194 protein-coding genes, 12 tRNA genes, 12 rRNA genes, 2 other RNA genes and 3 riboswitches (1 of these 223 cut by a window edge) are annotated in these 230,686 nt (G+C 45.6%); of the genes, 31 read left to right on the top strand and 189 right to left on the bottom strand.

Going from position 1 to position 230,686, the window contains the following annotated elements:
• Positions 1-1,052 carry the 3' portion of a glycosyltransferase gene (locus tag NSQ55_RS01100; protein WP_339174362.1) on the top strand. The gene continues 100 nt to the left of window position 1, outside the view, so 1,052 of the gene's 1,152 nt are visible here — the last part of the coding sequence; its start codon lies off the left edge, out of view; it ends in the stop codon at positions 1,050-1,052.
• A 48-nt stretch (positions 1,053-1,100) separates the two neighbouring features.
• Here the strand turns inward: NSQ55_RS01100 and NSQ55_RS01095 are convergent, their stop codons facing one another.
• Positions 1,101-1,442 (bottom strand): nitrous oxide-stimulated promoter family protein, encoded by a 342-nt coding sequence (locus tag NSQ55_RS01095; protein WP_036687189.1) that lies wholly within the window; start codon positions 1,440-1,442, stop codon positions 1,101-1,103.
• Between the two features lie 206 nt (positions 1,443-1,648).
• Between NSQ55_RS01095 and NSQ55_RS01090 the strand changes: the two genes are divergently transcribed.
• The 3 genes from NSQ55_RS01090 to NSQ55_RS01080 all read left to right on the top strand — a co-directional run bounded on the left by NSQ55_RS01090 (position 1,649) and on the right by NSQ55_RS01080 (position 5,333).
• On the top strand, positions 1,649-2,131 hold the full coding sequence (locus tag NSQ55_RS01090; RefSeq protein ID WP_076187044.1) for a sigma-70 family RNA polymerase sigma factor: 483 nt from the start codon (positions 1,649-1,651) through the stop codon (positions 2,129-2,131).
• A complete protein-coding gene (locus tag NSQ55_RS01085) occupies positions 2,128-2,736 on the top strand; it encodes a zf-HC2 domain-containing protein (protein ID WP_076126916.1) in 609 nt (202 codons plus the stop codon). The genes NSQ55_RS01090 and NSQ55_RS01085 overlap by 4 nt, the downstream gene beginning before the upstream one ends.
• 215 nt (positions 2,737-2,951) lie before the next feature.
• Complete coding sequence (locus NSQ55_RS01080; protein ID WP_339170756.1) at positions 2,952-5,333, top strand: N,N'-diacetylchitobiose phosphorylase; 2,382 nt, start codon at positions 2,952-2,954, stop codon at positions 5,331-5,333.
• A 213-nt stretch (positions 5,334-5,546) separates the two neighbouring features.
• On the opposite strand, the gene NSQ55_RS01075 is transcribed toward NSQ55_RS01080, so the two are convergent.
• From NSQ55_RS01075 to NSQ55_RS01065, 3 genes are read right to left on the bottom strand one after another with little or no spacing between them, the layout of a single operon-like run.
• Complete coding sequence (locus tag NSQ55_RS01075; protein ID WP_339170754.1) at positions 5,547-8,132, bottom strand: metallophosphoesterase; 2,586 nt, start codon at positions 8,130-8,132, stop codon at positions 5,547-5,549.
• Between the two features lie 3 nt (positions 8,133-8,135).
• Positions 8,136-9,401 (bottom strand): class I SAM-dependent methyltransferase, encoded by a 1,266-nt coding sequence (locus tag NSQ55_RS01070; protein WP_339170753.1) that lies wholly within the window; start codon positions 9,399-9,401, stop codon positions 8,136-8,138.
• 25 nt (positions 9,402-9,426) lie between these two features.
• Complete coding sequence (locus tag NSQ55_RS01065) at positions 9,427-10,218, bottom strand: nucleotidyltransferase domain-containing protein (RefSeq protein WP_076305136.1); 792 nt, start codon at positions 10,216-10,218, stop codon at positions 9,427-9,429.
• 229 nt (positions 10,219-10,447) lie between these two features.
• Here NSQ55_RS01065 and NSQ55_RS01060 point away from each other — a divergent pair, with 229 nt between their 5' ends.
• From NSQ55_RS01060 to NSQ55_RS01050, 3 genes are all read left to right on the top strand, one after another.
• A complete protein-coding gene (locus NSQ55_RS01060; protein WP_339170751.1) occupies positions 10,448-11,761 on the top strand; it encodes a WYL domain-containing protein in 1,314 nt (437 codons plus the stop codon).
• The gene (locus tag NSQ55_RS01055) at positions 11,748-12,545 is read left to right on the top strand and encodes a WYL domain-containing protein (protein ID WP_339170749.1); all 798 of its coding nucleotides are present in this window, start codon (positions 11,748-11,750) and stop codon (positions 12,543-12,545) included. The genes NSQ55_RS01060 and NSQ55_RS01055 overlap by 14 nt, the downstream gene beginning before the upstream one ends.
• 161 nt (positions 12,546-12,706) lie before the next feature.
• On the top strand, positions 12,707-12,928 hold the full coding sequence (locus NSQ55_RS01050) for a helix-turn-helix transcriptional regulator (protein WP_076126905.1): 222 nt from the start codon (positions 12,707-12,709) through the stop codon (positions 12,926-12,928).
• 141 nt (positions 12,929-13,069) lie between these two features.
• On the opposite strand, the gene NSQ55_RS01045 is transcribed toward NSQ55_RS01050, so the two are convergent.
• Positions 13,070-15,205: a pectate lyase gene (locus tag NSQ55_RS01045; protein WP_339170748.1), complete on the bottom strand. Its 2,136-nt coding sequence runs from the start codon at positions 15,203-15,205 to the stop codon at positions 13,070-13,072.
• A 343-nt stretch (positions 15,206-15,548) separates the two neighbouring features.
• Between NSQ55_RS01045 and NSQ55_RS01040 the strand changes: the two genes are divergently transcribed.
• Positions 15,549-15,725 carry a hypothetical protein gene (locus tag NSQ55_RS01040; RefSeq protein ID WP_175617392.1) on the top strand — a complete coding sequence of 59 codons (177 nt, stop codon included), beginning with the start codon at positions 15,549-15,551 and terminating at the stop codon, positions 15,723-15,725.
• Positions 15,726-15,807: 82 nt separating this feature from the next.
• On the opposite strand, the gene NSQ55_RS01035 is transcribed toward NSQ55_RS01040, so the two are convergent.
• Entirely contained in the window at positions 15,808-16,005 is a 198-nt protein-coding gene (locus NSQ55_RS01035) for a helix-turn-helix domain-containing protein (protein WP_076126901.1), read from the bottom strand.
• A gap of 283 nt (positions 16,006-16,288) precedes the next feature.
• Here NSQ55_RS01035 and NSQ55_RS01030 point away from each other — a divergent pair, with 283 nt between their 5' ends.
• Together NSQ55_RS01030 and NSQ55_RS01025 are read left to right on the top strand one after the other, a co-directional pair.
• Positions 16,289-16,759 (top strand): DinB family protein, encoded by a 471-nt coding sequence (locus NSQ55_RS01030; RefSeq protein ID WP_179086836.1) that lies wholly within the window; start codon positions 16,289-16,291, stop codon positions 16,757-16,759.
• 50 nt (positions 16,760-16,809) lie between these two features.
• Positions 16,810-17,256 carry a YdeI/OmpD-associated family protein gene (locus NSQ55_RS01025; RefSeq protein ID WP_076187024.1) on the top strand — a complete coding sequence of 149 codons (447 nt, stop codon included), beginning with the start codon at positions 16,810-16,812 and terminating at the stop codon, positions 17,254-17,256.
• A 204-nt stretch (positions 17,257-17,460) separates the two neighbouring features.
• On the opposite strand, the gene NSQ55_RS01020 is transcribed toward NSQ55_RS01025, so the two are convergent.
• The 6 genes from NSQ55_RS01020 to NSQ55_RS00995 all read right to left on the bottom strand — a co-directional run bounded on the left by NSQ55_RS01020 (position 17,461) and on the right by NSQ55_RS00995 (position 28,239).
• Positions 17,461-18,777 carry an NAD(P)/FAD-dependent oxidoreductase gene (locus NSQ55_RS01020; protein WP_076126895.1) on the bottom strand — a complete coding sequence of 439 codons (1,317 nt, stop codon included), beginning with the start codon at positions 18,775-18,777 and terminating at the stop codon, positions 17,461-17,463.
• Between the two features lie 31 nt (positions 18,778-18,808).
• Positions 18,809-20,116: an aminoacetone oxidase family FAD-binding enzyme gene (locus NSQ55_RS01015; protein ID WP_081382950.1), complete on the bottom strand. Its 1,308-nt coding sequence runs from the start codon at positions 20,114-20,116 to the stop codon at positions 18,809-18,811.
• A gap of 284 nt (positions 20,117-20,400) precedes the next feature.
• On the bottom strand, positions 20,401-20,583 hold the full coding sequence (locus NSQ55_RS01010) for a hypothetical protein (protein ID WP_139329976.1): 183 nt from the start codon (positions 20,581-20,583) through the stop codon (positions 20,401-20,403).
• A 373-nt stretch (positions 20,584-20,956) separates the two neighbouring features.
• The gene (locus NSQ55_RS01005; protein WP_339170746.1) at positions 20,957-26,308 is read right to left on the bottom strand and encodes an S-layer homology domain-containing protein; all 5,352 of its coding nucleotides are present in this window, start codon (positions 26,306-26,308) and stop codon (positions 20,957-20,959) included.
• Between the two features lie 792 nt (positions 26,309-27,100).
• Positions 27,101-27,466, bottom strand: a complete 366-nt coding sequence (locus NSQ55_RS01000) for a hypothetical protein (RefSeq protein WP_076126891.1) — start codon at positions 27,464-27,466, stop codon at positions 27,101-27,103.
• Between the two features lie 407 nt (positions 27,467-27,873).
• Entirely contained in the window at positions 27,874-28,239 is a 366-nt protein-coding gene (locus NSQ55_RS00995) for a hypothetical protein (protein ID WP_076186841.1), read from the bottom strand.
• 431 nt (positions 28,240-28,670) lie between these two features.
• Between NSQ55_RS00995 and NSQ55_RS00990 the strand changes: the two genes are divergently transcribed.
• Positions 28,671-28,874 carry a hypothetical protein gene (locus NSQ55_RS00990; protein ID WP_076186845.1) on the top strand — a complete coding sequence of 68 codons (204 nt, stop codon included), beginning with the start codon at positions 28,671-28,673 and terminating at the stop codon, positions 28,872-28,874.
• 294 nt (positions 28,875-29,168) lie between these two features.
• On the opposite strand, the gene NSQ55_RS00985 is transcribed toward NSQ55_RS00990, so the two are convergent.
• The 15 genes from NSQ55_RS00985 to NSQ55_RS00915 form a co-directional block, all read right to left on the bottom strand.
• Complete coding sequence (locus NSQ55_RS00985) at positions 29,169-29,591, bottom strand: hypothetical protein (RefSeq protein ID WP_139329967.1); 423 nt, start codon at positions 29,589-29,591, stop codon at positions 29,169-29,171.
• Positions 29,592-29,724: 133 nt separating this feature from the next.
• Entirely contained in the window at positions 29,725-30,603 is an 879-nt protein-coding gene (locus NSQ55_RS00980) for a hypothetical protein (RefSeq protein WP_076186849.1), read from the bottom strand.
• Positions 30,604-31,106: 503 nt separating this feature from the next.
• The gene (locus tag NSQ55_RS00975; protein ID WP_076186851.1) at positions 31,107-31,382 is read right to left on the bottom strand and encodes a recombinase family protein; all 276 of its coding nucleotides are present in this window, start codon (positions 31,380-31,382) and stop codon (positions 31,107-31,109) included.
• Positions 31,383-31,595: a hypothetical protein gene (locus NSQ55_RS00970; RefSeq protein WP_339170742.1), complete on the bottom strand. Its 213-nt coding sequence runs from the start codon at positions 31,593-31,595 to the stop codon at positions 31,383-31,385.
• Between the two features lie 14 nt (positions 31,596-31,609).
• The gene (locus NSQ55_RS00965; RefSeq protein ID WP_254847761.1) at positions 31,610-31,834 is read right to left on the bottom strand and encodes a recombinase family protein; all 225 of its coding nucleotides are present in this window, start codon (positions 31,832-31,834) and stop codon (positions 31,610-31,612) included.
• Between the two features lie 253 nt (positions 31,835-32,087).
• Positions 32,088-32,452: a transfer-messenger RNA gene (gene ssrA, locus NSQ55_RS00960) on the bottom strand.
• Between the two features lie 200 nt (positions 32,453-32,652).
• Entirely contained in the window at positions 32,653-33,132 is a 480-nt protein-coding gene (gene smpB, locus NSQ55_RS00955; RefSeq protein WP_036687155.1) for an SsrA-binding protein SmpB, read from the bottom strand.
• Between the two features lie 757 nt (positions 33,133-33,889).
• Entirely contained in the window at positions 33,890-36,757 is a 2,868-nt protein-coding gene (gene rnr / locus NSQ55_RS00950; RefSeq protein ID WP_339174356.1) for a ribonuclease R, read from the bottom strand.
• Between the two features lie 354 nt (positions 36,758-37,111).
• Positions 37,112-37,345, bottom strand: coding sequence for a preprotein translocase subunit SecG (gene secG, locus NSQ55_RS00945; RefSeq protein ID WP_076126868.1), 234 nt, complete (start codon positions 37,343-37,345; stop codon positions 37,112-37,114).
• A gap of 231 nt (positions 37,346-37,576) precedes the next feature.
• Positions 37,577-38,863, bottom strand: coding sequence for a phosphopyruvate hydratase (eno, locus tag NSQ55_RS00940; RefSeq protein WP_036687130.1), 1,287 nt, complete (start codon positions 38,861-38,863; stop codon positions 37,577-37,579).
• Positions 38,864-38,936: 73 nt separating this feature from the next.
• Entirely contained in the window at positions 38,937-40,481 is a 1,545-nt protein-coding gene (gene gpmI, locus NSQ55_RS00935) for a 2,3-bisphosphoglycerate-independent phosphoglycerate mutase (protein ID WP_076186855.1), read from the bottom strand.
• A gap of 1 nt (position 40,482) precedes the next feature.
• The gene (tpiA, locus tag NSQ55_RS00930; protein WP_036687124.1) at positions 40,483-41,235 is read right to left on the bottom strand and encodes a triose-phosphate isomerase; all 753 of its coding nucleotides are present in this window, start codon (positions 41,233-41,235) and stop codon (positions 40,483-40,485) included.
• Between the two features lie 26 nt (positions 41,236-41,261).
• Positions 41,262-42,443 carry a phosphoglycerate kinase gene (locus NSQ55_RS00925; RefSeq protein ID WP_036687122.1) on the bottom strand — a complete coding sequence of 394 codons (1,182 nt, stop codon included), beginning with the start codon at positions 42,441-42,443 and terminating at the stop codon, positions 41,262-41,264.
• Between the two features lie 116 nt (positions 42,444-42,559).
• The gene (gene gap, locus NSQ55_RS00920) at positions 42,560-43,570 is read right to left on the bottom strand and encodes a type I glyceraldehyde-3-phosphate dehydrogenase (protein ID WP_076186857.1); all 1,011 of its coding nucleotides are present in this window, start codon (positions 43,568-43,570) and stop codon (positions 42,560-42,562) included.
• 113 nt (positions 43,571-43,683) lie between these two features.
• The gene (locus NSQ55_RS00915; protein ID WP_036687118.1) at positions 43,684-44,736 is read right to left on the bottom strand and encodes a sugar-binding domain-containing protein; all 1,053 of its coding nucleotides are present in this window, start codon (positions 44,734-44,736) and stop codon (positions 43,684-43,686) included.
• Between the two features lie 268 nt (positions 44,737-45,004).
• Here NSQ55_RS00915 and NSQ55_RS00910 point away from each other — a divergent pair.
• Positions 45,005-45,079: transfer RNA gene (locus NSQ55_RS00910), tRNA-Arg, on the top strand.
• Positions 45,080-45,272: 193 nt separating this feature from the next.
• The gene (gene clpP / locus NSQ55_RS00905) at positions 45,273-45,869 is read left to right on the top strand and encodes an ATP-dependent Clp endopeptidase proteolytic subunit ClpP (RefSeq protein WP_036687113.1); all 597 of its coding nucleotides are present in this window, start codon (positions 45,273-45,275) and stop codon (positions 45,867-45,869) included.
• An 89-nt stretch (positions 45,870-45,958) separates the two neighbouring features.
• Here clpP and NSQ55_RS00900 read toward each other — a convergent pair whose 3' ends face one another.
• The 26 genes from NSQ55_RS00900 to NSQ55_RS00775 form a co-directional block, all read right to left on the bottom strand.
• Complete coding sequence (locus tag NSQ55_RS00900; RefSeq protein ID WP_076186860.1) at positions 45,959-46,597, bottom strand: GDSL-type esterase/lipase family protein; 639 nt, start codon at positions 46,595-46,597, stop codon at positions 45,959-45,961.
• 111 nt (positions 46,598-46,708) lie between these two features.
• Entirely contained in the window at positions 46,709-47,812 is a 1,104-nt protein-coding gene (locus NSQ55_RS00895; RefSeq protein WP_076186862.1) for a DUF4163 domain-containing protein, read from the bottom strand.
• A 126-nt stretch (positions 47,813-47,938) separates the two neighbouring features.
• Positions 47,939-48,694: an SIMPL domain-containing protein gene (locus NSQ55_RS00890; RefSeq protein ID WP_076126857.1), complete on the bottom strand. Its 756-nt coding sequence runs from the start codon at positions 48,692-48,694 to the stop codon at positions 47,939-47,941.
• Positions 48,695-48,863: 169 nt separating this feature from the next.
• Positions 48,864-49,133, bottom strand: a complete 270-nt coding sequence (locus NSQ55_RS00885) for an HPr family phosphocarrier protein (RefSeq protein ID WP_036687106.1) — start codon at positions 49,131-49,133, stop codon at positions 48,864-48,866.
• 97 nt (positions 49,134-49,230) lie between these two features.
• Positions 49,231-50,160, bottom strand: a complete 930-nt coding sequence (whiA, locus tag NSQ55_RS00880) for a DNA-binding protein WhiA (protein ID WP_036687104.1) — start codon at positions 50,158-50,160, stop codon at positions 49,231-49,233.
• Positions 50,161-50,205: 45 nt separating this feature from the next.
• Entirely contained in the window at positions 50,206-51,153 is a 948-nt protein-coding gene (locus NSQ55_RS00875) for a YvcK family protein (protein ID WP_169744815.1), read from the bottom strand.
• Between the two features lie 54 nt (positions 51,154-51,207).
• Positions 51,208-52,107 (bottom strand): RNase adapter RapZ, encoded by a 900-nt coding sequence (gene rapZ, locus NSQ55_RS00870; protein ID WP_076126855.1) that lies wholly within the window; start codon positions 52,105-52,107, stop codon positions 51,208-51,210.
• Positions 52,108-52,153: 46 nt separating this feature from the next.
• On the bottom strand, positions 52,154-53,104 hold the full coding sequence (locus NSQ55_RS00865; RefSeq protein WP_036687097.1) for an ROK family glucokinase: 951 nt from the start codon (positions 53,102-53,104) through the stop codon (positions 52,154-52,156).
• Between the two features lie 209 nt (positions 53,105-53,313).
• Positions 53,314-54,573, bottom strand: a complete 1,260-nt coding sequence (locus NSQ55_RS00860) for a DUF438 domain-containing protein (RefSeq protein WP_076308723.1) — start codon at positions 54,571-54,573, stop codon at positions 53,314-53,316.
• 15 nt (positions 54,574-54,588) lie between these two features.
• Complete coding sequence (locus tag NSQ55_RS00855; protein ID WP_076280344.1) at positions 54,589-54,813, bottom strand: DUF1858 domain-containing protein; 225 nt, start codon at positions 54,811-54,813, stop codon at positions 54,589-54,591.
• Between the two features lie 207 nt (positions 54,814-55,020).
• Positions 55,021-56,511: an altronate dehydratase family protein gene (locus tag NSQ55_RS00850; RefSeq protein ID WP_076219204.1), complete on the bottom strand. Its 1,491-nt coding sequence runs from the start codon at positions 56,509-56,511 to the stop codon at positions 55,021-55,023.
• Between the two features lie 33 nt (positions 56,512-56,544).
• Complete coding sequence (locus NSQ55_RS00845; protein WP_339170736.1) at positions 56,545-58,014, bottom strand: tagaturonate reductase; 1,470 nt, start codon at positions 58,012-58,014, stop codon at positions 56,545-56,547.
• Between the two features lie 157 nt (positions 58,015-58,171).
• Entirely contained in the window at positions 58,172-59,176 is a 1,005-nt protein-coding gene (locus NSQ55_RS00840) for a LacI family DNA-binding transcriptional regulator (protein ID WP_076126848.1), read from the bottom strand.
• Positions 59,177-59,233: 57 nt separating this feature from the next.
• Positions 59,234-60,661 (bottom strand): glucuronate isomerase, encoded by a 1,428-nt coding sequence (uxaC, locus tag NSQ55_RS00835; protein ID WP_339170734.1) that lies wholly within the window; start codon positions 60,659-60,661, stop codon positions 59,234-59,236.
• Between the two features lie 349 nt (positions 60,662-61,010).
• Positions 61,011-61,964 (bottom strand): thioredoxin-disulfide reductase, encoded by a 954-nt coding sequence (gene trxB / locus NSQ55_RS00830; protein ID WP_076186872.1) that lies wholly within the window; start codon positions 61,962-61,964, stop codon positions 61,011-61,013.
• A 150-nt stretch (positions 61,965-62,114) separates the two neighbouring features.
• The gene (locus NSQ55_RS00825; protein WP_076186874.1) at positions 62,115-63,854 is read right to left on the bottom strand and encodes a tetratricopeptide repeat protein; all 1,740 of its coding nucleotides are present in this window, start codon (positions 63,852-63,854) and stop codon (positions 62,115-62,117) included.
• Between the two features lie 232 nt (positions 63,855-64,086).
• Positions 64,087-65,037, bottom strand: coding sequence for a ribose-phosphate pyrophosphokinase (locus tag NSQ55_RS00820; RefSeq protein WP_036687083.1), 951 nt, complete (start codon positions 65,035-65,037; stop codon positions 64,087-64,089).
• 26 nt (positions 65,038-65,063) lie between these two features.
• Positions 65,064-65,891: a histidinol-phosphatase HisJ gene (hisJ, locus tag NSQ55_RS00815; protein ID WP_339170731.1), complete on the bottom strand. Its 828-nt coding sequence runs from the start codon at positions 65,889-65,891 to the stop codon at positions 65,064-65,066.
• 14 nt (positions 65,892-65,905) lie between these two features.
• Entirely contained in the window at positions 65,906-66,619 is a 714-nt protein-coding gene (gene hisIE, locus NSQ55_RS00810) for a bifunctional phosphoribosyl-AMP cyclohydrolase/phosphoribosyl-ATP diphosphatase HisIE (protein ID WP_076135264.1), read from the bottom strand.
• Positions 66,616-67,374, bottom strand: a complete 759-nt coding sequence (hisF, locus tag NSQ55_RS00805) for an imidazole glycerol phosphate synthase subunit HisF (RefSeq protein WP_339170728.1) — start codon at positions 67,372-67,374, stop codon at positions 66,616-66,618. Before hisF ends, hisIE begins: the two co-directional genes overlap by 4 nt.
• A gap of 1,094 nt (positions 67,375-68,468) precedes the next feature.
• Positions 68,469-69,206 (bottom strand): 1-(5-phosphoribosyl)-5-[(5-phosphoribosylamino)methylideneamino]imidazole-4-carboxamide isomerase, encoded by a 738-nt coding sequence (gene hisA, locus NSQ55_RS00800; RefSeq protein ID WP_076126839.1) that lies wholly within the window; start codon positions 69,204-69,206, stop codon positions 68,469-68,471.
• Between the two features lie 42 nt (positions 69,207-69,248).
• Positions 69,249-69,872 (bottom strand): imidazole glycerol phosphate synthase subunit HisH, encoded by a 624-nt coding sequence (gene hisH / locus NSQ55_RS00795; RefSeq protein WP_076126837.1) that lies wholly within the window; start codon positions 69,870-69,872, stop codon positions 69,249-69,251.
• Between the two features lies 1 nt (position 69,873).
• On the bottom strand, positions 69,874-70,482 hold the full coding sequence (gene hisB / locus NSQ55_RS00790; RefSeq protein WP_036687073.1) for an imidazoleglycerol-phosphate dehydratase HisB: 609 nt from the start codon (positions 70,480-70,482) through the stop codon (positions 69,874-69,876).
• Positions 70,469-71,779 carry a histidinol dehydrogenase gene (gene hisD, locus NSQ55_RS00785; protein ID WP_076126836.1) on the bottom strand — a complete coding sequence of 437 codons (1,311 nt, stop codon included), beginning with the start codon at positions 71,777-71,779 and terminating at the stop codon, positions 70,469-70,471. The genes hisB and hisD overlap by 14 nt, the downstream gene beginning before the upstream one ends.
• A gap of 38 nt (positions 71,780-71,817) precedes the next feature.
• The gene (gene hisG, locus NSQ55_RS00780) at positions 71,818-72,456 is read right to left on the bottom strand and encodes an ATP phosphoribosyltransferase (protein WP_036687062.1); all 639 of its coding nucleotides are present in this window, start codon (positions 72,454-72,456) and stop codon (positions 71,818-71,820) included.
• 69 nt (positions 72,457-72,525) lie between these two features.
• A complete protein-coding gene (locus tag NSQ55_RS00775) occupies positions 72,526-73,743 on the bottom strand; it encodes an ATP phosphoribosyltransferase regulatory subunit (protein ID WP_339170723.1) in 1,218 nt (405 codons plus the stop codon).
• A gap of 280 nt (positions 73,744-74,023) precedes the next feature.
• Here NSQ55_RS00775 and gntK point away from each other — a divergent pair, with 280 nt between their 5' ends.
• Positions 74,024-75,553, top strand: coding sequence for a gluconokinase (gene gntK, locus NSQ55_RS00770; protein ID WP_076186889.1), 1,530 nt, complete (start codon positions 74,024-74,026; stop codon positions 75,551-75,553).
• 70 nt (positions 75,554-75,623) lie between these two features.
• Here gntK and NSQ55_RS00765 read toward each other — a convergent pair whose 3' ends face one another.
• From NSQ55_RS00765 to rpoE, 35 genes are all read right to left on the bottom strand, one after another.
• On the bottom strand, positions 75,624-76,781 hold the full coding sequence (locus NSQ55_RS00765) for an acyltransferase (RefSeq protein WP_076126832.1): 1,158 nt from the start codon (positions 76,779-76,781) through the stop codon (positions 75,624-75,626).
• Positions 76,782-76,892: 111 nt separating this feature from the next.
• Entirely contained in the window at positions 76,893-78,101 is a 1,209-nt protein-coding gene (locus tag NSQ55_RS00760) for an acyltransferase (protein ID WP_076186883.1), read from the bottom strand.
• Between the two features lie 293 nt (positions 78,102-78,394).
• A complete protein-coding gene (locus NSQ55_RS00755; protein ID WP_172628771.1) occupies positions 78,395-78,904 on the bottom strand; it encodes an acyltransferase in 510 nt (169 codons plus the stop codon).
• The gene (gene ppaX, locus NSQ55_RS00750; protein WP_076126829.1) at positions 78,901-79,557 is read right to left on the bottom strand and encodes a pyrophosphatase PpaX; all 657 of its coding nucleotides are present in this window, start codon (positions 79,555-79,557) and stop codon (positions 78,901-78,903) included. The genes NSQ55_RS00755 and ppaX overlap by 4 nt, the downstream gene beginning before the upstream one ends.
• A 5-nt stretch (positions 79,558-79,562) precedes the next feature.
• Positions 79,563-80,594 carry a prolipoprotein diacylglyceryl transferase gene (gene lgt / locus NSQ55_RS00745; protein ID WP_076126827.1) on the bottom strand — a complete coding sequence of 344 codons (1,032 nt, stop codon included), beginning with the start codon at positions 80,592-80,594 and terminating at the stop codon, positions 79,563-79,565.
• A 12-nt stretch (positions 80,595-80,606) separates the two neighbouring features.
• The gene (hprK, locus tag NSQ55_RS00740; protein WP_036687047.1) at positions 80,607-81,545 is read right to left on the bottom strand and encodes an HPr(Ser) kinase/phosphatase; all 939 of its coding nucleotides are present in this window, start codon (positions 81,543-81,545) and stop codon (positions 80,607-80,609) included.
• Between the two features lie 210 nt (positions 81,546-81,755).
• Positions 81,756-82,877 carry a sn-glycerol-3-phosphate ABC transporter ATP-binding protein UgpC gene (ugpC, locus tag NSQ55_RS00735; protein ID WP_076126826.1) on the bottom strand — a complete coding sequence of 374 codons (1,122 nt, stop codon included), beginning with the start codon at positions 82,875-82,877 and terminating at the stop codon, positions 81,756-81,758.
• A 111-nt stretch (positions 82,878-82,988) separates the two neighbouring features.
• Positions 82,989-84,083 (bottom strand): helix-turn-helix domain-containing protein, encoded by a 1,095-nt coding sequence (locus NSQ55_RS00730; RefSeq protein ID WP_036687042.1) that lies wholly within the window; start codon positions 84,081-84,083, stop codon positions 82,989-82,991.
• Positions 84,084-84,232: 149 nt separating this feature from the next.
• Positions 84,233-84,305 (bottom strand) — tRNA-Lys (locus NSQ55_RS00725).
• A gap of 5 nt (positions 84,306-84,310) precedes the next feature.
• A tRNA-Tyr gene (locus NSQ55_RS00720) sits at positions 84,311-84,396 on the bottom strand.
• An 8-nt stretch (positions 84,397-84,404) separates the two neighbouring features.
• Positions 84,405-84,477, bottom strand: a tRNA-Phe gene (locus tag NSQ55_RS00715).
• 62 nt (positions 84,478-84,539) lie between these two features.
• A tRNA-Asp gene (locus NSQ55_RS00710) sits at positions 84,540-84,617 on the bottom strand.
• Between the two features lie 14 nt (positions 84,618-84,631).
• Positions 84,632-84,707: transfer RNA gene (locus NSQ55_RS00705), tRNA-Thr, on the bottom strand.
• A gap of 31 nt (positions 84,708-84,738) precedes the next feature.
• A tRNA-Val gene (locus tag NSQ55_RS00700) sits at positions 84,739-84,814 on the bottom strand.
• An 8-nt stretch (positions 84,815-84,822) separates the two neighbouring features.
• Positions 84,823-84,899 (bottom strand) — tRNA-Met (locus NSQ55_RS00695).
• Between the two features lie 30 nt (positions 84,900-84,929).
• Positions 84,930-85,021 (bottom strand) — tRNA-Ser (locus tag NSQ55_RS00690).
• An 82-nt stretch (positions 85,022-85,103) separates the two neighbouring features.
• Positions 85,104-88,029 (bottom strand): 23S ribosomal RNA (locus tag NSQ55_RS00685).
• A gap of 139 nt (positions 88,030-88,168) precedes the next feature.
• Positions 88,169-88,244 (bottom strand) — tRNA-Ala (locus tag NSQ55_RS00680).
• 24 nt (positions 88,245-88,268) lie between these two features.
• Positions 88,269-88,345: transfer RNA gene (locus tag NSQ55_RS00675), tRNA-Ile, on the bottom strand.
• A gap of 46 nt (positions 88,346-88,391) precedes the next feature.
• Positions 88,392-88,508, bottom strand: a 5S ribosomal RNA gene (rrf, locus tag NSQ55_RS00670).
• Positions 88,509-88,632: 124 nt separating this feature from the next.
• Positions 88,633-90,190, bottom strand: a 16S ribosomal RNA gene (locus NSQ55_RS00665).
• Together the 16S, 23S and 5S rRNA genes with 10 tRNA genes alongside form the textbook arrangement of a ribosomal RNA operon.
• A gap of 301 nt (positions 90,191-90,491) precedes the next feature.
• Positions 90,492-90,758, bottom strand: coding sequence for a pro-sigmaK processing inhibitor BofA family protein (locus tag NSQ55_RS00660; protein WP_038568084.1), 267 nt, complete (start codon positions 90,756-90,758; stop codon positions 90,492-90,494).
• Between the two features lie 33 nt (positions 90,759-90,791).
• On the bottom strand, positions 90,792-91,043 hold the full coding sequence (locus NSQ55_RS00655) for a DUF2508 family protein (RefSeq protein WP_076187197.1): 252 nt from the start codon (positions 91,041-91,043) through the stop codon (positions 90,792-90,794).
• A gap of 137 nt (positions 91,044-91,180) precedes the next feature.
• Positions 91,181-91,780 (bottom strand): recombination mediator RecR, encoded by a 600-nt coding sequence (recR, locus tag NSQ55_RS00650; protein ID WP_036679922.1) that lies wholly within the window; start codon positions 91,778-91,780, stop codon positions 91,181-91,183.
• Positions 91,781-91,818: 38 nt separating this feature from the next.
• The gene (locus tag NSQ55_RS00645) at positions 91,819-92,130 is read right to left on the bottom strand and encodes a YbaB/EbfC family nucleoid-associated protein (RefSeq protein ID WP_036679924.1); all 312 of its coding nucleotides are present in this window, start codon (positions 92,128-92,130) and stop codon (positions 91,819-91,821) included.
• A gap of 47 nt (positions 92,131-92,177) precedes the next feature.
• On the bottom strand, positions 92,178-93,947 hold the full coding sequence (gene dnaX / locus NSQ55_RS00640; protein ID WP_076305520.1) for a DNA polymerase III subunit gamma/tau: 1,770 nt from the start codon (positions 93,945-93,947) through the stop codon (positions 92,178-92,180).
• Positions 93,948-94,084: 137 nt separating this feature from the next.
• Positions 94,085-94,353, bottom strand: an RNA gene (ffs, locus tag NSQ55_RS00635) — signal recognition particle sRNA large type.
• A gap of 117 nt (positions 94,354-94,470) precedes the next feature.
• The gene (rpmE, locus tag NSQ55_RS00630) at positions 94,471-94,668 is read right to left on the bottom strand and encodes a 50S ribosomal protein L31 (RefSeq protein WP_036679927.1); all 198 of its coding nucleotides are present in this window, start codon (positions 94,666-94,668) and stop codon (positions 94,471-94,473) included.
• A gap of 121 nt (positions 94,669-94,789) precedes the next feature.
• Positions 94,790-96,067, bottom strand: a complete 1,278-nt coding sequence (locus NSQ55_RS00625; RefSeq protein WP_038568079.1) for a radical SAM protein — start codon at positions 96,065-96,067, stop codon at positions 94,790-94,792.
• Positions 96,068-96,092: 25 nt separating this feature from the next.
• Positions 96,093-97,445, bottom strand: coding sequence for a transcription termination factor Rho (rho, locus tag NSQ55_RS00620; protein WP_036679930.1), 1,353 nt, complete (start codon positions 97,443-97,445; stop codon positions 96,093-96,095).
• Positions 97,446-97,609: 164 nt separating this feature from the next.
• Entirely contained in the window at positions 97,610-98,863 is a 1,254-nt protein-coding gene (locus NSQ55_RS00615) for a UDP-N-acetylglucosamine 1-carboxyvinyltransferase (RefSeq protein ID WP_036679932.1), read from the bottom strand.
• Positions 98,864-99,051: 188 nt separating this feature from the next.
• A complete protein-coding gene (gene fba, locus NSQ55_RS00610; RefSeq protein WP_036679934.1) occupies positions 99,052-99,906 on the bottom strand; it encodes a class II fructose-1,6-bisphosphate aldolase in 855 nt (284 codons plus the stop codon).
• A 207-nt stretch (positions 99,907-100,113) separates the two neighbouring features.
• Positions 100,114-100,500, bottom strand: a complete 387-nt coding sequence (locus NSQ55_RS00605) for a response regulator (RefSeq protein WP_036679935.1) — start codon at positions 100,498-100,500, stop codon at positions 100,114-100,116.
• Between the two features lie 270 nt (positions 100,501-100,770).
• Entirely contained in the window at positions 100,771-102,378 is a 1,608-nt protein-coding gene (locus NSQ55_RS00600) for a CTP synthase (protein ID WP_076130377.1), read from the bottom strand.
• Between the two features lie 325 nt (positions 102,379-102,703).
• Positions 102,704-103,252 (bottom strand): DNA-directed RNA polymerase subunit delta, encoded by a 549-nt coding sequence (gene rpoE / locus NSQ55_RS00595; RefSeq protein WP_036679939.1) that lies wholly within the window; start codon positions 103,250-103,252, stop codon positions 102,704-102,706.
• 676 nt (positions 103,253-103,928) lie between these two features.
• Between rpoE and NSQ55_RS00590 the strand changes: the two genes are divergently transcribed.
• Positions 103,929-104,879 (top strand): S8 family peptidase, encoded by a 951-nt coding sequence (locus NSQ55_RS00590; protein ID WP_254857124.1) that lies wholly within the window; start codon positions 103,929-103,931, stop codon positions 104,877-104,879.
• A 128-nt stretch (positions 104,880-105,007) separates the two neighbouring features.
• Here the strand turns inward: NSQ55_RS00590 and argS are convergent, their stop codons facing one another.
• The 3 genes from argS to NSQ55_RS00575 form a co-directional block, all read right to left on the bottom strand.
• On the bottom strand, positions 105,008-106,693 hold the full coding sequence (gene argS / locus NSQ55_RS00585; RefSeq protein ID WP_036679944.1) for an arginine--tRNA ligase: 1,686 nt from the start codon (positions 106,691-106,693) through the stop codon (positions 105,008-105,010).
• On the bottom strand, positions 106,690-107,133 hold the full coding sequence (locus NSQ55_RS00580; protein ID WP_036679946.1) for a DUF1934 domain-containing protein: 444 nt from the start codon (positions 107,131-107,133) through the stop codon (positions 106,690-106,692). Before NSQ55_RS00580 ends, argS begins: the two co-directional genes overlap by 4 nt.
• A gap of 624 nt (positions 107,134-107,757) precedes the next feature.
• Complete coding sequence (locus tag NSQ55_RS00575; RefSeq protein ID WP_339170715.1) at positions 107,758-108,942, bottom strand: hypothetical protein; 1,185 nt, start codon at positions 108,940-108,942, stop codon at positions 107,758-107,760.
• Between the two features lie 181 nt (positions 108,943-109,123).
• Between NSQ55_RS00575 and NSQ55_RS00570 the strand changes: the two genes are divergently transcribed.
• Positions 109,124-111,190 carry a PBP1A family penicillin-binding protein gene (locus NSQ55_RS00570; RefSeq protein ID WP_076187206.1) on the top strand — a complete coding sequence of 689 codons (2,067 nt, stop codon included), beginning with the start codon at positions 109,124-109,126 and terminating at the stop codon, positions 111,188-111,190.
• Between the two features lie 205 nt (positions 111,191-111,395).
• A complete protein-coding gene (locus NSQ55_RS00565; RefSeq protein WP_038568063.1) occupies positions 111,396-111,869 on the top strand; it encodes an AbrB/MazE/SpoVT family DNA-binding domain-containing protein in 474 nt (157 codons plus the stop codon).
• 79 nt (positions 111,870-111,948) lie between these two features.
• On the opposite strand, the gene NSQ55_RS00560 is transcribed toward NSQ55_RS00565, so the two are convergent.
• Positions 111,949-112,455, bottom strand: coding sequence for a YwhD family protein (locus tag NSQ55_RS00560; protein ID WP_076187208.1), 507 nt, complete (start codon positions 112,453-112,455; stop codon positions 111,949-111,951).
• A 103-nt stretch (positions 112,456-112,558) separates the two neighbouring features.
• Here NSQ55_RS00560 and NSQ55_RS00555 point away from each other — a divergent pair, with 103 nt between their 5' ends.
• The 6 genes from NSQ55_RS00555 (at position 112,559) to NSQ55_RS00530 (ending at position 118,410) form a co-directional block, all read left to right on the top strand.
• Positions 112,559-114,565, top strand: coding sequence for a M1 family metallopeptidase (locus tag NSQ55_RS00555; protein ID WP_076187210.1), 2,007 nt, complete (start codon positions 112,559-112,561; stop codon positions 114,563-114,565).
• An 11-nt stretch (positions 114,566-114,576) separates the two neighbouring features.
• Positions 114,577-115,407, top strand: coding sequence for a hypothetical protein (locus NSQ55_RS00550; protein ID WP_076187222.1), 831 nt, complete (start codon positions 114,577-114,579; stop codon positions 115,405-115,407).
• Between the two features lie 218 nt (positions 115,408-115,625).
• Positions 115,626-115,764, top strand: a riboswitch (cyclic di-AMP (ydaO/yuaA leader).
• A 57-nt stretch (positions 115,765-115,821) separates the two neighbouring features.
• Positions 115,822-116,250 (top strand): C40 family peptidase, encoded by a 429-nt coding sequence (locus tag NSQ55_RS00545; RefSeq protein ID WP_076130394.1) that lies wholly within the window; start codon positions 115,822-115,824, stop codon positions 116,248-116,250.
• A 361-nt stretch (positions 116,251-116,611) separates the two neighbouring features.
• A riboswitch (cyclic di-AMP (ydaO/yuaA leader) is annotated at positions 116,612-116,754 on the top strand.
• 44 nt (positions 116,755-116,798) lie between these two features.
• Positions 116,799-117,251, top strand: a complete 453-nt coding sequence (locus NSQ55_RS00540; RefSeq protein ID WP_232061490.1) for a C40 family peptidase — start codon at positions 116,799-116,801, stop codon at positions 117,249-117,251.
• A 189-nt stretch (positions 117,252-117,440) separates the two neighbouring features.
• Positions 117,441-117,926, top strand: coding sequence for a GNAT family N-acetyltransferase (locus tag NSQ55_RS00535; RefSeq protein ID WP_076187212.1), 486 nt, complete (start codon positions 117,441-117,443; stop codon positions 117,924-117,926).
• Between the two features lie 127 nt (positions 117,927-118,053).
• Positions 118,054-118,410, top strand: coding sequence for a cytochrome c (locus NSQ55_RS00530; RefSeq protein ID WP_036679962.1), 357 nt, complete (start codon positions 118,054-118,056; stop codon positions 118,408-118,410).
• Positions 118,411-118,492: 82 nt separating this feature from the next.
• On the opposite strand, the gene NSQ55_RS00525 is transcribed toward NSQ55_RS00530, so the two are convergent.
• A complete protein-coding gene (locus NSQ55_RS00525) occupies positions 118,493-118,780 on the bottom strand; it encodes a 4a-hydroxytetrahydrobiopterin dehydratase (protein ID WP_076187214.1) in 288 nt (95 codons plus the stop codon).
• A gap of 228 nt (positions 118,781-119,008) precedes the next feature.
• Positions 119,009-119,302 (bottom strand): hypothetical protein, encoded by a 294-nt coding sequence (locus NSQ55_RS00520; protein ID WP_036679966.1) that lies wholly within the window; start codon positions 119,300-119,302, stop codon positions 119,009-119,011.
• Positions 119,303-119,508: 206 nt separating this feature from the next.
• Here NSQ55_RS00520 and motA point away from each other — a divergent pair, with 206 nt between their 5' ends.
• The gene (gene motA / locus NSQ55_RS00515; protein ID WP_036679967.1) at positions 119,509-120,309 is read left to right on the top strand and encodes a flagellar motor stator protein MotA; all 801 of its coding nucleotides are present in this window, start codon (positions 119,509-119,511) and stop codon (positions 120,307-120,309) included.
• Entirely contained in the window at positions 120,293-121,108 is an 816-nt protein-coding gene (gene motB / locus NSQ55_RS00510) for a flagellar motor protein MotB (protein WP_076130384.1), read from the top strand. Before motA ends, motB begins: the two co-directional genes overlap by 17 nt.
• Positions 121,109-121,221: 113 nt before the next feature.
• On the opposite strand, the gene rluF is transcribed toward motB, so the two are convergent.
• Both rluF and NSQ55_RS00500 read right to left on the bottom strand, forming a co-directional pair.
• A complete protein-coding gene (gene rluF / locus NSQ55_RS00505) occupies positions 121,222-121,923 on the bottom strand; it encodes a 23S rRNA pseudouridine(2604) synthase RluF (protein ID WP_036679985.1) in 702 nt (233 codons plus the stop codon).
• Entirely contained in the window at positions 121,913-124,240 is a 2,328-nt protein-coding gene (locus NSQ55_RS00500) for an ATP-binding protein (RefSeq protein ID WP_339170712.1), read from the bottom strand. The genes rluF and NSQ55_RS00500 overlap by 11 nt, the downstream gene beginning before the upstream one ends.
• 304 nt (positions 124,241-124,544) lie before the next feature.
• On the opposite strand from NSQ55_RS00500, the gene tadA reads away from it, so the two are divergent.
• Both tadA and NSQ55_RS00490 read left to right on the top strand, forming a co-directional pair.
• Positions 124,545-125,066 carry a tRNA adenosine(34) deaminase TadA gene (gene tadA / locus NSQ55_RS00495; protein WP_076130386.1) on the top strand — a complete coding sequence of 174 codons (522 nt, stop codon included), beginning with the start codon at positions 124,545-124,547 and terminating at the stop codon, positions 125,064-125,066.
• A complete protein-coding gene (locus NSQ55_RS00490) occupies positions 125,067-125,636 on the top strand; it encodes a GNAT family protein (protein WP_076187218.1) in 570 nt (189 codons plus the stop codon).
• A 105-nt stretch (positions 125,637-125,741) separates the two neighbouring features.
• Here NSQ55_RS00490 and NSQ55_RS00485 read toward each other — a convergent pair whose 3' ends face one another.
• The 48 genes from NSQ55_RS00485 to pth all read right to left on the bottom strand — a co-directional run bounded on the left by NSQ55_RS00485 (position 125,742) and on the right by pth (position 177,911).
• Positions 125,742-126,833, bottom strand: coding sequence for a hypothetical protein (locus NSQ55_RS00485; protein ID WP_076130388.1), 1,092 nt, complete (start codon positions 126,831-126,833; stop codon positions 125,742-125,744).
• A gap of 105 nt (positions 126,834-126,938) precedes the next feature.
• Positions 126,939-127,091: a small acid-soluble spore protein P gene (locus NSQ55_RS00480; RefSeq protein WP_036679976.1), complete on the bottom strand. Its 153-nt coding sequence runs from the start codon at positions 127,089-127,091 to the stop codon at positions 126,939-126,941.
• A gap of 11 nt (positions 127,092-127,102) precedes the next feature.
• A complete protein-coding gene (locus tag NSQ55_RS00475) occupies positions 127,103-127,444 on the bottom strand; it encodes a hypothetical protein (RefSeq protein WP_339170708.1) in 342 nt (113 codons plus the stop codon).
• A gap of 146 nt (positions 127,445-127,590) precedes the next feature.
• Positions 127,591-127,679: transfer RNA gene (locus tag NSQ55_RS00470), tRNA-Ser, on the bottom strand.
• Positions 127,680-127,746: 67 nt separating this feature from the next.
• Positions 127,747-129,033, bottom strand: coding sequence for a serine--tRNA ligase (gene serS / locus NSQ55_RS00465; protein ID WP_038568043.1), 1,287 nt, complete (start codon positions 129,031-129,033; stop codon positions 127,747-127,749).
• A gap of 74 nt (positions 129,034-129,107) precedes the next feature.
• Positions 129,108-129,704: a pyridoxal 5'-phosphate synthase glutaminase subunit PdxT gene (gene pdxT / locus NSQ55_RS00460; protein WP_076130391.1), complete on the bottom strand. Its 597-nt coding sequence runs from the start codon at positions 129,702-129,704 to the stop codon at positions 129,108-129,110.
• An 18-nt stretch (positions 129,705-129,722) separates the two neighbouring features.
• Positions 129,723-130,604, bottom strand: a complete 882-nt coding sequence (gene pdxS, locus NSQ55_RS00455) for a pyridoxal 5'-phosphate synthase lyase subunit PdxS (protein WP_036679980.1) — start codon at positions 130,602-130,604, stop codon at positions 129,723-129,725.
• Between the two features lie 112 nt (positions 130,605-130,716).
• On the bottom strand, positions 130,717-132,111 hold the full coding sequence (locus NSQ55_RS00450) for a D-alanyl-D-alanine carboxypeptidase family protein (RefSeq protein WP_076187220.1): 1,395 nt from the start codon (positions 132,109-132,111) through the stop codon (positions 130,717-130,719).
• Between the two features lie 125 nt (positions 132,112-132,236).
• Positions 132,237-133,694 carry an IMP dehydrogenase gene (guaB, locus tag NSQ55_RS00445; protein WP_036679982.1) on the bottom strand — a complete coding sequence of 486 codons (1,458 nt, stop codon included), beginning with the start codon at positions 133,692-133,694 and terminating at the stop codon, positions 132,237-132,239.
• 432 nt (positions 133,695-134,126) lie between these two features.
• Positions 134,127-134,243: ribosomal RNA gene (rrf, locus tag NSQ55_RS00440) — 5S ribosomal RNA — on the bottom strand.
• A gap of 128 nt (positions 134,244-134,371) precedes the next feature.
• A 23S ribosomal RNA gene (locus NSQ55_RS00435) occupies positions 134,372-137,297 on the bottom strand.
• Between the two features lie 262 nt (positions 137,298-137,559).
• A 16S ribosomal RNA gene (locus NSQ55_RS00430) occupies positions 137,560-139,117 on the bottom strand.
• A 406-nt stretch (positions 139,118-139,523) separates the two neighbouring features.
• Positions 139,524-141,041 (bottom strand): lysine--tRNA ligase, encoded by a 1,518-nt coding sequence (gene lysS, locus NSQ55_RS00425; protein ID WP_248549700.1) that lies wholly within the window; start codon positions 141,039-141,041, stop codon positions 139,524-139,526.
• 253 nt (positions 141,042-141,294) lie between these two features.
• Positions 141,295-141,774 carry a transcription elongation factor GreA gene (gene greA / locus NSQ55_RS00420; RefSeq protein WP_036678719.1) on the bottom strand — a complete coding sequence of 160 codons (480 nt, stop codon included), beginning with the start codon at positions 141,772-141,774 and terminating at the stop codon, positions 141,295-141,297.
• Between the two features lie 201 nt (positions 141,775-141,975).
• Entirely contained in the window at positions 141,976-142,992 is a 1,017-nt protein-coding gene (gene dusB / locus NSQ55_RS00415) for a tRNA dihydrouridine synthase DusB (protein WP_339170701.1), read from the bottom strand.
• 33 nt (positions 142,993-143,025) lie between these two features.
• Positions 143,026-143,235 (bottom strand): helix-turn-helix transcriptional regulator, encoded by a 210-nt coding sequence (locus NSQ55_RS00410; RefSeq protein ID WP_076099929.1) that lies wholly within the window; start codon positions 143,233-143,235, stop codon positions 143,026-143,028.
• Entirely contained in the window at positions 143,187-143,738 is a 552-nt protein-coding gene (folK, locus tag NSQ55_RS00405) for a 2-amino-4-hydroxy-6-hydroxymethyldihydropteridine diphosphokinase (protein WP_036678725.1), read from the bottom strand. Before folK ends, NSQ55_RS00410 begins: the two co-directional genes overlap by 49 nt.
• Positions 143,739-143,749: 11 nt before the next feature.
• Entirely contained in the window at positions 143,750-144,112 is a 363-nt protein-coding gene (gene folB / locus NSQ55_RS00400) for a dihydroneopterin aldolase (protein ID WP_076138480.1), read from the bottom strand.
• 30 nt (positions 144,113-144,142) lie between these two features.
• The gene (gene folP / locus NSQ55_RS00395) at positions 144,143-145,000 is read right to left on the bottom strand and encodes a dihydropteroate synthase (RefSeq protein WP_339170698.1); all 858 of its coding nucleotides are present in this window, start codon (positions 144,998-145,000) and stop codon (positions 144,143-144,145) included.
• On the bottom strand, positions 144,997-145,878 hold the full coding sequence (locus NSQ55_RS00390) for an aminotransferase class IV (RefSeq protein WP_339170696.1): 882 nt from the start codon (positions 145,876-145,878) through the stop codon (positions 144,997-144,999). The genes folP and NSQ55_RS00390 overlap by 4 nt, the downstream gene beginning before the upstream one ends.
• Entirely contained in the window at positions 145,875-146,456 is a 582-nt protein-coding gene (pabA, locus tag NSQ55_RS00385; protein WP_339170694.1) for an aminodeoxychorismate/anthranilate synthase component II, read from the bottom strand. Before pabA ends, NSQ55_RS00390 begins: the two co-directional genes overlap by 4 nt.
• Complete coding sequence (locus NSQ55_RS00380; RefSeq protein ID WP_339170692.1) at positions 146,453-148,066, bottom strand: anthranilate synthase component I family protein; 1,614 nt, start codon at positions 148,064-148,066, stop codon at positions 146,453-146,455. Before NSQ55_RS00380 ends, pabA begins: the two co-directional genes overlap by 4 nt.
• 424 nt (positions 148,067-148,490) lie before the next feature.
• Entirely contained in the window at positions 148,491-149,429 is a 939-nt protein-coding gene (gene cysK / locus NSQ55_RS00375) for a cysteine synthase A (RefSeq protein WP_036678737.1), read from the bottom strand.
• A gap of 141 nt (positions 149,430-149,570) precedes the next feature.
• Positions 149,571-150,515 carry a peptidylprolyl isomerase gene (locus NSQ55_RS00370; RefSeq protein WP_339170690.1) on the bottom strand — a complete coding sequence of 315 codons (945 nt, stop codon included), beginning with the start codon at positions 150,513-150,515 and terminating at the stop codon, positions 149,571-149,573.
• A gap of 9 nt (positions 150,516-150,524) precedes the next feature.
• The gene (gene hslO / locus NSQ55_RS00365; RefSeq protein ID WP_036678742.1) at positions 150,525-151,409 is read right to left on the bottom strand and encodes an Hsp33 family molecular chaperone HslO; all 885 of its coding nucleotides are present in this window, start codon (positions 151,407-151,409) and stop codon (positions 150,525-150,527) included.
• 47 nt (positions 151,410-151,456) lie between these two features.
• Positions 151,457-152,224, bottom strand: a complete 768-nt coding sequence (locus tag NSQ55_RS00360) for a type III pantothenate kinase (RefSeq protein WP_339170689.1) — start codon at positions 152,222-152,224, stop codon at positions 151,457-151,459.
• Entirely contained in the window at positions 152,221-153,096 is an 876-nt protein-coding gene (nadC, locus tag NSQ55_RS00355) for a carboxylating nicotinate-nucleotide diphosphorylase (RefSeq protein WP_076220479.1), read from the bottom strand. Before nadC ends, NSQ55_RS00360 begins: the two co-directional genes overlap by 4 nt.
• Complete coding sequence (gene nadB / locus NSQ55_RS00350) at positions 153,086-154,702, bottom strand: L-aspartate oxidase (protein ID WP_339170686.1); 1,617 nt, start codon at positions 154,700-154,702, stop codon at positions 153,086-153,088. The genes nadC and nadB overlap by 11 nt, the downstream gene beginning before the upstream one ends.
• Positions 154,703-154,741: 39 nt before the next feature.
• The gene (gene nadA / locus NSQ55_RS00345) at positions 154,742-155,680 is read right to left on the bottom strand and encodes a quinolinate synthase NadA (RefSeq protein WP_036678753.1); all 939 of its coding nucleotides are present in this window, start codon (positions 155,678-155,680) and stop codon (positions 154,742-154,744) included.
• A gap of 259 nt (positions 155,681-155,939) precedes the next feature.
• On the bottom strand, positions 155,940-157,994 hold the full coding sequence (ftsH, locus tag NSQ55_RS00340) for an ATP-dependent zinc metalloprotease FtsH (protein WP_036678755.1): 2,055 nt from the start codon (positions 157,992-157,994) through the stop codon (positions 155,940-155,942).
• Positions 157,995-158,103: 109 nt separating this feature from the next.
• Positions 158,104-158,643, bottom strand: a complete 540-nt coding sequence (gene hpt / locus NSQ55_RS00335) for a hypoxanthine phosphoribosyltransferase (RefSeq protein WP_036678757.1) — start codon at positions 158,641-158,643, stop codon at positions 158,104-158,106.
• 46 nt (positions 158,644-158,689) lie between these two features.
• Complete coding sequence (tilS, locus tag NSQ55_RS00330) at positions 158,690-160,132, bottom strand: tRNA lysidine(34) synthetase TilS (protein WP_339170683.1); 1,443 nt, start codon at positions 160,130-160,132, stop codon at positions 158,690-158,692.
• 36 nt (positions 160,133-160,168) lie between these two features.
• Positions 160,169-161,113 carry a serine/threonine protein kinase gene (locus NSQ55_RS00325; protein WP_339170681.1) on the bottom strand — a complete coding sequence of 315 codons (945 nt, stop codon included), beginning with the start codon at positions 161,111-161,113 and terminating at the stop codon, positions 160,169-160,171.
• On the bottom strand, positions 161,097-161,843 hold the full coding sequence (locus tag NSQ55_RS00320) for a VWA domain-containing protein (protein WP_038568031.1): 747 nt from the start codon (positions 161,841-161,843) through the stop codon (positions 161,097-161,099). The genes NSQ55_RS00325 and NSQ55_RS00320 overlap by 17 nt, the downstream gene beginning before the upstream one ends.
• A gap of 661 nt (positions 161,844-162,504) precedes the next feature.
• Positions 162,505-165,012: a stage II sporulation protein E gene (spoIIE, locus tag NSQ55_RS00315; RefSeq protein ID WP_076130076.1), complete on the bottom strand. Its 2,508-nt coding sequence runs from the start codon at positions 165,010-165,012 to the stop codon at positions 162,505-162,507.
• A gap of 343 nt (positions 165,013-165,355) precedes the next feature.
• The gene (locus tag NSQ55_RS00310) at positions 165,356-165,856 is read right to left on the bottom strand and encodes a S1 domain-containing RNA-binding protein (protein WP_036678766.1); all 501 of its coding nucleotides are present in this window, start codon (positions 165,854-165,856) and stop codon (positions 165,356-165,358) included.
• 124 nt (positions 165,857-165,980) lie between these two features.
• The gene (locus NSQ55_RS00305; protein ID WP_076130075.1) at positions 165,981-166,316 is read right to left on the bottom strand and encodes a septum formation initiator family protein; all 336 of its coding nucleotides are present in this window, start codon (positions 166,314-166,316) and stop codon (positions 165,981-165,983) included.
• Between the two features lie 24 nt (positions 166,317-166,340).
• Positions 166,341-166,904 (bottom strand): spore cortex biosynthesis protein YabQ, encoded by a 564-nt coding sequence (gene yabQ / locus NSQ55_RS00300; RefSeq protein WP_076130074.1) that lies wholly within the window; start codon positions 166,902-166,904, stop codon positions 166,341-166,343.
• Positions 166,901-167,185: a sporulation protein YabP gene (gene yabP, locus NSQ55_RS00295; RefSeq protein WP_036678773.1), complete on the bottom strand. Its 285-nt coding sequence runs from the start codon at positions 167,183-167,185 to the stop codon at positions 166,901-166,903. Before yabP ends, yabQ begins: the two co-directional genes overlap by 4 nt.
• A 159-nt stretch (positions 167,186-167,344) precedes the next feature.
• On the bottom strand, positions 167,345-167,623 hold the full coding sequence (locus NSQ55_RS00290; RefSeq protein WP_076130073.1) for an RNA-binding S4 domain-containing protein: 279 nt from the start codon (positions 167,621-167,623) through the stop codon (positions 167,345-167,347).
• Positions 167,623-167,895, bottom strand: coding sequence for an HU family DNA-binding protein (locus NSQ55_RS00285; protein WP_036678778.1), 273 nt, complete (start codon positions 167,893-167,895; stop codon positions 167,623-167,625). The genes NSQ55_RS00290 and NSQ55_RS00285 overlap by 1 nt, the downstream gene beginning before the upstream one ends.
• A 289-nt stretch (positions 167,896-168,184) precedes the next feature.
• Positions 168,185-169,684: a nucleoside triphosphate pyrophosphohydrolase gene (mazG, locus tag NSQ55_RS00280; protein ID WP_339170678.1), complete on the bottom strand. Its 1,500-nt coding sequence runs from the start codon at positions 169,682-169,684 to the stop codon at positions 168,185-168,187.
• Between the two features lie 27 nt (positions 169,685-169,711).
• Positions 169,712-171,394, bottom strand: a complete 1,683-nt coding sequence (locus NSQ55_RS00275; protein ID WP_076130071.1) for a polysaccharide biosynthesis protein — start codon at positions 171,392-171,394, stop codon at positions 169,712-169,714.
• A gap of 148 nt (positions 171,395-171,542) precedes the next feature.
• Positions 171,543-172,085 (bottom strand): stage V sporulation protein T, encoded by a 543-nt coding sequence (gene spoVT, locus NSQ55_RS00270; protein WP_036678783.1) that lies wholly within the window; start codon positions 172,083-172,085, stop codon positions 171,543-171,545.
• Positions 172,086-172,340: 255 nt separating this feature from the next.
• Positions 172,341-173,393 carry a peptidylprolyl isomerase gene (locus NSQ55_RS00265; RefSeq protein ID WP_076282728.1) on the bottom strand — a complete coding sequence of 351 codons (1,053 nt, stop codon included), beginning with the start codon at positions 173,391-173,393 and terminating at the stop codon, positions 172,341-172,343.
• Complete coding sequence (mfd, locus tag NSQ55_RS00260) at positions 173,380-176,904, bottom strand: transcription-repair coupling factor (protein WP_076186834.1); 3,525 nt, start codon at positions 176,902-176,904, stop codon at positions 173,380-173,382. Before mfd ends, NSQ55_RS00265 begins: the two co-directional genes overlap by 14 nt.
• 131 nt (positions 176,905-177,035) lie before the next feature.
• The gene (locus NSQ55_RS00255; protein WP_036678789.1) at positions 177,036-177,266 is read right to left on the bottom strand and encodes an anti-sigma-F factor Fin family protein; all 231 of its coding nucleotides are present in this window, start codon (positions 177,264-177,266) and stop codon (positions 177,036-177,038) included.
• An 84-nt stretch (positions 177,267-177,350) separates the two neighbouring features.
• On the bottom strand, positions 177,351-177,911 hold the full coding sequence (gene pth / locus NSQ55_RS00250; RefSeq protein ID WP_076130069.1) for an aminoacyl-tRNA hydrolase: 561 nt from the start codon (positions 177,909-177,911) through the stop codon (positions 177,351-177,353).
• A 125-nt stretch (positions 177,912-178,036) separates the two neighbouring features.
• Here pth and NSQ55_RS00245 point away from each other — a divergent pair, with 125 nt between their 5' ends.
• The gene (locus NSQ55_RS00245) at positions 178,037-178,237 is read left to right on the top strand and encodes a hypothetical protein (protein ID WP_036678792.1); all 201 of its coding nucleotides are present in this window, start codon (positions 178,037-178,039) and stop codon (positions 178,235-178,237) included.
• Between the two features lie 88 nt (positions 178,238-178,325).
• Here NSQ55_RS00245 and NSQ55_RS00240 read toward each other — a convergent pair whose 3' ends face one another.
• From NSQ55_RS00240 to NSQ55_RS00180, 13 genes are all read right to left on the bottom strand, one after another.
• Positions 178,326-179,279 (bottom strand): ribose-phosphate diphosphokinase, encoded by a 954-nt coding sequence (locus NSQ55_RS00240; RefSeq protein WP_036678796.1) that lies wholly within the window; start codon positions 179,277-179,279, stop codon positions 178,326-178,328.
• 87 nt (positions 179,280-179,366) lie between these two features.
• Entirely contained in the window at positions 179,367-180,767 is a 1,401-nt protein-coding gene (glmU, locus tag NSQ55_RS00235) for a bifunctional UDP-N-acetylglucosamine diphosphorylase/glucosamine-1-phosphate N-acetyltransferase GlmU (protein ID WP_076138495.1), read from the bottom strand.
• Positions 180,768-181,039: 272 nt separating this feature from the next.
• Positions 181,040-181,327, bottom strand: coding sequence for a septation regulator SpoVG (spoVG, locus tag NSQ55_RS00230; RefSeq protein WP_020425826.1), 288 nt, complete (start codon positions 181,325-181,327; stop codon positions 181,040-181,042).
• A 209-nt stretch (positions 181,328-181,536) separates the two neighbouring features.
• On the bottom strand, positions 181,537-182,364 hold the full coding sequence (gene purR / locus NSQ55_RS00225) for a pur operon repressor (RefSeq protein WP_036678807.1): 828 nt from the start codon (positions 182,362-182,364) through the stop codon (positions 181,537-181,539).
• Positions 182,365-182,439: 75 nt separating this feature from the next.
• Positions 182,440-183,294 (bottom strand): 4-(cytidine 5'-diphospho)-2-C-methyl-D-erythritol kinase, encoded by an 855-nt coding sequence (gene ispE / locus NSQ55_RS00220; protein WP_076138497.1) that lies wholly within the window; start codon positions 183,292-183,294, stop codon positions 182,440-182,442.
• Positions 183,295-183,434: 140 nt separating this feature from the next.
• Entirely contained in the window at positions 183,435-183,611 is a 177-nt protein-coding gene (locus tag NSQ55_RS00215; RefSeq protein WP_036678812.1) for a small, acid-soluble spore protein, alpha/beta type, read from the bottom strand.
• Positions 183,612-183,754: 143 nt separating this feature from the next.
• Complete coding sequence (locus NSQ55_RS00210; RefSeq protein ID WP_019914493.1) at positions 183,755-184,030, bottom strand: Veg family protein; 276 nt, start codon at positions 184,028-184,030, stop codon at positions 183,755-183,757.
• A gap of 276 nt (positions 184,031-184,306) precedes the next feature.
• Positions 184,307-185,209 carry a sporulation peptidase YabG gene (gene yabG / locus NSQ55_RS00205; protein ID WP_036678813.1) on the bottom strand — a complete coding sequence of 301 codons (903 nt, stop codon included), beginning with the start codon at positions 185,207-185,209 and terminating at the stop codon, positions 184,307-184,309.
• 164 nt (positions 185,210-185,373) lie between these two features.
• Positions 185,374-186,258, bottom strand: coding sequence for a 16S rRNA (adenine(1518)-N(6)/adenine(1519)-N(6))-dimethyltransferase RsmA (gene rsmA, locus NSQ55_RS00200; RefSeq protein ID WP_036678815.1), 885 nt, complete (start codon positions 186,256-186,258; stop codon positions 185,374-185,376).
• Positions 186,255-186,806 carry a ribonuclease M5 gene (rnmV, locus tag NSQ55_RS00195; protein WP_076194955.1) on the bottom strand — a complete coding sequence of 184 codons (552 nt, stop codon included), beginning with the start codon at positions 186,804-186,806 and terminating at the stop codon, positions 186,255-186,257. Before rnmV ends, rsmA begins: the two co-directional genes overlap by 4 nt.
• Positions 186,807-186,982: 176 nt before the next feature.
• On the bottom strand, positions 186,983-188,149 hold the full coding sequence (locus NSQ55_RS00190) for a 3D domain-containing protein (RefSeq protein ID WP_076105834.1): 1,167 nt from the start codon (positions 188,147-188,149) through the stop codon (positions 186,983-186,985).
• Positions 188,150-188,434: 285 nt separating this feature from the next.
• Positions 188,435-188,664: riboswitch (cyclic di-AMP (ydaO/yuaA leader) on the bottom strand.
• Positions 188,665-188,862: 198 nt separating this feature from the next.
• Positions 188,863-189,633: a TatD family hydrolase gene (locus NSQ55_RS00185; RefSeq protein WP_036678823.1), complete on the bottom strand. Its 771-nt coding sequence runs from the start codon at positions 189,631-189,633 to the stop codon at positions 188,863-188,865.
• Positions 189,634-189,684: 51 nt separating this feature from the next.
• Positions 189,685-190,968, bottom strand: coding sequence for an HD domain-containing protein (locus NSQ55_RS00180; protein WP_076218451.1), 1,284 nt, complete (start codon positions 190,966-190,968; stop codon positions 189,685-189,687).
• 295 nt (positions 190,969-191,263) lie between these two features.
• Between NSQ55_RS00180 and NSQ55_RS00175 the strand changes: the two genes are divergently transcribed.
• Positions 191,264-191,518 carry an AbrB/MazE/SpoVT family DNA-binding domain-containing protein gene (locus tag NSQ55_RS00175; protein WP_036678829.1) on the top strand — a complete coding sequence of 85 codons (255 nt, stop codon included), beginning with the start codon at positions 191,264-191,266 and terminating at the stop codon, positions 191,516-191,518.
• Between the two features lie 419 nt (positions 191,519-191,937).
• Here NSQ55_RS00175 and rsmI read toward each other — a convergent pair whose 3' ends face one another.
• The 10 genes from rsmI to NSQ55_RS00125 all read right to left on the bottom strand — a co-directional run bounded on the left by rsmI (position 191,938) and on the right by NSQ55_RS00125 (position 199,582).
• The gene (rsmI, locus tag NSQ55_RS00170; protein ID WP_036678832.1) at positions 191,938-192,849 is read right to left on the bottom strand and encodes a 16S rRNA (cytidine(1402)-2'-O)-methyltransferase; all 912 of its coding nucleotides are present in this window, start codon (positions 192,847-192,849) and stop codon (positions 191,938-191,940) included.
• Complete coding sequence (locus NSQ55_RS00165) at positions 192,846-193,619, bottom strand: tRNA1(Val) (adenine(37)-N6)-methyltransferase (RefSeq protein ID WP_036678833.1); 774 nt, start codon at positions 193,617-193,619, stop codon at positions 192,846-192,848. The genes rsmI and NSQ55_RS00165 overlap by 4 nt, the downstream gene beginning before the upstream one ends.
• 109 nt (positions 193,620-193,728) lie before the next feature.
• Entirely contained in the window at positions 193,729-194,094 is a 366-nt protein-coding gene (gene yabA, locus NSQ55_RS00160; protein ID WP_036678835.1) for a DNA replication initiation control protein YabA, read from the bottom strand.
• Between the two features lie 30 nt (positions 194,095-194,124).
• Positions 194,125-194,925, bottom strand: coding sequence for a stage 0 sporulation family protein (locus NSQ55_RS00155; RefSeq protein WP_036678838.1), 801 nt, complete (start codon positions 194,923-194,925; stop codon positions 194,125-194,127).
• Positions 194,926-195,064: 139 nt separating this feature from the next.
• A complete protein-coding gene (gene holB / locus NSQ55_RS00150; RefSeq protein WP_076099912.1) occupies positions 195,065-196,039 on the bottom strand; it encodes a DNA polymerase III subunit delta' in 975 nt (324 codons plus the stop codon).
• 17 nt (positions 196,040-196,056) lie between these two features.
• Positions 196,057-196,500: a YaaR family protein gene (locus NSQ55_RS00145; RefSeq protein WP_036678842.1), complete on the bottom strand. Its 444-nt coding sequence runs from the start codon at positions 196,498-196,500 to the stop codon at positions 196,057-196,059.
• 51 nt (positions 196,501-196,551) lie between these two features.
• Positions 196,552-196,881 carry a cyclic-di-AMP receptor gene (locus tag NSQ55_RS00140; RefSeq protein WP_036678844.1) on the bottom strand — a complete coding sequence of 110 codons (330 nt, stop codon included), beginning with the start codon at positions 196,879-196,881 and terminating at the stop codon, positions 196,552-196,554.
• Between the two features lie 126 nt (positions 196,882-197,007).
• The gene (tmk, locus tag NSQ55_RS00135; RefSeq protein ID WP_036678846.1) at positions 197,008-197,649 is read right to left on the bottom strand and encodes a dTMP kinase; all 642 of its coding nucleotides are present in this window, start codon (positions 197,647-197,649) and stop codon (positions 197,008-197,010) included.
• The gene (locus NSQ55_RS00130; protein WP_339170663.1) at positions 197,650-199,188 is read right to left on the bottom strand and encodes an aminotransferase class I/II-fold pyridoxal phosphate-dependent enzyme; all 1,539 of its coding nucleotides are present in this window, start codon (positions 199,186-199,188) and stop codon (positions 197,650-197,652) included.
• A gap of 208 nt (positions 199,189-199,396) precedes the next feature.
• A complete protein-coding gene (locus tag NSQ55_RS00125; RefSeq protein ID WP_036678851.1) occupies positions 199,397-199,582 on the bottom strand; it encodes a sigma factor G inhibitor Gin in 186 nt (61 codons plus the stop codon).
• Between the two features lie 209 nt (positions 199,583-199,791).
• Here NSQ55_RS00125 and NSQ55_RS00120 point away from each other — a divergent pair, with 209 nt between their 5' ends.
• Positions 199,792-200,316, top strand: coding sequence for a hypothetical protein (locus NSQ55_RS00120; RefSeq protein WP_076194944.1), 525 nt, complete (start codon positions 199,792-199,794; stop codon positions 200,314-200,316).
• 63 nt (positions 200,317-200,379) lie between these two features.
• Here NSQ55_RS00120 and NSQ55_RS00115 read toward each other — a convergent pair whose 3' ends face one another.
• The 16 genes from NSQ55_RS00115 to gyrA all read right to left on the bottom strand — a co-directional run bounded on the left by NSQ55_RS00115 (position 200,380) and on the right by gyrA (position 223,045).
• Positions 200,380-200,793 carry a hypothetical protein gene (locus tag NSQ55_RS00115; RefSeq protein ID WP_036678856.1) on the bottom strand — a complete coding sequence of 138 codons (414 nt, stop codon included), beginning with the start codon at positions 200,791-200,793 and terminating at the stop codon, positions 200,380-200,382.
• Between the two features lie 258 nt (positions 200,794-201,051).
• Positions 201,052-201,168 (bottom strand): 5S ribosomal RNA (gene rrf, locus NSQ55_RS00110).
• Positions 201,169-201,295: 127 nt separating this feature from the next.
• A 23S ribosomal RNA gene (locus tag NSQ55_RS00105) occupies positions 201,296-204,221 on the bottom strand.
• A gap of 232 nt (positions 204,222-204,453) precedes the next feature.
• Positions 204,454-206,011: ribosomal RNA gene (locus NSQ55_RS00100) — 16S ribosomal RNA — on the bottom strand.
• A 422-nt stretch (positions 206,012-206,433) separates the two neighbouring features.
• A complete protein-coding gene (locus tag NSQ55_RS00095; protein WP_076130922.1) occupies positions 206,434-207,585 on the bottom strand; it encodes an amidohydrolase family protein in 1,152 nt (383 codons plus the stop codon).
• A gap of 2 nt (positions 207,586-207,587) precedes the next feature.
• On the bottom strand, positions 207,588-208,646 hold the full coding sequence (locus NSQ55_RS00090; RefSeq protein ID WP_076195264.1) for an aminotransferase class V-fold PLP-dependent enzyme: 1,059 nt from the start codon (positions 208,644-208,646) through the stop codon (positions 207,588-207,590).
• Between the two features lie 21 nt (positions 208,647-208,667).
• On the bottom strand, positions 208,668-209,417 hold the full coding sequence (locus NSQ55_RS00085; protein WP_248549756.1) for an ATP-binding cassette domain-containing protein: 750 nt from the start codon (positions 209,415-209,417) through the stop codon (positions 208,668-208,670).
• A complete protein-coding gene (locus tag NSQ55_RS00080; protein ID WP_280753846.1) occupies positions 209,408-210,172 on the bottom strand; it encodes an ABC transporter ATP-binding protein in 765 nt (254 codons plus the stop codon). The genes NSQ55_RS00085 and NSQ55_RS00080 overlap by 10 nt, the downstream gene beginning before the upstream one ends.
• Positions 210,172-211,038 carry an ABC transporter permease gene (locus tag NSQ55_RS00075; protein ID WP_139330225.1) on the bottom strand — a complete coding sequence of 289 codons (867 nt, stop codon included), beginning with the start codon at positions 211,036-211,038 and terminating at the stop codon, positions 210,172-210,174. Before NSQ55_RS00075 ends, NSQ55_RS00080 begins: the two co-directional genes overlap by 1 nt.
• Complete coding sequence (locus NSQ55_RS00070; RefSeq protein WP_339170653.1) at positions 211,035-212,024, bottom strand: ABC transporter permease; 990 nt, start codon at positions 212,022-212,024, stop codon at positions 211,035-211,037. The genes NSQ55_RS00075 and NSQ55_RS00070 overlap by 4 nt, the downstream gene beginning before the upstream one ends.
• The gene (locus tag NSQ55_RS00065) at positions 212,021-213,637 is read right to left on the bottom strand and encodes an ABC transporter substrate-binding protein (RefSeq protein WP_339170651.1); all 1,617 of its coding nucleotides are present in this window, start codon (positions 213,635-213,637) and stop codon (positions 212,021-212,023) included. Before NSQ55_RS00065 ends, NSQ55_RS00070 begins: the two co-directional genes overlap by 4 nt.
• Positions 213,638-213,791: 154 nt before the next feature.
• Positions 213,792-213,908 (bottom strand): 5S ribosomal RNA (rrf, locus tag NSQ55_RS00060).
• A 128-nt stretch (positions 213,909-214,036) separates the two neighbouring features.
• Positions 214,037-216,962: ribosomal RNA gene (locus NSQ55_RS00055) — 23S ribosomal RNA — on the bottom strand.
• A 232-nt stretch (positions 216,963-217,194) separates the two neighbouring features.
• Positions 217,195-218,752: ribosomal RNA gene (locus NSQ55_RS00050) — 16S ribosomal RNA — on the bottom strand.
• A 380-nt stretch (positions 218,753-219,132) separates the two neighbouring features.
• Complete coding sequence (locus NSQ55_RS00045) at positions 219,133-220,230, bottom strand: HD-GYP domain-containing protein (RefSeq protein ID WP_339170649.1); 1,098 nt, start codon at positions 220,228-220,230, stop codon at positions 219,133-219,135.
• Between the two features lie 256 nt (positions 220,231-220,486).
• Positions 220,487-223,045, bottom strand: a complete 2,559-nt coding sequence (gene gyrA, locus NSQ55_RS00040; RefSeq protein WP_248548865.1) for a DNA gyrase subunit A — start codon at positions 223,043-223,045, stop codon at positions 220,487-220,489.
• A 356-nt stretch (positions 223,046-223,401) separates the two neighbouring features.
• On the opposite strand from gyrA, the gene NSQ55_RS00035 reads away from it, so the two are divergent.
• The gene (locus NSQ55_RS00035; RefSeq protein ID WP_076282221.1) at positions 223,402-224,277 is read left to right on the top strand and encodes a YheC/YheD family protein; all 876 of its coding nucleotides are present in this window, start codon (positions 223,402-223,404) and stop codon (positions 224,275-224,277) included.
• An 80-nt stretch (positions 224,278-224,357) separates the two neighbouring features.
• Here NSQ55_RS00035 and gyrB read toward each other — a convergent pair whose 3' ends face one another.
• The 6 genes from gyrB to dnaA form a co-directional block, all read right to left on the bottom strand.
• A complete protein-coding gene (gene gyrB / locus NSQ55_RS00030) occupies positions 224,358-226,268 on the bottom strand; it encodes a DNA topoisomerase (ATP-hydrolyzing) subunit B (RefSeq protein WP_036677726.1) in 1,911 nt (636 codons plus the stop codon).
• Positions 226,269-226,315: 47 nt separating this feature from the next.
• Positions 226,316-226,564 carry an extracellular matrix/biofilm biosynthesis regulator RemA family protein gene (locus NSQ55_RS00025; RefSeq protein WP_036677731.1) on the bottom strand — a complete coding sequence of 83 codons (249 nt, stop codon included), beginning with the start codon at positions 226,562-226,564 and terminating at the stop codon, positions 226,316-226,318.
• Positions 226,565-226,581: 17 nt separating this feature from the next.
• A complete protein-coding gene (gene recF / locus NSQ55_RS00020; protein WP_036677733.1) occupies positions 226,582-227,700 on the bottom strand; it encodes a DNA replication/repair protein RecF in 1,119 nt (372 codons plus the stop codon).
• A gap of 23 nt (positions 227,701-227,723) precedes the next feature.
• Positions 227,724-227,951 (bottom strand): S4 domain-containing protein YaaA, encoded by a 228-nt coding sequence (yaaA, locus tag NSQ55_RS00015; RefSeq protein ID WP_036677736.1) that lies wholly within the window; start codon positions 227,949-227,951, stop codon positions 227,724-227,726.
• Positions 227,952-227,999: 48 nt separating this feature from the next.
• On the bottom strand, positions 228,000-229,142 hold the full coding sequence (gene dnaN / locus NSQ55_RS00010; RefSeq protein WP_036677739.1) for a DNA polymerase III subunit beta: 1,143 nt from the start codon (positions 229,140-229,142) through the stop codon (positions 228,000-228,002).
• Positions 229,143-229,339: 197 nt separating this feature from the next.
• The gene (gene dnaA / locus NSQ55_RS00005) at positions 229,340-230,686 is read right to left on the bottom strand and encodes a chromosomal replication initiator protein DnaA (RefSeq protein ID WP_036677741.1); all 1,347 of its coding nucleotides are present in this window, start codon (positions 230,684-230,686) and stop codon (positions 229,340-229,342) included.

Below are 230,686 nucleotides of genomic sequence, written 5' to 3'. Positions count from 1 at the left end.
GGTTCGAGGTGATCGTCGCAGATGACGGTTCTACAGATGGTACTAAGGAAATGGTCGAAAGCTTTCAAACTTCTTATCCGCTTATTTATGTCGCTCAGCAGGAACAACGCGGCCGTTCTGCCGTAAGAAATCTGGGGCTGAGTCAGGCAAAAGGGAAATACGTCATCTTCTGCGATGCTGATTTTCTGGTATTCCCTGAATTCATTAGGATCGTAAACCAGTATCACCGTAAATATCCTAAGTCGATAATTTCAGGTATTCCACACTCATGGGATGACGCTTATACCCACTACTACCCAGACTTTTCTCCTGAAGAAAAAGAACATTGCCGCAATATACTTTCGCCTTCTAACTTATGGAATCCTGACTTCGAATCAGCGACTGAAATCACCCCAATAATCACACCCAATGATATCCTTCAGCAGACGGAGACGTTATCAAAAGTCACCTTTGCCTCAAGAGTTCCTCCAAATACTAAAAAGCAATTTGCCAGCACAGATGTAGCCCCTTGGATGTTACTCGTCACGCGTTGTGTGTCCATAAGACGCAGCCAATTAACTCGTGCTGGAGGTTTTAATGAACAGTTTATCCTCTATGGACTCGAAGATTGGGATCTTGGGTATCGACTGCATCGATTAAAAATCCCTTTTCACAGCATCAAAGAAGTTGTCGGCGTTCACCAAGAACATCCAACCCACTTCAGAGGAAATCTCATAAATATTGAGAATCTAAAAATCATGTTCAAAAGCTACGGGTTCAATGACTCTTCCCTAAATCTGTTCGCCCTTGTTCCTCCAAACGAAGACCTGGAGAAATACAAACATACTATACGGGTCTTGCGCAGAGGATACCGAACGAAGTCAACACGTTCATCAGCAATATTAATGAGAAGGACGTTACGGATTGCCGCCAAACAGCTCTATGAACCCATTGATACCGCCGTATACCAAGAGTCGTTAAGACGGATAAGTGTAAAAGTAAAGAGAAGAAAAAGCCGGGTTGCCCGTGTTTTGCGAGAGATTTTGGTGAAGGCTGAAAAGCTGGGAGAATGATATCTAAAAATACATTAAACCGGGCATCAAATGATGTCCGGTTTTCACTTATTTTCTCAATTTATTGGGTAGCGGAATATGCCTAATCGACTCAATGGGATGATAGAGCAGCATCCACGGACCAGAAAAACGCATAACCCCTTTAATTCTTTGGCGATAATCCGGTTTGTAACAATGAACAGGACATTTGGCACAAGCTGTTTTCTCTTCACCAAACTTACAATAGGCTAACCTCTTCAGCGCATACTCATTTAATTCCTGACATTCCTCACAAAAGCCTTTATGATGGTGTTTTTTCTTACAATATATACGAATCATTTTGGTAACAAGCTCTTGTTCTTTTTGAATTTTAGGACCCTCATTTAACTGCCGGTTTACCTTTGTTATCATATATGAACCCCCTTGTAACTTGTACAATAAGATCTCATGTAATTATAAAGGGTAAACCAACTGTGAAACCAGCCTTAACGCTGAACCTCCTTAATTCCCTCACATACCGGGGTTGAAAGGCGATAATTGTATAAATCAAATTTTTTTTAAAAAAACTTGTAACGTTTATAGCTTTTTACGGATATATAACTTGAGGAGGTGAATGGATGGAGGACAACGAGCAATTATACAGGGAATATTCAACCCAAGTATATAAATTCGTATTTAGCTTTTGTCATAATCACTTGCTGGCAGAAGAAATCACCCAAGAAACTTTTTATAGAGCTATAAAATCGATAGATAAATACGATGGGACCTGCAAAGTATACGTTTGGCTTTGTCAAATTGCTAAACATGTGTGGTATCAGGAGCTGGACAAGCAGCGCAAGCGGAAGTCTGAGGAATTAGAAGACGCTCCTTTGGCTAACGCAAATTCAACAGAATCCCAGTTCATTTTTGCTCAGGACAAAATGGATTTATTTAAACAACTTCATTTACTTGATCCAAATACCAAAGAAGTATTATATCTGCGTTTGACCGGAGAATTCAGTTTTCGGGAAATTGGCGAAATTCTTGGCAGAGATGAGACCTGGGCAAGAGTTACCTTTTACCGTGGAAAACAAAAATTAATGAAAGGAAGATCTTCATGAAATGCGAGATCATTCAGGATTTATTACCTTCCTATATTGAAAAGCTAACCTCTGTACATAGTAACGAAGAAATCGAAAAACACCTGCAATCCTGTGAAAGCTGCCTTCAATCCTATAATGAAATGACCGCCACAGCAAATCTAAGTGTGCCTATTATTGATAAAGAGGAAGTTAACAAACTCAATTATTTTAAAAAAGTGAAAAAAAAGAATATAAAAACTCTCATTTTTTCCGTCTTATCGGTACTCATACTGGCTACAGCCCTTATTGGACTTTTTGTTATCGGTTTCCCTGTATCCTCTAAAGATGTAGTTATAGATTATCAGAAGACAAAGGATCGTTTGGAAGTTCATCTAACTTTGGAAAATGGCAAGGACCTCGTGTTCTCAGGAAAAACCAAATTTATCCGCGATGAGAATAATAATGTAATCGGTTCTGAAACTAGGTATACGCCTAGAGGTTTACTTCATAATCCCTTTGATGATGTAGGCAAAAAAGTTATGTTGGGGACGGAGATTCATACCGATCTAGATTTTCCAAACAAGTTTATTCTTGAATTCAAAGATAAAACTATGACGTTTGTTAATGGTGTTCTAGTGGAGTAGACATTGCCGCTAAAATAAATAAAGACACCTTTTAAGGTGTCTTTCGCTTTACACCCTACTAAAAAAGTTAGCATTTTTGTTCGTTTTTTCGCTAAAATATAGGGTTATCGATTTACTAAAAGTATCTTATAATAAAATTACACATGGATATTTCACCTCTTTGTGAACGCGCGTTTATAGATCGGCCCATTAACCACTTAATAGGAGGAATGGTCATGCAATATGGTTATTTTGATGGAAAAAACAAGGAATACCTCATTACCAAGCCGAATACGCCTGCCCCTTGGGCGAATTACCTCGGCTCGCCGGAATACGGTGCGATCATCTCAGGTAACGCAGGCGGCTATAGCTTTGTAAAGTCTGGCGCAAATGGGCGGCATATCCGCTACCACTTCAACTCTAAGGACGAGCCCGGACGCTATATTTACGTGAGAGATTTGGAGAACGGGGATTATTGGTCCGGCTCTTGGCAGCCAGTGGGTAAAGATCTGGAGCAATATAAGTCGGTATGCCATCATGGAACCGGATACACGAACATTGTCTCGGACTACGATAACATCCATACAGAATCATTATATTATGTACCACTGAACAAAACCTATGAGGTGTGGCGCATGAAGGTGCGCAATGATGGCTCCAAAGCACGCAAGCTGGCTCTCTTCGGATTTGTTGAATTAACCAACAATAACAACTATGAGCAGGATACCGTCAACCTTCAGTACACTCTGTTTATTTCACGGACCTACTATAAAAATAATATGATCCTTCAAGTCATCAATGAAAACACCCCCGAAGAACAAACCTGGAGATTCTTCGGCGCTGCAGGTGCAGAAGTTACCGCTTATGACGGTGACCGGGATACGTTCCTAGGCGATTACCGCAGTTATGGCAATCCGGCCTCTGTTGAGAACGGCCAATGCTCCAATTCATTAAACTACAATACTAACTCCTGCGGGGCCCTGCAGATTAACGTAGATTTACAGCCGGGAGAAGAGAAAGAAATCGTATTTCTACTGGGACAGTATGATGAGAAAGGCGCTTCCGAGATTCTCAGCCATTATAAGGACTTGTCCGTGGTAAATAAAGAACTCGAAGAGTTAAAAGCATTCTGGCACAGCAAGCTTAACCGCTTCCAGGTCCAGACACCAAGCGATAACCTGAACAACATGATCAACACTTGGAATGCATATCAATGCTTTATCACTTTCATCTGGTCACGTGCAGCCTCCTTCCAATACTCCGGTCTTCGTAATGGACTCGGATATCGGGATACCGTGCAGGATATTCAAGGCATCATTCATCTGGATCATGAGATGGCCCTTGAACGTCTAAGACTGATGATATCCGCCCAGGTTTCCAACGGCGGTGGACTTCCGTTGGTGAAATTTGACCACAACCCTGGACATGAGGGCACACCGGATGATCCAGAATACGTGCGGGAAACCGGTCACCCCCATTATCGGGCTGATGACGCTTTATGGCTGTTCCCCACCGTCATTAAATACTTGAATGAAAGTGGCAACTGGGATTTCACAGATGAAATAATCCCTTATTCGGATAAAGGCGAGGGCACAGTGTACGAGCATTTGCGCCAGGCACTTCAGTTCAGTCTGGATCGTATGGGCGCACACGGCATGCCGGTTGGGCTTCATGCCGACTGGAACGATTGCCTACGGCTTGGAGCCAAGGGTGAGTCGTTGTTCGTCGCATTCCAGCTGTATATGGCATTCAAGGTATTCATGGAAATCGCACAAAATAAGAACAAGCCTGAAGATATTCAATGGGCCCAGGGCCTGCTTGATGAGCTGGACGATAACATTCAAAAACACGCTTGGGAGAACGATCAATTCGTCCGCGGATTTACCGAAGACAACTATACCATCGGCTCCTGGGAGAATGATGAAGCCAAGATCTGGCTCAATCCACAAAGCTGGGCCGTATTAAGCGGCGCAGCCCGCCCGGATCAGGCGAAGCTCGCCATGGACAAAGTGTATGAGAATCTGCGGACCGATTACGGCACTATGTTATTCTACCCTCCGTTCCGTGAATACGGTTTGCCAGTAGCGTTGATGGCTCTTTTCAACGCCTCAACTAAGGAAAACGGCGGCATCTTCAGCCAGCCGCAGGGATGGCTCATTCTGGCGGAAACCATGATCGGCAACGGTGGGCGCGCGTTCGAATACTTCCTGAATTGCAGTCCGGCCAGCATGAACGATAAGGCTGAAATCCGTAAACTCGAGCCTTATGTACATGGCCAGTTTGTCGAGTCCAAGGACAGCCCATATCAAGGCCGGGCGCATGTCCACTGGCTGACCGGCACCGCTTCAACCGTGATGGTCTCCTTGGTGGAAGGCATTATGGGGGTTCAACCGCAATTTAATGGCCTTCGCCTCAACCCATGTGTTCCTTCCGACTGGACAGACTTTTCCATGGTCCGGGAATTCCGTGGGAAGAAGCTGCACATCCAGGTGGAGAACAAGAAGGGTGTACAAAAAGGGGTTACCCATATCGTTATTAACGGTGAAGAAATTCAAGGCAACCTGATCCCGGTGGCCAAAATGGCGTCAGAAAACAACGTGCTCGTTATTATGGGTTAAGGCGTATTTATGAGGAATAGATAGGAGGACGGACCGATAAGGTGCGCCCTCCTGTTTTTACAATTAGAACGAGGCTTGTACACTTGCCTTCCGGATCTATGACCGCGTTTGAGCTGGATTCAAATGACGAAAAAAAGACTGCCGGGACCTTCCCGACAGCCTGAACTCATTCTCATAATTGGCAAACCAAGTTTCTTCGCCTGTAACAATCCTCTACAACCTCGGGTCGATCTCTTTCTCTTTCGTTACCTCGAATAACAAGTTTGCTGCAATTTGCTTGTAGTCCTCGTTGTCAGACGAGATCTCATCCAGCTTCACTTCTAGCATTTGTCTGCCCAGCCGGTGTTCGATTAAGGACGTACGAAGCTTAGGAGCGATATTCTTCTGCTTCATAAGCTTGGCATACTTATGTGGAAACTTGTAGTCGTACCCGTAGATGATCGACAGGTAGCCCGGATTGCGGACCTTCATGTATGGGACTACCCCCTGCTGTTCTTGCTCCGGTTTGATTACAATTCCCTCCATATGTTTCTCTACCGTTATCTTTGCGAAATACTCCTCTGCTCTGATGTAGGCATCAGGCTCTTTCAAGTCCAAAACCAGAGATTCATCATCATTTAAGAACCTGTATAATTCGGAGGTTTTACCGTCAGGTACCCGTTCAGCACCATTCTCCAGTACTTCCTTCAGGATTGCAAAAGGTTTGTACGCTAATTCTGCATCACCCGCATACAACTCCAGTTGCTGCTTGTATACTCTGTAAGCTTCCTCACGCTGGTCAAGATCTACATACGATTCTCTTATGTCACGGACATGCTTAAAAGTCTGGTAAACATGAGGCCCATAGTTGTTGTTAAGCGCCTCTTTCGACATATGGTGCTGGTCTTGTTCAAACCCGCTTGCTTCAAAATCCTGTATCAGTTTACCCAGTGACTCCTCAAATCCATATTGTCTTAAGAAATCCAGCTCTGTCTCCAGCGCCTTGCTAATCGGCCGGAACTGACGCTCAATTAACCCATCCCCCAGCGCTTTCCAAGGCAGCAGCTCGCCATCCAGTAAAAGCACACGGATCCCCTGCTCAGCCATATAGGTTCCGAATCTATGCAGCAGTTGTTCATAGATAGGCGTCAGATCGACCGCCTTAACCTTGTAGCCGTTCCGGCTAATTGCGTAACACTCCTCTATATCCCGGTAAAGGTACACACTACAGCGTGATCCCATATATTTAGGCTGCAGGACGACTTCAGATATACGACGCTCGGCAAAATAATCCAACCCTTTTCGCAGAGACTCAAGCTCACCGGCAGCCATATCCTTATCCGCAGGTGACATCGTCCCGGAGATGAAGTTGACCCGGTTCTGCGAGGAATACTGCAGTCTGCGCACAGACTCGTAATCAAGCTCTAACAAGGATACGGTTTGCTTTTCCCGGAACAGGATAGGTAGCTCTTCGTGCACCGTAGTCACATGCGATTTTTGACTTTTATAGAAAGGTTTAAACGACATGCGAACAGAAGTTAGTTCATTACCCTGCGCACTCCCTGTGTCGAGGTGGAGTTTGTTTTTGATCCGAAAAGTCTGCTTGGCTGCAATATGTCCGAAGAGATGCAAGGGGTGATTACTCACAGCCTCTTGCTTTAGGAAATCAAGCTGTTCCTCAAAGGAAACCTCACGATCCAGCCGAAAGTTACGCTGATGGCGTAGTGAATTCGTATCCAGCTTACCAATGTACTTATTACGGCAAGGAGCATGAGTAACATAAAAAGAAGGACCTTGCATACCTATATAGCGGTAAAAGGGCTGAGATTGCTCCACTAAAGCCGAAAATTTACTAAAAAGCGCGGTATCCTCCTTAAGCACTTGGGTGGAATCAAAGTACGTTCTTAGCAGTTCCGGATCGGTTCCTTGAATCTCACCCTTTACGTACTTGTATACAAAGTTCTCGTGATTGCCCATAACAAATAGGAAATGCTCGCGGTTATCAAATAAGAACTCAATCGTCTCCCGTGTCTTTTTGCCCTTATCAATCCAGTCACCAGCAAGAATGACTTGTGTGTTACTGAGCTTATCTGTTGCACTTAACTTACCTTCGTGCACCCTGTAGCCGTAATTACGTAATAGTCCCTGAAGCTCTTCGACGCACTCATGAACATCCCCAACCACAATATACTCTTGTGCTTGTAGAAGTACCGTAGATGCGTAAGTATCCCAATCCTGTATAATCACCCGGTAGTCCGGGTTAGGTATCCCTTCACCCTCGAGAATAAAATCTTTAGCACGCACTTTATGAATCTTGTTGTAACCTTCCCGTGACAGAACAGGCAGGACTTCTTTTCTCAGCCGGTTTAAATGATTGGAGATCAGCTTCTTCGAGCGCTCCGAGACGTAGTAATCCTCCCGTTTGCGGTAATCAAACAGAATAACCTCCAGATTGTAATTATTTTGCCCGGCGATCTCACGGACTTTACTACGATAATCTTCAGATAGCCCAATGGTATCCATCACCACAAACTCCGCATTAATTGGAAAAGAAATGACTAGCTTCAATCTCTCAAACAATAATTGAAAGGTATGCGAACTGGCCTCCAGCATAACCTGATCATACTTATCATAGTCGTAGCCCAATATCTCCTGGCGGATACTATCCGAGGATAAGTACTGCACATTCGTACGTAACCCTTTAGAAGCATCCTCTAGTTTTAACTGCGGGATCAGAACTTCTTTAGCAAAAGTCGATTTCCCGCATTCCGTTGCTCCTACAAGCAGAAATATGGTGTGTACACGTGTTTGAATTTCCACTGCCTATTCCTCCTTTCTTCGCACAATAGCGCATTGCGTCGTACGGATCTCGCCAACCCGGTCACCAACCATCAAATATTCAACCTCGACTGCTAAACTTTGAACCGTATCCAAAACCCATTGCCCGAACGCTTCCTGTCCCATTTCCCACTTGTGATCTTCATGCCGGAATCCTTCCAGCTCATAGTAACGATTGAAATCAGCATTCGGTGTCGTCACAATAAGCTGTTGAAAATTCACATTACCGATTATTTGCTGAATAAGCTCTGCCGCTTCACCCTCACTCATGTGCTCTACAACTTCTGTTAGAATCACATCAACCTGCTCCCCATTGTACGACTCCAGAAAATGGTCCAGTGAGCCAAAGGTTGCAATGTTATCAATGTCCTTAGCTTTCGCTTTCCGATTCACAACCTCCAGCAACGCCTCGGCTATATCTACCGCATAATAGGTGCTCTCTATTTTTCCGGCAAACGGAATTGCATAGAAACCTTCTCCGCAGCCGATGTCCAGAATCGGCTTATTGAATGGAAGCACACTCGAAATAAAAGTACGCCGCTGCATCGCAGTACCGCCATACTCCAGCCCAATAGAATACTGGTCTGTTTGTTCGATGGAGGCTTTATATCGCTTGAACCGTTCCTTAGAGGTAAGGAAATTCCTTGCAAATAGACTTCTTATATAAAAAGGTGCATCAATGACGTTAAGGCTGCGGATATATTTATCCAAAATAGCATCCGAAATATCTATGTACTCATCCCCAAATATGGATAAGAACAAGGACAGCACACCAACAACATGTAAGAGGTGATACAAGCTTTTATGTGTGGTAATCGTCAGCGAATAGCTCTTATGTGCCTGATGCTGCAAGGAGAAGGTATAGCCCTTTAAATGCTTTTGGAAAAATTCAATATAGTGTATCCGCTCAACCTGAACCATATTGATGAAAAAAGAATGCTCATATCCTTCCGCATCCCGTTCATCCTGGGCTTTGAAGGGTGTAGAGAAAAACTCATTGACCGTATTAAGCGGAAATAGAGGTGTATTAAACCGGGAGACATTTAAATACTCAAAGCTCTCGCTTCCGTTCTGCTTGTAGGATATATCGTTATCTGCGTCCTTAAAATAAACGTTATAAGTTGCCTCATCAGAATACCATCCATACGCCACTCCCTGACGAACCGGACGAAGCTGCATACCTGTCACTGGATTTTTTTTAATTAAAAAAGTGAATTTTGGATTCGTAGATTTCAGTTGTACAATAGCCACTACCATCTTCCTCCTATCAATCTTTCTATAGGGCCCGTCCCCATACTTCCTGTAAAGCTTCTCGAAATAGAGCATCCAGCTGATGATCTCTGTTGTTCTCCTTAGCATTCAAGGACGCCGCCACCTTATCCAACACTTGGAACTGTTCTTCTAAATAATCGTTAATCGCGGTTAGCTGCGGCTCGTAGTCTAGTTCCTCACCGGATTTTTTTCGTGCCAGCAATTGCTGAATCACCTGCCACAGCTCTTCATCCTGCGGAATAAGCCGATCTACCAGTACATCGAACTCCATCGGCGGCATCTCTCCATATCGTTGAGTCCATTCACAGGCTAGAACGGGACGAAGTACATAAAAGTACTTTTTGATCTTGACCTGTTCGCCTTGCAAATAATCACGGTAGTTCCCTCTTGCCATGTTTAAGTAATGGTACATACAAGACTTCGGCGAAAATGTGTACGGGGAGATGCTTCTAAGCTTCTCTGCTGTACTGTACTTTTCTGCATATTGAATGGGTGATTGCAGCCACTCCAGCAGCGGTGGATTAGACTTCCGAAATAAATTCAGTGCTTTCCGCAAATCCCAGCCATTGATATCAAGCATATTGTTAATAGGACGCTCGATCACATCCCGCTTATCAAAAATAGATAGATACCATTCCGGTTTATGCAGATAAATAAATCTCACATCATAATCGCTGTCCTGCGATGGGAATCCCCACGCCCGGCTGCCTGATTCGCAGGCATACAATATTGTAACTTGCTCCTCCTGTTCAATCTGTTCCAGCTGCTCACGGATAAGCTTGTTTATAGGATCCATCTTCATCCCTCCAGATCGGTTACTTCCCTATTCTCTACCCTTGTTACTATTCGAACGCCTCATCAGAATTGCTTTGGCTTCATGGATCTATCTTCGCTCATCTTCCCTGTAACGAACAGGGCGGAAGTATGGCGGCGGCCAAAAACACTTCCATTTTATTCAACTCTGGTGCTTAATATAATGAGTACTACTATTTCTTATGGATTCGCTACAGGCTGGAGGGATACAAATGGCCCGGGAAAGTTTTGACAAGGAGATTCAATTTCTTCGCATGCTCTCTTTAGCGGGGGGAGCTTACAGCAGACAACAATTCGCCGATCGTCTCGGCATTTCTGTACATACCTATGACAAAACGCTGCGCAACCTGAAGGGCATGGTAACCGTCTTACAACAGGATCTGCCTACAGAACAAGGAACAGAACTCTCTGAGTGGCTCCGCTATAACTACTATGAATCTGCCGACCCGCTGCTCCTGTTCTTGTTCCGGGCGAAGTCGCTTAAGGAAACGGAGAGCATCCGGCTTACTCTACTATTAACTGCGCTCCAGACTCAGGAGCGAACGGCTAAAGATCTACAGGATGTGTGCAGTGAGCAAATGCCAACCGATTATCCAATGCCCGATGAGAAAACCATCCGTGGAGATCTGAAATACCTTGAGGAAGTTGGCGTTATTCTTCGTGTAAACGAAGGTCGGCCTTATCGATACAAGGCTGCTAACGATCTGATTGATCAATTATCCGGCGATCAGCTCTTGGATCTTTACGACTATGTTGATGTCATCGCCAACACGCAGACTCCGTCTGTGCAAGGTTACCTGCTGCGCGACACCTTAAAAAAGGTCCTGCGGAAGCGGGGTTATACCCTCGAAGCTACGGAAACCCATAGATACAAATATAATTATCATTCACGTATTCTTGATGAGGCACACCTATATACGATATTTGCAGCGATTCAGCAGCGAAAAAAAATCAAGTTTCTATATCTATCCCCTAAAAAGGGCAAAAACTACGCCTCTCAAAATACCAATCCTCTCTTTGAGCGGGAAACAAGGGGCGTCACAGAAACTGTTCTTCCGCTCCGCGTCATCTATGACCATCAATATGGGCGCTGGTATTTAATCGGACATAATTCACGTATGGGCATCATGAAATTCCGAATGGAGGGCCTTACTCAAATTGAGGAGGGCGACACTGTGGAAGAAGCAGAGTTTGCTCAGAAACTCAGCAATCTGGAAGAGCAGATGACAAACAGCTGGGTTATAGATACCACCCGTGCAATTAAAGTGGTGGCGAGATTTTATAACCCCAATCGCCCAGGTGTTAATTTTATTCGGGAGCGGGTTGAAGCGCAGGGACAGTGGGGAGAAATTACGGAAGAGTCCGATTCTACATTCCTTTATGAGATCATAGTGAATGGAATTTATGAAATTAAGCCGTGGTTACGAAGCTTTGGCTCGAGCTGCGAGGTATTAGAACCCCCTTGGCTGCGTAAGCAATTTATCGCGGAGTGGAAGGAGATTCACAGCTATTATGAATCCATTTGAGAAAATATTTAACTTCCAAATCATTTCACGCCTCGACGAAGTGGGTTCATTAGCGCTGACCTCCCAGGAACGTTCCTGGCTGAAAACCATGTTAATGCACCCGGCCTCAGAAGCAGCTTTTACACTGGATACCTTAAGTAAATTGAACGCCATATTGGAGGCAGAAGCGTCCACAGAAGTGCAGGGAATTATTATGGAGAAAGCTAAAAGCAAAGAGCGGCAGGTCTATCATCCAATGCTTCGTACACTCCGCCGTATAATCATGCAGAATCAGGCGATCCTTATTACTTTCCATATTAAGCATGGAGGCCAACGAACTGACCAAACCGGGTTCCCTCATAAGCTGGAATACAACATGTATAAGCGGGAGTGGTATCTGCAATGGTACAGCACCCGGCAACGTTCTCTTATGTCCACTAAACTAAAAAACATTATTTCTGTTGAAGCAGCTCCCTTCCCTGCCAAACGGATTGATGACTTAAAAGCAAGGATAATACGATTATTAGAGGATCAGAAGGAATGTGCATGTATTCAAGTCATCCCCACCTTTAATGCTGAGCTATCACGAATTCTGTACGCCTTTTCCTGTTTTGATAAATCCGTGTCCTTTGATGAAAATTCGGGTATCTATCGAATCAAAGTCATCTACATGAGAGACGATAGCGAATTCCTATTGTCCAAAATCCGTTTTCTTGGCCTCCGCGTAAAAATCGTCGAGGGTGAGCATCTTAAGCGGCGCATGCTGAAATCCGCAGCTATGGCGATTGACCGGTATGGGGAATAACCGAGAATTAGTATAAGCTGGTCAACTATCCTGAAGCGCTGAAACGTGCTTATATAGTAAAGCAGCTTTCTTAAAAACTGAGAGGTTTATTCTCATGAAAAGAAAAGCCGTCTTATGCATATAGTCAAGATGAAAACTCAGAGTTAGTGAGGGGATTAGAAGTGGGAAAGAGAGTTATAGTAAAAATATCAGAATTGACCAAAAAACATAAGATTTCCCTACGAGAATTGTCCAGAATATCCGATGTCCGACATGCCGCATTAAGTGAGTTAGCTAATGGAAAAAGGGAGAATATTAACTTTAGTCATATAGGAAAAATTGCAGAAGCTTTAAATATTGAGGATATTCGTGAGATTATTGATTTGGTTGATGATAAAGATTAATCAAATCAACACAAAATTGATAGTTTTTCAATCGACAATAACTCAAGTAATAAAATCATAAGAAAAAGCAGAAAAGCGACGCCTACAGGTCGCTTTTCTGCTTTTCTGATACTCCATATTAAAGTAGAGGCAGCCATTCCCCTATTCCAGCTTCATATAGTACAGATTCGCCGTACTATCTTTTGTAATGGTATGTGCACCTGCGGCAAGAGAGACAGTGGCAATGCCATTGGTTATAGGATAACTTGTTCCATCCACTTTGATTTTCGTTCCCTCTGTGTTGAACACTAGGGTTAGCGTTGAAGCTTTAGCAGCAGTGAATTGAATGCTGGTAACACTCTCGATTTTTAGACATTGGGTTAGGGTTAAACCCTGATAGGCCACAGTTCCCTTACTTGTTGAGAGATTGCCTTGAATATTGAAGAAGCTGCTTGTTGTTCCATCCGTAGTAAAGTTGTGAACGTTTGCTCCCGCTGTCGGCACTGGCGTTGTCGTCGGTGCTGGAGTCGCTGTTGGAGCTGGGGTCGCTGTTGGCACAGGAGTTACTGTTGGCGTAGGTGTTACTGATGGAGTCGGAGTCGGGTTCGTTGGGTTTGAATTCCCCCCTACAGAGACAAGTCCCGTTGTGTAGCTTCTGATTGAAGACATCAGCGCTGTATTAAGCGCATACGAAACGTCATCCACTGAATCATTAAATTCCCATGTGAAGTCTCCGCCATTCAGACGGCCGGCTTTTGCCATAACAATCTGTTCAACATTGCTTACGTTATCAATATTAGATACGTTCACTCCTGTATTTACGCTCGTGTCGAAGTTGTTATAGGCTGTTCCGCCTTTTAATGCTTTGTATGAACTTGGGACGGTTTCATTTCTTGACGAAGCTAAGTAAGCATCAAATGAGGTAACATTAGCAGGAGCTGTCCCTGTGTTTGAATTCGCATAGATGAGACTTGAAGCCTCTACAATAAGATTGTTATAGGCTTTAATCACACCTCCATTTTCGCCTGAGAACGTGCCCTCCCCTAAAGCATCTGTACCTTGTAAGGAGATCATCATTGGAAACTTAGCATGTCTAAAATAATTAGATTCTACAAAAGCTGAAGCACCTGTAGTAACACCCACACCGTATTTGGAGATACCATCGAAAAAGTTGTTATAGATATGGACGGATGCCACTCTAATCCGCGGATGACGGGAGTCCGAATGGTCAAACCAGTTGTGGTGGAAGGTAACAAAAAATTCAGCCGGCTCACTCAAACCAACTAACGAAGATTTTCCGGAATCCCAGTAATGGTTGTAAGAGATTGTAATATAGTTTGATCCATTTTTAAGGTCTGTGGAACCGTCGCCCTTGGCTTGGTCTGCATCGCCTCCAGCAGCTCCATAAAAAATATCATTATTATGCACCCAGACATTCATATTGCCAGAATCCATTGAAATGCCATCGTCTGGGAATAACATTACACCCAGGTTTCTTACTTCCACATTACCTACATATCTTAGAAGCATTCCCCAACCGTATGCGTAAGCATCATTTCCGATACCTTCAATAGTAATATTCATTTCCGAATAATTGTTTTTACCTTTGACTTCAAGATACCCACTGCTGTTAAGCTGTCCACTCAGATCAGCAGCTGTAACTTTTCCGATAATTCGGATCGCAAGTGGAGTGGTATCATAGCCTTTTTGTCTCAGTGCCAAAATACCGCCCAGGCCAACACCTGTTTGTACAGCGCCGGAGCTGTTGATTTTCACACCAAGGGTTACGGTTTGCGCATTCTGAGATGTTATATACAGCACTTGAGCACCATTCTTGAGGGTTCCATTCTCATTATAAGCCCCTGATCCTGTACCATATTGCGAGCTAGTCGAAAAAGCAAACCCAGAACGGTCATATGACGTTACGGATAGCGGATTTGAAACCGCACTTACCGTCCCACCCCCTGACAACGTAGCTTCAACTTTCATCACATAATTTCCGGCTGCAAGCCCTACAGCATCCGCTCTCCAGTAGGAAGGATATTTGCGGATTAACTCATTATTAATTTGTTGATACCCAGAATCCGCTGCACTTGCCAATTTAACATAAACGTTATACCCTGTCGCATTGCTTACAGGTGACCATTCCACATATGCCGTTTCATTCCAGCCTCCACTGCCTGTTACCGCAAGACCAGCAGCATGCACCACCGTATTTGTCCATCCACCTACTATTAAAGAAAGAGCAAGAGAAAACAACACAACAATACTGGTTACCTTTGCAACTCTTTTTTTCATTTTATTTCCTCCCGATTTTAATTTGTTGCAGATATCATTGTAACCGCTTGCAAAAAATGAAGTTTCTCTTTTCACCTCCTAAATATTTAGAAAGAGATCCTGCATCTAGCCCCTGTCCCCCTTCGAAAATAATACAAATTCTGGAACCAGAACACGTTCAACATATCAAAACTAAAAAAGGTTCCGAAACAATCATTTACTCATATCTCCCCTATCTAACCGTGTTCTGAGCTAATGATTATAGGACAGCGAATGGATTGTGATCATACAACACGAATAGCCACACAGTAGCCAGCACATAATAAAATTCACAACCATTAGGTAATCAAGGAGGAATTTTCAATTGAGCGCAAGTAAACCAGACAAGAATCTGATCAACACTGTAAAAGATTTGGAAGCCACGCCCGTAAACAGCCTGGAAGCCCAACAGCAACAACAAGCCCGTAATGATCGCCGCAAGCAATCTCAGCATGACAGCGACGGAAAATTCACGGAAAATGAAACCGGGAACTTTCATTAAAGTCGGGGATAATGTTGGCATCTTCTTTTCAAGCTGCAATAACGTAAAAAGACACCCTTCAAGGTGTCTTTTCTTTTACTACCTATGGAGCCGCATCATAATGTATTTTCCTCTGATCAATACGTATCAACTGCTCATCCTGTAATCCAAGCAATGATTTTGTCACGGTCTCACGCGCCGTTCCTGTCATATCCGCCAGGTGTTGATGCGTTAATTTCAAATCGATTAGAACACCTTTATCAGAGGGCACTCCGTGCTGTTCTGTTAGACGCAACAACACGTGAGCAACTCCAGATAGAACCAGATAGTGCTCCTCTCCCTCTTCACCCTCAAAAAAGATGGACTCTCCTTTTATATAAGTACGCTCGCCACATACCTTAGCAATTTCAGCTAATTATTCATCATCAAGATGTTCAAAGAACGGAAAATCCCGTAACAGTTGGGTTTGTGATTGAGTATGTTTCACAAATTTTCCAAATGCACCATCGTAAAATGGAAGGTTTTGGTTGCTGAGAACAAGAATAAAGTTAAGTTTCTAAAATTCAAGAAGTGAGTTGATGAACATGAGTGATAAGATGGTGGCTGTTTTAAGAAGACAGTTTGATCCAACCGTAGAAATGTTGAAGAATCTTATCGAAGTATGTCCTGATCATTTTTGGAAGAATGCCAAGCATAAATACTGGAAGCATATATTCCACGCTACAACCAGCATGAAATTTTGGTTTAGGCAGCAGAAGGATGAAGAATTCAAAATACCTGACTTCGGTAAAGATATAACAGAAGACTTAGATAAGGAGTGCTCTGACTACCCTACTAAGGAGGAAATGACGACGTACCTAGAGGAGATATTGAGTGTGGCTCGTAATTTTTTTGCTGAACTTACTGACGGCAGATTATTGGAACCATGTGTACTATACGAAGAAATAACTAAAACTGATGTTATCCTCATGCAGATAAGGCATGTTCAACATCATATAGGTTATTGCAACAGCATATTGAATTCGAATCACCTACAAACAGCAAAGTGGCTATGATAAAATGAGTGACCGAAATCAGCTTCTTTACCCGAGGAGTGTTATTTAATATGGTTTATGAATTTGATAGTGAGATAAAGCTGCTGGAAGGTAAAATGAAATGGAAAGTAGTCTATTTCCCCTATTCAGTAAGGGAGATATTCAATACTAATGGTAAAGTACCTATTCAAATCTCTGTTGACGGGTACAAATTTGACCATACTTTATTGCCGTCAAAGAATGGGCATTATTTTGTTTATAACGAATTTATTCGAAGAGCATTACAAAAAGAGCTCGGTGATACATTACATATAATACTTAAGAAATGCGAGGAAAATCGTAAACTGATTGTGCCTGATTACATTACTACAAACCTTGAAGAGTACCACATGCTGAATACATTTCTAAACCAGCCTGATTACATTAAACGAGAGCAGATTAATTATATTGAGCTTGCTAAAAAGGAAGATACAAAAAATAGACGAATACTAGCTCTAATTGATAAACTTAAGGATTAATAAAGGGACGACAATAAAGTTGAGGTAAAATGAAGACATCAGAGTTAAGCAACGAATAAAATGAGCACAAAACTTTAAAAAATCACAAAAAAAGCGATGAGAAACAATCCTCATCGCTTTCACATTACTAAAACCAGACTTGTTACAGCAAACCTCTGCCATAGTAATAGATGATCGTTTAAGAGTCAGCAACCCTCTGCCCCCTTACGTGGTGCTGGCACGTCGATTAGCAAGCGCCATAGCAGCGGCGTAGCCGGAGCTCCAAGCCCATTGCAGGTTATAGCCGCCGCAATCTCCATCCACATCCATCACTTCACCTGCCAAATACAGCCCAGGGACTAACTTAGATTCTAACGTTCCTTCGATTAGCTCCGTCGTATCGATGCCACCGGCTGTTGTTTGTGCATTCGTGAAGCTATTGGTATCGGTCACTTTAAATTCCCAATGCTTCAAGATTCGATAAAATATTTTCTTGGTTTTCCATGATAAATCCATACAAAGCAAGTGCGGCTGTTGATCAATTCCAGCCTCCTTCAGCAGAACTGGAATCAGTTTCTTGCTGACGATGCCCACAAAAGAATCGGCAACCGTCCGGTGTCCGAAGATCCCCCAGTGGATCTCCAGAAAATCAATTAACTCTTCCTCCGTCCGCTCCGGCATTAAATCAACCGACAATGTCACCGATTCTCCTATTCCGAGATTATACGCAGCCTTTCTGCTGAGCTGAAGTATGGGCGGGCCCGAGATACCATAGTCCGTAAAAAGAATCTCACCAGACTCAGTGCGGATGACTTCATTGTTTACGATAACATGGGCCTCTCCCTCAAATTTGATGCCCGATAGTTCCTTCAAATACGGATAATCCAGCTTCAATTGTACAATGCCTGGCACCGGGTTGATCAGGGTGTGCCCCAGGCGTTGGACAAGCGTATAACCGGATCCGTCCGTTCCCGTTTTGGGAGCGGTAAGGCCGCCTGCACATAGAAAAAGATAGTCGCTGGTATACACAACCTGTTCCTCTGTCTCCGTCTGGCAGGTTATCGCGAACCGCGGATGTCCCGCCGAAACGGTAACATCCAACACTTTATGTTTATAATATACGGGAACATTCCGATCCTCCAGCGCCAGCTTAAATACACCCGGCACCGAAGCCGCCTGCAGCGACATCGGATACATCCGGCCATTCTCCAGGCTTACAAAAGGAAGCCCGAGTGAGGAGAAAAATTCGATCGTTTGGCGGACACCGAATTGCCGCAATACATGTATTGGGAATCCTTCCTGATTACTGTGATACTTGCGTGATAAAGCGGCCGCTTCATCCGTACCGGTGGCGGTGGATTGGTTCGTAATGTTGCAACGCCCGTTACCCGTCGTTATTATTTTCTTCCCAAGCCGGTCATTGCTTTCAATAATTGCTGTATCAATACCTTGATCCCTCGCTGTAACTGCAGCCATTAGACCTGCAGCACCCCCACCGATAATGAACAGCTCGTGGTGCTTAGAAGTCTGATCCTTATACATGTTAATTGATGCATCCCTTTTCCTAATAAATTTATTGAATTGACTTAGCTAGCGCCATGGCGGCCACATATCCGGAACTCCAGGCCCATTGCAGGTTATAGCCGCCGAAATCTCCGTCGACATCCATCACTTCGCCAGCCAAATACAGCCCAGGCACCAGCTTGGATTCCAGCGTTCCTTCGATGAGTTCCGACGTATCAATGCCGCCGGCTGTCACTTGCGCATTCGTAAAGCCATTGGTATCCGTCACTTTAAATTCCCAACGCTTCAAGATTCGATAAAATTTCCCCTTGGTTTTCATCGATAGATCCTGGCAAAGCAGCTCTGGCTGTTGATCTAAGCCAGTCTCTTTTAGTAGGACAGAAACAAGCTTCTTATTGAAGATGCCAACAAGGCAATCCGCCACAGTCCGGTGTCCAAAGGTCTCCCAGAGCCTTTCTAAAAACTCAACTAACTCTTCCTCCGTGCGGCCCGGCATCAGATCAACCGACAATGTTACCTGTTCTCCTCTTGCAAGATGATACGCAGCCTTTCTGCTTAGCTGAAGAATTGGCGGGCCGGTAATACCATAATCCGTGAAGGCAATTTCACCCTGTTCACTGCAGATGACTTTACCGTTCACAATGATATGGGCTTGTCCCTGAGATTTGATAGTGGACAGTGCCCTCATATTCGGATATTGCAGCTTCAATTGCACAATGGCCGGCAAAGGCTCAATCAGGGTGTGCCCCAGACGTTCGGCAAGTGTATACCCAGGAGGTTCTTTTCCCGCATTTGGACCGGCAAGGCCACCCGCAGATAGAAGTAGATAGTCGCTAGTATAAACAACCTCCTCCTCTGTCTCCGTTTGGCATTTTATCTTGAAGCGCGGATGATTCTTCGAAACAGTAACATCCAACACTTTGTTATTGAGGTATACCGGAACATTCCGATCCTCCAGCGCAAGCTGGAAAATATCCAGCACCGCTGCTGCCTGCAGCGACATTGGATACATCAAGCCCTCCTTCAATCTTGTAAGTGGAAGCCCGAGAAAGGAGAAAAAATCTATAGTCTGACGGATGCCAAATTGCTGCAATACCGCAAGTGGAAATCCGGCCTGATTACTGTGATACTTGTGCGATAAAGCAATTGCTTCATCCGTACCCGTCGCAGTGGATTCATTCGTAATGTTACAGCGGCCATCACCTGTCATTAATATCTTCTTTCCAATCCGGTCGTTACCCTCCAGAATGGCAGTATCGATACCCATATCACGCGCAGTAACGGCGGCCATTAGTCCGGCAGCACCTGCGCCGATAATAAACAGCTTGTGGTGCATAGAAGTCTGATTCTCATACATGGTTGGTCAATGCATCCTTTATCCAATTTTTCTAAAACACAGAGTCACTTTATTAAATTATAGCATAAGTATACTGGTTTTCATTTATATCTCCCTATTAACTCTTCCTATCCTAGGTTTGCCTTTTTTATCCCTATATAGAACCTTAAATTTTTCTTCACACCTTCTTCACTGCAATCTTTAATTCCACATACGAAAGATACTGGATCTAGCAAGATACTCATTTTTTTGAACCGCCACGCATAGTCCAGATCATATTCTGAAAATATGAAAAAAGACACCTTTCATGGTGTCTTCAATAGTACTCCATATGGAGCCGAGCCATGGCTGTACAAATCCACAATTCGCCGCCGTGTGATGATTCGGATGTTCGGCGAGGTAGCATAGTTTAAGATCATTCCTTGGTCAGCGTATCGATGCGCGTGTGGCATTGCCCAGCGGATCAAATACGCCATTCTTCTTCCCATTGATAATACTAGCTTCTGCTTCATCTTTAATTAGATTCACTGCATAAGAGCTTGCGGTAGACATATCCGTAACTTTGCCTTTGGAAGCATCTTTATTACACTGATTTAGCCATTCAAGGAAAACAAACTCTCCTATAAAGAAAGGCGATCCTTGAGTAGCATAAAAAAGAGTTGCAACGACAACAAGACCTAGACGAAGCGTTCGAAGCGGTTAATTACAAACTTCGCAAGTACGATCAAATCTAGAAGGGGCAAATAACGGCTGAGCAGGAGTTTGTAATGGGTGATCACGAGGTAATGCATGACGAGTTCCTCTAAATATACACAAAAAAGAACCTTCAACCACTTAGCTTGTGGTTGAAGGTTCTTGCTGTTACGAACTCAGTTTGGCCGCTTCGAGCAAGCGTTGTAAAATGACGGTAGCTTCGGCACGTGTAATGACATTGTTCGGCGTAAGCTGTCCTTGATTGCCTATGATAATTCCGTATTTAACGTTAAGTGCAGCTGCCGCTCTTGCAGACAAGTCGAGCAAATGATGGTCTTTGAATGTGCTAAGCTGTTGAGCGGCTTCGCTATCGGAAATCGCTGTATCCATCCCAGCAAGCCTCATGGCTTTCCCCAGCAACACCATTGCTTCTTCTCGGCTTAGCTTCTCGTTGGGAGTGTACTGGCTGTTGTTACTTGCCGTAACTAACCCGTAGCCTTCCGCAATGGAGACCGTTTCGTAATACCATTGCCCGCTGTTGACGTCAGTAAAGCTAGTAGGCTGATCAACCGTGTGTAATCCGAGAGCCCGGACCAACATCGCCGTGAACTCAGCTCGGGTAATTTGCTTGTTCGGTTGAAAGCTCGATTCAGTGACACCTTGGACGATCAGCTTGGACGCTACTTGTTCGATATCATACTTCGCCCAATGATTCTGAATATCCGCAAAGGTTTTGTCATTCTCTATAACGGCATAGACGCTATTTGTCAGGCTATAAATGACAGCAAAGGTCTTGCCGTTCTCCCTCATCATTCGGGTAGGTACCGGCACGATGTTTCCATCCTTCGTCATCGTAATCCCCGTTATATTTTTATTGTGATCATCTGCTGAATTGGGAATGACAATCGTCCGCTCGACATAGCTAAGAAACTTGTTGAGCTCAATCGTCTTACCGCCATGTGCTGCTGTGATGTTGAAATCAATCGGCGGCGACAAGAGTCTTGCCTTCCCTATACTATTAGCAAGTTGCACGATATCGCTTTCTGGTACATTGGTAATCTCGACTTGAATCACCATGTTTCGCAGTGCATCCTCCGAACCGAAACGCTTCGTGACAAGACTCCAATCGATCCGGTTGGCAGCTAGAAGATAGGAACCAAGCTCCGTTTGAATTAGAATAACTGCGTTTCGGTCATTCAGTGTTGTGATAAGCTGACCGTTTAAGAGCAGAAGAACACGATCTGAATCATTATGGACCGGTATGTTAATGACTGGCTTATCGGGTAAGGAATCGAGGTAACGCGATAATTTCTTCTCGTCGATGGTTACCGTTGTCACTTTCTTTCCGTTCATAACAGCAGTTGTTTCTTTGGCTAAATCCTTCTGTTTAACTCCATTGATCTCGATCTCTAGCCCTAAGCTTGGAATTGGGCTTGTACTTGAGCTTGTACTTGGGTCTGAGCTTGAACCTGAACCGGATTCAGGAGTCGAGATGTTCAGCGTAAACGTGGCAATCGTCTGATTTCCTGCTTCATCGATGACGACTAGCGTGTAGTTGCCAGAAGATATAACTCTCGTTCCGGTTGTGAAGGGCTGACCGTTTAATGTAGCGGTACCTTCATTAAATCCAATCGTCAACGGACTGGTGTAGTTGCTTATTCCTACAGTTAGACCGGTTATAATCGGGTTTGTTCGATCAATTGTGAAAGAAATCATTGTGACGTTACCCGCCTCATCCGTCACCACAAGCGTATAGTCACCTTCGGCAAAAACCGTTGCGCCACTTGCGAATGGATCTCCGTTCAAGGTCGCCGTACCTTCATTGAACGTAATCGATTGATTCGTGTTATAGATAGAGCCGTCGGTCACACCGCTAATGATCGGGACTGTTTTATCGATCGTGAATGCAATGGTTGTGACGTTGCCCATCGCGTCCGTTACGATGAGTGTGTAGTCGCCCTCGGCACTGACTTCAGATCCGCTAGCAAAGGAATCGCCGTTCAACGTTGCGATTCCCGTGTTAAACGTGATCATTCTGTCGGTATTATAACTCGATCCGTAAACAACCCCAGTAACGGTTGGGCCGGTTTTGTGGATCGTAAAGCTGACTGTCGTAACGTTGCCCACCGCATCGGTCACAATGAGTGTATAGTCGCCTTCAGCGGAAACGGTCTCGCCACTTGCGAATGGATCTCCGTTCAACGTTGCCGTACCTTCGTTAAAAGTGATCGTTCTGTCGGTGTTGTAGCTCACCCCGTAAACAACGCCGGTGACGGTTGGAGCGGTTCTGTCAATGATGAAGTTGGCCGTCGTAACGTTACCCGCCTCATCCGTCACCACAAGCGTATAGTCACCTTCGGCGAAAATGGTTGCGCCACTTGCAAATGGATCTCCGTTCAAGGTCGCCGTACCTTCATTGAACGTAATCGATTGATTCGTGTTATAGATAGAGCCGTCGGTCACACCGCTAATGATCGGGACTGTTTTATCGATCGTGAATGCAATGGTTGTGACGTTGCCCATCGCGTCCGTTACGATGAGTGTGTAGTCGCCCTCGGCACTGACTTCAGATCCGCTAGCAAAGGAATCGCCGTTCAACGTTGCGATTCCCGTGTTAAACGTGATCATTCTGTCGGTATTATAACTCGATCCGTAAACAACCCCAGTAACGGTTGGGCCGGTTTTGTGGATCGTAAAGCTGACTGTCGTAACGTTGCCCACCGCATCGGTCACAATGAGTGTATAGTCGCCTTCAGCGGAAACGGTCTCGCCACTTGCGAATGGATCTCCGTTCAACGTTGCCGTACCTTCGTTAAAAGTGATCGTTCTGTCGGTGTTGTAGCTCACCCCGTAAACAACGCCGGTGACGGTTGGAGCGGTTCTGTCAATGATGAAGTTGGCCGTCGTAACGTTACCCGCCTCATCCGTCACCACAAGCGTATAGTCACCTTCGGCGAAAATGGTTGCGCCACTTGCAAATGGATCTCCGTTCAAGGTCGCCGTACCTTCATTGAACGTAATCGATTGATTCGTGTTATAGATAGAGCCGTCGGTCACACCGCTAATGATCGGGACTGTTTTATCGATCGTGAATGCAATGGTTGTGACGTTGCCCATCGCGTCCGTTACGATGAGTGTGTAGTCGCCCTCGGCACTGACTTCAGATCCGCTAGCAAAGGAATCGCCGTTCAACGTTGCGATTCCCGTGTTAAACGTGATCATTCTGTCGGTATTATAACTCGATCCGTAAACAACCCCAGTAACGGTTGGGCCGGTTTTGTGGATCGTAAAGCTGACTGTCGTAACGTTGCCCACCGCATCGGTCACAATGAGTGTATAGTCGCCTTCAGCGGAAACGGTCTCGCCACTTGCGAATGGATCTCCGTTCAACGTTGCCGTACCTTCGTTAAAAGTGATCGTTCTGTCGGTGTTGTAGCTCACCCCGTAAACAACGCCGGTGACGGTTGGAACGGTTCTGTCAATGATGAATTTCACCATCGTGACGTTGCCTGCTGCATCGGTTACAACCAGCGTATACACACCATCCTGATCAATCTTTGTACCGCTTGTATAAGCAGTTCCATTCAATTGCGCTGTCCCTTCATTAAAACTAGGAACTACCGATATATAAATTCCGCCCTCCATTACTCCCGTAACAATTGGCGCCACATTTTCGATCTCAAAGTTAACCGTTGTTACATTACCTACTGTATCGGTTACAACCAGCGTATACACACCATCCTGATCAATCCTTGTACCGCTCATATAAGCAGTTCCATTCAGCTGCGCTGTTCCTTCATTAAAACTGGGAGTTACCGACTTATAAACCCCGCCCTCGCTTACCCCTTTAATTTTAGGTGCTGTTGTGTCTATCTCAAAGTTAATCGTTGTTACATTGCCTGCTGTATCCGTTACAATCAGGGTATACACACCATCTTGTGAAACCTGTGCACCACTAACAAAAGCAGCTCCGTTTAAAGTCGCGGTTCCTTTGTTAAAGGTAATCGTTTTGATTGTGTTGTATATTACACCATTCGCTATTCCCGTTACGGTAGGTGCTATCGTATCAACCTTGAAAACCACCGTCGCACTATTGCCTGCTTGATCGGTGACGATCAGTGTATACGTTCCATCCTGGGTGATGTCTGTACCACTGGTATAGGGACTCCCATTAAGCAATCCGCTGCCTTCATAAAATAGAGGATTAACTTTGCTATTATATACTATGTTATTCACTACATTTGTAATAACAGGAGCTATTGTATCTACTGTAATTGTACTACTAATAGTTGAGTTGCTCGAATTACCAACTCTATCTTTATATTGTACATATACGTTTTTGACTCCCTGTCCAGCCGGAAGGACCCATGACCTCCCGTTCAGATCAGCGATACTGAACCAGCTGGTCTGCCAAGTCCCATTAACATTGGAGAGACGCACCTGCTCAACTCCTGAGCCGCTTCCATCCGTATAGGTTCCTTTTAAAGTGACCATCTCTGATTTCGTCCATGCAGCACCATCATTAATAATCAGTGCACCTGTTGGTGCTGTCTGATCCAATAGAATGATCTGAGAAGAACTGGCAGATATCGCATTGTTGGAATCTCTCACCTGCATATAGATGTTCTTCGCCCCATCCCCTCCACTTAGACTGAATGTTGCTGTATTGCTGAAAGGCAACCAAGATGCCGCCGATAAATTAGCAACGCTATTCGCAAATCTCATATGGGTAACACTATCACCTGCATCAGGATCTGAACCTGTTACGGATAGATTGACTGTGCTGGCGCTTGTCGCTGTTCCCTCCGCAATTTTGAAAGAGCCCGTAGGCGGGGTATTCGTCGGTCCGGTCTCATAAGTAACGACTAGCTTCGGGCGAAATGCAGCATTCGAAGCTTCTAAGGAATACAATAAAAATCTCCCGCTGTCTGCATCTGCTTCATTGCCGTTAAGTGTAAAAGTTACTGTGCGATCAGAACCACCCGTAAAGGCATCGACAGCACTCTTAACATTGAAAGTAATCGATTGATCCTGAAGATAAGTGCCCATCGGCACTTCCGCAGTGCTTTTCGCCGTAAATTTATCTGAAAAAGGGCTATTCACATCTACGAAGGGGAAGGTACCATTAAAATTATGGTCCAAACTATTCGCAGCAGAGCCCCTTGCCTCCATGTACAGCGTGTGATTCGGGACTCTTAATACAGTAGCAACCGTCACAACCAGCTCTGCTGATACAATGGTCCCTTCTGGAGCACCTAAATTGAAAGATGCGGCCATTCTATTGCGCACATTGACGAAGCCGTCATTATTGCTCATGCCGACATATAGATAACCATCTCCGTCATTATCATAGATTCCGTTATATTCCGCTTGACCATTTAATTGCATCGTATCAGCAGTTGCTGTATAGGTCTTTGTAACTGTGCCTCCTGCTGCTTCAGCACTCGGTACCAACCCGGGTGTGATTGTCGTGAATAGAATAGCAATCGTCATGAATAGAGTTAGAATTCTTTCTCTCAATGTTTCTCCCCATTTCATATAAATATCAATATAATACTTTATGTAATATAATTACATTATAAATAAATAATACAAAATAAAAATTTATAGACAATAGCCTTACGAAGCCTATCTTGTCTATGTAATCTATCCATTATATAATTCCAGCATTTGAGAGAATAGTTACTGCTGTCATCACTATTGTCACATGACAAATTTGTAAATTTAACCAGTTATTATTCATCCTATTTAGGTATACTTTAGAGAACGAAAAAACTGGCCTCATGTGTGTTCAATCAGTTGAGAACAGTTACGTATCCCTTCTCGTTCAGCTACCTCCTTATAGCTCGATGAACCCTCTTAATACGCTCTGACCGCCTTTAATTTGAATTCCTCTGTATACTTCTGAAATGTTTGACCTTTTTTAGCCATAAAAAATATCTCCTCCAAGTGGCACTCAAGCCTACATGATAACATGAAGGTTTTTTTGAGTGTCTACTTGAAGGGGATAATATCAATCAGCGGGTCTTTCAAATGGAGCCGAGGGGAGTCGAACCCCTGTTCGAAGATAATGACACATAAGCTTCTACGAGTCTACTTACAGTTTTGATGTCATCCTAGAAGCATTCTAACCAATATTTGATAAGTCATTCTGATTAAGGAGACTGGTCATAGGAATAACTCCTTAGTATAGTGATCCATTTATATAAGTTAATCCTGAATATATCGGTTTTTCACAGTGCTTCTTCAATACGCAGAAAGTACCTTTGGCGCTACAGATGATGGCTGGATCCTTTTAATTTTTAGAAGTTGCTAATTCCCTGCGGAATCAAGATACGCTTCAGCTTCTTCTATCGATTCGTACAAGTTTGCAATATCTTTAAACATACGATTCATTTGCGTTTTGTAGAACGCCGTAGGCGCAACATACACCCATTTGTGTTTTGTGGACATTCCAGCTTTCACAGCATCTTCACCAGTTGGAGCAAGAATTGCCATCACCTCTTGCTTAAATACCAGACCACCAGTGATTACAGTCATACCTGTAAACCCTCGCTTAGTTTTCTTCAGTATCTTCGGAAATTGTTCTGCGTACGCAAAGGCATCCTCAACTTCCATACCGTCCGATGTTACAATAATTCTGTTTTTATTTTTAACATAATCAATAGTGAAACTCATAATAGTAATTCCCCCGAATATTTTTGCTTTTGAGTGCTTAATGCCATAATCTAATCTTATATCAGTTCGAGCTCTTATAGATGTAGTTTCGGAAAATGTGCCACTAAATATTAACTTCAAAGTGAATGATCTAATTTTAGATGTAGACAACATGTCTACAAGAATAAATACTTTTAGTTCCCCATAATTCCTTGCCTGCATTCGTCTACAATTCAATCACTAAACAGCAAAAAAACCGCTATCTCAGCGGGTTCCTCTTATGGAGCCGAGGGAAGTCAAACCCCTGTCCGAAGATAACGGCACATAAGCTTCTACGAGTGTAGTCAGAGCTTTGATGTCACAAAATTCATGACTCCCGCCAGAAAATTGTTTTACGGTGTAGTTGTAATTCTAAACTCAAAACTGTGCTATAGCGAAAAATCGGTATCACCCTTTTTATGGGAAAATTTAAGCCTATATGTTTCTTCTTCTTTTCCATAGGGCATTGTAGCAATTTTTATACGAGTATAATCAAGCCTGCTATCTCTTAAAACTCTCTTTACCAAGGCTATACTACGTTCTTCTTCCGTAATGATACAAAATATATTAAGAGCATATTTTTTTGGGTCGGAAATGCATTTGCCCATATCAAAGCCATCAACACAACCTAAGTTAGCATCTATTAGAGATATGTCCAGGTATTCCATTACTTTATCTCTTAACCAGTTATCACGTTGGCTTCCTTTTTCACTTTTTAGAGGATACTGTACTACTAACCAAAATTTTTCACTCATTCATAATCACCAGCCAATGAAGAGATTATTATAATAATTATAACAAAGAAACTTTGCAAAAGGGTATCGTTAACAATAGTATGGGAACCATCCTCATGCGGACGGTATTCGTGGTGGTAGAGAAATCTTTTGCAGTTTAAAAATATGCATACCAAACATTCCGAGACCTCATAGTAGACATGATAAACCACAAGTACACATTTGAGGAATTGGCTGAAATCATTAAAAAGCAATCTGGAACCTTTCGTAAAACGAACAAACCAACTTTGAACAGAGGGTCCCTGACTAACCATTTTCTTGAGAAAACTTTTACTCCCTGGTTTAAAATCGCAGAGCCTTCCAAAGCACAGATTCGGATAAACAGGGAGATTGTGCAACTGAATTTTTATGTGGTAGAATCTGCTAACGTTAGCGGTTAAGGAGGAGATAAAATGGATACGGAAGTTTTGTTTGAGCTAGGAGAAATAGTAGTAACACCAAAAGCCCTACAGATGATCCGTCACGCAGGTTCTATTTTCCCACTAAATTGTCACGCATATGGTAAACGGGGAGACATCAGCGAGGCTGACTGGAAACTCAACGATTGGGCAATTAGCCATGGGGAACGACTAGTCAGTTCTTACTCTGAAATTTGACAAAAAAAGATATGTTTGTTGTAACCGAAAGGGATGGGAGTATCACAACGGTGCTACTGTGGGAGAAATACCGAGAACAGCAAACAACCATGAACTTGAGAACGAGAGCATACCAAAAAATAAAAAAATGTAAAACATCGAAACCATTGTGAAGGACAACGTTATAGAAGACCTAAAATCCAGAACAAATGCTCTATAAGAGACCTTCAAGCAAGAACAAGAAGTTCTCTTCTCATGCTTATTTTTTCAGATGATCTTAGATGATTTACTTAGTTGTAAAGGTGGACCACAAAATTATTTAATTTCTTCTATTTCTTCTATTTCTTCTATTTTTAATTCCTCTCGATTTAGAATAATTTCCTTAATCTTTTTTTCTTTGACTAAAAAAACTTTCTCAAAAGTATGATCAGATGCTATAGGATTTACTTTTATACTTAATTTCTGATCTTGGTAATCTATGTTTACCATCGATACTGTATATTTTTCATTATTCTCTTCATTTTTATAATTTAAATATACGTATACGCTATTTTCATTTTTAATTCTGCCTAGGTAGATACCGTTATTTTTATCTTTACTATCTATCCATTTACTCACTACACCTTCAGTTTCATTCGTATCTAGATACTGTATATTTATTGTGCTACGATTCATGCACCCAGTGACTATTGCCATTAAAGAAACCAAAAGGAGTAATAGAAACTTTCTTTTCATCATTTAACCTCTTTTATATACGGTGTATTTTTATAGTTATGTCCATATCTTCATAAAGTTTCTTCAATTTCTTTATTAGTTATTTATAGAAGCGAGGAGATACAAACTTAATCGCCTCGCTTATGAATTATTTTAGTTACAGAGCGGAGTAAACATAATTTTCAGCTTCTTTACTTACTTGGTATGAAAATGTTACTGCTAATCCGCCTGGGTAAGTCACTGTCGGCGAACCTACAGACAAAAAAGTATGTCCATATGCTGGTTGGATTGCGACTTCAGTTACTTTGCTATTTTTAGTTAATCTATAATTGAAATTACCTGATTTTGCATAGGCTTCAGTACCATTGATTGCATAACCAAGACCAAACTTAATAGATGCACCTGTATTTATGTTTGGTACTACTGTTGGATTAGCTGTTTTAATAAACGCCCCTGTTGTTAGATCAACGTAAGAAATAGTAGCATTGCTATTTGAATTATCTAAATACATTCCTTCTGACCAAGGTACTGCCACAATGTCAGTAAGAAGGAAGTTCGGCGCACTAGACCAATTGTAGTAAGTTGAGAAAGTAATAGAACTGAATGTACTTGAACTCGAAGAACCGTTTCTATAAGTAGATAATGTTAACGTAGCAGATGCACGAGCTAACTGTTCTTCTGTGCCACTATAATTTTGGATAGTGGTTATTTGTTTTTCATCGTATCCTGCATTCTCTAGCACGGACTCATCTAGTTTTTGTAACTTATTCACTTTCGCTTGCATACTCGCTTCGTAATCGAAATTCTTAATATACTCAATATCTTCTTCAGTATAACCCATTGCTTTTAAATCCTCAAAAGATGTACTCTGAATTTTTTTGAAAGAGTCATACTCATTAGAAACTGTTTGACTTACTAGAATCCCTTTACCTCCCTCTGCAGGATCAACAGGATTTGCTGATGCAGTGTTAAAAAGAGCACCGAAAGAAAGTACGCAAACCAATAAAGATTTTGGAATAATTTTAAATAATTTCATAATATTTACCTCCTATGTTAGATTAGTGACAACCTTATCATTCATACAATTAAATGTAAATAGATTCTAATTAATCAGGTATATGGAACTAATCCATTATTATAGATTTTAATTCATTCATTATGGGGACTATTTGACTCAAAACCTCAGAACTCAATTATTATTCACACTTTCTTTATCAAGCACAGGCCTCCACCCCCTCTAATTTAGTAATCTTCAAACCCCGTACAACAAAGGAATATGAAGTGAATTTTTAAGATATTGTCGAAAATTCTGCGTTTTCATTGCTTTTAATAGAACTCTCCACCTACTCAAGCATTCAAGATCTAGTATGCTTGCCGGAGATACACTTTGAATGCACAAGAATCACAGAGAAGGATGTAGAAGATTCAAAATCATTTGAACCCTTTTCGCTAAACGATAGAAACAACTTTGATCTGAATATTACCAACGATTCCTATACATGAGGACTTTTTACCCATCACTTTGAAGTTACAGAACATCTAGAGACATTGATTCGTATAACAGTGGGAGCACTGTTCAAATAGTTCCTTCGTAATCAACGCTGGATGAGCATTCTTGGTGATGATTTTGCTTCCGATATACGATTCATTAAAAATAATTGCGCAGATGGTACTGACTGACCATGTTCCAACTTTTTCCGTAGACACTTGCTGTTGATTCAATTCAGATGCGATTTTATGGTAGCCTTTGTTTTCAAAAGCATACTGATTAAATACCCACCCGATAATATCTATCTCTTCACGCGGCCCCGGCACTCACACCGACTTCGTATTCTGATGTCCCAAAGCAATGTGTTCCGTCCGATATCCGTATGGCGTCGTTCCACCATTGTCATAACCCAGTTTGACCTTTTGAGTCATTCCTTTCCACACCTCTACAGCAAGATTGGCATTGAAGAGATCAGAAATAATTTCAAGCATTCCCTCCAGCAGCATATTTTGCGGCGTCTCCCCTTCCATCTTCTCCATAATTAAAATGACCTTCACCCCAAATTGATTAAGCAGCACCTTGCAAAAAGGTGATTGGAGCGTTTGGCTAAAGCGATCATCTTTTGAAATTCCGGACGATCATCCGTTTTGACAGATTTCCCTTTTTCAATAAACTCACCGACGATACTCCACCCCTTCTCCAAACAATATTGTTGGGGCTTAATGAGCAGGAATAGACAACTCTTTCTCTGCTTGACGCTCAGATGACACACGGACATAATATGTTCACAATTACACTTTCCTTTCGTATATGATTTTTGGGCATAAAAAAGCAGGCACACCCATGTGGGCATACCTGCTGATAAATGAGGCCAATATTACCTGGACTGTCTGCGACTCAACAAGAAGCCTGATCGGTATTCCACAGTTCCATGTCAATAATCGCAGGTTGAGCATCTTCGGTCACGATTAAATCATTTCAGCACGATAACGTAAAAAAGACACCCCTAAAGGTGTCTTTTACTTTACTCCATATGGAGCCGAGGGGAGTCGAACCCCTGTCCGAAGATAACGGCACATAAGCTTCTACGAGTGTAGTCACAGTTTTGATGTCACCCGAGTATCGCCCCGTAACCGGCTATACGTTGGGTCAGCCTGATTGTCTTCTTCAGCTCACCGCAGGCGGAGATGAGACAGCGTATCCCACTATTTGTTAGCCCCTATCCCTGTCACATGGGCGATGCAGAGTAGAAGCACGCACACAGTTTCTTAGGCTGCGAAAGCGTAGTTGTTTTGTTGTTTGCCGTTTAATAGGCTTTAGCGTTGATGAAGCGGACGCGTCCCCACTACTCGCTACTCATGCTCGAACTATCCCCGTCGAATCCAAGAACGGCCCCTCATTAAAAGGGCGCTTCGGATCAAGCGGATCTTCCAAGCAAGAGAGATCCAATCTACAGCTTCTTATTCAAGAAAACTGTAACGAAGCAATAACTAACTTACTTACTCAGTATAGCACATTTATCAACACTTTAACACGTGGGTTAAAGGAATTGAAGGTTGAAACTGGAACTCCTTTGAATCGTCTAGTTCTCCCAGATTATCTGGCGATCTTTTGCTTATCACGCAGTACACGCTGGATATCACGTTGAGCATCTCGCTTGGCAGCCGAGTCACGTTTGTCATACTCTTTTTTACCTTTACCAAGACCAATCAGCAGCTTCGCATAGCCATTCCGCACATAAATCTTAAGTGGCACAATCGTAAATCCATCTCGCTTGGACAAGCCCAGCAGTTTATGAATTTGCTCCTTATGCATTAACAATTTACGTGTGCGTGTTGGATCAGTAGGATTGGCACGGTTACCTTGTTCAAAAGGGCTGATATGCATGTTGTGAATCTGAATCTCACCATTGCGGATCGTAGCAAAAGCATCTCCAATATTAGCGCGGCCATTACGCAGCGACTTGATCTCTGTACCCGTCAGCACCAAGCCAGCTTCATAAGTATCCTCGATAAAATAATCATGGGAAGCTTTCTTGTTCTGGGCGAGTACTTTCCCGTCTGCTTTTTTACCCATGAGAATCACTCCTTGAATCATATTCATAAGTTAAAGTAACCATGTCTGTCTAATCTTAAACGACACAGCCATCGAACGTCTGATCTATATTGTAACAAATGGAATCAAGTGAGCGCAAGGAACCTTCAACCAAATATACCTCACCTAATTTGTCATATAGTTGTCAGTAACATTATCCAATATCTAGCATTTGTTACAAAAAACATTAATTTGAGTTGATCTGGACTTTTTTAGAAAATAGCGAGGTTACCCTTTTACTTGTGCGCCTTAATTAACAGATAGTTATCCACTAATCTCCACATATCTATATCCATCTACCCTAATTACTTATTACCTATTTGTTCTCAATTATCCGCTTCCCCCTACTTGGATATACATCTATTCGACGCCTATTCAAATAGTGCCGCTTTTACCTATACTGTGCCTATCCTCTATCTATCCTATCCTCTACCTATTCACTTGCTATCACCTACGTTTTTCTATATATAAATGTATTTCGTGCAACTATTTAAGCCTTATCACCGCCAAAAAACTAATTAGTTGCACTTTCTGCAGCTAAAAAAGCGAAATCAGACCAATTAGAGGTAACTCATCAGATTTAGATGTACAAAATGCAACTAACTACCACTTTTACTACATAACCCAAATTTAACTGCACATAGTGCAATTAACCAAGTTGATGATTAGTTAAAAAGCACCGCCCCAAGAGGGACGGTGCTTAGTATCGTTATAGAGTTATGCAACGCATAACCGTCATTTATTTCTTTTTACGCTTACGTGGTGCTCCTTCTGGAGCGCCACCATTATTGTCACTTCGTTTAGAAGTGACTTGCTCAGAAGTCTCTACGTTGCCTGGTGTCACGGACTGGCCGATGAACACGCCGCCTTTGGTTTTCTTTTTGCGGCGGCCTTTGCCTGTAGGAGCACCGTTACGGCCTTCTCCACCGCCAAAGTTCCCCCCGCGATCCTCGCGGCTGCGGAACTTCGTGCTGCCGTCCACGCCCCGCGCTTCGCCGCCGGAGGAGTCGGACGCAGGAGCGCCGTATCCGCCTTTGCCTGAGCCAAAGCCGAAGCTGATGCCGCGTCCACCACCGGCACCGCCGGTGTCTCCGCCGCGGCCTCGCCCGCCGCTGCGCTCACGCGGCGCGCCTGCGTTGCCGCCGGCTTCGCCTCCGCGCTCTGCGCCCGGCGCAGCAACTACCCGGCTCGCATCCTCGCCGGCCTCGCGCCCGCGCTTCCGCTTACCGCGTCCGCCCGCTGCGCCAACACCGGCCGCTTCGCGCGGCCCTTCACCGGCGCGCACAGCTGCGCCCGGCTTGCCCTTGCCCGCGCCTGCAGCAGCGCCGCCGGGCTTGCCTTTACCGCCGCGTCCCTTGCCCGCGGCGCCTTTGGCCCCGGCCGGCTTAATGAAGCCGCCGCCCGAACGGCCGCCCTTGCCTCCGCGGCCGCCTGCAAAGCCACCGCCGCGGTGCTCGCCTGGCGCGCGTGGCTTCATGTCGACCAACTCGAAATCGATCGTGTGGTCATCCATATTTACTTTGGCAACTCGGATCTTCACCTCATCACCAATGCGGAACACACGCGATGTGCGCTCGCCAATGAGCGCCATATGACCTTCGTCGAAGTGATAATAATCGTCGCTCATTGCACTGAGACGAATAAGACCTTCGACGGTATTATCCAGCTCGATGAACATTCCGAAGCTGGTCACACTGCTGACCATAGCCTCGAATTCCTCGCCTACTTTATCCTGCATGTATTCTGCTTTCTTCAGTTGCTCCGTATCGCGTTCAGCTTCTACCGCCACACGCTCGCGTTCCGAGGACTGCTGAGCAATGTCAGGCATCCGGCTAGACAAATAATCATGCCGTTTCTGGGTCAGTGCCCCTCCATTCTCAATCACTTCACGCATTACGCGGTGAATGACCAGATCGGGGTACCGGCGAATTGGAGAAGTAAAGTGAGAATAGTATTCCGCAGCCAGTCCGAAATGGCCCGTGCTCTCCGCATCATACTTTGCCTGCTTCATGGAACGCAGCATCATCGTACTGATGACCGTCTGTTCCTTTGTGCCTTGGATTTGCTCCAACAGATCCTGCAAAGCACGTGGATGAACCGAATTGCCACGGCCCTTGACGTGATATCCGAAATTGGCCGCAAAAGCCATGAAATTCTGCAGCTTCTCTGGATCTGGATCTTCGTGAATCCGGTAAAGGAACGGAACCTTCAACCAGTGGAAATGCTCAGCAACCGTTTCATTTGCCGCCAGCATAAACTCCTCGATAATCTGCTCCGCTACAGAACGTTCACGCTTCACGATATCTACAGCCTTGCCGTTCTCGTCCACGATGATTTTGCTCTCTTCAAAATCAAAATCAACCGCACCCCGGCGCATCCGCGCATCGCGCAGCTTCATCGCCAATTCTTTCATGAGGCGGAAATCATCAATTAGTGGACTATAACGTTCCAGCAGCTCTGGATCTTCATCTTCGAGAATTTTACGAACATTGGAGTAAGTCATTCTCTCTTTGGTGCGAATCACACTCGTAAAGACATCGTGCTTCACAACCTTCATTTGCTCGTTAAATTCCATTTCACAGGACATTGTTAACCGGTCTACCTGTGGATTCAAGCTGCAAATCCCGTTCGATAGACGGTGCGGCAACATCGGAATAACCCGGTCTACCAAATACACACTACAACCGCGGTCATAGGCTTCTTTATCCAGCTCAGAGCCTTCACGCACATAATAACCTACGTCTGCTATATGGACGCCCAGCTTGTAATGTCCATTCTCCAAGCGCTGTACGTTTACCGCATCATCCAAATCCTTAGCATCTTCGCCATCAATCGTAACAATGTTCAGTCCGCGCAGGTCGCGTCTTCCTTGCTCCGCAATCTCCTCTTCTGTAATTGAATCAGGAGCACTATCGGCTTCATCCATCACTTCAGCTGGAAATGCTTCAGGCAATTGATGTTTGCGGATAATGGAAAGAATATCAACACCCGGATCATCCTTATGTCCGAGAATTTCAATAATTTCACCTTCTGCCGCTGCTCGGCCTTCCGGATAACTCACAATACGCACAACGACCTTTTGACCATCTACAGCACCTTTAAAGGATTGCTTCGGAATAAAAATATCACGATTAATCCGCTTATCATCAGGCAGCACAAAACCATAGGTCTCCAGGTTTTGAAAAACACCTACCGTCTGCAACACGCCACGTTTTACAATACGTACTACTTCGCCTTCCATACGTCCGCCGGACGGACTTTTAGAGGTAATACGAATCAGAACGATATCGCCATTCATAGCTCCCTTAAGATCATTTGCATGGATATATACGTCAGGATGATCACGATCATCCGGGATTAAAAAAGCAAAACCCTTCGCATGTGCTTGTAAACGTCCACGCAGTAAATCCATCCGTTCTGGCACGCCATAACGTGCAGTACGGGTCAATACAATTCTTCCATCCTGCTCTAATTCAATCAGCAGCTCCTCGAACTTTTTAAACCCTTCACTATCCTCTAGAGCAAAATGACTCACCAGCTCTTCATAAGTCATTGGTTTATATGCAGTTTCCCGCATGAAATCGAGTAATATTTCTTGTGTTATCATGTTCGTCACCCCAGCCCTCCGCGGCTTCAAGCCGCTGGCAAATATGTATATCTTGTCCTGCCCTGCAGTAATGCCAAGTAAATTTTACCTTTACTACTTCATACCCTAGTATACACGAAATCAATCCTGCGCATCCCTGTTACTGTCATCCAAAGGTTAACACAGTACAAAATTTCCTTTAACTGCTGAAATACATCCATGCCAATTTCAGATTTACTTCCTATCGATCCAGCCTTTTTCTTTGCGAATATGAAAAGAAAAGCACCCTTAGGTGCTTTTTAACTCCTTTTAATATAACAAAAAAGCCTCCGCTCTATTCCATTTAGAACAGAGCGAGGGCTTACGGTAGATCTTTTAGTCGATTAGAATAGCAGCTAGAATCGCCATGATGAAGAAACCAGCAGCAAGTCCAACAGTTACACGTTGTAGTACAAGCTCCATACCACGAGCTTTTGTTTTACCAAAGAGATGCTCAGCACCGCCAGAGATGGCACCGGAAAGACCCGCGCTTTTCCCCTTTTGCAGAAGAACGACCGCAATAAGACCGACGGAAAAAATCAGGAGCACAACTTTCAAAAAGATATCCATTCACTTCCACCTCCTACGCCTAAGCATCACTATCTATGGTAATTTAGGTTATCACGATACATAAACAGTATTCTTATTTTATCATAGCGCTGTCGGTAATACAACAGCTTAGACTGTTAAGTCGTAGCTTTTCTTGCAAGATAAGGATAAACCTATTAAAGTCTATCTTCTTCAAATCATAAAAAAGACCCGCCATAACGGCGGGTCTTCGAAGTCTGCTATAAAAGCAGATTATCTTTTAAGGTTGTAGAAGGATTTCAGGCCGTTGTATTGAGCCAATTCACCCAACTCATCTTCGATGCGAAGCAATTGGTTGTATTTAGCAACACGGTCTGTACGGGAAGGAGCACCTGTTTTGATTTGACCAGCATTAGTCGCAACAGCGATATCAGCGATTGTGCTATCTTCGGATTCACCGGAACGGTGGGAGATAACTGCTGTGTAACCAGCACGTTTAGCCATTTCAATAGCATCAAAAGTTTCAGTCAATGTACCAATTTGGTTAACCTTAACCAAGATGGAGTTACCGATACCTTTTTCGATACCTGTTGCAAGACGCTCAGTGTTAGTTACGAACAAGTCGTCACCAACCAATTGGACTTTGTCGCCCAATTTTTCAGTAAGCAATTTCCAGCCATCCCAGTCGTCTTCGGACATACCGTCTTCGATTGTGATGATAGGATATTTTTCAACCCATGAAGCAAGAAGGTCAACATACTCAGCGGAAGTGTAAGATTTACCTTCGCCAGCAAGGGTGTATTTACCGTCTTTGTAGAACTCAGTGGAAGCAACGTCCATACCCAAGAATACGTCAACACCTGGTTTGTAACCAGCTTTTTCAATAGCTTCGATGATTGTAGTGATTGCTTCTTCATTCGAACCAAGGTTCGGTGCGAAACCACCTTCGTCACCTACAGCTGTGTTCAGGCCTTTGGATTGAAGTACGGATTTCAAGTTGTGGAAGATTTCAGCACCTGTGCGAAGAGCTTCTTTGAAGCTTGGAGCTCCTACAGGAAGAACCATGAACTCTTGAACGTCGATGTTGTTGTCCGCATGCTCACCACCATTGATGATATTCATCATTGGTACTGGAAGAGTTTTAGCGTTGAATCCGCCCAGGTATACGTACAAAGGAATATCCAAAGCTGCTGCAGCTGCACGAGCTACTGCCATGGATACAGCTAGGATTGCGTTAGCGCCCAATTTACCTTTGTTAGGAGTTCCGTCCAAAGTAATCATCAATTTGTCGATGCCCACTTGGTCAAGAGCGTCCATACCGATAACTTCTGGAGCGATGATTTCATTTACGTTCTCAACAGCTTTCAGAACGCCTTTACCCATGTAACGGGATTTGTCGCCATCACGAAGTTCTACAGCTTCGTGAGCACCAGTGGAAGCGCCGGAAGGAACGATAGCGCGGCCTTTAGCACCGGATTCCAGATAAACGTCAACCTCTACAGTAGGGTTACCACGGGAGTCAAGGACTTCGCGAGCATATACATCAGAAATAATAGTCATGTAAGTTAATCTCCTTTTAACATTGTTTTGGTCTTACTTGTATAGCTTAAAATCAAAGGCGTTATACCTTACCTTACTTACGGCTAGCAATCATGGATTGTCCGGTCATTTCCGCAGGTTGCGGAAGTCCCATCAAATCTAGGATTGTTGGTGCTACGTCTGCAAGAATACCGGATTCACGCAATACAACATTCTCAGTAGTCACGATGAACGGAACAGGATTGGTTGTATGAGCTGTGAACGGGCGACCGTTCTCGTCAAATACCATATCTGCATTACCATGGTCAGCGATAATAATGGCAACGCCACCTTTGGCAACAACCGCATCCACTACTTTACCTACACACTCATCCGTCACTTCTACAGCCTTGATTGTTGGTTCCAGCATGCCGGAGTGTCCAACCATATCAGGATTGGCAAAGTTAAGAATGATAGCATCCTGTCTTTCCGCTTCGATTTCCGCTACGCAGGCTGCAGCCACTTCGTATGCGCTCATCTCAGGTTGAAGATCATAGGTTGCTACTTTAGGAGAGTTGATTAAGATCCGGGTTTCACCAGGAAGCTCCTCGTCACGTCCACCGCTGAAGAAGAAGGTTACATGCGGATATTTCTCAGTTTCCGCGATGCGCAGTTGCTTCTTGTTTTGTTGAACAAGCACTTCACCCAATGTGTTATCCAGGTTCTTCGGTGAATAGGCTACATAACCTTGTACCGTTTCGCTGAAAGTAGTTAGGCATACGAAGTGCAGGTTTTGCGGGAACAAAGGTCCACGGTCGAAACCGCGGAAATCTTGATTCGTGAACACTTGTGACAATTGAATAGCACGGTCAGGACGGAAGTTGAGGAACACGACGGAATCGCCGCTCTCTACTGCCGTTACAGGTTTGCCTTCACTGTTTACAATTACACTAGGTTCAACGAATTCATCAAATACCGAGTTTTCATAAGATGAAGTGATGGCTTGCACAGCATCCGTGTATTTAGGGCCTTCACCATAAACCATAGCACGGTAGGCTTTCTCTACACGTTCCCAACGTTTATCACGATCCATTGCGTAATAACGTCCGGACACCGTTGCAATTGTACCCACGCCAACCTCTTCGATTTTAGCTACTAGATCTTGGACAAACTTCTTCCCACTATCAGGAGCTACGTCACGACCGTCCATAAAAGCATGGATATACACTTCATGCATATCTTCTTTTTTAGCCAGGTCAAGCATAGCAAACAAGTGGTTAATATGGCTATGTACCCCTCCGTCGGATACAAGCGCGTAAAGGTGAAGCTTTTTGCCAGTGTTCTTAGCATTTCTAACTGCGCTAACCAGGGTTTCGTTATCGAAGAACTCGCCCTCGCGGATCGATTTATCAATACGAGTCAAATCCTGATAAACGATCCGGCCTGCACCAATATTCAAATGCCCTACTTCGGAGTTGCCCATTTGGCCTGCCGGAAGGCCTACAGCTTCACCGCAAGCAGTGAGTGTAGTGTTAGGATATTGTTTCAGGTAACGGTCATAGTTAGGTTTGTTGGCTTGAGCAACGGCATTACCTTCTGTCGTTCCACGCAAACCAAAACCATCCATGATGATCAAAGCTACGGGTTTTGGAGCTGACATCTTACTTCGCCCCCTCAACCAATTGAACGAAGGAATCCGGTTGTAAGCTGGCACCGCCAACAAGCGCACCATCGATGTCGCTTTGGCCCATGTACTCAGTTACATTCTCAGGCTTCACGCTGCCGCCGTATTGAATACGAACAGCTTCAGCTGTTGCTGCATCATACAGATCTTTTACAAGACTGCGGATGTAAGCAATAACTTCGTTAGCATCTTGGGAAGTGGAAGATTTACCTGTGCCAATAGCCCAGATAGGTTCGTATGCAATAACAACTTTTGCTGCTTGCTCGGCACTAAGACCTTGGAATGCAGCTTCAGTTTGTACTTTACATACTGCTTTAGTTTGATCAGCTTCACGCTCTTCGAGCTTTTCGCCAACACATACGATAGGAGTAATTCCGTGACGGAATGCAGCATGCATTTTCTTATTCACGATTTCATCCGTTTCGCCAAAATAAGCACGACGCTCAGAATGGCCAATGATAACATAGTCCACACCAAGATCACTTAGCATTACACCACTGATCTCGCCTGTGTAAGCACCGTTATCTTCAAAGTGTAGGTTTTGTGCACCAATCTTGATGTTAGTACCTTTTGCAGCTGCTACAAGTGCAGGCAGGTTAGTAAATGGAGCGCAGATTACAGTCTCAACGCCTTCTACTTCTGCTTTGCCTTTAATTTCAGCAATAAAGCTTTCTGCTTCAGGAACTGTTTTGAACATTTTCCAGTTACCTGCAATAATAGGTGTTCTCATGACTTATGTTGCCTCCTTCTTAGGTCTTACTTATCGTTCAGTGCTTCTACGCCAGGAAGCGCCTTGCCTTCCATGAACTCAAGGGATGCACCGCCACCAGTGGAGATATGATCCATTTGATCAGCCAGGTGGAATTTCTCTGCTGCTGCTGCGGAATCTCCGCCACCAATAACAGTGTAACCTTCAGTAGTTGCACAAGCTTTTGCTACTGCAAGTGTACCTTCAGCGAATTTATCGATTTCGAATACGCCCATAGGTCCATTCCAGACAACCAGCTTGGAGTTCTTGATAATATCGGCATAAAGTTCACGAGTCTTAGGTCCGATATCAAGTCCTTCCCAACCTTCTGGGATTTCATTGTAATCAACGATCTTAGTGTTAGCGTCAGCACCAAATTTATCAGCAACAACAACATCAACAGGAAGCATGAAGTTTTTACCAAGTGCTTTTGCTTTTTCGATGAATCCAAGAGCAACGTCAAGTTTGTCGTTGTCTACTAGTGATTTACCGATTTCAAAGCCTTGTGCTTTAGTGAATGTATAAGACAATCCACCGCCGATCAGGACGTTATCAGCCAAAGACAACAAGTTATCAATAACATCAATCTTGTCTTTAACTTTCGAACCACCGATGATCGCAGTGAAAGGACGTTCTGGGTTAGAAAGAGCTTTACCAAGAACAGACAATTCTTTCTCCATCAAAAGACCGGATACAGCTGGTAAGAAATGAGCGATACCTTCTGTCGATGCATGTGCACGGTGAGCCGCGCCAAACGCATCATTAACAAACAAATCAGCCAATTCAGCGAATTGTTTAGCCAGTTCAGGATCGTTTTTCTCTTCACCTGGGTAGAAGCGAACATTCTCAAGTACAAGTACGTCGCCTTCGCCTAGTTCAGCGATTTTTGCTTTTACAGCTTCGCCAATTGCTTCGTCAGCTTTAGCTACTGGTTTGCCAAGGAGCTCGGACAGACGTTCAGCAGCAGTAGTCAAACGCATGGAATCTACGAATTCGCCTTTAGGACGACCCATATGACTCGCAAGAATGATCTTTGCACCGTTCTCGATCAAATATTTAATGGTTGGAAGTGTTTCGCGAATACGAGTATCATCAGTAATTTTACCGTCTTCTACAGGTACGTTGAAATCCACGCGTACAAATACGCGCTTACCCTTTACTTCTACATCACGGACGCTTTTTTTGTTCATGATTAATTCCTCCACACCCAAAATTGTTTCTAGCAGGAAACAAGAAATACATTTAGAAAGAGCGGAAACAAGGAATTTCTGTTTCCGCTCTATAGATGTTGCTTATATCAAGTCAATTACTTAGCGATTTTAGCGAATTTCTCCAAAGTACGAACCAATTGTGCAGTGTAGGACATTTCATTGTCATACCAAGCAACAGTTTTAACCAGTTGTTTGTCGCCAACAGTCAATACTTTAGTTTGTGTAGCATCGAACAGGGATCCGAAAGTCATACCTTTGATGTCGGAAGATACGATTTCATCTTCAGTGTAACCATAAGTGTCTGGATCGGAAGCTGCTTTCATTGCTGCGTTGACTTCTTCAACAGTAACGCTCTTATCAAGAACAGTTACAAGTTCAGTCAGGGAACCAGTTGCAACTGGAACACGTTGAGCTGCACCATCCAATTTACCTTTAAGTTCTGGAATAACCAGACCGATTGCTTTAGCAGCACCAGTAGTGTTAGGAATGATGTTCTCAGCTGCTGCACGAGCGCGTCTGAAGTCACCTTTAGCATGTGGAGCATCCAAAGTGTTTTGGTCGCCAGTGTAAGCATGAATTGTAGTCATCAAGCCTTCAACGATACCGAACTTGTCGTTCAGTACTTTTGCCATAGGAGCTAGGCAGTTAGTTGTGCAAGATGCGCCGGAAATAACAGTCTCAGTACCATCAAGAATGTCATCGTTAACGTTGTAAACGACAGTTTTCATGTCGCCAGTAGCTGGAGCGGAGATAACTACTTTCTTAGCTCCACCTTTCAAGTGTTTTTCAGCTGCTTCTTTAGTTGTGAAGAAACCTGTGCACTCAAGTACGATATCAACGCCTAGGTCGCCCCATGGCAATTCTTCAGGGTTGCGGTTAGCAAGAACCTTAACTTCTTTACCATTGACTTTGAAGAAGCCATCATGCACTTCAACATCACCTTGGAATTTACCTTGAGTTGTATCATATTTAAGCAAATGAGCAAGCATCTTAGCGTCAGTCAAGTCGTTGATTGCTACCACTTCGATACCTTCTACATTTTGAATACGGCGGAAAGCAAGGCGTCCAATACGTCCAAAACCGTTAATTCCAACTTTTACACTCATTGAATAGTTCCTCCTAGAATTCGTTTTATTTATTCAAAACAGACGGTGAGGTCTGTCATGACAACAATGTTAAGTATGATGCAAGAAGTATGTTATTGCCTGCAATCTAAAAACTACGAAGATAGCTGTAGTTGATTGTCAATTTCCTTGCCTATTTCTACTGCGGCAGCCTCGTCCGTGACGAGAATATTCTCCTGCCCGAAACGCAGCATGGCATGAATGGCTTTGGCCTTGGGTTTGCCTCCTGCAATACCGATGACTTTCTCTGTCCGAATAATATCTTCTAGACGTAGACCCATCGTAAGCATGGTATGGACAACCTGACCCTCTTCATTGAAATAATAGCCAAAAGATTCGGCCACTGCCCCTTCACCCTGGATTTCCGAGACTGTAGCCTCGTCCAGTTTGCGGCGGCGGGTCATTTCAATGGCATCCCCAATCCCATGTACAATAATACGCGAACTACGGATGGTTTGTACAATCTCTCCAATATTAGAGTCAAGTGCCAGCGATTGGTATGCATCCCCACTAAGCAAATCAGGGACATGCAACAACCGGTAGTTGGCTCCAACCCGCTTTGCCATTGTTGAGGCAATCGTGTTGGCTTGAATCTCCATACTCTCTCCTAATCCTCCACGCGCCGGAACAAACCAAGCGTTCTTATAGGAAAGGGACAACGGCGGTGTCAGTTGATCAGCCATATCGGCAAGCGTAGATCCACCTGTGACGGCAACTGTATCATCTGCGCGAAGTATACTCAGCAGCGCTTTCGCACCCGCTCGGCCAAGCTCTCGTTTGGTGAACGGCGATGACTCACAATCACCCGGTACTACAATAACTTTATCCAGACCATACGTTGCTCGAATTTTCTCTTCCAGCTCATCCAGACCAAATAGGCTCTTAACAACCGGCTCTAGCAAATCAAGCAGTCTACGTCCAGCAGCGCTAATGCGCATGCCAACACTCTCGATCTCAATAAGCCCTTGCGATTTCAGAAGATCCGTCTCGGCACGCAGTACCCGCTCAGTCATATCTAGCGAAGCGGCTAGCGTTCTGCGCCCAATAATATCGGACAGCATGATCTGATGAAGAATCGTGTACCGTCTCTTAAGGGTTTCCATGAGATCAGGCAGAAGCTGCTTTTGGATATCTAATAAATTACGCATACTTTCACTCCTGCAACTTCGTCTTCCTCTATTCCCTTGTTCATGGTCTCAAAACGTCCCGGGTAAACTTTTTAAGTCCCACCCATATTCTAACCAAATATTGCTCGAAGCGCAAGTCTTCCGAGAGTAGAATTCTCAAGCGCTTGTCTTCTTATACATTAATAAGGTCAGAAAAAGATTTAGCGCCCGATGCCTGCCCCTAAAGCGCTTGTCCAGTATTAATATTACATTGCAATTGTGTAAAAATTGTATTATAATCATTTTTGTTGCGCCCGTGGTCCAATGGATATGACGTAGGCCTCCGAAGCCTGAGATCCAAGTTCGATTCTTGGCGGGCGCGCCATTAATTTCATTTTTGCACATAATTTAGTAGTGCCTATACTAATACTTAACCAAAGAGCCGCTTGTCGGCTCTTTTTTTTGAATATAAGTTTGACTTTCTTTGACTTTTTGTTTGAATTTGTTTATCATGTGGGTAATACGGCAAGAGTAAAAATGAATACATTTAAAGAACCAATATCAAGGAGGTTTTCCACGTGAGTTATATTCCTATGGTAGTAGAACAGAGCAACCGCGGCGAGCGCGCTTATGACATCTATTCCCGCCTGCTGAAGGACCGCATCATTTTCCTTGGAACGGAGGTTAATGACGTGGTAGCCAATTCTATCATCGCACAAATGCTGTTCTTGGCTGCCGAAGATCCTGACAAGGACATTCACCTTTACGTGAATAGCCCAGGCGGTTCCATTACTGCAGGTATGGCTATTTTTGATACAATGCAGTACATTAAACCAGACGTTTCCACCATCTGTGTGGGTATGGCAGCTTCCATGGGAGCTTTCCTGCTAAACGCTGGCGCCAAAGGCAAACGCTTCGCACTGCCTAACAGCGAGATCATGATCCACCAGCCTCTGGGTGGTGCTCAAGGTCAAGCAACGGACATTGAAATCCGTGCCCGCCGCATCCTCAAATTGCGCGATAAGCTGAACCGTATTCTAGCAGAACGTACGGGTCAACCTCTAGAACGTATTGAGAAGGATACAGATCGCGACTACTTCATGACTGCTGCAGACGCGGCTGAATACGGTATCGTAGATAAAGTAATCGAGAAGACATTGCCTAGCGGTGTGTAAGCTATAAAGTAAAAATATAAAGAGGCTGTGCTCTATCCGTTATGGTTAGAGCACAGCCTCTTTATATTTTATAGAAGACCTAAATCCAATTAAGCCAGGCCGCCATAACCTAGCGCATCCAGCTTCTCGGCAATTACGCGATAACCCCGGCCATTCGGATGCAAATGATCAATGGATAACAGCCCTCTCTCATTTCCTGCGAACTCACTGTAAATCGAAGCAAATCCACATACTCGGCTGCTGTACTGTGCTGCGTATTGATTAAACTGCCTGACCCACTCTGTCGCACCAACCACCTGAGGATAGGGGTTATATAATCCCACAATTCTAATGATAAAAGGTCTACGCGTCCTCGCCTTCAATTGTATAAGGATATTCATAATTGCAGAGAAATTTTGTTTGCATTCCTGAAGCGATCTGCGCAGTTCTGCGGATAAGTTGCCTTGCTGTCTTGCTGCTGATTTGGCCGCGTGAATCAAATCATTACCACCGATAGACACAGTGATGATATCAGCTACTCGAACGGCCTCACGCATCATGGAATTTCCGCGCAGCCGCTGCTCCAGCTCTGAAGTAGTCATTCCGTTCACGCCTAAATTCGTAGAGGCTACAGTAGTCCGCAGTCTCCCTTCTGCCATTCTACGGTACACCGGTACAAAACCGTTACCTGGCAGAGCACCAAATCCAGTCGTCAAGGAATCGCCAATTGCAGTATATTGGTAGCCCATAGCTCTCCCCCGTTCATAAACTAGTTACTCCCTTTAGCATATGAACAAGAGACAACTCTGGTAAGGGGGAGATGTCTTGTGCCGACATTAGCGGAGACGAAGCGTTTTCATTTATTTCATGCCAGCAAACGGGCTACTGCCATCCGGTAAAAGCTCTTTGAAACTAAAAGTATACTCAGGGAAGCCTGCAGCATACGCTGTGTACTCATATAATTGGAAGAACAGAACAACCTTGTCGTCCTTCAGATAGAAATATTTCTCCGTATTCAATCCGTTGAATCCTCCCAAATAACTATCCTCTGCCTTCAGCAGCTTGCTCAGCTTTGCATTCAGCTGTTTTTTGTAGTTTGGATTAGCTCCAAACAGGTCGCCCAACAGTAGACGTTTACCATCCTTAAGCGAGAAGGTGAAGGCTTCACGGTTAGTCATTCCATGGGCGCCGCCCGTATCACTATACTGATGCATCACTATGCTGATCACACCATTCTGATTGTAGGTCACTACATAACCTGAATCATAGGTGTATTTGGGCTCTGCTCCATCTCGATCGGAGATATCCTGTTCTGCACCCGCCGCGAATTTCATAACACTTTCCTTCAAAGTATTATTAATAGCTTGTTGCGCACTGGAGTTGCCCAATCCACTGATCTTCGGATAATCAAGCTGAATAAAAGCTTCTGCCCGATCTTTAGCATAAGTTTCCGTGGTTACCGTCAGCGCGTTCTGCGGTCTGTTCACCACATTCAGCCTACTGGCGGCCCGACTCCAATCTACCTTATAACCCATATAATCATTTAACAATCCTGATGGAACATAGAGGCGATTATTAATTAACTTCCCTTCATACTCTCGAATGAAATAGTTGTTCACCCACACAGAAGTACCGTAGCTGGATAACATCAACTTGGCCTTGGTCGATCCTTTTCCAATCATGTACGCATTTTCCTTCTTATCATACACAAGCGGTAATCCCAACACATCTCGCATAAAAGTTATGGGAATCCAGGCCTGTCCTTCCTTCAAAATACCTTCCTGCAACGAATTTATCCCGTTTGCCTTTAAAACGATACGCGAATCAATAGCTTTATTCTCCGTTTTACTAGCTGCTGCATAACCCGTTTCGCTGGGCAGCAGGCCTCCAACAAACAATAAACCTGCTGACATCAGACCTATGCCCCATTTGCGCGCTGATTCTTTTGAAATAATATTCATCATCTTATTTTTCCTCTCCTTTCCAATTTATTAAACAGAATCGTAGAGAACTTACACAAAAAAAGAGGCGCCCCCCACTATTACTAGTGGAAGATCACCTCTCCTCTCTGCATTCACCTTGTTCTGATACTATTTCAATTCATACATTACGCTCAGCTGAGTTGTAACTTTAACTACTCCGGGTTGCACGGATGTGCTTGCACCAGCATCTGCTGCAGCCATATTCATTTTTAGATTCTGTTCAAAATAAACCGGAGTGATATCGCCATCATTTTGGCTGACCGTGATCACTTGACCCAAGCTGCGTTTAGCTGCCTTAGCAATAGCCCCTGCTTTAACATCTGCATTCGCCATCGCTTTTTCAATCACCTGAGCTTCAAATGCAGAAGTATCTTCCACAGAAAAACGTGCATTTCCGATATTATTCGCCCCTGCCGCAGATGCAGCGTCCAGCAATTCACCAACCTTGGTCAGATCTCTATAAGACACTAACAGCGTATGATTGGCGTTGTACCCCTTCACTTGCTGTCCTTCTTTTTCGCTGTAACTATAATTGGGTTGCACATAAAACTGCGTGCTTTGAATATCTTTATCTGCAATTTTCCAAGTATTCTTCAGTAAAGTCATAATCTTCTGAATTTTAGCGGCATTGGTCTTCTGCGCTTCTTGCGCAGTTGTGGCCGTAGTATCCACACCGATGGACAAGTATACGATATCCGGCTTGAGGGACAATTCGCCTTTACCTACTACACTAACGACATTTTTCTGCACTTCATCTGCGTAAGCCTTTGCAGGACCTTGGAAAACACCACTCATGCTGATCCCTCCAATTAACAAACTCCCTACGATCATCACTGAACCAATTTTCTTCAATAAACCTTTCATATTTGCCAGCCCCTTTCATTTCTTGTGATTTGTTATTATCCTCTAGACGAGTCATTTTGGTAAATGTTGCACGTTCTCCATCTATTTTTTGGTATTAAAAAAAGCCCCGAAGGGCTTTTGGTCATGCGATAAATAAAGTCTTCCTAGCAGAAACGATGTTGTCTTCCTATTATTGGTTCTCAAGCTCTTCTTTGCTGACCAGACTTGTCAAAGCGTTTACAGCTTGATCGGCATCCGCACCGTCCGCGCTAATGTAAATCTCCGTGCCGGAACTGATAGCGAGGCTCATAATCCCCATAATACTTTTAGCATTTACTTTTTTATCATCTTTTTCCACGAAAATCTCCGACGAAAACTTGTTAGCTTCTTGCACAAACAATGCTGCCGGTCGGGCATGAAGCCCTGTCTTCAACCGAACAACTACCGGGTGCTTTGTCATGAAACGCTTACCCCCTAATTGAGTTCTCCCCAAAAGTTTCACATTAATTTTATATTATTATATCATTATAACGTAAACCACACTAGAAAAAAAGTAATTAGCCGCCTCGAACCTTGTCCGCCAGCTCATCAATCTTACGAAGCCGATGATTTACTCCCGACTTACTGACTGTACCTTTGAGCATTTCACCAACCTCCTTGAGGTTGATATCTGGATGCGCCATTCGAATTTCTGCTACTTCACGCAGTTTATCCGGCAAATTCTCCAGTCCCATTTCTCGCTGCAACAGCTTGATATTCTCAATCTGCCGCACCGCAGCACTTATTGTTTTGTTGAGATTTGCGGTCTCGCAGTTCACGATCCGATTCACGGAATTACGCATATCGCGCATAATTCTTACATCCTCAAATTTGAACAGCGCCTGATGCGCTCCAATCAAACTTAAGAATTCAATAATCTTCTCGCCTTCTTTAATGTAAAGAATGAACCCTTTTTTACGTTCAATACAGCGTGCGTTTAGGTGGAATTCCCCAGCCAGATCCACTAATGCTTTACAATGTTCCTCATACATCGAGGAAATCTCCAAATGGTAGGAGGAGCCTTCCGGATTATTAACCGATCCGCCAGCCAGAAAGGCACCGCGCAAATAAGCACGCTTGCAGCAGTTATTCCCAACAATCTCATCATCAATACCATCGGTAAAAATAAATCCTTCCGACACAATTCTAAGATCCTTTAGGATCTCTTGTACACGGTTTGGGATTCTGACGATATAGACGTTATTTTTCTTCAAACGCATTTTTTTACGCACGAGTAGCTCAATATGGACCTGGTAATATTTCTTAAGTAAAGAATATACCCGCCTTGCAATCGCGGCGTTCTCCGTCGAAATGTCGAGAATAACCTTTTTGCTTGAAAGCTGCACAGATCCATTCATACGGATAAGCGCTGACATTTCCGCCTTCTCGCAGCAGGGTTCACTCTCCACCATCGTCAGCTCTTTTTTGGTAAGGGCCGCAAAAGACAAGGGTCTCACCTCTTTCTTGATAAGTACTTCGTTCTCATCTATAAGTTATACCCTAGGGTTTCTGTTTATCCAATCCTGCACAAGCTGATAAATGTGATGACTAAGCTTATCGGTATCATGTCTCAAATAAGTTCGGAATAAAACCAGTTTATCGGCTATAACCTTGTATCCATTGCCATCCAGCGCTTCTTTATCAAGCTGCACCGGGCGCGCGCCCTTCTCGGCGTACTTCGTCTGGACCTGTTCCGGAATCTCACCGTCATTAACAATAACATAATCGAATAAATCGATCCCGATATGATCATATACAGCTTGAAGATGATCGCTGACGGTATAGTTATCCGTTTCACCCGGCTGAGTCATTACGTTGCAGACGAAAATTTTGATAGCATTCGAAGATACAACCGCTTCTGCCAGTTTCGGAACAAGCAGGTTGGGAAGAATGCTCGTATACAGACTGCCAGGACCCAGCAGGATCGCATCTGCATTCCGAATCGCCTCAAGCGCTTCGGGCAACGGTTCTACATCTGGCGGCTCCAAGGACACTCGTCTGATGATCCCGCCAGCTTCAGGGATTTTGGACTCCCCCGTGATAATCGTGCCGTCCGACATTTCTGCATGCAGGATTACAGCCTCACCGGCCGCAGGCAATACCCGGCCGCGAACAGCGAATAATCGACTGAGCTCCCGTACAGCTGTAACGAAATCGCCGGATATATCCGTGAGCGCAGCAAGAATCAAGTTGCCGAGACTATGACCAGCTAGTCCCTCACCCGTGTTGAAACGGTATCTCATAATCTCTGCCATGAGCGGCTCAACATCAGCCATAGCTGTCAATACGTTGCGGATGTCCCCAGGAGGAGGCATTTGCAGTTCACTGCGCAAAATACCTGAGCTTCCCCCATCATCGGCAACGGTAACAATAGCAGTAATATCTAATGGCTTCTCTTTTAAACCACGAAGCATAACAGATAACCCCGTGCCACCGCCCATAACGACGATACGTGGACGCTGTCTTTGTTCTTCAGCCACTATGACCCCTTCTCTCTAGTGCCGATCACGCTCGGAATCCCGATGACTAACGGTTACGGATTCCGTCTCGCTAACGCCCAGCATTTTACCCAAATACTCAGATATGGCTACGGAACGGTGTTTACCTCCCGTACAGCCAATGCCAATGATAATCTGGGACTTACCTTCCTTGCGATATTGCGGAATTAGAAAATGAAGCATATCGAGCAGTTTGGTCAGGAACACCTGTGTTTCAGGCCACTTCATTACATAATCGTAGACTTCACTGTCCTGGCCGGTTTTAGGCCGCAGATGGTCCACATAATGTGGGTTAGGCAAGAAGCGGACATCAAAGACAAGATCTGCATCAATAGGGATACCGTACTTAAATCCGAAGGATGTAATATTGACGGAAAGCGTACTTTTTCCTAGATGCGAAAACCGTGAAACGATCTTCTCCTTAAGCTGCACGGGCTTCATACTGCTGGTATCTAAACATAACGTAGCTGAATTTTTCAATTCTTCAAGCATTTTACGTTCTAGCTTGATACCATCAAGCGGCAGCCCCTTAGGTGCTAATGGATGATGACGTCGACTTTCCTTGTAACGCTGAACAAGTACTGAATCTGTAGCATCCAAAAACAAGATCTCACAGCCAATGGTTGACTCATCCTTGATATAGGCAAGAGACTCAGACAAAGCAGTGAAGAATTCTCGACCACGCAGGTCAATTACAAGGGCTACCTTGGCAATCTTACCCTTTGACTGTTCAATTAGCTCTGCGAACTTGGGAATCAGCACCGGTGGTAAATTATCGACACAGAAGAACCCTAGGTCTTCCAGACTTTGTACAGCAATTGTCTTCCCCGCACCTGACATTCCCGTAATAATAATCAGGGTGGCTCCAGCCGTTGGGGTATTGTCCAATTCGGTCATAAAAGCGTCCCCTCCCTAGATTTAGTATATGAATACTTCCCGTCTTTTAAGAACGCAGCAAAAGGCCGGCAGCCCCAACAATACCTGCGTCATTGCCAAGCTCAGCTGGAATAATCGAAACACCAGTTTGAAGCGGAGCCGGTGTCAATTTCGCAAACACACGACGAACCTCGTCAAATAGAATATCTCCAGCCTTAGACACACCGCCGCCAACGATAAATACTTCAGGGTTAAGCACAGCCGCAACAGAAGCCATGGATTTACCCAGATAGTACGCTGCACGATTCACTATACGGATAGCTACTTCATCGCCAGCCTTAGCCGCATCAAAGACTTCTTTCGCAGCAATCTTCTCTACCATAGAGAGGGAAGTACGATCGCCACGAGCTACTGCATCATTAGCCATGCGGATAATACCTGTAGCGGAGGAAACGGTTTCCAGACAGCCCATGTTGCCACAGCCGCATTGAATAGCTTCCAGATCCGGCACTACTGTGATATGACCAAGCTCACCAGCTAATCCCGCAAAGCCTTGATAAATCTTTCCATTAATAATGATTCCGCCACCGACACCTGTTCCAAGCGTATAGCAGACACAGTTATCAACGCCACGTCCCGCACCGCTCCAAGCTTCGCCCAGTGCAGCCACATTCGCATCATTGTCTATTTTGACAGGCTTGTTCCAACGATCTTCCAAAATGGAACGGATCGGCACATCTCTAAATCCTATGTTAGGCGCAAGGATGATGATTCCTTCACGAATATTTGTGAACCCGGCTACACCCGCTCCTACACCTGCAAGCTGATCCCAAGAGTACGGGGAATCCTCCACAATTTGGCGTACATACTTCTCGATATTATCGATAACAGTATCGACACCCTCTGCAGTTCCTGTAGGTCCCTCATAAGTATGTAGCAGGGTACCTTCAGCATTACAGATTCCAACCTTAATTGCAGTTCCACCCAAATCCACGCCAACGTAGATATTCTCAGACATGTAACAAGCCACCTTTTTTTATACTAAAATAGTTAATCCTAAGTACCAACTATAATAGAAGCCCTCTCTGTGGTCAAGGAAAGACAACACACCCGGGAATTCCTTATTTTAAGAGTATACTCTATTATATTCTAAAAAGACCCCCTTACGCCTAAGTAAGAGAGTCTTGTACCTATATTATTATCTGGAAAATAACCCAACGCACCGATTTATTCAGATAAAATGCGCTTTTGGCCCTCTAATGCTCGGATTGGAGCGATATTCTGTGTGAACTCTAGCGTGCCCATATATTGGCCTGACTCGTCTCGTACAGCGAAGTAACGGATGTAGATAAACTTATCCTTGATATTGATCCAGAAGTCTTCAGCATCCTTACGGCCTGCCTTAAAGTCTTCCAAAAGCTTCTCTACCACATGAACACTTTGCGGGGGATGACAGTTCTGTACTGTACGGCCGATAACCGCTTTAGTTCGGGCAAAGATACGTTCTTTCCCATGTGAAAAATATCGGACAACATCATTCTCATCAATGAAGGTTAGATCTACAGGAAGATGGTTGAGTACGGTCTCCAGCTGATGCAGTGACAACAACCCTGTCTCAAAACGGATGAACCCGCCTTGCGGCGTAGCTCCTTCTGTTTCTTCCAGCACTGCGCCGTCCGGCTCAGCGGCCCGCTCAGGGATCCACTCCTGCTCCGGTGCGGTTAGGCAGAACCCGATCTCATCACTCTCCCGGGCGATTTTGACCCATTCATCTTCCGTCAGTTTGTCCAGGGCCATGGGCAATAGAATATTTTCTTCCTTAAAGATCATTTCATTAACTTCCTTGATGATCTCCTCAAGCTGAATGCCTATTTCTGTTGCGTTTCCGCTATAAGTGCTGAGCGCAGCTTTTGCCTCTTTAATCATACGGCGGATATTATCATCCACTCCCCACATTACCTTGGTTGGGCCATAAATGCCGTATTTTTCGAGGTATGGGAACAGCAGATTTTCTTTTCGGCTATAGTGTTTATCAAGATCCAGCAGCAAGCTAAGATCCTCCAACAATTTGAAGATCAGTTCCTCACTATCATTCTTTTGAAACTTTGTTGCGTGCAGATCCATGCGGAAGTTAACAAGTTTTTCGATCTCACGGTTCTCCAATTTGAAGGTGTGTACTGGATGGCCTGGCTGCTCCTCGGGCTGGGACGAGCGGTGAATTTGCTCAATAGAGCCTTTAAAGATGGCTGTATGCACCGAACAAAGACGTTGGACCTCGGATACCGGAATTCCTTCTTCGGTCATTAATGAATGCTCCATCGCGGAAATCTCCGCTACGGTAACATCACCCACAGCTTCAGCGAATCGCGCCTTAACCTCTTCTACACTTTTGCCTGCATGCAGCTCTTTAATAATCTCCTTAAGCATAGCCTGGCGACGAGTCTGTTCCGGCACATCAACTTCACGGTTGTTAATCAGTTCGCTCATATTAACACTCCTTTATTAAATAATCTCGAAACCATGACGTTCAAAAGTTTGCTTCACGTGCTCGAGATCCATTTTTTTCAGCTTAATTCCTTTGGATAAGGTCATGAAACGGCCAGCAGTCTGCAGCATGCCAGGCTTGGCAATATCCTTAAAGCCCAGCTCTACCATAATCTCGATGACCTCCGGATGCCGTGATACCATCTCGAATATAGATTCATCCAAACTCAGCACTTTTTCCATCTGACTCTTCTCCTTTATGTGAGAACTATTCTCAATAAAAGATTAGCACAGGCCGTATAGGACCATTGTGATTGCAATCACTAATTCAAAAGAAAGCAATTATCGTTCTTTTTAAGACGGATTATGTATGCTGTGAACCTAAAAAAACTGCCCCCTACGCTTAAAAAGCATAAGAGACAGCCTGATTTGTCATTAATTAATGATTTATTATAGCGTTACTCCTGTTTTGAATATGGAGATCTCACGGAAATTATTCTTTTCATTATTAACCCATTCACCGCTGGCCACCGCAATAATATAGTTTATGAAGCTGCGCAGGACCTCATCTGGAGAACCATCTTCCACCAACACACCTGCATTAAAATCGATCCAATGACGTTTGCCTTCATACAATGGGGTATTGGTAGATACCTTCATCGTTGGCACGAATGTACCAAATGGTGTTCCCCGCCCGGTCGTAAAGATCACCAATTGGCAGCCAGCAGCAGCCAGTGCAGAGGAAGCCACAAGATCATTGCCAGGTGCGTTAAGGAGATTTAAGCCTTTATTAGTGATAAGCTCCCCGTACTTGAGGACATCCATAACTGTAGCGTTCCCCGATTTTTGAGTACAACCCAATGATTTATCCTCAAGCGTAGTAATTCCTCCGGCTTTATTCCCTGGAGAAGGATTTTCATATACCGGCTGTTTATAGTCCATAAAATACTGCTTAAAGTCATTAATGAGATCGACAATTTTGTTGAAAATAGTTTCGTCCGCAGCACGTTCCATTAGAATTTTTTCGGCACCAAACATTTCAGGCACTTCTGTCAGTACAGTGGTCCCGCCTTGAGCAGCCATATAATCAGACAGACGTCCAAGGAGCGGATTCGCAGTAATACCGGATAACCCGTCGGAGCCTCCACATTTCAGACCGATCTTCAGCTCGGAGAGTGATACCTCTTCCCGTTGATCACCTTGTACATTATTGTAGATTTCCTTCAGCAGCTTCACGCCTTCTTCAATCTCATTCCCAACCTCCTGGGAGACAAGGAAACGCACACGATCCTCATCATAGCTGCCCAGCATGTCTTTAAAAATATGCAAATTGTTATTCTCACAGCCCAATCCGAGCACAAGCACGCCGCCCGCATTCGGATGTTTAACCGCGTTAGCCAGTATCGTACGTGTATTGTCATGATCATCGCCCAGCTGGGAGCAACCGTAGTTATGCTTAAGCACGAGCACGTTATCGAAAGGTGCGATATCTCCAACCTCTGCTTTGAAAATATTGATGATCTGCTCCGCCACTCCATTCACACAACCAACAGTAGGGACGATCCACAGCTCATTGCGGATACCTACAGATCCATCAAAGCGGCGATACCCCTTAAAGGTCAAATTCTCCGCTGCAAAAGGATTCGGCGTCAGCTTCTGCTCAAAGGTATATTCCTCTACCCCTGTTAGGTTTGTCTTAGTGTTATGGGTATGCACCCACTGCCCTGGCGCGATAGACGCTATAGCATGACCAATAGGGTAACCATATTTCAATACGTTTTCACCTTCGCTAATGCTGGATAGTGCAATTTTATGGCCTCTAGCGATATCTTCAGTAATTTTAATCTCTTTTGAACCAATCACAATGGTGTCGCCTGCTTTATAGTCTTTAAGTGCAACAGCGACATTATCAGCCTCATTAATCTGCAATACTTCTTTCATCGTCTTGATCATATCATTGTCACCTCCAGGGTATTAGTTGTGTGCCGGTCTCTTCACGAACGCTTTTAAGGCTTGCTTCATGCCATTTTTCTCAATCGCAATCAGTCCTTCTGTCACCTTGTCAGTAAGTCCAGCCACTTCATTCAGATCACAGCCCCAGCGATTGGTTGCGGCAAGTACTTCGACGGCCAGTGCGCGCAGCCCGGTGTCTGTGCCATCCCATCCTCCCCATAAGGAGGCGAACCATTCCAAAATATCCGCATCATCAGCCAGTTGAATGTTTTCTTCCCCTCTGCGTCCTCTATAGAAGGCAATTAATGCGCTCAATGAGAAGACAAGCTTTTCAGGCAATTGTCCTTTGGCCTCTACATATTGCAGTAAAGAAGGCAGATCTCTTGTCTTAAACTTCGATATAGAATTAAGGGAAATGCTCATCAAGTAATGCTGCACATAAGGGTTCAGGAATCTTTCTAATACCGCGTCTGCAAAAGAATTCAATTCCTCTGCCGGCAGATCCAGCGTTGGAATAATCTCATCATAGATTAAGGACTTCACGTACGCCCCAACCTCTTCGTGCTCAATGGCTTCAGCAACCGTATCAATACCGTACAAATACGCTACTGGTGTCATAGCTGTATGAGCTCCGTTTAAAATTCTCACTTTACGAGTGCGATAAGGGGCCATGTCATCCACCACCAGCACATTAAGACCTGCTAGTTCAGCCGGGAACTCCTTTTTAATCCACTGTGGCCCTTCAATCACCCAAAGATGGAATTGCTCGCCGACAACGACCAGCTTATCCTCATAACCCAGCTCTTCTGTAATCTCGGCAATGCTGTCTCTTGGATAACCGGGAACAATACGGTCCACCAGACTGCAGCAGAAGGTATTAGCTTCATTCAACCAGTTCACAAAACCTTCTCCAAGATTCCACAGCTCAGCATATTTCAAAATAACCTTTTTGAGCTCATCACCATTCCGGTCAATCAGCTCGCATGGAATGATGATAAAACCTTTAGAAGCATCCCCATTAAAAGTTTGATAACGTTTGTACAATAAGGCCGTCAGCTTGCCTGGGAAACTACTCTGCGGCGTATCGGTTAACTTGTCGCCAGCTTCAAAAGCAATTCCCGCTTCAGTAGTATTAGACACGATAAAGCGCAGCTCAGGGTTCTCAGCCAGCTTCATATACTCCTCATGCTGTGAATAGGGATTAAGCGTCCGCGTAATACAATTAATTACCTCGTGTTCTTTTACAGCCGCTCCGTCTTTAATGCCTTGCAGATAAAGGGTATACAGCCCATCCTGATCATTCAGCATTTCTGCCAGTCCGTTAGCCAATGGCTGTACAACAACCACTCCACCATTGAAATCCGTTTTTTGATTCATGGTATGAATCTGCCAATCTACAAAGGCGCGCATGAAATTGCCTTCGCCAAATTGTAGAACCTTCTCAGGATACTGCTTGTAAGCTGTCCAATTATCACTATTTAATCTTTTCATATTAACGCCTCCTAATAGTAAATGCACACGATAAACTTATTAAATAAACTATATAAAATCATATTTATATTACTAATTCATTAAATATATGCACACGTGAAAATTCTAGATAGCAATCCTTTACGAAGGTAAAGGATCAGGCTGCTATGCGCAGCCTCTACTTCTGCAACTTCCTGACTGATTCTCTGGCAATAAGCTCTGTCTCGATCGAGATCCGCCCGTCTTTTTCTGAGGGTTCCTTGACCAAGCTTAACAGCTGGCGAGCGCCTTGCTCACTAATCTTCTCAATAGGACGTTTGACCGTGGTGAGTGAAGGATTGGCAAAAAGTGAAAACCCAATGTCGTCAAAACCAACAACAGAGATATCATTTGGCACCTGCAGCCCTCGCTCAAACACGCCTTTCATAGCCCCGATCGCCATATCATCATTGGAGCAAAATACAGCAGTCGGTGGCTTCTCGAGATCCAGCAGCTTGCCCATCGCCTCATATCCACTTTGCATATCATAACTACCGCTTATCATGTAGTCATTACGAACAGGGATATTATGGTCAATCAAAGCTTTTATAAAGCCATCTCTGCGTTCCTGTGTGGATTTAAAGCCCTCGACACCTTCAATAATTGCAATGTCTTGATGCCCGTTTTCGATCAGGTATTTGCCTGCATTATAAGCACCTTCCCGGTCGTTCGAGATGATGTTGATAATGGAACGGTCATCAATTTGCCGGTTCAGCACAACGATTGGAATGCCTTGCTGGACAACATGGTAAATGAATTTATTATCTGCTTCACTCTGGCTCATTAGAATAATTCCATCAAAACGTTTGCGATGAATAGAGGAGTAATCCGCATAATCGTCGATCCCACGGATGAACAGATTGTACTCTACATCTATGACCCTATTTACACCACGAATCGTATCAGAGAAGAAACCAGAAGTTGTGCCGTTGGCAATACTCGTGAAGAACAGACCAATGGTATAGGATCGCTGCATCACAAGGCTTTTGGCATTGTAATTAGGGACGTAACCCACTTGCGCAGCGATCTCGGCAATTTTTTTACGTGTGACCTCTTTAATTAGTGGACTATTGTTAAGTGCTCTCGATACAGTTGTATGCGATACATTCGCCAATTTGGCGATATCCTTGATTGTAGGTGCCATGGGTCAACCTTCCTTATTAAACGGGTTTGGCTCTTCCATGTAAGGATATCATAACGATTACCTAGTCACCAATGCCTGTTTCGAGAAATTAAAATAATGATCAGCGTTATTGTAACAGATGTTCTCAATCATACTGCCCAGTAACTCCATATCATCCGGGGCTTCTCCAGCTTCTACCCAAGAGCCTACTAGATCACACAAGATTCTTCTAAAGTACTCATGTCTGGTATACGATAAAAAGCTTCTGGAGTCTGTTAACATCCCAACAAATTGGCTAAGTACGCCTAGATTAGCAAGTGTCTTCATCTGTTCCAGCATGCCGTCTTTATTATCGTTGTACCACCATGCGGTTCCGAATTGAATCTTCCCTGGAATACCGCCGCCCTGGAAGCTACCCATTAGACTGGCAATAACATGATTATCATTAGGGTTCAATGAGTACAAAATGGTCTTAGGCAACGCATTCTCACGATCTAGCGCATCGAGCAGACCCGCCAAAGGCTTAGCAATCACGCCGTCATTGATAGAATCATAACCCGTGTCAGGTCCGAGACTTCCGAACATTACGCTGTTGTTATTCCGTAGCGCATGAATATGGAATTGCATCGCCCAATCCAGCTCGTTATACAATTTGCCGAGGAATACTAGCGTGAATCCTTTATATTTCTTTTCTTCACTCTCACTTACAGTGCCTTCATAAAGTGCTTTAGCGAATATAGCTGTAGCTTCCTCCAAGGTAGTAGGCTCAAACATTACCGCATCCAAAGCATGGTCAGATACACGGCCGGCTCTGGCGTGGAAGAATCTCACTCTGCTCTCCAATGCTGCAAGAAACTGTCCGTAATTCTTAACAGCCATTCCCGAAACTTGGCTTAGCTGAGCTACCCAAGGCTGGAAGGTAGGACGGTTGATTTCAAGCGCTTTATCTGGCCGGAATCCCGGCACAACGCTAGCATTGAATCCACTCAGATTACTGATTTTCTCATGATATTCCAGATTATCTACAGGATCATCGGTAGTACAAACCGTAGTCACCTTCGATTTAATGATCAAATCTCTTGCTCCGTATCCTTCACCCTGTAACTGTCTATTCACTTCATCCCAAATTTTTGGTGCGTTAGCTTCATTCAGCAACTCATATACACCGAAGAAACGTTGCAGCTCCAGATGCGTCCAATGGTACAGCGGATTCCCGATAATCATCGGAACCGTTCTAGCCCAGGCTAAAAATTTATCATAATCACTGGCATCGCCAGTAATGAATTTCTCTTCTATACCGTTAGCGCGCATCACTCTCCATTTATAATGGTCGCCATACAGCCAAGCTTCGGTGATATTGTTGAACGTTTTGTTCTCATAAATTTCTTTTGGGCTGAGGTGGCAATGATAATCGATAATGGGCATGTCTTTCGCATGATGATGAAACAGCTTAATTGCGGTCTCGCTCGACAATAGGAAGTTCTCATCCATGAATTTTTTACTCATGAGGTTTGCTGCTCTCCTTTAAGTTCGAATGGGAGTTACACAAAGTTTAACGTGAACATTTATTCAATCGGTCGATTTCTTAATAAATATTTTAAACTTAAAATTATTGCTATAAATGGGTTTGTGTAAATTGTTCACGTTAACATTATATCTTCATTGTAAACGTATTTTTAAAATGCGCAAGTCTTTTTACAAAGACATTGTTACAGTTATTTTAACTTCCGAGCGGTAATAAATAAACAACATATTTAATATCTGGACACGGCCCCGCCAATATTGAAAAAAGCAGGCAACCCTTTAGAAAAAGGATAACCTGCTTATATGTCATCGACTACGATTTCTTGCAAAATTAACTATCCAGTGTTTCGCTCCAGTCATGCACCATCGTGCCCTCTAGGTACTTCTCAGCATCCATTGCTGCCATACAGCCAGATCCCGCTGCGGAAATTGCCTGACGATAACGGGTATCCTGCACGTCGCCACAAGCGAATACGCCCGGGATGTTCGTTTCTGTCGTTCCAGGGTTGACCACAATGTAGCCGTTGGTATCGGTCGTAATTTGCCCCCCTAAAAATCCGGTGTTCGGCGTGTGCCCGATCGCGATAAACACTCCGTCCGCTTCGATGAGTTCATCAATTCCCGTCTCATTATTGCGAACCGTCAGCCCCTTAACGCCAGACTCGTCGGTTGTAACCTCAAGCGGTGTACGGTTAAGAGCCCACGATACCTTACTGTTATCCCGTGCGCGAGCCTGCATAATCTTCGAAGCTCTAAGCTCATCACGACGGTGAACCAATGTTACATTGGAAGCGAATCGGGTTAAAAAGCTGGCTTCTTCCATCGCTGAATCTCCACCACCGACGACAATAATCTTTTTGCCACGGAAAAAGAATCCGTCACAAGTAGCACAAGTGCTGACCCCACGGCCCACATTCTCCTGCTCCCCGGGGATTCCTAAATATCTGGCAGATGCACCGGTTGAGATGATCACTGACTCCGCCTCTAATACTCCCAATCCATCTACAGTCACTTTAAATGGACGCTGTGAAAAATCAACTGAATCCACCCAACCATTCTTAAATTCAGCCCCAAAACGTTCAGCCTGCTTGCGCATGTTGTCCATTAAATCCGGGCCTAGAATTCCTTCAGGAAAGCCTGGGAAGTTCTCGACTTCTGTTGTCGTTGTCAGTTGTCCACCTGGTTGCATACCTTCAATCACAAGTGGGTTTAGGTTGGCACGTGCCAAATAAATTGCAGCAGTAAGCCCGGCTGGGCCTGTTCCGATTACAATCGTTTTGTACATAACAGTGGCCTCCTCACAATAGGGTTTATTTAGAAGAAACGGGCCCTTTTTTGGCAAGCATAGCCGCCTTCGGTGCCCCTATAAGGAACATTAGCGTTACGCAAGACATATAAAAAGGGCTCCGTTTCTACGAAATACTACATGATCGATTTAGATATTCTCGGTAAATGGCGGAAGGCTGTCGCTCACACTTCCCTCGAAACTACATTCCTCATCTATGCGCCGAGCATAACGACTGACCATAGAAACGGAAACATTGTAACGCTGGGCTACTTCACGGTAGGTGACCGGCAGGTTATGCGTTTTAGCGATTAGATATTCTAAGGCAGCACACCAGCCATTCGCATGACGGATAAACGGAACATCCGGATAAAGGCTGCTCAGAAATTGCTTCCACAGTAATTCAGCATCTTTTTTGTGGATTGCATCATATCTTCGATCCATCATACTAAGGGTCTGGTCGATAACTTTCTGCCAATCCTCTCTCCATTCCGGCAGTCCCTTCAGACGCGGGGAAGAGGTTTCTTTGACTTCCTGAAGCACATTCTCTTCAGGAACACTTCCAATCAGCCGCTGCAGACTAAGAAGTGCCGCTTCTTGCAGCTTTTCTTCCTGCAAGGGCTGCTGCTTTAGAAGTCCTTGCAGAATTTCGGACATCTCTTCATCTTCGATCCACCGAAGAGCTTCTGTAACCTGAAGCTTCGTATTGGCATCCCCGTAGCGGAGCGCCCAGAAGAAGGAAGAGCGAAGCAGCGGATTGTTCCGTACCTCTTCGGTAAAGCTGCCCTTGTTGTCCTTCCACAGCTTCAGCTGCTCCTGAAAAGGAAGCTGATAGTTGTAGCTGACCAGCGACAGCGTTTTACCTTCCCCCTGCGCCTGCTGCAGCTGAGCCAGAAAAAATCTCGGCACAGCCGATTCCGGATCGAGCTTAGCCGCCTTCTGCCAGCAGCGCTGGGCTTCTGTATACAGGCCACTATTGCTGGCAGCTGCCGCACAATAATGATAGAGACTGGCGTCGCCACCGACCTCTTCATCCTTCAACAGACGTCTAAAATGGCCATAGGCGGTTCTATGGCGTCCCAGAATCCCCATGGTGGTGGCCATTTTGAACAAATGCTCCTGATGAAACGGAATGGTGGTCTCCAGAAGGCGTAACAATCCATCCAGTTGCCCGCGGTCACCTTCATACTGAAGGAAGATCGCTAAGTTACATAGTGCATGCAAATTCCCGGAATCCAGCTCCAGCACCCGCATAATACATTCCTTAGCTTTGGTAAAACGACCCATGTAAAAATACGCTAGGGCTAGGTTGTTATGTGCCGCCAGGAAGTCAGGCGTATTGCTCACAATCTCTTCAAGCAAAGTGACGGCTTGTGTAAACTTGCCCTCCTCCAACAGTGCTCGGGCTCGCTCATGCTCTATTACACCTTCACGGCTTCTAATCCGGATAAGTGGAGCAGGACGGTCCAGCTCATATTGCAGCAGCTCCATCAATTCTTCCGATTCGGCCAGAAATTCACCGTTCACATCTTCTTCGAGATAAGTGACGAGTGAGCGTTCTGCCTCCTCATAGCTTTCCATATTGGCGAAGTTGTTAGCCATATAGAAATAACATTCCGTCATTGCCGGATCAATATTCTCCAGTACATGGGTTAAAATGTCGTTGGACGCTTCATAATTACCCATTTCTGATAATACGCCAGCCACGTTGCAATGATTGACCGGATTCTCCGGCTCATACTCTACAGCTTTGCGAAAATTCTTTAATGCCTTATCATATTGAAAGCGATCCAAGGACCGAACGGCTCTTTCAAAGAAAAAATTGGCATTCAGAGTTACAGGAATCACATTATCATTCCCCAGTTCATACTCTGAAGTTCTCTCAATCATGGAAGCAAGGCACCTCCCTTATAAGAAGCTTCCTTATACTAACGAAAAATAGGAGGGCGGCGCCCTATGGGGTATGCCGGAGCTCCATCCTTAATCGCTATTCCGTTCCCTTATTGGGCGCGGGTATCTCCACACAGTATACCACATGTGACAGCGAGAATCTCAAGTTGAGAAAGACTCTACCACTCTGCTTACAACATCTTTTTTGACAAAAAATAAAAAAGACGGGGAATTAAATTCCCGCGTCTCTAAATAGCTTATCGATTGAACCACCCTCAAGGATGATGTGCGTAGCCTGGGCAAGCATCGGTGCAACAGATAATACTGTAAACCGACTTGAATGGTCATCAGGCAGTGCAATAGAATCTGTCGTAACCACTTCCTGAATAGAAGGATGGTCAAGACGCTGTAGCGCGGGCCCTGAGAATAATCCGTGCGTCGCGCAGACAATACTGTCCTTCGCACCTCTCTCCTTTAGGCCTTCTACCACATTCACAATGGTCGTCCCAGTATCGATCAGATCCTCAATAATGATAGGTGTCCGTCCCTCGACATCACCAATGACATGAGTGATTACCGATTCATTATGGGCTGGGCGCTTCTTGATCATAATGGCAAAAGGTGAATCCAGCTTATTCGCCAGCTTCTCGGCCATAGACGCACGCCCTGCATCCGGGGAAACAATGACCAGATCAGACATTGCCTTGGCTTTCAAATGGCTGCTGATCAAATCGAGTGCAGTCAGATGATCGACCGGAATGTTGAAAAAGCCTTGAATCGCCGCTGCGTGCAAATCGATGGTGATTACGCGGGTTGCTCCAGCGGTCGTCAGCACATCAGCCACCATCTTAGCCGAGATCGGCTCACGGGGTGCGGACTTCCGCTCCTGCCGAGCATATCCATAATACGGCACAATAATGTTCACTGTACGAGCTGAAGCCCGTTTGGCAGCATCTATCATCACCAGCAGCTCCACGAACATCTCATTAATGGGATGCGAAAGGGATTGCACCAAAAATACGTCGCAGTTCCGGATGCTTTCTTCGTAATGCACGTAAATCTCGCCGCTCATGAAGCGGGTCAGCTTTATCTGCCCCAATTCAACACCAAGTCGCTCCGCAATATCAGCCGCTAACTTTGGATTCGACGAACCGGAAAAAATACGTAATTGTTGATGATGCATAATACCCTCCTGCGGATTATAAATTATTATAGTTTGAATTGAACAGTGGTACGGCGGCGTCCCTCAAATACAGCCAGCTCACGAAAACCAGTCTGCCAAAGCATACTACGCGCCTCTTGCAGCCCGTCCCCCAGCTTGGCAGGATCATGTGCATCGGAGCCTAATGTCAGCGGTATGCCGAGCTTTAGGGCCTCCTGTAGCAGATGCTCGGCCGGGAACATCTCAGCGCAAGGCTTCGTAAGTCCGGATGCATTCAGCTCCATGGCGATTCCGCTATCCGCTATAACCTTTAAGGTCTCTAGCTCCAGCGCCCTCACCTCAGCCTTGCCCTCCGGTGTTTGTGGACTATAACCGAACCGTTTAATAACATCCATATGTCCTATAATATCATATAATCCCGATAACGCCGACTTCTTTACCGCATCGTAATAAAGACGATATACCTCTAGCGCATCTTTGCCTTCCCAACCATGAACCTGGCGGTGATCCGTAATATCCCACTCCCCAAGAAAATGCACAGAACCTATAAGATAATCCCATGGATACGGCGACAAAATCTCGCGGATTTGCTCTTCGTAGCCTTCGATATAATCGGCTTCCAGCCCCACCCGCAGATCTATGACTCCACGGTAACGCTCCTTTAAGGTTAGACATTCCTCCACATAACGAGGCAGCTCAGCCATCGGCATAGCCATTTCTGGATAATAGCTGGCGGGATCTACGTGGATGAGCGGCAAGTGGTCGGATAATCCCAGCTGCTGAAGTCCAAGCTCTATCCCGCGCTGTACATACTCCTCAAGCTTACCCACGGCATGGCCACAGCGTTCATGATGCGTGTGGTAATCAATATGCATCACTCAGTCCTCCCTTAGTACTGATCCCGGCGTGGGCGTTCGTGACGGGTACTCAACTCTTCCATAATCTCATCCAGTGGAAGCTTGCGCTCTTGCAGCAATACCAACAGATGATAGATCAGATCACTGACCTCAAGACGCAGCTCGGCGTTATCTTTATTTTTGGCGGCAATTATGGTCTCAGAAGCTTCCTCGCCTACCTTTTTGAGGATCTTATCCACGCCTTTATCAAACAGATAAGTGGTATACGCGCCTTCCGGGCGTTCCACTTCCCGCTCAGCAATCACACGCTCCAGCTCACCAAGAACAGCAAAGCGCTCGCCATCCGTCAGACTAGACACTGGTTTCGAAGCATCTGTTGTTGGGTTATTCAAAGGAATCTCACGGAAAAAGCATGACGTAGCTCCAGTATGGCAAGCTGGTCCTTCAGGCACAACCTTCACGAGTAGTGTGTCGCTATCACAATCATAGGATATGGAGGTAATAGCTTGTGTGTTGCCTGAGGTTCCGCCTTTATGCCAAAGTTCGCTGCGTGAGCGGCTCCAAAACCAAGTCTGGCCACTCTCCAGTGAGAGTTGTAACGATTCGGAGTTCATATAAGCAACCATCAGTACCTCTAAACTGCTAGCATCCTGAACAACTGCAGGCACCAGACCCGCTTCATTCCAGCGAATGCCTGCCAGAGCTTCTTTTTGGCTTAATGTGGTATTGTTTTGTATTTCGCTCATCGGATTTCTACCCCTTTTTGCTTCAAATCTGCCTTTAAATCATTAATTGCAATCTCTTTATAGTGAAAAATGGTCGCCGCAAGTCCCGCATCGGCTTTCCCTTCCGTAAATACATCGTAAAAATGCCCCTTCTTCCCAGCGCCGCCAGAAGCAATCACAGGAATACTGAGCAAATCGCATACTGCCGAGGTTAGCTTCAGGTCGAAGCCGTCTTTTGTGCCATCTGCATCCATGCTAGTGAGCAAAATCTCGCCTGCGCCCAGCTTCTCAGCTTCTTTAGCCCAAGCCAGAGCACGGATGCCGGTGGGCTTACGCCCGCCATGAGTGTACACTTCCCATTCCCCAAAAGCCTCATTATATTTAGCATCTATCGCTACTACAATACACTGGGAGCCAAATCGGCGAGCACCGTCCAAAATTAACTGAGGATTAGTGATGGCTGCCGTATTAATGCCGATTTTATCTGCGCCTGCACGAAGAATCCTTTTCATATCATCAGTTGTGGAGATCCCTCCACCCACTGTAAAAGGAATGGCAATCTCACCAGCGGTCTGCCGTACAACCTCGATCATCGTTGCTCTACCTTCTACGGAAGCCGATATATCGAGAAACACAAGCTCATCTGCGCCCTCGCGGTCATACAGCGCCGCTAGCTCTACCGGATCTCCAGCATCACGCAGATTCACAAAGTTAACACCTTTGACTACCCGTCCATCCTTAACGTCAAGACAGGGGATGATACGTTTTGCTAACATTATGAAATCCCCCTTTCTTTAAAAAGCGTTTCAAGCACCTAAAGTGTGTCGGTACCCCTAAAGCCCTCTTAGCCCAGGGGGAGCCCAAGGGCCCCTGCCCCCTCTGGAAACCTTGATTGTTGGCATGGCGGATCATAGCCCATCCGGCTGAACCATAGCCCACACTACTGAACATGTGCTATGATCGCTAACCCCTTCGTGGCCGCTTCCTAGATCCATAACACCTTCATGTTCCGCGGTTTTGGCCCTTATGTGGTCGGAAGGGCTCACGCCACCTGCAAGCCCACGAGTATTTAATTGCACAACGTGCAGTTATTTTATCAGCCTTTTTGCAAGCTACTCTTTTAACTGCATTTCGTACAACTAAATCTGGGGATGAGCTTATAAATCAACTCATCTCTGAGTTATAGCTGCACGAAATACAACTAAATTAGCTAATCAGCTCTAAATGTGAAAAATAGCTGTATAAAGTACACTTAAATCATCATCCGAGGAAAAATACCCTTCCCGCCGCCTCATTACGCCTATTGTAGCAGATTGTATAGCGGGTTTTAGCTAGCGGGTAACCTCCATCTTCACAGGTATTAAAATTTCACCGGATCCCTCGTTGAAACAGCGCCCAAGTCGTTACGCCATTCGTAATGAGATGAGATTTTTACAAAGTGCAAACACATTAGCTAGTTGGGTTTGTTGCTTTATTGGCCAGCTGGTTTGTTTTAGCTCTTTTGTTGGTTTATTGCTTTGTTGCTTTGTTATTAAGCCCTTTTGCTGGTTTGCTGGTTTGCTGGTTTGTTCGTTTAACTTTTGCTAGTTTGCTTCTCTGTGCGTTCATTTAATTATTATTAGTTACTCATTTACTGTTACGTCTATTTCTTTTATCCACTGCTCATGGCTTGCTCAACTGTTGTCTTTTTGTTCATTCGCTCGTTTATTAATTAGTTTGGTGATTTAGTGATTTGTGTTCACTACGTTACTGTTAAGTCTATTTCTTTAACCCACTGTTGGTTCTGTCTGTTTCATTAATCCACTATTCCTTGGCTAGCTCATGTCGTCTTTTTGTTCATCCGCTCATCAATTAGCGCGCTCGCCCAACGCTATTTCTGCCCAAGCGCTCGCAAAGCTCCAGAAAGATCAATATTGCCCGTGTATAACGCCTTGCCAACAATAGCTCCGCCTACACCGCTGCCGCTGTGCACGTTCAGACGCAACAGATCATCAAGACTGGTGACTCCGCCGGACGCGATCACAGTTTTACCGCTGGCCTGCGCCATGGACAGGATACCGTCCACGTTCGGTCCCTGCATCATCCCGTCGCGGGAGATGTCGGTGTAAATGAATGTCTCGGCTCCTTTTGCCGCCAATTCCTTGGCAAGAGCTTCAGCACGTACTTCAGAGGTGTTCAGCCAGCCGTGTGTCGCAACATAACCGTTACGTGCATCAATGCCGATCGCGACTTTATCGCCGTATTTTGCCAATACCTCTTCGGTAAAAGCATGATCATTAATCGCAGCAGTACCGATAATAACGCGGCTAACGCCAAGTCCGAGCAATTTCTCTACGTCCGCAAGATTGCGAAGACCGCCGCCCACCTGCACAGGAACGTTAGCATTAGCAGCAATAGCACCGATAATCGCATCGTTCACAGGATGACCCGCTTTCGCACCATCTAAGTCCACCAAATGAATGAACTTTCCACCTTGCTCTTCCCATGATTTTGCCACCTTTAGTGGACTATCATTGTATATCGTTTCCTGATTGTAATCCCCCTGCTGCAGCCTGACGCATTTTCCATCCCGGATATCAATCGCCGGATATACAATAAAAGAAGACATTTGGCGCTCCCCACTTTCGTTCCATTATATTTATAGCGTGGCTTACGCCCGCTCTCTCTTAATCTTCAAAAAATTACCCAACAGCTTGATTCCCAGCTCTCCGCTTTTTTCCGGATGGAACTGCATACCGAACACATTATCTTGCCCGACAATAGCTGTAACTGGGTAACCATAATCTGTGACGGCCAGCAGATCACTCTCTTTTGCTACAAGCGCGTGATAAGAGTGGACAAAATACACATGCCCCTCCTCAAGGCCAACAAAAAGCGGATTCTCCGGCTGTCTAAAGCTGAGCTTGTTCCACCCCATATGCGGCACCTTATAGCCATCTCTAGGAGCGAACCGCACCACTGAACCCGAGAGAATATCTAACCCCTCATGGCTGCCATGCTCTTCACCGGTGCTAAACAACAGCTGCATACCAAGACAGATCCCAAGCAGAGGCTGCTCTCCAGCGGCTACCTGTTTGACGACAAGATCCAAACCATTCTCCCGCAGATGCCCCATCGCATCGCCAAATGCACCGACACCTGGCAGAATGACACTATCAGCAGCGAGAATTTGCTCGGCATCACCCGTCACTACACACTCATAACCGAGACGTTCTACCGCCTTACTCACACTGTGCAGGTTGCCCATGCCATAATCGACGATTGCAACAGTCATCCTACAGCACTCCCTTCGTAGAAGGCACACCCTTCACACGGGGATCAATCAAAGTTGCCTCATCCAGCGCCCGTCCAAGCGCTTTGAATACAGCCTCAATCATGTGATGAGTGTTAGAACCGTAGTGTACGATAACATGTAACGTAATCCGTGCTTCGAGCGCGAACTTCCACAGGAACTCCTGAACAAGCTCCGTCGAAAAGCTGCCCACCTGCTGTGAAGGATAGGTTGCACGATATTCAAAGTGCGGGCGATTGCTGATATCGATCACAACCTGCGCCAACGCCTCATCCATCGGTACAAAAACACTCGCATAACGTTTGATTCCTTTTTTATCACCCAGTGCTTCGTGCAGTGCCTGCCCTAGGCAGATCCCAATGTCTTCAACAGTATGGTGGTCATCAATCTCGATGTCTCCACGCGCCTGTACAGACAGGTCAAATTGTCCGTGCTTCGTGAACAGATCCAACATATGATTCAGAAAAGGAACATCCGTCTCCAGCTCTGAAACTCCACTTCCATCTACGTTAAGAGACAACTTTATATCCGTCTCGTTTGTTTTACGGCTTAATCCAGCTTGGCGCAGGGCCTGTTCGTTATTGTTCTCCATATCCGTCTCCACCTTTTCCTTCGTTCTTGAGTCGAATCTCAATGGCTCGTGCGTGGCCTTCTAAGCCTTCGCGACGTGCCAGCTCTATAATGGTCTTCCCATCACGCAAGAGTGCTTCCTTACTGTAATAGATCAGACTTGATTTTTTAATAAAATCATCCACATCCACTGGTGACGAGAAACGTGCGGTCCCATTGGTTGGGATAATATGATTTGGCCCGGCAAAATAATCACCCACGGGCTCGGAGCTATACGCTCCCAGGAAGATGGCTCCAGCATTCTCAATGCTGCCTACGAGGCCCATAGGATCTTCGACAACAATCTCCAGATGCTCTGGTGCCAGTCTATTCACTACGGAGATCCCTTCCTCCATAGATTCCACAACAATGATCGCGCCGTAATTCTCTACCGAAGAACGGGCGATCGCCTGACGCGGCAGCTCTTGCAGCTGACGCTCCACTTCGGCCGCCACGTTATCCGCCAGGCTCTGCGATGGCGTGACCAGAATCGCCGAGGCCATCTCGTCATGCTCGGCCTGCGAAAGTAGATCCGCTGCGACATAAGCCGGCTCAGCGGTCTCATCTGCCAGCACGACAATTTCGCTTGGACCCGCGATACTGTCGATATCCACGGCGCCATATACCTCGCGTTTAGCCAGCGCAACGTATATGTTGCCGGGCCCACATATTTTATCTACCGGCGCTATGCTCTCCGTACCAAAAGCCAAAGCAGCTACCGCCTGTGCTCCGCCCACACGGTAGATTTCATTCACACCTGCTTCTGCGGCAGCAACCAGGATATAAGGGTCAATCCCTTCCTTGCCGCCGGTGGATGGCGGAGTCACCATGACGATCTCCGGCACACCCGCGATCTGTGCTGGGATCACGTTCATCAGCACCGAGGAGGGATAAGCTGCTTTGCCACCAGGTACATATACCCCTACCCGCTTCAGCGGACGAATAATCTGCCCCAGAATCGTGCCATCCGGCTGCAAATCCATCCATGAATTCCGTTTCTGTCTGGCATGGAACGCCCGGATATTGGCTGCAGCTGCTTGAATAGCAGATACGAAAGATTGCTCTACTCGGCCATACGCTGCCTGAAGCTCTTCCGGCGTTACCCGCAGTTGATTCGGCGTAAGTGCAACCCGGTCAAATTGCTCCGTATAGCGAAGAAGCGCTGTGTCTCCTTCTTTTTTAATGGCGGCCACAATTTCCTTTACCGCCTGATTTTGCTCTGGCGTACCATACTCCACTTCCCGCTCTAGCTTAAAGTCCTTGCTCGACACAACCTTCATCGCTGGTTCCTCCCTTTACCCCTAACATCTGTTGCCGCCTACCGCAAATTAGGCTGCCCTATAACTGCCTGTAGTCGGTCACACAGTTGCTGTATCTCTTCATTTTTCATCCGATAGCTCACACGATTTGCCACCAGGCGGCTTGTAATTTCGAATATACTCTTCATTTCGATTAATCCGTTGTCCCGCAGCGTTTGCCCGGTCTCTACCATATCCACAATACGATCGGCCAGACCAATCAGTGGTGCAAGCTCGATGGATCCATTTAGCTTCACTACCTCGACCTGTTGCCCCTGCTCCCTAAAATACCTTGAAGCTACATTCGGATATTTCGTCGCTACACGCTGCTGAATTCCCGGCTGCCAGTTCGGCAATCCGATGATCGACATCCGGCAGCGGGCAATGCCAAGATCAAGCAGCTCGTATACATCACGATCTTCCTCCAGCAAAACATCCTTGCCCACGATCCCAATATCCGCCACGCCATATTCTACATATGTAGGTACATCTACTGGTTTCGCCAATATAAACTCCATCCCTGCCTCAGGCAGCGGAATAACAAGCTTGCGTGATGCCTCACCGTCCGGTGGAATCGGAAGACCTGCCTGGCGGAACAGCTCAGCAGCCTTTTCGTAAATCCGGCCTTTTGGCATAGCCACCTTCAATATCTGTGCCATTGTTAAGTTGCCTCCTTTTCCATCTCCATGCAAAATTTATGTTAATCGCTTTTTGTACTAGCGATATCCTCAGCCATGCTCACTTACAAAAGATACGAATGTATAGATCTCACCGTACCGTACACCCTCTGCTTCAACCGTGTCCGTATCCAAACGCTTCACCGTTTCAAGCTCTTCTGGACCTGCAGCAAGTCTAGTAACGACTGCATGACCCTCTGACCGCAGGCGTGTTGCCTCTTCCAAGCCTTCTCTTCTGCGAATCGCATCATATTGGATCAAAATAGGCAGCTCTTCCTCTTCGGCCACTCCAGTTACACCATCCAGGATGCGATTCGTTTTTAAGGAAAATCCTGTGGATGGGATCGGACGCCCAAACTGTTGCAGCAGATTGTCGTATCTACCACCACTGCATACCGGAAATCCTAATTCCGCTGCATAACCTTCAAAAGTCATGCCTGTATAATAGGAAAAGTCCCCGATCATCGTCAGATCAATCAGTACATGCTGTGATACGCCGTAAGAGACCAGCACCTCCCACACCTTGCACAAATGATCAATCGAATGACGCGCGAGCGGATGATTGCTCAGCTCTAGCGCCTGTCCACAAATCTCCTTGCCTCCGCGCAGACGCAGCAGCCCATCCAGTTCGTTCTTCTGCGCTTCTGTAAGATCCAGCCGCTGTAAAGTCTCCCGGAAAGAAACATAGTCACGGCCCAGCAAATGACTTTTCAGCTCCTCTTGAGCCTCGGGCAGTTCAGGAAGTGCCTCTTGAAATAACCCATTCAGAAAGCCTACATGCCCCATAGCGATCTTAAAAGACTTCACACCCGCGGCTTGCAGCGAAGAAATAGCAAGCGCCACTACCTCCGCATCGGCCTCAGGTGAATCATCACCTACCAGCTCTACACCTGTCTGGAAGAACTCCGCTTCCCGCCCCGCTTCTTCCTCAATGGCACGGAATACATTCGCGTGATATGACAGACGCAATGGCAGTGGCTCATCCTTCAATAGAGAGGCAACAACACGGGCAACCGGGGCAGTCATTTCTGATCGAAGCACCAAAGCCTGACCACGATTGTTAAGTAATTTATAGAGCTTCTGGTCCGACGTAGAGCTAGCCACGCCAACTGTATCGTAATATTCCAACGTTGGAGTCATCATTTGCTGATATCCCCAGCGACTCATGCAATGCAGTACATCATTCTCAATTTTGCGCAATTTCGTTACGGCCCGGGGCAGATAGTCCCGAACGCCAGACGGCTTCTCAAATCCCTTTGGTTTGGACATCTTCATTGTTCACCTCGTCAGTTATCATTAGATACTGTTTATGTTTACTTTACTATGGTAAAGTGGTAGCAAATTAAAGTATTTTCAATATCGTATCATGTTCACTGCTTTTTCGTCAATCAAACCCTTAGTCGAGCGTTTGGCATTTTCTTTATTTTTGCCTCCCCGCTTATCGAATACTATAATGAGCTAATACGATTGTACTTCATAATTTTGTAATTGGTGTTCTAAAAATATACTTTCACCTAGAAAGAAGGGCTAACGCTTGACTAAATCCTATATGATTGGCGTTGATATTGGTACTACAAGTACAAAGGCAGTTCTCTTCGAGGAGAATGGAGCCATAGTTGCACAAGCGAATATGGGTTATCCCTTGCATCAACCCTCCCCTTCTATAGCGGAGCAGGACCCAGAGCAAATCCTACGTGCAGTCTTTCATACCCTCTCTAATGTCATGCGGCAAAGCGCCGTAACTCCAGATAAGATCCTATTCGTCTCCTTCAGTTCAGCCATGCACAGTGTCATTGCAATTGATCAGCTGGGTAAACCACTTACTGCCTGCATCACTTGGGCTGACAACCGTAGTGCCGGATCTGCACTTCGCCTGAAGAACGAGTTCAACGGACATGAGTTGTATTTGCGCACAGGAACGCCTATTCATCCTATGTCACCGATTACCAAGCTAATGTGGCTTCGGGAAGAGCAGCCTCAGTTGTTTCAACAAACCTATAAATTCATTTCTATAAAAGAATACATATTCGCTCGGCTGTTCGGCGAATACATCATCGATCATTCCATTGCCTCTTCTACAGGCATGCTCAACCTTGAACTTTTGGAGTGGGATAAAGAGGCCCTGGAGATAGCCCATATTTCACCAGATCAACTCTCACGGCTTGTTCCCACCACAGAGATCATGCAAGGCCTGCTTCCCGGTCTAGCAGAGGAGCTGTTACTGCTCCCGACTACACCTTTTGTCGTAGGAGCCAGTGATGGCGTCTTGTCCAACCTTGGCGTAGGCGCGATTAAACCCGGTGTAGTGGCCGCAACGATTGGAACAAGCGGAGCGATTCGCACCGTAGTGGATCACCCGCTTACCGACCCTAAAGGACGGACCTTCTGTTATAACTTAACCCCAAAACATTGGGTGATCGGAGGGCCCGTTAATAACGGCGGTATGCTGTTCCGCTGGGTACGGGATGAGTTCGCTGCTTCTGAAGTCGAAACCGCCAAACGTCTTGGCATTGACCCTTACGAGGTTCTAACGCGCATCGCGGAACAAGTTCCGGCAGGTAGCGGTGGTCTTCTATTCCATCCTTACTTAACTGGTGAACGGGCACCGCTGTGGAATCCTGATGCTCGTGGCTCCTTCTTCGGCCTTTCTATGAATCACCATAAGGAGCATATGATTCGCTCGGTACTAGAAGGCGTAATCTTCAATATGTATATGGTTCTGCTGGCTATGGAAGAGCAAATCGGGCGTCCTAGCAAAATTCTGGCTACAGGCGGCTTCGCCCGTTCCTCAGTCTGGCGGCAGATGATGTCTGATATTTTTGATCAAGAGGTCATCATTCCGGAGAGTATTGAAAGCTCCTGCCTCGGAGCAGTAGTGCTTGGTCTTTACGCAACGGGCCGCGTGGACTCCTTCGATGTTGTATTCGACATGATCGGTTCAACTTACCAGCATGATCCGATTGATGAACATACCAAAGTGTACAAGCAGCTGCTGCCGATTTATATTTCCGTCTACCGTAGTCTAGAAAGCCAGTATCAAGCTATTGCGGAGTTTCAGCGGGAACAAGCTGGAGAATAGACAAAAAATAAAAGCGCCGGTCAACCCGCATATACGGGAGACCGGCGCTTTTATATTACCTAGCAGTAGACTATGCGCTTATGGAGCCTGTTTTTGCTTTCTTTTGTGCGCCTGATCCGAAAATAATCCAAGACGCAGGCACATACCGGAAGACGAGAGCCACTGCCAGCCATGAAACCAGCAGCGCAACAAGCCATCCTCCTACAATCGCTGCGATGTACGCAAGAGAACCCCCGTGAAACGGTAATTTTCTATAGAAATACAGCAGCATAGGGTGCAATAGATAAATTCCGAAGGAGCATGCTCCCACGGATACCAAAAGTCTTGTCAGCAAGCTACGACCCGCCCCATAGAGCAAGAAGGAGATTTGCAACAGCACCACACAAGAGAGCAGCGCATGTAAATTAGAGAAACCCTCATACCATAAGCTGTTGATGACAGTTTTTTTCGTGTAATTGTTAAACCATAGCTCAACATGAACAACCCCTGCTACAATCCATAACAACCACAAAGTAATCCAAACCGGACCTTTACCGGCGCGCCAGCCTTCACGTGAAGGCACTAACCATTTTTTCAAAGAAGAGTAATACACTGCAATCCCAGCACCCAGCAGGAAATACGAGAAGTAAGTGATCGCCAGACTCCCCTTGGATAACTGCCAATACCCGTGATTGGTCATGTATTTATTCAGCAACACAAAACCCCACTGTAGTAATAACCCGATCAGTGGCGCCCAAGCCGCCAGATGACGAACCTTTTGCAAACACCACAAAATGAGCGGAAATAACACGTAAAACTGAATAATGATAATAATATAATACAGATGCGTATATGCCGTTCCTGTCCATAAATACTTCCATAGCTTAGAAGCCATCTCCCCCGGAGGTAAGCCCCAAGTATTCCCGGCATTCATTTTTAACGCAAAATACAGCAGTGAAAATACTACATAAGGCACAATAATATAAAGCAGCCTTCTAGTGTAGAACTTTCCTAGCGTTTTGCCACCCAGCGGACGGTCAATATAGTTATAGAAGAGCACGAACCCACTCAAAAATATGAATGAAGGTACGGCGAACTGGCTGAATTTATTAATAAATAAGAACGGATGAAACATGTTTGTACCTAGTGTCTCCGCCAACGTTCGTGAAGTAGCATGAATAGCCAGCACTGCAAAAATAGCAATCGCCCGAAAAATATCCAGCTGCGGAATTCTTTCTTTTTGTCTCATAATCTTTCCTCCTGTTAAGCTCCGCATCGAAGTGATGCCTTTTTAATCAAATATTATGAAGGCTACTTCCCCACGTTTAAGCGTGTGCGTGTATCAGACCTTCTTCTAACGCTATTTCTCCTGCTGCACGAACCCCTTTGCCCGTTCCTCAGGGATATAACCTGACTTTTCCTGCGGACTGGATTCCAAAGAGCGAGGCACGCTTCCAAAAATAATCCATGAACCCGGGACTCGCCGGAAAGCAAACTGCACAATAAGCCAGCTCCCTCCCAGTGCGACCACAAGCCCTCCGTAGATGAACAAAACATATGTTAGCGACTCTAGGGGAATCTGATATCGGAACCTGCGATATACCGCCAGCAATAGCGGATGAATCAAATATATCGCAAATGAGAGTTCACCCAAACGTGTTAAAAAAGCAACAATCCCGCGAGAGGCCTTACGATAGATCAGGAATGTAGCATACAACAGAACCAATGCTGATAACATCGTATGGACATTCCATAATAGCTCGTACCACAGCGAATCCGTCCACACCCCAAAATGGCGGGCCACATACCATAGCTGCACATGGATAAAGGCTGCAATTAACCACCCGCTCACTAACAGGGCAGTCCATCCTTTTTGCCTGGCAGTTAGCTCTCTCCATGGCTTCATCAGCCAAGTCTTCACCTTCTCAAAGTGAATTGCGATATAAGCACCCATCATATAATAAGCCAGATAAGAGATCGCGAGGCTCCCTTTTTCAACAATGTGCAGTTCGTATTTATTCCAGAAAATAAACCCCCACTGAAGTGCCAATCCGAGCGGAACCGCCCATTTAATTAAAAAGCGGGAACTCTGGAGTAGCTTAAGCAGTACTGGAAAAAGCAAATAAAACTGAATGCTGATAAATACAAAATACAAATGCGCATATGCGGAACCTGAGAATAACGCTCTAATAAAGCTGTACAGGTTGCCACCGAGGTTCTGGGTCAATCGTCCGTTCACATATAAGGTTAGTGCGTAATAGCCCATAGAGGCTAGCAGATAAGGTAATAAAATATACTTTAATCGACGACGGTAGAAATTAATAATCAAGCTGCGTGTCACAGGACGCCCATAATAATTATAAAACAATACAAAGCTGCTCAGAAAAATAAATGAGGGCGTACCGAATTTAAAGAAAATGTTGATCCAGTTCAGCCAGTAATAATAAGGGGAATGCAGTGCCTGCTCTCCAGCGGCAAAAGATGAGGAATGCACATGCAATACGCCTAAGATCGCTAATGCTCTGAAAATATCCAGCTGGGGCAGCCTTTCCTGTCTCGCAGTGTTCATATTATATTCCTCTTCTCTACTATGATGGTTGTTCATAGAGACGCTAAGCGGAATGTGGAAACTGAAAATACCAGGAAGCCTGCACCTGCTGATTTTACATTCTGATATTTGAAGCTGAATGCCTAGCGTGGGATTCGCCTTATCACTAACGCTAATTATATCGAATGTATCTGTTCTAAAAACTTAAGAAGAACTTAAAGTTTCCTTAATAATCTTCTCTAAGACGCAAGAAACCCTGCAGAACCTGCGCTAAAAAAACGCAATATGTAACTGCAGGGTTAAAAAAGCATCGTTTACACTTGTTCCGAATGTTCTTCCGTTGAAGAGGGGCGCAGCTCTCGCAGAGGATTGCCTCCGACAAAAGAGCCAGCCGCCACATTTTTGTGCACCACGGAGCCAGCAGCTATAACTGCCCAATCTCCAATGGTTACACCGGGAAGAATCGTTGTATTCGCGCCGATCAATACATTTTCACCGATCACCACTTCGCCCAGACGATATTCCTTGATCAGATACTCATGCGCCAGAATCGTCGTGTTATAACCAATAATAGAATTCTCACCTACCGTTATTTTCTCCGGAAAAAACACATCCACCATTGCCATAAGACCAAAAGCCGTGTGTTTACCAACCTTCATCCCCAGCATCCGTCGATAGATCCAATTCTTTAACGGTAGAATCGGACAATAGCGGGCAATCTGAATAAAAATAAAGTTGCGGACACCCTTCCAAGGGCTGACCGTACGGTAAATATACCAAAGTGAGTTATGACCTTCTACTGGATAACGGGTTACGTTTCTCACGATTCATTCGTTCCTCGCTCCATAATTTCTATAATATCCTTCATGTTATGGATGATAAAGTCCGGATCATACTTGCGGAGCGTATCCTCGCCCTTCAAAGACCAAGATACTCCAGCAGCGTATACACCGGCAGCTTTGGCTGATTGAATATCAACTGCACTGTCACCTATCATTAAGGTTTTGCGAGGATCAACACCAAGGTTGTGGACCGCTGTCAGTACGGGCTCCGGATGTGGCTTTGGTTCAGTAACATCGTTCACAGTCACAATCGTATCCATGTACTTAAGCAAATCGAACCTTTCCAGGGTCTTGATCGTTGTTGGACGGATCTTAGTAGTTACAATCCCAAGTTTGATCCCACGACGCGAGAGCTCCTCTATGGTCTCCTTTACAAGCGGAAAGGAACGCACTAACTCATCATGATGCTCATTATTATAAGAACGATAGGACTTTTCTAACGTACCATTTACATCCTCTAGTCCAGAGAATACTCTCATCTGTTGCTGAAGGGTTGTTCCCATATGCGGAATTATCTCTTCTCTGGTCAGTGGAGCCAGACCATTGTCCTTCAGCGCGTACATAAATGAACTAATGATTAGCTCATTCGTATCGACAATCGTTCCATCCAGATCAAAAAGAACGCATTCTATCATAAGTTTTACTGCTCCTTCTTATCTCCATCCGCTGGCTGTCCTTGCTCAGGTTGTGTTCCTTGACGAGTTTTCTGCGGTGTATTTACTGCGCTTTCTGGCACTACAGTATCTGCTTGGATCGGTTTAGTACATACGATAGGGTCAGAATAATGTGCTTTAGGCTCTCCGGTTACTCTGCGAATAACGATCAGCAATATAGCTGCCACAATAATCAGTAGAGAAAGCAGCTGAGAAATACGAATATTACCATAGGCAGGATCCAGATATCCTTGTTCAAAACCTAACCATTCCATCGGACTCCATAAGCCGTTTATAAACGAAGCCAGTCCTGCACTTCCGTTAAAAGCTAAACTGTCAGTACGCACAGCCTCGATGAAGAACCGACCGATGGAATACCATATAAAGTAAGACATGAAGATTTCTCCAGCACGTACAAACTTCTGACGACGGAGAACCATCAATAACGCAATCCCTAGTAAGCTCCAAAGAGATTCATACAGGAAGGTCGGATGATGAAAAGCATCTCCTATGTACATTTGATTAACGATGAAGTCAGGTAAATGCAGTTTATCCCGTAAAAAAGATTCCTCAACTACGCTGCCGTATGCCTCTTGGTTGACAAAGTTTCCCCAGCGGCCAATCATTTGACCCGCCAGTAGTCCAGGTGCACAAATATCAACAATACGCCAGAAAGGGTAACCCTTATAACGGAAATAAATAATTCCGCAAATAATCGCTCCTATTAATGCGCCGTAAATGGCGATGCCGCCATTCCAGATCTTAAAGACGTCTATCAGATTATGCTTATAATCGTCCCATTTAAAAGCTACAAAATAAATCCGTGCCCCTATAATTGCCGAGGGTACACCCAGTAGCAGCATATCCATAAAGAATTCTTGCGGGATTCCGAACCGTTTGCCCTCGCGGATCGCAAGAAATAATCCCGCGAGTGCACCGACCCCTAGTATTAACCCGTACCAGTGTACAGGTAGTGATCCAATTGAGAATACAATAGGATCTATTGCTAATGGGAACATTGTCTCACACTCCTAATCGAGATCGTCCATATCCTCAGATATGGTCGCAGTTAACTTATTCGTAAACTGCAGGGCTGCATTAAAGCCCATTTGCTTCAGGCGATAGTTCATCGCAGCAACCTCAATAATAACGGCAAGGTTACGTCCTGGACGTACAGGAATGGTTACAAGTGGAACATCGGTATCAATAATCCGCGTTGTTTCCTCATCAAGTCCAAGCCGGTCATACTGCTTGTCTTGCTGCCAAGCCTCTAATCTAACGACAAGTGTAATCCGTTTATGATTACGGATAGCACCCGCACCAAAAAGTGTCATTACGTTAATGATACCTACTCCGCGAATTTCCAACAAGTGACGGATCAACTCAGGGGCTGTACCATGCAGCTGGTTATCTGAAGTCTGGCGGATTTCCACGGCATCATCAGCGATCAGTCTATGTCCACGTTTTACAAGTTCAAGGGCTGTCTCACTCTTACCAATACCACTACTACCAGTAATCAGCATACCTACACCATATACATCACAGAGTACACCATGAATCGTTGCTGTAGGGGCTAATCTCCCTTCTAAGAAGCTCGTCAAACGGCTGGAGAAAATAGTCGTAGCCATCGAGCTACGAAGCACAGGAAGTCCCTTTTCATTACTTATATCAATTAACTCCTGTGGCACATCCAAACTACGGGTAATTACGATACAAGGGGTATTGTCATTACAGATTCCACGAAGCCTACTTTTACGTTCAGCTTCAGGCAGCATGGAGAAGAATGCGAGTTCTGTCTTACCTAATAGTTGAACACGTTCTTCCGGATAATATTCGAAATAACCAGCAATCTCTAGTCCAGGGCGATTCAGGTCATCGACCGTAATAGGTCGTTTTAGACCTTCCTGGCCGGAAATAACCTCTAATTGAAAATGTTGTACCAATTCAGATACTTTTACTTTCTTAGCCATGTAAATTCGTCCTTTCGTCACCTGCGGTATATGTCCGCTTACTGCGTCCGGTTGACAGCGATCTCATTACAATTCCGGAGGTAATTCTCCTGCTATCTTAATTGATAACGCTTGTGAATGCAATCTTAACGCCTATCCATTACGACCCTAATTAAACAATAAAGCCACCCTTTCGGGTGGCTTTATCAAGAGAGAAAAGATCCTGCGATCTTATCCCAACAGAATGTTAACTTCGGATTCTTTATCGAAGAAGTGAACTTTGTTCATATCGATAGCCAATTTTGGCTTGCTGCCTTCGCGAGTAGTGGAACGTCCATCTACACGAGCGATTACAGTAGATTTACCAAGGCCGCTCAAGTAAAGGAGCATTTCGTGACCAAGGTTTTCAGTTACATCAACCAATGAAGTAAAGATTGTGTTCGGGGAAGCTTCCAAGAATACTGGCTCTTCATGGATATCTTCTGGACGAACGCCCATAATTACTTCTTTGCCAATGTAGCCTTTGCTGCGGATGATTTGAGCTTTTCCGCCTGGTACTTCAACATCAAGGTTCTCAGCGCGGAAACGGATAGAACCGTTTGCTTCGGACAAAGTACCATTGATAAAGTTCATTGTAGGGGATCCGATAAATCCAGCTACGAACAGGTTAGTTGGTTCATTGTACAACTCTTCAGGGGAAGCAGCTTGTTGAATGATACCATCATACATAACTACGATACGGTCACCCATTGTCATAGCTTCTGTTTGGTCATGCGTTACGTAGATACAAGTGGTTTCAAGGCGTTTAACCAGTTTAGTGATTTCAGCGCGCATTTGACCACGAAGTTTAGCATCCAAGTTGGAAAGAGGCTCATCCATCAAGAAGACTTGTGGATCACGTACGATAGCGCGTCCCAAAGCGACACGTTGGCGTTGACCACCGGAAAGTGCTTTTGGTTTACGATCTAGCAAATGCTCGATATCGAGAATTCTAGCAGCTTCACGTACTTTCTTGTCGATTTCATCTTTCTTCACTTTACGAAGTTTCAAACCGAAAGCCATGTTTTGGTATACGCTCATATGCGGATACAGGGCGTAGGATTGGAATACCATCGCGATATCGCGGTCTTTAGGTGCAACGTCGTTGACTACACGATCGCCAATGTACATTTTACCTTCGGAGATTTCTTCCAGACCAGCGATCATACGCAAAGTTGTGGATTTACCGCAACCGGATGGTCCAACCAATACTAGAAATTCCTTATCTTTAATATCAAGATTGATATCCATTACTGTTGCTTTATCTGAACCCGGGTATTTTTTGAAAATATGCTCTAAACGTACGCCTGCCATTGTATTTCCCCCTCGAGTTAATTATTGATTAATTGAAAAATTCTTTTTTCCTTGTACATTTATATTACCCTAGACGGGACACGGTGGCTATTTGTAACGTTCACAAAAAACCTATTTCCTTTTCGTCACTTTATACAAAAGCATAGTAAGCTTCACAATAGCAGCGTCCCCAAAGCTACGCACATCGGCACCCGTCTCCTGTTTTATCTTGTCCAGACGGTATAAAAGCGTGTTGCGATGAATATATAACTTCTTGGCTGTTTCACTTACATTACAATCCATCTCAAAAAACGTCTCCAGGGTCATCAGCATCTCTTTATCCGATAATACGGAAGAATAGTCGCCAATCTGTCCAAGTAACTGTTTACGCCGTGCATCAGGAATGCTGTTAACCAAACGTTCCAAATGCAGCTCCCAAGGTAAATGAATATATTCACCCACTTGGAAAATACGTCCGAGTACAATGGTCTCCCTCAGCAAGGCCACGGATCCCGTCAATCCCTTAACAGGGACTATAGCCGGAGCTACAGCCAAATGGAATACACCTACCCATTCGCTGGCTATCAGTTCGTGTAAGCCCATACTGGTCTGAGCCAGAATTTCATCTACACTCTCTTCTTCCTCATCCTTATCATCTCCGCCCGTGAGTAGTTCCTTCCGGGCCAATATTAACCATTCTTTTTCTTGAAGAGGTATAAGCAGAATTTCATTCTCAAAATAGCTGCGCAGCAGCTTCATTAAGGAACGATAAGTGATCTGCGGGCTATGTGCATTCTCACTGCTAAGTAGGAATGGAACCATATCTCCGAATAAACGTCCCTTTAGAGCCATCTCATCGGGTATCTCAGAGTCATTTTTCTCTTGCTCCAGTTCGGTGTTCAACCAGGTACCCAGCTGCCGAGCCTCCGCTTCCCCTTCTTCTCTAACCCCAGTAGCTTTTAGTGCAATTGCAAAGTTTCGAACTGCATAATTCACTAATTGTATTTCCAAAGAGTTAAGTCCATCCAATTCCACCCAGACAGCGGTTACACGTCCATCAGTCTCATATAATGGTGCCCAAAGATGACCTTCATGGATTACCGGCTGTTCTTGTGCTTCTAATCCCAGGCTAAAAAGAGAAGCTGAATGTTGCCTCCCTAACTGCTTGATTCCGGTTTTCTTTCCGGTGAGCTGCTCTAACTTTTTTCGCAATGTTTCGCTATCCATAGTCACCATACTCCACCACTTTTGCTCTTTTCGCCTATTTTAGCATATTCTCTAATATTATGTTAATCACTGCAGCAGCGCGCTACTATAATACGACATAAAAACACAAAAAAAGCCACCACCCTAAGGTGATGACTTTCTGTTTGGGATGAGCCATGAAGGACTCGAACCTTCGACACCCTGATTAAAAGTCAGGTGCTCTACCAACTGAGCTAATGGCTCATAAATGGTGGGGGATGATGGATTCGAACCACCGAACACGTACGTGAGCAGATTTACAGTCTGATGCGTTTGGCCACTTCGCTAATCCCCCAAAAAAAGTGGCTCGGGACGGAATCGAACCGCCGACACGAGGATTTTCAGTCCTCTGCTCTACCGACTGAGCTACCGAGCCATAAGATTACATGACAATTAAGCGGAAAAGTCTTACACTTCCCACTCATTTTGTGGAAAAAATGGCGGAACCGACGGGATTCGAACCCGCGGTCTCCTGCGTGACAGGCAGGCATGTTAGGCCAACTACACCACGGTTCCGCATTAATTAAAAATGGTGCCGGCGAGAGGACTTGAACCCCCAACCTACTGATTACAAGTCAGTTGCTCTACCAGTTGAGCTACACCGGCACGGTGTAAAAGCAATTCTAAAAGATGAAAATGGTGGAGGCTGAGGGGATCGAACCCCCGACCCTCTGCTTGTAAGGCAGATGCTCTCCCAGCTGAGCTAAGCCTCCAGGTATTATGGTAGCGGCGAAGGGGATCGAACCCCCGACCTCACGGGTATGAACCGTACGCTCTAGCCAGCTGAGCTACACCGCCACAATAATTAGTATTGCTATGGATTGAAAATGGCGGAGAGAGTGGGATTCGAACCCACGCACCGCTTACGCAGTCTAACCCCTTAGCAGAGGGTCCCCTTATAGCCACTTGGGTATCTCTCCAAACGATATCAGTACCACAGCAATCCAAACAGGAATTTGACTCCCTGAAAACTGAATCCGAAACGAATCTGCATCCTACGTATAGGATAAGCCCTCGACCGATTAGTATTGGTCAGCTCCATGCATTGCTGCACTTCCACCTCCAACCTATCTACCTCGTCGTCTTCAAGGGGTCTTACTAATTGGGAAATCTCATCTTGAGGGGGGCTTCACGCTTAGATGCTTTCAGCGCTTATCCCGTCCGTACGTAGCTACCCAGCCATGCTCCTGGCGGAACAACTGGTGCACCAGCGGTACGTCCATCCCGGTCCTCTCGTACTAAGGACAGCTCCTCTCAAATTTCCTGCGCCCACGACAGATAGGGACCGAACTGTCTCACGACGTTCTGAACCCAGCTCGCGTACCGCTTTAATGGGCGAACAGCCCAACCCTTGGGACCTACTTCAGCCCCAGGATGCGATGAGCCGACATCGAGGTGCCAAACCTCCCCGTCGATGTGGACTCTTGGGGGAGATAAGCCTGTTATCCCCAGGGTAGCTTTTATCCGTTGAGCGATGGCCCTTCCATGCGGTACCACCGGATCACTAAGTCCGACTTTCGTCCCTGCTCGACTTGTAGGTCTCGCAGTCAAGCTCCCTTATGCCTTTGCACTCTGCGAATGATTTCCAACCATTCTGAGGGAACCTTGGAACGCCTCCGTTACTCTTTAGGAGGCGACCGCCCCAGTCAAACTGCCCGCCTGACACGGTCCCCGTACCCGGTAAGGGTACTAGGTTAGAACCTAGATACGATCAGGGTGGTATCCCAACGGCGCCTCCACCGAAGCTTGCGCTCCGATTTCTACGGCTCCCACCTATCCTGTACAGATCGTACCCAAATTCAATATCAAGCTGCAGTAAAGCTCCATGGGGTCTTTCCGTCTTGTCGCGGGTAACCTGCATCTTCACAGGTATTAAAATTTCACCGGATCTCTCGTTGAGACAGCGCCCAAGTCGTTACGCCATTCGTGCGGGTCAGAATTTACCTGACAAGGAATTTCGCTACCTTAGGACCGTTATAGTTACGGCCGCCGTTTACTGGGGCTTCGGTTCATAGCTTCGGGTTACCCCTAACCACTCCCCTTAACCTTCCAGCACCGGGCAGGCGTCAGCCCGTATACTTCGCCTTGCGGCTTCGCACAGACCTGTGTTTTTGCTAAACAGTCGCTTGGGCCTTTTCACTGCGGCCCCCTCGTGCTATTCACACTACCGGGGCACCCCTTCTCCCGAAGTTACGGGGTCATTTTGCCGAGTTCCTTAACGAGAGTTCTTCCGCGCGCCTTAGAATTCTCTTCTCGCCTACCTGTGTCGGTTTGCGGTACGGGCACCTTCTCCTGGCTAGAGGCTTTTCTTGGCAGTGTGAGATCATGACCTTCGCTACTACAATTTTCGCTCCCCATCACAGCCCAGCCTTAATGATGTGCGGATTTGCCTACACATCAGCCTCACTGCTTAGACGGACATCCATCAGTCCGCGTCACTACCCTCCTGCGTCACCCCATCGCTCATAGCGGATTACGGTGGTACAGTAATTTCAAACTGTTGTCCTTCGACTACGCCTTTCGGCCTCGCCTTAGGTCCCGACTTACCCTGAGCGGACGAGCCTTCCTCAGGAAACCTTGGGCTTTCGGCGGATCAGATTCTCACTGATCTTTTCGTTACTCATACCGGCATTCTCACTTGTGTAGTGTCCAGCGCTCTTTTCAGTACACCTTCAACCCCTACACAACGCTCCCCTACCCCAGATGCAAAGCATCTAGCCATAGCTTCGGTGGTGTGTTTAGCCCCGTTACATTTTCGGCGCAGAGTCACTCGACCAGTGAGCTATTACGCACTCTTTCAATGGTGGCTGCTTCTAAGCCAACATCCTGGTTGTCTGTGCAACTCCACATCCTTTCCCACTTAACACACACTTGGGGACCTTAGCTGATGGTCTGGGCTGTTTCCCTTTTGACAATGGATCTTAGCACTCACTGTCTGACTCCCGGCAATAAGTATATGGCATTCGGAGTTTGACTGAGCTTGGTAATCCTTGCGGACCCCGCACCCAATCAGTGCTCTACCTCCACTACTCTTATACCGAGGCTAGCCCTAAAGCTATTTCGGGGAGAACCAGCTATCTCCGAGTTCGATTGGAATTTCTCCGCTACCCCCACCTCATCCCCGCACTTTTCAACGTACGTGGGTTCGGGCCTCCAGTGCGTGTTACCGCACCTTCACCCTGGACAGGGGTAGATCACACGGTTTCGGGTCTACGTCCACATACTAATTCGCCCTATTCAGACTCGCTTTCGCTGCGGCTCCACCTTCTCGGCTTAACCTTGCATGTTAAACGTAACTCGCCGGTTCATTCTACAAAAGGCACGCCATCACCCATTAATAGGGCTCTGACTTTTTGTAAGCACACGGTTTCAGGTTCTATTTCACTCCCCTTCCGGGGTGCTTTTCACCTTTCCCTCACGGTACTGTTTCACTATCGGTCGCCAGGTAGTATTTAGCCTTAGCAGATGGTCCTGCTGGATTCATACGGGGTTTCACGTGCCCCGCACTACTCGGGATCCGTCTCGGAGAGAACACAGTTTAGGTTACAGGGCTTTTACCTCTATCGCGGGCCTTTCCAGACCTCTTCACCTACCATATTCCTTTGTAACTCCATGTGAGACGTCCCACAACCCCTAAGAGCAAGCTCTTAGGTTTAGGCTGTTCCGCGTTCGCTCGCCGCTACTGACGGAATCACTATTGTTTTCTCTTCCTCAGGGTACTTAGATGTTTCAGTTCCCCTGGTCTGCCTCTACATTTCCTATGTATTCAGAAATGAGTAACTGCGAATTACCACAGCTGGGTTTCCCCATTCGGACACCCCCGGATCAAAGCTTGCTTACAGCTCCCCGAGGCAGTTTCGTTGTTCGCCACGTCCTTCGTCGGCTCCTGGCGCCTAGGCATCCTCCGTGTGCTCTTATTAGCTTAACCTTGATTCTTCCGAAGAAAAATCTCACTAATAACATTTACTTGTTTGCACAAGTTGCTAAAAGATGTTCTAAAACGCAAATTCGTTTCGGTATCCAGTTTTCAAGGATCAAGTTGAAAAAATTATTCATTTAAAAATTTATGGTGGAGCCAAGCGGGATCGAACCGCTGACCTCCTGCTTGCAAGGCAGGCGCTCTCCCAGCTGAGCTATGGCCCCATAAAATTACTCTATAATGTTATATGGTGGGCCTTGGTGGACTCGAACCACCGACCTCACCCTTATCAGAGGTGCGCTCTAACCAACTGAGCTAAAAGCCCATATAACATATATAACATTGTGAATCAACCAATGAATTGGTTGTCCGCTTGGCAACGTCCTACTCTCCCAGGACCCTTCGGTCCAAGTACCATCGGCGCTGGAGGGCTTAACGGTCGTGTTCGGGATGGGTACGTGTGGAACCCCTCCGCTATCGCCACCAAACGCATACGAAAGAGACTTGCTCTTTCAAAACTGAACACGAGTGAGTGTTCGAACCCGAGGGTTCTATCGTGGAAGCTTAGCTTCCGATTTGAATGTCCTCATTGCAGAGAACGATTCTCCATAGAAAGGAGGTGATCCAGCCGCACCTTCCGATACGGCTACCTTGTTACGACTTCACCCCAATCATCTACCCCACCTTCGGCGGCTGGCTCCCTTGCGGGTTACCCCACCGACTTCGGGTGTTGTAAACTCTCGTGGTGTGACGGGCGGTGTGTACAAGACCCGGGAACGTATTCACCGCGGCATGCTGATCCGCGATTACTAGCAATTCCGACTTCATGCAGGCGAGTTGCAGCCTGCAATCCGAACTGAGACCGGCTTTGATGGGATTGGCTCCACCTCGCGGCTTCGCTTCCCGTTGTACCGGCCATTGTAGTACGTGTGTAGCCCAGGTCATAAGGGGCATGATGATTTGACGTCATCCCCACCTTCCTCCGGTTTGTCACCGGCAGTCACTCTAGAGTGCCCAACATTACTTGCTGGCAACTAAAGTTAAGGGTTGCGCTCGTTGCGGGACTTAACCCAACATCTCACGACACGAGCTGACGACAACCATGCACCACCTGTCTCCTCTGTCCCGAAGGCCGCTGCTATCTCTAGCAGATTCAGAGGGATGTCAAGACCTGGTAAGGTTCTTCGCGTTGCTTCGAATTAAACCACATACTCCACTGCTTGTGCGGGTCCCCGTCAATTCCTTTGAGTTTCAGTCTTGCGACCGTACTCCCCAGGCGGAGTGCTTACTGTGTTAACTTCGGCACCAAGGGTATCGAAACCCCTAACACCTAGCACTCATCGTTTACGGCGTGGACTACCAGGGTATCTAATCCTGTTTGCTCCCCACGCTTTCGCGCCTCAGCGTCAGTTACAGCCCAGAAAGTCGCCTTCGCCACTGGTGTTCCTCCACATATCTACGCATTTCACCGCTACACGTGGAATTCCACTTTCCTCTTCTGTACTCAAGCCACCCAGTTTCCAGTGCGACCTCAGGTTGAGCCCAAGGTTTAAACACCAGACTTAAATAGCCGCCTGCGCGCGCTTTACGCCCAATAATTCCGGACAACGCTTGCCCCCTACGTATTACCGCGGCTGCTGGCACGTAGTTAGCCGGGGCTTTCTTCTCAGGTACCGTCACTCCGGTAGCAGTTACTCTACCGGACGTTCTTCCCTGGCAACAGAGCTTTACGATCCGAAAACCTTCATCACTCACGCGGCGTTGCTCCGTCAGGCTTTCGCCCATTGCGGAAGATTCCCTACTGCTGCCTCCCGTAGGAGTCTGGGCCGTGTCTCAGTCCCAGTGTGGCCGTTCACCCTCTCAGGTCGGCTACGCATCGTCGCCTTGGTGGGCCGTTACCCCACCAACTAGCTAATGCGCCGCAGGCCCATCCCTCAGTGACAGATTGCTCCGTCTTTCATTCTTCTCTCAGGAGAAAAAAGAAATTATCCGGTATTAGCTACCGTTTCCGGTAGTTATCCCAGTCTGAAGGGCAGGTTGCCTACGTGTTACTCACCCGTCCGCCGCTAAGTTATTTTGAAAGCAAGCTTTCAAAATAACTCCGCTCGACTTGCATGTATTAGGCACGCCGCCAGCGTTCGTCCTGAGCCAGGATCAAACTCTCCAATTAGTATTGAAAAGAGCGATATGCTCATTTTGAAACATCTGACGAGAAAATTAATTCTCTAATTTGGATTTCACTTACGTGATTTCCCACTCACTCGTTGTTCAGTTTTCAAAGATCAACGTCTCATCTTTCGTCGTCGTTGCTTGTCAGCAGCGACCTTTATAATATATCACAGCGCCTTTGTTTTCGTCAAGCATTTTTTTAATTTCTTTTTTTGCTTGACCATTTCAGCAAGTTGTTAATCAACAGCTTGTCCAAACGGGCGAGACTTAATGTATCATATTTTTCAAAGCCACGTCAAGCATTAAAATAAAATTATTCTTAATCCGAGCAACATAACCACGCCAGGAAGCCCAAGAACCGTTACTGCGCCTATAGTTGCAGGGTTTAAAGGGATATACACCTGTGTGAGCAAACCTGAGAAGTTCACTACATATATCCCGAGTGCAGCCAATACCAAATGAACCCCAAATAAACTTAGCCACCCAAAACCCAGCTTTTTTCTAAATACAACTAAACCTAATAAGATAACGGATAATATCAATACGCCCATAGCTATCATTCTAAGCATGTAGATCCCCCTTATACATTTATTTATAAGCCCTTATATTTGACTGCTGTTCAACCCCAAGCTTTTTGCATGTTTGAGATGTATCTGATATTTACGTTCTGCAGCCTCCAAAATATATATCGCGTAATCTATCTGATCCTGTCCCAACGCCTCGTCGAACATCAAGTACGCCCTCTCCCACTCTGAATGCGCCTTACGGACCTCTAAGAGGGTTTCCCATCCCTCACTTTCCTTTTCGCCTTGTTCCTTATCCACTCCCCACCACAGCTCTCTCCACCATCCCATTTCAATTCCTCCTCAGAATAATTTTGATGCAAAATACACATCTCGTTATTCTCATTCATATCGGGATAGGGACAAACTTAGAACAAAAAAAAGGAAACCCGAGGGCTTCCTTTTTGAAAAATACCACTATAGAGCTGCTAGAATAGCTCGCGACGGCCTTCCAACGCTTTGGACAAAGTAACTTCATCAGCGTATTCAAGATCGCCACCTACAGGCAAGCCATGAGCTATCCTGGTGATTTTAATCTCAAACGGCCGAACAAGACGAGAAATGTACATCGCCGTTGCTTCACCCTCAATATTGGGGTTAGTCGCCATAATAAGCTCGCTTACTCTCTCATCACTCAGACGGGTTAATAATTCTTTCAAGCGAATATCATCAGGGCCGATACCCTCCATAGGTGAAATAGCACCCTGAAGAACATGGTAATATCCATTAAACTCCTTGGTTCGTTCTATAGCCACCAAATCCTTAGAGTCTTGAATCACACATATCACTGAAGGATCTCTAGTTTTGTCCTGACATATCTTACACGGGTCCGTATCCGTAATATTACAGCAGACCGAGCAATAGTGAAGATTGCGTTTGACGCTTACTAGCGCTTTTGCAAAATCAATGACTTCATCCTCTTTCATGTTAAGCACATGAAAAGCTAACCGGGCGGCTGTCTTCGGTCCAATCCCGGGCAAACGCGTAAAAGCATCGATCAGCTTAGCTAGCGGTTCGGGATAATACAAATTAATAATTCTCCTTTAGACTGAAGTGGAGTGGGCTATTAGAACAAGCCTGGGATCTTCATTCCACCAGTGAATTTACCCATGTCATTGTTAGCAAGCTCTTCAGCTTGAGTCAATGCATCATTTACAGCAGTGATTACAAGATCTTGAAGCATTTCAACATCTTCCGGATCAACGGCTTCCGGTTTAATTTGAATAGACAGCAATTTTTTGTGGCCGTTTACTTGAACAGTAACTACGCCGCCACCTGATGAACCCTCAATAACCTTGCCTCCGAGTTCCTCTTGAGCTTTAAGCATTTGCTCCTGCATTTTCTTAACTTGCTTCATCATTTGGTTCATATTATTCATACATCGTCTCTCCTTTGGAATGCGCAATTAGCGCTAGTATGTTTATATTACTCTTTTATGACAACAAGGTCTTCTCCAAAAAGCTGGATAGCCTCATCAATCCAAGGTTCAGGTTTAGCTTCTGCAGTATCGTGTTCATGCTCCAATTGCAGTTCTTCTTTGCCAGTCTGTCCCACAGACTTCTGGGCAGCTTCATTCCAGTCACGAAGCATCATGGTTACAAGTCTATAAGGTTTTCCTAGACGCGCTGCAAGCACACTCTCAATAACCTGTCTGTTTGCCGGCTTCTCAGTAGTATCGCGGTGAATCGTGTTCTTGAATGCAACAAGTACCGCATCCTCCATAATCGATACTGGCTCACCGTCTACAAACCATGCATGAACCGTTACCTTTTCCTCTTTTACTCCCTGCAGGACAAGGCTCCACTGTTTATAGATAGCTGCAAAATCGGGACTATCCTTACCAGCAATAAACCTATCTACGTTAGGAGGCATTTTCGAGGCTGAAGAAACCCGCGGTGTTGGAACCGCGTGCGATTTCGGTGCAGGAGCACCATCACGCCCTCCTCCGGAAATACCACCGGATTGCATTGCCTGTTCCAGCTTCTTCTCCAGTGCTGCGATCTGTCTTTTGAGAAGATCCAGTTCACCAGAGTCAACGCTCGAATGATTCGCGCTTACTCCGGCATTTGTTTCACCTAACGGAGCAAATGCGGCGCTCTGACTTACCTCTTGCTGCAAGCTGCAAAGCTTCATCAGCGCCACTTCAAACAGTGTCTGAGGATGTGTTGCGTATTTCATTTCACCTAGGTATTTATTGATTGTATCTACAATCTGAAATAGACGCTCCCGAGAAAATGCGGTGGCCATATCTTTAAATTCAGCAGGATTCAGCACCCTCTCTGTTAATTGATCGGCCTCGGGTACCATCTTAATCATCAATAAATCACGGAAATAATACATGAGATTCTCTAGGCATTTATCTGCACTTTTACCTTCATGCATAAGCTGCTCAACGAGCTCCAGAAGAAGACCCATATCACCTTCTAATATGGCAGTGGCAAGACGTGCAAATTGCTCGGAGGGAATTCCCCCTGTCATTCCTAACACTTGCTCGTACGTAACATTACCATCTGTAAAGGATGAAATCTGATCCAGCAAGCTCAATGCATCACGCATACCACCATCAGATAGACGGGCAATATACTGCAATGCGTTGTTATCCGCTGTAATCCCTTCCTTCTCACAAATAGCAGTCAGATGGGCGGTCTGTTCTTCTAACGCCACTCTACGGAAGTCAAAACGCTGACAACGGGAAATTATTGTCGCCGGCAATTTGTGAGGTTCCGTTGTCGCAAGAATAAACATCGCATGTGACGGCGGTTCCTCCAAAGTCTTTAATAGAGCATTAAAAGCTTCTGTCGTCAGCATATGCACTTCATCAATGATATACACTTTACGGCGCACCTCGGTAGGTGCATACTTCACCTTCTCACGCAGATCACGGATCTCCTCTACGCCCCGGTTTGATGCCGCATCTATTTCCTGCACATCCATTACATTACCCGCAGCGATTCGCAGGCAGGATGGACATTCGTTACAAGGTTCCGGACCTGGCCCACGTTCACAGTTAACCGCTTTAGCTAAGACTTTAGCAGCACTTGTCTTACCAGTTCCCCGCGGACCGCTGAACAGATAGGCATGCGAAACCCGCTGTTCACGAATTGCGTTCTGCAGCGTTTGGATAATGTGCTGTTGTCCAACCATGTCTTGAAACGACTGCGGCCGCCAAGCACGGTACAGCGCGATATGTTCCACTATGCATTACCCTCTCTTAAGCTGCCGCTTTCCCGGCATTTGTCGCAAATTTATTATACTATATTCATCGGCTATTGACCAAAAACAAAAAGCATCTTTGCTTGTGGCAAAGATGCTATGATAAACAGAATTATAAACCGTGCACCTGTTATTGATGGCTACGATCCAAGCGGCAACCCTACATGACTGCTCGAGTTAGGCCACCCTCCGGCACAAGAGTAATCTTACTTATGGCTGCTTCCTTCCGGACCTGACCAGGTTCATAAGCACTCATTGCGGAGGACCCAACTGTCAACACAGCCCGTAGGAACCAAGGCCTCACATCGATAGCACCTCTAACAGGAATTCAACCTCGCTACAGCGGATTGCGAGTTACAGGGCACCGCTACCTCCCCGTCTAGCACGGCGAAGATAAGTATAGCTCACGCTCGGACAAAAATCAACTCCAAGACATAAAATGAGCCCCTCAGCTATACAGCTGGGGGCTCAATCTAACCGTTAAGCCGCAAAGCGACTGTTCAAATTAGATACCATATTTCTTCTTAAATTTATCAACGCGACCGCCGGCATCCAAGAACTTCTGCTTGCCAGTGAAGAACGGATGGCAGTTGGAGCAAATTTCGACACGAAGCTCTTGTTTAACAGAGCCAGCTTCGAAAGTGTTGCCACATGCGCAGGTTACCTTAGTTACATTATACTTTGGTTGAATTGCTTCTTGCATTTTGAATTTCACCTCTCATGCCCTAAGCCTCATGCGGACCCAGAGTTATATGATTACACTGTGGTATTTTAGCACGAAATATCAAATTGGGCAATATGTTTCATTTTTACATTTTAGCTGCTTAAATATTGATTCCCCGCCGCTTAGCCCGCGCCATATCTGCTGGTGGCACATGTGTATAAGAGCCTATAACTACATCCGGCAGTTCATCGCGGAAAATATCAAGCATCGTCTTCATCCCAAGGATTTCACCCTGGGCAGGAGGAATCAACTCTAAATAACTCTCCGGGTCAATGTTTAGATTGCGCATCTGAATAAGCTTAAGATCAGTACGTCTTACAAACTCCAGCATCGCTTCAATCTCTTCTTCGCGATCAGTCACTCCAGGGAAGATCAGATAATTGATCGATGTGTAAACCCCCTGCGAAGCAGCGTATTTCAAAGATTTTTCTACATTGGCCAATGTATAACCGCGTGGTTTGTAATAAGCATTATAATGGTCATCAAGGGCACTGATTGTGCTGACACGCATCAAATCGAGCCCAGCATCAACGATTCCTCGCATATGATCGCTTAATCCCGCATTGGTGTTGATATTGATATAGCCCATATCAGTAATCGAGCGCACTTCACGAATAGCTTCTATAATAAGTTTTGCCTGCGTGGAAGGTTCCCCTTCACAGCCTTGTCCAAAGCTGATAATCGATTCAGGCGTCTTTAAATGCTCCAACATAACTTGTGAAATTTCGTTGACCGTAGGCCGGAAATTCATCCGAGTCTGCGGAGATACAAAGCCGCTATCATCAGGTTGCTCAGAAATACAGCCAAAACATCCAGCATTACATGAATAAGAGACGGGTACACCGCCCTCCCAACGCCCTAAAAAGGTATTGGAGGAAGTCAGGCATTCATAGCCAAGCGCACAGTTAGAAAGATGCTCATAGAGGCGGTTATCAGGATATTTGGCTGTCATCTCACCAACACTGACTTCAAGATCTTCTTTGTCACAATTAAGTGGATTCCATTTCTCTGGATTATCGGTAGGGTCTGCCGCAACATAGAACCCGCCATCCTTCCACACTACAGCCGAATACCCAAACAGAGGAAGCTTATAAGACTTATCTGTCTTCACATAACCAGGAAGACATAGACGAGTGTAGCCTTGCGGCAGCAGCGCTCCGACAGCCTGCGAACCTTCCGGCAAAGACATCATTTCACCCGTCTCAGGATTCATACCCACAGCACGTGTACTAGGCAAGCCCACGAGCGTAGCACCTTCTGGTAATGGAATTAATTCTTCCTCCAGCATTTCAACAATCATATCCCCACTACGGGCTAGCCCGTACAGTTCAGGATGATCATATACGTTTCCTTGCCCGTCGGCATATACCAAATACATGTTAGTCTCCTCTTATTATCAATTCTCAAGTTGTAGGCACTGAAGGTGTCTTCGCCCGCGTGGTACGACGAGCAGCTGTACCGCTGTTGGAGGTGCCCCCGTTACTTGCAGTCCCGTTTGGTGTTGTTTTTGCCCCAGCAACGTCAAAGGATGCCAAGAACTCAGCATTAGTCTTCGTATCACGCAGCTTTTTGATGAATCCCTCCACAAAATCGTAGGATTCGTTCATATTTTTGCGAATCGCCCAAATCGTATCCAGTTCTTCTTTGCTCAAGAGCACTTCTTCGCGACGTGTACCTGAACGACGAATATCGATAGCTGGGAATATCCGGCGTTCCGCCAATTTGCGGTCCAAATGAAGCTCCATATTACCGGTACCCTTAAATTCTTCATATATAATATCATCCATACGCGAGCCAGTATCTATTAATGCTGTTGCCAAAATAGTTAATGAGCCGCCTTCTTCCACATTCCGTGCAGAACCAAAAAACCGCTTCGGCCGGTGAAAAGCCGCCGGGTCAATCCCCCCGCTAAGTGTACGTCCAGATGGTGGAACCACCAGATTATAAGCACGCGCCAGACGCGTAATGCTATCCAAAAGAATAACTACATCCTTCTTGTGCTCAACTAAACGAAGTGCCCTTTGCAACACAAGCTCAGCCACTTTAATATGATTCTCTGGAAGCTCATCAAACGTCGATGCAACCACTTCGCCTTTTACAGAACGCTGCATATCGGTTACTTCTTCAGGACGTTCATCAATCAGCAATACAAAGAGCTCAATCTCAGGATTATTAGTGGAAATACTATTGGCAATTTCTTTTAAGAGGAGCGTTTTTCCTGCTTTTGGAGGTGCTACAATCAAACCCCGCTGCCCCAAACCTACAGGAGCGAGCAAATCCATTATTCGGGTAGACAAATGAGTAGGGGATGTTTCAAGCGGTAGCTTGTCTTGCGGATAAAGTGGTGTTAATGCTGGAAAATGAAGACGCTCCGCTGCACTAGCAGGGTTCTCGCCATTAACGGCATTGACTTGAAGCAGGCCAAAATATCGTTCATTTTCTTTTGGTGTCCGACATTTACCAGACACAAGATCTCCGCTTCTGAGATCAAACTTACGAATTTGTGAAGCTGAGATGTAAATATCTTCAGCACTGGGCAAATAGTTAATCGGCCTAAGAAATCCATAGCCCTCAGGCAAAATTTCTAGTACGCCTTCCATAAACATGAGACCGCTCTGCTCTGCCTGTGCCCGAAGGATCGCAAAGATCAGTTCCCGTTTCTTCAGCTGTCCGTAATAAGGAATCTGGTATTTCTTGGCCAGCTTATATAACTCGGTCAGCTTCATTTCTTCCAGATCGGAAATTTGAAGATCCATGTAATAACCACCTATTCAATTTTTAAATGAGTTCTTCCTAGTCTATCTACTAGGCAAAAATATGATTCTATTAAAATGCTCATTAGGTTAGTATTACCCCAAATGGAAGGAAATATGCGGTTTGGCCGCAAATTAATACTCCTTCCAAGCGGGATATCCTAATATTATTCATTCTCACGCCAAACATGAGCACCAAGTTGCCGAAGGTTGCTCACTAAATTATCATAACCACGATCAATATACTCTACGCCGGTCACTTCAGTAATACCATCTTCTACTGTTAACCCGGCAATGACAAGGGCTGCACCCGCACGCAGATCAGCTGCCTTTACTTTAGCAGCATTAAGTTTACTGCCCTCAATAATTGCAGATCGGCCTTCAACACGAATCTTTGCGCCCATTCTTACCAACTCTGGCACATGCTTGAAGCGGTTGCTGTAGACGAAATCGCTAAGCACACTAACCCCTTCTGCCTGTGTCAGCATACTTGTCATAGGAGATTGTAAATCTGTAGGAAATCCAGGATAGGTCAGTGCTTTAACATCTGCATGTTCATAATTAGCTCTACCTATAACTCGGATACTTTCATCAAGCTCTTCAATATCCACACCCATCTCTAAAAGCTTGGCTGTTAAGGCTTCCAAGTGCTTAGGAATAACATTATCTATCAACACATTACCGCGCGTAGCCGCAGCGGCAATCATATAAGTTCCTGCTTGAATCCGATCGGGAATAATGGAATGACGGCAACCGTGCATTTCCGAGACCCCTTCGATCCGGATGGTTTCTGTACCAGCGCCTTTAATAACAGCGCCCATAGAGTTCAATAGGGTAGCTACATCTATAATCTCAGGCTCTTTAGCCGCATTTTCAATAATTGTAGAGCCTTTGGCTCGTGAAGCCGCCAGCATGATGTTTATAGTGGCACCTACGCTTGATACGTCCAGATAAATCTTCGCACCGCGTAGCTCTTTTGCATATAAGTGGATAGAACCATGTTCGTTGGTAACTGTTGCTCCCAAAGCCTCGAATCCCTTGATATGTTGATCAATTGGACGAGGTTCAAAATTACAGCCACCAGGAAGACCTATTGTCGCTTCTTTGAATCTTCCAAGCAGAGCTCCCATCATATAATACGAAGCTCTAAGTTTCTTAACCGGCCCATTGGGCATTGGAATAGATACAATACGTGAAGGGTCAATTCTCATCTGATTGCCTGACCAGGATACATTAGCGCCAAGCTCTTGCAAGATTTCGGAGTAAACGGCTACATCACTAAGGGACGGTAAATTATCCAGAACAACTTCAGATTCGGCCAAAATTGCCGCAGGAATAAGCGCGATGGCACTATTCTTTGCTCCACTGATGGTTACAACGCCCTCTAGCGGACGTCCACCGCCAATCATTAATTTTTCCATAGATTTATCAATTTCCCCCTACGTGTATTGCAGCTGGGTGGGCAATACGTGCTGTGGACTTTTAGTGATGAAAATGGAAAGACACCGGCTAAGCGGTGTGCTTTCCTCATCAAACTATTCAACTGGACAGAGTAATAGCCCTATCCTTTAACAAATTGCTTGTCCACCTGAGGCGGAAGCTACAATGATTAGGCTTTGTTGTTGGATCCAAATTCGCGAATTTTACCAATAACGGTTTCTTTGATTGCATCGCGACCTGGTGCGATGAATGTACGTGGATCGTAAGCATCAGGTTTAGCAGCTAGAACTTCGCGAACCACTTTTGCGAACACGATTTGGTTCTCAGTGTTCACGTTGATTTTGGAAGTACCCAGGGAGATGGCTTTCTTGATGTCATGTTCAGGAATACCTGTACCACCATGAAGAACCATTGGGATGTTAGTAGCGTCACGGATTTCTTCCATTTCTTTGAATCCGAGGTTAGGCTCGCCATGGTAAGGTCCATGAACGGAACCAAGTGCAGGAGCCAGGGTGTCGATACCTGTTTCTTTCACAATACGTACGCACTCATCAAGCTTAGCATACATGATGCCGCCGATAACGTCGTCTTCTTGTCCACCAACAGTACCTACTTCAGCTTCTACAGAAACGCCTTTAGCGTGAGCATATTCAACGACTTTTTTAGTCATATCGATGTTCTCATCGATTGGGTGATGGGAACCGTCGATCATTACGGATGTAAATCCAGCATCAATTGCTGCTTTACATTTATCAAAGCTAGATCCATGGTCAAGGTGGATAGCTACAGGAACAGTGATATTCATGTCAATAATTAGACCTTCAACCATTTTAACAACAGTAGTGAAGCCGCCCATGTGGCGTGCTGCGCCTTCAGATACACCAAGGATTACTGGTGATTTTTCTTGTTCAGCGGCACCAAGAATAGCTTGAGTCCACTCCAAGTTGTTAATGTTGTACTGACCTACTGCATATTTTCCTTCAAGTGCTTTGTTCAACATGTCTGTCATAGATACTAATGGCATGGTTTCATCCTCCTAAGAATGTTGGTTGGCTATGTTTTTAAACCGACATCACATACAGGCTTATTATAGCACATCCTGTGTCAAATACTAAATAGGGTAAACAAAAAAATGTCCCGGTGGGACGATTTTTATCCAGCCCATATAACAATTACACTCATCCTCTTCGGAGTCACCACGCGAAATAGGACCGATACAGAAATCACCGTTCTAACTGCATTGATCCACAGACTTGTTATGAAGATGCATGTTTACCGCTACGCGCATTTCGTCTATGTCGAACGGCTTTGTAAAATGCATTAACGCCCCTAGCTTGGTCGCCTCCTTAATCATGTCCAGTTCACCATATGCCGTCATCATAATGACCTTAATGGACGGATTGATCTCCTTTAGATGCTTCAGAATCTCGAGTCCATCCATTCCCGGTATTTTCATATCGAGTAAGACCAAATCGGGTGACTCGCTGCGAACAATGTCTAATGCCAATTTTCCGTTAGCCGCTTGAAATGTTGTATATCCCTCACTATTGAACACTTCCATAAGAAGAATCCGGATCCCATTCTGATCATCGACAATTAATACTTTCTTCTTTTCCATACGATACCCTCCCAGAAATTAAGGCAGATTGACTATACCGCGCTCTCCACAGCGACCGGCCCCTTTAGAAACTACTCCATACGAAACCTATTATTCGTGCTTTACTGTCCAAATCCTGCTAATTGGATAAAATGGGTAAATAAAGAGTCTAAAATGAAATAAATGTCAGTTACAATATTTCTATTAAAGGGTAATACAAAAAGAGAGCCTTCGGATGAAGGCTCTCTTCGACTATTTAAGAACCGAGGGTTCTTTCTGTCTGTGTATAAATTATTGCTGCTCGGAATGCGTCAAAGAGGCTTTGACAAATTCACGGAATAGCGGTTGCGGACGGTTCGGACGTGAAGTGAATTCCGGGTGGAATTGAACCGAGAGGAACCACGGATGCTCTGGAAGCTCTACGATCTCAACTAGTCGGCCATCCGGAGAAGTTCCGGAGATAACCAGTCCTGCTTTTTCAATTTCGTCACGGTAAGCATTGTTGAACTCATACCGGTGACGGTGACGCTCATATACCAGTTCATCATCATAGCAAGACATTGCCAGAGAGTCCGGAATAATCTTACAAGGATACAACCCAAGACGCATAGTGCCGCCCATATCTTCAATATCTTTTTGCTCAGGAAGCAAATCAATCAATGGGTATTGTGTATTTGGATCGATTTCGGAGCTGTTTGCACCTTGTAGTCCAAGAACAGAACGGCCATATTCAATTACAGAAACCTGCATTCCAAGGCAAATGCCAAAGAAAGGTATCAATTGCTCACGGGCATAACGAATAGCGGAGATTTTACCTTCGATTCCCCGATCACCGAAACCACCAGGAACAAGAATACCGCCAATACCACGCAGCATTTCGTCCACGTTCTCATCCGTAATTTCCTCTGCATTCACCCAGCGGATCTTAACCTCTGCATTCGCAGCAAAACCTGCGTGTGAAAGTGATTCAACAACGCTCAAATAGGCATCATGCAGTGCTACGTACTTACCTACAATTGCGATTTCTACTGTCTTCTCTAATTTCTGAATCCGGCTAAGCATACTTTCCCATTCGCGCATATCTGGCGCAGGTGTTGTAAGCTTCAAATGATTAACAACAATCTCGTCCAATCCTTCATCACGAAGGTTCAATGGAACTTCATATAACGTCGAAGCATCGCGGCATTCCACAACAGCATTAGCATCAATATCGCAAAAGAGTGCGATTTTGGCTTTCATATCTGCGGAAAGCTCATATTCCGTACGGCACACGATGACATTCGGTTGAATACCGATACTGCGCAGCTCTTTAACGCTATGCTGTGTCGGCTTCGTCTTCACTTCTCCAGCAGCCTTGATATAAGGAATCAAGGTTACGTGGATATACATCACATTTTCCCGGCCAATATCACTCTTGATTTGACGAATCGCTTCCAGGAACGGAAGACTTTCAATATCCCCTACAGTACCGCCGATCTCTGTGATAACAACATCAGAGTTGGTCTCGCGGCCCGCGCGGAACACGCGTTCTTTGATCTCATTCGTAATATGCGGGATAACTTGTACAGTTCCACCCAAGTACTCTCCACGACGTTCCTTGCTGATTACGGATGAATAGATCTTACCTGTCGTCACATTGCTGTTCTTCGACAGATTGATATCAATAAACCGTTCATAGTGCCCAAGGTCAAGGTCAGTCTCTGCACCGTCATCCGTTACGAAGACTTCTCCGTGCTGGTAAGGGCTCATTGTTCCAGGGTCTACGTTAAGATACGGATCAAATTTCTGAATCGTTACCTTTAGACCTCTGTTCTTGAGCAGCCTGCCCAGCGAAGCGGCGGTAATGCCTTTACCCAGGGAAGACACAACGCCACCCGTTACAAAAATATACTTTGTCACTGTAAAACCCTCCTAAATAAAGTCCAAACATAAAAGCGGCACATGGTGTTTATCGTAACCCGTTTTACTATCATCAAAACAGGGGAAATCAAAAGTTTAATTCACCGGGGAAAACATAAACCGTCATCCCTCAAATTCCATTAATCTACAGCTACTTTGCATCTAAAAAAACAAAAAAGTGACACCCGTAGAACCGGGGCACTTTTTATTTTAGAAAACACGTTTATTAACTTACATGATAAGCCCATGCAATAGTTTACTCTGACGATCCCCCACTGTCAAGGGAGGAATTATGCCACAGACAAGACTCTTCTGATTATTGATCTTACTTGTCATCCTCGGAATCTTCATCGTCGCCATCTTCTGCATCGTCTTCGTCCGTATCGTCTTCGTCTATGTCATCTTCATCGATCACGACATCTTCGTCGACTTCTTCTTCGCTGTCGTCGTCAGAATAGAGGTCGTCGCGATCTTCATCGATAGCGTCGAAATCCTCTTCTTCAGCTGTGTAGTTTTCTTCTTCATCAGCAAAATCGTCATCTTCCAAATCATCGTCTTCATCGTTGATGATGCGCACCCGTTTAGTGTTACCAACCGGATCATCGGAGCGCTCAAGAGGATACCAGCGTTTCAGTCCCCAAAGGTTGGTTCCGACACAGGCAAAACGCCCGTCAATGTTAATCTCGGTATATAACTGGGCAATAGTATCTTGGCTTTCTTGATCGGTCATGCCGCGTAACTTGGCTACCTCGACCATCAGATCACGGTAATAATACGGTGTATTGGCTGCTTTAAGCACCAGAAAGGCAAGATCCACCATTGGCATTTCTTTAACTTTCTCAGGGTCTAGCTTTAAATTGAGTGGCGTACTCACTAAAGGACACTTCCTCTCACGCATTGTTCACATTACGGTTTATTTCAATAATATCCATTAACAAAACTAAGTAAAACCTATTTAACAACAAAATGCAAGTCAAATGCAAGAACCGCCCAACAGAAAAAGCCTCCTGCTTATTATCCATACAGGAAACCTGTCTTCATCAAGAAGAGTTGATATGTAATTGTAGCAAGGGTCGCCGCACCCAAAGTTTTTAGAAATGGGATTTAAAAAGGCGGAGGAAGACCTCCGCGCATGACTGTATCCACGCCAAGGATCGGCTCCTTACGGGATGTTACAAAGAGAGTTTTAATCTCTTCTGTTTATTTTATGTAAAGCGCCGTCTTTTGACACGCTGGGCAGCCCATTTCCTTAAAAAAGGGCAAGTTCCCATTCGGACCCCTCCCTCCGCTCATACAATATGGCAGCAGGGCACCGAGGAGGGACAGCGAAACCTATGGACTATTACAAATTTTGGAACATGCTTCTTGAAGAAATATCGGTTGCCCCCAAAAATGGTGAGCGGCGTATTCTTACCTTCAACGATCCCCGCCAGTATGCCGGAGCTTTCTCCCAATGGAAGGCTCTAAAAGCAAAGCAGCCCGAGCTGCGGCAAGTACAGGTATCTCCGCTGATTCGGGCCTTCTTCGTGCCCGCTGCCGCCGGAAAGCTGATGAACCGATTTGCAGACCTTCTAAATGTCGAAGACGATCTGCAAATCCAAATCCATTCCATAGCTAACGAAAAAAGCGGAATCGCAGCGCTCCCATGGGGGGTGAAAGCGATTCATGCTCCTCAGGCATGGTCTAAATCAACCGGAGTTCACGTCAAAATCGGCGTCATTGACACCGGCGCGGATTACCGTCATCCCGATCTGAAGCATTCATTAGCCACTGGAGTCAACCTACTACACCGCGGAATGCTGCCGCTGGATGATAATGGGCACGGAACTCATATCGCCGGAACCTTAGCGGCAGCAGGGGGGAATCGCGGAATGATGGGAGTGGCGCCGCGAGCGCTGCTATATCCAGTTAAGGCTTTTGATCATAGTGGATCAGCCTATGTATCCGATATTGTGCTAGGTATTGATTGGTGTGTGCAGAACCGAATCGACGTCATTAATATGAGCTTTGGAATGAAGACTAGAAGCAAGGCGCTCCACAATGTGGTTATAAAAGCGTATCGGGCCGGAATCGCCGTCATTGCCTCCTCTGGGAATGACGGCAAACGTGGCGGGGACTATCCCGCACGTTATCCCGAGACGATAGCCGTGGGCGCCATCGATAAAAGACACCGGGTTGCCGGCTTCAGCAATCGCGGTTCATATATCGATGTATACGCGCCCGGCGAAGGCGTGCCCTCCTGCTGGCTGAAGGAGGGCTACAAAGAAATGAGCGGCACCTCCATGGCGACCTCGCATGTCACGGGAGCCGCAGCACTGCTGCTCGCACTGCGACCGGGCCTCACGCCAAGGGAGCTGAAGCTGCTCTTGCGCCGCACCGCGTCCCCGGTGCGGCTGCGTAAGGGGCAGCGCCGCGCATCCCTAGGCGGCGGCTCTGCCGATGCCCTACGCCTGCTGAGAGCAGGAGTAAGGGCAAAGCGTTCGGTCTCCGCGAACGTGTAGACCCCGCCCGGGCACCGGGTGGGTCACTCTGACGTTAGCGCAGCTGATGCCGGTGCGAAGAACGGCAGCAAAGAAAAATCCGCCCCCCAGGAAACCGGAAGGCGGATTTTTTGTCGTTTGCTGTTGATTTACATGCGATCCGGTGCAGAAACTCCGACAAGACGCAGTACATTGGCAATAGTAGTACGTGTTGCGCCAAGCAGAGCAAGACGCGCCACGGTTTGAGCAGCATCCTCAGTAATTACACGTTCAGCTTTGTAATAACTGTGGAACATCGCAGCCAGCTCATATACATAACGAATGAGGCGATGTGGAGCATAACCTTCAGCCGCAACAGCGATTTCTGCCGGGAGCTCACCAATTTTGCGCAGCAGGTCATATTCATGCACTGCTGTCAGCTTGGAGAAGTCAATTTCCGCGTAATCAGGGATAGAAATCCCTTGCTCCTCTGCCTGACGGAAAATACTGCAAATACGCGCATGCGCATATTGAACATAGAATACAGGATTTTCATTAGAAGTAGAGATCGCCAAATCCATATCGAAATCAAGATGAGAATCCATGCTGCGCATGGTGAAGAAATAACGAATCGCATCGATTCCTACTTCCTCCATCAAATCTTCCATCGTAACCGCTTTGCCGGTACGTTTGGACATTTTGACCTTTTCACCATTCTGGAACAGGCTGACCATCTGAGCAATCAGAACCACTAGCTTCTCAGGATCATTGCCAAGGGCTGACATTGCCGCCTTCATCCGCGGAATATAACCATGGTGATCAGCGCCCCAAATGTTAATCATTTTATCGTAACCGCGGCCATACTTATCGCTGTGATAAGCAATATCCGGGGTAAGGTAGGTATATGTGCCATCATTTTTGATCAAGACACGGTCTTTATCATCCCCGTATTTTGTCGTTTGCAGCCAGGTTGCCCCATCTTGCTCGTACACTTCTCCACGATCACGGAGCTCGTCCAGCGAGCGCAGTACTTCTCCGTTCTCATACAGCGAGGTTTCACTGAACCAGATATCGAAGTTTACACGGAAAAGACCTAGATCACGTTTAATTTTATCCAACTCTTTATTAAGTCCATAGGTCCGGAAAAAAGCAGCGCGCTCACTAGGGCTCATCTCGAGCAAGGTATCGCCCTTTTCTGCCACAAGCTCCTTCGCAAAACCCTTAATATCCTCACCATGGTAACCATCTTCCGGCATTTCTGCCTCTTGTCCCAGCTCCTGAAGGTATCTGGTTTCAATGGATTTACACAGATTAGCCACTTGGTTACCGGCATCATTAATATAATATTCCCGGGTCACTTCATAACCTGCATAATCAAGCACATTACACAGCGCATCACCGACAGCAGCACCACGGGCATGCCCTAAATGTAGGCTACCCGTTGGATTGGCACTGACGAACTCCATTTCAACCTTCTGACCTTGACCCAGATTAATACGGCCATAGTCATCCCCCTGCTCAGCAACAAGGCTGATGATTGGGTACAGGTAGTTCTTAGACAGGGTAAAGTTAATAAAGCCTGGTCCTGCAATCTCCGCTTTCTCAATAGAAGCTCGGCTCGTATCCAAATGCTCAATAATAGCTTCAGCAATCTGGCGTGGATTACGTTTTGCAATTTTGGTCAGCTGCATAGCAGCGTTCGTAGCCAAATCACCATGCGCCTTATCTCTTGGCACTTCAAGTACAATATCCGGAACCTCTTCCGGTGCAACCAGCCCAGCATTTACAATCGCATCGGCGATGGCTTCTTTTACCCGTTCATTTACAAGCTCTAACGGATTCTTACTATGTGTCATAATTTCGGTTCCTCCTGTATATGCAAACTAATAGCGAACTTTCCTGTCAATTCCTCGTAAACGTACAAATCATATTCCCAGGCAACCGTTAAAGAACGCCCTTCGCGCACAACTTCCAGCTTGTTCGTTTCCGTAGAAAGATTGAACTGCGTATATGGCGAGCGGTAGAATCCTGGCAGACGCCGTCCAGCTTCAAAGCTCTGCTCCGACTGAATCCCGCCATGGCGGATTAGCTTCAGTTGATTGCCTGCAATCTTTATCGTTGTACGAACAGAAACTTCCTCTCCGCGAGGACCCTGCTCTAATTCTTCATATTGAATATATAGATGCGGTCCCTTGGATGTTACTTCTCCATTCGCTTCCATAACATTTCGCTGACCATCTTGAAGGCTCACGAGCGTAATAGAGACATCATATTTGTCAGACTGTATTTCAGGCATCACACGTTCCTCCATTCTGCAAGCCTCTGCATTCTGCATAAGAAAAACGTCTAATGGCAAAGCTTAAACATTTTTATATTAATCAAAGGCCTATTTCGCTTTCCCATTGTACACTATAATCCAGTTCAAAGAAGCATTTCAATACAGAATCAAGCATATCTTCATAAGCACATAAAATATTACCATATTGATGATTAAAAGCACACTTTGAACGTCCATTCTCTATGTATATCATTTACTTCGATTATATTTGCACCTACCAAGCACCTATCGGACATAGATGACCTTAAACGCAGTATGATTCCATATTCGGTGTGATAACGGACCCCTTAGTCGCTATTGGCATAAAAAGCAACCCATTTGAACCTCTTTCTAGGCAATAGTGTTACTGGAGTCCGAAACCCTATCCCAAAGGCCGAAAATTTGCAAATAACGTCAACTGGGTCCGTACCCCTCCGAGGATGAGGGATCTGATAAGGCCACTGATAAGGGTACTATTCAAGCAAGCAACCAAGGATAAAAAATACAGAGCAGCGATTCTCCAAGTATCCGGAGAATCGCTGCTCTGCTGTCTATTTGCGATTTTTGCAATACATCGGACCCTTATATTTTTATTGAAGAGAATTATTGGGTCATCACTTTCAAAGAAAACCTGCGTTCCCATGAAGCTCCGCCGTCTTTGGTCACATACAAGGAAGAGTAATCAAGCTCACGGATGGCGAGCCAGCCCTCTTTATTACTAGTGAAGGAGATTACCCCGTCATAACCAGCGAGCCCCGGAAGATTAGTCCATTGCTTACCGCCGTTATAAGAGCGTCCAACTGCCACTTTCTCTGCTGCTGGGGAAAACCCCACTAAAAAGGATGTGCTGTTTCCTACAAGCTGCAGGTTCCCGGGTTTGCCAGCGGCTGGCCCTTTATTGAATTCAGCCTTGCCGCTGCCTGGCGCAGGTCCGCCGCCCGCAGTTTCCTGAGCGATCACACGATTCCAACTTTTCCCCCTGTTCGCACTTTCATATAGCGAGTAGGAGGTCTGACTCATCCCCGTACCGCCATAGAGCACTACAGCAACCTGATCTCCCTTAGCGGAGATTTGTCCAAACTCGGGCTCGGCAAAAGCCTCCTTCAGTGAAAGGCTCCAAGTTCCCCCTCCATCTGTGGTCTTCATTACCCGATATCCGCTTCCCGGCACGATTACAACCGCCCAGCCGGTATTCCGGTCACTAAAATAAGCGCCTCGTGTATTGGGTGGGGTGGAAATCTTACTCCAGCTCAGCCCCCCGTCTTTGGTGTAATACGTTGCGGCTCTCTCATAAGCAAAACCTTTCTTACTATCGATAAAATGTATTCTTTCAAAGCTGACGGCTTTGGTCGAAAGTCTCTTCCACTCCGAGCCACCGTTAGAGGTACCAATTAAATATTGAGCCTGCCCCTCCTCTACAGAAGCAAGAGCAAAGCCATGTACATTATCGGGAAAATCGAATTGTTTGAAGCCCCATTGTCCTTGATAGATCTCTTGAAAATGGCAACCTCCGTCAGAGGTACCAATCATAAATCCATTACCTGCTGCCCGTCCAATATTCCCATTCAAAAACTGAACATCAGAAAAGCTAAGCGGTGTGGATACATCGCCTGAATGCTTGTTTTGCAGGGCCTGTAGCAAGCCGTGATCTCCCGTGCCGCAAGTCGCTGGTGCTGGTGCAGCCGCAGCATGTACAGAAGTTACAGGTGCACTCCAGCCTGAAACCATAATAAGCGTCGCCGAGAGGGCGGTTATTGTCGTCTTATGAATCCTTTTCGTCCATTTCATGATGACACCTCCTAATATGTATATACCCTTACTCACAATCCCTACTCTGTTATACCGCCAGAGAGGATACCCTATCTACCTTAAACAATCACAAAATAGAAACAATTTGTTACCCTCCATATCCCTAATGAATATCCTTCCAGATCCTTCCCCATAATATGAAAGAAAGGAGTCTGGTGCCATGACACGCGAATCAACGAATCCACCGAAACGAAAAAGCCGCTTCCGGCGTTTATTTCGGCTGCTGGCAGCCTTGATCATATTATTTGTATTAACCACCGGAGCTCTGCTCGGTTATCTATATCAAAAAGATCTTCCACCGATTAGCGATGATGTGCGCTCCAAGCTGTTTGACTCCCGGGGCAATGTTCTTGCCACCTTTACCTCAGACGGCCGCAGCCGTGAACCCGTCAAATTAAGTCAAATTTCTCCCCTGCTCATTGAAGCTACACTAGCAGTCGAGGATCGTAAATTTTATGAGCATTCCGGATTTGATCTGAAAGGGATGGCACGAGCTGTTCTTGTCAATCTGGAAGAGGGGAACCGGTCGCAGGGTGCTAGTACGCTAACTCAACAGCTCGCACGTAACCTCTACCTATCCCATGAAAAAACGTGGACGCGCAAGGCTAAAGAAGCTGTCTATACGATGCAGCTGGAGATGAAATACAGCAAAGATGAAATCCTGAACATGTATTTAAATAATATCTATTATGGCCACGGTGCTTACGGCATTGAAGCAGCCTCACGGATGTATTTTGGTAAATCTGCAGCGGATTTAGACCTGGCAGAGAGTACCATGCTGGCTGGAATTCCAAAGGGACCTACCTATTATTCACCATACAACCACATGGACAATGCTAAAAAGCGCCAGAGAATCATCCTGACCGTCATGGCGAATTTAGGTAATATCACTCAGGAAGAAGCGGGACAAGCCGTCCAAGAGAACTTAAACTTCAAGCCGCAAGGGCAAAAGGATACGCTTGTAGCTGCGCCTTATTTCCGGGATTATATCCGCAATTTGGCTATAGAATCGCTCCACATCAGTAATGATGAGCTGGAGCAAGGCGGACTAAATGTCTATACCACCCTAGACCCTGACATGCAGCATGCCGCAGAAAATGCCGTTGACAAAGAGATGGATCAAACTAGTGATCTGGAGACTGCGCTTGTATCCATCGATCCTCGCACCGGTTACATCAAAGCAATGGTCGGTGGAAAAAATTATCGTACCAACCAGTACAATCATGCTTTGGCCACCACACGCCAGCCGGGTTCTTCCTTTAAACCGATTATGTACTTGGCCGCACTCTCATCCAAAGAGATGACAGGACTTTCGGTCTTCAATAGTCAGCCAACGATGTTTCATTATGATAACAACCGCAAAACGTATCAGCCCCGAAACTTTGGGGATAAGTATCTGGGTGAAATTAATATGCGGCAAGCTATCGCAGCATCCGACAATATCTATGCCGTTAATACAATTATGAAGATCGGCGCGGATAAAGTAAGCGAAATGGCTGCGAAGATGGGCATTGACAGTCCACTTCAAAGCGTACCTTCACTGGCACTGGGCACTTCACCGATCAGTCCGCTTGAAATGGCTGCGGCTTTCGCTGTAATTGGAAACAGCGGTCAGAAAATGCCGACCACAGCCATTCTAAAAATAACCGATTCAAATGGCATGGTCCTGTATGAAGCACCTCAACCCAAAGGAGTAACCGTCGTAGAACCTTCAGCTGCCTATGTACTGACTCGTTTAATGGAGGGGGTATTCGAGACTGGGGGGACGGGCAATCGGGTGGCTTCCTTAATCAAACGTCCGGTAGCCGGCAAGACCGGCACTACGGATACAGATGGCTGGATGGTAGGATTCACCCCGGAGCTATCAACGGCAGTCTGGGTTGGATACGACAAGGGGCGCGACATCGCAACTACCGACGGACGGCGTGCAGCTCCCATTTTCGCCCAATTTACTGAAAAAGCGCTGGAAAATGTCCCTCCAAAAATTTTCCCCATTCCAGATGGAGTGGTCAGCGTATACGTCAATCCGCAATCCGGTAAACTTGCTACAGCAGCATGTCCCGACAAAGAACTGGAAACCTTTATTAGTGGAACTGAGCCCACCGAATACTGCGAATTGCATGGAACTGGCTCCGCTCCTGCTGTCGATGACACACAAAGCAAGGTAGATCCTGCTGAAGAGAATCGTTCCCTATGGAAGAACATTAAACGCTGGTGGTTGAATTAGCTCCTTCATTTATATTGAAGGGGTTTTTCTTTTTTTATAAGTTATATATTGTAGTAACAACAGGATTTCCAAATTCAAATATCACTTATCACATAAGGGATGTAACCGTTTTATTTATTATGCTTACCCCATTCTCTTAACTCTCAATTACTGCTATAATAGTTATTAGAAACCAAAATATAATGATGTAAATGAGGGACATGGGATGAAGGATACAGGCATGATCCGGAGTTTAGACAGTCTTGGGAGAATTGTGGTTCCCGCAGAAATCCGTATGACGCGTAATATCGACATTGGTGATCCTATCGAATTTTTTGTTTTAGACGAAAAAATCATCGTCCTTAGGAAGTACACCTCGACAGAGTGTACATTTTGCAGAAGCCACGACCATGTCACCTACTATAAAGAGCAGTTTATTTGTAGCAGCTGTCTAAAAGAAATTGTCGATCCTGAACGCATGTCTCAATTGCCAGAGTCACGTGAGGATTTTGTTGTTGAGGCACCTGAGCACAACACCAGCATCCGAAAGTCGAAGACAGAGGAAATGTGCCAACGTCTGGAACAAGCTATTGAAGATCATCCCTATGCCAACCAAAAAGAACTTGCAGAAATCCTCGGGATTAGCCAAGCCAGAGTGAGTCAGCTCAAACGCAAGCTTAGCAGTACAAGCAAATCATAAATTAAAAAAGCTTCGACGCTCCTATTTCCGGAGGTCGAAGCTTTTTCTATATCGGATAACCCTTCTGAAGGCTCCTATACTATTCAGTCAGTGCAGCTTTAAGCTCATCTGAGGATGCATTCCACCATGCTTCATTATGAGAGATCAGAAGGGATTTGAGCGCCGACTTCTCAATGGCTCCAAGCCCTGCCACATCGATCTTGCGTTTAAGAGCTGCATCCAGCTTATTGACATGCTCGGCAAGAATTTTCCATCCGCGGCGCGCTTCTGTATCAATCCACATTTCACAGGCTGTGATTCCACCATAAAATTGAGCTTCCAATGTACGGTCTACCGCTACCCATACCACCCAAACCTGTCTTCCATTCGGTATATCTTCACGATTCATGGAAAATTTAATTCCTTTTTCCACCTTGCTCTTGGCATGCATGGCACCGATATCAATAACCGCCACATCACCATCAATAATGACAGGTGAAACGTTGTTGAGATCTATAGAGCCTGCTCCAAAGCCTTTATGTTTACTTTTAGCGTTCACAATATTTAAGGCAATCTGTTTCTTGCCCTCCGGTTGTATGTTGTCCACGAGTGCACACCCTTCCTCTTACGAATAATTTAATTTTAGCTAATAATGCGGCGATTGCAAACATATACATCCCGTAGATGCTTGTCACGGGAGGAATCACACTATGAAGTCACTGTCATTAAAGTACATCATCTTTGCGACCCTGGCCATCCTCGCGCTGCTGGGAGGAGGAATATGGGCCTTTTCAGGGGATAGCTCAACAGCTTCTGTTACTAGCTTTGCTTCAAAAGAGGCCAAGTCCTCCAGCGGCACAGCGCCTGCAGCCGTACCACAGCAGGTATTGCCTGAGAGCGCACCCGTCCCGGCAGAGGAGGCTTTAAGCCAGCGGGTAGTCGAGTATCACATTGATGTCCAGCTTGTTCCTGACACAGAAACCTTAAAAGCTTCTGAGACAGTAACCTGGACACACCCCGGAGTAAAGCCAGTAAGTGATTTATATTTTCACATGTATCCAAATGCATTTGCCTCATCAGATACCACCTTTATGAAGGAATCCGGGGGGACGCTCAGAGGCGACAGCATGCCTGAGAACGGCTTCGGAAATATGACGCTGACCGATCTGCGCACGACAGAGGGAACTTCGCTAATGCAAAGAGTGCAATATGTTCAACCTGATGACGGCAATATCAACGATAAGACGCTTCTAAAGGTACATCTTCCTCAGCCTGTTAATGGTGGGGAAAGTGTAACACTTAAGCTTCAGTATGAAGTCCAGCTGCCCAAAATCTTTGCTCGCATGGGTGCTTCAGGTAACTTCGTTATGGCTGGGCAATGGTTCCCTAAGCTTAGTGTATACGAGCCTAAGGGCACACGCGGAGTTAAAGAAGAAGGCTGGGACCTGCATCAGTATCACGGGACCTCTGAGTTTTACAGTGATTTTGGCATCTTTAATGTAACGATTGCCGTTCCTTCCAACTATACGGTGGCTGCGACCGGATTTCCTGTAAAAAATGCCAAGCTCAAACAAGATCAAAAAATATATCAGTTCTACGCCGATGATGTCCACGACTTCGCTTGGGCTGCATCCCCTGATTTTACAGTAGCAGAGGAAGCTTTCTCTACGCCGGAAGTGCCTGGAGTACGAATTAAGGTGTATCTCGACCCACTGCACAAAGACTTACAAGAGCGTTACCTTCAAGCTGCCAAGGCTGCCCTGACCTACTTCAGCAAATGGTATGGCCCTTATCCCTACTCTACGCTGTCTATTATCGTCCCACCTAAGGAGGGAAACGGCGCTGGAGGAATGGAATATCCTACCCTTATTACAGCCTTTGGGGCCGCAGATTCTTCTCCAGATACCTCACTTGAAAGAACCGTCATTCATGAGATCGGCCATCAATACTTCTACGGTATGGTAGCCAGTAATGAATTCGAAGAGGCTTGGCTGGATGAAAGCTTTACTTCCTATGCCGAAGACAGACTTATGGAACAAGAATACGGTATCAAGTCTAATTTGCCTTTACAGGCCAGCCTGGTGACTATACCTGAGCCGTTAAATCTGGAAACGTGGAAATATGCAGGGGCGGATTCCTATAGCCGAAATGTTTATATCCGCGGCAAGCTTGTACTTAAAGATATCGAACGCCAGGTAGGTACCAAAGCAATGAACAACATCATGTCCTCCTACGCTCGTAAGTTCCGTTTCCAGCATCCCGCTACGTCAGATTTTCAGAAAGTCGTTGAGAAGGTAACCAAAAAATCATGGCAGGCATATTTCGATGATTACATTTATGGTGATGGTGCGCCTGACTTCTCAGTAGATACGATTACTTTTAAAAAAAATAACAGCGGCGATGCTCAAAGCTACGAATCATTAGTGAAGATTTCAAATAAAGGGAGCCATTACGTTGATGTTCCCGTGAAATTCACATTCGCCGACAGCTCTTCGGTGCAGCGGGTCTGGAACGGTGAAGGAGCAGAGACTACGTTTCAATTGTTAAGCGATAAGCCTCTTCTCTCTGCTGAGATTGACCCTGAGCATTCCATCTTATTGGAGAGCAAACATTTAAACAACTTTAGGCTGGCGGAAATAGAGCCCAAGACGCTCTCTCGCTGGACGTTAAGTGTAACTAAACTACTTGAAACCGTGCTCGGAACTCTTGTCTGGTGAGGTGAATGATTGTGAGAACATCGATAACCCGCGGCTGGCAAAGCATGAAGGAGCAATTTTATATTTTAATTCTGCTCTTCATCTACCGACTGCTCTGGGGCTACTTTATGTATGGTTTCATCCGATCTGCTATTATTCCAATTCTACTGCGCTATCCAGATAAAGACGCCGGCGGCAGCGGTATGGGCAGACTGTTGTATTATATCGAGGGACAGTTCAGCTTGAATACTGACCCTGCGATACGCACTTGGTTATGGATGCTTCTAGGACTTGTTGTCTTGCGACTTCTGCTTTCTCCTTTCATAAGGGCAGGATTGCTGCATGAGCTCCACCAGGAGCGAAGGGGCGAGCGCGGACTGTTCTTTTTCCCTGGCATGAAGATCTATGGACTACCTGTCTTAGTCTTTAGCCTAATCGAATGGGTTCTGACCCTGCTGCCGCTTTACTGGCTTGCTCCAAAAATGTACGGGCTGTTCTTATCCTCTTTGTTTAACTACACTTTGTTACTTCATTTAGTACCATACGTATTGGCATGGCTTATATATATTTTTATCGTGCGCCTGTTTCTTCTATATATGCAGTTTGGTTACACCGGCGGTACAGGAATGTTCTCCTCACTGTTCATCTGCTTGCGGTCACTGATTCCTGCTATAGGTGTTTCCATTGTACTTGGTGCGGGAGGCTTGCTCTTACTGCTAGTGTGCGGACTGACGGGTCTGTTCTGTCCCGGCCTGCCGGCACTTATAATACGGCAAATCTCACCACTACCTTCTACGCTCTTAAAAATGTGGGGAATCTCTGCACAATATCATCTATGGTGTAGCAAAGCATTTCCACAATAAATTAACCTTATTTGACATAATAAAAAGGTCCCAATTCCTGTATTCAGGAGCTGGGACTTTTTCTCATTACGGATAACTTAAGAGTATTTGCAAAATCATAAAAGCTCTGTTACAATAAGTCCTGTGCTATTAGTAACAATTTTGTAATCAATTGAAACGATTCCTACATAACTAAATGTATTTATCGTAAGTGTAACTGTCGAAACGTCATTCTCTTGGTGCTTAACACGCCTAATTCCTTTGCACCGGGAAGTGGGGGAACCATATTTTGGGTGAATTGATCTCGCTTTACAGGGATCATAGGGAATCTTCTACCGAACCCTTAAGCTAACCTCGCAGGCCTTGGAAGGAGTACATCTTTTGAAAAGACATAATTTAAGAAAAAAATGCGTCGCTGCGGCGCTAGGACTTGTAATGGCATTATCTATTGGTGGAGGAAGCGCCTTTGCCGACTCTAAGATGGACACTGTAATCTCAAAGACTATTGGAGTTGCCTATAAAACCGGAGGTACAAGCACTGCCGGATTTGATTGCTCTGGATTTACAAAATATGTATTCAAGAATGTGGGTCTTACTTTACCTCGTACATCAAAAGCTCAATATAGCGTTGGAACTGCTGTATCCAAAAGCAATCTGCGTTCTGGTGATCTAGTGTTCTTTAACACACTTGGCAATGGAGTATCCCATGTCGGCATTTATGTTGGAAACGGAAAATTCGCACAATCGTCCTCTTCGCGTGGAGTAACCATCACTTCACTCAGTCAGGCCTACTGGGCCAATCGTTATGTTGGCGCTAAAAGAGTAATGAGTACTTCAGCTTATCAAGCTGTAGCCTTCGATTGAAACCTTCCTCACAACTATAACCTCATAATTACAACTATATGAACCTGAATCTGATTATGCCCGTAATCAAATTCGGGTTTTTCTTTTTCCATAATATATTTTTACACTATTAGAGCCCGATTGAAACACGTTTATTTGATAAAAATTGCAATTATATTAAAAATTAGGTCATTATTAACGCTTACATATGCCTTTCTACCGTAAAAATGCCAATTTTTCTGCATTAATATGTTAAAAACGATTGCCAAGCGGCTTTCTGTTTGTTACAATTAGCGCAGTGAGATTTTAGTAACATTTTTGTAATCATTAAGTTGTTATTTACAAAGGTTTTGTCATGTATTGATTACAAGCTAATCCTAATCAACAGTATGAGCCGAGTTTCCTAACTATTAGGAAAACGGGGGAACCAACTTTGGGTGAATTGACCTCCATTATATAGAGGGGTCATAGGGGACCTTCAACCGAACCCTTAAGCTAACCTCGTAGGCATTTGGAAGGGGTATACACTTTTGAAGAAGAAGTTAGCAGCAGCAGTACTAAGCTTTTCCATCATCCTCACCATCGGAGCAGGAAGCGCTTTCGCAGATTCAAAAATGGATAAAGTGATTGACAAGGCCATCGGTACTAAATACGTATCCGGCGGTATATCCACTAACGGATTTGATTGCTCCGGATTTACAATGTATGTGTTTGATAAGATTGGCATTAACCTTCCACACCAATCAGGTTCCCAATATCAAATGGGCACAGCAATCTCCCGTGATGATATAAGAGCCGGAGATCTTGTATTCTTCAATACAAGTGGCAAAGGTGTCTCCCATGTCGGCATTTATGTCGGTGAAGGTAAGTTCGCACACGCTTCTACCTCACGCGGTGTTACGATTAGCTCTCTGAGTGATAGCTACTACGTGAAACGCTACGTTGGTGCTAAGCGCATTATGAGCACAGACGCTTACCAATCGGTTGCTGCTGAATCGGAAGACAATGATGATGTTCAATAAGTAACGTACATAGGCTCTTTTCCAAGGTAACTCTTGGAGGAGAGCTTGTTTTTTTGTCTTATTACTTATTTACCCCTCTCATAATTTGTAAAACATTCCTCTCATATAAAGTTTCTGAGTCGAACCTCCCCCATTTTGTATATAATTAGTAATATAGCAATGTCCTCGTGAAAGGAGATCGTTGACCTTATGATAAATCCCTCGGTAACTTTTCATGTTGTTCCTATGGAGGCAATTCACGGAGAAGCTATTTGTAAGTGGAGCTATACGCCCCCATATAATATTTATGGCTGGATGCCGTGGGAGCAGATGCAGGCTCTTGGCATCGAGTTTGGCGATCCGCAGCTCCGGGAGGAACAATATATCTCCATATTAAATGAACAAGAGATTTTGTGCGGATTCGCACAGTTGTTCCCGATGGAAGGAGTCGTTCGTTTAGGAGTTGGGATGCGCCCCGATCTATGCGGCCATGGTTTAGGCAAACTATTCGTAGATGCCATCGTCCAGACAGCCTTGAATCGTTATCCTGATCGTGAGATAGATCTAGAAGTCCTGACCTGGAACCAACGCGCCATTCGAACTTATCAAAAATGTGGATTTACGATTACAGATACGTATGAACGCCGCACACCTACAGGAGACAAACCTTTTTATTGCATGGTCTATGACAAATGATATTAAATACCATATATTTCATGAGAATGATTGTATTCTCGTTCATTTTTTTGTCACAAACCCTATGATAACGCTTCACCATAAGCTATAATGTAGGGAGCAGCTTACATAGAAGGGACGAATTGGGATGCAGAAATGGATCATGAGCGGTTTGTTTTTTGCCGCCTGTGCCTTTGCGGTAGTACTCATGTTTACACTTCCGGGTAAAGAAGAGGTAGCGGAAGAAAATAAGCCCACGATGCCGGTAGTTCAACTGGACGCAGCAAAGGCAGAAGCAACCGTGAAAGCCAGCTGTATCACCTGTCACGGCGATCAGCTTCAAGGTGGAGTTGGACCAAGTCTTCAGAATGAAGGTGGCCAGCATGACGCTGAGGAAATCTATAGCATCGTCACTAAAGGACGTGGCCAAATGCCTTCCTTTAAGGAGAAACTAGCGCCTGAAGAGATCGCCAACGTCGCACTCTGGCTCTCAGAGAAAAAGTAACCCACCCAAGCAACTAAAAACGCCCGTGTATGAGATAGGTGACTATCTCTGCACGGGCGTTTATTTTATGATTTCGGCTAAACTAGTGATTTTTTTCAAAGGCTTCATTAAATTGATGCGCCTCTCGAAGATCTAGAGCCGTAATCCCATCTTCTTCATTAGATTCAAGTCGCAGTGTAACTGTTTTATAATCAATCGTAATATGTGGATGATGATCGAAGGCTTCTGAAATCGTGGCTACTTCATCAACAAACGCAATGCCCTTCATATATTGGCTGAACATATATTTTCGTACCATAACGTTATCTTCCAGCTTCCAGCCCTCTAGCTTGGTGATCTCCTCACGCAGTTCCTCTTCCGTAAATAACAATTCGTTTCCTCCCTTACAAAAAATTGCAGTAAAGTGCGCAGTTCCCTTTACTTGTCTTAGGCTTTAAACAAAACATCCCTTAGCTTCTGAGGTCCAAGGGATGTGCCAGGATAATGGCGATATTTTCGATTTAATGTATTCACAAATCCCAGCGATTATAACTCGGCTTTATCAATTTTAACACGGGCTACTAACTACGGGCAAATTACGTCCAGACGTCTCCTCAACCTAAATCAAAACCACTGAAGCCAAATCCTCTTCGCCAACTAAAATATTAATGCGGTGCGTGTCCTTATCGTAAATAATTACGCCGCTCCCCACCTCAATCATAGGTTCATTACCCAGCGCAAAGAAAAGATCCTCAGCCAATGCTTCCCATACCTCCAGCTTTGATTCTTGGGGTAGTTCCTGCCACTCGTCCGGATCCATCTCAAAAAATAAATATCCATCGGAAATTCGTCCGACGGCTTCGGTCAAATCTGTTAGAATTTCACCGTAATCTCTACCATGCTTTACACCCACGTATATCACTCCGTTTTCTTCACAGATGAATAATTACTTACCTTATCCATTATAGCCGAAAAAATGACTTCACAAAAAACCGAATGATGTCGATAAATAAGAATATACGTTAATTCGGTTTCGCACAGAGTGCCCTGCCGCTGTTTCAAGGATGATATACGCGGCATTGTCGGAACACATCTTAAATCTCACGGACGAGGTGCAAAATGGAAATTTCAACAATAATTGGTTTAATTTTTGGTTTGGTTGCTGTAATCTGGGGCATGATCCTCAAGCACGCTCCACTTCATGCTTTGGCCACACCTGCTGCTTACGTTATTATCTTGGTGGGTACGGCAGCGTCTATTTTCATGGCCTTTCCTTTCAACGAGGTCAAAAAGATTCCAAGTCTGTTCAAAATGATTTTTATCAAAAAGAAATTAATCAGTAAACCCGAATTAATCACTATGTTCATGGAATGGGCTTCTATCACACGGCGTGAAGGTCTGTTGGCTCTAGAATCAAAGGTCGATGAAATAGAAGATAACTTCCTCAGGAATGGCATGCGGATGATCATTGATGGAAATGATCAGGATTTTGTCCGCGATGTCCTCATGGAGGATATCCACGCCACAGAGGATAGACATAAAGCAGGAGCGCTCATTTTCTCACAGGCAGGTATGTATGCTCCTACCCTTGGGGTGCTCGGGGCGGTTATCGGCCTCATCGCCGCTCTGGCTGATATGAGTGATATGAACAAATTGGCTGCGGCAATCGGGGCTGCCTTCATCGCCACTTTGCTTGGTATCTTTACAGGTTACGTATTATGGCATCCTATTGCTAATAAGCTGAAACGTCTCTCCAAACAAGAAATCGAAGTTCGAATGATGATGGTCGAAGGTCTTTTGTCCATACAGTCCGGTGTATCTACTATTGCCATCAATCAGAAGCTTGCTGTATTCCTAACACCTTCGCAACGCGTTAAGTTAAATGAGAAGGACGGTGGATCAGGTGAGCAAAAAGACTAGACACGAAGAGCATGAAGAACATGCCGATGAATCGTGGCTGTTACCTTATTCCGACCTCATGACTCTTCTGGTGGCTCTGTTCATCGTTATGTATTCTATGAGCGCAACGGATGCCAAGAAATTTGAAGAGATGAGTCAAGCCTTCAGTTCCGCACTTAATGGCGGTACAGGTATTCTTGAAGAGCGGGCAGCAATGCCTAGTAAAACTCAAGAAGATCTGGGGAAAAATGATAAGATGGGTAGCTCTACTTCCAAGAAAGCTGAAGAAGCAGAAATGGCAAAGCTACGACAAAAGGAACAAGAGGATTTAGAGAAGCTTAAGAAACAATTCGATCAATATATTAAGAGCAACGGTCTAACTGATCTGCTCAGTACGAAGCTTAATCAATCTCAGCTAATGATTACGATCAGTGATAACGCATTGTTCGCCTCTGGCCAAGCCATTGTTAAGGATGATTCGCGGCAATTAGCTAAATCCATCTCAACGATGCTGCAGCAATTCCCGGATTATGATGTAGTAGTGCAAGGGCACACCGACGATATTCCGATTTCCAATAGCAACTATTCATCCAACTGGGATCTGAGTGCGGATCGGGCACTTCAGTTCATGAAGATTTTGCTGCAGAACACGAATCTAAATCCGCGCAAATTTAGTGCGATTGGATACGGCGAGTATCATCCTATTTCGGATAATGACACAGCTACCGGCCGAAGCAAGAATCGCCGGGTAGAGGTTTCCATTATTCGCAAATATCAAGAATCCAAAGAGTTTACAGGGATTGTTCCCTCTGCTGAATAAGTGATTTCGTAAGGTAATAAAAAGAGCTGTCCAAAGGTCTTAGACCCCGGACAGCTCTTTTTTTGTTGCGAGTACTACATTCTATATGGACCTGTAACATTGTAATAACATTCCTACAGTAACTCGTAGTTCAGCGTAGCTCCAAGCTCTTTCTTCTCATCAGCAGACAGCTCCCGCCATTCTCCCGTTTGCAATGCCCCCAGGCGAATATTCATAATCCGAATGCGTTGCAGCTTTCGCACCTCATAGCCAAAAGCGCTGCACATACGACGAATCTGGCGATTTTTGCCCTCTGTCAAAATAATACGGAAGACACGCTCCGTAATACGCGTGACCTCACAGGGCAGCGTCTTCTCACCTAATATTTTCACGCCGCTGGACATGCCGGTAATAAATGATGGCGTAATGGGTCTGTCCACGGTAACCACATATTCTTTTTCATGCCGGCCTTCCGCCCGCAAAATTTTATTAACGATGTCACCATCATTAGTAAGCAAGATTAATCCTTCCGAATCCTTATCGAGACGACCAATCGGGAATATACGCTCATGATGACCTACAAAATCGACAATATTCCCCTTGATATGCTGTTCTGTGGTTGATGTAATCCCTACCGGCTTGTTTAGAGCAATGTAGACCGTCTGGCTTGAGGTTTCAAGCGCTATACCATCTATTCGCACATCATCGCCCGGAACAGCCTGACTGCCCAGCACAGCAGGCTCTCCGTTGATCGTAACTCTGCCGGCATCCACAAGCTTGTCTGCTTCTCGGCGTGAACAGTACCCTGTCTCACTGATGAATTTATTAATTCTCACGTTGTTCTTCACTCCGTTCATCCTTAATGTTGAGCCAAGGTGTAACCCCTCCAGCTGCAGGCAGCTTAATCATAACGGTTGTCCCCCGGCCAACTTCACTTTGTATTTCCAAATGACCCTTATGAGCCTGAATAATACGCTGGCTAATCATTAACCCAAGACCAGTCCCCGATTCCTTATTCGTGAAGAACGGTTCACCCAGCTTAGGTAGCACGTCCTCTGGAATCCCTTCACCCTGATCTTTAATTACAATAAAGACGCAATCCACAGAGTTCCAAAGTTCCATCGAAATGACGCCACCCTCGGGCATAGCCTCAATTGCATTTTTAACAATATTAATAAATACCTGCTTCAGCTGGTTCTCTTCACAATGTACAGTAGCAGCTTGTTCAGAGAATTTCGTACTAAATTGAATATCATGTAGATGAGCCAGACTATCCAATAGAGAAACTACATCACCTAATATGTAGCGAAGATCTTTCTCCTGAAAATGAACGGCTTGTGGCTTAGCCAGAATTAAAAATTCACTGACGATAAGATTAATCCGCTCCAGCTCGGATAACATCAGCTCTATATGAAGCGGAACCAAGAGCTCCTTCTCCTGTTGAAGCTGTAGAAATCCTTTTAATGTGGTAAGAGGATTACGAATCTCATGAGCTACTCCTGCGGCCAATTGGCCGACTGTAGTTAGTTTCTCAGAGCGTCTAAGCAGCTCCTCCATTCGATTGCGTTCCGTCATATCACGAGAAACGTGAATAAAGGAATGGGGATAACCCTCTTCATCTCGAATTATCGAGGTACTAACGCTAACTTCAACTAATGATCCGTCCCGTTTAAGTCTCACTGTCTCGATCGGCGGCAGAACTGCACCATTTCTTAACGCGTCAAGCCGCTCTTCCTCTTGCTTAAGCGCTGTCGCGGGTACAAGATATGGCATATTGCCTATCACTTCTGTTGCACTCCATCCGTACAGCTCCTCAAAGGCTCTGTTAGTGCTAGTGATTCGTCCCTCCATATCCAACGTATGAATCGCATCCGACGTACCGTTAATTACGGATTCCAAATGCTCCTTAACCGCCCGGTTCTCTTCCAGCGTCTGCTTAAGACGATTGGTGCGTTGCATAAGATGAGAAGTCATAGCGTTAATCCGCAAGGCTAATTGACCTAGCTCATCACGAGAGGTTACGCTTAATGGAGGTTCGAACTTACCTCGCGCTACATCATTGACTTTAGCAAGTATAGCCTGAATTGGACGGGTAACAAAACCTGAAAGTATGTAACTACATAGCAAAAATAATGCCAGCAACAACAGAGACGTAGTCAAATAATTGGTTAATTGTTCATGAACTACGGATGAAATCACAGAATAATCCAAAACTACACCGATTACATAAGGTTCCATTTTAGCAGTCTGGATAGGAATGAAGCTTTTGAGTACTCTTTTCCCATGTACTCTCGTCTCCAGTGTAACTGGCTTCTGCTTCTGCTGAGCTAATAGAATGGCCGCTTTATCTTGCTCCACATTACCATAAGTATAGGTACCGAACTTAATTGGGCGGTTGCCAAGTTTCTTTTTAAATGCATCGCTTCCATCGCCCGCCATACTCGCTAAACCAAATGTTGTTGGATTAAATCCTGTAAGCTCTAAAATCCCAGGATTAACTTCTTTGGTTCGCTCTACAATTTGATCGGGATTGGTGATTTTGACATATTCACTAGCCGCAGTATTGAGAATAACAGGATTAATGATGTAGTTGCTTGCTTCATCATGATAATAACCCCACTTCTCAATGAAATCGGGATTGTAGGTTGAATATTCAAATGGGCCTGACCAAAAATGATCCAATGCCTGACCGTGCCCCACAGTGACTTCCTGATTATCAAATAACTCCAAAAGGGCAAGGTACCAGTACCCCCAACCTTGAGTGGACATTCCAATATCAATAGGATTTGATGCCCTTGTCACCACGATATCATTATCAGTCTTTACCAGAATTGAAATATTAGACACGCCCAACTTGGAAGTTAGAGCCTTTAGTCGAGCGTTGGTTATATTCTTATAATCCGGACCCAATTCCTTAGAGGCAAAAATGGCAGCCATTCTTAAGTTATGCGCAATTTGATATTCTACATAGTTAGAGCTATAGTTACTTTGTTCTACAGAAACAGCCATTTGCATAGCGGTGATCTGCATATTATTTACGTTTTCATTTCTTAGATTATTCTGAGCGGCATAAAGGTTAAATGTCAGGTTCAATGCTAAAATTAGCAGTACCGCTCCAAAAATAATAGCAGATAGTTTTGTCTTTATGGACAAACTGTTATTCACCTCTTATCCACTGGTAAATCCTTGCGGAGCCTATAATAAACATCATACCTTTTGCCCCCTCATTTGAAAAGGACATTTAAAACAAGCCTATTAATTCACGAAATATTGAAATTCAAAAGGTGTTTCTCTACAATATATAAGAAACCATCCACATCTTATGCACATATAAACAAATTATTAAAGTCCGATGTGTACAAAAATGTGTATAAGTAGGCTGTTATCCACAGAGTTATGCACATTTTGTTAAGAACGAATATTTGTTCGTTGTACAATGGTTACAGAAGAAGGGAAGATGATCTTGAATATTAAAGCCAATGAATCGCCAGAAGATATACAAGCGGTTCATGAATATTGGATGAGGCAGGCGATCGCAGAAGCACGTAAAGCTGAGGCATTAGGTGAGGTTCCTATTGGCGCTGTCATTGTTCGACATGGTGAAATTATAGGACGTGGATACAATTTACGAGAAACGACAATGGATTCGACAGCCCATGCAGAAATGGTAGCCATTCGCGAGGCCAGCAATGTCATGAATTCTTGGCGTCTGCTGGATTGCCAGCTGTACGTCACCCTAGAACCTTGTCCGATGTGTGCAGGAGCAATAGTGCAGTCCAGAGTGCCTCTCACGGTATATGGAACGCCTGACCCTAAAGCTGGATGTGCCGGGACCCTCATGAACTTGCTTGAAGAGCCGCGATTTAATCATAGAACTGAGGTAATACAGGATGTTTTACAAGAAGAATGTGCAGATCTACTCACCTCCTTCTTTCGCCGTTTACGTAAAAAGCCAATTAAACAAAAGGAGGACTCCTAAATGACCCTTACTCTATATCATACCTCTCAAGGGATCTATATTTCTCCACTTGAGCTTAAGGATGCACAGAGCCTGCTAGAACTTCGTTTAAATAACCGGGTAACCCACGAACCGTTTGAGCCAAAACGTGATGAGCACTTCTTTACCCTGGAGAGTCAGCAACAGATCATCAATCAGCGTATTGAGGACGCCCTACAGGACAGAGCTTATATGTTCGGCATTTATCTGCTGGATGGACAGCTAATCGGTCAGATCACATTGTCCAACGTCTCACGAGGTGTAGCACAATATGCTGATTTAGGATATTTAATGGATCATCGGATGCAAGGACAAGGTTATATGACAGCAGCGGTCGGATTAGTCCTTGGCTATGCTTTCCGAGCCTTAGGTCTACATAGAGTTCAGGCAGCTATTTTATTGCATAATGAAGCTTCACGAAGAGTCCTGGAGAAGAGTGGGTTTAAACCTGAAGGGGTTGCCCGTCAGTATCTTAAAATAAATGGACAGTGGCAGGATCACCAAACCTACGCAATCTTAACTGAAGATGTGCTGACAGAGGAACAGAAATAGGATTCTGCATTGTCGCAGGAATCAGTGCTACTTTTTTTCCTAAAAAAAGACCCGCATGGGCGTATAATATACGCCTCATGCGGGTCTTTATCTTGCGAACTGGGATTAATAAGTTCCCAAACCACCGAATTCTTCTCCAAGTTGATCCATTGTAATTACATCATCACCTTGAGGGATACCAATCTTGAATACCGGCTTTTCGTTGATCTTGCTGTATTGGCCCGTTCCATTTACTGAGAAGGCCACTTTTGTGCCATCTTCCGGATCATTTACTTTAACATCCATCAATAAATCCTGATACACAGCGTATCCGTCCTTATTGATCGCAGTATTATAGTGGAACTGGTTGATGGTAAGGTACTTATCAAGATCAGCTAAGCCCTTATCCAATTCAGTTCTAGCTTCACCTGATGTCAGTTCTTCTTTAGCCTTAGCTAGATCTGCATCTTTAATCTGCAGCATATCCTTGTATTCTTCCTTGCTTACGATATCAATGATTTTTGGCAGGGCATTATTCACCAAGATAGTGATTGCTTCTTTAACATTATCGTTAGTCACTTGGAACTGAACGACTTGTTTAGCTTCCACACCTTCTGGTAAATTAGCATCTTTGGGATCAATCTCGTTAAAATATTTTTCTTCGTCATATTCAGCTAGGACAGTGTCCACCACTTCATTAGACAGCTTCTGCATTTTTTGAGTATCCATCGTACTTGGGTTAAATTCTGCACCCTCCTGCTCTGCCAACGCCTTCAGATCAACCTCTACAAACTTATTGAGGATCGTCTCAGGAATCGGTACGAAAGGAATAGATGGAATCTTAACATACAACTTCTCGGCAGTCATTACCATAGGAACATTAAAGCTCATGCTCATATCGCCTTTCAGATTCAGAACCATAGTTAGTTCTGTCTGCATTGGCTCTGCTTGATATACCCCATCAATGGTAATATCAGCATTCTTAAGCATACTAAGTACCTGTGTAGTCATTGCAGCAGATTCAGCGTCAGAGGTCTCGATCGTAAGATCGTTGATCGTGAATTTACTCTTCATCTCATAAGATGACATTGTAGTCGCTTTAGTAGCGGCTGATTTTAAGGCCTCTTTTGGCGCCTCCTGTTTACTTGCACATCCCGGCAGAATTACTGCTGCTGTAAGCAGCAATGCAGCGGCCGACAAACCCCACTTTTTGTTCATTATTGTTCTCCTCTCCCATTGTAAAAGAAATCTCTCCCCCTCCTATGATAAACCATTTGTAAAAATCAAGAAACACTTCTTTAAAATTCTTAACGTTTTTATTTGTTAACCTTGTGGATTATGGTGGTCAACATGGTTTGCTTGTTTCACCTTTTTAGAACCTGAAAGCGGTTCTGGACCTGAAGGAGCATGGTCTTTTCTCCGCTCACCACTTGTTGGCTCTGCCCCAGGAACAGGGATACTTTTTGGTTTCGACATTTTCATTCCTCCTAAGGATTGGTCAAGTTCTGAAGAGCCTGAGCACATTCATGAATTTGCCGTGAGTATTGCTGTGCCAGCTGCTGTACGGCATCGCTACGCTCATCAATATGGAGACCGCTCTGTTCCACATCCAGCAGATCCACTGCCACTTCTCTGCTATCTACATACTTGCAGCGAAAATCCAGTGAATAGCCTTGATGACCTGCCGCATTAAAATGAATCAGCAAGCTATTCGGATCCCCATTATCCGCCAGCACACTGAAACTATCCCCATCATCCATCAACGCCGGCAAACGCTCCTGCCAGGCTGAGACAAGCTTATGCTGATCAACTTCTAATGTTCTATCCATGATTATGATCATCCTCCTTCTCTAATACATTGCGGAGAAATGAAGCTTTTTATTCTCAATAGAACTAGGTCTACCAAACAAAACAAAAAAACCGTCCCCCAGAGGGAACGGTTTCTATCTAATTATTCTTTAAGTTCATAAAGGAATGGCGGAGAGGATGGGATTCGAACCCATGTGGGCTTGCACCCTAACGGTTTTCAAGACCGCCCCGTTATGACCGCTTCGGTACCTCTCCAAATGCATTTAAATTTCACATGCATTAGGATTGTACCATACAATGCAAAGAAAAAGCAACTATATCTTTAAATAGTTTTTGGTTGTATCGATTTTACATTGCGCATATAAGGTTGTAGGCATTCTGGAATCAGAACACTGCCATCCTCTTGCTGATAATTCTCAAGAATTGCAGCAACCGTACGTCCAACAGCCAAAGCAGAGCCGTTCAGCGTATGAACAAATTCAGGCTTCGATTTTGGATCCTTACGGAAACGAATATTTGCCCGGCGTGCTTGGAAGTCTTCTGTATTTGAGCAAGAGGAGATCTCACGGTACATCCCACTCTCAGGCAACCACACTTCCAAATCGTACGTCTTAGCCGATGTAAAGCCCATATCAGCCGTACATAACCCAAGTACACGATAAGGCAGTCCTAACAGCTGTAGCACACTTTCAGCGTCTGCTGTCATTTTTTCTAATTCCTCATAAGAGGATTCAGGGGTGGTGAGCTTCACCAACTCTACCTTGTTGAATTGATGCTGGCGAATCAAACCGCGAGTATCACGGCCCGCCGAGCCCGCCTCAGAACGGAAACAAGAGCTGTAAGCTACATGGTATTTAGGCAGGTCAGCTGCCGTCAAAATCTCTTCGCGATAGTAGTTCGTTACCGGTACTTCAGCTGTAGGAATCAAATAGTATTCGGTATCCCGCAGCTTGAACAGATCCTCTTCGAATTTAGGCAGTTGTCCTGTACCATACAAGCTGTCTTTGTTTACAATGTAAGGCGGCAGCATTTCCTCATAGTTATGCTCACCACTGTGAAGATCCATCATAAAGTTAATCAGCGCCCGTTCTAGACGTGCTCCAAGTCCTTTATAGAAAACAAACCGGGATCCTGTAACCTTTGCTGCAGCTTCAAAATCAATAATATCAAGCTGCTGCGCAAGCTCCCAATGTGATTTCGGAGTGAATCCGAACTCTTTGGGCTCCGACCAGCGGCGTAATTCAACGTTATCATCCTCGGATTTCCCTACTGGAACTGAATCATGAGGAATATTAGGGATATTCATAGTAAGATCAGCAATCTGAGCTTCCAGTTCACGTACTTCATCATCAAGCTCTTTAATTCGGTCAGATACTGTACGCATTTCTGTAATTAGATCATCTGCTGGCTCGCCGTTCTTTTTCTTTTTCGCTACTTCACCTGAAACTGTATTACGACGGTTCTTAAGACCTTCGGTTTCTTGCAGTAATTCACGTCGACGCAAATCAAGTTGTGGAAAATCAGCAATTAAATCCAGTGATTTGCCCCGTTTTTCTAAAGCCTCTTCCACTCTTGCGTAATCACTACGTAGTATTTTTACATCTAACACAAAGTTTCCCTCCTGAAAACAGCCTAAACTCTTTCAAAATGCTGATTACAGCTTTGAAAGAGTCAGAATGTTCTTTATATGCGATTTTGTTGTTGGACTTCCCTATTCGCCTCTACCATATCGGCAAAATATTGGTGCAGTCTGAAATCATCGGTCAGTTCTGGATGAAAAGAAGACACCAGCAAGTTCCCTTCGCGCGCGGTTACAATCTCATCATTATAGACTGTAAGCACATCAACTCCCGGTCCTACCTCGTTGATAAGCGGTGCACGTATAAATACAGCACGAACCGGCTCATCAATGCCTTTAACCTCCAGATCACATTCAAAGCTTTCCCGTTGGCGGCCGAATGCATTCCGGGCTACGGTAATATCCATCAGCTCCAAATGCCCCGGTTCACCACCGGCAATTTTTTTGGCCAGCACGATCATACCCGCACATGTGCCAAAAATAGGCTTTCCCTGATCAGAAAAATCACGGATGGCTTCTATGAAGCCATATTTCCGCATTAGCTTTCCAATCGTTGTACTTTCTCCGCCGGGGATAATCAGGCCTTCAACTTCTTCTAGCTGCTCCACACGCTTGATAGGCACGCCTTCTGCACCGGTCTTCTCTATACTAACAATATGCTCTGTAACAGCGCCTTGAAGCGCCAATACTCCTATCTTCATCCTACAACCTTCTCTCTATTAACGGCCACGCTCCGACATACGTTCAGCCGGGGTGAGAGTTGCAATATCAATCCCCTTCATTGGTGCACCAAGGTTCTTGGATACTTCAGCAATCAGTTTGTAATCAGTATAGTGTGTAGTGGCTTCAACAATCGCACGCGCAAATTTCTCAGGATTGTCCGATTTAAAAATACCCGAACCTACGAATACACCATCAGCACCCAAATGCATCATAAGAGCAGCATCGGCAGGAGTAGCTACACCCCCAGCGGCAAAGTTAACAACCGGCAGTTTGCCAAGCTCATGCACTTCGAGCAACAGCTCGTAGGAAACTCCCAGGTTCTTTGCTTCATTATATAGCTCGTCCTTAGACAAATTCGTTACTTTACGGATTTGACTGTTGATAAAGCGCATGTGACGCACGGCCTCAACAATGTTGCCTGTTCCTGGTTCACCTTTTGTACGGATCATGGAGGCACCTTCGTTAATACGTCTCAGTGCTTCTCCCAGATCCTTCGCTCCACATACAAAAGGAACGGTGAACTCATGTTTATCAATATGGAATACTTCATCAGCAGGAGTAAGAACTTCACTCTCATCCAAGTAATCAACACCCAAAGATTCTAGAACTTTCGCTTCTACATAATGGCCGATACGAGCCTTAGCCATAACAGGGATACTTACCACCTTGAGAACCTCTTCTACAATTGTAGGATCGGCCATCCGTGCTACACCGCCAGCTGCACGAATGTCAGAAGGTACGCGTTCCAGAGCCATAACAGCAACTGCACCAGCAGCCTCAGCAATTTTTGCTTGCTCTGCATTCATGACGTCCATAATGACGCCGCCTTTTTGCATTTCTGCCATGCCTCTTTTAACTCGCGATGTACCTGTTTCCATGTCCTAACCCCCCGAATGATCTATCTTAATCTAACTTGTAATTTTACCCCAATGAAGGGAAATCTACAACCCATTTACTCGGATTTACTGCTGATTTCGACACCAAACTGCATTAGAACAAGTTCTTGATCCCTGAAAATAAATCACCGAAGAAATCGCCAATCGCTCTAAGGAACAACTTGAACCAGCCAGCTTTCTCAGCTTCCTCTACAGTGATCAGATTAACTGTTTTCTCCTGTGCTGCTTGCATGCCTTCAGCCTTGTAGGAATAGGTAACTTTACCTACTTTAGAGGACTGAGCTATAGGAGCAACCAAAGTTGCAGGGTCATTTGTTACAACAGTTGTAGTAACTTCAGGAGAAACAGTTCCCTTAGGAACAATGAAAGAAACTCCTTCATCAGTAACTATAGAAACATCTTTATTCTTTCCTTTCAGTACCGGAACTGTTTCCGTGCCAGCAATAACAGCCTTCGGAGCTACAACCTGTTTAATTTCAAAGTTGTTAAATCCGTAGTCGAGCACTTTTTTAGTTTCTGTGAATCGATGTGCCTCTGAGTTAGCACCCATAACAACACTGATTAGACGCATTCCATCACGCACAGCAGTACCGGTAAAGCAGTTACCTGCATTTGTGGTATGGCCAGTCTTCAGTCCATCTAGACCTGGATAAGCATATGCCTTAAAGTTGGGAATACTTTTGTTAGCTTCCAGCATCCAGTTGTAGTTAATGATCGGCGCTGTATCCCGATCACGGAATTTATAAGACTGAATCGTTGTAAATTCAGTGAAGTCCGGGTGGTCAGTAACTATAAATTTAGCAAGAGTAGCTGCATCTCTAGCTGACATTACAGTCTCTTTATCAAGATCAGGACGGAATTTCTTCGGCATGTCTGCCCGATCAAGTCCGGTTGAGTTAATAAAATAGGTATTTTTCATGCCCATTTTCTGTGCAGTCTGATTCATTAGTTCTACGAATTGTTCTTCTGAACCCGATACCAATTCTGCCAAAGCAACCGTGGCATCATTCGCCGATCCTACAGCCATCGCTATGTATAGCTCTTTAACCGTATGTTCATCTCCAGCCGCCAGAAAAATTCGTGATCCGACCTGTTTGGAAGCATTCTCTTGAATGATAACCTTTTGATCCCAAGAGATGTCTCCTTTTTTCACGGCATCAGATACAAGATATTCAGTCATCATCTTGGTCATACTCGCAGGTGGGAGTGGTGTATCTGGATTTAGAGCCATAAGTACTTGGCCTGTAGTTGGTTCTATTAGAATAGCAGAACTCAATTCCAAGTTAAGAGATTCCACAGAAGGGATCTTAACTGCGTTGGTCTTGGGTGCAGTTTCAGTAGCAGTTGCGGCACCTTCGGTTGTAACCGGAGTTTTGCCCGCTTCAGCCAATGCTGGAATTACAGGGTTCATTAACATATTTAAAAGCAGACCTACAGTCGCTGTCTTAATTACAATTTGCTTACCATTAAATTTTCGTTTGTGCTTCAATGATTACGACTCTCCTTTAAATCTCATATCAATAGCTTGTTCTATTCTAACACAGGGGTACCCGCAAAAAAAGACAGACAGGACGAAATAGTCCTGTCTGTCCAAAAAATAATACGGTTAGTCCATTATACGGAATAGTTTGGAGCTTCTTTTGTAATTTGCACATCATGCGGGTGGCTCTCACGAAGTCCAGCACTTGTGATACGAATGAAAGAAGTATCGTTACGCAGTTCTTCCAATGACTTTGTACCGCAATAGCCCATACCTGAGCGCAATCCGCCGATCAATTGATGAACAGTGTCAGAAAGAGGCCCTTTAAAAGCAATACGTCCCTCAATTCCTTCAGGAACGAGCTTTTTATCATCATCTTGGAAATAACGGTCTTTACTGCCTTGTTTCATGGCACTCATGCTGCCCATACCACGATATACTTTAAATTTACGGCCTTGATAAAGCTCAGATTCCCCTGGGCTTTCTTCTGTACCCGCAAACATACTTCCCATCATTACAGCATGAGCACCCGCTGCGATAGCCTTAGTGATCTCCCCAGAATACTTAATACCGCCATCAGCGATAATAGGAATTCCGTACTCACGAGCAACTGTCGCACAATCATAAATGGCTGTAACCTGAGGTACGCCGATACCAGCGATAACACGTGTTGTACAGATCGATCCTGGTCCAATACCTACTTTAACTACAGATGCACCAGCTTCAATAAGTTCACGGGTTGCTTCACCTGTAGCCACGTTACCAGCAACAATCGTAAGATCAGGATACAACTCACGAATTTGGCGAACCGCTTCAATTATATTAATGTGGTGACCATGTGCAGAATCGACGACGATCAAGTCCACACCAGCTTTTACTAATGCTGCAGTACGTTCGAAGGTGTCTTTAGAGATACCAACAGCTGCTCCAACAAGTAGACGGCCATGTGCATCTTTGGCTCCGTTAGGGAATTGAATAGCTTTTTCAATATCCTTAATGGTGATGAGACCCTTAAGAATATTATTCTCGTCCACAAGGGGAAGCTTCTCGATCTTATGACGTTGCAGGATACCTTCTGCTTCCTGAAGGGTTGTACCCACAGCAGCTGTTACAAGATTCTCATGTGTCATAACTTCTTTAATTTGAATATTGAAATCATGAATAAAGCGTAAGTCTCTATTAGTCAGAATACCGACAAGTTTATTGTCACTGTCTACAATCGGCACTCCGGAAATGCGATATTTACCCATTAAAAGCTCTGCATCAGATACCATATGTTCTGCCGTAAGTGAGAATGGATTCGTAATAACTCCGCTCTCGGAACGCTTCACACGATCTACTTCTTCCGCTTGCTGCTCTACAGGCATATTCTTGTGTATAATCCCGATGCCACCCTCACGAGCAATTGCAATGGCCATGGCGGCTTCTGTGACTGTGTCCATACCTGCACTCATAAGTGGAATATTCAACTTCACATTCTTACTTAGAACTGTGGTCAAATCCACTTCTTTAGGCAGTACCTCAGATTTACGCGGAACCAGCAGCACATCATCAAAAGTTAGACCTTCTTTACCAAACTTATCTTTCCACACCTGGGTCATTCCTCCTCGGTTGTTTTAAATTATACCCGCCTACAAACTTTATGAAAGAAGAACCTTTGACTCCAGTCCATTCACGACAGACAATTCTGTACATCTGGGGGCTGAACAAGTGTAGATCTTCAATTAAGGTTTGAGATGCTTATCCAAAAATATATTATTGCCATCTTAGCAAAGGGCATTTGGACTGTCAAGAACATTACATCATCAGAGTAGGTATTCAAAAAACGGCCGCTGAGTAAGCGAATTATTGGACGTTAGTCCGTGCTGGGCGGACAATTTAGTGTGTAAAAAATTCACAATGCATCTCTGTTCACCTTTTAAGCCACGCTTATCTCCATCTTAGTATCTCAAAATATAGCCTAATGAATTCTTTATTTACATAACAAAAAGACCACTGTCGATTACTCAACAGTGGTCTTGTGTGCTTGGCAACGTCCTACTCTCCCAGGACCCTTCGGTCCAAGTACCATCGGCGCTGGAGGGCTTAACGGTCGTGTTCGGGATGGGTACGCGTGGAACCCCTCCGCTATCGCCACCAAACATGCGTCTGTGAAACAGACGCTGCCGCGTGAAATTCGGTTCATCACCTGAAGTGACAATGAATTTCTAAGCGTGTTACAGGCTTGATGCCTGAAAACTGAATCCGAAACGAATTTGCATTCTACGTATAGGATAAGCCCTCGACCGATTAGTATTGGTCAGCTCCATGCATTGCTGCACTTCCACCTCCAACCTATCTACCTCGTCGTCTTCAAGGGGTCTTACTAATTGGGAAATCTCATCTTGAGGGGGGCTTCACGCTTAGATGCTTTCAGCGCTTATCCCGTCCGTACGTAGCTACCCAGCCATGCTCCTGGCGGAACAACTGGTGCACCAGCGGTACGTCCATCCCGGTCCTCTCGTACTAAGGACAGCTCCTCTCAAATTTCCTGCGCCCACGACAGATAGGGACCGAACTGTCTCACGACGTTCTGAACCCAGCTCGCGTACCGCTTTAATGGGCGAACAGCCCAACCCTTGGGACCTACTTCAGCCCCAGGATGCGATGAGCCGACATCGAGGTGCCAAACCTCCCCGTCGATGTGGACTCTTGGGGGAGATAAGCCTGTTATCCCCAGGGTAGCTTTTATCCGTTGAGCGATGGCCCTTCCATGCGGTACCACCGGATCACTAAGTCCGACTTTCGTCCCTGCTCGACTTGTAGGTCTCGCAGTCAAGCTCCCTTATGCCTTTGCACTCTGCGAATGATTTCCAACCATTCTGAGGGAACCTTGGAACGCCTCCGTTACTCTTTAGGAGGCGACCGCCCCAGTCAAACTGCCCGCCTGACACGGTCCCCGTACCCGGTAAGGGTACTAGGTTAGAACCTAGATACGATCAGGGTGGTATCCCAACGGCGCCTCCACCGAAGCTTGCGCTCCGATTTCTACGGCTCCCACCTATCCTGTACAGATCGTACCCAAATTCAATATCAAGCTGCAGTAAAGCTCCATGGGGTCTTTCCGTCTTGTCGCGGGTAACCTGCATCTTCACAGGTATTAAAATTTCACCGGATCTCTCGTTGAGACAGCGCCCAAGTCGTTACGCCATTCGTGCGGGTCAGAATTTACCTGACAAGGAATTTCGCTACCTTAGGACCGTTATAGTTACGGCCGCCGTTTACTGGGGCTTCGGTTCATAGCTTCGGGTTACCCCTAACCACTCCCCTTAACCTTCCAGCACCGGGCAGGCGTCAGCCCGTATACTTCGCCTTGCGGCTTCGCACAGACCTGTGTTTTTGCTAAACAGTCGCTTGGGCCTTTTCACTGCGGCCCCCTCGTGCTATTCACACTACCGGGGCACCCCTTCTCCCGAAGTTACGGGGTCATTTTGCCGAGTTCCTTAACGAGAGTTCTTCCGCGCGCCTTAGAATTCTCTTCTCGCCTACCTGTGTCGGTTTGCGGTACGGGCACCTTCTCCTGGCTAGAGGCTTTTCTTGGCAGTGTGAGATCATGACCTTCGCTACTACAATTTTCGCTCCCCATCACAGCCCAGCCTTAATGATGTGCGGATTTGCCTACACATCAGCCTCACTGCTTAGACGGACATCCATCAGTCCGCGTCACTACCCTCCTGCGTCACCCCATCGCTCATAGCGGATTACGGTGGTACAGTAATTTCAAACTGTTGTCCTTCGACTACGCCTTTCGGCCTCGCCTTAGGTCCCGACTTACCCTGAGCGGACGAGCCTTCCTCAGGAAACCTTGGGCTTTCGGCGGATCAGATTCTCACTGATCTTTTCGTTACTCATACCGGCATTCTCACTTGTGTAGTGTCCAGCGCTCTTTTCAGTACACCTTCAACCCCTACACAACGCTCCCCTACCCCAGATACATAGTATCTAGCCATAGCTTCGGTGGTGTGTTTAGCCCCGTTACATTTTCGGCGCAGAGTCACTCGACCAGTGAGCTATTACGCACTCTTTCAATGGTGGCTGCTTCTAAGCCAACATCCTGGTTGTCTGTGCAACTCCACATCCTTTCCCACTTAACACACACTTGGGGACCTTAGCTGATGGTCTGGGCTGTTTCCCTTTTGACAATGGATCTTAGCACTCACTGTCTGACTCCCGGCAATAAGTATATGGCATTCGGAGTTTGACTGAGCTTGGTAATCCTTGCGGACCCCGCACCCAATCAGTGCTCTACCTCCACTACTCTTATACCGAGGCTAGCCCTAAAGCTATTTCGGGGAGAACCAGCTATCTCCGAGTTCGATTGGAATTTCTCCGCTACCCCCACCTCATCCCCGCACTTTTCAACGTACGTGGGTTCGGGCCTCCAGTGCGTGTTACCGCACCTTCACCCTGGACAGGGGTAGATCACACGGTTTCGGGTCTACGTCCACATACTAATTCGCCCTATTCAGACTCGCTTTCGCTGCGGCTCCACCTTCTCGGCTTAACCTTGCATGTTAAACGTAACTCGCCGGTTCATTCTACAAAAGGCACGCCATCACCCATTAATAGGGCTCTGACTTTTTGTAAGCACACGGTTTCAGGTTCTATTTCACTCCCCTTCCGGGGTGCTTTTCACCTTTCCCTCACGGTACTGTTTCACTATCGGTCGCCAGGTAGTATTTAGCCTTAGCAGATGGTCCTGCTGGATTCATACGGGGTTTCACGTGCCCCGCACTACTCGGGATCCGTCTCGGAGAGAACACAGTTTAGGTTACAGGGCTTTTACCTCTATCGCGGGCCTTTCCAGACCTCTTCACCTACCATATTCCTTTGTAACTCCATGTGAGACGTCCCACAACCCCTAAGAGCAAGCTCTTAGGTTTAGGCTGTTCCGCGTTCGCTCGCCGCTACTGACGGAATCACTATTGTTTTCTCTTCCTCAGGGTACTTAGATGTTTCAGTTCCCCTGGTCTGCCTCTACATTTCCTATGTATTCAGAAATGAGTAACTGCGAATTACCACAGCTGGGTTTCCCCATTCGGACACCCCCGGATCAAAGCTTGCTTACAGCTCCCCGAGGCAGTTTCGTTGTTCGCCACGTCCTTCGTCGGCTCCTGGCGCCTAGGCATCCTCCGTGTGCTCTTATTAGCTTAACCTTGATTTTTCCGCAGGAAAATATCATACGATGACATTCTCTTTGGAATCATCTCACTAATAACATTTACTTGTTTACACAAGTTGCTAAAAGATGTTCTAAAACGCAAATTCGTTTCGGTATCCAGTTTTCAAGGATCAAGTCTTACTTGAGAGCTTAAACTCTCAAAACTGAGCAACGAGTGAGTAACAGGCCTAAACCTGAGTTTTGGAAGCTGAGCTTCCGATTTGAATGTCCTCATTGCAGAGAACGATTCTCCATAGAAAGGAGGTGATCCAGCCGCACCTTCCGATACGGCTACCTTGTTACGACTTCACCCCAATCATCTACCCCACCTTCGGCGGCTGGCTCCCTTGCGGGTTACCCCACCGACTTCGGGTGTTGTAAACTCTCGTGGTGTGACGGGCGGTGTGTACAAGACCCGGGAACGTATTCACCGCGGCATGCTGATCCGCGATTACTAGCAATTCCGACTTCATGCAGGCGAGTTGCAGCCTGCAATCCGAACTGAGACCGGCTTTGATGGGATTGGCTCCACCTCGCGGCTTCGCTTCCCGTTGTACCGGCCATTGTAGTACGTGTGTAGCCCAGGTCATAAGGGGCATGATGATTTGACGTCATCCCCACCTTCCTCCGGTTTGTCACCGGCAGTCACTCTAGAGTGCCCAACATTACTTGCTGGCAACTAAAGTTAAGGGTTGCGCTCGTTGCGGGACTTAACCCAACATCTCACGACACGAGCTGACGACAACCATGCACCACCTGTCTCCTCTGTCCCGAAGGCCGCTGCTATCTCTAGCAGATTCAGAGGGATGTCAAGACCTGGTAAGGTTCTTCGCGTTGCTTCGAATTAAACCACATACTCCACTGCTTGTGCGGGTCCCCGTCAATTCCTTTGAGTTTCAGTCTTGCGACCGTACTCCCCAGGCGGAGTGCTTACTGTGTTAACTTCGGCACCAAGGGTATCGAAACCCCTAACACCTAGCACTCATCGTTTACGGCGTGGACTACCAGGGTATCTAATCCTGTTTGCTCCCCACGCTTTCGCGCCTCAGCGTCAGTTACAGCCCAGAAAGTCGCCTTCGCCACTGGTGTTCCTCCACATATCTACGCATTTCACCGCTACACGTGGAATTCCACTTTCCTCTTCTGTACTCAAGCCACCCAGTTTCCAGTGCGACCTCAGGTTGAGCCCAAGGTTTAAACACCAGACTTAAATAGCCGCCTGCGCGCGCTTTACGCCCAATAATTCCGGACAACGCTTGCCCCCTACGTATTACCGCGGCTGCTGGCACGTAGTTAGCCGGGGCTTTCTTCTCAGGTACCGTCACTCCGGTAGCAGTTACTCTACCGGACGTTCTTCCCTGGCAACAGAGCTTTACGATCCGAAAACCTTCATCACTCACGCGGCGTTGCTCCGTCAGGCTTTCGCCCATTGCGGAAGATTCCCTACTGCTGCCTCCCGTAGGAGTCTGGGCCGTGTCTCAGTCCCAGTGTGGCCGTTCACCCTCTCAGGTCGGCTACGCATCGTCGCCTTGGTGGGCCGTTACCCCACCAACTAGCTAATGCGCCGCAGGCCCATCCCTCAGTGACAGATTGCTCCGTCTTTCATTCTTCTCTCAGGAGAAAAAAGAAATTATCCGGTATTAGCTACCGTTTCCGGTAGTTATCCCAGTCTGAAGGGCAGGTTGCCTACGTGTTACTCACCCGTCCGCCGCTAAGTTATTTTGAAAGCAAGCTTTCAAAATAACTCCGCTCGACTTGCATGTATTAGGCACGCCGCCAGCGTTCGTCCTGAGCCAGGATCAAACTCTCCAATTAGTATTGAAAAGAGCGATATGCTCATTTTGAAACATCTGACGAGAAAATTAATTCTCTAATTTTGGATTTCACTTACGTGATTTCCTACTCACTCGTTGTTCAGTTTTCAAAGATCAAGTTCTCGTTGGCGCCGTTTAATGTCTCAGCAGCAACTCTTATACTATATCATGTTCGGCTATTTAATGTCAAGCTCTTTTTTTAACTTCTTTTTCGAGCTCGGCATGTGTACTTCTTGGCCGGACTTAGAATATATCATGTATAGAGATGCATTGCAAGAGTTTTTTTGAAACTAATATTAAATCTCTACATTCTATAGGAGCGATGAAGTGAAAGCACTGCTTCTAATCAACAGTAGCTGAGAGAACTGCCCTTAGACAGCTCCCTTAAGCCCTGTGTTCTATAGATACTATTCAGTACGGTTACGCATATGTGGAAACAGCAATACATCGCGAATCGATGCAGAATTAGTAAGCAGCATGATCAAACGGTCTACGCCGATTCCCAGTCCGCCAGTAGGCGGCATACCATATTCCAGGGCGCGGATGAAATCATCGTCCATCTCATGAGCTTCGTCATTACCTTGCTCTTTCTCCTGGATCTGTGCCTCAAAGCGTTGACGTTGGTCAATCGGATCATTCAATTCACTAAATGCATTAGCGTGCTCACGACCCACAATAAACAGCTCAAAACGATCGGTAAAGCGTGGATCCTCATCGTTTTTCTTCGCAAGTGGTGAAATTTCAACAGGGTGTCCCATTACAAAGGTTGGCTGAATTAGAGTTTCCTCTACAAATTGCTCGAAGAAAGCGTTAAGGATATGGCCGAACGTCATATGTTTCTCAACAGGCACACGATGTTCTTTTGCCAAAGCTTGTGCTTCGTCATCTGTCATGTGAATGCTGAAATCAACACCGGTTACTTCTTTAACAGCATCAACCATAGTTACACGACGCCATCCTGGAGACAGATTTACCTCTTTGCCTTGGTAATCCAGCAGTTGTGTACCTAATACCTCTTGGGCAATATGTGCAATCATATTCTCCGTGAGATTCATGATGTCCTTGTAGTCGGCATATGCTTCGTACAACTCAATCATAGTGAACTCTGGATTATGACGAGTCGACATTCCCTCGTTACGGTAGACACGACCGATTTCGTACACTTTTTCCAAACCGCCAACGATAAGGCGTTTCAAGTGAAGCTCGATAGCAATCCGCATATACAGCTGCATTTCAAGTGTGTTGTGGTAAGTAATAAATGGACGCGCAGCTGCTCCACCGGCGATCGTATGAAGTGTAGGTGTTTCAACTTCAAGATAACCAAGTGAATCCAAATAACGACGCATCGATTGAATAATTCTTGAACGGGCAATAAAGGTCTGTTGAACTTCCGGATTAATAATCAAATCAACATAGCGCTGGCGATAACGCAGTTCTACATCTTTAAGACCATGATATTTTTCAGGAAGTGGCAGCAGGGATTTGGACAAGACTTCGAGATTATGCACTTTGATGGAGGTCTCGCCTGTTTTGGTTTTGAATACTGTTCCACGAACGCCGATAATATCTCCCAGATCGAGAACATTAAACGCCGCGTATTGAGTTTCAGGAATGCTGTCTTGACGAACATAAAGCTGAATTCTTCCGCTAAGGTCCTGGATATGCGCAAAGCTGGCTTTACCCATAACGCGTTTTGCCATAATACGCCCAGCAATGCTCACTTCAACAGAAAGCTCGTCCAATTCCTCTTTGGAAAGTCCATCATACTTAGCTACGATATCGCCAGCGTTAGCTGTGCGCTCGTATTTTTTGCCAAAAGGATCAATACCAAGTCCTCTTAGCTCGTCCAGTTTGGCACGGCGGATCTGCAAAAGCTCACTAAGTTCGTTCTCTGCATTGTCCACATTGTTCATTTCCTCGGTCATGCGATTCATCCCCTTATAACTCAGTAATATCATATACACAAGAAGAAACGGCTCCGTCTCCATAGTTAGAGGACAGTCCCGTTCCAGCTCAAAATATAAGCAGTTTGTTTTACCTATCGTTTCTGGATGATTTGAAAAAAGCTTCCCTAAGGAAGCTTTCCCAAACATGTTCCCTTACCTTATCTACCTATGTACAGTGAAATGACTAATACATATGGCAGCACATCTATTTACAGACATCAAGGTCTGTATATTACTTCATTCTGATATCGAGAATTTTATATTGAATAACTCCTGCAGGTGTAGAAACATCAACTACCGTACCTATTTTTTTTCCGATAATAGCTTTGCCTACCGGACTTTCGTTGGAAATCTTGTTATTCAGTGGATCAGACTCTGCTGTACCTACGATCGTATACTCCATAGTGTCCCCATATTCCAAATCCTCGACACTTACAGTAACACCAATACTTACTACGTCAGTAACGATCTCGTCGCTATTGATGATACGCGCGTTGCGAAGCATCTTCTCCAAAGTGAGAACGCGTCCTTCGATAAAAGCTTGCTCATTCTTCGCGTCTTCATACTCCGAGTTCTCACTGATATCTCCGTAGCCAATCGCTACCTTAATCCGTTCAGCAACCTCACGGCGTTTTACGGATTTGAGGGTCTCCAGCTCATCTTCCAGACGTTTTAGCCCGTCCGGCGTAAGGATGACTTCTTTATCGCTCATCTCAACCGATTCTCCTGTCGTATACAATTATTGAAAACACCATACTATATGCTAATCTAGAAGGATAAGAACCCTCCCTGCTGCATTGCTCTTACTGTAACGGCGATTTTATACTGTGAAATTATATTGGAACCGCTACAAAATGTCAATGACACCACATATAAAGTCAGATGTGTTCAAATATCAGCAGAAAAAAGGCGATTATACAGCAGAAGAAGACATTTCAATGCCCTTGCTCTCTTCTTCATGCTTTAATTGAAAGACAAAATCATTCAATATCCTCACCATTCCATCGCGTTTTGTTTCTGTCATAAGGACATCCTTCACTCTAGCGGCAGCCTTCAAGCCTTTTAAATACCAAGCCATATGCTTACGCATCTCACGGACAGCTACAGCTTCTCCCTTAAGAGCTACCAGACGATCCATATGAAGAATAGCAACCTTAATCTTCTCATCCAAACCAGGTTCAGGCATAAGCTCGCCGGTGCTCAAATATTGAATCGTACGATACAACATCCAAGGATTACCTAGTGCTCCACGCCCGATCATTACGCCATCGCAGCCAGTCTGATCCAACATAGCCCGAGCATCTTCAGGTGTATTAACATCCCCGTTGCCGATAACGGGAATGGAAACTGCTTCTTTTGCCATCTTGATGTAGTTCCAGTCCGCATGGCCTGTGTAAAGCTGCTCCCGGGTACGACCGTGTACGCTGACAGCCTTACCCCCGGCACGTTCAACCGCACGCGCATTATCTTCGACAAAAATATGCTCGCTATCCCAGCCAATCCGCATTTTCACGGTTACCGGTTTATCGACAACATCGACAACCGCAGAGACCATTTCATAGATTTTGTCGGGATTCAAAAGCCAGCGGGCTCCCGCATCACATTTAGTCACTTTTGGCACTGGGCATCCCATATTGATATCGATAATATCAGCATTGGTTTCTTTATCAACGACTTTAGCTGCTTGCACCAGTGATGCTCTATCCCCGCCAAAAATCTGCAAACTAAGCGGTTTCTCCCGTTCATCTACAAACAACATTTCGCGAGTACGTGTATTTCCGTGAATAATGGCCTTATCGCTTACCATTTCTGCACAGACCAGACCTGTACCAAATTCCTTAGCGATCAGACGAAAAGCCGGATTGCACACGCCAGCCATAGGTGCCAGAACAACCTGATTTTTCATCTCGATATCGCCAATCTTCAGCATTCGTATCACTTCCTGCCTTTTAATTCTTGGAAATTATGAGTTGGGATCCACAAGCTCTTCTGTTGTAACCCCTAGAACATTCGCAATTTTATCTAAAATTTGATCTTCTAATCGTCTGTTACCCCTCTCGACTGCACCAAGCACAGCCAAGGAAATTCCGGCAAGATCCGCAAGATCCTGTTGAGTATACCCTTTTAGCTTACGGAATGCCCTGACCCTCCGTCCCAAACGCTTGTTGTCCACAACCGAATTCCTTCCTTCCCGTCTATGTCTTGAAGCGCTGCTGTAATCAGCTTGCGAAGTCCGGAAGATTGTTCATTCTGTGGAACGATGTCACTGAGCGGAAACAATACAAAAGCACGCTCTAACATGCGTGGATGCGGTAACGTTAAATGTGGTGTATCGAGCACCTGACCCTCAACCCACAACAAATCCAAATCTACCGTTCTCGGTCCATAGCGGATATCCCGGATACGACCCAACTGCGTTTCTATCCCCAACATCACTTCCAGCAAGGACTCGGGCGCAAGTGTCGTTCGCAAAGCTGCTGCCATATTGAGAAACTGCGGCTGATCTAAATAACCTACTGGCTCTGTCTCGTAAACTTTGGAGCAGCGGACCACCGATATTTCATCATGAGCGTCCAGTCTGTTCAAAGCCTCTGACAGTGTGCCCTCCCGGTCACCCAAATTAGCCCCTAAAGCAATATAAGCCTCTGATTCTTCAGAGGTGGAATGTATATTCATGGACCTTGTTCTCACTTTCTAGTTCTGCGCAGCTCTACAGTCACTCCCTGAAAATGAATGTCGAAAGGCGGATGAGGTTTAGTTACCTTAACCGTTACTGCATTGATAACAGTATAAGTGTCCAGTACGGAGGATGCAATATATTCTGCCAAAGCTTCAATCAACTTAAAAGACTTTATTTCGACAATGTTTTTGACTAATTCATGAACTTCAGCATAATTCACAGTTTGATTCAAATCATCATTCAAGCCCGCACCCTGCAAATCAAGCTCTAGCTCTAAATCAATGTAAAAACGTTGTCCCAGCTTACGTTCTTCCTCAAATACACCGTGGTATCCGTAATATTCCATACGATGCATTGTCATTTTATCCATGATTAATCCGCCCTTTTTCGTAAAATATAGCTATTCACGCACCACTGGAGGTGCAGCATACAACATCGCATCACACATCTTAACCGTTCGTTTAATTAGAGATACATCATGTACACGGACGATCTGGCAACCCTGAGCAATGCCAAAAGCTACTGTAGCTGCGGTGCCTTCCACAACATCATCAGACGGCAAATCAAGTACCGTGCGGATGAATTTTTTGCGGGATGTCGCCAGTAACAACGGATAGCCTAACTCAGTCAACCCGTCTAAAAGCATCATTGCCTGCAGGTTTTCATTATAATCCTTAGCAAAGCCGATACCTGGATCCAATATGATATTGGCCGGCTTAACACCTGCGGCTAACGCAAGATCAATACTTTCCTTAAGATCAGCCGACATATCCGCACTCAGATTCGTATAATTACGGTCCTGCCGGTTATGCATCAAAATAATAGGACAGTCAGCAGCAGCGGCCACTGCCGCCATTTCCGGATCGGCCTTACAACCCCATATGTCATTAATGATATGAGCACCCGCAGCTAAAGCTTGGCGGGCTACCTCAGCTTTATAGGTATCGATGGATAACGGAAGATGAGGTGCCGCCTTATGAATACTCTCGATCACAGGCAATACACGGGCTAACTCCTCTTCAAGTCCCACCGGTTGATGACCAGGACGAGTAGATTCACCGCCGATATCAATAATATCAGCACCCTCTGCAGCCATACGCAGCGCATGCTCAACGGCTTTGTCCGGATGATCCCAAAGTCCTCCATCTGAAAAAGAATCAGGGGTAACATTAAGGATGCCCATAATCAATGTTCGATTTCCTAACTCCAAGTCTGTATTTCCACAACGGTATGTCCGCTTAAAGAGGACTGGTCTCATTTCGCAATCGCCGTCCTATCTCTATATAATGAAATCAAGCCAGCAGTAATTGTTCCACACTGGCCAGTACCTATAGTAAATCTTGCATCTCCGTGCCACATCCCGGTAACAGGAACGATTTCTTGTACGGAATTGGTAAGAAACACTTCATCAGCAGCTTTCAACTGCTCCCAGTGATATGTTCCTTCTTCAACACTAAGGCCTGCACTAAGAGCCAGCTCCAGCACCATTTCCCGGGTAATTCCCGGAAGAATGCCTGTTGTGAGATCTGGGGTATAGAGCCTGTTGTATTTTATAAAAAAGATGTTGCTGACAATGCCCTCCGCAATAAATTCTTCTGCCGTCAGCATTAGTCCTTCAGCACCATTTGCCGCAGAAGCATACCCTCTAAGCTCACGCTTAGCCAGAATGTTATTCATATAATGCAGCGACTTGAATCGCACCGTTCCCTCAGGAGTATTACGCCGCAAGGACAACAGCTGCAGCTCTTTGCCTTCACTGTAGAGTTTATCTGGTACTTTCGGCAGCGCTTTGATGTACAACAAATGATTGGGCTTTTGATAATCATCAGCAGGTAATCCGAGAATATCCTCACCGGCTGTTACGGTATAGCGTATATAAGCTTCTTTTAATTCATTTTTGTCCATAACGCGCTTAATCCAGTCAAGCAGATGTGCCGCTTCTGCCTCAAATGGAATGCCCAGTTCCTTGCAACCCTCTGCCATACGCTTCAAATGACGCTCCAGCAAAAAGGGAACTCCCCCATAGGTCCGAAAGGTTTCGAACAAGCCAATGCCGTACAAAAAGCCGTGATCCAAGGCAGAAACCACGGCTTCTCGGGCGTCAATGACACCATTGTTAAATCCTATATATTTCATGCCGTTTCTCCGGCTCTCCGTTTCAAGAAATTACGCAGCATCGTATGACCATGATCCGTAATAATAGATTCCGGGTGGAACTGTACACCTTCAATAGGGTATTCTTTATGGCGCAATGCCATAATCTCCCCTTCTTCAGTCTCAGCCGTAATCTCCAAGCAATCTGGGAGACTCTCCCGCTCTACAATCAGTGAATGATATCGGGTAGCTGTAATTGGAGACTCCAGACCTTCAAAAACTGAGGTCCCGTTATGGTAAATAGGCGATGTCTTCCCATGCATCAAACGCTCAGCACGGATGACATTGCCACCAAATGCTTGTCCAATCGCTTGATGTCCAAGGCATACGCCGAAGATCGGAATGATCCCCTTGAAATGATGCAACAATTCCAGACTAATTCCCGCTTCATTTGGTGTACATGGGCCTGGTGAAATCAGAATATGGTCAGGTGCCAGTTTTTCAATCTCTTCGATGGTAATTTCATCATTGCGGTGCACTTTAACCTCTTCCCCAAGCTCACCTAAATACTGTACGAGGTTATACGTAAAGGAATCATAATTATCGATGACCAAGATCACAGTGCTACTCCCCCTTCGGCTTCGCTGGTAGCTGGCAATTCCTGCTGCAGTTCACTACAGAGTACTGCCTTCACTACCGCTTTGGCTTTATTATGGCATTCACGGTATTCACGGTAGGGATCGGAATCGATCACTATGCCGGCACCTGTCTGAATATATCCGACCCCGTCTTTTACAGCCAGCGTTCTTATAATAATATTTAATTCCATATTGCCGTTATAGTCAATAAAACCCATCGAACCTGTATAGGGTCCACGTCGAACCGGCTCCAGTTCTTCGATAATCTCCATTGTCCTTACCTTGGGAGCCCCTGTGATGGTTCCCCCCGGGAATAAAGCTGCGATAACCGCATAAGCGTCTTTATCCGGCGCAATCTGGCCCTCTACCTGCGAAACGAGATGCATCACATGAGAGTAGCGCTCCACCGTCATCAGCTCCGGCACGCTGACGGAACCGTATGCAGCGACACGTCCGATGTCGTTGCGTTCCAGATCGACAAGCATGATATGCTCGGCGATCTCTTTTTCGCTCCCGCGAAGCTCCGCCTCCATGGCGGCATCCTCCGCGGGAGTGAGTCCCCGGCGCCGGGTGCCGGCGATGGGCCGGGCGCTCACTTTGTCCCCATGCAGCTTGACGAGCAGCTCTGGTGAGGCGCTGGACAGCGCGAAGCCGGGCGACCGCAAGAGCCCCATGTACGGGGACGGGTTGAGCTTGCGCAGCCACTCGTAAACATCCTCCGGCGAGGACTTCAGCTGCGCCTCCTGGCGCAGCGAGAGATTCACTTGGAATACATCGCCTTGGCGGATGTATTCCTGAACGTCCAGCACTGCTTGCTGAAACTTCTCAGGCGAGAAAGCCGAAGCCATGCCCGGCCACTCTCCTGATGAAACTGTAAGGGCCTCAATGCTGCCCACAGCCTCATCATCCAATCCTGCAGCTGAAGATATCAGCTGCCACTGCTCTACCATTTGCCCAGCCTGTTCTATACTGCCAAGATAGAGATTTTGCAGATCCTCCAGCCCACAGTCTGCTGGAACTGGAACGTGGACAGCACAATACAGCACATGCTCTTCGTGATCATAAATCCATATCTCGTCAAACCTCATAAAAAGATAATCAGGAAAACCAGGATCATCTTGGGCAAGAGACGGCAATCGTTCCAAAGAACGAACCACATCATAACCAAGGAATCCAATACATCCACCAGAGAAAGGAGGAACATCTTCATCCTTTAACTTAGGCGACGTAAAATCCGACATCCATTGCTGCAGTAGCTCCAGCGGTTGTCCATGCAGTGTTGTTGCCTCAGGTGTCCTCTCCTCGTCCACTGATGCTGATTCCAAAGATTCAGTAGGGAAGCTAAATACTTCCGCGTTATCCTCCTTGCCTTTCAATATCGAAACAGGATTTAAGCCCAAGTACGTATAACGGCCACCCTTACCACTTTCTAAAACTACAGAATACTGGGAAGCTAACTCCCAGGCTTGCTCCCAGGACGCGGGTAATTCGTTGGTGCACCGGGGGGATTTTATAATCAAGGGAAACATGCTCCAGTCTTCAGCAGCCCATTGTTCCCACTCGTTCCAGGTTGTTATGATTTCCAAAGCCATCCTCCTAAAAGTTTTATGAAGCCATTACTTCGTAGAAATCACTTCGCAATAAAACTCGCTTCGTAAGCATTTGCTTAGTTTTATGAAGCCATTACTTCGTAGAAATCACTTCGTAATAGAACTCGCTTCGTAAGCATTTGCTTAAGTTTTGTCCAGACTTTAATTATTTTAAATCGTCAGTAGTATATTGCCTGTCAGTATACTGTACTTAAGGCATGATTGAAAAGCCCTCAGCGATAGGAAATTATTATGATTTTTTCGTTTTCTGCAAAAACCAGAGCTTTTTTCAACAATAATAAAATTACCACGTCTAGCCTGCCATATATGCACAGTACCTAATGCCTGTTAAATCAACGAAAAGAGTCTCCATCACCACCAAAAAAGTGGTATGAAGACTCTTATAGATTTACGTTATTGCAAACAATTACGCTTCGAAATTGTAAAGTGGTGTGCTCAGGTAACGTTCGCCGTTACTTGGGATAATGACTACTACTTTTTTGCCAGGGCCTAAATCTTTAGCTACTTTAAGAGCGGCAAATACAGCAGCACCTGAAGAAATACCAGACAAGACGCCTTCTTCTTTAGCTACACGACGTGCAGTTTCGAAAGCTTCATCATTCTCAACGTGGATGATTTCATCATAGATATCTTGGTTCAAAATCTCAGGGATGAAGTTAGCTCCGATACCCTGGATTTTGTGAGGGCCTGGTTTGCCTCCAGCCAAGATTGGGGAAGCAGCAGGCTCCACAGCATAGATCTTAATATCAGGATATTGGCTTTTCAGCACTTCACCCGCACCAGTGATCGTTCCGCCTGTTCCGATACCTGCAATAAAAGCATCCAAAGGACCGCCGATGGATTCAATAGCGTCAATGATTTCAGGTCCAGTAGTCTCACGGTGAATCTTCACGTTCGCTTTATTCTTGAATTGCTCGGATGGGAAATAGCTTGGGTTCTCTTTCAGAATTTCGTCTGCTTTCTTAACCGCACCATTCATACCTTCCGATCCTGGGGTCAGCACCAATTCCGCTCCATATGCGCGAAGGAGATTACGGCGCTCCAAGCTCATTGTTTCCGGCATTACGATAACTGCCTTATAACCTTTAGCAGCAGCTACAAGTGCCAGGCCGATACCAGTGTTACCACTAGTAGCTTCTACAATCGTACCTCCTGGTTTCAGTAGACCTTCACGCTCAGCTTCTTCCACGATGCTGATTGCAATCCGGTCTTTTACGCTTGATCCCGGGTTCTGATATTCCAATTTCAAATAAATATCTGCGGAGCCTTCCTGTGCCAGACGATTCAAACGAACGAGCGGAGTACCTCCGATCAATTCTGTTACGTTGTTAACGACTTTAGCCATGAGCAAAAACCTCCTTAGAATGATAAATGCGATATAAGAACGTAAATTATGACTTTATGCTTCTGTGTATGGAGTTTAAATTGTTGACCACCGTCAGTTATTTCCGACTAAAACGGTAGGGTTTACGTTAATATCATATTATCAATCTTGCAGGCTGTTGTCAATATTTATTGACACCTCATATTTATTGCGTAAATCGCTTTCCACCTGCTGCAAGGGAGGGGCTTGCTCCAAAGCCAGCTCTTGACGTACAAGCGCCCGAATTTCTTTCTGATCCGGCATTTCTGGAGAGTGAATACTCTCCAAGCGGATAATGGCGAAGTCTTCCCCTGTCTCGATCGGACCGGCTATATCACCCACATCCAATCCAGCGGCAGTCTTTAACATTCCCTCTGGCCAAAAAGGGTCGTCTTCCTCTACTTTACCTAAGCTGCCTCCGTGCTGCCGACTCTCATCATCATTAGACACTTCCCTAGCCAAATCAGCAAAATTCTCACCCTGTTCCAAGCGATCCATTACCTGCTGACCTTCCTCATAGGATGAAACCTTGATCATAGAAAGCTGCATTTCCTTTTTTGGAATGAAGCGCTCGGCATTTTGCTCTAAATAAGCATCTATATCGGCATCACTGATTGTAATGCCCTCCGTGGCTATCGCTTGTAAGGACAGACGATAAGCTGTCTCTGCGAACACTTCCTGACGAGATAATCCGAGCTGAGATTGCATTTGAGCATAATATTGCGCTTCTGATTCGTACCCAACTATAGTGCGTGCCAGTTCCTGCTTAACCTCATCGTCTGTCACGGTAATTCCTAAAGCCTTAGCTTCCATGTTCACGACAATATGGTTAAGCATACTGATTAACACTTCTTCTCCATGCTTTCTTTTGAGCTCATCCATCCACTGCTGATCCGTTATCGGTTGTCCGCCTGCAGTCGCTACATCCGGTGATTCATTGTCTGTTGTATCTCCTTTAAGAAGGGCCATGGCGCGTAAACTCCAGAATAATAGACCCCCGAGCATTAAAGTTGCAACAGCTAGAATAATAACCGTATTGCGAAGTGCACGTTCCTGTCTCGTCATCATCCCAATGCCCTACGAATTCGCTTGTTCTAAAATGACCTGTAAATCGTCCTTATTGAAAACATAAGCCTCATTGCAAAAATGGCATACGACTTCAGCCTGTTCATCTTCTGCAATTAATCTCTCCAGTTCATCCCGCCCTAAGCTAACCAATGTCTGCTCTACCCGCTCACGCGAACACTGACAAGCAAAGTTAATATCCAGTTCATCCATAACCACTGCATCCGGCAACAGGTAGCGCAGCATTTCTTCTGGCTCCAGCCCCTGATCGAGAAGCGCCGTTACTGAAGGCATTGCCCCTACAGCTTTTTCAATCTCTGTGATCTCCGCATCAGTCAGACCAGGAAGAAGCTGAACAATAAAGCCTCCAGCCACAATTACTGACTCATCGGTATCTACCAGTACACCTAGGCCAACCGCAGCTGGAGTTTGCTCAGAAACCGCAAAATAATAAGTAAAATCATCGCCAAGCTCCCCCGAGATAATAGGAATACTACCGCGGTATGGCTCTTTCATACCTAAATCTTTTATAACATCAATGAACCCTTCAGTTCCCACCGCTCCAGCTACATCCAGCTTCCCCATGCTATTGCTCGGTAAATGAATGTGAGGATTATGCACATAACCACGCACTTCTCCCAATGCATTGGATTCTGCAACGATTTGTCCGATCGGTCCATTCCCTTTAACCATAATACTCAGCTTCTCACTACCCTTGAGCATAGCGCCCATCATGGCTGCAGCGGTAACTGTACGTCCCATTGCGGCTGTAGCCGTTGGATACGTATCGTGTCTGCGTCTCAGTTCTTCAACCAATTCAGTTGTGCGGACAGCAAACGCTCTCACTTTACCATTAAGAGCCGTGCCGCGGATTAGTCGATCCTTCTTTTTTTCCATTGGGTGCATAGCCCTCCTATCTCTTCGCCTTTTAGGCTTCTTTATCTTTATTGGTTACGATCGTAAATAATTCTTAATCCTTCTAGCGTTAACATAGGATTTACTTCATCGATACAGTCCGTTTCACCCGCAATTAGCGAGGCGAGGCCTCCGGTCGAAATAACCTTCAGTTCGGGAGCGTTCATCTCGACTTTAATTCGTTTAACAATGCCCTCAACCTGACCCGCATAGCCAAAAATAATCCCGGCCTGCATCGCGTGCACCGTATTACGCCCGATGACCTTTTTAGGCTTCTCCAATTCAATTCGCGGCAGCTTAGATGCCCGCTGGTATAATGCCTCTGTTGAAATGCCTAGGCCAGGAACAATCGCCCCACCAAGATAATTAGCATCTGCATCAATGCAATCAAAAGTCGTAGCCGTACCAAAATCAACAACGACAAGTGGACATTTGTATTGTTCAATCGCAGCAACTGCATTAACAATCCGGTCTGCGCCAATTTCACGCGGATTCTCATAACGTAAGTTAAGCCCCGTCTTAATCCCTGGTCCAACAATCAATGGGTCTTTGCCTATATATTTAATACACATATCCTCAATAGTCTTAACTAGTGGCGGAACAACCGAAGATATAATTACACCTTCAACGTCTTTGACAGATATACCTGACATGTGAAAAAGATTGTGTATCATTACTCCATATTCATCCACGGTCGATTGACGCGCAGTACTTAGCCGAAAATGATGCAGCAATTCGCGTTTTCTATATACACCGAGAACAATATTGGTATTACCGATATCGACAGCAAGCATCATGACAAAGGCCCTTCCTTCTTGGCATTAAGGTCTAGACTGATATCCAGACTGGAGAAGGAGTACGTAAGGCGCCCGACAGAAATCACATCCACACCCGTTTCAGCAATCCCGCGTAAGGTTTCTAACGATACATTGCCAGAAGCCTCTGTCTTAACATGCGGAGCTTTCGATTTAATCCTAGCCACGGCTTGCTTCATCATATCGTTAGACATGTTATCGAGCATTATAATATCAGCACCTGCTGCCAGCGCCTCTTCGACTTGCTCTAAATTCTCGGTCTCCACTTCGATGCTCATGGTATGCGGGATGTTCTTCCGGGCACGACCTACAGCCTGCCGAATACCACCCGCGCCCTTGATATGATTATCCTTGATCATAACTGCATCATATAAGCCAAAACGGTGATTAAAGCCTCCACCAATACGAACAGCATATTTCTCTAGCATCCGGTGACCTGGTGTAGTCTTACGTGTGTCTACTAGACGAGTCGGTAATCCCTCCAGCACCTGCACGAAAGAAGCTGTACGTGATGCCACACCCGAAAGACGCTGCATCAAGTTAAGCGCAAGCCGCTCACCTGTTAGAATTGCATGTGTGCTGCCCTCAACCTCAATAATTACTGTCCCTTTAGTTACAGCTTGGCCTTCTTCGACAAGGGCTGTAAAACTAAGTGCCGGATCCACAATTTCAAAGACCAGCTCTGCAATTGGAATGCCACAAATTATACCGTCTTCCTTGGCATGAATAATCCCTTTGGACTCATGGCCCACTGGAATCGTCATCTGCGTGGTTACATCTCCGGAACCAACATCTTCCCGCAACCAGGCCTTGATGGATTGTACTAGCTCTTCATTGTAACCATTAAACATCATCGCTTAATTCCTCCACTATTCCCAGTTCGCGAATTTGAAGCAGGTGCTTACGCCACTGATCATCATCCCGCTGCGGATAATCCTCACGGTAATGCGCCCCACGGCTCTCTTCCCGTGCCAGAGCAGACTCTGTCACAAGCAAACAGCAGGTCAGCATATTAGCAAATTCATATTCCTCACGTTTGGACAATGCTAATCCAAATATTGGAAGCTGTCGTTTTAATTCATCTAGTCCTTTAAGTAACATCTCTTCGTTACGACGTAGTCCGGCATATCGAACCATTACCTTCTGTAGCTTCAAACGACGTTCCACAATAGCTTGAGTTGGCGAATCTACACGTCCCTCGTTACTGTTAACCGATAAAACATCACGGTCCAGCGGGGAAAGCTCATGAATCCGATCAATAATACGCTGTCCGAATACAATGGCCTCAGATAATGAATTACTAGCTAAACGGTTAGCGCCATGCAGGCCTGTGGAGGAAACCTCTCCGCAAGCAAACAGACGTGGGATGGTGCTCTCTCCATTCAGATCGGTCTTAATCCCCCCCATCATATAATGCGCAGCGGGAGCCACTGGAATCCAATCACTTGTAATATCCAGTCCATAGCCCATACATGTCTCATATATTGTGGGAAACCGATGCTTCACCATCTCTGGAGATTCATGTGTAATATCCAAATAAACGAACGTTGATTTAGTATGTTCCATTTCACTTACAATAGCTCGTGCTACAATATCCCGCGGAGCTAGCTCAAGCAGGTCATGATAACGTTCCATGAACCGTTCTCCATTAATATTGCGCAAGACTGCTCCTTCCCCACGCACAGCTTCGGAGATTAAAAATCTAGGAGCTCCCGGGTAACTAAGTGCTGTAGGATGAAATTGAATAAATTCCATATCTCGTATATGAGCCCCAGCGCGATAGGCGATCGCTACACCATCTCCTGTAGCTACTTCTGGGTTGGTAGTGTATCGATATAATTGTCCTGCTCCACCAGAGCACAAAATGGTCGCATCCCCTTGCAGGAACAACCTTCCACCACCGGGCCGTTGCAATAATGCGCCTACACATTCTCCACCTTCAGTGATGAGATCGATAACATAATGATCATCCCAGACCTCAATATTCTCATGTTCGGCTACCTGTTCCGCCAATGCACGAACAATCTCATAACCTGTAGCATCCCCATTAGCATGCAAAATACGGCGGTGGCTGTGTGCACCTTCCTGAGTCAAAGCCAGTACCCCATCTTCCTTATCAAACAGAGTTCCTAAGCGAATTAACTCATGAACGCCTTCCGGCCCTTCATTAACAAGTGCATCGACAGCTGTTGAGGAGCAAAGACCTGCTCCGGCCATTAAGGTATCCTGCCGGTGGTAAGCAGGGGAATCATCCTCAGCTATAACAGCTGCGATCCCCCCCTGTGCATAGCGAGTATTACTTTCCATTACTGATTTCTTTGTGATCATTATGACACGCCGATCTTCACTGGCTTTAATAGCTGTGAATAACCCGGCAATCCCTGAACCAATAACAATACAATCTGTCTTTACCGTAGGAATATCCCGAAGATCAAAATCAACCAAATATTGTGGAATCATGACCGCTTTTCACCTGTTTCAACGAAAGAGTAGCGCATGCTACCGGACTTGTAGCATGCGCTCTAGGGATGTTCTGGCTTTGTCGGCGACAGCAGGCGGTACATAGATTTGTGGCTTCATCGTCTCCAGGCATTTCACCAGTTTTTTTAGATTATTAACTTTCATATTAGGACAAACAAGAAATTTGGTAGCAAAATGGAATTCTTTATCTGGACTATCCTTACGAAGCTGATATCCGGTACCATCTTCCGTTCCAACGATAAATTGCTTACGATCCGATTTCCGGCAATACTCCAGAATTGATGTAGTGCTGCCTACATAGTCACCCATGGCGACTACTTCAGGACGACACTCTGGATGAACTACAAATTCCGCATCTGGATATTTTGCTCTCATTTCTACTACATCTTTGACGGTCAACATGTCGTGAGTGTTGCAATAGCCTTCCCAAATAATCAGCTTCTTGCCCGTCTGATCTTGTACATATTGACCAAGATTCTTATCTGGGACCCAAATAATCTCTTCGGCGTCAAGGGATTCGATTACTTTCACAGCATTAGCAGAGGTACAACAAATATCGGTTTCTGCTTTAATCTCGGCGGACGAGTTGATATAAGTGACTACTTTAGCATTTGGATGTTGAGCTTTTAGCTTACGCAAACCGTCTACATTGACCATATCTGCCATTGGACAGCCTGCACGTTCATCAGGAATAAGGACGGTTTTGTTCGGGGCTAGAATTTTTGCACTTTCCCCCATGAAATGAACACCGCAGAATACAATAACTTCTGCATCTGTCTCTGCAGCCTTCTGAGCGAGTAAAAAAGAGTCGCCCCGGAAATCGGCAACCTCCTGAATTTCATCACGTTGATAATAATGAGCTAAAATGATTGCGTTTCGTTCCTTTTTAAGCTGTTCAAGACGTATACGAAGTTCTCGATTCTGTTCCTGCTTGCGCTCAAGCGCCAGAGCTTCCACCGATTGTTCTCCCCCTTAAATCCTCGCGGCTTTTCGCCGACATGATGTTATCAAATGGCATGCGCCATCATGGTGAAAAAATGAACATGCTGATATAAATAGTAAGTAATATTAATCACTAATGTACACAACGTTCCAGCCTCTGTCAATGTAACTGGACAGGCTTTAAGGCATAGAATCCCTTAAAAATTAAAATAAAAAATCCGGAGAACAGTTACGTTCTCCGGATAAATTTACATCATATGAATGGTGGACCCAATTAGGTAAGGCTAGTGCCCCCACCTTTGTTGTCATCACCGGAACCGTCATTACCCTCAGAATCAGGGTTATTCGGGATATCCTTCGACAGGTCAGGAAGTGTGGACTGTTCATCCTCAGGCTTGCCTTGAATGCGAACTCGCACATCACCGATATTGTCGATGACAGGCTCGCCAACTTCATGGGCAACACCTTCGCCACCCTCTGGTTTACCATCCTCGGAAAGGAATCCTTGTTCAATCAGTTGTGTGATCTGATCAAGCTCAAGTGTTTCTTTCTCAAGTAATGTATTGGCAATCAAGTGCATTTCTTTGGAGTGTTTGATCAACAGATCTTTACAACGTTCGTAACTCGAAGTAATAAAGTTCTGCATTTCCTGATCAATCTCATAAGCAATGGAGTCACTGTAATTCTGTTCATGCCCAATATCACGACCCAAGAATACTTGACCTTGAGAAGATCCGAACTGCATAGGTCCAAGCTTATCGCTCATACCGTACTCCATAATCATGGCACGCACGATGCGCGTAGCCTGTTGGAAGTCACTGTATGCACCCGTACCGATCTCACCAATAAACAATTCTTCAGCAACACGTCCACCAAGTAATCCAGTAACCTTATCCAAAAGCTCCTGCTTGGTAACGATCATCCGATCTTCCTTCGGAAGCATAATAACATATCCGCCTGCACGTCCGCGTGGGATAATAGTAACTTTATGCACCATATCGGCGTGCTCAAGGAAGTAACCTGCAATAGTATGGCCTGCTTCATGATAAGCTACAATACGTTTCTCGCGGTCACTGATCACACGGCTGCGTTTCTCAGTACCTACGATAACACGGTCAATAGCTTCATCCACTTCAATCATGGAAATATCTTTACGGTTACGACGTGCAGCTAGCAAAGCTGCCTCATTCAGCAGATTCTCCAGATCAGCACCTGTGAATCCGGTTGTGCGTTTAGCAACAACATCCAGTCTTACATCTTTCGTAAGCGGTTTGTTACGAGCGTGAACCTTAAGTACAGCTTCACGACCTTTCACATCAGGACGGTCAACCGTAATTTGACGGTCAAAACGTCCTGGACGAAGCAATGCCGGATCAAGTATATCAGCGCGGTTAGTCGCCGCTACAATAATAATGCCTTCGTTACCACCGAATCCATCCATCTCAACCAGCAATTGGTTAAGCGTCTGTTCACGTTCGTCATGTCCGCCACCAAGACCGGCACCACGCTGACGACCCACAGCATCAATTTCATCAATGAAGATAATACATGGAGCATTCTTCTTAGCATTCTCGAACAAATCACGTACCCGAGAAGCACCGACACCCACGAACATTTCCACAAAGTCAGAACCGGAAATACTAAAGAAAGGTACACCAGCTTCACCTGCTACCGCACGGGCAAGCAATGTTTTACCTGTTCCCGGAGGACCTACAAGCAATACGCCCTTAGGAATACGTGCGCCGACAGCTGCAAATTTGCGTGGATCTTTCAGGAACTCAACGACTTCGACAAGCTCTTGCTTCTCTTCGTCCGCCCCTGCAACATCCTCAAAGCTGATTTTCTTCTTCTCTTCATTATATAACCGAGCCTTGCTCTTGCCGAAATTCATGACTTTACCGCCGCCACCTTGCGCCTGGTTAAACAGGAAGAAGAACAAGATGAACATAATTACCAGCGGGATAATTGAAGAAAGGAATGTCAGCCAAATGCTGGTACCTTCCATTTTCTTCTGAGTTAATTCAATCCCATTAACATCACTGGCTTGAATCAGTTCATTGATAGCGGCATCTGTAGGAGGAATATATGTGGAGAAGCTTTTCGATTTAGTATCGGCAGGCAGCTCTCTATACTCGCCTGTGACCAGAAAGGCATTACCCTCAAACTGAACCGTCAAATCCTTCACATTGTTGTTCTTGATCTCCTGCCGTAACTCGTCGTATCTAGGGAAATCGGCGGCTTCATTTCCATTGCTCACAAACTGGACAATACCCACCACGACTAAAAATAAAATCAAATAAAAACCAGAATTCCGGATGAACCGATTCATCCCCTACCTCCTCTCACAACACTCAAGTTATTGTACCATAGCCTCTTGGGACACCTCAAATAAAGGAAGTTGTGGGTATCCGATCCGTATGATCGAGGCAGTCCTTAGTTCAATTGGAATAAATCTCAGGTTTCAGTACTCCAACATATGGGAGGTTCCGATACCGCTCGGCATAATCCAATCCGTAGCCTACTACAAATTCGTCAGGTAACACGAAGCCGGTGTAGCTGGCTTCAAGATTAACAGTGCGGCCTGATGGTTTATCAAACAAGGTAACCACAGAGATAGTAGCAGCATTCCGGTTGCGGAGCAACTCAATTAAATAGCTGAGTGTAAGACCACTGTCAATAATATCTTCAACGATCAAGATATCGCGGCCTTCTACCGATACATCCAAATCCTTAATAATTTTGACTACTCCAGAGGACTTGGTGGATGCTCCATAGCTGGACACTGCCATGAAATCCATCTCAACAGGTACTGTAATGGCTTTAACCAAATCTGCCATAAATATAAACGCACCTTTTAGTACACAAATTACTAAAGGGGTACGACCTGCGTATTCTTCGCTCAGTGTTCGACCGAGTTCCTTAATTTTCTGCTGAAGTTCCTCTTCGGTGATCAATACTTCTTGAATATCGTTTTGCAACTTGCGAAACCTCCTAAGTTATACTATGAAAGACTTACTTCGACCATTACGTGACTTCGTGGTCATCCAGCTCTGCCAGAGACAATAGAAGTACGGAGGTCGTGTGCCGCCCTACTGCGGCATGCATCGAGCGTCTTACGCCCGGAATCCAGACGATATTGCCCAAACCATCACAAACGAGGGGAATCAATGACCGTTCGGAAGCAGGTATTTTATCATCAATATAAATATCTTTTACCTTTTTGCTTCCGTTTAATCCCATGATCCTTATGGTATCTCCAGGCAATCGGGATCGTATCGTCAGTGGAAAGACCAGTTCATCACGGTCAAACCAAGCCGACATCTTCCCATAATCCTCCCCCTGTACAAAAAAGTTTTCTTTCTCCAGTACCGCCATCGACATCACCTTACCTATTTCCTCCAATTTAAGCTCAGAGTCCGGTAAAAACAGACGATATGTATAGCTTGCCTGTGGCGTCGTGGGCTTGGACGAGAACAAGATACTATCATATTGCCGCACACAAGTCAGGCCTCCACCCAAATCCAAGCTCCAGGTGGTGGGATAGCTCTGCAGCGTTCCCCGACGTACAGTTTCGATCTTGGGGAAATCAAGGGCAGATAAATCCGCCGACAGATAATTTAATATTAGTTTAATCAAACGCCGTTGTAAAGCGGAGGGTATGGCAGCAAATGAAGCTCTGTTAAAGGTGTATTTCCCATCCCCTTCCGAAACTAGCTCTTCAAAGCATTTTGCCGCAGACGTCTCCATATACTCATCTTCAGCTCCCGCAATTTCCGCAAGCTGTACGAGGGATTGCCTCACTCTGCCATTATACTTTTCCAGAAAAGGGAGAACTTCCAAACGAATGGCATTTCGCTTGTATTTCGTCAGCAGATTGGTGGCATCCTCAGCATAAGTGAAACCTTCATTTTGGCATAACCCTAAAAGTGCTGTTTTGTTAATACGTAGGAATGGGCGAATGAGTTCCACCTTTTTTTCTGTTCTTTTCCACTTGATACCCGACAGTCCAGATAAGCCACTTCCGCGTAATAGACGCATAACTACAGTTTCTGCCTGATCATCAGCATGATGAGCCAGAGCAACAGAACGCGCCCCATATCGGTGTGCCGTATCAATCAGAAATTCGTACCGCTTCTCACGTGCAGTACCCTCAGGACCAAGTCCACTCTCTTTAGCCAAGGAGGGAATATCGAATTCCGCAAACTCAAAGGGCAGTCCCAGTTCTTCAGCCATACCACGTACGAGCTCTGCCTCTTCCTTTGACTCCGGCCTAAATCCATGATTCACATGAGCACATATTAAGGTAAGCGGTATAAATTTTAAAGATATTTCATGTAAAACATGCAAAAGAGCCACAGAATCCGGGCCGCCGGAAACTGCGACTACAATGGTGTCATGGGGCGCCCACAGCTCATGCTCGGCTGCTGACTCCAATACAGACTCCACCAGTCCATTCATTTGCTCCATATGCGCCCCCCTCTCTCTCCAACTATATGTATGAGTTCAAAAACGGAATACCCAATAAATCGTAAAGGCGAGCAAAAACAAAGACAATGCGAATGCATTTTTTAACCACCGGGGGGTGTCCATACTATCCGGGCGCTTTCTGCGCGAGTTATAAATATGGTTTCGCCAGACCTCAGTAGCATCCGCAGAGCCTGAGAACCCCCCTTTTAACGCCATACAAATCCAGGAGGATAGTTTCTTATTGGGTAAATTTCTAGCCAGCTTAAATAATTCGTCCACACTTCTCGTCTGCGGCAGCTGTAAGGCTGCCTTTTTGAGCCCTTCTTCATTGAGCAAACGAAGACACAGCACAGCAAATGCGAAAAGATCGTAACCCTCATCGCTGACTCGACTGCCCGCATTCCAGAAACCACGATCATGCCATTCGGTAAACTGCTTCACGCTACGACCAATAGGGCTTGTGCCCCCAAAGTCGATCAGTTCCACTTCACCGTATTTAGATACCATGACGTTCTCGGGCTTCAAATCACCGAACACAAATCCACATTCATGCAGTGTGCGCAGCTTTTCAAGCAGACCAAGACCTACCAGGCCTAACCAATCGGGACCGTTTTTCGATAAAAAATGATGCAGCGGTTTGCCTTCAACATACCTCATCACATAGAAGGGGATATTATCCCCATTCGCAAAATCATCCGCTTCCAAAAAATAAGAAGACAATGGATTCTCACGACGAGCCCGATGTTCATTCCGCTTTCGTCGCGATTGCAGCGAGGTCAGTACATTGATCTCCGATTGAAGTTCAAGTGTATCGTATCCGATTTTTAGCGCGTACCTTTCCCGTCTGCCTTCTCTTTGCACAAGATATACGGTTCCGTTCGCGCCCCTTCCCAGCATCCGCTCAACGACATAACGGTTACCCCGCCATTTGCCGTTAATTAAGGTACCAGTAGGATAGGACGGATTAGACGACATACCCACCAATCATCCCTTCTCTTTCGTCGTGGTCATCGCTTAGTCGGCGTCCACGATGTTCATCCAGTGTATCATAACGATAATGTTCAAGCACCTTGAAAATAGCTGGGCCAGTCGGTGTTGCGCCTCTCATGTGTAATTTAGAGAATAGCGTACGAATACCTGACATGTCATGCGTCCAATCTAGATCAAGCTTGGCATCTTCACTGCTGTTATTTCCGGGAAAATGAAACACAGCAATCTCACTCTTGCCTTCCCGCGCTTCTAAACTGAGCGCCAAATCGCGAATTGCATCTTCGACAGCACCCAGTTTAGGCTTCATACTGGCACTGGCATCGATAAGAAGTGCAATGCGCAGCGGCGTTGTTTCTGTGAGTTCATCTACAACTGTAACAACCTGTGAACGTTGAACAGGAGGCAGCTGATCCAGTGAGCCATCGCCTAGTATCTTTTTTACCTCTTTATTAACCGCCTGCTGGATCGTCTGAACCACGGTCTTGCGTGTCATCATCTGAATCGTCTGCGCCAGTTGTGGTGTTCCGACTATTCGGCTAAGGCCTCCCCCGGCCTTGGCAATGTCGGCAATCTCCCGGCTGCCGATTTCACCGATCGTACCATAATCAACTACACCGACCACATTTACGGTGATTCCCTCCTGCAGGGCATGCGCCGCTGCCAACACCGGACTTTCTCCTACATTCGAACAACCGTCAGTAATGAGCATAATTTGCTTCATAACCCTCAACTCCCCCTTTGTTTGAACCTCTGTTTCTAGCATATCCAGAAATGAGAGATTTCAAACGGTCGATATTAAGTGTGGGAATTTCGATCAAATAGGGGGGGGTAGTGAATAGGGGAACTGCGAGAAATGTTTGGGCTTTCGATCGCTGTTGTCCTCAGATTCCTTGATTAGAACCGCCTCTCGCGGTTGGAATCCGAGGACAAAGGCGAACGCTCCGCTTCTACAGCTCCAAACTTTCTCTCCGTTCCATACCTTCACTAGTAAACAGTTTAGATCTACAGACTCCGTCCCAAGTCAACCGACCATTGAAACGAGAATAGTAGAGGCCGGCGAGTTACACATCACGGACTCGCCTCGACTGCCTCCATTAGCACGACGCCTTACGCGTGCTACAAACTCACAAGCAACACGACGCTTCGCGCGTGCCCCCAAGCAGCACGACGTCTTACGCGTGCTACAAACTCACAAGCAACACGACGCTTCGCGCGTGCCCCCCAAACAGCACGATATCTTACGCGTGCTACAAACTCACAAGCAACACGACGCTTCGCGCGTGCCCCCCAAACAGCACGATATCTTACGCGTGCCTTAAACTATACAAGCAACACGACGCTTCGCGCGTGCCCAACATTAAAACCTACTAAACCTAAAATAACTAACTTACCGTACGCGGACGCTCCATACGGCCGATGCCCGGCATATGCAAGCTGGACCATTCCGGATGGAAATGATCAAGACGGCTGACGACAATAGTCATGTCATCAAGGATCTCATTGCCCTGATAACGGATCACTTTCTCCAACAGGCTGTCCGCTAAATCCTGAGGATCATCACCCTCAAGCTCTTGGATCATCCGTTTCATCCATATCTCCTTATTAACGGCATATCCAGGCGCATCATAAATACCATCGGTCATCATAATTAAAATATCGCCGGGGCGAAGCTGCATACTGATTAAATCCACATCAATATCTTTAATGATTCCTATCGGCAGATTGCTAGAGGTTATTGGAATGACCTCACTCCCCCTCCGGATGAAGCTTGGTGCTGAAGCAATCTTCATAAACGTTGTCTGCGCAGAATATTGATCGATTAAAGCCATATCGACAGTAGCATAGAATTCATCAGGAGAGCGTAATAAAAGAATTGAGTTGACCGACTTTACAGCCAGCTTCTCATCCATTCCGGATTGCAGCAGCTTTTCTAACATGCCGAGTGCGGCACTGCTCTCCATCCTTGCCCGTTCACCATTCCCCATACCATCACTAATGGATACTGCAAAAGTGCCATTTCCAAGCTCTACGGTACTGAAGCTATCGCCAGACAGCATATCCCCACCTTTAGAAACAACTGCCACACCCGTGTTTACCTCAAAGGCTTTGGCTGAACCAAAGGTAACCATGGAGAGTCCTTCCCGGGGATGAACCGCCGTCTCACTCATGACAGCAATATTCTCATCCAGAATGTCGGAGAGGAGTGGGGCAATCATTTTACGGCATTCATCAAAACCGCGATTATAAGCGTGCACTACTTCTATTTCTACGCGTCCTGGGTCCAGACTTAAAATTTCAATGCCATGAATAGACAGTCCCAATTTCTCAAGAGCCTCGCGGATTTGCGCTTCCTGCCGATACATGGCCTGTCCCTCACGCTTAATTTCCTTGGCCAAGTCTTCCATAACCTGTGACACGCCTGACAGCTGCTCGGCAACAAATTGGCGACTATCGTATATTTGTCTTTTCCACCGCATATCATGTTGGTAGAGATCATATTGTCCCTTCATGACCTCAAGCACTTCTCCGGTTTTGCCACAAATACGGCTCCATTCCGGTGGCAGCTGAGCAGCCGTAATATCAGGGCATTCCTCAACAGTTGTCATCATATCTGTCATGTATCTATATGTCTGATAGAATTTTGCATCCCAGCAGTGGGTACGGCGAATGCATCCAGCGCAGGCGCCTTCTGTGACCGTATTCATAAAATCTTCCATTTCACGATCCGATTTGCCCACTTCTCCGGCACGTGGAATCTGACCAAAGCTACTGGAGAGCTGTTGGAATACCTGTGAGAATTGAGTGACCCGTTCTGCAGTCAGATCCCTGACCCTGCGGGCATATTCATGTTGAGATCGGCTATGATCTGACGTGCCCGGTACATATTTTGCAATCGCCGATATCATCGCCTTAGGCGTTATTAGAAACAGCACTATTGCTGCGCAGGTCTCCCATGTTGAGGCCATCATATCACCCGGACCCGTAAAATAGACGGAAAGGATCGTTGATCCTAGCAACATGCCAATAGATACCGCACCCTTTCGCCCACCCTGCATCATTCCCGCTAGCATTCCGGAAAAAGCAAGCAGACTCATCTGATAGATAGCACTGATATCGGCCAGGCTGAGGATCAACCCCGTCACCACCCCAACAGCTGCACCGAGGGGAGCGCCCCCCGCCATGGCAAAGAGCAGAATTAAATAACGAGACAATATATGCTCTAATGACCAACCATTAAGGGTCCAGCCCACAAGGCCTGTCATTACGGAGGCTAACAGAATAATAAGGCATAAAACCTCCTCGTTCCTCAGCGATCTGCTTTTTTGTTTGTAAGTTAGTAGAGGAAGTGCCTGAATGAACACAAGGGTAAGAACAAACCCAAGTAAAGCATCCAGAGTTGTCATCATAAAGGGGTACCAGGAAAGAGACGGTCCGAGAACAATCTTGAACAGGCCAACCATAAACGAGGATACGAATACCATAAGGGGTGCATAAGACAAATCTATTCGTTCGAAACTTTCAAGCCCTCTATAAACAAGAAAAAATATAATTAGTTCAGCCGTAGTAACCAAGGCACCCGGAAACGGAGTGAAGAGACTTCCAGCTATAATAGCACCTGCTACAGGTAACATAGAGTCTCGACGCATAAACACAATGACGGCAAAATATGCGACAGCAAAAGGGGACAGCTCGTCCAGAATCATAGCTCTTCCTAGCAGAAACCCCATAAAGCTTAACAGAAGCATCCACTTCTTCGCTGTTATAAGCTGAATATAACGCTGCTTCTGACCCCAAGCTATAATACGCGTGCCTAAGGCTTGTCTCTGCTTCTTATCTTCGCTTCCCACTCTTGTCCACTCTGGCAAATTCACCACATTGCTTTTACTCATTTCCCTACACCACCCGTTTAAGAATTTATGGTTCTCATTATATAGCGGGTCATTTGAGAAAGTTTGTCAGAAATGGAGGGACAGTCATAAGAAATTTCCGACAAAAAAGCCTTTGTTCATTATTCCTAAAAAAATAGATCGATCCCTTGCGGCGCAGTAGGTTGCTTCTCCTTAAGCTTGTTTCCAGTGCAGTTTTAGGCGCAAGCCTGGCGGTCATTCGCCAGCGATTGCCCTAGAGTTATGTGAGAATGACATGGATGCTGTCGGCAAGTTTATATGACACGACAAAAAAACCGCAAGGGCGAAATGCCCTTGCGGTTATTTATGATGTACAGGTATTGGATTATACGCGTTTGGCTCCACGGCCTCCGCGCTTTCCTTCTGTGTTCTTCTTAATCGAAGATATCCGTTCTTCGCTGTCTTTCAGGAATCGCGACATTTTATCCTCGAATGAAGGTTTACCGGCTGCAGGCTTAAATGGACGCCCACCCCGTTCACGATTGAATCCACCGCCGCCTCCACCACTGCCGCCACCGCCGCCGAAACGGTCTCCGCCGCTAGGACGTTCTGGTCTTGGAGCTCTAGGCGGACGTACTTCCGATGCTGGCTTGTCAACAGCCTGCTTAATGGAAAGTCCGATCTTGCCGTCCTTATCGACGTTGATCACCTTGACGGTTACTACATCACTAATCTTCAGATGATCGTTAACATCCTTGACGTAATTATCGGCGATTTCCGAGATGTGAACGAGACCTGTGACACCTCCTGACAGATCCACAAATGCTCCGAAATGCGTGATGCCTGTCACTTTGCCTTCTAACTTGGTGCCCACTTCAATTGCCATAGAATAAAATGATCCTCCCTTAAAAATATACAGACGAATATTAAGGTCATCCTGTCTGCGGTGATTTGATTATACAGTAAAGAGCAAAGCAAGGCAACAGAGTAAAAGCCTCTTTTAGCCGGTATTATTGCTCTGATTGCTCTGTTCGAATAGGAGTTTCCCCTTGAGGATAGATATTGTACCATTTACGCGCTAATTGGCCAATATACTCATCATCATTAAGTCTGGACACTTCATATTTCAGTTGATTCAAAGATGCTGTGACGCTCTCACTAGTCTTTTGTTTCTTGGCGAGTTGCTCGCCCTTGTCCGTAATTGCCGCACTTTGATTGAAGTAAGTATAACCCGCCCAGCCAAAAAATACTGCCACAAAGAGAATCCACATGACTCTTCTTCTCTTCGCGCCTGCGGCCGAATTTTTGCTGGGATTACTTTTCTCTTCCGCAGTGAATCTGTTCATGCAGCGTACCCCCTAATTCAAAGGTCAGCGTTTCCGCCATTTGGTAATCCATCCAGTAATCTTCACGATCCAGGCGCTATGCTTAAGCCGAGATAACCATGGAGAAATCCACCTTACTGGTAATACCCAAATTGGCTTCGTTAGACGCAGCAGAAGCTTAAAGATGAATAATAGAATACGACCTAGCAGCACTAGCAACCCTATAATAAGGCGCCAAAGCCAGCGAAGAGGTTTACCTATTAGAATCTCCACAAGTCTCCATAGCAATCTGCACATATACTGAACCGATTGAATTAACATTAACACAAAACGCCGCACCGTAACACTGAAGATCAAAAAATAGATCCATATTCCTAGAAATAAACCTAAAAAGACATAAAATCGCAATTGCCCCTGATTTCCGGCATAGAGCATTCTAAAAACAAACAAAGCAGCACAAAGCCAATACAGCAGGTCAAGCATGGCATTCAGCCATTTGGGAAAATTGAACTTGAGCGACAGCACCCGGTAGCTGTCATAGGCCAGTCCCATTGTCACCCCGGCCAATATCATGTAGAACAGCGTCAGCCACTGAACTGCAGGATTCATTTAAATAGCTTACCGAGTAGACCTTTATTTTTGCCCTGCGATCCGGGATCTAGATAAATCAGGGAATGTACATTGCCCTCCAAGGACAACAGTCCATTCTCCAGACTTAAATTTTTGATATGTAAATGATTCCCGCGAATGGTGAGATGGCCGAGTTCTGTACGAAGCAAAAATTCCTCGCTATCAAAGCTCTCCACATTTTGCACGCCCGTCAACTCTAGCTGTTTACGACTGCGCATGTGCAGATCATGCTGTTTATTTACCTTTCCTGGCTCGATCATAGCATGTACCCCTCCTTCTTACCTCTAATCTATGGCAGTAGAAGAAGTTATAGAACATTCCAATCCACTAAAATAAGAGAGATAAAAAAAGAAAAAAGAAGGCACAACTCTACAATATGTAAAGTTGTGCCTTCTTATTTACTATTAACTATGTTACTCCTACCAGTCCAAGCCGGTGCTTTTGGCAACAGGCTCTTCCCGAAGTAGAGTATACATACCAGCGGCTTCGTCCTTGCGTGTCGTTTCGACTAGCTTTTCGACTTTGACCGTTACAAGCTTTTGTCCAAATTGCACAGTAATCTCGTCACCGATCTTAACTGCACTACTTGGCTTAGATTCCCGCCCGTTAATCAGCACCCGGCCTTGTTCGGACACATCCTTGGCCACTGTACGGCGCTTGATTAATCGGGACACTTTCAGGAATTTGTCAAGACGCATTAGTTAACGGCTTCTTTAAGCTTGTTACCAGCTTTGAATGCCGGTACAGTTGATTCTGGAATTTCAATCGTTGTGCCCGTTTGCGGGTTGCGACCAGTACGTCCTGCACGTTTACGAGTTTCGAATGTACCGAAACCGATCAGTTGAACTTTATCGCCTTTTGCCAAAGCTTCTGTGATCTCACCCAAGAATCCGTTCAATACTGCTTCTACATCTTTTTTTGCCAATCCGTTTTTCTCGGAAATGTTGTTTACCAAATCTGTCTTGTTCATAATTTAAAGTTCCTCCTAGGATACGAAAAAATAAATGAAACGAGATTCACCGCCATATTATGGGGCAAGCCGTCATTTCGTCTTTATGATATTCTTGATGTCATCTTAAAATCCTGCCACGAATCGTCGTTTTTTAAAAAAAGAAACAGTTATTTCTCAGAAATCGTCGCAGAATCTATTCTATAGCACTATTAAACTACTCGCCATAATCTAAATCAGAGATGAATGCTACTTTCACAGCATTGCCTCATCTTAAGGTCCGTATACCGTACATAGTCTGAGAAAATCACTATACTTTTCGTTCCTCAGTCTTTGCCTCCTGCCACAACTCTTCCATCTCTTCCAAGCTGCTATCCTCTACACTCATACCCTTGGCTCGCAGACTCTGCTCGATATACTGAAACCGACGCACAAATTTGCGGTTGGTCCGGGTTAAAGCTTCTTCCGGATCTGCGCCAATAAATCGGGCAACATTGGTAACAGCAAATAATAGATCGCCCAGCTCCAGGATTTGATCCTCGGCGGCTGCATCAGTATCGATGGCTTCTTGCAACTCTTCTATTTCTTCACGAACCTTAGCTAAGCAATCCGTAGCGTTTTCCCAATCAAAGCCCACCTTGGATGCTTTTTTCTGAAGCTTGTACGCCTTCATAAGAGCAGGCAAATCACGCGGAACCCCACTGAGGGCGGATAATTCCTCTGGCTTCACGCCTTTACGCCGCTTCTCCTCTGCCTTCATGCCCTCCCAATTGATCAGAGCTTCTTCAGCATCATTCGCATTCTTGTCACCAAATACATGGGGATGGCGGAAGATAAGCTTATCATTCAGTCCTTCTATGACGTCAAATACGTTAAACGTGCCCAGCTCCTCTTCCATTTGGGAGTGCAGCATGATCTGCAGCAAAAGATCGCCCAGCTCCTCTTTCATATGGTCTGGGTCATCCTCATCAATCGTCTCAAGCACTTCGTAGGTTTCTTCGATTAGATTTTTACGCAAAGATTCATGAGTCTGCTCCCGATCCCACGGACAACCGTCCGGACTGCGCAAAATATCGACAATCTCATGCAAGCGAGCGAAAGTACGATTTCTTAGCTTCTCCTCACGATTCGCAGGTACATAGACCAGAGACAAATTGCCATAACCCTCAAGCCGATCCAATTCGTATAGAGGAACAGTCACAATGTTTTCTTCGTTCTCCACGCCAAGGGCATGACCCACCACCACTTCATATTCGGGCGGATACAGCTCCATCAGACATAACTTTGTCTCCGAAGCTGTAAAGCTGTCATAAACCTGGCCAATCAGAGTATGCAATTCAGGTTGAAGCTGAGCGCTGCGAATGCCTGAAGCATCTAATAACTGGAAGCCTTCAATAGGGTCGAACCCCAGTCGCACAAACGCCTCGTCCAGAAAACTCTCCCCGCCTAATATTTGCAGTTCTATTCCTTCTTCCGGGCAACGCTGACGCAGCTGTGAAACAGCTGACTCTGCAACCATGGGATGCCCCGGAACCGCATAGACAATATCTGTACCCTCTGCGGCGGAGCGAGCCTCTTCAATCAATTTTGAAGTAATTGCGGCATAAACCTCAGGAAACGAAGCTAATGTTTCATACAGTCCATCAAAGGATTGCGTGGCAATTTCAAGCTCGGTGAGAGCAGCCATGACTGGATGCTCTTGGGTACGAACGTAGACAACGGATGCTGCCTTCAGTTTTTTTATAATTCCTAGTGTCAGCCGATCGGGATTACCTGACCCGAGACCAACAACTGTTAATGTTGCACTCATATCTGTTCCTCCTTTTAAGCGGGTTAATTATGGAAATAAACGCAGCTTTTTGAACTTGTCCGCCAGAGACGGGCCGATGCCCGGAAGCTGGCGAAGCTCGCTTTCGCTGAGCAGCCGCAGCACCACCGCGCCTACGGCAAAGACAACGCAGCCTGCGAGCACCCCGAGCAGGCTCTGCGCCAAGCTGGCGGTGCGTCCGCCGCCGATGCCAGCGGCCGTAGCCGCGGCGCCAGTGCCCCAGCTGGCAGCTGCGGCGGCAAGAGCCAGGCCCGCTGTGAGCAGCGCGGGCCGTGCCAGGGCATCTGCGAGGCGAAGCCGCAGATGGCCCTGGCGGTACAGCAGCAGCACGTTAAGCGCTGCTGCGAACGAATGCGCGGCCACGCCAGCGATGGCCGCGCCGGTAATGCCCTGCTGCGGAACCAGCAGCAGGTTCAGGGCCGCCTTGAGCAGCGCGGCGGCCAAAAGGTGCAGGGCCGGGGCGCGCACGTAGCCGAGGCCCTGCAGGAGCGCAGCAGAGATGATGCTGACTGTACCGCCAACAGCGGTAAAAGCCAGCCAAGTCATTGTGCTGCTGCCAGCGGTATCGCCGTAAAGAGCCATATTAATCGGCTCAGCAAGCACTGCAAGACCCGCTGAGGCCGCTAGACCTAACAGCCAGAACCAACGCAGCGACAAGCTGCAGCGGGTCTCAATCAGCTTCATATCTCCCTTGTACTTCGCTTCCGCCAAAGCTGGAATGAACACAACAGACAGTGAGGTGGCAATCATCGTTATAATCTGCACAAGTGGCAAACCCCGATTGTACACACCAAACTGGGCCATCGCAGCTACTTCACTTCCGTCAGACGACAGCAGTCGAGGCACAGTGAATACATCTACAAGACCGATAAGAGGCATAGCCAGTGCACCTAGCATTACGGGAATTCCATAAGCCAGCAGTGTACCTGCTTTAATGCCCATAAACCCTTGTTTGGAACCTAGTCCATGTCCTGCATCCAGCGCTCTTACACGCTGACTTTCGACAGCAGCAGCTACTTCAGCAGCAGCTTCCTGTTTTACCCTCCGGCGGTGACGTCTCAAGTACAGCAGCATAATTACAAGCCCTGCGGCTCCCCCTCCGGCAGAACCAAGCAGCGCGCCAGCAGCGATACTCTCGGCTCCTGCTCCCTGCGAAGTGAGATATAACAGAAGAATAATCATCACTGTAACCCGTACAGACTGCTCTACAATCTGTGACACGGCTGTAGGAACCATATTATGCAGCCCCTGAAAGTACCCGCGTATGGCCGACATGACAGGGACAACAGCCAGACCCCAGGCGCTTGTCCGCAAGGCAGGCATTACATGTGAGTTACCTACCCATTCGGCAATGATGGGTGCACCTGCATAGGTGATGGCGCCGATAATCAAGCCGCTGATGCCTGTAATTAGCGCGGATAATAGTAGAATCCGGCGGCCTTCTTCATCGCGTCTCCCAGCCGAAGCTTCGGCGACAAATTTGGAGATCGCCGCAGGCAGACCTAGCATAGCTACCGTTAACAGCATCGTATACAAGGGATACACTGTGTTGTATATACCAAATACAGCATCTCCGCCTAGATTTTGCAGCGGAATTTTTTGAAGTGTGCCAATAAGCTTTGAGATAATGGCCGCGGCACTAAGGATAAATGCGCCTTGCAGCAATCGTGATGTTTGTGTATTAGATTTCATATAATACCTGCTTCTACAACTTTGATGGGATGAATTTCTATATTATAACGTATGTATGCCCACAAGTAGAAACGGTTTTGTGTAAACGACAAAACCCCGTTTGCCCTTTGTATATCTTACCAAAAGGAAAGCGGGGTCTAAATTAAGATTACTGCTCCATTTGTTTGCCCAGGAAAGCGGCAGCCGTTTCGGCCATTTTTATTTCCATTTGCGCCATCTTCGCCGAATCATCCTTGCTCACCATCACTACACAACCAATAGGATCTCCACCGGAAATGATCGGTGAGGCTACATATGAGGACACCAAATCCGGATGATCTTTAGCAATTTCATAACTGCCTTCATTGGTTTCTAACACAGTCTTACGGCTGTCCATGACTTTCTCCAGCAGCACTCCTACCTGTTTCTCCAAATAATCTTTTTTGGAGCCGCCTGCAAGGGCAATGAAGGTGTCACGATCAGCAATCATCGTAATGTGTCCAGTACCTTCGAACAATGACTCCGCGTACTCTTTTGCAAAGTCACCCAACTCACCAATCGGAGAATATTTCTTGAGAATGACTTCACCGTCCCGATCGACGAATATTTCCAGTGGGTCTCCTTCTCTAATACGAAGAGTACGTCTAATTTCTTTGGGAATAACCACGCGTCCGAGGTCATCAATACGGCGAACAATTCCAGTAGCTTTCATTTCACATGTGCCCCGCTTTCTTAAGAAGTATGGTCTTACTACTGTCCATTATGGGAAAGGATAATCCCAGTGATTTATCGTAATATCTGACCATAGTATTCATCTCTTCCCAGATCCTTATACATAAGCTGACATGTATTAATATCTGCATCAAGATAAAGGTAGTTCTACAACCCTTTCTGCGAAATAAAAAGCCATCTTCACTTTAAGTGAAGATGGCTTTTCTAAGGTAAGCTTGTCCATATTTACCGATGTTTATTCAGCGGCATCTGTAGCACTTGGAGAAGCACTTGGGGATGCGCTTGGAGCTGTAGTGGCTTCTGTTCCACTATTTGTTCCGGTTTCATCTGCGGCAGCAGAGCTTTTTGGCAGATTGATGTTCTCAATAATGGCTTCCAGATCCTTTTCCATGAACGTTTCTAGGTTCTTGGATACAATTGAGCTCTTAATGCCTTCTTTTTGCTCATCCGTTAACTGGTCAAAAGTCTTGTCTGTACGGGACTCCACCTTGATGATGTGGTAACCGTAAGAAGTTTCTACAGGATCACTGATGGTATTTAGAGGCAAGGTCTGAGCAGCCTTCTTAAACTCCTCCACATAAGTGCCTACAGCTTTATCTTTATATTCTCCGCCTGCCTCTTTAGAGCCAGTATCGTCAGAATATTCCTTAGCGATGGCTGCGAAATCAGCACCGCCATCCAGCTTCGCCTTAACTTCTTTCGCTATTTTAAGCGCTTCTTCGCTGGTACGCTCTTTGTTGTCTGCATCTGTCAGACCAATTAGCACATGACGCAGTGTGGCAACCGTAAAGTCGCCTTTAGTCGCTTCGAATTCTTTGACAACTTCATCATCAGTCACTTTAAGCAGCATATCCTGATAAACTGTCAGCACACGCTCCATATAAGTACGAATATCTTTCTCTGTAACGTCAGCATCTTTCAATGTCTTCTTATAGGTATCGCCCAACTGTTCCTTAATGCTTGCGATTTGAGTATCGGCTTCTTTCTCCGCTTGCTTTTTCGCTTCATCCGTTGCTTGGGAAGCCAAATATTCAAAGCCCACTTCTTGCTTCAGAATGGACTCCTTAAACGCATCGATCTCTAAATATTGCGCTTGTTGTGGAGAGAGAAATTTCATGATTTTCTGATCCATTGCAAATTCCTTTTGTGTAATCGTTCCACCTTTATAAGTGGCCACAGCTTGATTATCATCCGCACTATTTCCACATGCTGCTAGCATAGAAAAGGAAACTGCCGCTGCCAATGAAACGAGCAGCACTTTCCATGATTTTGTTTTATTTAACGACATTGTGTAGTTCTCCCTTCGATTTAAAAGACTGTTTAGCTTCCTTAAGAAACTGTTCAAGCAAGTCAAGCAGCTGTTTATCACTTAAATCTTTCGATTTGACCCGGATACTGGCTTTCGCATCCCTATCAAATTGTACACGTCTTTCGAAGCTATTTCCAACTTTGGCGAGTTTCGCTGTGTCTAAAGCGCCGAGACTTCCCTCATAGAAATTCAAGGTAACATCATCTCCGCGTCTAATCATGGAATCAATGCCATACATTTTTCCATACACTTTCAAACGAGCGACCGATAGTAGATTCACCACGGCTTCAGGTAACTCACCGAACCGATCCAAGAGCTCATCTTCAAGCTCGGAAGCATCATCGAAGGAGGTTACTGCCGCCACTTTTTTATAAATTTCAATTTTTTGGATACTGTCGTAAATATACTCTGACGGCAGATACGCGTCAATCGACAAATCAATGACTGTATTGCCTTCTTTCAGGGATGTATCTTCCTCCCCAAGCACAGTAACCTTACGCTTACGAATTTCCTCCGCCAGCATTTGTGAGTACAGATCAAACCCCACGGATGCGATAAAGCCATGCTGCTCTGCACCCAGCAAGTTACCTGCACCGCGAATAGACAGATCTCGCATCGCTATTTTGAAACCAGAGCCCAGCTCCGTAAATTCCTTAATAGACTGCAGACGTTTCTCTGCAACCTCTGTCAGAACCTTGTCCCGTTGATACGTGAAATAAGCGTAAGCGATCCGATTGGACCGGCCTACACGTCCACGCAGCTGATAGAGCTGAGACAAGCCCATTTTATCCGCATCATGCACAATAAGTGTATTAACGTTCGGAATATCTACGCCCGTCTCAATAATACTTGTGCTGACGAGCACATCGTATTCTCCGTCAAGGAAATCGAGAATGGTCTTCTCCAGCTCAGATTCCGACATTTGACCATGTCCGATGCCAACTCTAGCCTCAGGAACAAGCATAGAGATTTGAGCAGCCATTTCTTGAATGCCCTGCACACGATTATAGAGATAATAGACTTGACCACCACGAGCTAATTCCCGCTCTACAGCTTCCCGCGTAAGGGTCTGGCTATGCTCCACTACATACGTTTGCACAGGGAATCTGTTCTCTGGCGGGGTCTCAATGACAGACAAATCCCGCACTCCGAGCATCGACATATGTAGCGTACGAGGAATTGGAGTTGCAGTCAGCGTAAGAACGTCTACATTCGTTTTCAGTTTTTTCAGCTTTTCTTTATGAGTCACGCCGAAACGCTGTTCTTCATCCACAATTAATAACCCCAGATCCTTGAATACAAGGTCCTGAGATAACAGACGATGTGTACCGATAACTACATCGACAGTTCCTGCCCTAACGCCTTTAATCGTCTCGTTCTGCTCTTTACGGCTGCGGAAACGACTTAAGACCTGAATATTAAGCGGGTAATTAGCGAAACGTTCCCGGAAGGTCTCATAATGCTGCTGAGCCAAAATCGTTGTCGGGACTAGCACCGCCACCTGTTTACCTTCAATCGCTGATTTAAAAGCCGCCCGAATAGCCACTTCAGTCTTACCATACCCAACATCACCGCAAAGCAATCGGTCCATTGGCCGGTTTTGTTCCATATCCTTCTTAATCTCTTCGATAGCCCGAAGCTGATCTCGGGTCTCCTCGTAAGGGAACATTTCTTCAAATTCATGCTGTTCCTGTGTATCCTTTTCAAAACCATATCCTGCGGCACTTTGGCGCTCAGCATATAGCTTTATCAAATCATCAGCAATATTCTGAACGGAGGAACGAACCTTATTGGTCACTCGTGTCCATTCATTGCCGCCTAGCTTATATACTTTCGGCTCTTTATCTTCGGAACCGACATATTTCTGAATCAGGTCAATCTGCTCAATCGGAACTGAGAGCTTATCGCCGCCAGCATACAGAATATGCATGTAATCACGGTGAATACCGCTGACCTCAAGCGTGCCGATTCCCATATATTTTCCGATACCATGGTTCTGATGGACGACATAATCACCGATTTTCAGCTCTGTGTAACTCTTGATCCGTTCTGCGTTATCTATTCCTTTGGAGATCTTCCGTGCCTTCCGCTGCTTCTGAGAGAACATTTCTCCCTCAGTTATAACAGCTAGATGAATAGAGGGCAGCTCAAAACCAGAACCCAGATTTCCTTGTACAATCATCGGCTCGTTAATGCCGTAATCATAAAGAACTCTGCGCACTCGTTCAATCCGTTCCTCACTGCTCGCAAGCATCATTACCTTAACACCGGACTTCTGCCAACGCTCCATCTCCGATTTCAGCACATTCATCTGGCCATGGAAATCCTGCATTCCACGACTGATAAACCCAAGAATGTTCTGAGGCTGAATATGCGGAACCTGACGTAAAAAGATTGACATAAACAGGCTTTGGAACGGGCGCTGATACATAACAACATCCGTATCGACAGAGAGATCTAGATCCGGCAATGATTTGCCATTTTGCAGCAAATGCAGATTCCATTCCGATTCATCCCGTTCAAGCTGTCTCGCCGTTTCGAGCAGTCTTGTCGGCTCATCTAGAATAAGAATGGTATCCTGGGCCATGTAATCAAATAAATGAGAGCGTTCAGGATATAAAAGACTGATATATTTATAGATCTCCGGGAAATAAGTACCTTCCCGCAGCATTTCCAGCTCACGGCCAATTTCTTCCCGCAGCCTAAGCTTCGCCTGGCGATCCGCCATCTTCTCCAACTGTCGCTCCATCATAGCTGAGGCTTCAGCAGAAGCAGATTCCTGGCGCAATCTACTAGCTATAATCTCTTTAGCCGGTGTAATCTTCACACTACGTACCTTATCAATAGAACGCTGATCCACTGGATCAAAAGTTCTTATGGAATCAACCTCATCGTCAAATAACTCAACCCGATAAGCAAAAGGAGATGTCATTGGATAAAAATCAATTATTCCACCCCGTACGCTCAGTTCACCACGATTTTCAACCCGCTCTACTCTTTCATAGCCCATTTCAATCATGGACATCAAAAATTCATCCAGAGCAAGCGTTCCATCTTGGGAAACGGTGACTTGTGCCTCTGCCATAACCTCTGGGGCTGGCAGCAATCTACGCACTCCTGAGTAAGGAACTACAACAATACCACGGAAGCCCTGAGCGCATTTGGTCAGCACATCTATACGCTGAGCCAGTGTCTCTGGGCTTGATACAGCCGCTTCTGCAGCCACTAGTTCATTGGCGGGATAGAGCAGAACCCGGTCAGGGGAAAGCGCTTCCTGCAAATCATCGGCCATCTTCTGGGCCGAAAACATATTATGAGTCACTACAAGTAAGGGACGAGTTGTCTCTTCATGTAATGCTGCAAGCATAATCTGTCTAGCAGAACCTGTAAGCCCCGAAATGAGCTGCTCTTTCATACCTGCAGCAACACCATGGGTGATAGACTGGAAATCGGGATCCTTGGAAAAAGCTTCTATAAGACCTTGTAACAACAGGCGCACCTCTCTTACTAAACAGGCTAACGGTGGCATAGCCACCGTCACCTATTATGATTGGAATCGAAAAGAAGCCTCAGCTGTAACGCCAAGGCTTGCGGATGACGATAGAGACAGGCGCTTCCACCTTACTGAAGCGGACTTGTCAGCAGGCTAAGCTCCGGATTGTTCTCTAAAGCCTCCTTGCAATAGTCGCAAGTAACCTTTACCGTGATTTCACCTTCTGAATTATACGCTATTATATCTCTGCGCTCCGCAGGGGTCAAGGAATGAAGGCCCAACTGCATTTCTGTAACATCACTTCTATTAATACTGCCTAGAGATGTCTTACAGTGCCTACAAACATAGTTTATTGCCATCTATATGCCTCCTGAAGGTACTATATACCTTCAGTATGTCCGGGCAGCTTCATCTTTAGCCTTAAAAACAACAGGGTTTACAGATTAACCATTGAACTTAGCCATTGTCTGCTCGAATGAATGCTGTAAGCTGTATTCCAGTGCATCACAAGTATTAAGGATCATTTGCTTAAGCGGATCGCTTTCCTTCTTAGGAAAAGTAGAAAGAACATAATCGACAATAGCAAAACCTGGCTCAGGACGAGAAATACCCATTCGTACCCGATTGAAATTCTGTGTTCCTACATGCTGTATGATGGATTTAATTCCATTATGTCCACCAGCGCTTCCTTGATAACGCAAGCGGACTTTTCCGATTTCTGTATCCAAATCATCATAAACGACGATCATATCTTCAAGTTGAACTTTGTAATAATCCATATAAGCGCGAACGGCCTCACCGGATAAGTTCATAAAGGTCATGGGCTTAATCAATACGGTTTTGACGCCACCAATGACCCCTTCACCGATGACGGATTTACATTTGCTCTGGTTGAAGGCAATTCCGTTCTGGGCAGCAAGCTCATCCAAAGCCATAAAGCCAACATTATGCCTTGTTTTCGCGTACTGTGTTCCGGGATTTCCCAATCCGACAATCCATTTCATTATCGAACCTTTCCTTTCCGTTCGGGCTCTCCGGCAAGAGGAGTCCGTTTTTGGTACAATAGATCTAATCTACATATCTCTGTGCAACCAGAGCGAAATTATACTCCGAAGACAGGTGATAACCCATGCCGCACAAAGGCGAATTATTGACACATCAACGCCATTTTCAGTACCACATCCAATATGCTGTGCCCGTGGAAATATACAAGGGCGACGTGCATATTGATATCGGTGTATTAACAGCGGTAGACGAAGCTTTCGTGGAGCTACAAGGGACACTATATAACCGCAGTTTATTCACCTTTGTCTCCCGTCCCGGATATTAAATCCAGTAGTTCTACCTGTAGCACGCCGATAAGGGTTACATCTCCGAGAACGGAGGTGTAACCCTTTTGTACTATTCATTCGTTATATTTATTCAATCTCGAACAATTTACTAATCGACAACTCTTCATGAACGCGGATAATTGCCTCACCCATAAGTGGAGCCACGGACAACACCTTGAGCTTAGAGGTTGGATTCGCGCTGCGAATTGGAATGGTATCCGTCACGATAATTTCTTTGATTGGAGAATTCTCCAGACGCTCGTGTGCAGGACCAGACAATACTGGGTGTGTACAGCATGCGTATACTTCCTTCACGCCGCCTTCCATCAAAGCATTAGCACCAAGTACGATCGTTCCAGCGGTATCGATGATATCATCGATCAGGATGGCTGTTTTGCCTTCGATATTACCGATGATGTTCATAACTTCGCTGACGTTAGGTTCTGGACGACGCTTGTCTATAATAGCCAGTGGAGCGTTCAGGAAATCAGCAAGCTTTCTTGCACGTACTACACCGCCATGGTCCGGCGATACGACAACTGGGTTCTCGATTTGCTTGGAACGGAAATACTGAGCCAGAATCGGTACACCAAGCAAGTGATCCACTGGAATATCGAAGAATCCTTGAATCTGCATGGCATGAAGATCCATCGTGATTACACGGTGAGCGCCAGCCTTTTCAATTAGATTCGCTACCAGCTTAGCGGTAATGGGGTCACGGGAACGGGCTTTACGATCTTGACGGGCATATCCGTAGTAAGGGATAACCACGTTGATGCTTTTTGCGGAGGCACGTTTAAGCGCATCTACCATAACCAAAAGCTCCATCAGGTTATCATTTACAGGGCCACAAGTGGATTGAACAATATAAACATGGCATCCCCGAACGCTTTCTGACAGCTTTACCTGAATTTCTCCATCGCTGAAACTTGTGGTGTGTGATTCACCCATCGGAATCCCGATGTAATCAGCAATTTGACTAGCTAGCTTAGGATTGGAGTTACAGGTGAAAATCTTTAACTTGGAATCACAATAAGTCATAAAATATAAACCCTCCGTGACGGAATTTAGCTTTCCAAAGGCGCCGGCGCGGAAATATAAGTCCGTCCGGCGCTTCTTAGCAACGCTTTACGATGGACTCGAGTGGTCTTTCTTCGCTTTTGCACGGGAACGGATCTTCTCTGCATATCCCGGTTTGTTCTCTTGTCTTACTCTAGCTACAGCCAGATCGTTCTCGGAAACGGAACGTGTAATTGTCGAACCTGCTACAACAAAAGCCCCTTTGCCCACAGTAACTGGAGCAATAAGGTTAACATTACTGCCAATAAAGGCATCGTCTGCGATTGTTGTCTTGAATTTATTATACCCGTCGTAGTTAACGGTAATCGCACCGCACCCGACGTTTACATTCTTACCTACAGATGCGTCGCCGACATAACTAAGATGTGACACTTTTGAACCGTCACCAATAGTAGCATTCTTGATCTCGACGAAATCTCCAACCTTAACTTCTTCTCCAAGCACAGAGCCTGGACGCAAATAGGCAAAAGGCCCAACGGTTGTCCGTGCGCCGACTTGAGCTTGATTCAATACGGACTGCTTAATCGTTGCATCATCCATAATCTGACAGTCTTCGATTTCACTAGCCGGTCCGATCACACAATTGTCCCCGATTACAGTCTTCCCTTTCAGGATGGTTCCTGGATAAAGCGTAGTATCTGATCCGATAACTACATCTGCTCCGATATAAGTGGAGGCTGGATCAATGATGGTCACACCGCCCAGCATGTGTTTACGATTAATACGTTGACGCATAAAGGCTTCCGCTTCGGACAAAGCTAAACGATCATTAACGCCGATAGACTCAGCTGCGTCATGGGTCTGATATCCTAGTACGGTATCCCCTTGTGAACGAAGAATCCCAATCACATCAGTCAAATAATACTCCTGCTGGTTATTACTGTTCGTTACCTTCTCGAGTGCAGCAAATAATTTAGCATTATCAAAACAATAAGTGCCTGTATTGATTTCTTGAACGGCATCTTCTTCAGTAGTGCAATCCTTCTGCTCTACAATCTTCAGAACGCCGCCATCTTCACCACGAATAATTCTTCCGTAGCCTGTAGGCTTTTCCATAACAGCTGTCAATACGGTTGCAGCCGCATTACGCTGTTCATGAAGCGCCATGAGTCCTTCCAGGGTCTCCGTGGTTACGAGTGGTGTGTCTCCACAAATAACTATAGTTGTTCCTTCTTCGCCAGCAAGTAAATCCTTTGCTTGTTTGACAGCATGGCCAGTGCCGAGCTGAGTTTCCTGCAGAACGTATTCCGCTCCTTCACCTACATAGGCCTTAACTTTCTCTGCGCCATGCCCAACAACAACAACGGTGCGCTGGCATCCGGTCGCTTTTACTGTATCAAGCACGTGCCCTACCATCGGCTTACCGCAAACGGGGTGCAGCACCTTATATAATTTAGATTTCATTCGCTTGCCTTGACCTGCGGCAAGTACTACAGCCATTCTTTTCAAGAATGCCAACCTCCTACTCTTGAACTCACTACTGAATATATCTCATTCCGGGCAAAAAGAAAAGAGAACCATGAAGTCATGGTTCTCTTTTCTATAAACCCCAAGTTAGAAAAGCATTTATCGCTGCCTTTCGAAGATGTCGTCAAATCCTTCACCAGCAATAGCTTTTCTTGCAAGATCAGGCTGCTAATTCATGAAGTGTATGTCGGTGTGATCTTATCAAAAACGGCGGATCCTACGCCACCCAAAAGGTAGCCGTCTTCCGAGGAAGCCTAAGCTCCCTCTTCAATAACTTCTTCTTCTTCCGTAGCGGCGCGATCGTACTCGGCCAGAACCGCGGATTGAATCTTCTCGCGTGTTCCCGAAGAGATCGGGTGCGCGATATCGCGGAATTCGCCGTCCGGTGTACGCTTGCTGGGCATTGCAACAAACATCCCATTATTGCCATCGATGACGCGAATGTCATGAACAACAAACTCGTTATCGATGGTAATGGATGCGATTGCTTTCATTCTCCCCTCAGAGTTAACGCGGCGGAGTCTGACATCCGTAATTTGCATGTGTGTGTTCACCACCTTTTTCCATCAGAGACTTGGTGTATAATTCCACACAGCAAAGCGAATTCCTTCTTTTTGATTCCATAAAATACCTAAAAAAGAAATATATTTTTTGGGATATGTTGTTTTCGACATACATCGAGTAGTTTTCTTAATATTCCTTACGTTTTCGACAATTTCCACGCTTTTTGAAAATGTAAGAGAATGGCTAATCAAGAGGAAAAGTAGTTGCCCGGATGCGCCGAAATTCTCCGCTCTTTCGAGTCTACTTCACTTAGTTTTACCAAGGACACGTAATCGTGCAACAGACGCTCTTCCGTCTCTACAGCGCCTGATTCCACTAAAACGCCTACCCCAGCAACCTCGGCATTAAATTCACCGAGCAGATCGACCATACCACGTACAGTCCCTCCCGCCTTCATGAAGTCATCTACGATAAGTACTCGCGATTTCTCCTTGAGTGCACGTCTGGAGAGAGACATTGTGTGTATGCTTTTATGAGATCCTGATACGTAGTTAATACTTACTGCTGATCCCTCTGTAACCTGATGGTCACGTCGCACAAGCACTACCGGCAAGCCTAGCTGTGCTGCTGTTGCATAGGCTAGTGGAATGCCTTTCGTTTCAACGGTCATCACCACATCGATTTCCGATCCGTAAAAGGCCGTTGCGATGATCTTACCCGCCTGTTCCATCAAAGACGGCAACCCAAGTAGATCCGACATATACAAATAACCGCCAGGCAATATCCGGTCAGTCTGCTCTAGCTGCACACATAAGCGCTGCACAAAGGTAAGCGCCATATCTTTAGGCATAACCGGGATATAACGTACTCCACCCGCTGCACCAGCTAAAGTCTGCAGCTCTCCGATGCCTTCACCTTCAAATACTTCTTTTATGATTGCCAAATCTTCACTAATGGAGGACTTAGCCGCTCCATAGCGATCGGCAAATATAGACAGCGGCAGTAGTTCATGCGGCCGCTCAAGTAAAAACTGAGTCATGTCTACCAAACGTTGGCTTCTTTTTAATTTCTTCACGGAATGCTCCTCGCCAAAACCGAATATTTTAGAAAAATATATCACTTTTGTACGGGTTTACACAAGAGAAGCAGACTAATTCAGTGATCTCACTGCGTAGACTTCCTTGCAGAACCCTCGCAGTCCGTTGTAAATCCTTGCTACTTTAGACTGCTTGGACACTAACCCGAATACGGTAGGTCCGCTGCCTGACATCAGTACGCCATCTGCTCCAAGCTTTATCATCGCTTCCTTAAGCTGCTGAACCTCTGGATGCAGCTTTAGGGTAACATCTTCAAGCACGTTGCCCAGATGGTTGCACACGCCCCCAAAGTCTCCAGCTTCTATCGCTTGCTGCATCTTTCGAGCAGAAGGATGAACCGCTATATTATTGCTCCGAACGCGTCCATACACTTCTGCAGTCGATACATTGATCGGTGGTTTCGCCAACACAACCCAGCATTGTGGCGGGTTATTGATTGGTGTCAGCTTTTCGCCTCGTCCTGTAGCCAAGGCTGTGCCGCCTGTGACGCAGAAAGGTACATCAGAACCCAGCTCAGCGCCAAGCTCCTGTAGCTCCTGCGCAGGAATACCCAGACGCCACAGACGGTTTAGACCGCGTAGCGTAGCTGCGGCATCACTGCTGCCGCCAGCCAGGCCAGCCGCAACCGGAATTCTTTTATCCAGATGGATATGTACCCCACTCTTCACGTTATAACGGTCTTTAATAAGCCTTGCCGCCTGGAAAGCTAAATTTTTCTCATCCAGGGGAATATAACCAGCCTGACTTGATATTATAATAGTATCCCTTGGCAGCTCAGACAGCTCTAAGCGGTCTGCTAAATCTACCATGGTCATAATCATTTCCACCTCATGAAAACCGTCAGCACGTTTGTGCAGCACATCCAGCATCAAATTAATTTTAGCTGGTGCCTTTTCATACATTTTCAAGGCGTTCACCCACCTTCAGCTTTTCCCGTAAAAACAACTTAACATATTATATGAGAAACTTCTAATGAAGTCCAATAATAAAAGGGTGTCGCCATTTAGACGCACCCTTTTTCAGTAATATTCACTTTATAGCCTAAAATTTAAGATTTCCGCGCAGCCTGTTCAGCAAGCTGTATCGCTTTTTTCACCATGTTGCCAGCGTCTTGAGTTGTAATTCCACCCCAGCCCTCACGTTCCACGGTTTCATAAAAACCCAGCTCCTTGGCTAACTCTGTCTTCAGTTCCTCCGACATCATGCCTCGTTTTCTGCGGCTCATTACGGAATTCCTCCCTTATGAAAATAAATGATTAACCCGTTGCCCAATTAGTATGCTTGCTTAGCACACGGATCATGCACCAAATATTTGTCCCAAAAAACGCAAACAAAAAACAGCCTCCAAGGGAGACTGTTCGTGAAACATTAAGCTTTAATATACATAATCCGCATCTGCCCATCGTCTTCACAAACTGTGATTTCCACAGATTCAGTAAGTATATCGGCATAGCTATAGGAGACTCGCTTAAAAGTTTGCTGCTCCTGATCCAGTTTGACAATAAATACAGAAGGGTACGTTTCTTCCAGGACACCTGTGCGTTCAACGGTTTTACGACGACCTCCGTTTGCACGCAATGTGATCTTATGACCGACGTGAGCTTCAAGACTGCGTTTGATTTCCAACAGCGCGTTATTAGCCATTACCTGACGACCACCTCTTTTCTTGTCCATTATACAACTTTTTCAGGACAATGTCAAAGCAAATAAATAATTAATTATAGTTGATGCATATTTCGTTGTCAACGGAATTTTTTTGCGAGAAATCAGCGCCGGACTAATATCCTTGTTATCTGTAATATAGGCATTATAAAGAAAAAAAGAAAGGGTTAAGCTCAGCGCTCACCCTTTCTTTCGGATATTCTATTCAGCCCATTCAAATTACCTATATTCCTGACACCATAGACCTATCTCTGCCGCTTAAATGGCTGATGGTGTCACTTTTAGCGCCGACAGATTCTGCAGTCGCGGCATTCCGATGCGGAAGCTGCCACGGGTCTCAACACCACCAATACCCTGATTGCCGCTGATGGTATTATTCAGAACATCGCTAAGATTTACAGTATCCCTGATGGAAGTAAAGGATGATTTTGCTGCTACATACACGGGATCCAGAGCATGGATCAAAATTCGACCAGGTGAACTGGCAAAATTAGCTCCAGCTCCAAGTAAGGCCTCGAAATGAGATTGGCAAGCACCGGCAACAATAGTCAACGCATCAAAATTCCGCTCATACTCCCTAGCTACCCTAATAGCAGCTATAAAGTTTTGCGAATTTTTATAGCTATTCAGACTATACAGATCGTAAGTATGCTGTTGCTTCAGTACCCCATCATGACCAGTGATCACTACAATGTCTGGGCGTACACGGGGTAACAGCCGGTATAACGTATCAGCCATTGCAGATTCATGAACATGATGCCCTTCAGCGGGAATCCGCAGCTGCTCGTATAAGCTAAGGCTCTTATTCAAATATGCCGGATCGCCATCCAGATGTAGTACTTTACCTGGCACTTCAAAATAAGGAGCTTCCTTGGACGGTGGAGCCCATGTCCCCTCTGTTAGGGTTCCCCCGCTCCGCTGACTTTGCTCCTGACGGTCCTTCCGCAGCTGTGTCAGTGATTCTTTCGCTTTGATCTGTGCTTGCTGTCCCCGTTCCGTTATTCGGGTAGGAGGCACTTGAACCAGGTCATCCAGAGGAGAATCCGCCAACAGGCGGAAATCTGTGCCTTTAATGACGGCTCTATCCTGCACAATATTATCTACACGAAATGTTAAATCACCGCCATAAGATTTGCGAACGACCAAGTCTCCTAAATTCATTACAACCACCACCTCTACCCCATCGTATGGGCAAAGGCCTCAGTTGGTTCATAACTCGCCATATTTTTAAAATATAAGAATGTATAATGCTCCACCACAATAACATCCTTATATTTCTACGAAAAACGGTTGTCGTCCTTAAGACAACAACCGTTTCTTATTGCTTATTCAATTCCAGCGGCTAGCAAAACACCGCTTAAGCGGGCGTATTCTTCAAGACTGAGTGTTTCTCCGCGACGGGTCGGTTCAATACCCGCTTCTGCGAGTAAAGCCTCCAGCTGCTCACGTCCTTGTTCAGGGAAGTAACGAGCCTTCAGATTGTTAGCAATCGTCTTGCGGCGCTGTGTGAAAGAAGCGTGAACCACTTCAAAGAAATGCTTCTCACTCTCCACCTTTACCGGAGGATGCTCTCTAACCTTCAGACGGATAACAGCAGACTCCACATTAGGTTGAGGGATGAATACCGTACGTGGCACGATACAGACGAGCTCAGGCTCGCTGTAGTACTGCACGGCAATGCTAAGACTTCCGTATTCCTTTCCACCTGGAGATGCAGCCATACGCTCCGCAACCTCCTTCTGAATCATTACAACGATGTTATCAAGGGGAAGCTTCTCTTCGAGCAGCTTCATCAGAATCGGAGTAGTCACATAATAAGGCAGGTTAGCAACCACACTGACCTTGTTCACAGTGGTGAAATCTTCCTTGAACATTTCCTGCAAGTTCACATTGAGGACATCATCGTTACGAACCTTAACATGGGGATAGGGGGAAAGTACGTCTTTTAATATTGGAATCAGTCTACGGTCAATCTCTACGGCAGTTACAGCACCCGCTGTTAGTGCCAGACGCTCCGTCAGCGCTCCAATTCCCGGCCCGATCTCCAGCGCCCCAGAATCGCTATCTAGTCCAGCAGCGTCTACAATCTTGTCCAAAATATTTTGATCAATCAAAAAATTCTGTCCCAGGCTTTTCTTGAACTTGAATCCATAACGTTGAATAATCTCTTTGGTCCGTTTTGGAGTCGAAATTTCCTCTCTACCACTCATGAAGTAATGCCTCCCTGATCAATTTGGGCGAGAGCCCCGGCAAATTCCTCCCGCGTAATCCCAAACATCGCCAGCCGCTTGTACAGCTGTTTGCCGTTACAATATCCGATTCCAAGCAAATTACCAAGCGCCATACGTCTTTCAGCAGCCCGAGGGTGTACAAGCATTCCAGCGGCCATAAGATCATCAATACCAATCAAAGCAGGTGCTCCTTCAAAAGAGGTATGTACATTACGCAGCGCATGACGAATCGCCTCTGGCGATGCATTCTCTACACCGATATCCCCTTTTCGAGTTGCGTCCTTCTCTGGAATAAAAGCATGCTTGCAGCCCGGCACCTTCGCTGAAACGATTTTACGAATTCGCTCCCCAGCATGGTCCGGGTCCGTAAGAATAATAACCCCTCTACGTTCCATAGCAAGCGCGATCTTAGCAATTACAGTCCGGTTTATAGCAGATCCGCCTGTCTCAATGGTATCCGCTTCTACAGCACGCTTAATGGCTACGGTATCGCTTTTGCCTTCAACGACGATTAATTCCTTAATCATATTTCTTGACTCCTTCCAAAAAAAGCAAAAAGAAGAGGATTCGCTCCTCTTCTTTTGGTTAAAGAATGTATAAGTGATGAGCGGTTGCTCTGCGATCAACGAAATGATCATCCAGCGTTCCTTAACGGTTATCATCACTATAGCTTATCAAAGGATTTTTTGCAAAAGCTTCAGTTCTAGTTAAGCTCTGGTTTCACAGGTCCAATCACATAAACGGTACGTGATTTACGGCCGAAATTACGAGCATGGCTCAGGGAATCATAATAGACATCCACTTTATTGCCTTTAATGGCACCGCCAGTATCCTCTGCACGGCGGAATCCAAGCCCATCGATATAAACCCACCAGCCAATAGGAATTACATTCGGATCTACTGCAATTGTACGACCTTCCGTTACGCGTGTTCCGGAGGCAGTTTTAGTACCTATCCCTGGCTCTTCTGACGAATAAGCTGTCATGGAGACGTTCTTAATCATCTTCTTGTACTCAAAGTCTACGCCAGCCTTGCTTGTGACGTTCTTAGTCTTAGCGCTAACTTTAGTCGTTTTGGAGGTAGTGCTTGATTTGGAAGTTGTTGTAGCTTTAGCAACTACAGTAGGCTTAGGAAGTGCTTTAGTACCAACGGCAATGATCTTATCTTTTGTTACCGTTTGTACTTCCTTGCCGATCATGCGCATAGAGGCCAGTTCTCCGTCTTGATAGATCTTTTCAATATGCTGAACCATGACGCCTGGTTTGCCTGCCTGTGCCACTCTAACTGTTCCCACAGTAAGGGAGGGATCTGCTGTCTTAATAACACGGAAAGGTAAGTTAGTTGTTCGCTGTACCGTTTGCTTGTTGATACGAACGATCTTAATCTCCATGTCAGCAGAGATGGTGGTGTCTAACGAAGGAAAAATCTTGTCATAGCCTTCTAGGTTGATACCCAGTTTGTCAATCGCTTGACCGATAGTGTCTTCGGTCGTATATAACGTTTTTGTTGCTCCGTCCGCAGTAAGGCTAAATTTCTGCGCACGATTGATAACGACACGGTCACCGTCTTTTATTTCATCACTCAGACCTAAAGATAATTCATCATGCGGCTGCAGCGAAATTTGCTCTTTCTCCAACACATCACCAAGAAGTGCTTCTCGCGTTTCAAGTGTCTGTGTTTGCCCGTCTATTACTAAAACTAATTGTTTATTACTTTGACCGTGTACGTACAGCAGAATTAACAGCGCGATTGCGATTGAAATCACACCTGCAAGTAAAAGTACGCGAGTATTTACTTGCTCCCACCGTAATGCGAAAGACCTGCTGGATGACTGCGAATCATGGGATACCTCTGGTTGGAATAAGCCCATTCTCTCCATCCTCCTTACATAGCCTCGTCGTCAATTTGTATATCATGAGGACTGAATTTCTTTGACGAAACTATTTGAGATTGTCACAGGATACGCACGTATTAACTTAGCGTCTCCTGCTCATGGATCGCCTGCTCGGCACAGCTACTCCTACACCTGTTATATAACAGTATGCGGGCAACATTCAGTTTATTCAAAAATAAAGAAGCCTAAAAAGAGTTCTCTTGAGGACTCTTTCGTGGCTTCTCCGATGTCAGAATACGCGGGAATGTTTGTGCACGAGGTTGCCTCTCTTACTTGCGCTTACGGGGTTAGCTGTCGGGTTCGGACGAAAGAGAGACGCCCTATTTCAGGTCACCCGCTCACGGCGGTTGCCCTTAAATTCACCCCAAAGACCACGTGAAGAAATCAAATATTGTTCTGCGGCAATTCCTAGTCGTATTCAAGATACAGGCATGCGGCAGTTCAATATTGGTTCCCCCGTTCTCCATACGGAGACTCAGCGAGACGATCCATGAATCAATGGCTGTCACAATAACAACAGCTCACATCACTGAAAAGATGATATCCTGTTTTGATGCATGTTGTAAAGGACGATTCAACCACGTTTACGCAAATATATGGTTAAAATATTGTAATAATCAGCCGTTTTTATATTAAAAAAGTTTAATATATCGGCCATTCTCTATTTTTCACCCGTTTTACTCCTGTTTTCAGACAATCCCAAATCGTTCCAGTGCGTTCGCATACGTAATTTTAGCCAATTCTTCCCATGTTAACCCTTTAATTTCAGCCGCAGCCTCTGCTACTAACTTCACATGAGCACTCTCATTTCGCTTGCCTCGGAAGGGGTGTGGAGTCAAATATGGAGCGTCTGTTTCGATCAATAATCTGTCCAATGGCGTCTGTGCAAGCACCTCTTTAGGCACTCTGGCATTTTTGAACGTGATCGGTCCTCCAAATGACAAATGAAATCCTAGATCTAGACACATTTTTGCGGTTTCCCAGCTGCCTGAGAAAGAATGCATTACGCCACCTATTTCATTTGCTTTTTCCTCCCGTAAAATCCGTACGACATCTTCATGGGCATCACGGTCATGTATACAGATTGGCATTTTTAGTTCACGGGCTAGTCCAATTTGTTTGCGGAAGACCTCCTGCTGCACATCCTTGGGAGAGGTATCCCAATAATAATCCAACCCAATCTCTCCGATGGCCACCACTTTCTCATGGCTGCAAAGAGAGGCGATCCAATCGAGGTCCCCCTCTTTCATATCAATCGCATCCTGTGGATGCCAGCCCACCGCTGCATAAATATAATCATAAGATTCAGCCAGCTTCATCGTTGAAGGGATCGTTTCCCGATTAAATCCAATATTGATCATCTTGCTAACTCCGGCCTCTACTGCACGAGCTATAACTTCCTCGCGATCCTCGTCGAATTGAGGCGCATCTAAATGTGTATGTGTGTCGAACAGATACATTTTAAAGCTCACTCCTTGTTGTTTTTATCAATAGTTCCATAAATATTTGTATTATTTTGCAAAAATCTCTGCTACAGAAGAGGGCAACCGTGTAAGGGCTTTTTTCAGCTTATCCTGTGGGAAATATAGGTGATATCTGCCACGATGAATTCCGCTTATTGAGCGCACAATATCCGATACCTCTGAAATTTCCCGCAATTGCTCATTGCGATCAAGCAGTAAAATTTGATTATTGTCGAAGGCTGCTCCTGGACGGAACACATCATAAGGCAAATCTGTCGGATAATCAATCTCTAAGTCATATTCTGGGTTAAGTCCCGCTCCCGCAAAACTGCTGCGGATTTCCGTAATCATATCTGTATCCAAATTCTCAATCTCTACATATTTATACAGTTTACGATGAATAAAACGGGTACACAAGTCGCTTAATAACTCATCTTCTTCAAGTGTCCATTGCATAAAAGCAGTCTGTACCAGTGCCTCATCAAGCATTAAATATTGCTTCACTGTTACTTCTCCTCGAAAGAGATCTTCCAGCGGAGCGATCATAAAGCGAAATTTGTACTCCTCTTGGAACAACTCTTTAGCTCTACGGAAGATTTGACGCAAAATAATTTCAGAGCTGCGCGTCACCGGATGAAAATATACCTGCCAGTACATTTGATAACGCGACATTAAATAATCTTCAATGGCATGCATACCTGATTCTTTTACTACAATCCGCCCATTATAAGGACGAAGCATTCTCAAAATCCGATCAATATCGATGGTTCCATAGTTTACACCTGTATAGTACGCATCACGCAGCAAATAATCCATACGATCAGCATCCAGCGGACTAGAAACCAAATTTACAACAATTTCATGCTCATATGTCTTAGAGATAACTGAGGCTACTTTACGAGGAAAATCTTCCTCCACATCACGCAATATTTCGGTGATCTCCGTGTCCTCCAAAATAATTCGGCAGGTCCAATCCTCATGGTTCATTTCAAAAGCTTCTTCTATAGAATGTGAAAATGGACCATGCCCTAAATCATGCAGCAAAGCCGCACACAAAGTAAGCAAACTTTCTTCAGGAATCCAATCCTTATACCCGCTGCGCTCAAATTGCGAAATGATTCTGCGTGTAATTTCATATACTCCTAAAGAATGAGAAAAACGACTATGCTCTGCACCATGAAAAGTGAGATATGAGGTACCTAACTGGCGAATCCGGCGTAAACGCTGAAATTCTTTTGTATTAATTAGTCGCCAAATAATCGTATCCTGTACGTGAATATAATTATGAACGGGATCCTTGAAAACTTTTTCTTCCGTGAGCGGCTGCTTCATGAGATCAACTCCTTCTAATAATTTAATATGATTTTAACTAATATCAGTATATAATAAGTAATTATGTCGTACTTTGTCGAAAAGTATCATTTTTGGTCTTGGTAAATCGACAAAATGCTTTCAGGGTAATTCTTAATTTTTATAGGGACATTCAAAGTTCTTATGGAAATTTTCTTATTCAGCCTATGAAAAAAGGTTGACTGATTTGGGAATCGTTGGTATTATAAGTATCATAAAACAGTGAACAATGTCGAATAATGACGTTTTTGGAACATTGAGAGGAGTAACGATTGTTATGATGAAATCAACAGGAATTGTAAGAAAAGTAGACGAACTTGGACGGGTTGTTATTCCTATTGAATTACGCCGTACACTTGGCATTGGCGAAAAGGACGCACTGGAAATTTACGTTGATGGCGAACGGATTATGCTTAAAAAGTATGAGCCTGCCTGCATTTTCTGTGGCAACGCTGAGAACGTAACTTACTTTAAAGGAAAAATAGTTTGTCATGAATGCATATCTTCCATCCCTACCCCTGTGACAAACTAAATTAAATAGTATATAATAGAACTAATCAAATTGTTAATTCTAACCTTTTCATATCTCCTTGACCTCCCGTGACCGCGGGAGGTATTTTTTATGTCTGGGTTTGCCCTCCTGGTTATCCCCTTCCTAAGGGCAATGTGCTTCAAGACGGAACTAGTAATACTTAGTTGTATTTCTTACAGTTATTTTAAATGCTTTTTACCATTAAACGAATTAATTGTATTTTGTACACTTATATTTCCTATATCTCCGTGAAATCAATCCTTTCCACCTTTATAACTGTATGAAGTACAACTAAACGAACAAATACATAAAAAAATTCAAAAATAACTGTACAAAATACATTTAACCCGCAGATAAATCATTCAAGCTCGAAACGGCTCCGAAAATCCTTAGTTATTCTAGGAATTCGTCTATAACACTTACTCTTCTGCTCTATCAAGCAACGCATTATAAATATCCCGTTTGGCTACACCCCGGTCTGATGCCGCTTTTTTCATAGCCTCTTTCCGTGGTACATCCTGTGCTTCGTAATGAGCTACATGATCTTCAATGCTTAACTGACGCCACCACGCCGATTCTGCGATTTCTGCATCTTCCTTGCTCTCCCCTTCTACGACAATAACATATTCGCCTAGCGGAGGATGTTCAGCCAGCCATAGTGTACATTCCTCAATCGAACCGCGTAGAAACTCCTCATATCTTTTCGTTAATTCACGTGCCAACACAATCTGGCGATTACCGAATGCTTCTTGAAGATGAGCAAGTGTCTTAACTACGCGATGGGGAGATTCGTAGAACAACAAAGTGCCTTGAGCCGAACGAAGTGGACTTAATACTGCTCGGATGTCCTTACGCTCTCGGGGAAGAAAGCCGATAAAGGTGAACGTATTCGTAGATAGACCAGAAGCGATCAAAGCTGACAACGCTGCGTTAGCTCCAGGGATAGGAATCACCGGAATTCCATGACTTATTGCAAGGGCTACAAGATCCGCTCCAGGGTCAGAAATCGCTGGTAAACCGGCATCGCTGACGAGTGCCAAATTTTTTCCTTCTATTATATAGCGTACAAGCTCAGGTCCACTGGCGGCCTTATTATGCTCATGATAACTAAACAACATCGAAGGTGAAATCTCAAAGTGGCTGAGTAATTTTCGGGTCTGTCTCGTATCTTCCGCGGCAATAATATCACATTCCTGCAATGTACGGACTGCACGATAGGTCATATCCTCCAGATTACCGATAGGTGTAGCCACCAGAAAAAGCGACCCTGTTGTCTCCTGAGTACTGGTATTAGTCTTGTTTTGAAAACTGCTTTGGCATGATATCGTCATGATTTACCCTCTTTAGCACCATAGTAGATGTCCATAATCTCTGGACAGTATTGATTGTCCTCATTATATACGATGAGCGGTGGTTGTAAACGAACCTCAGGCTTTCCATCACGTGCGGCTTCGATTAATACCATATTTGCCTCCAGATGGGCACGTGGATGTACAAACCGAATAATCTTTGGCTCGAGTCTATATTGTCTCATAAGACTGATAATATCAACCAACCGTTGTGGTTTATGAACCATACTTACCTTTCCGCCCGTCCGAACCAATCGCACACAAGCCTGAATGACCTCCTCCAGTGTACAACCTATCTCATGGCGAGCCATAGCCTGATGGTTGTTCAGCTTCAGATCACTGCCATTAAGCGGCATATAAGGAGGGTTCACCGTTATTGCATCATACACACCATGTCCTGCGGTAGTATATAACTCGCGCAAATCACCTTCATGAATTACAACCTGATCCTGAAGGCCATTTAGAGCCACGCTACGACGAGCCATATCAGCTAAACGAGGTTGTATTTCAATACCTTCTATAGAAGCTTTTGTCCGGGTAGTCATTAAAATCGGTATTACACCATTTCCCGTACAAAGATCTAGAACTCTTCCACGTGGCGGAACACTGGCGAAACGAGCAAGCAATACAGCATCCATAGAAAAACTAAATACTTCATCACTTTGAATAATGCGCAGATCATGTGTTAGTAGATCATCCACCCGCTCCGTCGGTAACAAGGGGACAGATATATCATTAAAAGAATTCGTCATGTAATAATCTCCTAAAGGTTTTGATGAGAAAAACTTGCTTCAAATGCATGTGCCTATTGGCTAAAATTCAAAAAAAACCGTAGGATAAATCTCCTACGGCTGGATATCCTCATTTATTAAGAAAAGAAAGACAGAACAGACAGTCACCTTCCGTGCGTAAATGTCCAAAATAAACATTACAGATGTGAAAGCCTTCGTGGTAAAGTCGAGCCAAGTTGTCATAACCCTCCCCGACAACCTCTTCTGTTCCCTCTCCGGTAGCTAAAAGAGCTTCCGCCTCCGCAGAATCTACGGTAGGATCCAAAGGTGCATCCCGCTTTAAAATTTTGCGAAGCTGTTCATTCTCCAGAGTTAACCTCTGGTTAGCTTCCATCAGTTCTTTTACCGTCTGTTTCCATTCACCAAGATTGGCGCGCATCGTTTCCATCTGCGCTTCCATATCCTGCATGTGTGCAAATATATTTTTCTTCTCCAAGTTTCCACCCCGAAAGTAACCTTATATGGTTTACTTGACGACAACATCATCCATTGGAAGTTCCTTAACTTTGCCCACTTCAAACAACTGTACATGAACCGTACGGTTTCCGGCATTGATCCCTACTACTTTGCCATCCCCCAATGAGGTCACGACAATCTTGCCGACCGCTGGCATTTCTTCCTTTACACTCTCATAATTGTCATGCTCAAATTTCAAACAACACATCAGACGTCCACAAAGTCCGGAAATCTTGGTCGGATTAAGTGAAAGGTTCTGATCCTTGGCCATTTTTATGGATACGGGTTCAAAATCCCCTAACCAAGAGGAGCAGCAAAGCACTCGTCCACAAGGTCCAAGTCCACCTAGCATCTTAGCTTCATCACGTACCCCAATTTGCCGAAGCTCAATGCGGGTCCGAAAAATACTTGCCAGATCCTTAACCAATTCTCTAAAGTCAACGCGTCCTTCAGCCGTAAAGTAAAATATAATCTTATTACGGTCAAAAGTAAACTCTACATCTACGAGCTTCATTTTGAGACCGTGGTCGCGTATTTTATTTAAACAGGTGGTAAAAGCCTCCTTAGCGGCGCTTTTGTTCTCCTCAACAACGCGTGCGTCGGTTTCTCCGGCAATACGCATCACTTTTTTGAGGGGTAGTACAACATCGGACTCCTCCACCTCTTTTTTGCCTACGACAACCTTACCGTATTCCACCCCACGTGCTGTCTCAACAATAACACATTGATCTCGTTCAATCGGAAAATCAAGTGGATCAAAATAATATATTTTACCCGCTTTTTTAAAACGGACACCTACTACGCTGTACAAAAATTAACCCCCTTGTTTGCCGGTAAAAGGAACCTATGGGCATGTCCGCTCCCTGATGATCCATGCTTGTCCTTCCTCGTCTGTTAAAACGATACTTCCAGGTAAAGCGACATCCGGAGGATATATCATTGCTAATCCTTTAACTTTCCAGTCGGATTAAGAACTGCTCCAGACACAACTGGGCATTGGCATTGGAACGCAGCTTCTTAGTACTCTCTGCAGCATATCCCATATAAGCCACCCATTGTTCCGCACTGCGCCCACGGGCATGCCTGGAAATAAAGTCTAACTGATCTATAAAAACGATACTTTCGTGCTTGCGGTACAGGAAGTAGAGCATATCTTTAAACCATAGATGGAACATGCTGAAAAGGATATCCAAATGTTCAGCGAGCCCAGTCTTGAACAGCTTCTGCCCGGCAGTTGCTACCGTGGAGCTGCCCTTGCTTAAGGACTCCTTAGCTAATTGTAACACTAGATTTCTCATTTCTGCAAACCAATTCTGTTCCAAAAGTTCCCTGCAACCATCAAGTCCCGAACTGAGTGATACTGCACATCGAGCTAAGGGGATCGGCACACCCTCACTTGCTAGCGCTTGAAGCATAATATCCGGATTTAACGGACTAAATGGGATCCGCTGAGTCCGTGACTGAATCGTCGGCAATAAAGAACGACTATTATCAGATATTAGGATTCCTACTGCCGGAGCTGGCGGTTCTTCCAGAAACTTCAACAAACTATTGGCAGCTTGTACCGTCATTTTGTCTGCCCCATCTATAATATAAACCTTTGGATTCACACCCTCAGATCGATAGGAAAAGACACGCTGCAGCTCACGGATCTGATCTATTTTTATGCTTGCACCGTCGGGCTGCAGCAATGACAAATCAGGATGGTTTCCATGCTCAACCTTTCGGCACTCTAGACATTCGCCACAGGCGTCATCCTTGCTTTCCGTGCAAAAAATTGCTTGGGCAAACATCAGCGCCGTCTTCATTTGTCCACTGCCTGCTGGTCCTGTAAATAAATAAGCATGGCTCACAGCGTCCTTGCGCAAGGCATTTTGGAGTAGCCGTTTAGCATGCTCCTGGCCTACTATATCATGAAAAGGCATAATTTCCTCCCAAAACTTTAAAAAGAAAGGTTGATTAACAACCCGCGAATTTCTCCAACACGTCCCAACAGATCTATTCGGCCCTGCTCACTATTCAGCAGATCGTCTGCCATAGATAGCAAAGCCGCATCAATTTCCTCAAGCAGCTTGTAACGCTTACCCCGCCCACGTCTATCCCATCCACGTGTCTCTTTCAGTATAACGCCTCTACGAGCGGTTTCTTCCAGAAACCTTTTGATCATCATCCGGTAAATGGTGAGTTCACGAATGGTCATAGACTTAGATAAACGGTCGCCTTGTGACTGTATTTCTTTGATCTGGCGGTTTAGTTCATCTTTGGTTTTCTGTTCACCTTGCTGCTGAAAAACGTCAGAGAACGATTTCTGCTGAACAGGCTTATTAGCCCCTTCTGCATTTGGAAGCTCACTCTTTAAGGGCCTATATCCCGGATTGATCTTCAAAGGTTATCTACCGCCCCTTTTTTGTAAATGACTTGCTCATTTATATTATACTTAATAATGTTCGAAACGATCTACAGGAAGCACGAATACAGTAGCGCCACCGACCTGTACTTCAACAGGGAGCGGTAAATAGGAATCCGTCGTGCCACTCATCGGAGTTACTGGAGTGACTAGTTGTTCACGCACTTTACAGCTGTTACGGATAACGTTCAATACAGCTTCGATCTGACTGTCTTCTACCCCAATCATAAATGTCGTATTTCCCGCCCGCAGAAATCCACCTGTACTTGCGAGTTTGGTAGCACGGAAATTGGCTTTTACTAGCTCACTGGATAACCGGTTACTGTCTTTATCCTGGATAATTGCAATGATCAACTTCATCTTCGCATTCCCTCCCAAAAAAGTTTTATGGAGTATTACTACTTAATGTGTTCTTAGTAGTAACCTCACTTCATAAGCAAACGCTTAGTTATATGCCACTTCTCTTATTATATTAGACAAAACACCCTAAAAACCCTTTAATACTCTCTCTTCAAGAGTTCTCACAATATCTTGTTCTACCAGATGAATAGGGCGGTTTGCATCAAGAACTACTATTCTCTCCGGATTCGCCTTAATTAATAAATGATAACCTTCACGAACCTTCTGATGAAAGGCAAGACTCTCCATATCCAGACGATTGACTTCGCGATCTTGATTAGCCGCAATCCGTGATAATCCAATCTCAGGGTCTACATCCAGATAAAAGGTTAGATCCGGCATGCGATTTCCAATAGCAAAGCGGTTAATACTCCACACCTCTTCCATACCTAATCCTCTTGCATGTCCTTGATAAACGAGACTACTGTCTACAAAGCGGTCACAGAGGACTGTAAGCCCTTCTCTAAGAGCCGGCTCTACTACTTCAGCGAGATGTTGGCTTCTTGATGCAGCGTACAGCAATGCCTCTGTACGTGCATCCATTGCAGTATGGGCAGGATCCAGAATAATAGAGCGAATTTTTTCGGCGATTTCTATGCCTCCAGGTTCACGTGTAATTCGATAGGGCATGGACCGATTCTGCAAATATGCTGCTACTCTGCCCAGTACCGTTGTTTTTCCGGAGCCTTCGCCCCCTTCTAATGTTATGAAGAAACCTTCTTTGCCCACTTATACTTCTCCGCCCTTCTGAATGTTGTATACCTTAATACGCTGCAAGACCGGATCAGCACAAGCCTGGAACTTCGCGCCTCCATAAGCTAAACCAGTCAGTCTTTGCTGTATCTGATCTGTGATGACCTCACCCGGATATAATAATGGAATGCCTGGTGGATAGGGAATTACCATTTCTGCAGCTACTCTCCCCACGCTGTGTTCAAGATTAATACTTTCTACCTCATTGGCTGACACCGGCTTCAAAGAGAAGGGAACGGGTACCGAGATTTGTAAAACATTCAAATTGTTCCACGTGGAAATATTTTGAGATTCTAAAATGCCAGCGGTGTGCGGTGATTCGGATGTAACCTCCGAATCTATTTCCCGCAGCGCCTGCAATAACCTTGCTGCATCTTCAGCCTTCGAACCGAGGCTGAACAGCAGCACTACGTGCCGGGCGTCACTCATCTCCGGCACACAGCCCTTAGCTTCGAGCCTGCGCTGCAGCTCGATACCGCCTAGGACCCCGGTGGCGTCATAAATGACGACTTTGAAGGGGTCCTGCGTCTCGTACGCCGCCTTATGCAGCGGCGTGCCGTCGTGCAGCGGCTCTGCCGGCTGCACCAATCCATAGCGCAGCAGCTCGGCAAGGCCGCGCCGCAGGACATCCACGGCGGCCAGCCCCGCCGTGAATGCATCGCTGCCCCGGCTGTGCAGCAGCCGCCGGGCAAGATCAAGCGACGCCATCATAGGATATGATGGGCTGGAGCTCTGCACCATGGCGAGCCGCTGCGAGAGCAGGGCGCGGTCGAGCCGCTGCCCTTGAACATGCAGCATAGCGCCCATGGTCATCGCAGTGAGCATCTTGTGCGTGGACTGCACTACGCCGTCCGCGCCACAAGCAAGCGCCCCGGCAGGCAGTGCCGGGTGCTGCCCGTAATGCGCCCCATGCGCTTCATCGACAAGCAGCGGTACACCGCTGTCGTGGCAAATACGCGCGAGGGGCGCAAGGTCACTGCCCATGCCGTAGTAATTGGGCATGGTGACAAATACAGCGGCGGCTTCCGGATAGGCTGCAAGTGCAGCCTCAACAGCTTCTGCCGCCGGCGCTACTGCCAAGCCGCTGAGTGGATCAATTAGCGGCTCGACGAAAACAGCCCTCACTCCAGCTAACATAAGACCATGAATCACTGATTTATGCACATTTCGTTGAAGAATCAGAATCATTCCTGGCTCGGGGCAAGCCGTTAGAATCAGCGCCAGGTTACCCGCCGTACTTCCGCCAACTAGAAAAAAACTCTCCTCTGCTCCAAAGCAATCCGCAGCCAACTCCTGTGCTTCCTTAATGACTCCCTCAGGATGATGAAGATCATCCGTACCGGTAATCTCCGTAACATCGTACTTCATGACCTCATCTAGAAACCCAGCGCCTTCTACGCCGTCATATGCCGCTCCATTTTTATGTCCCGGCACATGATAAGATATATTACCCACAATTCTATATTGCTCCAGCATTTCGTATACAGGTGCCCTACATCGTTGTAATTTATTCATATTAAATTCCTTCCCATAGGGTTCCTTCTATTTTAACGTAAATATTCAGAAACTCCTATGTTTCCTCATAAAAGCATCTGACTGAACAGCAAAACGGCTCCCCCCGCTTAAACAACGAGGAAGCCGTATATGAATATCTCTAATGCAGCCCTTATATCTTTCATCCAGACTGCTCTCTTATCCGCATCAATTAACAGAGTTACTCTACTTAAGCGTTCTTTTGCAATCCGATCTTCTTCATCTGGCCAATAAAAAAACGGTACTTAGCATCTTCTGCCTCGGTACGGATCATTTCTGCCTCACAATCCTCACAAATAAAATGCGAGACAATCACAATACCTTCTTCTTTTTCCTGCCCACAAATGATACAAGCTTGCCCGGTTTGCTGTTCCATAACCATCCCACCTTGACTCTTTTAAGAACAGTATGATACACCTTCTATCATTTTAAACCTTTTCATAGTTTTTTCATATCCTTCGTTTCGTGTATTATATATATTCCGCTGCCCCTATATCGGTGAATATTCGCCCATAGTTTAATAAAATGCTTTCATTCGCCGATATTAAGAACATATGAATCTGTGAGGAGGTTAGTCTATTTTATATGGAACCCAACACCAAAGGCGCTGCTACATTCTATCAATATAAATTAATCAAAAAAATTAATCTAACGGCACCTCTGCTGCGTGTTTATATTTTGCTCCCTCTTTTGGTCCTTGTGCTCGAGACAGTCTTTCTTTCTTGGTGGAGTATTCTCTACTTAATTATAGCTGCTCCGGTTATGTTCTGGGTTCAATATGTTATTTCACGCTCAGTACTTCTAATCTCCGGGCATCCTATTTCAAAAAGATGGTCCATCTCATTTAAAATCCCGTGGCTTGGCTTCATGCCAGATCAACACATTAGTTACCGCATTTTCCGTAAAGTACAGTTACATAATTTTTATATTGGTCTTTGTATTGCAGCTCTCTTTATTTTTTGGTCACCACCGGCATTTACAGTATCCCTGATTATTTGCCACTTGTGGCTTTTACTGCCCCGTCTCTATACACTGTTCAAAATAAATCAACGCAACAAGGAAGGCATGCTGAAGTTTAATCCATCCGATGCCTCCTATTACTCTCAATAGAGTACAGTTAACCTGTGTTCGCATATAAATAAATAATCGCCATCCATAAAGGACGGCGATTATTTATTTTGTCTTAAGACCTTTAATTAAGGCCTTCTTTTCTTTAGGAATCATAACTATAAAATAATCATCATGCACTGTTAAATGAACCGTTACTCCATCCTTCTGAAAAACACCAGATGAATCGGTATTCTCCTCTTCCTGTTCAACCCATCCCCAGGCCTTAATAGTATCCATATACTCCTCTGGGATGCCGTTCTTCTCCTTTAATCCAGGTAAAGAATAACGCACATAATCCATAGCAACGTTTGTCGTAGTCTGGTCTGGTGAGTACGCCTCTTGGGGCACAGGGAAATTTTTCTCGTTTAGCGCACCCTCAAAAGCATCCCAGCTGGGCGCTTTCGTACCGCAGCCTGCCAGTATTAAAGCTACTATACACGAAAAAATTAATATCTTAATAATTCTTGTTTGTTTCATGCCTTAAATCCTCCTTACCTCCACAATGCATCTAAAGACACAAGAAAATTCAAAGTTAGAATTTATGAGTAGTTCCTTCGTATTAGAGATGTTGCTTATTATTTGCACTTATCTATTATACTTGTATCGACCTCAGCGTCGGTAACAAAAATGTCACTCAATTACAGCCCCTTCAGATGTTGTACTCCCCTTCAAATAACACTCTTGTCCAAAAAAAACAAAAAAGCCACTGCTGATAAATCAACAATGGCTTAATGTGCTTGGCAACGTCCTACTCTCCCAGGACCCTTCGGTCCAAGTACCATCGGCGCTGGAGGGCTTAACGGTCGTGTTCGGGATGGGTACGCGTGGAACCCCTCCGCTATCGCCACCAAACATGCATCTGTGAAACAGACGCTGCCGCGTGAAATTCAGTTCATCACAGAAGTGACAATGAATTTCTAAGCGTGTTACAGGCTTGATGCCTGAAAACTGAATCCGAAACGAATCTGCATTCTACGTATAGGATAAGCCCTCGACCGATTAGTATTGGTCAGCTCCATGCATTGCTGCACTTCCACCTCCAACCTATCTACCTCGTCGTCTTCAAGGGGTCTTACTAATTGGGAAATCTCATCTTGAGGGGGGCTTCACGCTTAGATGCTTTCAGCGCTTATCCCGTCCGTACGTAGCTACCCAGCCATGCTCCTGGCGGAACAACTGGTGCACCAGCGGTACGTCCATCCCGGTCCTCTCGTACTAAGGACAGCTCCTCTCAAATTTCCTGCGCCCACGACAGATAGGGACCGAACTGTCTCACGACGTTCTGAACCCAGCTCGCGTACCGCTTTAATGGGCGAACAGCCCAACCCTTGGGACCTACTTCAGCCCCAGGATGCGATGAGCCGACATCGAGGTGCCAAACCTCCCCGTCGATGTGGACTCTTGGGGGAGATAAGCCTGTTATCCCCAGGGTAGCTTTTATCCGTTGAGCGATGGCCCTTCCATGCGGTACCACCGGATCACTAAGTCCGACTTTCGTCCCTGCTCGACTTGTAGGTCTCGCAGTCAAGCTCCCTTATGCCTTTGCACTCTGCGAATGATTTCCAACCATTCTGAGGGAACCTTGGAACGCCTCCGTTACTCTTTAGGAGGCGACCGCCCCAGTCAAACTGCCCGCCTGACACGGTCCCCGTACCCGATAAGGGTACTAGGTTAGAACCTAGATACGATCAGGGTGGTATCCCAACGGCGCCTCCACCGAAGCTTGCGCTCCGATTTCTACGGCTCCCACCTATCCTGTACAGATCGTACCCAAATTCAATATCAAGCTGCAGTAAAGCTCCATGGGGTCTTTCCGTCTTGTCGCGGGTAACCTGCATCTTCACAGGTATTAAAATTTCACCGGATCTCTCGTTGAGACAGCGCCCAAGTCGTTACGCCATTCGTGCGGGTCAGAATTTACCTGACAAGGAATTTCGCTACCTTAGGACCGTTATAGTTACGGCCGCCGTTTACTGGGGCTTCGGTTCATAGCTTCGGGTTACCCCTAACCACTCCCCTTAACCTTCCAGCACCGGGCAGGCGTCAGCCCGTATACTTCGCCTTGCGGCTTCGCACAGACCTGTGTTTTTGCTAAACAGTCGCTTGGGCCTTTTCACTGCGGCCCCCTCGTGCTATTCACACTACCGGGGCACCCCTTCTCCCGAAGTTACGGGGTCATTTTGCCGAGTTCCTTAACGAGAGTTCTTCCGCGCGCCTTAGAATTCTCTTCTCGCCTACCTGTGTCGGTTTGCGGTACGGGCACCTTCTCCTGGCTAGAGGCTTTTCTTGGCAGTGTGAGATCATGACCTTCGCTACTACAATTTTCGCTCCCCATCACAGCCCAGCCTTAATGATGTGCGGATTTGCCTACACATCAGCCTCACTGCTTAGACGGACATCCATCAGTCCGCGTCACTACCCTCCTGCGTCACCCCATCGCTCATAGCGGATTACGGTGGTACAGTAATTTCAAACTGTTGTCCTTCGACTACGCCTTTCGGCCTCGCCTTAGGTCCCGACTTACCCTGAGCGGACGAGCCTTCCTCAGGAAACCTTGGGCTTTCGGCGGATCAGATTCTCACTGATCTTTTCGTTACTCATACCGGCATTCTCACTTGTGTAGTGTCCAGCGCTCTTTTCAGTACACCTTCAACCCCTACACAACGCTCCCCTACCCCAGATGCAAAGCATCTAGCCATAGCTTCGGTGGTGTGTTTAGCCCCGTTACATTTTCGGCGCAGAGTCACTCGACCAGTGAGCTATTACGCACTCTTTCAATGGTGGCTGCTTCTAAGCCAACATCCTGGTTGTCTGTGCAACTCCACATCCTTTCCCACTTAACACACACTTGGGGACCTTAGCTGATGGTCTGGGCTGTTTCCCTTTTGACAATGGATCTTAGCACTCACTGTCTGACTCCCGGCAATAAGTATATGGCATTCGGAGTTTGACTGAGCTTGGTAATCCTTGCGGACCCCGCACCCAATCAGTGCTCTACCTCCACTACTCTTATACCGAGGCTAGCCCTAAAGCTATTTCGGGGAGAACCAGCTATCTCCGAGTTCGATTGGAATTTCTCCGCTACCCCCACCTCATCCCCGCACTTTTCAACGTACGTGGGTTCGGGCCTCCAGTGCGTGTTACCGCACCTTCACCCTGGACAGGGGTAGATCACACGGTTTCGGGTCTACGTCCACATACTAATTCGCCCTATTCAGACTCGCTTTCGCTGCGGCTCCACCTTCTCGGCTTAACCTTGCATGTTAAACGTAACTCGCCGGTTCATTCTACAAAAGGCACGCCATCACCCATTAATAGGGCTCTGACTTTTTGTAAGCACACGGTTTCAGGTTCTATTTCACTCCCCTTCCGGGGTGCTTTTCACCTTTCCCTCACGGTACTGTTTCACTATCGGTCGCCAGGTAGTATTTAGCCTTAGCAGATGGTCCTGCTGGATTCATACGGGGTTTCACGTGCCCCGCACTACTCGGGATCCGTCTCGGAGAGAATACAGTTTAGGTTACAGGGCTTTTACCTCTATCGCGGGCCTTTCCAGACCTCTTCACCTACCATATTCCTTTGTAACTCCATGTGAGACGTCCCACAACCCCTAAGAGCAAGCTCTTAGGTTTAGGCTGTTCCGCGTTCGCTCGCCGCTACTGACGGAATCACTATTGTTTTCTCTTCCTCAGGGTACTTAGATGTTTCAGTTCCCCTGGTCTGCCTCTACATTTCCTATGTATTCAGAAATGAGTAACTGCGAATTACCACAGCTGGGTTTCCCCATTCGGACACCCCCGGATCAAAGCTTGCTTACAGCTCCCCGAGGCAGTTTCGTTGTTCGCCACGTCCTTCGTCGGCTCCTGGCGCCTAGGCATCCTCCGTGTGCTCTTATTAGCTTAACCTTGATTCTTCCGAAGAAAAATCTCACTAATAACATTTACTTGTTTACACAAGTTGCTAAAAGATGTTCTAAAACGCAAATTCGTTTCGGTATCCAGTTTTCAAGGATCAAGTCTTACTTGAGAGCTTAAACTCTCAAAACTGAGCAACGAGTGAGTAACAGGCCTAAACCTGAGTTTTGGAAGCTTAGCTTCCGATTTGAATGTTCTCATTGCAGAGAACGATTCTCCATAGAAAGGAGGTGATCCAGCCGCACCTTCCGATACGGCTACCTTGTTACGACTTCACCCCAATCATCTACCCCACCTTCGGCGGCTGGCTCCCTTGCGGGTTACCCCACCGACTTCGGGTGTTGTAAACTCTCGTGGTGTGACGGGCGGTGTGTACAAGACCCGGGAACGTATTCACCGCGGCATGCTGATCCGCGATTACTAGCAATTCCGACTTCATGCAGGCGAGTTGCAGCCTGCAATCCGAACTGAGACCGGCTTTGATGGGATTGGCTCCACCTCGCGGCTTCGCTTCCCGTTGTACCGGCCATTGTAGTACGTGTGTAGCCCAGGTCATAAGGGGCATGATGATTTGACGTCATCCCCACCTTCCTCCGGTTTGTCACCGGCAGTCACTCTAGAGTGCCCAACATTACTTGCTGGCAACTAAAGTTAAGGGTTGCGCTCGTTGCGGGACTTAACCCAACATCTCACGACACGAGCTGACGACAACCATGCACCACCTGTCTCCTCTGTCCCGAAGGCCGCTGCTATCTCTAGCAGATTCAGAGGGATGTCAAGACCTGGTAAGGTTCTTCGCGTTGCTTCGAATTAAACCACATACTCCACTGCTTGTGCGGGTCCCCGTCAATTCCTTTGAGTTTCAGTCTTGCGACCGTACTCCCCAGGCGGAGTGCTTACTGTGTTAACTTCGGCACCAAGGGTATCGAAACCCCTAACACCTAGCACTCATCGTTTACGGCGTGGACTACCAGGGTATCTAATCCTGTTTGCTCCCCACGCTTTCGCGCCTCAGCGTCAGTTACAGCCCAGAAAGTCGCCTTCGCCACTGGTGTTCCTCCACATATCTACGCATTTCACCGCTACACGTGGAATTCCACTTTCCTCTTCTGTACTCAAGCCACCCAGTTTCCAGTGCGACCTCAGGTTGAGCCCAAGGTTTAAACACCAGACTTAAATAGCCGCCTGCGCGCGCTTTACGCCCAATAATTCCGGACAACGCTTGCCCCCTACGTATTACCGCGGCTGCTGGCACGTAGTTAGCCGGGGCTTTCTTCTCAGGTACCGTCACTCCGGTAGCAGTTACTCTACCGGACGTTCTTCCCTGGCAACAGAGCTTTACGATCCGAAAACCTTCATCACTCACGCGGCGTTGCTCCGTCAGGCTTTCGCCCATTGCGGAAGATTCCCTACTGCTGCCTCCCGTAGGAGTCTGGGCCGTGTCTCAGTCCCAGTGTGGCCGTTCACCCTCTCAGGTCGGCTACGCATCGTCGCCTTGGTGGGCCGTTACCCCACCAACTAGCTAATGCGCCGCAGGCCCATCCCTCAGTGACAGATTGCTCCGTCTTTCATTCTTCTCTCAGGAGAAAAAAGAAATTATCCGGTATTAGCTACCGTTTCCGGTAGTTATCCCAGTCTGAAGGGCAGGTTGCCTACGTGTTACTCACCCGTCCGCCGCTAAGTTATTTTGAAAGCAAGCTTTCAAAATAACTCCGCTCGACTTGCATGTATTAGGCACGCCGCCAGCGTTCGTCCTGAGCCAGGATCAAACTCTCCAATTAGTATTGAAAAGAGCGATATGCTCATTTTGAAACATCTGACGAGAAAATTAATTCTCTAATTTTGGATTTCACTTACGTGATTTCCTACTCACTCGTTGTTCAGTTTTCAAAGATCAAGTTCTCGTTGGCGCCGTTTAATGTCTCAGCAGCAACTCTTATACTATATCATGTTCGGCTATTTAATGTCAAGCTCTTTTTTAACTTCTTTTTCGAGCTCGGCATGTGTACTTCTTGGCCGGACTTAGAATATATCATGTATGGAGATACATTGCAAGAGTTTTTTTATATAAAATCAAAAGCATAAAACATCATCTATGTATTATTGTATTATAATAACTACCCCCTTATCATCTAATTATCTAGAAAGTAAAAAAACAACTGCAGAAGATAACAGTTGTTTTTTAGAAGAAGCTTAGACGATTCTAGATTAATTCCGCTTCCTTCGCTCCAGTAATTACGGCAATGATATTGCTTCGAAGTGCCTCCGCATTGTGCGCTTCATATGGATCCACTTTGAAAACAACAGCATCTGCAATAAAACCTTCTGCAATTTGTCCCAGCTCGTTACCGCTCCCCAGAATATCAGCAGCACTTTTAGTCGCAGCCTGCCAAGCTTCTCTCCGAGTTAAGCCATAATCAATCAATGTATCCAGTTCTTGAAGGTTATAGCCATGTAGTGCAGGTGTGGCATAATCTGTACCGAATCCAATACGAACGCCTTCTCTTTTTGCATAATGAATGGCCTTGGAATGACATTCGGCAGCGCGGGCAGCTCGGTCGCAAATGATCGGGTTCAACGCTAGAACGCCTTTTGGGTCTGCAGCAATACGATAAATTGATGTGGTGGGTACAAACGCTACCCTCGAGTTAGCAAGTCTTCCTGCCTGATCCTCAGTTAGAAACATCCCATGCTCTATTGATTCCACGCCGGCCTGGATGGACCAGTCTATCGTCACTCCGCCCCAGGTATGAACCAGTACCTTCTTATCATGGGCATGTGCATTACGAACAATGAACGAGAACTCTTCTTCGGAAAAGATCGGGTCAACGACTTTCTCGGTAGGTGCTCCAAGCCCGCCTGTGGCCATGATTTTTATCCAACCCGCTCCTGTAGCAAAGATTTCCGCCATGCGTTGTTCTAAATGCTTGAGACCACGGGCATCTGCTGCTCCAATCATATCGCTACTGGTCTGCACTCTTAATGGATGCTGATATTGCTGGACAAGATGCTGCACTGTGCTCGGCAGAATCCCACCTGCATCACGGGCAGTCGTTACACCCGTTCTAAGAGTAGCTTCAAAAGCTTGTGCCTGCATAATTTCGATCTGGTTGGCATCGCGCTTCAATTGATCAGAGTGGTCAAAATCTGTCCAAGCTAAATGCGTATGAAGATCAATAATACCCGGACTTAGCCACAGATCTGTTCCTGCAAGATTTGACTCTACTTGATGCGGATCCGCTTCAGTAATGGATGAAAAACGACCATCCTTTATCACGACATCAAAACGTCTGCCTTCGATACCTGCTATAAAAATGTCATTGAACGTTTGCAGTTCTGGATGCTTATGAATCATCTTCATTCCCCCCATGCCAGCCGAACAGCTGCTAATGCCTGAACAGGGTCTTGTTTCAACAATTCGGCAAGCGTGGATATAGCTTTCTCCACACTTTGCCGCTCAGCATTCGTTCCAAAATGGTTGATCCGTAGAAGATGGCCAAATAATTCTCCGTCTCCGGGAGCCACAATGCCTATAGGCTGCTCAATCCGCAACTCTTGCTTTCCAGAAATCCGCACCGTTGTAGTCAGCGTAGAATAATGTCTGCTGTCCTTTTGCCAAGGCTCAAGCCCCAAGGATTTAATACCAGCTACAGCAGCTGCTGCGGCTCGCTCATGGCGTTTGATTACTTGATCCAATCCTTCTTCTTCAATTCGTGTCAAAGCTTGAGTCAAGGCTCTAGCCTCCAGCGTAGGAATGTTTGGGGCAACCCGCAATGGCGCGGCGTCTCCCAGTGATGGTTTCAGATCCAGCAAGGATAAAATAGAATTGCGTGGAGCATTTTCATTCGACTCAAGAAATTCCCAGCCACGTGGAGAAATACTTACGGCACTAACACCGTTGGGTCCAGCTAAGGCTTTTTGCGCACCTATAACTGCAAAATCAACGGACCATTCATCCACCAGCAGGGCCTCTCCCCCAACCGCAGATACGGAGTCAGACACAGTAATAAGATTGAATTCTTTTGCAATTTCAAATATTTCTTTAGCAGGATTAGAGCCTCCAGTAACCACTTCAGCTTGAACAAAAGAAAGGGCACAAGGTTTAAACTCCTTAATCGCAGAAGCAACTTGGTCGCTAGTGACCACTTCATCAAAAGGAACCTTTACTTCAACAACCGTTGCTCCACCCCGCTCAAGCCATTTTCCAAATAAACTTCCATAAGGACCTGTTACTATATTTACAATGGTTCGACCAGGTGCAGCTATTCCGGCGGCTACCGCCTCGATTCCAAGGATTGCCTCAGCCGGAATGATAACTGGAGGGTGCTCAGTAAACAAGACTTTGGAAATTAAATGTGTTAGCTTATTGTACTCAGCCAGTGAAAGTGGCACGTATCCTTTATGTTCTCGGTTCATAAAAAAACCTCCTGATGTACTTTATTTTGGCATTTTCGGAACCGCCGACAACAGCTCATAACTGTATTCATGTTTAGGACGGATGAAGAATTGGTCCCGCGGACTCTGCTCCACGAGCTTTCCTTGCCGCATAACTGCTACCGTATCGCTAATTGCATTGATTACTCCTAGATCATGAGAAATAAAAAGCATGGTGAGATTAAGCTCAGCCTTCAGCGTATTGAACAGTTCGAGCACACTAAGCTGCACAGATACATCCAACGCACTTGTAGGTTCATCCGCGATCAGGATGTTTGGCTCAACACTTAATGCACGAGCGATCGCTATTCGTTGACGCTGGCCGCCGGAAAATTCATGTGGGAATTTGTCTAACGCCTTTTGTTCTAAATGAACTTGATTCAAAAGCTCTTTGCATCTTTGTTCAACATCTGTACGCCCCACTATTTTATGAAACAATAAGGGCTCGGAAAGAATTTGCCTAATCGAATGTTTAGGATTTAGCGAAGCATCTGGATTTTGGAATATCATCTGGATTGTTTTGTGCTGCTCACGGCTTCTTTTCTTTTTTAATTCTTGGGTTCCCAACAGAATCTGTCCCTCATTTGGGGCAATCAGTCCAGCAATTACTCGCGCCAGCGTAGATTTCCCTGATCCGGATTCTCCAACAAGCCCAAGGGTGGTGTGCTGCTCAAGATTCAGATTGATATGATCCAGTGCAGTAAAGCCGCCATAATGAACAGTTAAATCTTTTATTTGTAAGGCTAATTCCATGAGTCTCTACTCCCTTCAAGCTCTGGCAAAGGAAGCACCGAATCAATCAGCATCTGTGTGTAAGGGTCTTTCGGATTTCGCAAAATATCAAGGGTATTGCCCTGCTCAACAATCTGTCCCTGTTTCATTACACATAGCCGTGAACACAAGTTTGCTGCAATCGCTAGGTTATGCGTAACAAATACCATGGCAAAACTGAGCTCATGCTGGAGGCTCGTGATCGTCTCAATAATTTGCCGTTGAACCGTGACGTCAAGTGCCGTTGTCGGCTCATCACAGAGAAGTATGCCTGGCTTGCACGCCAGTGCCAGAGCGATGACTACCCGTTGACACTGACCGCCTGACAGCTGACTCGGATACCGGTCCTTTTTCTTCAATGAATCGGGGAGACCAAGCCTTTCGAGCAGTTCCAGTGCAATTACCCGCGAAGTCTTACGGCTTACTCTCTGTCTGTAATACACAACTTCAGCCAGTTGTTTGACAACCGTACAGAGCGGATCAAGCGCACCTCTTGGATCTTGAAATACCATCGCACTGCTTACGTCACTTTTAATGGTGCCACCAGTCTGTTCAACACCATTTGGAAGCAAGCCTAAAATTGCACGCAGTGTAAGCGATTTTCCTGATCCCGATTCACCTACTAATCCCAGACTCTCCCCTTTACCCAGCGAAAAACTAACATTATTGACCAATCTCTCATTTGACTTAGCTGCCAGCGATAGCGCCTCTATTTCTAAAATGGGTTGTATAGACATTATTTTTTCCTCCATATGTCTGCCAAACCATCACCTAGGAGCGACAAAGCTATCCCCGTATACACCACTGCAAATCCCGGAACGGCCGAGAGCCACCAAGCTGTAGTGATGAAGGGCTGTCCATCTGAAATCATTGTCCCCCAGTCAGGAGTTGGCGGTGTAATGCCGATACCAAGATACCCGAGCGTAACAATGGCAACAAGCAATCCAATCATATCTGTCATAAGGACGACCACGGCTTGCGGAAGTACATTCGGCAGGAGATGACGCAAAATAATTTTCACTCCTGGTAGCCCTAAGGTTTGAGCGGACGCCACCCATTCCTGATTACGAAAAGAAGCACTAAGACCTCTCACGACACGGGCAAAGACAATCCATCCTACAAAAATAAAAGTAATATAAATGCCTCGTTCTCCTGCTCCACTTGCAAAAGCCACGATAATAACGATCAGATAAAAAGGAAAGGCGATGAATGTATCTGACAACAGCGTAATAACTGTATCGATCCATTTGCCGTAATATCCTGCCAGCATTCCTAGAAATACACCTGTGCAAAAGGGAATGATTTCTGCCAAGACCATGATTTTCAAATCAGTCCTCGCTGCATAAACCAGTCTGGTAAACAGATCACGCCCTAATTGATCAGTTCCCAACCAATGCTCGGCTGACGGAGGCTGTAAAAAGGCACTCAAATTTTGCTCAGAGGGGTCATAAGGACTTATATAAGGTATAAACACAGTCAAGAGAATAAGAGCTGCAAACATAATAATTCCCACTAGAAGTGATGGGGTATTCCATATTCGCTTTAAGCCGCTTGTTATCTTACCGTCTTCATACAATCGCGAGTCTAGTCTTATAGTTTTCATTGTTTTCCTTTCGTTCTGGGATCAAGCCACCAGGAAATGATTTCAATCAAGAGACTGATGATCACAACAGATAGCGCACAGTAAAGTGCTATTCCTTGAATAACCGGAAAGTCCCGTTTCGAAATTGAAGTGAACAATAAGCTGCCAATTCCCTTAATTCCAAATACCTGCTCAACGACCAAGGTGCCTCCGATTAAATAAGAAATATTCACACCCAGCAGCATTAACGTAGGAAGAGCAGAGTTGCGCAGCACATGTTTAAATAAAATAACCCTGTTTGGTATGCCCGCAGCCTTAAGGGTGACTACAAAATCCGATTCTAACACTTCAAGCATCTGCGCTCTTAATGAACGAACAAGCGTAGGAACCTGTGAAAAAGCAACAGTGATTGCTGGAAGTGCAAGACTATGCAAGGTTCCGACCCACCCTTCACTTACTCCCCCAACAGGGAACCAGCCAAGCCGGACACTAAAGAGCAAAATTAAAAGTAAGCCAACCCAGAAGATTGGCATACCTAGAGTAATTGTAGGAAAAATACGTATCAAATGGTCCAGCAGTTTATCCTTATGCGTAGCGGCTACCATAGCGAGCAGAAGGGATACAAAAATCGCCAACACACAAGCCATCACGATGAGCAGCAAAGTAACAGGGGCCCGTTGTGTAATCAACTCTCTTGTTGATGTCCCCATAATAATGGAGTTTCCAGTATCTCCTTGAGTAAACAGCGTCTTCACAAATCGGATGAATTGCTCCCATAAAGGGAGGTCCAGCCCAAGAGTATGATGCATACTCTTGAGCGCCTCAGGGGTACTGTATTCTCCCAAAATCATTTTTGCTGGATCTCCCGGCACGATTCGTATGATGAAAAAGACCGCTATCATTACGCAGAAGATCACTGCTAATGCTTTTATAAGAGATATCACAAGCCAGTTGTAAGAACCCTTGCTTCCTTTCGGTTGATTTAACACCTGCTTAAGATTCATCATAGGCTGATGCGGACATCTTCGAAACGGGCACTGCCGTTTGGTAGAACAACGAGACCGTCAACTGAAGAACGAATACCTTTTAAAACATCTGGATAGTAAAGCGGAATATAAGGAACTTCATCAGCAAGGGTCTGCAGCAGCTTAGTATAGATTTGTGCACGTTCATCGCCATCCGCAGTTTTTTGTCCCTCATATAGAAGCTTCGTTACTTCATCATTTGTATAATGCGTCCAATATGATTTGCTGAAGCCTTCCGGATCGGTCTGGAAAGCAATAATTGAGTTCGCTTCAGGGGAATCCGCTTGGCCACTGTTCAGCATTGCCGCAAAATCATATGCGAAGAAACGTTCACGGAAAGTGGCAAGTTCAATCGATTCAATCTCAATCTTAATCCCAATCGTTTGGCCCGCTGCCTGAATAATTTGTGCCTCTTGAGCTCTTGTGCTATTACCGGATGCTACAAGTAATTTGGTAGTGAAGCCATTAGGGAAGGCAGATTTGGCAAGCTCCTCCTTGGCTGCTTCGATATTAAAGTTCAGTGCTTTGATTGTATCATTTGCGTTATAAGGAATCGTTGTTGGCAGCAATGAGTTTGCTGTTTGTGCATAACCAAAGGTTAGCGCCTTGGTCAAGCCCTCACGATCAAGCGCTAGCGCCAGAGCGCGACGGACATGCACATCAGAAAAATGTTCATCCAACGTATTAAAGAACAATTGCTCTGTCACCCAACTACCGTTAGTAACTACTTTAGTGTCAGCCCCATCTTTAATCTCATTGGCATTTTGCAGGGCCAAAGATTCAATAGCATTAACTTCTCCAGCCTTCAGCTGGTTAATCGCTTGGCTGTCATCTTCAATCAGCTTATAAACGAGCTTATCAATATAGGGTTTACCTTCTTGCCAGTAGAATGTATTCTTAGTGAAGGTCAGATCACCTGCAGTGTCCCATGTTTCAACAACAAAAGGTCCCGTACCGATTGGTTTCTTGAAGAATTCTTCTTCGGATACTCCGCCGAAATTGTTAGGAAGGATACCATTTGAGAAATTAGATAGCTCCGAGATAAATGGTGTATAAGGCTCTTTAAGTGTAATAACAAGCGTTTTGTTATCTTGCGCTTTGATTGTGTCGACCTTTGCGGATATTGCCAGCGGGCCGCCTACCTTCAAGTGCCGCTCAAGAGAGAATACAGCATCTTCTGCAGTCACATCCGTGCCGTTTGAAAACTTCAAACCATCACGAAGCTCGAATGTATACGTCAGACCATCTTCACTGATATTATGTGACTTAGCAAGCCAATCTACAATTTCACCTTTGCTGTCAAAAGCGACTAATGATTCAAAGACTTTGTCGATTGCAAAAGCATTGTTGGACGTAATCTGATTATGCAAATCCAGCGAAGTTACAGAAGCAGGTCGTCCATAGACGAAAGTCCCTCCCGTTGCAGGTTCTGCAGTTTGAGGACTTTGAGTTGCCGGACTCGCACTTTCCTGTGCCTCTTTATTTGAATCAGCCTTATTATTAGACCCCGAGCACCCTGCAATTAACATCAATAGCAAAACTGCTATTGCCCCCAACAGAATCGGTTTCTTAATAGATACACTAAAGTACGACATAATTCGCTCCCCCTATAATTCTTATATGTTTAGTATGAATTGTATTATGGGTTAAACACTGTAGTCTGTCAAACATAATTTAATTTGCAACAATCCTAAAGTAAATATACATAACAAAAAGACCACTGTCGATTACTCAACAGTGGTCTTGCGTGCTTGGCAACGTCCTACTCTCCCAGGACCCTTCGGTCCAAGTACCATCGGCGCTGGAGGGCTTAACGGTCGTGTTCGGGATGGGTACGCGTGGAACCCCTCCGCTATCGCCACCAAACATGCGTCTGTGAAACAGACGCTGCCGCGTGAAATTCGGTTCATCACCAGAAGTGACAATGAATTTCTAAGCGTGTTACAGGCTTGATGCCTGAAAACTGAATCCGAAACGAATTTGCATCCTACGTATAGGATAAGCCCTCGACCGATTAGTATTGGTCAGCTCCATGCATTGCTGCACTTCCACCTCCAACCTATCTACCTCGTCGTCTTCAAGGGGTCTTACTAATTGGGAAATCTCATCTTGAGGGGGGCTTCACGCTTAGATGCTTTCAGCGCTTATCCCGTCCGTACGTAGCTACCCAGCCATGCTCCTGGCGGAACAACTGGTGCACCAGCGGTACGTCCATCCCGGTCCTCTCGTACTAAGGACAGCTCCTCTCAAATTTCCTGCGCCCACGACAGATAGGGACCGAACTGTCTCACGACGTTCTGAACCCAGCTCGCGTACCGCTTTAATGGGCGAACAGCCCAACCCTTGGGACCTACTTCAGCCCCAGGATGCGATGAGCCGACATCGAGGTGCCAAACCTCCCCGTCGATGTGGACTCTTGGGGGAGATAAGCCTGTTATCCCCAGGGTAGCTTTTATCCGTTGAGCGATGGCCCTTCCATGCGGTACCACCGGATCACTAAGTCCGACTTTCGTCCCTGCTCGACTTGTAGGTCTCGCAGTCAAGCTCCCTTATGCCTTTGCACTCTGCGAATGATTTCCAACCATTCTGAGGGAACCTTGGAACGCCTCCGTTACTCTTTAGGAGGCGACCGCCCCAGTCAAACTGCCCGCCTGACACGGTCCCCGTACCCGGTAAGGGCACTAGGTTAGAACCTAGATACGATCAGGGTGGTATCCCAACGGCGCCTCCACCGAAGCTTGCGCTCCGATTTCTACGGCTCCCACCTATCCTGTACAGATCGTACCCAAATTCAATATCAAGCTGCAGTAAAGCTCCATGGGGTCTTTCCGTCTTGTCGCGGGTAACCTGCATCTTCACAGGTATTAAAATTTCACCGGATCTCTCGTTGAGACAGCGCCCAAGTCGTTACGCCATTCGTGCGGGTCAGAATTTACCTGACAAGGAATTTCGCTACCTTAGGACCGTTATAGTTACGGCCGCCGTTTACTGGGGCTTCGGTTCATAGCTTCGGGTTACCCCTAACCACTCCCCTTAACCTTCCAGCACCGGGCAGGCGTCAGCCCGTATACTTCGCCTTGCGGCTTCGCACAGACCTGTGTTTTTGCTAAACAGTCGCTTGGGCCTTTTCACTGCGGCCCCCTCGTGCTATTCACACTACCGGGGCACCCCTTCTCCCGAAGTTACGGGGTCATTTTGCCGAGTTCCTTAACGAGAGTTCTTCCGCGCGCCTTAGAATTCTCTTCTCGCCTACCTGTGTCGGTTTGCGGTACGGGCACCTTCTCCTGGCTAGAGGCTTTTCTTGGCAGTGTGAGATCATGACCTTCGCTACTACAATTTTCGCTCCCCATCACAGCCCAGCCTTAACGATGTGCGGATTTGCCTACACATCAGCCTCACTGCTTAGACGGACATCCATCAGTCCGCGTCACTACCCTCCTGCGTCACCCCATCGCTCATAGCGGATTACGGTGGTACAGTAATTTCAAACTGTTGTCCTTCGACTACGCCTTTCGGCCTCGCCTTAGGTCCCGACTTACCCTGAGCGGACGAGCCTTCCTCAGGAAACCTTGGGCTTTCGGCGGATCAGATTCTCACTGATCTTTTCGTTACTCATACCGGCATTCTCACTTGTGTAGTGTCCAGCGCTCTTTTCAGTACACCTTCAACCCCTACACAACGCTCCCCTACCCCAGATGCAAAGCATCTAGCCATAGCTTCGGTGGTGTGTTTAGCCCCGTTACATTTTCGGCGCAGAGTCACTCGACCAGTGAGCTATTACGCACTCTTTCAATGGTGGCTGCTTCTAAGCCAACATCCTGGTTGTCTGTGCAACTCCACATCCTTTCCCACTTAACACACACTTGGGGACCTTAGCTGATGGTCTGGGCTGTTTCCCTTTTGACAATGGATCTTAGCACTCACTGTCTGACTCCCGGCAATAAGTATATGGCATTCGGAGTTTGACTGAGCTTGGTAATCCTTGCGGACCCCGCACCCAATCAGTGCTCTACCTCCACTACTCTTATACCGAGGCTAGCCCTAAAGCTATTTCGGGGAGAACCAGCTATCTCCGAGTTCGATTGGAATTTCTCCGCTACCCCCACCTCATCCCCGCACTTTTCAACGTACGTGGGTTCGGGCCTCCAGTGCGTGTTACCGCACCTTCACCCTGGACAGGGGTAGATCACACGGTTTCGGGTCTACGTCCACATACTAATTCGCCCTATTCAGACTCGCTTTCGCTGCGGCTCCACCTTCTCGGCTTAACCTTGCATGTTAAACGTAACTCGCCGGTTCATTCTACAAAAGGCACGCCATCACCCATTAATAGGGCTCTGACTTTTTGTAAGCACACGGTTTCAGGTTCTATTTCACTCCCCTTCCGGGGTGCTTTTCACCTTTCCCTCACGGTACTGTTTCACTATCGGTCGCCAGGTAGTATTTAGCCTTAGCAGATGGTCCTGCTGGATTCATACGGGGTTTCACGTGCCCCGCACTACTCGGGATCCGTCTCGGAGAGAACACAGTTTAGGCTACAGGGCTTTTACCTCTATCGCGGGCCTTTCCAGACCTCTTCACCTACCATATTCCTTTGTAACTCCATGTGAGACGTCCCACAACCCCTAAGAGCAAGCTCTTAGGTTTAGGCTGTTCCGCGTTCGCTCGCCGCTACTGACGGAATCACTATTGTTTTCTCTTCCTCAGGGTACTTAGATGTTTCAGTTCCCCTGGTCTGCCTCTACATTTCCTATGTATTCAGAAATGAGTAACTGCGAATTACCACAGCTGGGTTTCCCCATTCGGACACCCCCGGATCAAAGCTTGCTTACAGCTCCCCGAGGCAGTTTCGTTGTTCGCCACGTCCTTCGTCGGCTCCTGGCGCCTAGGCATCCTCCGTGTGCTCTTATTAGCTTAACCTTGATTCTTCCGAAGAAAAATCTCACTAATAACATTTACTTGTTTGCACAAGTTGCTAAAAGATGTTCTAAAACGCAAATTCGTTTCGGTATCCAGTTTTCAAGGATCAAGTCTTACTTGAGAGCTTAAACTCTCAAAACTGAGCAACGAGTGAGTAACAGGCCTAAACCTGAGTTTTGGAAGCTTAGCTTCCGATTTGAATGTTCTCATTGCAGAGAACGATTCTCCATAGAAAGGAGGTGATCCAGCCGCACCTTCCGATACGGCTACCTTGTTACGACTTCACCCCAATCATCTACCCCACCTTCGGCGGCTGGCTCCCTTGCGGGTTACCCCACCGACTTCGGGTGTTGTAAACTCTCGTGGTGTGACGGGCGGTGTGTACAAGACCCGGGAACGTATTCACCGCGGCATGCTGATCCGCGATTACTAGCAATTCCGACTTCATGCAGGCGAGTTGCAGCCTGCAATCCGAACTGAGACCGGCTTTGATGGGATTGGCTCCACCTCGCGGCTTCGCTTCCCGTTGTACCGGCCATTGTAGTACGTGTGTAGCCCAGGTCATAAGGGGCATGATGATTTGACGTCATCCCCACCTTCCTCCGGTTTGTCACCGGCAGTCACTCTAGAGTGCCCAACATTACTTGCTGGCAACTAAAGTTAAGGGTTGCGCTCGTTGCGGGACTTAACCCAACATCTCACGACACGAGCTGACGACAACCATGCACCACCTGTCTCCTCTGTCCCGAAGGCCGCTGCTATCTCTAGCAGATTCAGAGGGATGTCAAGACCTGGTAAGGTTCTTCGCGTTGCTTCGAATTAAACCACATACTCCACTGCTTGTGCGGGTCCCCGTCAATTCCTTTGAGTTTCAGTCTTGCGACCGTACTCCCCAGGCGGAGTGCTTACTGTGTTAACTTCGGCACCAAGGGTATCGAAACCCCTAACACCTAGCACTCATCGTTTACGGCGTGGACTACCAGGGTATCTAATCCTGTTTGCTCCCCACGCTTTCGCGCCTCAGCGTCAGTTACAGCCCAGAAAGTCGCCTTCGCCACTGGTGTTCCTCCACATATCTACGCATTTCACCGCTACACGTGGAATTCCACTTTCCTCTTCTGTACTCAAGCCACCCAGTTTCCAGTGCGACCTCAGGTTGAGCCCAAGGTTTAAACACCAGACTTAAATAGCCGCCTGCGCGCGCTTTACGCCCAATAATTCCGGACAACGCTTGCCCCCTACGTATTACCGCGGCTGCTGGCACGTAGTTAGCCGGGGCTTTCTTCTCAGGTACCGTCACTCCGGTAGCAGTTACTCTACCGGACGTTCTTCCCTGGCAACAGAGCTTTACGATCCGAAAACCTTCATCACTCACGCGGCGTTGCTCCGTCAGGCTTTCGCCCATTGCGGAAGATTCCCTACTGCTGCCTCCCGTAGGAGTCTGGGCCGTGTCTCAGTCCCAGTGTGGCCGTTCACCCTCTCAGGTCGGCTACGCATCGTCGCCTTGGTGGGCCGTTACCCCACCAACTAGCTAATGCGCCGCAGGCCCATCCCTCAGTGACAGATTGCTCCGTCTTTCATTCTTCTCTCAGGAGAAAAAAGAAATTATCCGGTATTAGCTACCGTTTCCGGTAGTTATCCCAGTCTGAAGGGCAGGTTGCCTACGTGTTACTCACCCGTCCGCCGCTAAGTTATTTTGAAAGCAAGCTTTCAAAATAACTCCGCTCGACTTGCATGTATTAGGCACGCCGCCAGCGTTCGTCCTGAGCCAGGATCAAACTCTCCAATTAGTATTGAAAAGAGCGATATGCTCATTTTGAAACATCTGACGAGAAAATTAATTCTCTAATTTTGGATTTCACTTACGTGATTTCCTACTCACTCGTTGTTCAGTTTTCAAAGATCAAGTTCTCGTTGGCGCCGTTTAATGTCTCAGCAGCAACTCTTATACTATATCATGTTCGGCTATTTAATGTCAAGCTCTTTTTTTAACTTCTTTTTCGAGCTCGGCATGTGTACTTCTTGGCCGGACTTAGAATATATCATGTATGGAGATGCATTGCAAGTCTTTTTTTGAAATATAATAGATAAATGAGAGACTGTGCTGCCATAAGCCTCAATACTGCGATATATAATGGCTAGCACAGCCTTATTCCCTTGTACCTACGCCCTAAGCAATGATCTCTTGAATATACAATTCACGTTCCAACATCAAGTTAACTATTGTTTCCTCTATTTTAACCATCGGACGTGTAGGGTTTGCGCGATCAGTGAAGATAATCTCCCCATGACGGCCATCACTTAATTTGATTCTAGTGCCATTAAAGAGATCAGTACTCTTCTGTATAAACGTCTGCACAATCACTGGGTCAAGCTTACCGAAGCTTTCTGTCAGAATCTGCTCTAGTACCAAATAAGGAGACTGTGCTCTTCTGTAGGCTCTTTCTAAGGTCATAGCATGGAATATATCTGCTACTGCGACTACTTTAGCGTAGAAATGAATCTGACTGCCGTCCAGCTTCAATGGATAACCAGAGCCATCAATCTTCTCATGATGCTGCAAGGCGGCAAGTCTTACCCCTTCATTAATCGCTGTAACATTGCGTAATAATTGATAACCATATGTAGTGTGTCGGCGAACCTCTTCTATTTCACTATTGTTAAGTGACTCCGGTTTCTGTAAAAGTGAGCTGTCTACTCTAGCATTGCCGATATCATGTAATAATCCTGCAAAAGCAATCTGCATCCAATCCTTTTGTGGGTACCCACACCACTGAGCAATTTTATAGGATGTCAACGCGGACAACACAGCATTGTGATAGTTGTAATCCTCATATTTTAAAGTGCGCGGTGTAAACTTCAAGACATGATAATCCTTCAAATAACCTATTAGTGTCTCTAACTGACTGCGAAGCTCAAAAATAGGAAGTGAAGCTGCCGTTACCGATCGATAGCTGTTCTTAATAAGAGTGAGCATTTTATCGTATTCATCATGTAGAGGAGAATTAGTCTTGGCCAACATCGATTCGTTGATAATGGCTCCAGCTTTAGGGGAAGCTTGCTTAGCTGTTGTTTTCGCTCCATCCGAACTCGCCTCACCTTGGTCACCTTCGATTTCCACTTGCCCAATCAAAAAAGCCTGTAAAATATCTAGATCACGAGGGAGCAATATTTTTCCCTTAGTGAATAAAGTCCCCCCTAAAGGTGTAATTACATCCTTTATTATCTTTGAGCCTGCTTTAACTTCTCCAACCAATATATTTGGCATATACTCAGCCCCTTTATTTCTATAAGCCGTACACCCAGCATTACCTCACATTGATAAGACAGATAATTTCTGAGAAATTAGTACTTTATAGGATTCTATTGGCTAATTATAGTACGGATAAATGGAAGACACTAGTGCAGTGAAAACTATTCTTTCAAAATATTTATTTTATTTTTTTAAGCATCGGTCATTCAAAAAGCAGCAAAAAGAGCAAGGTCTTCTGTAATAGAAGCCCTTGCTCTTTTTTGAATACAACCTATTCTAAGTCAGTGTCTTCGTCCTCAGTCAGGATCTCAGGCTGATCAATATTGCCAGATTCCTCGACTGTATCTTGCCCATCCAGGCCTTCTTGCCCTTCCAAGCCTTCCAGACCTTCCTCAGATTCATCCTCTTCGTTCTTGTCAGCTCTACACAGGGTAGCTACTGCGTCATCCTCACGGATGTTAATCAGCTTAACCCCTTGAGCATAACGGCCCATAGTAGAAATTCCATCCATACTGGTACGAATCAGGGTACCGCTAGTCGTAATGATCATTAAGTCTTCATCCTTCTTAACGACCTTAAGACCCACTACAGGACCATTCTTATCGGTGAGATTAATGGTCTTGATCCCTTTACCGCCACGAGTCTGGGAACGATAATCACCGGCTGGTGTCCGTTTACCATAGCCCTTGGTAGTAACAATCAGAACCTCAAGCTCCTTATCGACACAGTCCATACCAATGACATGGTCATTACCGTCAAGCGTAATACCCTTAACGCCAGTCGCGCTACGTCCCATAGAACGCACATCATTCTCTGAGAACGTAATCGACATTCCGCGAGCTGTACCGATAATGAGATTTTGCTGTCCATCAGTCAGCTTAACCTCGATCAGGGAATCTTCTTCACGAAGATTAATAGCAATAAGACCGCCTTTACGGATGTTGTTATAATCCCCAAGAGGCGTCTTCTTCACGATACCCTCGCGGGTAGCAAAGAATAAATATTTATCGCTATCGCCATCTTCCACTTGGATTACCGCACTAATCTTCTCACCTTGTTCGATTTGAATCAGGTTGATGATTGGCGTCCCCCGGGCTGTACGGCCCAATTCTGGGATCTCATAAGCTTTAATCCGGTAAACTTTACCCTTATCGGTAAAGAACATCAGATAGTTATGAGAGTTACTCACGAAGAGATGCTCCACAAAATCCTGGTCCTTGGTGTCCATCCCCATGACTCCGCGACCTCCCCGCTTCTGACTGCGGTAGGTGCTGACAGGTAGACGTTTGATATATCCTGTATGTGTAATAGTGATAACAACCTCTTCACGTGGAATAAGGTCTTCATCCAGGATACTTTCTTCACCAACCGTGATCTCTGTCCGGCGTTCATCAGAATATCTATCACGGATATCCTGCAGCTCGTTGCTGATGATTTCCAGTACAAGATGCTCGTTAGCCAGAATTTCACGGTACTCTGCAATTTTAACGATCAATTCGTTATATTCATTCTCGATCTTTTCCCGTTCCAGACCGGTCAGACGTTGCATCCGCATATCGAGGATAGCCTGAGCCTGCTCTAAACTGAGGCTAAAGGTGCTCATTAAGCCTTCGCGGGCTATATCAGTTGTCCGTGAAGCACGGATTAACGCAATCACCTCATCCAGATGATCAAGCGCAATGCGCAGACCTTCTAAGATATGAGCGCGTGCTTCAGCTTTTTTAAGATCAAATATAGTACGACGACGAATAACTTCAATCTGGTGCTGCAAATAATGATAAAGTACATCACGCAGATTAAGAATTTTCGGCTCGTTATTTACGATGGCAAGCATGTTGATCCCAAATGTGGATTGCATAGAAGTATGTTTATATAGATTGTTTAATACTACATTTGGATTAACATCGCGTCTCATCTCAACAACTACACGCATACCGTTACGGTCAGACTCATCTCGAAGATCCGTTATACCTTCGATCCGTTTCTCACGTACTAATTCTGCGATTTTCTCAACCAATCTTGCTTTGTTAACCTGGTATGGAAGCTCATGCACAATGATGCGAGCCTTGCCGTTGTTCTCTTCGATCGTTGCCTTCGCACGCATGGTCACTGAACCACGTCCCGTACGATAAGCCTGACGAATGCCCTCACGACCCAAAATATATCCAGCCGTAGGGAAATCCGGACCTTGGATAAACTCCATCAATTCCATTGGCGTGATATCAGGATTCTTAATCATCGCCTGCACACCATCGATAACTTCACCAAGGTTATGCGGTGGAATATTAGTAGCCATACCTACAGCAATACCAGATACCCCATTTACGAGCAGATTCGGATAACGGGCTGGCAATACAACCGGCTCATTCTCTTCACCATCATAGTTGGGTGCGAAGTCAACTGTCTCTTTGTTCAAATCACGAAGCATTTCGCCTGCAATCTTGGAAAGACGGGCTTCTGTGTACCGCATCGCCGCGGCCATATCACCATCAATCGAACCAAAGTTCCCGTGACCGTCTACAAGCATATAGCGCATCGAGAAATCCTGAGCCATCCGTACCATTGTTTCATAGACAGCTGAGTCACCGTGAGGGTGGTACTTACCGATAACCTCACCGACGATTCTTGCAGATTTCTTATGAGGCTTATCCGCAGACATTCCAAGCTCCGACATCGCAAACAAAATGCGTCGGTGAACCGGCTTGAGTCCGTCCCGCACATCTGGCAAAGCCCGGCTAACAATGATGCTCATTGCGTAATCCATAAAGGATTCACGCATTTCCACGCCAATGTCCCGATCTTTGACTTGTGGGTTATTTTGTTCAGCCATGAGTTGCTGGACCTCCTTCAGTTAAAAAACCGCTACCCTTAATTATATTACTTTCACAAAAGTAGCACAATTAAACATGATAGCCTTTTATCTTCTAATATTGATTTCTTTTTGCGCTTATCAGGGTATTTGCCCTTTCCGCAAATATCTTTACTACATAGACTGTAAAGACAAGAAACACGGTTTTATTATCCTAATATCGTTCGATAAGGCATAACCCCATATCCTTATATTATACCATTGTTTAGGTAGCTTGTCCTGATTTTCAGCTGTCAAAGATTATGCTGCCACTGCATTTTTTACAACAAGGAACCCAAAGGACCTATTCCTGCACAAAACTCATAAGGAGGAAGATAATGAAGATTCAACGCGTCCCAAGCAAATGGGCTAAAACGAAAGTCATCCTTCAAAATCACTCTCTATTGCAATATGTGCCTGATACCCGTAAATTCGATGTCAATGCTCTTAAGGAGATGCTTGCGTTATATACAATGGTCTATATTAAGCCAGATCGAGGAAGTTATGGTATCGGTGTAATGAGAGCTGAGCAGCGTACTGTAACTCTTAGCACTAGCAAACAGAAAGCTGAACACGGTACCGACCTCGATAACGTTAATAAAGAAGAGCCCGAAGAACAGATCTTGTATATTTTAAGATATGGGAAGACTGCGGAAGTGTTTTTCTCACCAGAAGAGCTGTATGAGAACTTACAGAAACGAATTCAGAATCGAACCTATTTGATTCAAAAAGGGATTGACCTTCTGCGTCATCAAGACCGCCCTTTTGATCTCCGGGTTCTTACCCAAAAGACTCCATCAGGAGTATGGGAAACAACAGGAATGCTTGGAAGAGTAGCTGCCCCTCAAAAAATCGTCACCAATTATCACAGTGGAGGCAGTATCCTTTCCGTAAGTACTCTACTAAAAAATTATATGCCGCCCTCTGAAGTCCTAGTTACGATCAATCACTTAAAAGCTTTGGGTATACAAATCGCGACACAGCTTCAATCTGCCTATCCAGGAATCAAAGAGATTGGTCTGGATATTGCCATGGATCAACATCTGGATATGTGGCTGCTGGAAGTCAACACTCTTCCGTCCATTGCTGTATTCAAATTATTTCCTGATAAATCAATCTATCGTAAAATACATCGCTATGCCGTAGCCTATGGACGTGTAAAAGCAAGAAAATCCCCTTATTCGACCCGCAATAAACAATCTACAAGAGCCTAAAAAGAAGCTTGAAATCAAAGAACCTCCAGCGTTCTCATTCCGTTAGGAATAGAAGCCGGAGGTTGTATTAAATATTGTTCTTACACATCAAGGTATCTAACGTTCTTGGCATGCTCATGGATAAAGTCACGTCTTGGTTCAACATTGTCACCCATAAGTGTATCAAAAATACTATCTGCCAGCATTGCATCTTCAATCGTAACCTGGAGCATCATACGGGTCTCAGGGTCCATCGTTGTGTCCCAAAGTTGGGTTGCATTCATCTCTCCCAAACCTTTGTAACGTTGGACGTTAACCTTAGCATTTTCTCCAAAAGAAGCGATAATATCATCGCGTTCCTTCTCGCTGCCTGCGTAGCGGATAACCTTATTGCGCTCAATCTTAAAGAGAGGAGGCTGTGCAATATAGATATAACCCGCGTCTACTAGCTTCCGCATGTAACGATAGAAGAACGTTAATAATAGCGTTCTAATATGGGCTCCATCGACGTCGGCATCGGTCATAATAACGACTTTATGATAGCGAGCCTTCGATAAGTCAAAGTCATCGCTGATCCCTGTGCCCAAAGCCGTAATGATGGCGCGGATCTCGGCGTTAGATAAAATACGGTCAAGGCGAGCTTTTTCAACGTTTAGGATCTTACCACGCAACGGTAGAATCGCTTGAAAATGGCGATCCCGGCCTTGCTTAGCCGATCCACCCGCTGAGTCACCTTCGACGATGTATAGTTCGCTGATCGAGGCATCCTTGGATGAACAGTCGGCGAGTTTACCAGGCAGAGCACTGACTTCAAGCGCACTCTTCCGACGGGTTAACTCACGTGCCTTACGGGCAGCTTCTCGTGCGCGCGACGCGGAAAGTGACTTCTCAAGAACGCGACGTGATACTGCTGGGTTTTCTTCCAGGAACTCTTGTAATTTCTCTCCGAACAGTGATTCTACGATACCCCGCACTTCACTATTTCCGAGCTTAGTTTTCGTTTGACCTTCGAATTGTGGATCTGGAATTTTGACAGAAATAATGGCTGTCAATCCTTCACGCACGTCATCACCAGTCAGATTCGAATTGCTATCCTTCAATACTCCCGCTTTACGAGCATAATCGTTGATGATACGGGTCAGCGCACTTTTAAAGCCGGATTCATGCGTTCCGCCCTCATGCGTATTAATATTATTCGCAAAAGAGTAGATGTTCTCAGTATACGAATCGTTATATTGGAGAGCCACTTCAACTTGGATCATATCGCGTGAGCCTTCCACGTAGATCGGATCCTCATGTAGTGCTTCTTTTTTCTCATTCAAATATTTCACATATTCAACGATACCACCCTCGTATTTGAACACGTTGGTGACATCCGTCCGCTCATCATGAAGTGAAAGCTCGATTCCTTTGTTAAGAAAAGCCAGCTCCCGAATACGAGTAAGCAGTGTCGAATATTCAAAAACTGTGGTTTCCGTAAATATTTCAGGATCCGGATGAAAGGTTGTAGTCGTTCCTGTCTCATCTGAATCGCCAACGATTTTGATGTCATACTGCGGTGCACCACGTCTATATTCCTGTTGGTAGATATGACCGTCACGTTTGACCTTAACAAGGACCTTTTCAGACAAGGCATTCACTACAGAGATACCCACACCATGCAAACCACCGGAAACTTTATATCCGCCACCGCCGAATTTACCGCCTGCATGCAGCACGGTCATTACGACTTCAAGCGTCGACTTCTTAAGCTTTACATTCTCACCTACAGGTATGCCACGTCCATTATCGATAACAGTGATCGCGTTATCCTCATGTATAATCACTTGAATCCGGTCACAATAACCTGCGAGTGCCTCATCGATACTATTATCGACGACCTCCCATACCAAGTGATGGAGACCTTTAGAACTAGTCGAACCAATATACATGCCCGGACGTTTCCGAACCGCTTCCAGCCCTTCCAGTACCTGAATCTGGCTCTCATCATATGTCGGTTGATTCATTGACATGCCTTCACCTACTTCTTTCTGATTATCTCTTTGTTACCCAATGCAAGTTATATTTCGAGCAAAATTTTGGCTCTTTTTTTAAGAGTGGAGGAGGAAATGGGGGAGTAATACACGATATTTTTAGTTACGACAATAGATTTTGCTTCCTCTTCGCCAATCCGCTCAAGCTTCTTATCCTGCTCAGAGTGAATAACGAATTGCTTAGATACCTTGGAAGATTTCTCAATCGAAATATCAAATATAGCAATTAACTCCGAAGACCTAATGATCTTCTCCCCGCCCAAATGAATATACATGATCGTCCTCCGCTCTTTTATAACTCAACTTTTCCATCATGAACATGAAATAGGCTGGCGCCCTTTAATTTATCGGCATTCAGACCCTCAATTCCGGTAGCGGTAATGAATGTCTGTACCTTGCTTTGAAAGGTTTCAATAAGCTGGGTCTGGCGGTAAGGATCAAGCTCGGATAAAACATCATCAAGAAGCAGCACAGGATATTCTCCGATTTCCTCATGGATCAGCTCGATTTCCGCCAGCTTAAGCGATAAAGCCGTGGTACGCTGCTGTCCTTGAGAACCGTAGACCTGAGCTTCCCTTCCGTTGATAAAAAAGGACAGGTCATCCCGATGGGGACCCGTCAGCGTCATGCCGCGCCTGATTTCTTGTTCTCTCGTTTGTGATAACTTTAACATAAAATTGTCTAATAAGACAGCTTCATCTTCCTCATCCCGATCGCCGAAAGAGGGGACATAGAGCAATTTCAGTTCTTCTCCGCCGTTAGTAATCCCCCGGTGAATGCTTTCAGCCCATATTTGCAGCTTCTTTATGAATTGTTTCCTTTTTTTGACGATTTTAACACCATGCTCTACAAGTTGAGCATCCCAGATTTCCAGAAGCTCTTTCCCTGCAGCCTCTTTTCCCCATAATTGCTTTAAGAGATTACCTCTTTGCAAGAGAATTTTTTGATACTGCTGTAGGTGAAATAGATAACTAGGCTGGACTTGGCCGATCTCCATATCAAGAAAACGCCGTCTGATACCAGGGGTCCCTTTTACAATCTCTAAATCTTCCGGTGCAAACATGACCACATTCAGAGATCCAACAAACTCACTAAGGCGCCGCTGCTCCAAACCATTGATCTTGGCTTTTTTACCTTTGGCAGATAGGGTGAGCTCCAGCTTGAGATCGCCATACTTGCGTTCCACCTCGGCAACGATCTGAGCTGCATCTCCGGGGGCATCGAAGGAGATAAGTTCGCGGTCCTTAGAGGTACGGTGGCTTTTGGTCATCGCCAGGACGAACAATGCCTCCATGAGGTTTGTTTTGCCTTGGGCGTTCTGACCCAGAATCAGATTCACATCGCCCAGGCTCTCCAGACGCAGCAGCCCGTAATTCCGATAATGCTGCAGACCGATATTTTTAACAAACACGAAATGGTTCCTCCCCTAGCGTACTACTCTTTTACTCCTCCGCCTTCAACCTCAAAGGTACCGTTATCCTGCACTTCGATTTTGTCACCCGGATAAAGTTTTCTGCCGCGCCGTTCCTCTACCTCTCCGTTGACCAATACGTGACCTTCCTGCAATAAAGCTTTGGCCATTCCACCTGTGGATACACAATCTGCGAGTTTCAGAAATTGGTCCAGCTTAATGTATCCACTGTGGATAAGTATTTTTTTCATGGTTTTTATCCTTTCAGCCACTTATCCACATGTTCATGAATGTTGGCATTAATTTGTTGTACGGTAAGGCAAAATGATATACAAGCTATTGGTTTGGTCAAGTGGTTTCAAAATGATCGGACTCATCATCCCTGTAAATGCAATAACGAGCTGCTCACTCTCTATGACCTTTAATACATCAAGCATATATTTCGAGTTAAAAGATATTTTGAGAGGTTCACCTTTGAAATCAATGACTTCAAGTTCCTCGCGAACCTTACCCAGCTCTGATGAGCTTGAAGAAATTTCAATACCGCCTTGATCAAGCGTCTGCATACGAACAATATTTGTTTTTTCTTCCCGGGACAGCAAATAAGCACGATCAATCGATTCGCTTAATTTTTTTGTATCTAAAGTTAGTTCTGTTTTGTAGGTTGTTGGAATAATTCTAGAAGTATCAGGATAAATCCCATCTAGGATCCGTGAATAAAACAGTACTTTGTCGATTTTGAAGAGAACTTGATTATCCGCAACGACAATATCAACCAGCATATTTTGGTCAGGGATAATTTTGCTGAGCTCATTAAGGGTTTTACCGGCAATAACAATATTTCCGAAATTGACATTTTCCGTGCCTTCAAGTTTAGCAGCTCTTGTTGCCAAGCGGTGACGGTCAGTCGCTGTAAACTTAAACTCATTGTCGCTCAGATTCCATAGTATACCCGTTAATATCGGAGTTGTCTCTTGGGTAGAAATAGAAAAGGCTGTTTGTTTAATCATATTTTTCAGCAAATCACCTGGTAGAGAGATCGTGTCATTCTCTTCAATGCTCGGTAACACTGGGAATTCTTCAGGGTCTAAACCTACCATCTGAATCTCAGTGGATCCGGAAGAGATGTACGTTTGGAATCCTTCTTTTACTTCCATGTGGATTTCTTTGGAGGGCAGCTTCTTAATAATCTCGACGAAAAATTTAGCGGGAAGGACAACACTTCCTGGCTGATCTATCTTCACGATGGTGTGGCTGTCATTCTCTGCTGGAATAAACGATTGAATAGAAATATCGGTATCACTTGCAGTTAATGTGACGCCTTGATGGCTAACTTCCAGTTTAATACCGGTCAAAATAGGGATTGTTGTTCTGCTGGATATAGCTTTGGATACGTGTTGAATGGATTCGTTGAGCTCATTTTTAAGAATGCTTATTTTCATGATTTCACTCCTAGCTGAAAAATTGGGAATTTCGATGGATTTGAGTCTGTTAATTACGCGTCTTTACATGATGAATTATTATAGTTATTTAATAGTATTAGTAGTAGGGGCGACGAATATGTGGATAACCCCACCAAACAGCATAAAATTAAGCCTACCCACATGTGTATAGATTGTGTATAGGCTCTTTGTTCCTCTTAGGAAGGATTTTTAATTTTCTCCGCAAGATTATTTACCACTTTGTACAACTCCTGATCGACCTTTAATGCCTGTGTGATTTTATCGTGCGCATGAATTACGGTCGTATGGTCACGTCCTCCGAAAGCCTCACCAATCTTAGGCAGCGAATAATCCGTTAGTTCACGGGATAGATACATTGCGATTTGACGTGGAAACGCTACGGCTTTGGTTCTTTTGCGTGCTTTGAAGTCTTCAAGGCGCAAATTGTAGTATTCTCCGACTTTTTGCTGAATATCAGCGATGGTGATCATCTTGGGACGACTGGAAGGAATAATATCCTTGAGCGCTTCAGCTGCCAAATGAGTGGTTACATCCTGGTTGGTAAGCGAAGAATAAGCAACTACCCGGATTAATGCACCCTCAAGCTCACGAATATTGGTGTCAATCTGGTTGGCAATATACATCATGGCCTCATTAGGGATATCAAGGTTCTCTGCCTTAGCCTTTTTGCGTAAAATCGCAATCCGGGTCTCCAGATCTGGTGGTTGAATATCCGTAATCAAGCCCCATTCGAACCGGGAACGCAGCCGTTCTTCCAGTGTGGGAATTTCCTTTGGTGGTCGGTCGCTGGAGATGATAATTTGCTTGCGTTCTTCGTGGAGCGCATTGAAAGTATGGAAAAACTCCTCCTGTGTAGACTCTTTTCCAGCGAGGAATTGAATGTCGTCGATAAGCAAAATGTCAACATTACGATACTTGTTACGGAAGCTTTCACCGCGGTTATCACGGATCGAATTGATAAATTCATTCGTGAATTTCTCAGACGAGATGTAAATTACCTTGTTATTTGGGTTATGTTCCAGGACATAGTGCCCAATTGCGTGCATCAAATGGGTTTTGCCCAGACCTACACCACCGTATAAAAACAAGGGATTGTATGCTTTGGCTGGTGCTTCGGCTACTGCCAGTGAGGCTGCATGCGCAAAGCGGTTCCCAGAGCCGATTACAAAGGTGTCAAAAGTGTACTTTGGATTGAGCAGATGCGTTTGTGCTTCTTCTCTTGATACTACGGGAGTCGGAGCGGATTGTTGAACCACAAGCTCAGGCGGCTTGCTTTCTTCAATCACGAATTTTACATCCACTTGTTTCCCTGTGACTTCGTAGACGGTTGCTCCTACCAGTTTGGTGTAACGACTTTCCAGCCATTCTACTGCAAACGTTGTAGGTGCCGAGATAATGAGAACCTGCGAGTTGAAGGTTATCGCTTTAGTAGCCTTAAACCAGGTATCAAAGCTCGGCTTGCTTAATTTGGTTTGAATAATCGATAAAATTTGCTGCCATAATTCGGAAGTATGGCTGTCCAC

Origin of the sequence: Paenibacillus sp. FSL H7-0943 (assembly GCF_037963265.1) — a bacterium.
GTDB lineage: Bacteria > Bacillota > Bacilli > Paenibacillales > Paenibacillaceae > Paenibacillus_AQ > Paenibacillus_AQ odorifer.
This window is presented reverse-complemented; position numbering and strand designations above follow the sequence as displayed.

Excerpts from the sequence above, each read along its gene's own strand:
- NSQ55_RS00255 (WP_036678789.1), bottom strand. The coding sequence starts at position 177,266 with ATGGCAATAAACTATGTTTGTAGGCACTGTAAGACATCTCTAGGCAGT.
- gyrB (WP_036677726.1), bottom strand. The coding sequence starts at position 226,268 with ATGTCAATGAATCAACCGACATATGATGAGAGCCAGATTCAGGTACTG.
- NSQ55_RS00890 (WP_076126857.1), bottom strand. The coding sequence starts at position 48,694 with ATGAAAGGTTTATTGAAGAAAATTGGTTCAGTGATGATCGTAGGGAGT.
- argS (WP_036679944.1), bottom strand. The coding sequence starts at position 106,693 with ATGACACATAGTAAGAATCCGTTAGAGCTTGTAAATGAACGGGTAAAA.
- NSQ55_RS00140 (WP_036678844.1), bottom strand. The coding sequence starts at position 196,881 with ATGAAGTTGATCATTGCAATTATCCAGGATAAAGACAGTAACCGGTTA.
- NSQ55_RS00925 (WP_036687122.1), bottom strand. The coding sequence starts at position 42,443 with ATGAACAAAAAAAGCGTCCGTGATGTAGAAGTAAAGGGTAAGCGCGTA.
- NSQ55_RS00265 (WP_076282728.1), bottom strand. The coding sequence starts at position 173,393 with ATGTCGTTAAATAAAACAAAATCATGGAAAGTGCTGCTCGTTTCATTG.
- tilS (WP_339170683.1), bottom strand. The coding sequence starts at position 160,132 with ATGGAGCAAATGAATGGACTGGTGGAGTCTGTATTGGAGTCAGCAGCC.
- spoVG (WP_020425826.1), bottom strand. The coding sequence starts at position 181,327 with ATGCAAATTACGGATGTCAGACTCCGCCGCGTTAACTCTGAGGGGAGA.
- eno (WP_036687130.1), bottom strand. The coding sequence starts at position 38,863 with ATGACTATTATTTCTGATGTATATGCTCGCGAAGTCCTTGACTCCCGT.
- lgt (WP_076126827.1), bottom strand. The coding sequence starts at position 80,594 with ATGTTCCCATTAGCAATAGATCCTATTGTATTCTCAATTGGATCACTA.
- NSQ55_RS00775 (WP_339170723.1), bottom strand. The coding sequence starts at position 73,743 with ATGTCCAAACCAAAGGGATTTGAGAAGCCGTCTGGCGTTCGGGACTAT.
- NSQ55_RS01085 (WP_076126916.1), top strand. The coding sequence starts at position 2,128 with ATGAAATGCGAGATCATTCAGGATTTATTACCTTCCTATATTGAAAAG.
- NSQ55_RS00370 (WP_339170690.1), bottom strand. The coding sequence starts at position 150,515 with ATGATGACGAGACAGGAACGTGCACTTCGCAATACGGTTATTATTCTA.
- NSQ55_RS00605 (WP_036679935.1), bottom strand. The coding sequence starts at position 100,500 with ATGGAAAAGAAGAAAGTATTAATTGTCGATGATCAGAATGGGATCCGG.
- NSQ55_RS00895 (WP_076186862.1), bottom strand. The coding sequence starts at position 47,812 with ATGATGAATATTATTTCAAAAGAATCAGCGCGCAAATGGGGCATAGGT.
- rsmI (WP_036678832.1), bottom strand. The coding sequence starts at position 192,849 with ATGACGATATCATGCCAAAGCAGTTTTCAAAACAAGACTAATACCAGT.
- mazG (WP_339170678.1), bottom strand. The coding sequence starts at position 169,684 with ATGAGTGCAACATTAACAGTTGTTGGTCTCGGGTCAGGTAATCCCGAT.
- folP (WP_339170698.1), bottom strand. The coding sequence starts at position 145,000 with ATGAGACCAGTCCTCTTTAAGCGGACATACCGTTGTGGAAATACAGAC.
- NSQ55_RS00885 (WP_036687106.1), bottom strand. The coding sequence starts at position 49,133 with ATGACAAAGCACCCGGTAGTTGTTCGGTTGAAGACAGGGCTTCATGCC.
- NSQ55_RS01010 (WP_139329976.1), bottom strand. The coding sequence starts at position 20,583 with ATGGGAAGAAGAATGGCGTATTTGATCCGCTGGGCAATGCCACACGCG.
- pdxT (WP_076130391.1), bottom strand. The coding sequence starts at position 129,704 with ATGAAGATAGGAGTATTGGCGCTTCAAGGCGCTGTTACAGAGCATATT.
- gyrA (WP_248548865.1), bottom strand. The coding sequence starts at position 223,045 with ATGGCTGAACAAAATAACCCACAAGTCAAAGATCGGGACATTGGCGTG.
- NSQ55_RS00120 (WP_076194944.1), top strand. The coding sequence starts at position 199,792 with ATGGAACCCAACACCAAAGGCGCTGCTACATTCTATCAATATAAATTA.
- hisD (WP_076126836.1), bottom strand. The coding sequence starts at position 71,779 with ATGAAGGTTGTGTCGAGCAAGGACTTTAAGCTAGAGCGGGAAGTGGAG.
- NSQ55_RS00730 (WP_036687042.1), bottom strand. The coding sequence starts at position 84,083 with ATGGATAGCGAAACATTGCGAAAAAAGTTAGAGCAGCTCACCGGAAAG.
- NSQ55_RS00965 (WP_254847761.1), bottom strand. The coding sequence starts at position 31,834 with ATGTCCGTGTGTCATCTGAGCGTCAAGCAGAGAAAGAGTTGTCTATTC.
- hisJ (WP_339170731.1), bottom strand. The coding sequence starts at position 65,891 with ATGCATATTGATTACCACACGCATCATGAACGCTGTGGCCATGCCGTG.
- rsmA (WP_036678815.1), bottom strand. The coding sequence starts at position 186,258 with ATGAGTGGTAGAGAGGAAATTTCGACTCCAAAACGGACCAAAGAGATT.
- NSQ55_RS00575 (WP_339170715.1), bottom strand. The coding sequence starts at position 108,942 with ATGAAATGGACGAAAAGGATTCATAAGACGACAATAACCGCCCTCTCG.
- pth (WP_076130069.1), bottom strand. The coding sequence starts at position 177,911 with ATGAAATGGATTGTCGGATTGGGAAATCCCGGAACACAGTACGCGAAA.
- folK (WP_036678725.1), bottom strand. The coding sequence starts at position 143,738 with ATGAATATACATTCCACCTCTGAAGAATCAGAGGCTTATATTGCTTTA.
- yabG (WP_036678813.1), bottom strand. The coding sequence starts at position 185,209 with ATGAATTTAGGAGACTTGGTCGTTCGCAAATCTTATGGCGGTGATTTA.
- cysK (WP_036678737.1), bottom strand. The coding sequence starts at position 149,429 with ATGGCTAAAGTCGTTAACAACGTAACAGAATTGATCGGAGGTACTCCG.
- NSQ55_RS00115 (WP_036678856.1), bottom strand. The coding sequence starts at position 200,793 with ATGAAACAAACAAGAATTATTAAGATATTAATTTTTTCGTGTATAGTA.
- yabQ (WP_076130074.1), bottom strand. The coding sequence starts at position 166,904 with ATGAATCCTGCAGTTCAGTGGCTGACGCTGTTCTACATGATATTGGCC.
- NSQ55_RS00860 (WP_076308723.1), bottom strand. The coding sequence starts at position 54,573 with ATGAGCGAACTGATTAACAACCGTGAAGTTGATGTGCCGGAACAGACT.
- NSQ55_RS00820 (WP_036687083.1), bottom strand. The coding sequence starts at position 65,037 with ATGCATCATCAACAATTACGTATTTTTTCCGGTTCGTCGAATCCAAAG.
- NSQ55_RS00970 (WP_339170742.1), bottom strand. The coding sequence starts at position 31,595 with ATGGAGAAGATGGAAGGGGAGACGCCGCAAAATATGCTGCTGGAGGGA.
- NSQ55_RS00875 (WP_169744815.1), bottom strand. The coding sequence starts at position 51,153 with ATGGGCGGTGGCACGGGGTTATCTGTTATGCTTCGTGGTTTAAAAGAG.
- gap (WP_076186857.1), bottom strand. The coding sequence starts at position 43,570 with ATGAGTGTAAAAGTTGGAATTAACGGTTTTGGACGTATTGGACGCCTT.
- NSQ55_RS01045 (WP_339170748.1), bottom strand. The coding sequence starts at position 15,205 with ATGAAAAAAAGAGTTGCAAAGGTAACCAGTATTGTTGTGTTGTTTTCT.
- NSQ55_RS01015 (WP_081382950.1), bottom strand. The coding sequence starts at position 20,116 with ATGTATGAGAATCAGACTTCTATGCACCACAAGCTGTTTATTATCGGC.
- rnmV (WP_076194955.1), bottom strand. The coding sequence starts at position 186,806 with ATGATTAAGGAATTAATCGTCGTTGAAGGCAAAAGCGATACCGTAGCC.
- NSQ55_RS00570 (WP_076187206.1), top strand. The coding sequence starts at position 109,124 with ATGACACGCGAATCAACGAATCCACCGAAACGAAAAAGCCGCTTCCGG.
- motA (WP_036679967.1), top strand. The coding sequence starts at position 119,509 with ATGGAAATTTCAACAATAATTGGTTTAATTTTTGGTTTGGTTGCTGTA.
- spoVT (WP_036678783.1), bottom strand. The coding sequence starts at position 172,085 with ATGAAAGCTACTGGAATTGTTCGCCGTATTGATGACCTCGGACGCGTG.
- NSQ55_RS00985 (WP_139329967.1), bottom strand. The coding sequence starts at position 29,591 with ATGATGAAAAGAAAGTTTCTATTACTCCTTTTGGTTTCTTTAATGGCA.
- NSQ55_RS01080 (WP_339170756.1), top strand. The coding sequence starts at position 2,952 with ATGCAATATGGTTATTTTGATGGAAAAAACAAGGAATACCTCATTACC.
- NSQ55_RS00565 (WP_038568063.1), top strand. The coding sequence starts at position 111,396 with ATGAAGGATACAGGCATGATCCGGAGTTTAGACAGTCTTGGGAGAATT.
- rapZ (WP_076126855.1), bottom strand. The coding sequence starts at position 52,107 with ATGACCGAATTGGACAATACCCCAACGGCTGGAGCCACCCTGATTATT.
- NSQ55_RS00245 (WP_036678792.1), top strand. The coding sequence starts at position 178,037 with ATGCCGCACAAAGGCGAATTATTGACACATCAACGCCATTTTCAGTAC.
- NSQ55_RS00025 (WP_036677731.1), bottom strand. The coding sequence starts at position 226,564 with ATGTATATTCATTTGGGCGGGGAGAAGATCATTAGGTCTTCGGAGTTA.
- NSQ55_RS00485 (WP_076130388.1), bottom strand. The coding sequence starts at position 126,833 with ATGAACAAAAAGTGGGGTTTGTCGGCCGCTGCATTGCTGCTTACAGCA.
- NSQ55_RS01055 (WP_339170749.1), top strand. The coding sequence starts at position 11,748 with ATGAATCCATTTGAGAAAATATTTAACTTCCAAATCATTTCACGCCTC.
- hisIE (WP_076135264.1), bottom strand. The coding sequence starts at position 66,619 with ATGAGCGAAATACAAAACAATACCACATTAAGCCAAAAAGAAGCTCTG.
- NSQ55_RS00555 (WP_076187210.1), top strand. The coding sequence starts at position 112,559 with ATGAAGTCACTGTCATTAAAGTACATCATCTTTGCGACCCTGGCCATC.
- NSQ55_RS00590 (WP_254857124.1), top strand. The coding sequence starts at position 103,929 with ATGAACCGATTTGCAGACCTTCTAAATGTCGAAGACGATCTGCAAATC.
- NSQ55_RS00660 (WP_038568084.1), bottom strand. The coding sequence starts at position 90,758 with ATGCTTAGAATGATAGCTATGGGCGTATTGATATTATCCGTTATCTTA.
- NSQ55_RS00765 (WP_076126832.1), bottom strand. The coding sequence starts at position 76,781 with ATGAGACAAAAAGAAAGAATTCCGCAGCTGGATATTTTTCGGGCGATT.
- NSQ55_RS00845 (WP_339170736.1), bottom strand. The coding sequence starts at position 58,014 with ATGAAAAGATTAAATAGTGATAATTGGACAGCTTACAAGCAGTATCCT.
- NSQ55_RS00080 (WP_280753846.1), bottom strand. The coding sequence starts at position 210,172 with ATGTCTATACAACCCATTTTAGAAATAGAGGCGCTATCGCTGGCAGCT.
- NSQ55_RS00545 (WP_076130394.1), top strand. The coding sequence starts at position 115,822 with ATGGCATTATCTATTGGTGGAGGAAGCGCCTTTGCCGACTCTAAGATG.
- hisB (WP_036687073.1), bottom strand. The coding sequence starts at position 70,482 with ATGGAGAACAATAACGAACAGGCCCTGCGCCAAGCTGGATTAAGCCGT.
- NSQ55_RS00305 (WP_076130075.1), bottom strand. The coding sequence starts at position 166,316 with ATGAACAGATTCACTGCGGAAGAGAAAAGTAATCCCAGCAAAAATTCG.
- NSQ55_RS00215 (WP_036678812.1), bottom strand. The coding sequence starts at position 183,611 with ATGAGCCGCAGAAAACGAGGCATGATGTCGGAGGAACTGAAGACAGAG.
- NSQ55_RS00085 (WP_248549756.1), bottom strand. The coding sequence starts at position 209,417 with ATGGAATTAGCCTTACAAATAAAAGATTTAACTGTTCATTATGGCGGC.
- hslO (WP_036678742.1), bottom strand. The coding sequence starts at position 151,409 with ATGGAAAAAAAGAAGGATCGACTAATCCGCGGCACGGCTCTTAATGGT.
- hisG (WP_036687062.1), bottom strand. The coding sequence starts at position 72,456 with ATGGCACAGATATTGAAGGTGGCTATGCCAAAAGGCCGGATTTACGAA.
- NSQ55_RS00995 (WP_076186841.1), bottom strand. The coding sequence starts at position 28,239 with ATGAGTGAAAAATTTTGGTTAGTAGTACAGTATCCTCTAAAAAGTGAA.
- rnr (WP_339174356.1), bottom strand. The coding sequence starts at position 36,757 with ATGATAACACAAGAAATATTACTCGATTTCATGCGGGAAACTGCATAT.
- NSQ55_RS01090 (WP_076187044.1), top strand. The coding sequence starts at position 1,649 with ATGGAGGACAACGAGCAATTATACAGGGAATATTCAACCCAAGTATAT.
- hisH (WP_076126837.1), bottom strand. The coding sequence starts at position 69,872 with ATGACTGTTGCAATCGTCGATTATGGCATGGGCAACCTGCACAGTGTG.
- greA (WP_036678719.1), bottom strand. The coding sequence starts at position 141,774 with ATGAGCGATAAAGAAGTCATCCTTACGCCGGACGGGCTAAAACGTCTG.
- NSQ55_RS00915 (WP_036687118.1), bottom strand. The coding sequence starts at position 44,736 with ATGCGTAATTTATTAGATATCCAAAAGCAGCTTCTGCCTGATCTCATG.
- NSQ55_RS00210 (WP_019914493.1), bottom strand. The coding sequence starts at position 184,030 with ATGGCTAATAACGCGCTGTTGGAAATCAAACGCAGTCTTGAAGCTCAC.
- NSQ55_RS00070 (WP_339170653.1), bottom strand. The coding sequence starts at position 212,024 with ATGATGAATCTTAAGCAGGTGTTAAATCAACCGAAAGGAAGCAAGGGT.
- NSQ55_RS00320 (WP_038568031.1), bottom strand. The coding sequence starts at position 161,843 with ATGAAGCAAATTATGCTCATTACTGACGGTTGTTCGAATGTAGGAGAA.
- yabP (WP_036678773.1), bottom strand. The coding sequence starts at position 167,185 with ATGATCGAGCCAGGAAAGGTAAATAAACAGCATGATCTGCACATGCGC.
- NSQ55_RS00490 (WP_076187218.1), top strand. The coding sequence starts at position 125,067 with ATGACCCTTACTCTATATCATACCTCTCAAGGGATCTATATTTCTCCA.
- NSQ55_RS00900 (WP_076186860.1), bottom strand. The coding sequence starts at position 46,597 with ATGGGCTACCAATATACTGCAATTGGCGATTCCTTGACGACTGGATTT.
- NSQ55_RS00990 (WP_076186845.1), top strand. The coding sequence starts at position 28,671 with ATGGATACGGAAGTTTTGTTTGAGCTAGGAGAAATAGTAGTAACACCA.
- secG (WP_076126868.1), bottom strand. The coding sequence starts at position 37,345 with ATGGATATCTTTTTGAAAGTTGTGCTCCTGATTTTTTCCGTCGGTCTT.
- NSQ55_RS01030 (WP_179086836.1), top strand. The coding sequence starts at position 16,289 with ATGAGTGATAAGATGGTGGCTGTTTTAAGAAGACAGTTTGATCCAACC.
- ftsH (WP_036678755.1), bottom strand. The coding sequence starts at position 157,994 with ATGAATCGGTTCATCCGGAATTCTGGTTTTTATTTGATTTTATTTTTA.
- yaaA (WP_036677736.1), bottom strand. The coding sequence starts at position 227,951 with ATGAAAAAAATACTTATCCACAGTGGATACATTAAGCTGGACCAATTT.
- NSQ55_RS00980 (WP_076186849.1), bottom strand. The coding sequence starts at position 30,603 with ATGAAATTATTTAAAATTATTCCAAAATCTTTATTGGTTTGCGTACTT.
- NSQ55_RS00645 (WP_036679924.1), bottom strand. The coding sequence starts at position 92,130 with ATGAATAATATGAACCAAATGATGAAGCAAGTTAAGAAAATGCAGGAG.
- NSQ55_RS00290 (WP_076130073.1), bottom strand. The coding sequence starts at position 167,623 with ATGCGTCTTGACAAATTCCTGAAAGTGTCCCGATTAATCAAGCGCCGT.
- holB (WP_076099912.1), bottom strand. The coding sequence starts at position 196,039 with ATGCCTTTTCATGATATAGTAGGCCAGGAGCATGCTAAACGGCTACTC.
- hisF (WP_339170728.1), bottom strand. The coding sequence starts at position 67,374 with ATGTTAGCAAAACGTATCATCCCCTGTCTTGACGTTAAGGATGGACGG.
- NSQ55_RS00580 (WP_036679946.1), bottom strand. The coding sequence starts at position 107,133 with ATGCCTGAAATACAGTCTGACAAATATGATGTCTCTATTACGCTCGTG.
- NSQ55_RS00390 (WP_339170696.1), bottom strand. The coding sequence starts at position 145,878 with ATGAAATATATAGGATTTAACAATGGTGTCATTGACGCCCGAGAAGCC.
- nadB (WP_339170686.1), bottom strand. The coding sequence starts at position 154,702 with ATGATTCCACAATATTTGGTTGATTTTGATCTTCGGGATATTCCTACG.
- NSQ55_RS00165 (WP_036678833.1), bottom strand. The coding sequence starts at position 193,619 with ATGACGAATTCTTTTAATGATATATCTGTCCCCTTGTTACCGACGGAG.
- rpmE (WP_036679927.1), bottom strand. The coding sequence starts at position 94,668 with ATGCAAGAAGCAATTCAACCAAAGTATAATGTAACTAAGGTAACCTGC.
- trxB (WP_076186872.1), bottom strand. The coding sequence starts at position 61,964 with ATGTACAAAACGATTGTAATCGGAACAGGCCCAGCCGGGCTTACTGCT.
- fba (WP_036679934.1), bottom strand. The coding sequence starts at position 99,906 with ATGCCATTAGTATCTATGACAGACATGTTGAACAAAGCACTTGAAGGA.
- NSQ55_RS00310 (WP_036678766.1), bottom strand. The coding sequence starts at position 165,856 with ATGGCAATTGAAGTGGGCACCAAGTTAGAAGGCAAAGTGACAGGCATC.
- NSQ55_RS00240 (WP_036678796.1), bottom strand. The coding sequence starts at position 179,279 with ATGACTTATTGTGATTCCAAGTTAAAGATTTTCACCTGTAACTCCAAT.
- NSQ55_RS00855 (WP_076280344.1), bottom strand. The coding sequence starts at position 54,813 with ATGGAAAAAGTGCTGAGTTTGGATGAATCTATATTCGAGATGGTATCA.
- NSQ55_RS00185 (WP_036678823.1), bottom strand. The coding sequence starts at position 189,633 with ATGTATCTGTTCGACACACATACACATTTAGATGCGCCTCAATTCGAC.
- NSQ55_RS00180 (WP_076218451.1), bottom strand. The coding sequence starts at position 190,968 with ATGAAGCAGCCGCTCACGGAAGAAAAAGTTTTCAAGGATCCCGTTCAT.
- NSQ55_RS00065 (WP_339170651.1), bottom strand. The coding sequence starts at position 213,637 with ATGTCGTACTTTAGTGTATCTATTAAGAAACCGATTCTGTTGGGGGCA.
- NSQ55_RS00095 (WP_076130922.1), bottom strand. The coding sequence starts at position 207,585 with ATGATTCATAAGCATCCAGAACTGCAAACGTTCAATGACATTTTTATA.
- NSQ55_RS00285 (WP_036678778.1), bottom strand. The coding sequence starts at position 167,895 with ATGAACAAGACAGATTTGGTAAACAACATTTCCGAGAAAAACGGATTG.
- NSQ55_RS00850 (WP_076219204.1), bottom strand. The coding sequence starts at position 56,511 with ATGAAAGAAGTATTGCAGATTAATGAGGCTGATAATGTCGCTGTTGCA.
- ppaX (WP_076126829.1), bottom strand. The coding sequence starts at position 79,557 with ATGATAGAATGCGTTCTTTTTGATCTGGATGGAACGATTGTCGATACG.
- NSQ55_RS01065 (WP_076305136.1), bottom strand. The coding sequence starts at position 10,218 with ATGGATCCTATAAACAAGCTTATCCGTGAGCAGCTGGAACAGATTGAA.
- NSQ55_RS01020 (WP_076126895.1), bottom strand. The coding sequence starts at position 18,777 with ATGTATAAGGATCAGACTTCTAAGCACCACGAGCTGTTCATTATCGGT.
- tadA (WP_076130386.1), top strand. The coding sequence starts at position 124,545 with ATGATCTTGAATATTAAAGCCAATGAATCGCCAGAAGATATACAAGCG.
- spoIIE (WP_076130076.1), bottom strand. The coding sequence starts at position 165,012 with ATGAGTAAAAGCAATGTGGTGAATTTGCCAGAGTGGACAAGAGTGGGA.
- dnaN (WP_036677739.1), bottom strand. The coding sequence starts at position 229,142 with ATGAAAATAAGCATTCTTAAAAATGAGCTCAACGAATCCATTCAACAC.
- gpmI (WP_076186855.1), bottom strand. The coding sequence starts at position 40,481 with ATGTCAGCTCCAAAACCCGTAGCTTTGATCATCATGGATGGTTTTGGT.
- NSQ55_RS01025 (WP_076187024.1), top strand. The coding sequence starts at position 16,810 with ATGGTTTATGAATTTGATAGTGAGATAAAGCTGCTGGAAGGTAAAATG.
- ugpC (WP_076126826.1), bottom strand. The coding sequence starts at position 82,877 with ATGGCAGGCGTACGTTTAGAGCATATTTTCAAAAAATACCCGGGTTCA.
- nadC (WP_076220479.1), bottom strand. The coding sequence starts at position 153,096 with ATGATGTTTAATGGTTACAATGAAGAGCTAGTACAATCCATCAAGGCC.
- NSQ55_RS00655 (WP_076187197.1), bottom strand. The coding sequence starts at position 91,043 with ATGGGATGGTGGAGAGAGCTGTGGTGGGGAGTGGATAAGGAACAAGGC.
- NSQ55_RS00840 (WP_076126848.1), bottom strand. The coding sequence starts at position 59,176 with ATGGCACCTACAATCAAGGATATCGCCAAATTGGCGAATGTATCGCAT.
- NSQ55_RS00360 (WP_339170689.1), bottom strand. The coding sequence starts at position 152,224 with ATGATGCTTGCTGTCGATATCGGTAATACCAATATTGTTCTCGGTGTA.
- hprK (WP_036687047.1), bottom strand. The coding sequence starts at position 81,545 with ATGGCTAAGAAAGTAAAAGTATCTGAATTGGTACAACATTTTCAATTA.
- folB (WP_076138480.1), bottom strand. The coding sequence starts at position 144,112 with ATGGATAAAATGACAATGCATCGTATGGAATATTACGGATACCACGGT.
- tpiA (WP_036687124.1), bottom strand. The coding sequence starts at position 41,235 with ATGAGAACACCTATTATTGCAGGTAACTGGAAAATGTTCAAAACAGTT.
- NSQ55_RS00090 (WP_076195264.1), bottom strand. The coding sequence starts at position 208,646 with ATGAACCGAGAACATAAAGGATACGTGCCACTTTCACTGGCTGAGTAC.
- NSQ55_RS00075 (WP_139330225.1), bottom strand. The coding sequence starts at position 211,038 with ATGAAAACTATAAGACTAGACTCGCGATTGTATGAAGACGGTAAGATA.
- smpB (WP_036687155.1), bottom strand. The coding sequence starts at position 33,132 with ATGGGTAAAAAAGCAGACGGGAAAGTACTCGCCCAGAACAAGAAAGCT.
- NSQ55_RS00275 (WP_076130071.1), bottom strand. The coding sequence starts at position 171,394 with ATGAAATCTAATACACAAACATCACGATTGCTGCAAGGCGCATTTATC.
- NSQ55_RS01095 (WP_036687189.1), bottom strand. The coding sequence starts at position 1,442 with ATGATAACAAAGGTAAACCGGCAGTTAAATGAGGGTCCTAAAATTCAA.
- lysS (WP_248549700.1), bottom strand. The coding sequence starts at position 141,041 with ATGACCGAGGAAATGAACAATGTGGACAATGCAGAGAACGAACTTAGT.
- gntK (WP_076186889.1), top strand. The coding sequence starts at position 74,024 with ATGATTGGCGTTGATATTGGTACTACAAGTACAAAGGCAGTTCTCTTC.
- NSQ55_RS00175 (WP_036678829.1), top strand. The coding sequence starts at position 191,264 with ATGATGAAATCAACAGGAATTGTAAGAAAAGTAGACGAACTTGGACGG.
- NSQ55_RS00535 (WP_076187212.1), top strand. The coding sequence starts at position 117,441 with ATGATAAATCCCTCGGTAACTTTTCATGTTGTTCCTATGGAGGCAATT.
- NSQ55_RS00475 (WP_339170708.1), bottom strand. The coding sequence starts at position 127,444 with ATGGATAGAACATTAGAAGTTGATCAGCATAAGCTTGTCTCAGCCTGG.
- rho (WP_036679930.1), bottom strand. The coding sequence starts at position 97,445 with ATGGATCTTCAAATTTCCGATCTGGAAGAAATGAAGCTGACCGAGTTA.
- NSQ55_RS00130 (WP_339170663.1), bottom strand. The coding sequence starts at position 199,188 with ATGAATAAATTACAACGATGTAGGGCACCTGTATACGAAATGCTGGAG.
- NSQ55_RS00625 (WP_038568079.1), bottom strand. The coding sequence starts at position 96,067 with ATGTATTTGGTATATGCCGACGGGCAAGGAAACGTATATGATCATCCT.
- NSQ55_RS00530 (WP_036679962.1), top strand. The coding sequence starts at position 118,054 with ATGCAGAAATGGATCATGAGCGGTTTGTTTTTTGCCGCCTGTGCCTTT.
- NSQ55_RS00045 (WP_339170649.1), bottom strand. The coding sequence starts at position 220,230 with ATGCCAAATATATTGGTTGGAGAAGTTAAAGCAGGCTCAAAGATAATA.
- uxaC (WP_339170734.1), bottom strand. The coding sequence starts at position 60,661 with ATGAGTAAAAAATTCATGGATGAGAACTTCCTATTGTCGAGCGAGACC.
- NSQ55_RS01060 (WP_339170751.1), top strand. The coding sequence starts at position 10,448 with ATGGCCCGGGAAAGTTTTGACAAGGAGATTCAATTTCTTCGCATGCTC.
- dusB (WP_339170701.1), bottom strand. The coding sequence starts at position 142,992 with ATGCTGAAGATTGGCGATATCGAGATGAAAAATCAGGTTGTTCTGGCA.
- NSQ55_RS01000 (WP_076126891.1), bottom strand. The coding sequence starts at position 27,466 with ATGAGTTTCACTATTGATTATGTTAAAAATAAAAACAGAATTATTGTA.
- NSQ55_RS00035 (WP_076282221.1), top strand. The coding sequence starts at position 223,402 with ATGAAGATTCAACGCGTCCCAAGCAAATGGGCTAAAACGAAAGTCATC.
- NSQ55_RS00125 (WP_036678851.1), bottom strand. The coding sequence starts at position 199,582 with ATGGAACAGCAAACCGGGCAAGCTTGTATCATTTGTGGGCAGGAAAAA.
- hisA (WP_076126839.1), bottom strand. The coding sequence starts at position 69,206 with ATGTCTTCTTTTATTGTATATCCGGCGATTGATATCCGGGATGGAAAA.
- NSQ55_RS00825 (WP_076186874.1), bottom strand. The coding sequence starts at position 63,854 with ATGATTGAGAGAACTTCAGAGTATGAACTGGGGAATGATAATGTGATT.
- pdxS (WP_036679980.1), bottom strand. The coding sequence starts at position 130,604 with ATGGAAACAGGTACATCGCGAGTTAAAAGAGGCATGGCAGAAATGCAA.
- NSQ55_RS00480 (WP_036679976.1), bottom strand. The coding sequence starts at position 127,091 with ATGTCGAAACCAAAAAGTATCCCTGTTCCTGGGGCAGAGCCAACAAGT.
- NSQ55_RS00190 (WP_076105834.1), bottom strand. The coding sequence starts at position 188,149 with ATGGGCTTATTCCAACCAGAGGTATCCCATGATTCGCAGTCATCCAGC.
- NSQ55_RS00760 (WP_076186883.1), bottom strand. The coding sequence starts at position 78,101 with ATGAACACTGCGAGACAGGAAAGGCTGCCCCAGCTGGATATTTTCAGA.
- NSQ55_RS00615 (WP_036679932.1), bottom strand. The coding sequence starts at position 98,863 with ATGGAAAAATTAATGATTGGCGGTGGACGTCCGCTAGAGGGCGTTGTA.
- NSQ55_RS00865 (WP_036687097.1), bottom strand. The coding sequence starts at position 53,104 with ATGTCTGAGAATATCTACGTTGGCGTGGATTTGGGTGGAACTGCAATT.
- NSQ55_RS00380 (WP_339170692.1), bottom strand. The coding sequence starts at position 148,066 with ATGGCTTTGGAAATCATAACAACCTGGAACGAGTGGGAACAATGGGCT.